The sequence below is a fragment of the Breoghania sp. genome, from assembly GCF_963674635.1.
In the GTDB taxonomy this organism is placed as follows: Bacteria; Pseudomonadota; Alphaproteobacteria; order Rhizobiales; family Stappiaceae; genus Breoghania.
This window is the reverse complement of sequence record NZ_OY771475.1, coordinates 115,343-346,028: the sequence shown is the minus strand read 5'-3', so window position 1 is coordinate 346,028 and position 230,686 is coordinate 115,343. Positions and strand designations below refer to the sequence as shown.

General features: G+C 62.5%; 200 protein-coding genes, 2 tRNA genes and 1 riboswitch (2 of these 203 cut by a window edge). Of the genes, 88 read left to right on the top strand and 114 right to left on the bottom strand.

Annotated elements, in window-relative coordinates; all coding sequences use genetic code 11:
- Both ABGM93_RS01495 and ABGM93_RS01490 read left to right on the top strand, forming a co-directional pair.
- Positions 1–250, top strand: the 3' end of a protein-coding gene (locus tag ABGM93_RS01495; RefSeq protein ID WP_321337993.1) for an ABC transporter ATP-binding protein. Its footprint begins 701 nt before the window's first position; the window shows 250 of its 951 coding nt (coding positions 702–951); its start codon lies beyond the left edge, outside the window; it ends in the stop codon at positions 248–250.
- 56 nt (positions 251–306) lie between these two features.
- Positions 307–1,425 (top strand): ABC transporter permease, encoded by a 1,119-nt coding sequence (locus ABGM93_RS01490; RefSeq protein ID WP_321505689.1) that lies wholly within the window; start codon positions 307–309, stop codon positions 1,423–1,425.
- A 37-nt stretch (positions 1,426–1,462) separates the two neighbouring features.
- Here the strand turns inward: ABGM93_RS01490 and ABGM93_RS01485 are convergent, their stop codons facing one another.
- Both ABGM93_RS01485 and ABGM93_RS01480 read right to left on the bottom strand, forming a co-directional pair.
- Positions 1,463–2,020 carry an Hpt domain-containing protein gene (locus tag ABGM93_RS01485; RefSeq protein ID WP_321502823.1) on the bottom strand — a complete coding sequence of 186 codons (558 nt, stop codon included), beginning with the start codon at positions 2,018–2,020 and terminating at the stop codon, positions 1,463–1,465.
- A gap of 146 nt (positions 2,021–2,166) precedes the next feature.
- Positions 2,167–2,952 (bottom strand): NAD kinase, encoded by a 786-nt coding sequence (locus tag ABGM93_RS01480; protein ID WP_321502821.1) that lies wholly within the window; start codon positions 2,950–2,952, stop codon positions 2,167–2,169.
- 227 nt (positions 2,953–3,179) lie between these two features.
- Between ABGM93_RS01480 and cutA the strand changes: the two genes are divergently transcribed.
- Complete coding sequence (cutA, locus tag ABGM93_RS01475) at positions 3,180–3,518, top strand: divalent-cation tolerance protein CutA (protein ID WP_321502819.1); 339 nt, start codon at positions 3,180–3,182, stop codon at positions 3,516–3,518.
- A 31-nt stretch (positions 3,519–3,549) separates the two neighbouring features.
- Here cutA and ABGM93_RS01470 read toward each other — a convergent pair whose 3' ends face one another.
- The 5 genes from ABGM93_RS01470 to ABGM93_RS01450 all read right to left on the bottom strand — a co-directional run bounded on the left by ABGM93_RS01470 (position 3,550) and on the right by ABGM93_RS01450 (position 9,660).
- Positions 3,550–4,452, bottom strand: coding sequence for a cytochrome c (locus tag ABGM93_RS01470; protein WP_321502817.1), 903 nt, complete (start codon positions 4,450–4,452; stop codon positions 3,550–3,552).
- A 47-nt stretch (positions 4,453–4,499) separates the two neighbouring features.
- Positions 4,500–4,949, bottom strand: coding sequence for a cytochrome c (locus tag ABGM93_RS01465; protein WP_321502815.1), 450 nt, complete (start codon positions 4,947–4,949; stop codon positions 4,500–4,502).
- A 99-nt stretch (positions 4,950–5,048) separates the two neighbouring features.
- Positions 5,049–6,575: a glycerol kinase GlpK gene (glpK, locus tag ABGM93_RS01460; RefSeq protein ID WP_321502813.1), complete on the bottom strand. Its 1,527-nt coding sequence runs from the start codon at positions 6,573–6,575 to the stop codon at positions 5,049–5,051.
- 134 nt (positions 6,576–6,709) lie between these two features.
- Positions 6,710–7,861: a DUF2336 domain-containing protein gene (locus ABGM93_RS01455; protein ID WP_321502811.1), complete on the bottom strand. Its 1,152-nt coding sequence runs from the start codon at positions 7,859–7,861 to the stop codon at positions 6,710–6,712.
- A 230-nt stretch (positions 7,862–8,091) separates the two neighbouring features.
- Positions 8,092–9,660, bottom strand: coding sequence for a hypothetical protein (locus ABGM93_RS01450; RefSeq protein WP_321502808.1), 1,569 nt, complete (start codon positions 9,658–9,660; stop codon positions 8,092–8,094).
- Positions 9,661–9,852: 192 nt separating this feature from the next.
- Here ABGM93_RS01450 and ABGM93_RS01445 point away from each other — a divergent pair, with 192 nt between their 5' ends.
- Both ABGM93_RS01445 and ABGM93_RS01440 read left to right on the top strand, forming a co-directional pair.
- Complete coding sequence (locus tag ABGM93_RS01445; protein WP_321502806.1) at positions 9,853–10,323, top strand: MaoC family dehydratase; 471 nt, start codon at positions 9,853–9,855, stop codon at positions 10,321–10,323.
- A gap of 3 nt (positions 10,324–10,326) precedes the next feature.
- On the top strand, positions 10,327–11,208 hold the full coding sequence (locus tag ABGM93_RS01440) for a CoA ester lyase (RefSeq protein WP_321502804.1): 882 nt from the start codon (positions 10,327–10,329) through the stop codon (positions 11,206–11,208).
- 88 nt (positions 11,209–11,296) lie between these two features.
- Here the strand turns inward: ABGM93_RS01440 and ABGM93_RS01435 are convergent, their stop codons facing one another.
- A complete protein-coding gene (locus tag ABGM93_RS01435; protein WP_321338010.1) occupies positions 11,297–11,923 on the bottom strand; it encodes a flavin reductase family protein in 627 nt (208 codons plus the stop codon).
- Complete coding sequence (locus ABGM93_RS01430; RefSeq protein ID WP_321502801.1) at positions 11,920–12,513, bottom strand: nitroreductase; 594 nt, start codon at positions 12,511–12,513, stop codon at positions 11,920–11,922. The genes ABGM93_RS01435 and ABGM93_RS01430 overlap by 4 nt, the downstream gene beginning before the upstream one ends.
- 364 nt (positions 12,514–12,877) lie before the next feature.
- Here ABGM93_RS01430 and ABGM93_RS01425 point away from each other — a divergent pair, with 364 nt between their 5' ends.
- Positions 12,878–14,023, top strand: a complete 1,146-nt coding sequence (locus ABGM93_RS01425) for a hypothetical protein (RefSeq protein WP_321502799.1) — start codon at positions 12,878–12,880, stop codon at positions 14,021–14,023.
- A gap of 228 nt (positions 14,024–14,251) precedes the next feature.
- On the opposite strand, the gene thrS is transcribed toward ABGM93_RS01425, so the two are convergent.
- A complete protein-coding gene (gene thrS / locus ABGM93_RS01420; protein ID WP_321502797.1) occupies positions 14,252–16,231 on the bottom strand; it encodes a threonine--tRNA ligase in 1,980 nt (659 codons plus the stop codon).
- A gap of 150 nt (positions 16,232–16,381) precedes the next feature.
- A complete protein-coding gene (gene yidD / locus ABGM93_RS01415) occupies positions 16,382–16,687 on the bottom strand; it encodes a membrane protein insertion efficiency factor YidD (protein WP_321502795.1) in 306 nt (101 codons plus the stop codon).
- 426 nt (positions 16,688–17,113) lie between these two features.
- On the opposite strand from yidD, the gene ABGM93_RS01410 reads away from it, so the two are divergent.
- Together ABGM93_RS01410 and ABGM93_RS01405 are read left to right on the top strand one after the other, a co-directional pair.
- Complete coding sequence (locus ABGM93_RS01410) at positions 17,114–17,530, top strand: universal stress protein (protein WP_321502793.1); 417 nt, start codon at positions 17,114–17,116, stop codon at positions 17,528–17,530.
- 51 nt (positions 17,531–17,581) lie between these two features.
- Positions 17,582–19,261, top strand: a complete 1,680-nt coding sequence (locus tag ABGM93_RS01405; RefSeq protein ID WP_321502791.1) for a BCCT family transporter — start codon at positions 17,582–17,584, stop codon at positions 19,259–19,261.
- A 145-nt stretch (positions 19,262–19,406) separates the two neighbouring features.
- On the opposite strand, the gene ABGM93_RS01400 is transcribed toward ABGM93_RS01405, so the two are convergent.
- Positions 19,407–19,859: an iron-sulfur cluster assembly scaffold protein gene (locus tag ABGM93_RS01400; protein WP_321502789.1), complete on the bottom strand. Its 453-nt coding sequence runs from the start codon at positions 19,857–19,859 to the stop codon at positions 19,407–19,409.
- Positions 19,860–20,055: 196 nt separating this feature from the next.
- Between ABGM93_RS01400 and folE the strand changes: the two genes are divergently transcribed.
- Positions 20,056–20,670 (top strand): GTP cyclohydrolase I FolE, encoded by a 615-nt coding sequence (folE, locus tag ABGM93_RS01395; protein WP_321502787.1) that lies wholly within the window; start codon positions 20,056–20,058, stop codon positions 20,668–20,670.
- Between the two features lie 45 nt (positions 20,671–20,715).
- Positions 20,716–21,174: a phosphoribosyl-AMP cyclohydrolase gene (gene hisI, locus ABGM93_RS01390; protein WP_321502784.1), complete on the top strand. Its 459-nt coding sequence runs from the start codon at positions 20,716–20,718 to the stop codon at positions 21,172–21,174.
- Between the two features lie 113 nt (positions 21,175–21,287).
- Here the strand turns inward: hisI and ABGM93_RS01385 are convergent, their stop codons facing one another.
- The gene (locus ABGM93_RS01385; RefSeq protein ID WP_321502782.1) at positions 21,288–21,719 is read right to left on the bottom strand and encodes a CBS domain-containing protein; all 432 of its coding nucleotides are present in this window, start codon (positions 21,717–21,719) and stop codon (positions 21,288–21,290) included.
- 276 nt (positions 21,720–21,995) lie between these two features.
- Positions 21,996–22,802, bottom strand: a complete 807-nt coding sequence (locus ABGM93_RS01380; protein WP_321502780.1) for a rhomboid family intramembrane serine protease — start codon at positions 22,800–22,802, stop codon at positions 21,996–21,998.
- A gap of 372 nt (positions 22,803–23,174) precedes the next feature.
- On the opposite strand from ABGM93_RS01380, the gene ABGM93_RS01375 reads away from it, so the two are divergent.
- The 3 genes from ABGM93_RS01375 (at position 23,175) to ABGM93_RS01365 (ending at position 26,036) form a co-directional block, all read left to right on the top strand.
- Entirely contained in the window at positions 23,175–23,801 is a 627-nt protein-coding gene (locus ABGM93_RS01375) for a PAS domain-containing protein (RefSeq protein WP_321502778.1), read from the top strand.
- A gap of 285 nt (positions 23,802–24,086) precedes the next feature.
- Entirely contained in the window at positions 24,087–24,752 is a 666-nt protein-coding gene (locus ABGM93_RS01370; protein ID WP_321502776.1) for a PilZ domain-containing protein, read from the top strand.
- Between the two features lie 666 nt (positions 24,753–25,418).
- Positions 25,419–26,036, top strand: a complete 618-nt coding sequence (locus tag ABGM93_RS01365) for a transglutaminase-like cysteine peptidase (protein ID WP_321502774.1) — start codon at positions 25,419–25,421, stop codon at positions 26,034–26,036.
- Between the two features lie 294 nt (positions 26,037–26,330).
- Here the strand turns inward: ABGM93_RS01365 and ABGM93_RS01360 are convergent, their stop codons facing one another.
- Complete coding sequence (locus tag ABGM93_RS01360; RefSeq protein WP_321502772.1) at positions 26,331–26,651, bottom strand: hypothetical protein; 321 nt, start codon at positions 26,649–26,651, stop codon at positions 26,331–26,333.
- Positions 26,652–26,864: 213 nt separating this feature from the next.
- Here ABGM93_RS01360 and ABGM93_RS01355 point away from each other — a divergent pair, with 213 nt between their 5' ends.
- Positions 26,865–27,608, top strand: a complete 744-nt coding sequence (locus ABGM93_RS01355) for a hypothetical protein (protein WP_321502769.1) — start codon at positions 26,865–26,867, stop codon at positions 27,606–27,608.
- Between the two features lie 141 nt (positions 27,609–27,749).
- Here ABGM93_RS01355 and ABGM93_RS01350 read toward each other — a convergent pair whose 3' ends face one another.
- Together ABGM93_RS01350 and cysE are read right to left on the bottom strand one after the other, a co-directional pair.
- The gene (locus ABGM93_RS01350; protein ID WP_321502768.1) at positions 27,750–27,959 is read right to left on the bottom strand and encodes a DUF3126 family protein; all 210 of its coding nucleotides are present in this window, start codon (positions 27,957–27,959) and stop codon (positions 27,750–27,752) included.
- Positions 27,960–28,049: 90 nt separating this feature from the next.
- Positions 28,050–28,889, bottom strand: a complete 840-nt coding sequence (gene cysE / locus ABGM93_RS01345; RefSeq protein ID WP_321502767.1) for a serine O-acetyltransferase — start codon at positions 28,887–28,889, stop codon at positions 28,050–28,052.
- A gap of 552 nt (positions 28,890–29,441) precedes the next feature.
- On the opposite strand from cysE, the gene ABGM93_RS01340 reads away from it, so the two are divergent.
- Positions 29,442–30,284, top strand: coding sequence for an enoyl-CoA hydratase (locus ABGM93_RS01340; RefSeq protein ID WP_321502766.1), 843 nt, complete (start codon positions 29,442–29,444; stop codon positions 30,282–30,284).
- A gap of 438 nt (positions 30,285–30,722) precedes the next feature.
- Here ABGM93_RS01340 and ABGM93_RS01335 read toward each other — a convergent pair whose 3' ends face one another.
- Entirely contained in the window at positions 30,723–31,607 is an 885-nt protein-coding gene (locus tag ABGM93_RS01335; RefSeq protein WP_321502765.1) for an alpha/beta hydrolase, read from the bottom strand.
- Between the two features lie 27 nt (positions 31,608–31,634).
- Positions 31,635–32,387 (bottom strand): alpha/beta hydrolase, encoded by a 753-nt coding sequence (locus ABGM93_RS01330; RefSeq protein WP_321502763.1) that lies wholly within the window; start codon positions 32,385–32,387, stop codon positions 31,635–31,637.
- A gap of 337 nt (positions 32,388–32,724) precedes the next feature.
- On the opposite strand from ABGM93_RS01330, the gene ABGM93_RS01325 reads away from it, so the two are divergent.
- The 6 genes from ABGM93_RS01325 (at position 32,725) to ABGM93_RS01300 (ending at position 37,114) form a co-directional block, all read left to right on the top strand.
- Entirely contained in the window at positions 32,725–32,976 is a 252-nt protein-coding gene (locus ABGM93_RS01325) for a zinc-finger domain-containing protein (protein WP_321502761.1), read from the top strand.
- A gap of 12 nt (positions 32,977–32,988) precedes the next feature.
- A complete protein-coding gene (locus ABGM93_RS01320; protein WP_321502759.1) occupies positions 32,989–34,269 on the top strand; it encodes an FAD-dependent monooxygenase in 1,281 nt (426 codons plus the stop codon).
- A gap of 148 nt (positions 34,270–34,417) precedes the next feature.
- Positions 34,418–35,176, top strand: a complete 759-nt coding sequence (locus ABGM93_RS01315; RefSeq protein ID WP_321502757.1) for a competence/damage-inducible protein A — start codon at positions 34,418–34,420, stop codon at positions 35,174–35,176.
- A 39-nt stretch (positions 35,177–35,215) separates the two neighbouring features.
- On the top strand, positions 35,216–35,719 hold the full coding sequence (gene gpt, locus ABGM93_RS01310; protein ID WP_319773082.1) for a xanthine phosphoribosyltransferase: 504 nt from the start codon (positions 35,216–35,218) through the stop codon (positions 35,717–35,719).
- Between the two features lie 158 nt (positions 35,720–35,877).
- Positions 35,878–36,240, top strand: a complete 363-nt coding sequence (locus ABGM93_RS01305) for a hypothetical protein (protein WP_321502755.1) — start codon at positions 35,878–35,880, stop codon at positions 36,238–36,240.
- A gap of 202 nt (positions 36,241–36,442) precedes the next feature.
- Positions 36,443–37,114 (top strand): L,D-transpeptidase, encoded by a 672-nt coding sequence (locus ABGM93_RS01300; RefSeq protein ID WP_321502753.1) that lies wholly within the window; start codon positions 36,443–36,445, stop codon positions 37,112–37,114.
- A gap of 220 nt (positions 37,115–37,334) precedes the next feature.
- On the opposite strand, the gene sfsA is transcribed toward ABGM93_RS01300, so the two are convergent.
- The 4 genes from sfsA to ABGM93_RS01280 form a co-directional block, all read right to left on the bottom strand.
- A complete protein-coding gene (sfsA, locus tag ABGM93_RS01295) occupies positions 37,335–38,033 on the bottom strand; it encodes a DNA/RNA nuclease SfsA (protein ID WP_321502750.1) in 699 nt (232 codons plus the stop codon).
- 68 nt (positions 38,034–38,101) lie between these two features.
- Positions 38,102–38,893, bottom strand: a complete 792-nt coding sequence (locus ABGM93_RS01290) for an ABC transporter ATP-binding protein (protein WP_321502748.1) — start codon at positions 38,891–38,893, stop codon at positions 38,102–38,104.
- On the bottom strand, positions 38,890–39,774 hold the full coding sequence (locus ABGM93_RS01285) for an ABC transporter permease (protein WP_319773077.1): 885 nt from the start codon (positions 39,772–39,774) through the stop codon (positions 38,890–38,892). The genes ABGM93_RS01290 and ABGM93_RS01285 overlap by 4 nt, the downstream gene beginning before the upstream one ends.
- A gap of 102 nt (positions 39,775–39,876) precedes the next feature.
- On the bottom strand, positions 39,877–40,854 hold the full coding sequence (locus ABGM93_RS01280) for an ABC transporter substrate-binding protein (RefSeq protein WP_321502743.1): 978 nt from the start codon (positions 40,852–40,854) through the stop codon (positions 39,877–39,879).
- A gap of 347 nt (positions 40,855–41,201) precedes the next feature.
- Here ABGM93_RS01280 and ABGM93_RS01275 point away from each other — a divergent pair, with 347 nt between their 5' ends.
- Positions 41,202–41,732 (top strand): STM3941 family protein, encoded by a 531-nt coding sequence (locus ABGM93_RS01275; RefSeq protein WP_321502740.1) that lies wholly within the window; start codon positions 41,202–41,204, stop codon positions 41,730–41,732.
- A gap of 94 nt (positions 41,733–41,826) precedes the next feature.
- Here ABGM93_RS01275 and ABGM93_RS01270 read toward each other — a convergent pair.
- From ABGM93_RS01270 to ABGM93_RS01260, 3 genes are all read right to left on the bottom strand, one after another.
- A tRNA-Leu gene (locus ABGM93_RS01270) sits at positions 41,827–41,912 on the bottom strand.
- A 262-nt stretch (positions 41,913–42,174) separates the two neighbouring features.
- Positions 42,175–42,408, bottom strand: a complete 234-nt coding sequence (locus tag ABGM93_RS01265) for a hypothetical protein (protein ID WP_321502736.1) — start codon at positions 42,406–42,408, stop codon at positions 42,175–42,177.
- A gap of 109 nt (positions 42,409–42,517) precedes the next feature.
- Complete coding sequence (locus tag ABGM93_RS01260) at positions 42,518–43,405, bottom strand: FkbM family methyltransferase (RefSeq protein ID WP_321502732.1); 888 nt, start codon at positions 43,403–43,405, stop codon at positions 42,518–42,520.
- 347 nt (positions 43,406–43,752) lie between these two features.
- Between ABGM93_RS01260 and map the strand changes: the two genes are divergently transcribed.
- The 3 genes from map (at position 43,753) to ABGM93_RS01245 (ending at position 48,076) form a co-directional block, all read left to right on the top strand.
- Complete coding sequence (map, locus tag ABGM93_RS01255; RefSeq protein ID WP_321502728.1) at positions 43,753–44,583, top strand: type I methionyl aminopeptidase; 831 nt, start codon at positions 43,753–43,755, stop codon at positions 44,581–44,583.
- Between the two features lie 149 nt (positions 44,584–44,732).
- Positions 44,733–45,449, top strand: coding sequence for a DNA repair protein RadC (radC, locus tag ABGM93_RS01250; RefSeq protein WP_321338052.1), 717 nt, complete (start codon positions 44,733–44,735; stop codon positions 45,447–45,449).
- Between the two features lie 248 nt (positions 45,450–45,697).
- On the top strand, positions 45,698–48,076 hold the full coding sequence (locus ABGM93_RS01245; RefSeq protein WP_321502724.1) for a bifunctional diguanylate cyclase/phosphodiesterase: 2,379 nt from the start codon (positions 45,698–45,700) through the stop codon (positions 48,074–48,076).
- A 63-nt stretch (positions 48,077–48,139) separates the two neighbouring features.
- Here ABGM93_RS01245 and cueR read toward each other — a convergent pair whose 3' ends face one another.
- The 5 genes from cueR to ppdK form a co-directional block, all read right to left on the bottom strand.
- Entirely contained in the window at positions 48,140–48,529 is a 390-nt protein-coding gene (gene cueR / locus ABGM93_RS01240) for a Cu(I)-responsive transcriptional regulator (RefSeq protein WP_319773069.1), read from the bottom strand.
- A gap of 50 nt (positions 48,530–48,579) precedes the next feature.
- The gene (locus tag ABGM93_RS01235) at positions 48,580–49,473 is read right to left on the bottom strand and encodes an NAD(P)-dependent oxidoreductase (RefSeq protein ID WP_321502718.1); all 894 of its coding nucleotides are present in this window, start codon (positions 49,471–49,473) and stop codon (positions 48,580–48,582) included.
- Between the two features lie 90 nt (positions 49,474–49,563).
- The gene (locus tag ABGM93_RS01230; protein WP_321502716.1) at positions 49,564–51,621 is read right to left on the bottom strand and encodes a nitrate- and nitrite sensing domain-containing protein; all 2,058 of its coding nucleotides are present in this window, start codon (positions 51,619–51,621) and stop codon (positions 49,564–49,566) included.
- 206 nt (positions 51,622–51,827) lie between these two features.
- A complete protein-coding gene (gene meaB, locus ABGM93_RS01225; protein WP_321502714.1) occupies positions 51,828–52,766 on the bottom strand; it encodes a methylmalonyl Co-A mutase-associated GTPase MeaB in 939 nt (312 codons plus the stop codon).
- Positions 52,767–52,876: 110 nt separating this feature from the next.
- A complete protein-coding gene (gene ppdK, locus ABGM93_RS01220; protein ID WP_321502712.1) occupies positions 52,877–55,549 on the bottom strand; it encodes a pyruvate, phosphate dikinase in 2,673 nt (890 codons plus the stop codon).
- A gap of 330 nt (positions 55,550–55,879) precedes the next feature.
- Between ppdK and ABGM93_RS01215 the strand changes: the two genes are divergently transcribed.
- Both ABGM93_RS01215 and ABGM93_RS01210 read left to right on the top strand, forming a co-directional pair.
- Entirely contained in the window at positions 55,880–57,733 is a 1,854-nt protein-coding gene (locus ABGM93_RS01215; protein ID WP_321502710.1) for a tetratricopeptide repeat protein, read from the top strand.
- Between the two features lie 94 nt (positions 57,734–57,827).
- Positions 57,828–58,703, top strand: coding sequence for a 4-(cytidine 5'-diphospho)-2-C-methyl-D-erythritol kinase (locus ABGM93_RS01210; RefSeq protein WP_321502708.1), 876 nt, complete (start codon positions 57,828–57,830; stop codon positions 58,701–58,703).
- 77 nt (positions 58,704–58,780) lie between these two features.
- Here the strand turns inward: ABGM93_RS01210 and ABGM93_RS01205 are convergent, their stop codons facing one another.
- Positions 58,781–59,803, bottom strand: coding sequence for a polyprenyl synthetase family protein (locus ABGM93_RS01205; RefSeq protein ID WP_321502706.1), 1,023 nt, complete (start codon positions 59,801–59,803; stop codon positions 58,781–58,783).
- Between the two features lie 295 nt (positions 59,804–60,098).
- Here ABGM93_RS01205 and ABGM93_RS01200 point away from each other — a divergent pair, with 295 nt between their 5' ends.
- Together ABGM93_RS01200 and ABGM93_RS01195 are read left to right on the top strand one after the other, a co-directional pair.
- Positions 60,099–60,338: a DUF2007 domain-containing protein gene (locus tag ABGM93_RS01200; RefSeq protein WP_321502704.1), complete on the top strand. Its 240-nt coding sequence runs from the start codon at positions 60,099–60,101 to the stop codon at positions 60,336–60,338.
- Positions 60,335–61,147, top strand: coding sequence for a methyltransferase (locus ABGM93_RS01195; protein ID WP_321502702.1), 813 nt, complete (start codon positions 60,335–60,337; stop codon positions 61,145–61,147). The genes ABGM93_RS01200 and ABGM93_RS01195 overlap by 4 nt, the downstream gene beginning before the upstream one ends.
- Positions 61,148–61,168: 21 nt before the next feature.
- Here ABGM93_RS01195 and ABGM93_RS01190 read toward each other — a convergent pair whose 3' ends face one another.
- From ABGM93_RS01190 to pcaB, 4 genes are all read right to left on the bottom strand, one after another.
- A complete protein-coding gene (locus tag ABGM93_RS01190; RefSeq protein WP_319773059.1) occupies positions 61,169–61,438 on the bottom strand; it encodes an usg protein in 270 nt (89 codons plus the stop codon).
- A 157-nt stretch (positions 61,439–61,595) separates the two neighbouring features.
- Entirely contained in the window at positions 61,596–61,961 is a 366-nt protein-coding gene (locus ABGM93_RS01185) for a c-type cytochrome (RefSeq protein ID WP_321502700.1), read from the bottom strand.
- 70 nt (positions 61,962–62,031) lie between these two features.
- Complete coding sequence (gene pcaD / locus ABGM93_RS01180) at positions 62,032–62,817, bottom strand: 3-oxoadipate enol-lactonase (RefSeq protein ID WP_321502698.1); 786 nt, start codon at positions 62,815–62,817, stop codon at positions 62,032–62,034.
- 48 nt (positions 62,818–62,865) lie between these two features.
- Positions 62,866–64,242, bottom strand: a complete 1,377-nt coding sequence (gene pcaB / locus ABGM93_RS01175; RefSeq protein ID WP_321502696.1) for a 3-carboxy-cis,cis-muconate cycloisomerase — start codon at positions 64,240–64,242, stop codon at positions 62,866–62,868.
- A gap of 261 nt (positions 64,243–64,503) precedes the next feature.
- Here pcaB and ABGM93_RS01170 point away from each other — a divergent pair, with 261 nt between their 5' ends.
- The gene (locus tag ABGM93_RS01170; protein ID WP_321502694.1) at positions 64,504–65,445 is read left to right on the top strand and encodes a MoxR family ATPase; all 942 of its coding nucleotides are present in this window, start codon (positions 64,504–64,506) and stop codon (positions 65,443–65,445) included.
- Between the two features lie 231 nt (positions 65,446–65,676).
- Positions 65,677–66,918: a VWA domain-containing protein gene (locus tag ABGM93_RS01165; protein ID WP_321502692.1), complete on the top strand. Its 1,242-nt coding sequence runs from the start codon at positions 65,677–65,679 to the stop codon at positions 66,916–66,918.
- 10 nt (positions 66,919–66,928) lie between these two features.
- Here the strand turns inward: ABGM93_RS01165 and ABGM93_RS01160 are convergent, their stop codons facing one another.
- From ABGM93_RS01160 to ABGM93_RS01130, 7 genes are all read right to left on the bottom strand, one after another.
- Positions 66,929–67,282: a hypothetical protein gene (locus tag ABGM93_RS01160; protein ID WP_321502690.1), complete on the bottom strand. Its 354-nt coding sequence runs from the start codon at positions 67,280–67,282 to the stop codon at positions 66,929–66,931.
- Between the two features lie 108 nt (positions 67,283–67,390).
- Complete coding sequence (locus ABGM93_RS01155) at positions 67,391–68,494, bottom strand: branched-chain amino acid ABC transporter substrate-binding protein (RefSeq protein ID WP_321502688.1); 1,104 nt, start codon at positions 68,492–68,494, stop codon at positions 67,391–67,393.
- 135 nt (positions 68,495–68,629) lie between these two features.
- Positions 68,630–68,992: a DUF6867 family protein gene (locus ABGM93_RS01150; protein ID WP_321502686.1), complete on the bottom strand. Its 363-nt coding sequence runs from the start codon at positions 68,990–68,992 to the stop codon at positions 68,630–68,632.
- Positions 68,993–69,004: 12 nt separating this feature from the next.
- Positions 69,005–69,775 (bottom strand): ABC transporter ATP-binding protein, encoded by a 771-nt coding sequence (locus ABGM93_RS01145; RefSeq protein ID WP_321502684.1) that lies wholly within the window; start codon positions 69,773–69,775, stop codon positions 69,005–69,007.
- Positions 69,772–70,617 carry an ABC transporter ATP-binding protein gene (locus tag ABGM93_RS01140; RefSeq protein WP_321502682.1) on the bottom strand — a complete coding sequence of 282 codons (846 nt, stop codon included), beginning with the start codon at positions 70,615–70,617 and terminating at the stop codon, positions 69,772–69,774. The genes ABGM93_RS01145 and ABGM93_RS01140 overlap by 4 nt, the downstream gene beginning before the upstream one ends.
- Positions 70,614–72,143, bottom strand: a complete 1,530-nt coding sequence (gene livM / locus ABGM93_RS01135; protein WP_321502681.1) for a high-affinity branched-chain amino acid ABC transporter permease LivM — start codon at positions 72,141–72,143, stop codon at positions 70,614–70,616. Before livM ends, ABGM93_RS01140 begins: the two co-directional genes overlap by 4 nt.
- A gap of 4 nt (positions 72,144–72,147) precedes the next feature.
- Positions 72,148–73,080 carry a branched-chain amino acid ABC transporter permease LivH gene (locus ABGM93_RS01130; protein ID WP_321502680.1) on the bottom strand — a complete coding sequence of 311 codons (933 nt, stop codon included), beginning with the start codon at positions 73,078–73,080 and terminating at the stop codon, positions 72,148–72,150.
- A gap of 401 nt (positions 73,081–73,481) precedes the next feature.
- Here ABGM93_RS01130 and ABGM93_RS01125 point away from each other — a divergent pair, with 401 nt between their 5' ends.
- From ABGM93_RS01125 to ABGM93_RS01115, 3 genes are all read left to right on the top strand, one after another.
- On the top strand, positions 73,482–74,000 hold the full coding sequence (locus ABGM93_RS01125; RefSeq protein WP_321502678.1) for a flavin reductase family protein: 519 nt from the start codon (positions 73,482–73,484) through the stop codon (positions 73,998–74,000).
- Between the two features lie 94 nt (positions 74,001–74,094).
- Positions 74,095–74,985, top strand: a complete 891-nt coding sequence (locus tag ABGM93_RS01120) for a helix-turn-helix domain-containing protein (protein ID WP_321502675.1) — start codon at positions 74,095–74,097, stop codon at positions 74,983–74,985.
- A 35-nt stretch (positions 74,986–75,020) separates the two neighbouring features.
- Positions 75,021–76,046 (top strand): P1 family peptidase, encoded by a 1,026-nt coding sequence (locus tag ABGM93_RS01115; protein WP_321505687.1) that lies wholly within the window; start codon positions 75,021–75,023, stop codon positions 76,044–76,046.
- A gap of 95 nt (positions 76,047–76,141) precedes the next feature.
- On the opposite strand, the gene ABGM93_RS01110 is transcribed toward ABGM93_RS01115, so the two are convergent.
- The gene (locus ABGM93_RS01110; RefSeq protein ID WP_321502673.1) at positions 76,142–79,645 is read right to left on the bottom strand and encodes an indolepyruvate ferredoxin oxidoreductase family protein; all 3,504 of its coding nucleotides are present in this window, start codon (positions 79,643–79,645) and stop codon (positions 76,142–76,144) included.
- Positions 79,646–79,814: 169 nt separating this feature from the next.
- On the opposite strand from ABGM93_RS01110, the gene ABGM93_RS01105 reads away from it, so the two are divergent.
- Positions 79,815–80,294 (top strand): Lrp/AsnC family transcriptional regulator, encoded by a 480-nt coding sequence (locus ABGM93_RS01105; protein WP_321502671.1) that lies wholly within the window; start codon positions 79,815–79,817, stop codon positions 80,292–80,294.
- Positions 80,295–80,448: 154 nt separating this feature from the next.
- Here ABGM93_RS01105 and ABGM93_RS01100 read toward each other — a convergent pair whose 3' ends face one another.
- Complete coding sequence (locus ABGM93_RS01100; RefSeq protein WP_321502669.1) at positions 80,449–81,735, bottom strand: methyl-accepting chemotaxis protein; 1,287 nt, start codon at positions 81,733–81,735, stop codon at positions 80,449–80,451.
- A 600-nt stretch (positions 81,736–82,335) separates the two neighbouring features.
- Here ABGM93_RS01100 and purL point away from each other — a divergent pair.
- From purL to ABGM93_RS01080, 4 genes are all read left to right on the top strand, one after another.
- Positions 82,336–84,564 (top strand): phosphoribosylformylglycinamidine synthase subunit PurL, encoded by a 2,229-nt coding sequence (purL, locus tag ABGM93_RS01095; protein ID WP_321502667.1) that lies wholly within the window; start codon positions 82,336–82,338, stop codon positions 84,562–84,564.
- A gap of 66 nt (positions 84,565–84,630) precedes the next feature.
- A complete protein-coding gene (locus tag ABGM93_RS01090) occupies positions 84,631–84,864 on the top strand; it encodes a BolA family transcriptional regulator (RefSeq protein ID WP_319773042.1) in 234 nt (77 codons plus the stop codon).
- Positions 84,865–84,996: 132 nt separating this feature from the next.
- Complete coding sequence (gene grxD, locus ABGM93_RS01085) at positions 84,997–85,335, top strand: Grx4 family monothiol glutaredoxin (protein ID WP_319773041.1); 339 nt, start codon at positions 84,997–84,999, stop codon at positions 85,333–85,335.
- A 601-nt stretch (positions 85,336–85,936) separates the two neighbouring features.
- On the top strand, positions 85,937–86,221 hold the full coding sequence (locus ABGM93_RS01080; protein WP_319773040.1) for a hypothetical protein: 285 nt from the start codon (positions 85,937–85,939) through the stop codon (positions 86,219–86,221).
- A 51-nt stretch (positions 86,222–86,272) separates the two neighbouring features.
- Here ABGM93_RS01080 and ttcA read toward each other — a convergent pair whose 3' ends face one another.
- From ttcA to ABGM93_RS01040, 8 genes are all read right to left on the bottom strand, one after another.
- The gene (gene ttcA / locus ABGM93_RS01075) at positions 86,273–87,235 is read right to left on the bottom strand and encodes a tRNA 2-thiocytidine(32) synthetase TtcA (protein ID WP_321502664.1); all 963 of its coding nucleotides are present in this window, start codon (positions 87,233–87,235) and stop codon (positions 86,273–86,275) included.
- Between the two features lie 69 nt (positions 87,236–87,304).
- Positions 87,305–89,422 (bottom strand): EAL domain-containing protein, encoded by a 2,118-nt coding sequence (locus ABGM93_RS01070; RefSeq protein ID WP_321502662.1) that lies wholly within the window; start codon positions 89,420–89,422, stop codon positions 87,305–87,307.
- Positions 89,422–90,708 carry a substrate-binding domain-containing protein gene (locus ABGM93_RS01065; protein WP_321502659.1) on the bottom strand — a complete coding sequence of 429 codons (1,287 nt, stop codon included), beginning with the start codon at positions 90,706–90,708 and terminating at the stop codon, positions 89,422–89,424. The genes ABGM93_RS01070 and ABGM93_RS01065 overlap by 1 nt, the downstream gene beginning before the upstream one ends.
- A 197-nt stretch (positions 90,709–90,905) precedes the next feature.
- Complete coding sequence (locus ABGM93_RS01060; RefSeq protein ID WP_321502657.1) at positions 90,906–92,375, bottom strand: diguanylate cyclase; 1,470 nt, start codon at positions 92,373–92,375, stop codon at positions 90,906–90,908.
- Positions 92,376–92,657: 282 nt separating this feature from the next.
- The gene (gene rpsD, locus ABGM93_RS01055; protein WP_321502655.1) at positions 92,658–93,275 is read right to left on the bottom strand and encodes a 30S ribosomal protein S4; all 618 of its coding nucleotides are present in this window, start codon (positions 93,273–93,275) and stop codon (positions 92,658–92,660) included.
- A gap of 244 nt (positions 93,276–93,519) precedes the next feature.
- Positions 93,520–95,127: a DEAD/DEAH box helicase gene (locus tag ABGM93_RS01050; protein ID WP_321502653.1), complete on the bottom strand. Its 1,608-nt coding sequence runs from the start codon at positions 95,125–95,127 to the stop codon at positions 93,520–93,522.
- 272 nt (positions 95,128–95,399) lie between these two features.
- Positions 95,400–96,200 carry a glutamate racemase gene (gene murI, locus ABGM93_RS01045; RefSeq protein WP_321502651.1) on the bottom strand — a complete coding sequence of 267 codons (801 nt, stop codon included), beginning with the start codon at positions 96,198–96,200 and terminating at the stop codon, positions 95,400–95,402.
- Positions 96,197–97,090: an RNA methyltransferase gene (locus ABGM93_RS01040; protein ID WP_321502649.1), complete on the bottom strand. Its 894-nt coding sequence runs from the start codon at positions 97,088–97,090 to the stop codon at positions 96,197–96,199. The genes murI and ABGM93_RS01040 overlap by 4 nt, the downstream gene beginning before the upstream one ends.
- 418 nt (positions 97,091–97,508) lie before the next feature.
- Between ABGM93_RS01040 and ABGM93_RS01035 the strand changes: the two genes are divergently transcribed.
- From ABGM93_RS01035 to ABGM93_RS01020, 4 genes are all read left to right on the top strand, one after another.
- Positions 97,509–99,740 (top strand): NADP-dependent isocitrate dehydrogenase, encoded by a 2,232-nt coding sequence (locus ABGM93_RS01035; protein WP_321502647.1) that lies wholly within the window; start codon positions 97,509–97,511, stop codon positions 99,738–99,740.
- A 317-nt stretch (positions 99,741–100,057) separates the two neighbouring features.
- Entirely contained in the window at positions 100,058–101,260 is a 1,203-nt protein-coding gene (locus tag ABGM93_RS01030; RefSeq protein ID WP_321502646.1) for an RNA ligase RtcB family protein, read from the top strand.
- Positions 101,257–101,910 carry a peptide chain release factor H gene (prfH, locus tag ABGM93_RS01025; RefSeq protein ID WP_321502644.1) on the top strand — a complete coding sequence of 218 codons (654 nt, stop codon included), beginning with the start codon at positions 101,257–101,259 and terminating at the stop codon, positions 101,908–101,910. The genes ABGM93_RS01030 and prfH overlap by 4 nt, the downstream gene beginning before the upstream one ends.
- A gap of 185 nt (positions 101,911–102,095) precedes the next feature.
- Complete coding sequence (locus tag ABGM93_RS01020; RefSeq protein ID WP_321502642.1) at positions 102,096–103,703, top strand: ABC-F family ATP-binding cassette domain-containing protein; 1,608 nt, start codon at positions 102,096–102,098, stop codon at positions 103,701–103,703.
- A gap of 17 nt (positions 103,704–103,720) precedes the next feature.
- Here the strand turns inward: ABGM93_RS01020 and ABGM93_RS01015 are convergent, their stop codons facing one another.
- The 4 genes from ABGM93_RS01015 to ABGM93_RS01000 all read right to left on the bottom strand — a co-directional run bounded on the left by ABGM93_RS01015 (position 103,721) and on the right by ABGM93_RS01000 (position 106,643).
- The gene (locus ABGM93_RS01015; RefSeq protein ID WP_321502640.1) at positions 103,721–104,476 is read right to left on the bottom strand and encodes a hypothetical protein; all 756 of its coding nucleotides are present in this window, start codon (positions 104,474–104,476) and stop codon (positions 103,721–103,723) included.
- Between the two features lie 221 nt (positions 104,477–104,697).
- Positions 104,698–105,435 carry a sulfur transferase domain-containing protein gene (locus ABGM93_RS01010; protein WP_321502638.1) on the bottom strand — a complete coding sequence of 246 codons (738 nt, stop codon included), beginning with the start codon at positions 105,433–105,435 and terminating at the stop codon, positions 104,698–104,700.
- Positions 105,436–105,453: 18 nt separating this feature from the next.
- Positions 105,454–106,101 carry a DUF6691 family protein gene (locus ABGM93_RS01005; protein ID WP_321502636.1) on the bottom strand — a complete coding sequence of 216 codons (648 nt, stop codon included), beginning with the start codon at positions 106,099–106,101 and terminating at the stop codon, positions 105,454–105,456.
- The gene (locus ABGM93_RS01000) at positions 106,098–106,643 is read right to left on the bottom strand and encodes a YeeE/YedE thiosulfate transporter family protein (RefSeq protein WP_321502634.1); all 546 of its coding nucleotides are present in this window, start codon (positions 106,641–106,643) and stop codon (positions 106,098–106,100) included. The genes ABGM93_RS01005 and ABGM93_RS01000 overlap by 4 nt, the downstream gene beginning before the upstream one ends.
- 422 nt (positions 106,644–107,065) lie before the next feature.
- Between ABGM93_RS01000 and ABGM93_RS00995 the strand changes: the two genes are divergently transcribed.
- Positions 107,066–108,286, top strand: coding sequence for an NADP-dependent isocitrate dehydrogenase (locus ABGM93_RS00995; protein ID WP_321502631.1), 1,221 nt, complete (start codon positions 107,066–107,068; stop codon positions 108,284–108,286).
- 78 nt (positions 108,287–108,364) lie between these two features.
- On the opposite strand, the gene ABGM93_RS00990 is transcribed toward ABGM93_RS00995, so the two are convergent.
- The 5 genes from ABGM93_RS00990 to recA form a co-directional block, all read right to left on the bottom strand.
- Positions 108,365–108,637 carry a glycine zipper domain-containing protein gene (locus ABGM93_RS00990; protein ID WP_319773022.1) on the bottom strand — a complete coding sequence of 91 codons (273 nt, stop codon included), beginning with the start codon at positions 108,635–108,637 and terminating at the stop codon, positions 108,365–108,367.
- A 368-nt stretch (positions 108,638–109,005) separates the two neighbouring features.
- A complete protein-coding gene (locus ABGM93_RS00985; protein ID WP_321502629.1) occupies positions 109,006–110,268 on the bottom strand; it encodes a cyclic nucleotide-gated ion channel in 1,263 nt (420 codons plus the stop codon).
- Between the two features lie 252 nt (positions 110,269–110,520).
- Entirely contained in the window at positions 110,521–113,202 is a 2,682-nt protein-coding gene (gene alaS, locus ABGM93_RS00980) for an alanine--tRNA ligase (protein WP_321502627.1), read from the bottom strand.
- 260 nt (positions 113,203–113,462) lie between these two features.
- Positions 113,463–114,491, bottom strand: a complete 1,029-nt coding sequence (locus ABGM93_RS00975) for a purine nucleoside permease (RefSeq protein WP_321502625.1) — start codon at positions 114,489–114,491, stop codon at positions 113,463–113,465.
- Positions 114,492–114,999: 508 nt separating this feature from the next.
- Positions 115,000–116,082 carry a recombinase RecA gene (gene recA / locus ABGM93_RS00970; RefSeq protein ID WP_321502623.1) on the bottom strand — a complete coding sequence of 361 codons (1,083 nt, stop codon included), beginning with the start codon at positions 116,080–116,082 and terminating at the stop codon, positions 115,000–115,002.
- 279 nt (positions 116,083–116,361) lie between these two features.
- On the opposite strand from recA, the gene ABGM93_RS00965 reads away from it, so the two are divergent.
- On the top strand, positions 116,362–117,345 hold the full coding sequence (locus ABGM93_RS00965) for a PfkB family carbohydrate kinase (RefSeq protein ID WP_321502621.1): 984 nt from the start codon (positions 116,362–116,364) through the stop codon (positions 117,343–117,345).
- Between the two features lie 84 nt (positions 117,346–117,429).
- Complete coding sequence (locus ABGM93_RS00960) at positions 117,430–118,353, top strand: pseudouridine-5'-phosphate glycosidase (RefSeq protein WP_321502619.1); 924 nt, start codon at positions 117,430–117,432, stop codon at positions 118,351–118,353.
- Between the two features lie 37 nt (positions 118,354–118,390).
- Here ABGM93_RS00960 and ABGM93_RS00955 read toward each other — a convergent pair whose 3' ends face one another.
- The 7 genes from ABGM93_RS00955 to flgB all read right to left on the bottom strand — a co-directional run bounded on the left by ABGM93_RS00955 (position 118,391) and on the right by flgB (position 124,872).
- Positions 118,391–120,967: a PAS domain-containing protein gene (locus ABGM93_RS00955; protein ID WP_321502617.1), complete on the bottom strand. Its 2,577-nt coding sequence runs from the start codon at positions 120,965–120,967 to the stop codon at positions 118,391–118,393.
- A 322-nt stretch (positions 120,968–121,289) separates the two neighbouring features.
- On the bottom strand, positions 121,290–122,366 hold the full coding sequence (flhB, locus tag ABGM93_RS00950) for a flagellar biosynthesis protein FlhB (protein ID WP_321502615.1): 1,077 nt from the start codon (positions 122,364–122,366) through the stop codon (positions 121,290–121,292).
- Positions 122,367–122,375: 9 nt separating this feature from the next.
- Positions 122,376–123,140 carry a flagellar biosynthetic protein FliR gene (fliR, locus tag ABGM93_RS00945; protein WP_321502613.1) on the bottom strand — a complete coding sequence of 255 codons (765 nt, stop codon included), beginning with the start codon at positions 123,138–123,140 and terminating at the stop codon, positions 122,376–122,378.
- Positions 123,141–123,149: 9 nt separating this feature from the next.
- Positions 123,150–123,413, bottom strand: coding sequence for a flagellar biosynthesis protein FliQ (gene fliQ, locus ABGM93_RS00940; RefSeq protein ID WP_321502612.1), 264 nt, complete (start codon positions 123,411–123,413; stop codon positions 123,150–123,152).
- Positions 123,414–123,643: 230 nt separating this feature from the next.
- Positions 123,644–123,979: a flagellar hook-basal body complex protein FliE gene (locus tag ABGM93_RS00935; protein WP_321502610.1), complete on the bottom strand. Its 336-nt coding sequence runs from the start codon at positions 123,977–123,979 to the stop codon at positions 123,644–123,646.
- 63 nt (positions 123,980–124,042) lie between these two features.
- The gene (flgC, locus tag ABGM93_RS00930; protein WP_321502608.1) at positions 124,043–124,453 is read right to left on the bottom strand and encodes a flagellar basal body rod protein FlgC; all 411 of its coding nucleotides are present in this window, start codon (positions 124,451–124,453) and stop codon (positions 124,043–124,045) included.
- Between the two features lie 14 nt (positions 124,454–124,467).
- A complete protein-coding gene (gene flgB / locus ABGM93_RS00925) occupies positions 124,468–124,872 on the bottom strand; it encodes a flagellar basal body rod protein FlgB (RefSeq protein ID WP_321502606.1) in 405 nt (134 codons plus the stop codon).
- 568 nt (positions 124,873–125,440) lie between these two features.
- Between flgB and ABGM93_RS00920 the strand changes: the two genes are divergently transcribed.
- Positions 125,441–127,660: a flagellar biosynthetic protein FliO gene (locus tag ABGM93_RS00920; RefSeq protein ID WP_321502604.1), complete on the top strand. Its 2,220-nt coding sequence runs from the start codon at positions 125,441–125,443 to the stop codon at positions 127,658–127,660.
- Positions 127,657–128,421, top strand: a complete 765-nt coding sequence (fliP, locus tag ABGM93_RS00915; protein WP_321502602.1) for a flagellar type III secretion system pore protein FliP — start codon at positions 127,657–127,659, stop codon at positions 128,419–128,421. Before ABGM93_RS00920 ends, fliP begins: the two co-directional genes overlap by 4 nt.
- A 230-nt stretch (positions 128,422–128,651) precedes the next feature.
- Here fliP and ABGM93_RS00910 read toward each other — a convergent pair whose 3' ends face one another.
- The 5 genes from ABGM93_RS00910 to ABGM93_RS00890 all read right to left on the bottom strand — a co-directional run bounded on the left by ABGM93_RS00910 (position 128,652) and on the right by ABGM93_RS00890 (position 135,883).
- Positions 128,652–132,668, bottom strand: a complete 4,017-nt coding sequence (locus tag ABGM93_RS00910) for a hypothetical protein (protein ID WP_321502599.1) — start codon at positions 132,666–132,668, stop codon at positions 128,652–128,654.
- 171 nt (positions 132,669–132,839) lie between these two features.
- Positions 132,840–133,601 (bottom strand): hypothetical protein, encoded by a 762-nt coding sequence (locus tag ABGM93_RS00905; RefSeq protein ID WP_321502595.1) that lies wholly within the window; start codon positions 133,599–133,601, stop codon positions 132,840–132,842.
- Complete coding sequence (locus ABGM93_RS00900; RefSeq protein ID WP_321502592.1) at positions 133,598–134,116, bottom strand: DUF6468 domain-containing protein; 519 nt, start codon at positions 134,114–134,116, stop codon at positions 133,598–133,600. The genes ABGM93_RS00905 and ABGM93_RS00900 overlap by 4 nt, the downstream gene beginning before the upstream one ends.
- Complete coding sequence (fliM, locus tag ABGM93_RS00895) at positions 134,113–135,348, bottom strand: flagellar motor switch protein FliM (RefSeq protein WP_321502590.1); 1,236 nt, start codon at positions 135,346–135,348, stop codon at positions 134,113–134,115. Before fliM ends, ABGM93_RS00900 begins: the two co-directional genes overlap by 4 nt.
- A 10-nt stretch (positions 135,349–135,358) precedes the next feature.
- Positions 135,359–135,883: a flagellar basal body-associated FliL family protein gene (locus ABGM93_RS00890; RefSeq protein WP_321502588.1), complete on the bottom strand. Its 525-nt coding sequence runs from the start codon at positions 135,881–135,883 to the stop codon at positions 135,359–135,361.
- A 311-nt stretch (positions 135,884–136,194) separates the two neighbouring features.
- On the opposite strand from ABGM93_RS00890, the gene flgF reads away from it, so the two are divergent.
- The 4 genes from flgF to flgH are packed head-to-tail and all read left to right on the top strand — an operon-like array spanning position 136,195 to position 139,507.
- Positions 136,195–136,944, top strand: a complete 750-nt coding sequence (gene flgF, locus ABGM93_RS00885) for a flagellar basal-body rod protein FlgF (protein WP_321502585.1) — start codon at positions 136,195–136,197, stop codon at positions 136,942–136,944.
- Positions 136,945–136,982: 38 nt separating this feature from the next.
- Positions 136,983–137,762, top strand: a complete 780-nt coding sequence (flgG, locus tag ABGM93_RS00880; RefSeq protein ID WP_319775682.1) for a flagellar basal-body rod protein FlgG — start codon at positions 136,983–136,985, stop codon at positions 137,760–137,762.
- 18 nt (positions 137,763–137,780) lie between these two features.
- Positions 137,781–138,770 carry a flagellar basal body P-ring formation chaperone FlgA gene (gene flgA / locus ABGM93_RS00875; protein WP_321502580.1) on the top strand — a complete coding sequence of 330 codons (990 nt, stop codon included), beginning with the start codon at positions 137,781–137,783 and terminating at the stop codon, positions 138,768–138,770.
- Complete coding sequence (gene flgH / locus ABGM93_RS00870; protein WP_321502575.1) at positions 138,767–139,507, top strand: flagellar basal body L-ring protein FlgH; 741 nt, start codon at positions 138,767–138,769, stop codon at positions 139,505–139,507. Before flgA ends, flgH begins: the two co-directional genes overlap by 4 nt.
- A 418-nt stretch (positions 139,508–139,925) precedes the next feature.
- Here the strand turns inward: flgH and dksA are convergent, their stop codons facing one another.
- Positions 139,926–140,342: an RNA polymerase-binding protein DksA gene (gene dksA, locus ABGM93_RS00865; protein WP_319775679.1), complete on the bottom strand. Its 417-nt coding sequence runs from the start codon at positions 140,340–140,342 to the stop codon at positions 139,926–139,928.
- Positions 140,343–140,631: 289 nt separating this feature from the next.
- On the bottom strand, positions 140,632–141,054 hold the full coding sequence (locus ABGM93_RS00860; protein ID WP_321502569.1) for a flagellar assembly protein FliX: 423 nt from the start codon (positions 141,052–141,054) through the stop codon (positions 140,632–140,634).
- Positions 141,055–141,343: 289 nt separating this feature from the next.
- Between ABGM93_RS00860 and ABGM93_RS00855 the strand changes: the two genes are divergently transcribed.
- The 11 genes from ABGM93_RS00855 (at position 141,344) to flaF (ending at position 152,948) form a co-directional block, all read left to right on the top strand.
- Positions 141,344–142,456: a flagellar basal body P-ring protein FlgI gene (locus tag ABGM93_RS00855; protein WP_321502567.1), complete on the top strand. Its 1,113-nt coding sequence runs from the start codon at positions 141,344–141,346 to the stop codon at positions 142,454–142,456.
- On the top strand, positions 142,456–142,794 hold the full coding sequence (locus tag ABGM93_RS00850; protein WP_321502565.1) for a rod-binding protein: 339 nt from the start codon (positions 142,456–142,458) through the stop codon (positions 142,792–142,794). The genes ABGM93_RS00855 and ABGM93_RS00850 overlap by 1 nt, the downstream gene beginning before the upstream one ends.
- Complete coding sequence (locus ABGM93_RS00845; RefSeq protein ID WP_321502563.1) at positions 142,794–143,294, top strand: flagellar protein FlgN; 501 nt, start codon at positions 142,794–142,796, stop codon at positions 143,292–143,294. Before ABGM93_RS00850 ends, ABGM93_RS00845 begins: the two co-directional genes overlap by 1 nt.
- Positions 143,295–143,832: 538 nt before the next feature.
- A complete protein-coding gene (locus tag ABGM93_RS00840) occupies positions 143,833–144,234 on the top strand; it encodes a flagellar protein FlaG (RefSeq protein ID WP_321502561.1) in 402 nt (133 codons plus the stop codon).
- Positions 144,235–144,727: 493 nt separating this feature from the next.
- The gene (locus tag ABGM93_RS00835) at positions 144,728–146,281 is read left to right on the top strand and encodes a flagellin (protein ID WP_321502559.1); all 1,554 of its coding nucleotides are present in this window, start codon (positions 144,728–144,730) and stop codon (positions 146,279–146,281) included.
- Between the two features lie 410 nt (positions 146,282–146,691).
- Positions 146,692–148,203 carry a flagellin gene (locus tag ABGM93_RS00830; protein ID WP_321502557.1) on the top strand — a complete coding sequence of 504 codons (1,512 nt, stop codon included), beginning with the start codon at positions 146,692–146,694 and terminating at the stop codon, positions 148,201–148,203.
- A gap of 410 nt (positions 148,204–148,613) precedes the next feature.
- Positions 148,614–149,969 carry a hypothetical protein gene (locus ABGM93_RS00825; RefSeq protein WP_321502555.1) on the top strand — a complete coding sequence of 452 codons (1,356 nt, stop codon included), beginning with the start codon at positions 148,614–148,616 and terminating at the stop codon, positions 149,967–149,969.
- Complete coding sequence (locus tag ABGM93_RS00820) at positions 149,966–150,124, top strand: flagellin (RefSeq protein ID WP_321502554.1); 159 nt, start codon at positions 149,966–149,968, stop codon at positions 150,122–150,124. The genes ABGM93_RS00825 and ABGM93_RS00820 overlap by 4 nt, the downstream gene beginning before the upstream one ends.
- A gap of 382 nt (positions 150,125–150,506) precedes the next feature.
- The gene (locus ABGM93_RS00815) at positions 150,507–152,063 is read left to right on the top strand and encodes a flagellin (protein ID WP_321502552.1); all 1,557 of its coding nucleotides are present in this window, start codon (positions 150,507–150,509) and stop codon (positions 152,061–152,063) included.
- Positions 152,064–152,200: 137 nt separating this feature from the next.
- Positions 152,201–152,644: a flagellar biosynthesis repressor FlbT gene (gene flbT / locus ABGM93_RS00810; protein ID WP_321502550.1), complete on the top strand. Its 444-nt coding sequence runs from the start codon at positions 152,201–152,203 to the stop codon at positions 152,642–152,644.
- On the top strand, positions 152,577–152,948 hold the full coding sequence (gene flaF / locus ABGM93_RS00805) for a flagellar biosynthesis regulator FlaF (RefSeq protein WP_321502548.1): 372 nt from the start codon (positions 152,577–152,579) through the stop codon (positions 152,946–152,948). Before flbT ends, flaF begins: the two co-directional genes overlap by 68 nt.
- A gap of 308 nt (positions 152,949–153,256) precedes the next feature.
- Here the strand turns inward: flaF and ABGM93_RS00800 are convergent, their stop codons facing one another.
- From ABGM93_RS00800 to ABGM93_RS00790, 3 genes are all read right to left on the bottom strand, one after another.
- Positions 153,257–154,750, bottom strand: coding sequence for a flagellar protein (locus ABGM93_RS00800; RefSeq protein WP_321502545.1), 1,494 nt, complete (start codon positions 154,748–154,750; stop codon positions 153,257–153,259).
- A gap of 8 nt (positions 154,751–154,758) precedes the next feature.
- Positions 154,759–156,636, bottom strand: coding sequence for a flagellar hook-associated protein FlgK (flgK, locus tag ABGM93_RS00795; RefSeq protein ID WP_321502543.1), 1,878 nt, complete (start codon positions 156,634–156,636; stop codon positions 154,759–154,761).
- 73 nt (positions 156,637–156,709) lie between these two features.
- On the bottom strand, positions 156,710–158,074 hold the full coding sequence (locus tag ABGM93_RS00790; protein ID WP_321502540.1) for a flagellar hook protein FlgE: 1,365 nt from the start codon (positions 158,072–158,074) through the stop codon (positions 156,710–156,712).
- A gap of 363 nt (positions 158,075–158,437) precedes the next feature.
- On the opposite strand from ABGM93_RS00790, the gene ABGM93_RS00785 reads away from it, so the two are divergent.
- The 7 genes from ABGM93_RS00785 (at position 158,438) to ABGM93_RS00755 (ending at position 165,503) form a co-directional block, all read left to right on the top strand.
- Positions 158,438–159,283, top strand: coding sequence for a MoxR family ATPase (locus ABGM93_RS00785; protein WP_321502536.1), 846 nt, complete (start codon positions 158,438–158,440; stop codon positions 159,281–159,283).
- A gap of 3 nt (positions 159,284–159,286) precedes the next feature.
- The gene (locus tag ABGM93_RS00780; RefSeq protein ID WP_321502532.1) at positions 159,287–159,811 is read left to right on the top strand and encodes a hypothetical protein; all 525 of its coding nucleotides are present in this window, start codon (positions 159,287–159,289) and stop codon (positions 159,809–159,811) included.
- Between the two features lie 25 nt (positions 159,812–159,836).
- On the top strand, positions 159,837–160,391 hold the full coding sequence (locus ABGM93_RS00775) for a histidine phosphatase family protein (protein ID WP_321502530.1): 555 nt from the start codon (positions 159,837–159,839) through the stop codon (positions 160,389–160,391).
- 124 nt (positions 160,392–160,515) lie between these two features.
- Positions 160,516–161,979: a YcjX family protein gene (locus ABGM93_RS00770; RefSeq protein ID WP_321502527.1), complete on the top strand. Its 1,464-nt coding sequence runs from the start codon at positions 160,516–160,518 to the stop codon at positions 161,977–161,979.
- Positions 161,976–163,037 (top strand): TIGR01620 family protein, encoded by a 1,062-nt coding sequence (locus tag ABGM93_RS00765; RefSeq protein WP_321502524.1) that lies wholly within the window; start codon positions 161,976–161,978, stop codon positions 163,035–163,037. The genes ABGM93_RS00770 and ABGM93_RS00765 overlap by 4 nt, the downstream gene beginning before the upstream one ends.
- An 82-nt stretch (positions 163,038–163,119) precedes the next feature.
- Complete coding sequence (locus ABGM93_RS00760; protein WP_321502520.1) at positions 163,120–163,812, top strand: hypothetical protein; 693 nt, start codon at positions 163,120–163,122, stop codon at positions 163,810–163,812.
- Between the two features lie 515 nt (positions 163,813–164,327).
- A complete protein-coding gene (locus tag ABGM93_RS00755) occupies positions 164,328–165,503 on the top strand; it encodes a VWA domain-containing protein (RefSeq protein ID WP_321502518.1) in 1,176 nt (391 codons plus the stop codon).
- Positions 165,504–165,530: 27 nt separating this feature from the next.
- Here ABGM93_RS00755 and ABGM93_RS00750 read toward each other — a convergent pair whose 3' ends face one another.
- Positions 165,531–165,983 carry a universal stress protein gene (locus ABGM93_RS00750; RefSeq protein ID WP_321502516.1) on the bottom strand — a complete coding sequence of 151 codons (453 nt, stop codon included), beginning with the start codon at positions 165,981–165,983 and terminating at the stop codon, positions 165,531–165,533.
- Between the two features lie 241 nt (positions 165,984–166,224).
- Here ABGM93_RS00750 and ABGM93_RS00745 point away from each other — a divergent pair, with 241 nt between their 5' ends.
- A complete protein-coding gene (locus ABGM93_RS00745; protein WP_321502514.1) occupies positions 166,225–167,604 on the top strand; it encodes a glutamine synthetase family protein in 1,380 nt (459 codons plus the stop codon).
- A gap of 128 nt (positions 167,605–167,732) precedes the next feature.
- Here the strand turns inward: ABGM93_RS00745 and ABGM93_RS00740 are convergent, their stop codons facing one another.
- Both ABGM93_RS00740 and ABGM93_RS00735 read right to left on the bottom strand, forming a co-directional pair.
- Positions 167,733–168,056 carry a 2Fe-2S iron-sulfur cluster-binding protein gene (locus ABGM93_RS00740; RefSeq protein WP_319775656.1) on the bottom strand — a complete coding sequence of 108 codons (324 nt, stop codon included), beginning with the start codon at positions 168,054–168,056 and terminating at the stop codon, positions 167,733–167,735.
- A 150-nt stretch (positions 168,057–168,206) separates the two neighbouring features.
- On the bottom strand, positions 168,207–168,593 hold the full coding sequence (locus tag ABGM93_RS00735) for an Hpt domain-containing protein (protein WP_321502512.1): 387 nt from the start codon (positions 168,591–168,593) through the stop codon (positions 168,207–168,209).
- Between the two features lie 912 nt (positions 168,594–169,505).
- Here ABGM93_RS00735 and ABGM93_RS00730 point away from each other — a divergent pair.
- Entirely contained in the window at positions 169,506–175,004 is a 5,499-nt protein-coding gene (locus tag ABGM93_RS00730) for an antitoxin (protein ID WP_321502510.1), read from the top strand.
- A gap of 74 nt (positions 175,005–175,078) precedes the next feature.
- Here ABGM93_RS00730 and ABGM93_RS00725 read toward each other — a convergent pair whose 3' ends face one another.
- The 6 genes from ABGM93_RS00725 to ABGM93_RS00700 form a co-directional block, all read right to left on the bottom strand.
- Complete coding sequence (locus ABGM93_RS00725) at positions 175,079–175,933, bottom strand: NAD(P)H-binding protein (RefSeq protein ID WP_321502508.1); 855 nt, start codon at positions 175,931–175,933, stop codon at positions 175,079–175,081.
- Between the two features lie 79 nt (positions 175,934–176,012).
- Positions 176,013–176,699: a YafY family protein gene (locus ABGM93_RS00720; protein WP_321502506.1), complete on the bottom strand. Its 687-nt coding sequence runs from the start codon at positions 176,697–176,699 to the stop codon at positions 176,013–176,015.
- A 51-nt stretch (positions 176,700–176,750) separates the two neighbouring features.
- Complete coding sequence (locus tag ABGM93_RS00715; RefSeq protein ID WP_321502504.1) at positions 176,751–177,371, bottom strand: ABC-type transport auxiliary lipoprotein family protein; 621 nt, start codon at positions 177,369–177,371, stop codon at positions 176,751–176,753.
- A gap of 155 nt (positions 177,372–177,526) precedes the next feature.
- Complete coding sequence (locus ABGM93_RS00710; protein ID WP_321502502.1) at positions 177,527–179,194, bottom strand: MlaD family protein; 1,668 nt, start codon at positions 179,192–179,194, stop codon at positions 177,527–177,529.
- A gap of 86 nt (positions 179,195–179,280) precedes the next feature.
- Positions 179,281–180,090 carry an ABC transporter ATP-binding protein gene (locus ABGM93_RS00705; protein WP_319775649.1) on the bottom strand — a complete coding sequence of 270 codons (810 nt, stop codon included), beginning with the start codon at positions 180,088–180,090 and terminating at the stop codon, positions 179,281–179,283.
- A 4-nt stretch (positions 180,091–180,094) separates the two neighbouring features.
- Positions 180,095–181,240 (bottom strand): ABC transporter permease, encoded by a 1,146-nt coding sequence (locus ABGM93_RS00700; protein WP_319775648.1) that lies wholly within the window; start codon positions 181,238–181,240, stop codon positions 180,095–180,097.
- Positions 181,241–181,355: 115 nt separating this feature from the next.
- Here ABGM93_RS00700 and dgcA point away from each other — a divergent pair, with 115 nt between their 5' ends.
- Positions 181,356–182,351, top strand: coding sequence for an N-acetyl-D-Glu racemase DgcA (gene dgcA, locus ABGM93_RS00695; protein ID WP_321502499.1), 996 nt, complete (start codon positions 181,356–181,358; stop codon positions 182,349–182,351).
- Positions 182,352–182,367: 16 nt separating this feature from the next.
- On the opposite strand, the gene ABGM93_RS00690 is transcribed toward dgcA, so the two are convergent.
- The gene (locus ABGM93_RS00690) at positions 182,368–183,549 is read right to left on the bottom strand and encodes an MFS transporter (protein WP_321502497.1); all 1,182 of its coding nucleotides are present in this window, start codon (positions 183,547–183,549) and stop codon (positions 182,368–182,370) included.
- Positions 183,550–183,681: 132 nt separating this feature from the next.
- Between ABGM93_RS00690 and ABGM93_RS00685 the strand changes: the two genes are divergently transcribed.
- A complete protein-coding gene (locus tag ABGM93_RS00685) occupies positions 183,682–185,226 on the top strand; it encodes a protein phosphatase CheZ (RefSeq protein WP_321502495.1) in 1,545 nt (514 codons plus the stop codon).
- Between the two features lie 44 nt (positions 185,227–185,270).
- Here the strand turns inward: ABGM93_RS00685 and ABGM93_RS00680 are convergent, their stop codons facing one another.
- The 3 genes from ABGM93_RS00680 to ABGM93_RS00670 form a co-directional block, all read right to left on the bottom strand.
- Complete coding sequence (locus tag ABGM93_RS00680) at positions 185,271–186,251, bottom strand: threonine/serine dehydratase (protein WP_321502493.1); 981 nt, start codon at positions 186,249–186,251, stop codon at positions 185,271–185,273.
- Between the two features lie 116 nt (positions 186,252–186,367).
- Positions 186,368–187,408 carry a glycosyltransferase family 1 protein gene (locus ABGM93_RS00675; protein ID WP_321502490.1) on the bottom strand — a complete coding sequence of 347 codons (1,041 nt, stop codon included), beginning with the start codon at positions 187,406–187,408 and terminating at the stop codon, positions 186,368–186,370.
- Positions 187,405–188,205 (bottom strand): UDP-2,3-diacylglucosamine diphosphatase, encoded by an 801-nt coding sequence (locus ABGM93_RS00670; RefSeq protein WP_321502488.1) that lies wholly within the window; start codon positions 188,203–188,205, stop codon positions 187,405–187,407. Before ABGM93_RS00670 ends, ABGM93_RS00675 begins: the two co-directional genes overlap by 4 nt.
- 233 nt (positions 188,206–188,438) lie before the next feature.
- Here ABGM93_RS00670 and ABGM93_RS00665 point away from each other — a divergent pair, with 233 nt between their 5' ends.
- Positions 188,439–189,218 carry an SDR family oxidoreductase gene (locus tag ABGM93_RS00665; protein WP_321502486.1) on the top strand — a complete coding sequence of 260 codons (780 nt, stop codon included), beginning with the start codon at positions 188,439–188,441 and terminating at the stop codon, positions 189,216–189,218.
- Positions 189,219–189,330: 112 nt separating this feature from the next.
- Here ABGM93_RS00665 and ABGM93_RS00660 read toward each other — a convergent pair whose 3' ends face one another.
- The gene (locus ABGM93_RS00660; RefSeq protein ID WP_319775640.1) at positions 189,331–190,608 is read right to left on the bottom strand and encodes an outer membrane protein transport protein; all 1,278 of its coding nucleotides are present in this window, start codon (positions 190,606–190,608) and stop codon (positions 189,331–189,333) included.
- Positions 190,609–191,150: 542 nt separating this feature from the next.
- Here ABGM93_RS00660 and ABGM93_RS00655 point away from each other — a divergent pair.
- On the top strand, positions 191,151–191,993 hold the full coding sequence (locus ABGM93_RS00655; protein ID WP_321502484.1) for a fumarylacetoacetate hydrolase family protein: 843 nt from the start codon (positions 191,151–191,153) through the stop codon (positions 191,991–191,993).
- Between the two features lie 151 nt (positions 191,994–192,144).
- Here ABGM93_RS00655 and ABGM93_RS00650 read toward each other — a convergent pair whose 3' ends face one another.
- Together ABGM93_RS00650 and thiD are read right to left on the bottom strand one after the other, a co-directional pair.
- Complete coding sequence (locus ABGM93_RS00650; RefSeq protein ID WP_321502482.1) at positions 192,145–193,242, bottom strand: TRAP transporter substrate-binding protein; 1,098 nt, start codon at positions 193,240–193,242, stop codon at positions 192,145–192,147.
- On the bottom strand, positions 193,242–194,048 hold the full coding sequence (thiD, locus tag ABGM93_RS00645) for a bifunctional hydroxymethylpyrimidine kinase/phosphomethylpyrimidine kinase (RefSeq protein WP_321502480.1): 807 nt from the start codon (positions 194,046–194,048) through the stop codon (positions 193,242–193,244). The genes ABGM93_RS00650 and thiD overlap by 1 nt, the downstream gene beginning before the upstream one ends.
- 135 nt (positions 194,049–194,183) lie before the next feature.
- Positions 194,184–194,284, bottom strand: a riboswitch (TPP riboswitch).
- Positions 194,285–194,445: 161 nt separating this feature from the next.
- Here thiD and ABGM93_RS00640 point away from each other — a divergent pair.
- On the top strand, positions 194,446–194,682 hold the full coding sequence (locus ABGM93_RS00640; RefSeq protein ID WP_321332828.1) for an Lrp/AsnC ligand binding domain-containing protein: 237 nt from the start codon (positions 194,446–194,448) through the stop codon (positions 194,680–194,682).
- 43 nt (positions 194,683–194,725) lie between these two features.
- Here ABGM93_RS00640 and ABGM93_RS00635 read toward each other — a convergent pair whose 3' ends face one another.
- Both ABGM93_RS00635 and ABGM93_RS00630 read right to left on the bottom strand, forming a co-directional pair.
- Positions 194,726–195,706 (bottom strand): DMT family transporter, encoded by a 981-nt coding sequence (locus tag ABGM93_RS00635; protein ID WP_321332830.1) that lies wholly within the window; start codon positions 195,704–195,706, stop codon positions 194,726–194,728.
- Positions 195,707–195,919: 213 nt separating this feature from the next.
- The gene (locus ABGM93_RS00630) at positions 195,920–198,229 is read right to left on the bottom strand and encodes a xanthine dehydrogenase family protein molybdopterin-binding subunit (protein ID WP_321502478.1); all 2,310 of its coding nucleotides are present in this window, start codon (positions 198,227–198,229) and stop codon (positions 195,920–195,922) included.
- Between the two features lie 272 nt (positions 198,230–198,501).
- Between ABGM93_RS00630 and ABGM93_RS00625 the strand changes: the two genes are divergently transcribed.
- The gene (locus tag ABGM93_RS00625; RefSeq protein WP_321502476.1) at positions 198,502–199,530 is read left to right on the top strand and encodes a DMT family transporter; all 1,029 of its coding nucleotides are present in this window, start codon (positions 198,502–198,504) and stop codon (positions 199,528–199,530) included.
- Between the two features lie 20 nt (positions 199,531–199,550).
- Here the strand turns inward: ABGM93_RS00625 and ABGM93_RS00620 are convergent, their stop codons facing one another.
- Both ABGM93_RS00620 and ABGM93_RS00615 read right to left on the bottom strand, forming a co-directional pair.
- A complete protein-coding gene (locus ABGM93_RS00620; RefSeq protein WP_321502475.1) occupies positions 199,551–200,453 on the bottom strand; it encodes a helix-turn-helix transcriptional regulator in 903 nt (300 codons plus the stop codon).
- Positions 200,454–200,705: 252 nt separating this feature from the next.
- Complete coding sequence (locus ABGM93_RS00615; protein WP_321502473.1) at positions 200,706–202,370, bottom strand: long-chain fatty acid--CoA ligase; 1,665 nt, start codon at positions 202,368–202,370, stop codon at positions 200,706–200,708.
- A gap of 296 nt (positions 202,371–202,666) precedes the next feature.
- On the opposite strand from ABGM93_RS00615, the gene pgi reads away from it, so the two are divergent.
- Positions 202,667–204,250, top strand: a complete 1,584-nt coding sequence (pgi, locus tag ABGM93_RS00610) for a glucose-6-phosphate isomerase (protein ID WP_321505685.1) — start codon at positions 202,667–202,669, stop codon at positions 204,248–204,250.
- Positions 204,251–204,358: 108 nt separating this feature from the next.
- Here pgi and ABGM93_RS00605 read toward each other — a convergent pair whose 3' ends face one another.
- Positions 204,359–204,829, bottom strand: a complete 471-nt coding sequence (locus ABGM93_RS00605; RefSeq protein WP_321502472.1) for a BA14K family protein — start codon at positions 204,827–204,829, stop codon at positions 204,359–204,361.
- Positions 204,830–205,136: 307 nt separating this feature from the next.
- Positions 205,137–205,212 (bottom strand) — tRNA-Lys (locus ABGM93_RS00600).
- Positions 205,213–205,441: 229 nt separating this feature from the next.
- On the opposite strand from ABGM93_RS00600, the gene ABGM93_RS00595 reads away from it, so the two are divergent.
- Positions 205,442–206,149: an HAD family hydrolase gene (locus ABGM93_RS00595; protein WP_321502470.1), complete on the top strand. Its 708-nt coding sequence runs from the start codon at positions 205,442–205,444 to the stop codon at positions 206,147–206,149.
- Positions 206,150–206,236: 87 nt separating this feature from the next.
- On the opposite strand, the gene serA is transcribed toward ABGM93_RS00595, so the two are convergent.
- From serA to ABGM93_RS00570, 5 genes are all read right to left on the bottom strand, one after another.
- Positions 206,237–207,481, bottom strand: a complete 1,245-nt coding sequence (gene serA / locus ABGM93_RS00590) for a phosphoglycerate dehydrogenase (protein WP_321502468.1) — start codon at positions 207,479–207,481, stop codon at positions 206,237–206,239.
- A gap of 476 nt (positions 207,482–207,957) precedes the next feature.
- Entirely contained in the window at positions 207,958–208,530 is a 573-nt protein-coding gene (gene ilvN, locus ABGM93_RS00585; protein WP_319775626.1) for an acetolactate synthase small subunit, read from the bottom strand.
- Between the two features lie 18 nt (positions 208,531–208,548).
- Positions 208,549–210,315, bottom strand: coding sequence for an acetolactate synthase 3 large subunit (locus ABGM93_RS00580; protein ID WP_321502466.1), 1,767 nt, complete (start codon positions 210,313–210,315; stop codon positions 208,549–208,551).
- Positions 210,316–210,711: 396 nt separating this feature from the next.
- Positions 210,712–211,695 (bottom strand): HWE histidine kinase domain-containing protein, encoded by a 984-nt coding sequence (locus tag ABGM93_RS00575; protein WP_321502464.1) that lies wholly within the window; start codon positions 211,693–211,695, stop codon positions 210,712–210,714.
- A 385-nt stretch (positions 211,696–212,080) separates the two neighbouring features.
- Entirely contained in the window at positions 212,081–212,626 is a 546-nt protein-coding gene (locus tag ABGM93_RS00570) for an NADPH-dependent FMN reductase (RefSeq protein ID WP_319775623.1), read from the bottom strand.
- A 133-nt stretch (positions 212,627–212,759) separates the two neighbouring features.
- Here ABGM93_RS00570 and ABGM93_RS00565 point away from each other — a divergent pair, with 133 nt between their 5' ends.
- Positions 212,760–213,194, top strand: a complete 435-nt coding sequence (locus tag ABGM93_RS00565; RefSeq protein WP_321502462.1) for a helix-turn-helix domain-containing protein — start codon at positions 212,760–212,762, stop codon at positions 213,192–213,194.
- 109 nt (positions 213,195–213,303) lie between these two features.
- Here ABGM93_RS00565 and ABGM93_RS00560 read toward each other — a convergent pair whose 3' ends face one another.
- On the bottom strand, positions 213,304–214,065 hold the full coding sequence (locus ABGM93_RS00560) for a PadR family transcriptional regulator (RefSeq protein WP_321502460.1): 762 nt from the start codon (positions 214,063–214,065) through the stop codon (positions 213,304–213,306).
- Positions 214,066–214,643: 578 nt separating this feature from the next.
- On the opposite strand from ABGM93_RS00560, the gene ABGM93_RS00555 reads away from it, so the two are divergent.
- Both ABGM93_RS00555 and ilvC read left to right on the top strand, forming a co-directional pair.
- Complete coding sequence (locus ABGM93_RS00555; protein WP_321502458.1) at positions 214,644–215,315, top strand: TetR/AcrR family transcriptional regulator; 672 nt, start codon at positions 214,644–214,646, stop codon at positions 215,313–215,315.
- An 83-nt stretch (positions 215,316–215,398) separates the two neighbouring features.
- Positions 215,399–216,418 carry a ketol-acid reductoisomerase gene (ilvC, locus tag ABGM93_RS00550; protein ID WP_321502455.1) on the top strand — a complete coding sequence of 340 codons (1,020 nt, stop codon included), beginning with the start codon at positions 215,399–215,401 and terminating at the stop codon, positions 216,416–216,418.
- Positions 216,419–216,827: 409 nt separating this feature from the next.
- On the opposite strand, the gene ABGM93_RS00545 is transcribed toward ilvC, so the two are convergent.
- Positions 216,828–218,765, bottom strand: coding sequence for a methyl-accepting chemotaxis protein (locus ABGM93_RS00545; protein WP_321502454.1), 1,938 nt, complete (start codon positions 218,763–218,765; stop codon positions 216,828–216,830).
- 450 nt (positions 218,766–219,215) lie between these two features.
- Here ABGM93_RS00545 and ABGM93_RS00540 point away from each other — a divergent pair, with 450 nt between their 5' ends.
- Together ABGM93_RS00540 and ABGM93_RS00535 are read left to right on the top strand one after the other, a co-directional pair.
- Complete coding sequence (locus ABGM93_RS00540; RefSeq protein ID WP_321502452.1) at positions 219,216–220,130, top strand: PhzF family phenazine biosynthesis protein; 915 nt, start codon at positions 219,216–219,218, stop codon at positions 220,128–220,130.
- Positions 220,131–220,596: 466 nt separating this feature from the next.
- Positions 220,597–222,189, top strand: a complete 1,593-nt coding sequence (locus ABGM93_RS00535; RefSeq protein ID WP_319775616.1) for a 2-isopropylmalate synthase — start codon at positions 220,597–220,599, stop codon at positions 222,187–222,189.
- Positions 222,190–222,287: 98 nt separating this feature from the next.
- Here ABGM93_RS00535 and ABGM93_RS00530 read toward each other — a convergent pair whose 3' ends face one another.
- Entirely contained in the window at positions 222,288–224,000 is a 1,713-nt protein-coding gene (locus ABGM93_RS00530) for a hypothetical protein (RefSeq protein WP_321502449.1), read from the bottom strand.
- A gap of 478 nt (positions 224,001–224,478) precedes the next feature.
- On the opposite strand from ABGM93_RS00530, the gene ABGM93_RS00525 reads away from it, so the two are divergent.
- On the top strand, positions 224,479–225,384 hold the full coding sequence (locus ABGM93_RS00525) for a methyltransferase (RefSeq protein ID WP_321502446.1): 906 nt from the start codon (positions 224,479–224,481) through the stop codon (positions 225,382–225,384).
- On the top strand, positions 225,381–226,130 hold the full coding sequence (locus ABGM93_RS00520; protein ID WP_321502440.1) for a 16S rRNA pseudouridine(516) synthase: 750 nt from the start codon (positions 225,381–225,383) through the stop codon (positions 226,128–226,130). Before ABGM93_RS00525 ends, ABGM93_RS00520 begins: the two co-directional genes overlap by 4 nt.
- Before the next feature lie 49 nt (positions 226,131–226,179).
- Here the strand turns inward: ABGM93_RS00520 and ABGM93_RS00515 are convergent, their stop codons facing one another.
- Positions 226,180–226,626, bottom strand: coding sequence for a GIY-YIG nuclease family protein (locus ABGM93_RS00515; RefSeq protein WP_321502437.1), 447 nt, complete (start codon positions 226,624–226,626; stop codon positions 226,180–226,182).
- The gene (gene miaA / locus ABGM93_RS00510; protein WP_321502433.1) at positions 226,623–227,576 is read right to left on the bottom strand and encodes a tRNA (adenosine(37)-N6)-dimethylallyltransferase MiaA; all 954 of its coding nucleotides are present in this window, start codon (positions 227,574–227,576) and stop codon (positions 226,623–226,625) included. The genes ABGM93_RS00515 and miaA overlap by 4 nt, the downstream gene beginning before the upstream one ends.
- Here miaA and serB point away from each other — a divergent pair.
- A complete protein-coding gene (gene serB, locus ABGM93_RS00505; protein ID WP_321502429.1) occupies positions 227,575–228,474 on the top strand; it encodes a phosphoserine phosphatase SerB in 900 nt (299 codons plus the stop codon). The genes miaA and serB overlap by 2 nt on opposite strands.
- A 90-nt stretch (positions 228,475–228,564) precedes the next feature.
- Here the strand turns inward: serB and ABGM93_RS00500 are convergent, their stop codons facing one another.
- The 3 genes from ABGM93_RS00500 to ABGM93_RS00490 all read right to left on the bottom strand — a co-directional run.
- Positions 228,565–230,091, bottom strand: a complete 1,527-nt coding sequence (locus ABGM93_RS00500; protein ID WP_321502425.1) for a DegQ family serine endoprotease — start codon at positions 230,089–230,091, stop codon at positions 228,565–228,567.
- Positions 230,092–230,355: 264 nt separating this feature from the next.
- Positions 230,356–230,541 carry a DUF2065 domain-containing protein gene (locus ABGM93_RS00495; RefSeq protein WP_321502421.1) on the bottom strand — a complete coding sequence of 62 codons (186 nt, stop codon included), beginning with the start codon at positions 230,539–230,541 and terminating at the stop codon, positions 230,356–230,358.
- On the bottom strand, positions 230,538–230,686 hold the end of the coding sequence (locus ABGM93_RS00490) for a protease modulator HflC (protein WP_321502419.1). Its footprint extends 772 nt past the window's final position; only the last 149 of its 921 coding nucleotides appear in the window; the start codon falls outside the window, past its right edge; the stop codon is at positions 230,538–230,540. Before ABGM93_RS00490 ends, ABGM93_RS00495 begins: the two co-directional genes overlap by 4 nt.

Sequence of the window (230,686 nt, the reverse complement as noted above, 5' to 3'; positions counted from 1 at the left end):
TCTGGAAACCTGGACCGTGTCCGGGCCGGAAATCCACACCTTGTCGGAAAGACTGCTTGCCGTGCCGGGGGTGGACATGGTCGCCCCCTTCGGCTCCTCCCTCCATGTCGCCGGACGCGACCACGCCGCGCTTGAAAAAGCCATCGCCCCGTTCCGCAAGGATGAACGCTATGCCTGGACCGCCTCCCAGGCGAGCCTTGAGGATGTCTTCATCGACCTGATGAGCCAGTCGCAGGACAATTTCCAATGAACGCGACCGCCCGTCCCGACACCCCCAAGGCACCGCGCGCAAGGCGATCGCACGCGATGCAGTCGCTTGCGCGGTTCTGGGCGATGTTCATCAAGGAATTCCTGCAATTGCGGCGCGATCGGGTGACCTTCGCGACGATGATCTTCATCCCGTTCATGCAGCTCCTGCTCTTCGGCTTCGCCATCAACACCCAGCCGACCCATCTGCCGACCGCAGTCCTCACGCAGGAAAACACCGACGTCTCCCGCGCCATTGTCGCGGCGCTCAGGAACACTTCCTATTTCAGGTTCACCCACACGGCGCACTCCGCCGCGCAGACGGATCACTGGCTGCGCGCAGGCACGGTGCAATTCGTCGTGGAAATCCCGGCGGGCTTCGAGCGCGCCTTGCGCCGTGGCGAGAGGCCTGCCCTGCTGATTGCAGCCGACGCCACCGATCCCGTCGCCTCCGGCACGGCGCTTGGCGCGCTCAACGGCATTCTATCCGGCGCATTGTCCGGCCTCCACGGGCTGCCGGATCAGAGCCAGACCGCCGCCTTCGAGATCCGCCAGCACCGGCGCTACAATCCGGCCGGCGTCACCCGGCTCAACATCGTGCCCGGCGTTCTCGGCACCATCCTCACCATGACGATGCTGATCTTCACCGCGCTGTCGGTGACGCGCGAGATCGAGCGCAACACCATGGAGAACCTGCTCTCCATGCCCATCCGCCCGCTGGAAGTCATGCTGGGAAAGATCGCGCCCTATGTGGTGGTGGGCTTTGTGCAGGCCACGCTCATTTTCGTGGCCGGCTTCCTCGTCTTCGGCGTACCCGTGGAAGGAAGCCTCATCCTGCTGGCCGCGCTTTCGTTGCTTTTCATCCTCACCAATCTGTCGATCGGCTACACCTTCTCGACACTCGCCAGAAACCAGCTTCAGGCGATCCAGATGAGTTTCATGTTCTTCCTGCCCAACATCCTGCTGTCCGGCTTCATGTTTCCCTTCGCGGGCATGCCGGTATGGGCGCAATGGATTGGCGAGGCGTTGCCGCTGACGCACTATCTGCGCATTGTCCGCGGAATCATGCTGAAGGGAGCGGGGCTCGGCGATCTTGCTCACCCCGCCATGATGCTGGCCGGGCTGACATTGTTCGCGATGATGCTGGCGGTCACACGCTTCCGCAGAACGCTCGATTGAAGGCTTTCAGGGGAATTGGGAGCAGAAGCCGAGCTGCTCAGTCTTCTTCCGTCGCATGGCCGATATCGGGGCCGTCGGCCGCCGCTTCCGGGTCCAGCGTGGAGATGTAGTCCTCGGTCACATCGTTGAGCTGCTTGATCAGCGCATTGGCGATCATGTCGTCCTCGTCACGGGCATCTTCCGCGACGATGGCGCGGATCGCCTGGACGTGTTGCTCGATCAGCCGATCCGGAATCAGCGCAATGTTGCGCACCGTATCAAGCAGGTGGCACAGGCTGTCGGCCACATGACCGGCCAGCGGGAAGCCAAGCGTGGCCGACTGACCCTTGATGTCATGGCAATGGCGGAAAAGCTCGTCACGACGCTCATAGGTCAGGCCATTGGCGTGGATATCGTTCCACGACATCCACAGCGCCTCGGTTTCCTGATCCATCCAGCCGTTGAAATTGTTGGAGAGCTTGGAAAGCGCAGCCTCGGCGGCGGCAACGGGATCGAATTTCGCGGCTTCACGCGCGCTGAGCTTGCGAACTTTTGTGCTCAAGTTGCCCGGCGGGGTGATGAGTTCGAAGTCACCGTCGGCGGAGCGGTCAGTCATGTCGCATTTCCTTACGGTGCCCAATCTCTCGAGAATCGAAATTTGCCCAAACTGAAAAACAGGCAACTATCTCGTGCATCCAACCACTGAGTATGAGGCGGTTTCGTTAACGAAGCGTGAGTTGCCCTCTCCGCCCCCGCGCCACATCAGTATCGGAACATCTCCGTCAGGATACGCTCATCCCAGCCGTGATCGGGATCGAACATAACAAGGCTCTGCGAGTCCTGGTCCTCCTCCACGCAGACGGATCGCACATTGCGGATCTCGATATGATCGGCGGCGGCGCTGACGGGCCGCTTGTCGCCTTCCAGCACATCGATGACCACGCGCGACCGGTTGGGCAACAGCGCCCCGCGCCAACGCCGCGGACGGAACGGGCTGATCGGGGTCAGCGCCAGTAGCGGCGAGTTGATGGGCAAAAGCGGACCGTGGGCAGACAAATTGTAGGCTGTCGAGCCGGCAGGTGTCGCAACGAGAATGCCATCGCAGATCAGCTCCTCCAGCCGCACACGCGTATCCACGGTGACCCGCAGCTTGGCCGCCTGATAGGTCTGACGCAGCATCGAAACCTCGTTGATGGCGCGGGCCGTGAAGACCTCCCCCTCCATGTCGACGGCTTCCATGCGCAGCGGATGGATGGTGGTGGTCACAGCCTTGCGGATGCGATCCAGCAGCCCCTCCTCCGCATATTCGTTCATCAGGAAACCGACCGAGCCACGGTTCATGCCGTAGATCGGCTTCTTGCGGTTCATGAACCGGTGCATCGTTTCCAGCATCAGGCCATCGCCGCCCAATGCCACGATGACGTCCGCCTCGTCTTCCGGTTCGTTGCCATAGAGCGCGGCCAGATGATCACGCGCGGCCCGCGCCTCCGCCGTACGGCTGGTCACGAAGGAGAGCTTGTTGATCGGGTTCGCAAGCTGCGTGGTCATGAAACAATCCTGTGCGGGCTCGATGGGGTTGCCCCAGTCCTGTCTGCCGGAGCGGCGCGAACAGGCATCCGTGCCCGCCACCTGTTCCGGTTTAGCCAGAACAAGGCCTTGCAGGCAAAATGTTTGATGGGGATTTGTGCCATCTGCGCCCGGTTTTCGAAACACGATTGATCGATACACCATCAGAGCCGATGCTGACCGCGTGATAGGATCCGCAGGAGCAAGCCATGCCAGACACATCCGCCCAGGACACGCCCGTCCTTGTCTATTCCACCTTCCCGGATCTTGAGAGCGCCCGTGTGGCCGCGTCCAGTCTGGTCCAACAGCGTCTGGCTGCCTGCGTGAACATGATTCCCGGCATGCGCTCGATCTATGTCTGGGAGGGAAAGGTGGCGGATGACGAGGAGGTCGTCTTCCTCGCCAAGACGATGGAATCGGGCGCGGATGCCGTCATGCAGGCCATTGCCGCAAATCATCCCTATGAGGAGCCCGCCCTGCTGGTCCTCCCGACCCAAGGCGGTTCCAAAGGGTTCTGCGACTGGATCGCGTCGCAGGTCATGGTCTGACCGCGCAGCTGTCGCAGCATGAACCGAGGCGTCAGGGGATTGCGGGTATCGACTTGAGGTAAGCCGCGATTGCCGCGCGATCTTCGGCGGGAAGATGCGCCATGTTTTCCTGCACGGAGGTCATGGAGCCGCCGAGCGTGTCGTAATCGGGCTTGAAGCCGGTCTCCAGAGAATAGGCGATATCCGCTTCGCTCCAGCCCCCCAGCCCCTCCGCGACCGGCGTCAGGTTCGGAATATGTCCCTCGCCCTCCGGTGCGGGCCCGCCCGCGAGCCAGCGATCTGTCCGAAGTCCGCCAATGAAATCGCGCGGCGTGTGACACTCGGCACAATGGCCCGGCCCATTCACCAGATAGGCTCCGCGATTGACCGCATCGCTTGCCGACGGGTCGGGCACGAAGGTCTTGCCATCGAGATAGAGAAGTTTCCAGAGCCCCAACCCGCGGCGCACATTATAGGGGAAGGACAGGTCATGCGGCCCGACCGTATTGTCCACCGGCGGAAGCGTATCGAGATAGGCCTTCAGGTCGAGCAAGTCCGACATCGGCATGCGCTGATAGGACGTGTAGGGGAAAGCCGGATAATAGTGACGCCCATCGGGCGAAACGCCTTTCACCATGGCGGTCACGAAATCGGCGTTCGACCAGCCGCCAATACCATGGGCGTTATCGGGCGAGATATTGGGAACGCGAAAGGTGCCGAAGGGCGTCTTCAGCTCCTGCCCGCCACCCAGCTTCAGCTTTTCCTCACCCGAAGCCTTCGCGACCGCATGACACGAGCCGCATCCCCCTGCCCAGAAAAGGAGTTCCCCATTTGCGAGATCCGCCTCATGGGCCGGGATCATGGACGGGTAGATGCGCTCAGGCGTCGTCAGCCAGTAGAATAGGGCTGCGCCGATAACGGCCAGCACCACCACCAGACGCACGAACGTCCGCATGCACCATCCCCCCAACTCACGCGCCCATCAGGCCATGATGCGCCGGATCAGTTCTTCTTGATCCGGAATGACTGGTGGCAGTCCTTGCAGGCCCCACCGACGGAGCCCAGCGAAGCGCGCAGCGCGTCAAGCCCCTTGCCGACCTCCGGCTTGGCAGCCGCGGACGCGGCCTTGAGCGCCTCGGCGTCTGCCTTGAACTCCTCCGGCTTGTCCCAGATCGCGGGCGAGGCTTCGGTTTCCCCGCCCATTTCCGTGCCTTCCGGGAATAGGCCGGTAAAGCCGTCAATGCTCTCGTGGATCCGCCCCATGGCAGCCTCGGCCGCGGCCCCATCATAAGGCGTCTCGCCCTTGGCCATCTCGCCAAGAACCTTCATCGACCCACCGATAGCCTTCATCGCCTCCTGGCGCTGCTTGATAGGGTCGCCTTGCGCAAGGGCCGCGACGGAAAAGACAAGGGCTCCAAGCCCGGTGAACAGAAAAGCGGAACGCAGTCGCATAAGGTCTCTCCCATGGCGCAATCTCGGTACAATTTCGACCGGGATAACCTGCAAGACAACAAAACGTTATTCACGAGTGAGTGATGGGTTCCGTTCCGTTCAGTCAGCTGCGGAACGCGGTCGCGACAGCGTTCGCGAAATCGCATCTCCCCAATCGGCCACCTTTTGCGCACGGGTTGCCCCATCCATTTCCGGCGAGAAACGTCGTTCAAGCGACCAGTTCGCTGCAAAGGTCTCCGGCTCGCCATAGATGCCCGACGCATAGCCCGCCAGATAGGCGGCCCCCATTGCGGTTGTCTCGTTGATCGTCGGGCGATCAACCGGCGCATCGAGAAGATCGGCAAGCCTCTGCATGGTCCAGTCTGACGCGACCATGCCGCCATCGACGCGCAAGACCGGCGCCCCGGCATCCGCTCCCCCTCGCCCGTCGGCCTCCCAGTCGGCATGCATTGCCTCGATCAGATCGCGCGTCTGGAAACAGACGGCTTCAAGGGCCGCGCGCGCCAGCTCCGCGCGTCCCGTCCCGCGCGTCAGACCGAAGATCGCGCCCCGGCAATCGGCATCCCAATAGGGAGCCCCGAGCCCGACGAAAGCGGGCACCATGACGACATTCTGATTGGGATCGGCTGCGGCGGCGAGCTCGCCCGATTCCGCAGCATTGTCGAGGATGTGAATACCGTCGCGCAGCCACTGCACGGCGGCGCCCGCCACGAAGATCGAGCCTTCCAGCGCATAGGTCGGCTTGCCGTCAAACTGGTAGGCGATGGTGGTGAGAAGGCGGTTTTGCGAGGTCACGGGCGTATCGCCGGTATTGAGAACGGCAAAGCAGCCCGTCCCATAGGTCGACTTGACCATACCCGGCTCAAAACAGGCCTGCCCCACCGTGGCGGCCTGCTGATCGCCTGCGATGCCGCGAACGGCAATCGCCCCGCCGAAAAGATGCGGCAGCGTGGAACCATAATCGGCGGCGCTGTCGCGCACCTCGGGCAAGAGCGCGCGCGGCACACGGAAAAGCTCCAGAAGCCGGTCGTCCCATTCCCCGGTTCGGATATTGTAGAGAAGCGTCCGGCTGGCATTGGTGGCGTCCGTTGCGTGCACCTTTCCGCCGGTGAGCCGCCAAAGCAGGAACGTATCGACCGTGCCGAACGCCAATTGCCCGGCTTCGGCAGCTTCTCGCGCACCGTCCACAGTGTCGAGGATCCAGGCGATCTTGGAGGCGGAGAAGTAGGGATCGAGCAGCAGGCCCGTGGCGGAGGTCACGAGTTCCTCGTGGCCCGCCTCGCGCAGCTTCTGGCATGTGGCGGCGGTGCGCTTGTCCTGCCAGACCAGGGCCGGCGCCACGGCGCGCCCGGTCTTGCGATCCCACACCACGACCGTCTCGCGCTGGTTGGTGATGCCGATGGCCGCGATGTCGGAGGCTTCGACGCGCGCCGTCGTCATGGCCCGTCGGCAGGTGGAAAGGACTGTTGCCCAAAGATCTTCCGGTTCGTGCTCCACCCATCCGGAATTGGGATAGTGCTGGGCAAACTCCATCTGGGCGACGCCGCCGATCTTCATCGCGCTGTCGAAAACGATCGCCCGCGATGACGTTGTTCCCTGATCGATTGCCATGATGTGGCCTGCCATACCGCCCTCTCCCTATTGTCTTTGGTATCGAGGCTTTTCCAACCTCTGCCAGCAGTCTCCTTTTTGAACGCACGGGAAGGGTCACGCAACGCCTTGTTGCGGTGCCTTTCTGTCCTTTATCTGGAAAAATATGCTCAGGCCGCCGGAAGGCTGACCTGTTGGGCGAACAGACGCGCCGAATCCCGCGCCGCCTCCGTCTCAAGTCGCCGAAGCAGGCGACGCAACGGATCGAGCCCGTCATCGAAGCCTTCTTCGGGCTCATGGTGATCCAGCACGGTCTGGATCATCCGGCGGGTGAAGGCAAAGCCTGACAGCGCAGCGTCTGCCGCCGCGATTTCGCGATAGGTCACAAGCGCCGTCTCAAAGGCTGAATGCAGCTTCGGCGGGAGCTTTGCCCGCTTGAACAGCGCTCGCAAGCTCGCCCCCCAGCCATTGGCCAGAACCTGCTCGACCCGCTCCACCGGCATGTCCGCCAAGACCGACATGGCCGCAATGAAAAGCCCCATGTTGCCTGTGCACACGGCGCGCAAGAGCAGCGTGGGGGTGAGCTGGGCGTTCGCACGCAGATAGTCGACGAGACCCACCATTTCCGGCAATTCCGCATCCTGCGCCATCGCGACAGTGATGCGGTCGCGCGCCTCGCCCAACATATGCCGGGCACGTTCCGCCTTGAGCCCTGTGCCGACCGTCGGCGCCCGGCACAAGCTCTCCGCAAGCTGGGCGACAAGCTTCTGCTTTACCGCAAGCGGAATCCCCGGACGGGTCATCAGCGCGCGGCGCAGTTCCGCATCGCTGTCGAAGCGCTCCACCAGCCGCTCCAGCGCGCTCCGCGTGAAAACAGCCGCCGGGTTGGCCAGCAATTCCAGACAGGCCTCCAAAGCGCCCGTTTCCGCCAGAGACGCGGAGACGACAGCGGACACGGAAGGCCGACGCGCCACCGCCATCTGGATATCCGCATCGCCCAGGGCCACGAAATCAACGAGTTCGGCATCGAGAAACAGCGGGGAGCGCATGAGCACCAGCGACGCGATCGGCGGAATATCGCTTGCAAGACACAGGATCAGGTGGCGCGGAGCATTTTTGCTGTCGGCCAAACCATCGGCAAGTGCAGCGCGCACGGTGGGCGCGGGATCATCCAGCAACCAGGTGAGCGCGGCCTCCGCATCGCGCTTTTCGCAATCATCGAGCTCGGATGTGAGGAAGGAGCGCGCAAGCGCATGGGCGGCCCGGGCGCGCGCAGCGTCCGGAGCGGTATCCATCCAGCAAACGAGATCTCGGATAAGCATGACTACATTCCAGGCGGGACGACCTTGAACACAAAGCCTGCCAGCCAAGGTTTAATATTCGGTTCACCATGTTTTCTCAAAACGGCCCGCGACGCTACGGCATCGCCGCATGAGGACAGGCGCACCGCAAGCATAACTCGCCGCTGGGCTACGAAAAGCCCCGGAAAGTCGGGATCAGAAAACTGGCAAGGGTAAAGGGGCTGTGACCGACTTCGGTCCACCAGCGTCGATCAGGCCGGAGGCACCAGGTCCTCGGGTTCCTTGAAGATCTGGTACTTGAGAAAACCGGTCAAATCGAACGGATCACCATTTCCCCCTACAGGGGCCCTGGCGGCGATGGAAGAGGACGAAGCTGCGGAGGCAACCTGCGTGGGTTCGGGCTGGGGTTGTGCACGAGCCGCGGTGTGCGCCTCAACGGCGGCCTGCAAAGCCTCAGGCCTTGCCCGGAACGCATTGACGAACGTGTCGTCGAAACGTTCGTTTTCCGAAATCTGGTCATTGCGGAAAAGCGCCTGGAATGGCGCTTGCACCTCGGTTGCACGCCAGGCGCTGGAAATCCGGGCGGACGCGCTTCCCTTTGCAAAGAGATCCTGATTGGCGCGGGTGGCCCTTGCGGGGATACGCGCATCATCCACGGGCTGGAAGGCAGTCAGAGTTGAGGCGGGCTGCGCCTCGACGTTCTCCTGCGCGATGGCAACGGGATTGGCGACCGCCTCGGCATCGGCTTCCGCCAGCGCAACAGCCACCGCGGCATCGATCGCCGGTTCCTCAGTTGCGACCGCAGGCGTACGTTCCGGTTTCGCCGCCGGAGGCAACGGCGCATCGTTCGATGCAATCGCGGCAACGGCTACGGGGAGATCGGCGCGGCGGCCCTCGCCTGTAGTGTCATCATCCGCCCCGGCGGTATCGGCGGTCTCCGGCATATCGGCTTGCGCGACCACGCGCTCGATCGGGGCCGTGTCGCCAATCGGCGGCTGGCTTTTTCCAAGCTCGGTCAGACCGGCAAGGGCCTGCGAAAGCTCTTTCACCTGGGCCGGGCGATAATAACGGCTGGCGATCACCGTCTGCCCGGCAGTCGATGGCACACCAACGCCGCCGAACGTCGCCGCGCCCAACGCCTGGGACTTGGCAACCGGCGTCGGCACAGGCTTTGCTGAGGCGACAACAGTCGCGTAATTGATCCCGGAGGGGCTGTCATGCTGCGCAACGAGCTGATCAAGCACCTGCGCCACGCTGCGCGCAGAGCGCCCTTCATAGAAGATGGATCGGTTGGCCCGCGCCTGACGCGGGAACACGGCAGCTGCGGAACGGTCCGGGTCGTTCTCGGCAAGGTGGATGAGCCGCGATGCTCCGCCGGCGCCAAGGAAATGGGCGGCATAAAGCTCGCCATCGGTTGCCTCGCGTCCGAGCTTGCGTTCCAGATAGGCGGCATTCTTGCGCGTCAGTTCGCCCGCCATCAGCGAAGCGATTTCGGGGTCCTTGCGCAGATCAAGGATTTCACGCCGCCGCGCGGCACTGGACACGGTGTAGCTGCCATCGGAACGCGGGATGATGTCCTTGGCATATTCGCCAAGCCCATGCGCTTCACCGGAGGTTTTCACAGTCTCCAGCCATGTGGATTCGATAAACTGAAACAGTCCTGTAGCACTGGAACCCTTGGCCTTCGCGGACGCGTCGAAATTCGACTCGCGCGATGCCGTCTTGACCAGATATGCGAAATCGGTTCCGGTCGTCGTGCTGGCCGATTGGAAGGCCAGCGCGATACGAGACGCAATCGAGGACGTATCGGCCACTTTCATGACACCCGCCTCCTAGCGGTCTACAGGAAAACTGAGCGGCCAGCCAATCGACGAGCCAGCTACCCCATGGTTAATGTGGCTTTAACCATGGCTCGAAAATCGTTAACACCACGTTAACCATCACCTAAGCCGGAACGCTTAGGCGAATTGGACAAGGGCGGAAAACCGCCGAGGGGAAGGAGACTTACCGGGATGCCGGGATTGTATTTTGATGAGTTTCGCATCGGCCAGAAAATCGAACACGAGCTGCGCCGGACGGTCACCGAAATGGACAACATGCTCTTTTCGAACATGACGCTGAATCCTCAGCCACTCCATATCGACCGCCACTTCTGCGAAACCCAGACCGAGTGGGGCCAGCCGCTGGTCAACTCCATTTTCACACTCGGACTGATGATCGGCATCTCGGTCAATGACACCACGATCGGCACCACAATCGGCAATCTCGGCATGAGCGAGGTGAAGTTCCCCCACCCCCTTTTCCACGGCGACACCGTGAATGTCACGACAGAGATCGTCGCCAAACGGGAGTCGCGCTCGCGTCCCGATGCCGGCATCGTCGAATTCGAGCACAAGGCCTTCAACCAGAAGGGAGACCTTGTCGCCGTCTGCCGCAGGCAGGCATTCATGAAGAAGTCGCCCAACGCCACCATGGAGGCCTGAGCCTTGCGTTCCCTGCTTTTCGTTCCGGGTGACGACACCCGCAAGCTTGCCAAAGGCACCGCCAGCGGCGCGGATGTGCTGATCGTTGACCTTGAGGATTCGGTCGCCGCCGATGCCAAGCAAAAGGCGCGCGAAACGACACGCTATTTCCTGCGCGACACTCTGCGCTCAAGCCAGCGCCCACGCCTTTATGTCCGCATCAACGCCTTTGACAGCGGCATGAGCGAGGCCGATCTGCAGGCGGTCATGCGCGTCGCTCCTGACGGCATCGTCCTGCCCAAATCCGCGAGCGGACGTGATGTGGCCCGACTTCACGCCATGCTCTCTGTCCACGAAGCCGAAACAGGGACGCCGGACGGACGCACCGGCATCATTGCCATTGCCACGGAAACCGCTGCCTCGCTGTTCGAACTCGGCACCTATCAGGGGGTGAGCAACCGCCTTGCCGGAATGGCGTGGGGCGGGGAAGACCTGTCCGCGGATATCGGCTCCGCCGCCAACCGCGCGAATGGCGAGTTCACCGAGCCGTTCCGGTTCGCGCGCAATCTCTGCCTTTTCGGCGCGGTCGCCGCCAATGTTGCGCCCATCGACACGGTCTTCACGAGCTTCCGCGATCTGGACGGCCTTCGCTCAGAGTGCGAGGAGGCGGTGCGCGACGGCTTCACCGCCAAGCTCGCAATCCACCCGGCGCAGGTCCCCGTCATCAACGAGACCTTCACCCCCAACGCCGCCGAGATCGAACGCGCCAGCCGTATCGTCACCGCCTTTGCAGAGGCGGGCAATGCTGGCGTTATCGGGCTCGATGGCGAAATGCTGGACCGCCCTCACCTCACGCGCGCCAAAAAGCTGCTGGACCGGGCGCGGTTGGCGGGCGTCTTCGCCTGACCCGGCTGCAGGAGCGCACACTGAAAAGGCCGGAGCGATGCCTCATCGCTCCGGCCTTGTTCTTTGTTACGGGATCTCGAAACCTGCCTCAGGCCCCACCTGCCGCGCCGCCGCCGCCCGCCGGGCGCGTCATCTGGAAAACCTCGTTCACCACCGAAAAATCCCGATAACCGAGACGCGCCAGCGGCTTGATCCGGGTCACATCGATCATGCCGTCCTCGATCACCGCATCATCGATATGGATCGAGACAACCTGTCCCATCACCATCCACTGATCGGCAGGCTTGCCGTCAAGGTCGTGAATGCGGATCGTCTGGAGATGGCGGCATTCCAGTGCGATCGGGCTCTCGGCCACCCGCGGCGGCTTCACCGCGACAGATGGCGCGGGCGTCAGGCCGGTGGCCTCAAACTCGGAGGTGCCTTCGGGAAAGGGCGCGGAGCTTTCGTTCATCTGCTCCCGCAGGTCCCAGGTGGCCAGATTGCAGACGAACTCGCCGGTTGCCTCCACGTTGGCGACCGAGTGTTTCCAGCCGGAGGAGGAAAACATCACCACATGCGGATTGTCGCCCAGGGCGTTGAAGAAACTGTAGGGCGCGAGATTGGCGCGGCCTTCCGCATCCAGCGTCGAGATCCAGCCTATTGGCCGGGGCGCGACGATGGCTTTGAAGGGGTCGTGGCGCAGTCCATGTTTGTTCTTGATCGCGTCGTAATTCACGGCGCATTTCCTCCCGCCCCTTCGGGGCTCCACCAGGTCAATACGGTTTCAACATCGGGACGCGGCCGGTCGACAGGTTCCTCCTTCGGCGTTCCGATATGCACGAAGCCGACGATGTTCTCGCCCTTTTCCAGACCGAACAGCGCCTTGGCCTTGTCGTCAAAGGCATACCATTCCGTCAGCCACTGCGCAGCAAATCCCATCGCATGCGCACCAAGGACGAGGTTCATGCAGGCAGCCCCCGCCGACATGACCTGTTCCCATTCAGGCACCTTGAAGTGCTCCTGCGTTCTGGAAACAACCGCGATCACCAGCGGGGCCCGGGAAAAGCGGGTCCGTTCCTTCTCGCGCTGCCCCTCGTCCAGATCCGGTTTTTCCTCCAGCTGCAACGCAAGCAGCGCCTCGCCAACCTGCGCGCGCGCCTCGCCCGCAAAAGCAATGAAGCGCCACGGCTTCAGCTTGCCATGGTCGGGCACCCGCACCGCGATCTGTACGAGTGTGCGGATCTGATCGGCATCGGGCCCCGGCTCTCCCAGAGCCACCGCAGGTATCGTGCGCCGGGTTGTGAGCAGCGTGAGTGCGTCTGGCATTGTTCGTCCAAGCCTCTCTTCCTTGCCTTCCTCCGATACGCGGAGCACGGCGTTTTCCAGTTACCAGGACAGCAGATCCTTCGCGGATCACCGTTCCGAAAATGGAAAATGGTCGAAAACGATATTTCGGGAAAATCAGTCGGGCGCAACTTGAGCCCATGCACCCCGCACCTGTCAATATTCGGAAGTCCCCAAGCCGGGGCGCCATCGGAAAATTCAAGGCCTTGACTTGAAATCGCCACCCTTTGCGGCTCTGAAAAGGAGGTCTCGACTGGCCAAGCGCCACCGGGCAAGGCATAACCGTCAAAACAGATCATGGGAGCGCGCCAGACACATGTCGCCTCCCGCAAAACGGAACCGGTTGATGGCATTCCTGTCGATGAGGACACATCTGCTCGCAAGCCTTGCACGATGTGGGGCGAAAGGCGTTCGCGCGCTGGTCCTGGCAAGCCTTGTGCTCGTCTCCGCCGCCGCTTCAGGCCTCCCGGCCCATGCGCAGCAAGCAGCCCCCGTACCGCCGATGCCGATCCCCTCGCCCGTCGACGGCGAGCCCAGCCTGGATGATCCCGCAGGCTCCGCCGCTGCCTATGACAACGCGACCGCGGCCCAGCCTTCGCTGGAGATGTTGCTGAACGAAAACATGCCTGCGCTGATGTCGCCGGAAGTCCTGCCCTATGCCCCCTCCGGCACCGCCGACACGGGCAAGCCCGGAGATCCGGACAACACGACCCTCTACATGATGGCGCGCCTGACCCCCGAAGGGCCGCTGATCGATTCGGGGCTCGTCTGGCGCGTCTATTCCGACCAGATCAACGATCAGGGCGAACTCGATCTCGTCGCCACCTCGGAAGGCGGCGACGCGGAATTCCGCCTCGATCCGGGCACCTATCTGGTCCACACCGCCTATGGCCATGCGGGCGTGACGACGAAACTGTCCGTCCAGCAGGGACAGACCAGCCGCACCGTTGTCTTCAATGCCGGCGGCATCAAACTCAACAGCGCCGTCTCCAAGACGATCCCGCTCAACAGCGCCAAGGTGCGGTTCGATATCTACGGCACAGAATTCAACGCCCGCGGCGAACGCAAGCTGATCGCGCGCAACGTGCGGCCGGGCACCATCGTGCCGCTCAATGCCGGGACCTACCACATCACCAGCCGCTATGGCCGTGTGAACGCCACCGTGCGTGCCGATATTCGCGTGGAGCCGGGCAAGTTGACCGAGGCCACCATCTATCACAATGCCTCGGAAATCACCCTGAAACTCGTGAATTCCTTTGGCGGCGAGGCCATCGCCAACACCGCCTGGTCGATCCTGACGCCTTCCGGCGACAGCGTGGTGGAAGGTGATGGCGCTTTCCCCACCTACGTGCTCGTTGCAGGCAAATACACCGTCGTGGCGCGCAATCAGGGCCGCCTGTTCTCGCGCAATTTCGAAGTCACCCCCGGCCACAACACCGAGGTGGAAGTGCGCACGGAAGACGGCAACGCCGCCGGTCTGGCGACCGAATAACGCCTTGCGGCGTCCCGCTTCCTGCATGGATCGTGAGAGTGGCACTTGGGTATGGAGCCGATCCTTCGAGACACCTGCGAAGCAGGCGTCTCGAAGGATCGGCCACACGCTCAGGCCCCGCCCGCGCTTGAGCCCAAACGCTCAAGCCACACATCAAATCCCTCCAGAAACAAAGAAAGCGGGCCGAAGCCCGCTTTCCCGATAGTCTCGAAGCCTTGATCCGGCGGGTTACTGCACGCGCTTGAGATCCGGGGCCATCGCCTCGTCTGTCAGCGAGGTCACCGCCTCGTCCAGCGTCATGGACGCCTGATCCTTGGAGCCGAGACGGCGGATATTCACCGTGCCCTCCTCCGCCTCGCGCTTGCCGCACACGACGATCACCGGAACCTTGGCCAGCGAGTGCTCGCGGACCTTGTAGTTGATCTTCTCGTTGCGCAGGTCAAGATCGACCTTGAGGCCCGCGCGCTTCAGACGCGCATAGACTTCCTCGGCATAGTCATCGGCATCCGACGTAATGGTCGTCACCACCACCTGAAGCGGCGCGAACCAAAGCGGGAAGTGACCGGCGAAGTTCTCGATCAGGATACCGAGGAACCGCTCCATGGAGCCACAGATGGCGCGGTGGACCATGACGGGCGTTTTCTTCTCGCCGTCGCTGTCCACATAGAAGGCGCCAAAGCGTTCCGGCAGGTTGAAGTCCACCTGGGTGGTGCCGCACTGCCACTCACGCCCGATGGCGTCACGCAGCGTGTACTCGAACTTCGGCCCGTAGAACGCCCCCTCGCCCGGCAGGATCCCGGTCTTGATGCGACCGCCCGCCTGCGCCTCGATGTCCTTGAGGACCTTGGTCATGACCTCTTCGGCATGATCCCAGGCCTCATCGCTGCCGACGCGCTTTTCCGGCCGCGTGGAGAGCTTGACCACGATCTCGTCGAACCCGAAATCCTCGTAGACGGAGAGGATCAGGTCGTTGATCTTCATACATTCGGCGGCGAGTTGCTCTTCGGTGCAGAACACATGGGCATCGTCCTGCGTGAAGCCGCGCACACGCATCAACCCGTGCATCGCGCCAGAGGGCTCGTAGCGATGGACGGCGCCGAACTCGGCCATGCGCAACGGCAAATCGCGATAGCTCTTCAGGCCGTGCTTGAAGATCTGGACATGCCCCGGGCAGTTCATCGGCTTCAGCGCGAAGACGCGCTCATCTTCCGATTCCGGATCCGCACATTGCACGGAGAACATGTTCTCCTTGTACCAGGTCCAGTGGCCGGAGGTCTCCCACAGCGAGGTGTGAAGCACCTGCGGGGCGTTCACCTCCTCATAGTCGTCGGCGAGACGGCGACGCATGTAGGAGACGAGATTCTGGAAGGTCGTCCACCCCTTGGAGTGCCAGAAGACAACGCCCGGCCCTTCTTCCTGGAAGTGGAAGAGATCCATCTCGCGTCCAAGGCGACGATGATCGCGCTTTTCGGCCTCTTCCAGCATGTGGAGATAGGTCTTCAGCTGCTTCTCGTCGGTCCAGGCCGTGCCATAGATGCGGGTCAGCATGGGGTTGTTGGCATCGCCGCGCCAATAGGCGCCCGCCACCTTCATCAGCTTGAAGGCGGAACCGATGCGGCCCGTTGAGTCCATGTGAGGACCACGGCACAGGTCGAACCAGTCGCCCTGTCGGTAGATCTTGACGTCCTGATCTTCCGGGATCGCGTCGACCAATTCCACCTTGTAGGCCTCGCCCATGTCGGCAAAGACCTCACGGGCCTTGTCGCGGGACCAGACTTCCTTGGTGAAGGGCGCGTTCTTCTGGATCAGTTCGCGCATCTTCTTCTCGATCACCGGCAGGTCTTCCGGCGTGAAGGGCCAGTCCTCGCGGGTGTCGGGATGGACGCGCTTGAAGTCGTAGTAAAAGCCGTTCTCGATGACGGGGCCGATGGTGACCTGAGTGCCGGGCCACAAGGCCTGCACCGCTTCCGCCATGACATGGGCCGCATCATGCCGGATCAGCTCCAGCGCGCGGGGGTCGTCACGGGTCACGATCTCGATCTTCGCGTCGGCCTCGATCGGGTCGGCCAGATCGCAAAGCACACCGTCCAGCGCAATGGCCACGGCTTTCTTGGAGAGCGACTTGGAAATGCCCTCGGCAACAGCCTTGCCGGTAATACCGGGCTCGAAGTCACGCACCGAATTGTCGGGGAAAGTCAGATGGATCATCTTTGTCTCCTGGCTCACTCCTGCAAACGAGGCAGGTAAGCGGGTTGTCATAAGAAGACGGGGAATAGGCTTTTCGGGCCGGCACGTAAAGAGGGGAATGGCCTCAAATGAGCCGCGCCTGCCCCGAAAAGGAGGCCGCCCGCCGCGCTCTCACTCTAGATCAATGCGGGTCGCGGGATCGATGTGATCGCCGCGCCACTGGCCGTACCGCCACGGCAGGTACCAGCGCGCATTGGCAGGCAGCTCCTCCGGCACCGGATCATATCCGCTGGCACCGAACGGATTGCAGCGCACGATCCGCGCGAGCCCGACCCAACCGCCGCGCCATACGCCGAAACGCGAGATCGCTTCCTCCGTATAGCTGGAGCAACTCGGCTGATACCGGCAGGCCCGCCCGATGAGCGCCGACAGCGTCACCCGGTAGAGACGAATGAGGAGAATGACCAGGGTCTTCATGAAGCGTCTTTCACGATCAACGCCCCCATCGACCACGCCGGCGCGACCGGGTCAAGCATTTCGCCCGGTCGCAAGCAGCCCCCAACGCTCGGGAAATAACACCAAAATCCGACCAAGACATGCCGCAATTGAACTCACGTCTTACATCTACGTATTACTTTTCTCACAAGCACATACCTTAAATAAAAATCAAAAAATAACGTCTATATTTTCACTACCCCAAATGATCCGCGAGGCATCTGACATAGACCCTCGACAAATTCACTCCCCCTAGACCAGAAACCGATTTTATGATTTATAATCAGGTCAAACCACTACACACTTTCCACAATCATATTTGCTTTCGCGCGGAACCTTTGCGCGAGATCAACGTTAGACGGCGCCGGCTCGCGGCATCTGGATACCATAAAAGACGGGGGTGAAGATATGTTTCGCAAGATTATGGTCCCGGTGGACCTTGCCCACACGAACAGTCTGGGCAACGCACTGCAAGTCGCGGCAGATCTTTCGAAGCTATATGACGCGCCGGTTCTTTATGTCGGCATCACCACCACATTGCCGGGCCCCGTCGCCCGGAACCCGGAAGAATTCACCCGCAAGCTGAACGCCTTTGCCGCGGAGCAGATATCCCGCCACGAAATCGAAGGCGAGGCGCGCACCTATGTCAGCCATGACCCGGCCCGCGATCTCGACAAAACCTTGATGAAGGCGATCGCGGAGAACGGTGTCGATGCGGTGATCATGGCCTCGCACATCCCGGGCGCCGCCGAGCACCTGTTCGCCTCCAATGCCGGCTATCTGGCCCAGCATGCGTCGATCTCCGTTTTCGTGATCCGCTCGTGAGCGCCACAAGCCGCATCATCGAAGTTATCCATTTCAACTGAAAGGGACGCAATGAGCGACCAATCGCCCACCACACCCATCGAGGATGACCAAACACCGGACGGGGCCGCACCGAGCCCAGAGGGTGAAGCCGATATCATCGATACCGACTATTCCATTGGTCAGGACAACATCCAGACGACCATCGGCCCCTTTGGACTCGACATTCACAACCCGGTTTTCCTGATCTCCGGCCTTTCCATCGTCGCCTTCGTGTTCGCGACGCTGGCCTTCCAGAACAGTCTGGCCCCCGCGTTCAGCGAATTGCGGGATTGGCTGACTGGCACATTCGACTGGTTCTTCCTGTCGGCCGCAAACATCTTCGTCATTCTGTGCATCGTGCTGATCGTCACGCCACTCGGCAATGTACGCCTCGGCGGCACGGAAGCAGAGCCCGAATACTCCTACTCGGGCTGGTTCGCGATGCTGTTTGCCGCCGGCATGGGCATCGGCCTGATGTTCTATGGTGTCTCCGAACCCATCACCCACTACGCCACGTCCTTTGCGCAGAACGCCGGCGCGCCGGAAAGCTGGGCGCCCCTGGCCGGAGCGCCGGGCGATGTGCTGGCAGCGGAACGGCTGGGCATGGCGGCGACGATCTTCCACTGGGGTCTGCACCCCTGGGCCATCTATGCCGTGGTCGCACTGGCGCTGGCGCTTTTCGCCTATAACAAGGGCCTGCCGCTGACCATGCGCTCGGTATTCTACCCCGTCTTCGGCGAAAGGGTCTGGGGCTGGACGGGCCATATCATCGATGTGATGGCCGTGCTCGCGACGCTTTTCGGCCTGGCCACCTCGCTGGGTTTTGGCGCCTCGCAGGCGGCGGCCGGACTGCACTTCCTGTTCGACTGGCCGGACACCACCACCGTCAAGGTCCTGCTGATCGTCGTGATCACGGGCATGGCGCTCACCTCGGTGGTCGCCGGCCTTGACGCAGGCGTGAAGCGTCTGTCCGAGATCAACATGGTTCTCGCGGCGATGCTGCTGCTCTTCGTGCTCCTCACCGGCCCGACCGCAAGCCTGATCAGCGGCTTCGTGGACAACCTCATCGCATATGTGGAGTATTTGCCCGCGCTCTCAAATCCCGTGGGCCGCGCGGATGACAACTTCCGTCAGGGCTGGACCGCCTTCTACTGGGCCTGGTGGATCTCGTGGTCGCCCTTCGTCGGCATGTTCATCGCCCGCGTTTCCCGCGGTCGTACGGTGCGCGAGTTCATCACCTGCGTCCTGCTCATCCCGTCGCTGGTCTCCGTCTTCTGGATGACCGTTTTCGGCGGCACCGCCATCGAGCAGGTCGTCAACCAGGGCTACCAGGCGGTCACCGATGCGGAGCTTCCCCTGAAGCTCTTCGTCATGCTGGAACAGCTCCCGATGCACCAGATCTCGTCCTTCATCGGCATCATTCTGGTCATTGTGTTCTTCGTGACCTCTTCGGACTCTGGGTCTCTGGTGATCGACACCATCACAGCGGGTGGCAAGGTGGAAGCGCCCACCCCCCAGCGCGTGTTCTGGGCCACGTTCGAAGGCCTTGTCGCCATCGCGCTGCTGCTGGGCGGGGGCCTGACCGCACTTCAGGCAATGGCGGTCTCCACCGGCTTCCCCTTCACCATCGTGCTGCTGCTTGCCTGCTACTCCATCGTGCAGGGATTGATGAGCGAGCACCAGGTGGTCAAGGAAGCCTTGTCCGACTAGGCCAAGACGCCCCAGAGCTTGAAAACGAAAATGGCCCGCAGAGCTCACTCTGCGGGCCATTTGCATTTCACGAGCCACCCCGGTGATCCGGGAAGGAAAACATCGTCCGAAATCCGACAGCTTTGGCGGAACGCCGCCACGCACCTCAGGGGGCTGTCGTCCCGTCTTTCTGCCGAGTGAGCACCTGATCCACCGCATCCGCCGTTGCCTCGAAGGTCAGAAGCGTGGAGGCATGACGCGCCTTGTAGTCGCGCACCGGTTCCAGAACCTTGCAATCCTCGAAGCGGCCTTGCGGCGGACTTCCGCCCTCCTTCAGCATGGCCCGCATGGCGTCACGCACGGCATGGATTTCTTCCGCGCGCGCGCCGATCACATTCTCTGCCATGATGGCGGATGAGGCCTGCCCAAGCGCGCAAGCCTTCACGTCATGGGCGAAATCGGTGATCACGCCGTCTTCCATCTTGACGTCCACAATGACCGTGGAGCCGCATAATTTCGAATGCGCCTTCGCAGTCCCATCCGGATTTTCAAGACGCCCCAGCCGTGGAATATTGCCCGCCAGCTCAAGGATCCGGCTGTTATAGATCTCGTCAATCATGTTCGCCTCCGGAACCGCACCGCCTTCACATGAGTGCCCGACCGTCTATATAGAAGGCAAATCGGAGATGTCGCCAGCTGTACCGCCGCGCCCGACATCCTCATCACCCTGAACCGGACCGTACGCCTTCCCATATAGAGCTGCCACCGAGCCCGGTCACCCACGGGATCGTTACCCCGACACGAAGAGGTCCGCAATGGACGCCGCCCTGAACGCCGACAAGAAGCCTGAAAACGCCGAAAAGGCCCGGCCCACCCGTGAACAGGCGGAAGCCGCCGTGCGCACCCTGCTCGCCTATGTCGGCGAGGACGTGACGCGCGAGGGCCTGCTTGAAACGCCGCAACGCGTCGTGAGAGCTTATGACGAGTTCTATCGCGGCTATGGCGAAAATCCGGCAGATCATCTCGGCACGACATTCGAGGAAGTCAACGGCTACGACGATATCGTCCTGCTCAGAGATATTCCCTTCTATTCCCATTGCGAGCATCACATGGTGCCCTTCATCGGCAAGGCGCATATCGCCTATTATCCGCGCGCCGGTGTTGTCGGCCTGTCGAAACTTGCCCGCGTTGTGGAGACCTTCTCCCGACGTTTGCAGACACAGGAAAACCTGACAGCCCAGATCGCCGCCGCCATTGACAGCGCCCTGAACCCACGCGGCACGGCAATCATGATGGAAGCGGAACACCAGTGCATGTCGCTGCGCGGCGTCCAGAAGCCGGGCGTCGCCACGCTGACCACCCGCTTCACGGGCATCTTCCGTGACGACCCGGCAGCACAGGCCCGTTTCCTGACCATGGTCAACCGCTAGGGCGCGCCGCCATTGACCCTGCCTTGAAAACCGAGAACTCACCGCATGACCGACACCCCGTTCGCCCCGCGAACCGAAAAGGCCACCATTGAGACCGGGTCCAATCTCAGCCCGAAATTCGATGCGGAAGGCCTGATCCCCGCCATCGTGACCGATGCCGACAGCGGCGAAGTCCTGATGCTGGGCTACATGAACGCCGAAGCTCTCGCGCGCACCATCGAGACGGGCGAAGCCTGGTACTGGAGCCGCTCGCGACAGGAATTCTGGAAAAAGGGCGGCACCTCGGGTCAGGTCCAGAAGGTCGTGGAGATGCGCACCGACTGCGATCAGGATGCGATCCTGATCAAGGTGCGGGTTGCGGGCAATGGCGCCACATGCCACGTGGGCTACCGCTCCTGTTTCTACCGCACGGTCGAGCTCGGCCGGCCCGCATCACCGCAAACGGCCCTGGAGACGGTGGAAACCCGCGTCTACGATCCCGCGGATGTTTACGGAAAGAAATGAACCGCCGGATCGAAGGTCCGTAACATAAAAAAGGCAGACGCCCGCAACGCGCCTGCCTTTGCTGCTTCACAGATACTGCCGGCGCAGGGCTCGGGGCCAGCCCCGACTGCGCGTCAGGCCATGGCGATATAGCTGCGCATTTCCTCAGCTTCGCGTTCCACCTGTTCGATACGCCACTTCACCACGTCGCCAATCGAAATCACGCCATGGATCTTGCCGTCGCGCATGACCGGAAGGTGGCGAAACCGGCCCTTGGTCATCAAAGACATGGCATGAATGATGGTGTCGTCCTCCACGCAGGTTTCCACCCGCGTGGTCATGAATTGCGAAGTCTTGCGCTGCAAGGCAGAAGCGCCTTCCTTGCCGATCGCGCCTACGACGTCACGTTCGGACAGGATACCGGCAATATTCCCGGCATCATCGAGCACCATCACAACACCGATGCGGTGTTCCTTCAGGATTGCGCAAACATCCGCAAGCGTGGAATCGGCCGGCGTCGAAACGACCGAGGCTCCCTTTTCATTCAAAATCGCGCCGACAGTCATTGCATCCTCCATTACTGTTCCAAGTCGGCCATCCAACGGAACGACCGAGATCTGCACAGACATACGAGGCTTGGCCATCAAGCTCGTTGAAACGCCGATTGAAAAACGTCACGCCCAAATCCGTGATCTCACGTCGGGCAGCCCGCTCGCCTTCGACACCCTTCCCCGGCGGATACGCATTTCGACCCCGCCGCTACGTTAAGATTGTCGCAAAAAAGGGCCGTCTCGTGAACCTCATTGTGACAACCCCGTATTGGACCATAGGCGAACGGCGCCTTAGCGGCGGCGCGGGACGGGATCGAACAGGGAAAAACACAGCAAACCCGCCGCGAAACCGCCGATATGGGCCTCCCACGCAATGGACGGCTCATTGCCGCCAAAGGAGATGGTTCCGATACCGAACAGCAGGTTCACGCCAAACCACACCCCGAGAAAAGCCAGCACCTGTCGATTGACGAGGGCACGCGCCAGGGAGGTTGCGGGCTGGCGATAGGCAAGACTGTCATGCGCACGCATCATGGAAAGCGGCCCTGCCCTGTCGAAGGCGAACCGTGCCACCGCAGCCATATAGCCGGAGATCGCAGCCGACGCGCCGACCATCGGCATCGGCTCGCCGAAATGTGTCGCAAGATGAGCCCCCGCGCCGGCGATCGCCGTCACGGCAGAAAAGGCAAGGAAGCGCCCCACCCCGAAACGGCGTGCCAGAACGCTGCCAAAAACGGCCATCCACAAGCCGTTGAAGACGAGATGCATGAATGACCCGTGCAGGAAGGCATAGGTGAGAAAAGTCCACACCATCGCCCCCTCGCCGCCCGGTAGCGGCGTCCCGCCAAGCATCTGGCTCAGATCGCCCGCATTCACATAGCGAAGCGGCAGGAAGGCGAAGGTGAGGAGAAACTCCAGATCGGCATGCGCGGACAGGACGAACGCCCGCAACGCATGGATCAGCACCAGCAGCGCCAGAAGCGCGACCACGACCCCCGGCAGATTGAAAAGCGGCTCGGAGGGCGGCTGGCGCTGAAAGCCGGGCCCTTCGCCCCACTCCGACGGCTGATCTGGCTCTCGGCGGATCGGGTCCTGCATCTGATTCTGCTCCGAAATGTGGCGTCTGTGCGCGGGCGCGGGCAAGCGCCGTCCCTGCCACATAAGGGGGCAAAGGTCGTCAGACAATCACCTGCATCAGCAGGGAAACAAGAATATCGCGAATTTGCCGCTGGCAAAGCCGACAATCCGCATGCAGCTGTCCACAGACTTGGCCGCGTTATTAACCATAATGACACGTAAAGACTGCCCTGCTGCTGCCCAAAGTGGTGCTGGCATGTAACCTGCTCTTAACCATTACGCACCGCCTGCGAGTCTCTCAATGAGCGTCAAACCGGCCCAGACCGGGACACCTCAAGAGGACATGACAACCGGGGGTCGTGCTGTTTTGGGTACCGAGTGAGGCATTGAACTATGAAACACGCCACCACGCAGGCGCTTTACGACTATTGGAACCAGCTTCGCGGTTCCAGGCCCGCGCCTGAGCGCAGTGAGATAGAACCGGGCGACATCCGCACGATTCTCGGCGACACGTTCATTCTGGAAGCTTTGGGAGAGGAAACCTACCGCTTTCGCCTCGCCGGTACGCGCATGTGCGCAGCCTATTGCCGCGAGCTGAAGGGCCGGGATTTCCTGCGCATGTGGGACGGCAAGGACCGCGAAGCGCTGGAAACGATGCTTCAGGCGATCACCAGCGAAGCCGCGGCCGCCGTTGTCGGAATCGAGGGCCGCACAGACCGCGGTCAAACGGTCAACATCGAGACCCTGTTACTGCCCCTGCGCATGCGTAACGAGGGCTACACGCGGATTCTCGGCTCCTGCACCTTGATGGAAAAGCCGTACTGGCTCGGCATCCACCCGGTCGTTCACCAGTCGATCAGCAGCCTGCGCCTGATCTGGCCGGACGAACAGCCCGCCTTCCTGCGCAAGGTCAGCGCCGTCAACGAAGGCCACGGCCTTCCCCATCCGACCCAGCTTGGGTATCGCCGTGTCGGTCACCTGACCGTCTATGAGGGTGGCAAGGGTCAGACTGGGGCGTGATCGCCCCGGACCTCCCCTTCGACACCTTTTTCCGCAAGGTTCGCCAACGCCATTTCCTATGCTCAGTCGGCCTTGCGAAGCACATTCCGGATGCTCGAAGCCGTTCATTACCCATAGCATTTAATGCCCTGACGTAATCGCCAATAAGAAAACGGCACCAAATTGGCAATTCGTGACGATCTGTTCACGAGATCTAACCGCTTGTTAACGCCAGCGGCGATAGTCTGAGCCTCGCGAGCGCCCGTGAACATGCGACCGGCGATCGAACGAGGAGAGATTTGCCAAATGGCGCCCGCTCAGGCCACCCTTGCGAAAGAGGCGACAGCCACAACCGCCGCAGACAAGACGAATGAACGTCTGACGACGATTGGCGCCAAGCGGACGGACCAGCGCAGGTTCCAGCGCGTCAAGGTGAGCCTCCTCGGTCGTTTCATGCTTGAAAACAGACGGGAATTCCCCTGCCAGGTGATCAACATGTCTCCCGGCGGAGCGGCCGTGGTGGCTCCTGTCGCCCCGACTGTTGGCGAGCGTGTGATCGCCTATATCGACCATATCGGTCGCATCGAGGGCAAGGTCGTTCGCATGATGGATGGCGGCTTCGCCATGACCATCAACGCAACGCCCCGCAAGCGCGACAAGCTCGCCAACCAGCTGACCTGGCTGGCTAACCGCCACGAACTGAACCTGCCGGAAGACCGCCGCCACGAGCGGTTTGCACCGAGCGAGGCCGTTTCCCGGATCGAGCTTTCCGATGGTCGCGAATATTCCTGCCGCGTGATCGACGTCTCCCTGTCGGGCGCAGCGCTTGCAACAACCGTGAAGCCTGCTCTCGGCACTCCGATCACCCTGGGCAAGATGCGCGCCCGTGTCGTGCGTCACACCGAGGAAGGGATCGCGGTCGAATTCGCCGCCGTGCAGGATATCGAAGAGGTCAAGAAGCAGATCACCTGATCCGGGATCTGTTTGCACCTGAGCGCTGCCGTCCTTTTCCGTCTGCCACTCCTCGCCCTTAGCAGATCAATCGTTTGCAAGGCCCGGACGCCTGTCGCCATCCGAAACAGGGAAGGCGACTGACAGGGCACGACTGCACCGCCCCCCTTATCAGCACACCTTCAGCATTGGTCACGGGCTCTGACGTCATGTCGAGACCACCCGCCGGTCAAACGCGTTCTGGCCCAGGTCAGCGATCTCGATCCTGCCCATGAAAGCCGCCCAAATCACGATCCCGCTTTTTCGGCGAAGCGGAAGGTCGGCGGTGATTTCCTTTTTCGGCCAATCCCGCGGCGGAAAAGATGCGTGGCTTCGAGACGCCAATGCTGCCGCTTTCCATCGATGATTGTCATCGGTCCGCCTTTCGATTTCGAACCGGACAGCGCCTCCCTTTGCGCCCCGCGCGCCCCGCGACAAGCGCAATGCCGCCCAACCAACCGGCGATGCGATCGCCTATTCGATAAAATTTGAATCAAATACAATATAAACTTTCCGTTCTTTTGAATAAAATATGTATAAAAGAAGCTCTCTATTTTCTTCTTATTTTCCGACACTTCTATTTTGAAGCTTAGCGTGACATAAAATCGCGCCTGCTAATGTCATTCCATCAAACGGGGATGGTTTGACATGAAATTTGGGGAATTAATATTTGCGACACTTGTCGCAGCGGCTTTCACCCTCGGCGTTTCACTGACAGATGAAGCAGCCGCAGGGACAGAAGCCTTCATGGCAACGACAGGCAGCACAAGTGCTCCGGTCGGGCATGTGGAGTTTTGCCGGCAGCGCAAATCGGAATGCGGCATGACCGCCACAAAGGCGAAGCTCATGACGTTGAGCCGTGCCCGCTGGGATGAGCTGCTCAAGGTGAATGCGGAAATAAACCGTCGGATTCGCCCGGTCTCGGACATGGATCTCTACCATCGGGAAGAGGTCTGGACCTATCCGGTCAATGCCGGGGACTGCGAAGACTTCGCGCTTTTGAAGCGCAAGGTTCTGATCAAGCTCGGCTGGCCCGCCTCATCACTGCTGATGACGGTCGTGCGCGACATCGATGGCAGTGGCCATGCGGTGTTGACCGTACGCACCGACCGAGGCGACCTCGTTCTCGACAATCAGATCGAGGCGGTTCTTCCGTGGTATCGCACGCCCTACCGCTACATCAAACGTCAGTCGGAAACGAATGCCGCTCGCTGGACCGCGATCAACGACGCGCGCGTCGGTGCCGTTGCGAGCATTCCTCGCTGACACGCGAGGCGCAGAGACCCGGTCGGGACGGATAAACTAAGCCGGGTTTCCGCCAGACATGATGCGAACCGCATAACCAGGTCGCTTCCCCCGTCCCGTCCCCAGACCGGTTATGCGTAGACCGGCCCGCCTCCCCCAAGGCGGGCCGGTCACCCCTGCGGGGGGAAAGTGCCCCCGCCCACTATTCCAACAGCGCCCCGATTGCCGCCGATCCTTCGCCGATCCGGACGCCTCCCCCTTCACAAGCAGACCTTGGCTGCCATCGACCCACCGGCCATGCCAGGCTAATCGCCATCACTGCATGGCGATGAAGTAGAAATTCAGCATCAGGATGCCGGAGAACAGGCTCCACATGCCCGCAATTGTAGAACTCGCGACCAGCCAGCCGATGGGACGCCGCTCGATGCGACGACCACGAATGGCATGGCGCATGATGATGAAGGGACCGGCGAGGATGCACATGGCCATCCCGGATGCCAACGCGCCCATGGTTCCGGCTGCAAAATCGAAATTCGGCGGACGGTTCGTGATCAGCTGAAAGAAGCTGCCGATCAAACCGGCCACGACGAATCCCGTGCAGATCGCGTAACCGATAATGAGCAGTTGGGTAACCACGGCGTTTACCTCTTGTTAACGCTAGGGGCTCAGAGTCGCGTGAGACAAACTCGACGTTTACATATTGTTAAGCAAGAGCCATGCCCGTCGAGGTGGCAAAAAACAGGCGATAAACGTGGCCGCAGCGGCATGAACACCATGTTCGCCCGTCCCATAGCGGGACAAGAGCACCGGATAGGGACAAGGGGCGCGGCCCGGACGTCCGGCACACGCATGCCCGGAGCCTTCTCGCCCCTCAGGTCACATCTGACGATTCCCGCCCCGGTCCCGACGAGCCGCTGGCCCTTCACGGTGCTGACGTGCCTGCTTGCGCTCGCGGGCACAGTCCTCGTCGCCGACAGGTTCGTCCGCGCGTCCAACACCGCGGCCACACCGCGCTGGAGTGCGGAGACGCGCGCCGTCAGCCTCTCGCTCGCCGGACGGACCTTCCAGGTTCCCGCAAATTACATCGCCGATGCAGCCCAACGTCAGGGCGGCCAGCTCACGCGGCTCGATATTGCCGCGCGTCTACCCTCGCTCGCCGGCTTCGACGCAGCTCACGCCCCCCTGTTCAGGAGCGAAACGGACCTTGTTCGCCTCTGGCTGGAGGAAACCGCGACGCCCGCCGCTGGCGCGGGTCAGGCCAGGTCTGACCGGTCGAACCTCGCCAACGAGGCCGACTTCCGTCCCGGTGTCTATCCGGTCGCCGGAGGCCTTTTCGCACGCGCCTTCACCGCCTCCAGCGCCTATGCGAGCGAAGAGATCGTTTATGACGCAACGGGATTGAGGGGGAAACGCACTACGCCCTATGCGGCGCGCTGCGAGAAATGGAACGTGAGCGAAGCCACCTGCCTGCGGCGTGTGCCACTGGCAAAGGGTCTGACACTGACCTATCGCTTCCCGCGCGAAAAACTGGCGAACTGGGAGCAACTGGATCGCTCGGTCGTGCAGCTGGTGCAGGGCTTTATCAAGCCCTGAGGCTCTGCCACACTCTGGCGGCAGCAGATGAAGCCGGCAGGCGCACAAGGTGGCGCACACTGCCGGCATTCAGAGAGTTCGGCTTGAGATCCAGCCGGACGCAAACGGCATCACCGGGACGTGACCCGGATGCGCAACGTCCTAGTCCAGATCCATCTCCAGAATGGCCATCTGGAAATTGTAGCTCAGATCCTCGTCCTCATCATCGCGATAGATCACGCCGATGAATTCCTCACCCAGATAGACCTCGGCGGAATCGTCCTTGCGCGGGCGCGCACGCACCTGCAGGGCGGGAACGTTGAAGAGCTTCTTCAGGTAGGCTTCGAGCTTGCGGATTTCTTCAGGCTTCAAGGTGCCTCTCCTTCGGTGTCTCAGGGGGTTCGCGACAAGGCGACCCTTCTCCCCCGGACGTACATCATGTCAAAGGCCCCTTGCCAACCCTCAAGAGCCGTCTTTTTCATCCTTTTCACCGAGTAGCTGGTCCATGGACCGCGCCGGCTCGGCGCAACCGGAGTTCCCGACGATCTTTGCCGGCACCCCTGCGACGGTGGTATGCGGCGGAACAGGCGCAAGCACGACGGACCCCGCCGCCACGCGCGAGCACTTGCCGATATCGAAATTGCCGAGGATTTCCGCGCCCGCCCCGATCAGCACACCGCGGCGCACTTTCGGATGGCGATCGCCATCGGTCTTTCCGGTGCCGCCCAGCGTCACACCCTGCAGGATGGAGACGTCATCTTCGATAATGGCCGTGGAGCCCACGACGATACCTGTGCCGTGGTCGAAGAAGATCCCCCTTCCGACAGGCACCTGCGGATGAATGTCCACCTGGAAGACTTCCGAACTGCGCGACTGGAGATAGAGCGCGAAATCGTGCCGCCCTTGTCGCCAGAGCCAGTTTGCCAGCCGGTGCGACTGCAACGCGTGGAAACCCTTGAAATAGAGCACCGGATCAATGACCCGATCGGTCGCCGGATCGCGATCCACCACCGCCATGATGTCGACACGGAAGATCTCGCCCAGCACGGGCTCGTCGGCCAGCGCCTGCTTGTAGGTCTGGCGGATCAGGGCCCCCGACAACGCCGGGTGGTCCAGCCGGTCGGCGAGCCTGTGGACGACAGCGTCCTCCAGGCAGTCATGATTGAGCACGTTTTCCATCAGGAAACCGGACAGGCCCGGCTCACGCTCAATCGCCTGCTGGGCTTCAAGGCGCAGCCGATCCCATACGGGATCATGGCTGGCGAGTTCCGGCGTGGCGGAAAATCGGGTGGACTGGCTCATGCCCTGCTCCTCCTGACCGGTCTGGATCGGCGGGATGCACCGTCGTGCTCTCGCATCGTTGCCCGAGGCAACGGCGAAAGGCCCCCATACACCCATGAACCGGCGCCCCGCCTTGTGGGGCAAATTCTCTTAGAAACGGGCGCCCGCCCGTAACGACACAATAACGATCAGCCGATAACGACCGATCGGGCGAAGGCCTCATGCCTCTTCGCAGGACCATATGCAACAGCAAACCTTGCCAAAGTCATGCTTCCCCTAACATAGGTCCTGCTGCCCGAAAACAAGAGCCCCATCCTTCGGCCAGGACAGACCGACGAGCGTCCTGCCCCCCATACACAGCGCCCCGTACACAGCTCCCCCTTCGCCAACCTGAGCGATCGCCACAGACGGCCAGTGGGTCAACCTGCCTCGCAGGGCAAGTCTGCCTCGTCACGCCCGACAGGCTGCCTCATCTCGGCTCCGGCGTAAATCGGCCCTTGGTGCCAGCTGCCTGCCGATTGTGTGCTTTCGCAATCCGCTCATCCGCCCTATGACGTTAGGGACATTTGGCACATGGGACTTGATCTCGAAATGAACATCTCACGAAACGCCCCTCAAGGCGACGCAGCATCGGCCGGGCGCATCACACGTCTCGTTGAACCGCCCATCGGCTGGCTTGTCATCGACAACGAGCCGCGCCTCAACGCCATTTCGCTCGACATGTGGAAGGCAATTCCGGCTGCGGTGCGGGACCTCGACCAGAACGACCAGGTGCGCGTGATCGTCTTGCGTGGCGCGGGGGACAAGACCTTCATCTCCGGGGCCGACATTTCCGAATTCGCCGAGACGCGCAAGAACGCCGAATGCGCGCGCGCCTATGAGAACGAGAACTCCGCCGCCTTTGATGCCCTTCGTGACTGCAAAAAGCCCACCATCGCCATGATCCGTGGCTTCTGTATGGGGGGCGGGCTCGGCCTGTCGGCGGCCTGTGACATGCGCTTCGCCGCCCGCGGGTCCTGCTTTTCCATTCCCGCCGCGCGCCTGGGGATCGGCTACCCCGTACGTGCGATCAGCGACCTGACCGCCCTGGTGGGCCCTGCCCGCACCAAGGATCTGTTTTTCTCCGCCCGGCGCATCGACGCAGAAGAAGCCGCCGCCATTGGACTGGTGGAACGCCTCTTTGACGAAAGCGACCTTGAGGCGGAGACCCGCACTTACGCGCAGAGCGTCGCCGCCAACGCCCCGCTGGTGCTCCGCGCTGCTAAGGCTGCCATCAATGCGGTCGCCTGTGCCAACGTGACCGCCGACTGGAGCAGCCTCAATGAACTGAACGACATCTGCTTCGACAGCGAAGATTTCACCGAGGGCAGAAATGCGTTTCTGGAACGGCGCACGCCAAGATTCACCGGGCGCTAACCATTATCGGATAATCTTGGCATCAACATCGCGGATGGATCCTGCCCGGGGTCCGAAACGGCTGAACCTGATTCAAAACTTGAAGCCGCAGCGCCAGCCTAACACCACCGGCGCACACCACATGCGCCGGATCCCCGCGCAAGTGCGATCTCAGCAAATTCCTGTAAGGGATTCCATCGACTCGCACTTTGGCTGACTGCACAGGCTCTTCCGTGCCACGCTGGCACCGGCCTCTTTGCGCCGACACACATGGCCGAGCCGGGGAAACATGTTGAATGAAATCTTAACAACACCGGCCAAGCGATTCCAAAGACTCCGCTTTTTCCGCCACAAGGCCCGGAAGCTCAGCACCGTGCGCAGGTGAATCGACCTGCCAACATGACAGCGGACGCGTCATTCCCTGCGCGCAAGGGATTCTGTCTTCAGGGCTTTTCCGGATCAGGCCTCGCCCAACGACCGGATGAACTCAATCGCCGCATCTGCGAAAATGTCGTTACGGTCGCCTGCCACCATGTGCCCCGCGCCGCTTACGTCACAGAAGCGCGTATGCGGAACTAGTTCCATAAAATGGCGCGCGCTTTCTTCTGAAACGAGTTCCGAACTCCCTCCACGCACCAGCATCACCGGCAAGCGCAAGTCGCCCGCGGCTTCTTCCATGCGCCGCATGTCGGCTTCAGCAGTGGAGCCGACGCTGTGCTCTCCGGAAAGAAAACGCGGATCCCAGTGCCAGCGATAGCGCCCGTCGGAATGAAGTCTGAGGTTCTTGCGCAGGCCTTCCGTGGAACGCGGACGCTTGCGATTGGGCAGATAGGCGGCAACTGCCTCCGCCGCCTCCTCGATGGAGCCGAAGCCCTCTTCCATGCGATCGGCCATGAAGCCGGTGATGCGGTTGACGCCATCCGGGTCCATGCGCGGAACGATATCGACGAGAACGAGGGCGCGCAGCAAGTCGCCCTGAGCGCCCTGGGCAAGCGTGGAAGCAATGCCCCCGAGCGACGCGCCGATGGCCACCGGTCGCACACCGTCGTGCCTGCGGATGGATTGGGCAACTGCCGTGATGTCACTGGCATAATCGCGGAAGCGGTAAAAGCCGCCCTCCACCCAGTCGCTTTCGCCATGGCCGCGCTGATCGATGACGAAGGCCGTCATCCCATCGTCGGCAAGCCTCTCTGCGGTCGCAGCCCACGAGTAGCGGGTTTGCCCGCCGCCATGGACCAGAAGCACCGGCGCGCCCGCTTCACGTGCGCCCCGATAAACGTCTCCGGCAATGGTGTTGCCGTGTGCGCCGGTGAAACGCACCTCGTCACGTCTGACAGTCTTCACGTCCCCTCCCGGCCTCAGGCTCCCCCCTCAGACCTCTTCTTTCAGAAACTCCAACACACTTTGCTTGAAAACCTTGTTGCCAACCGCGTTCATGTGATCACGGCCGGCAAGCTCCAGCGCCCGCCCTCTCGGCAGAAGATCGACCAGCGGCTGCGCGGGACCGGAAATCGTATCCTCGCTTCCAACCACGACCAGAACAGGGGCGGTGATACGCCCCACATCTTCCGGACTGATGCGCTTGCGCGAGGACCGCATGCAGGCTGCAAGGGCCTGCAGATCCGATTGCGTCTGCTCTGCGAACTTGCGGAACATGCGTCCCCCGGCACCCACGACATCTTCCAGGGACGGCGCTTCCAGTGCCAGCGCGATCGGCTCCGGATCCCCGGTCCCTGTGACCATGCCATAGGCAAGCCCCCCGAAAATCACATGGCGAACCCGTTCGGGATGATTGAGGGCGACAAAGGCGGTGATCCGCGCGCCCATGGAATAGCCCATGATGTCGGAACGTTCGATCCCCAGATGATCCATCAAGCGGCACACATCCTCCGCCATGACATGAGCGCCATAGGCTTCCGGATCATAGATCTTTTCGCTCTCGCCATGGCCGCGATTGTCCAGCGCGATCACCCGACGCCCCGCCTTGACCAGCGTATCGATCCAGCCCGTGTAGCCCCAGTTGACGCTCTTGTTGGACGCAAAGCCATGAATGAGAAAGATCGGCTCGCCCTCCCCCTCGTCGAGGTAGGCGATATCGATTCCATCGGAGTTGAATACGGGCATGGAGACCTGATGTGCGGTAGGACAGAAAGTGAGAACGCGACAGTGGCGAGAGGAGCCCCCGGCAAAACCGGACAGGGCTTCCCCGCACAACATAGGCGAAAACAGAAAATTGGCGAGAGTGCAACGGCCTCTTCGTTCAATAGGCGTGATCAGAACCGCTCGTCCTGGCCATTCCCGCACCGCAATGTGCCGGCATGCCCCGCGCCAAAGACACATCATCCTTGTGCAGTCAAAGCTGCGCACAAATCCGTATAACCGGTGAAATGCCTCTACCAATCGCGAGCTTGGCTGGTTATTGTCCCAACGACATTCAAGCAGATGAGACGGGAGCAAGCCCATGGCGGATCATGTCATTCCTCACTTCCAGAATGACGGCGGCGTGGAGAGCATCAAGATCGGCGCACGTGAATTCATGTGCATCGGCGCAACGCCCCCTTTCGATCATCCGCATGTTTTCCTCGATATGGGCGACGAAACGTCCATCGTCTGTCCCTACTGCTCCACGCTCTATGTCTGCGATGAGTCCCTGAAGCCCGGCATGTCCGTTCCGGCCGACTGTCTGTGGGTAGCAGCTGAAGCTGCGGAGTAGGCGCGCCGCGCAATGGCAGATCAGACAGCAGACGACCCTTCGCCATATCAGCGGTCCGGGCAAGCAACCCCATCCGGATCGCCCATCCCCTTCCCTCACGCGCACCTTGGCGGAAAACCGGCCCGCCGCCGCATCATCGTGGCCGGTGCCGGAATCGGCGGCCTGACAGCGGCCCTTGCCCTGGAACGCGCAGGCTTCAGCGTTCAGGTTCTGGAACGCTCCCAACAAAGCGGCGAGGTCGGCGCGGGCATCCAGATCTCGCCCAACGCGTGGCGTGTGCTCGATGCGCTGGGTGTCACCCCCTTCGTGGAGGAGACGGCCAGCAAGCCTCAGGCAATCCAGGTCAACTCCGTGCGCGCTGGCGGAACCATCGCCCGCATTCCGCTCGGCCAGGAAGCCCTCAAGCGCTTCGGCGCACCCTATTGCGTCTTCCATCGCGCCGACCTTCACAACGGCCTGATGCGGGCAGCCGAAAGCCGTACCTTCATCGAAATCAATCGCGGCCTCGCCCTTGCCGACGGCGTTGAGGACGAAGACGGCATAACGGTCGAGATGCAGGGCGAAACCGGCGTCTCAAGCTCTCGGGCCGAAGCCCTGATCGGGGCAGACGGCGTTTGGTCCACCGTCCGCCGCCGTCTTCTGCGCCTGCCGTCTGCCGATTACGCAGGCCGTGTCGCCTACCGCGCCACCATTCCGGTGGAGGACGCGCCCGAACTTGCCAATTACACCGGTCTGTGGATGGGCAAGGACGCCCACCTCATCCACTACCCCATCGGCTCGGGTCGCCAGATCAATCTCGTTGCGGTTGTCGATGACGACTGGCGCGAGGAAAACTGGTCGGCACCGGCCGACCAGGAAGAAGTTCTATCCCACTATGCGGGTTGGCCTCTGGCCGTACGCAAATTGCTTGAGCGTCCTCAGAGCTGGCTGAAATGGGCCCTGTGCGACATTGGTCCTGGCACGATATGGGCGGAGGGGCGCATCGCCCTTCTGGGCGACGCAGCGCACGCCATGCTGCCCTTCATGGCGCAGGGCGGCGCCATGGCCATTGAGGATGCCTGGGTTCTGGCGCGTTGCCTTGCCGATGAGCCGGATGTCGACGAAGCGCTGATGGAATATGAGCGCAAGCGCAAGCAGCGCGTTGAGCGCGTCGTGCGTAGCGCGCGCGACAATGCCCGCACCTATCACATGAACGGTGTGATGGCGCTGGCGCGCGACACCGGCATCCGTTATCTCGGCGGACAACGCCTGCTTTCGCGCTACGACTGGCTCTACAAATGGCAACCGGAGTAGACGGACCACTCCGCACTGCAACAAGTTGCAGTGAGACATGTTCGCCAGACGACGTTTTTTTGCGCAAAGCAATTCCACCGGAAGGCAACTTGCTCTAAGACAACCGGCCTAACGATCCGCCAGACCTGACCAGAACAGGAGACCGGCAATGGGTGACGGTGCACAATCAAGCGCAGACGAAATCGTGACAGCCGGTTTCGTCGTTATCGGCGATGAGATCCTGTCCGGCCGCACCAAGGACCGCAACATCGGCTACCTTGCCGATTTCCTGACCGCCCACGGCATCGACCTTGCCGAAGTGCGCATCGTGCCGGATGAAACGTCCCGGATCGTCGAAGCCGTGCGCGACTTGTCGGCCCGCTACACGCACGTCTTCACCTCCGGCGGCATCGGTCCGACCCATGACGACATCACAGCCGACGCGATTGCCGAAGCCTTCGGCGTCGGGATCGACTTCCACCCGGAAGCCGTGGCCATGCTCTCCAAGAGATACGGCAACGCCGATCTGACCCAGGCCCGCATGCGCATGGCGCGCATTCCCGATGGCGCGACCCTCATTCCCAATTCGGTCTCCCAGGCACCGGGCTTCACGATCGGCAACGTCAACGTGATGGCCGGTGTGCCGTCTGTTTTCGAAGCGATGCTGGAGGCATTGGCGGGGCAGCTCAAACATGGCACGAAGGTGATATCGCGCACCATTGAGGCCGGCATGGCGGAGGGCCGCGTCGCCGACGATCTGCGCCGCATCCAGAATGACCACACGGACGTGTCGATCGGGTCCTATCCTCAGTTCGATGGCAAGAACTTCACCACCCAGCTCGTGGTGCGCTCGCGCAATGAAGGACAGCTGGACCTGGTGGTCACCGAGATCGAGACAGCGCTTGAACGGCTGCGCGCCGAAGCCTGACACAAACGAAAACGACGAATACAGGAAGGTTCGAGAACGATGGATCAGGGGCAGCCGAAGGCCTTTCCCGTTCACTGGGAGCAGTTTCACCGCGACGCCCGTGCGCTTGCCTGGCGCCTGGCCAGTCAGGGCGAGTGGAAGGCAATCGTGTGCATCACCCGCGGCGGTCTCGTGCCTGCTGCCATCGTGGCCCGCGAACTTGGCATCCGCATGATCGAAACGGTCTGCATCGCCTCCTATCACGACTATGAAAACCAGGGATCGCTCAAGGTCATCAAGCCGGTCGACCCGGAGGTGATCGGTCTTGACGGCGGCGACGGCGCAGGCGTCCTGGTGATCGACGATCTGGTCGATACCGGCCGCACCACCGCGGCCGTGCGCGAAATGCTGCCCAAGGCGCATTACGCCACCGTCTACGCCAAGCCCAAGGGCCGCCCGCAGGTCGACACCTTCATCACCGAGGTCTCGCAGGACACCTGGATCTATTTCCCCTGGGACATGGGCCTGACCTTCCAGCCCCCGCTCACCAAGGACGACGCCTGAGGTCGGCACCGGCAATTGACGCATTCGAGGTGGACGCGGGGAGGGCCCGCCTCCTCCCGAAGCGCACGCCCTGAGGATAATGGCGCCGTCCACAGCTAACGCAAATGTGATCCGACATTTGATTCCGTTCGCTTTTCCCGATTGCTATCAGTCTAACCATGAAGCGTCGCGCGATCCGCCCTCTCTTGCACGTCTTTGCCATCGCCCTGCTGGTGGCCGCCGTGCTGACGGGCACTTGGCAACAGAACCACCTGTTCCGCCAGTTGGCGGGACAAACGCCGGCAAGCGCGGGCGACACCGTGCTTGCGCGTGTGAATATCCCGTCGCGCGCCCACGAAAACCAGCCGGCAAGCAGCACTTCGCGGCCCTGCCCGCGGCTTCTGCATCTGGATGCCACGCTTTCAAATCCGCCGATTGCCGCCCCTGGTGCCGCCTGCGCGGTCCCTCACGCCCCCGACGCCACGCGCCGCGCACTTCTGGGTCTTGTGCCAAGCGTGGACACACCTCCCCCGCGCGCCTGAACCTTTCCCGGATCTGAACCCGGCCAATGCGCCGCCTCCTGTTTCCCACCTCTCAGGGAGACCGAATTGCGCGGTTCAATGACTTTTGGCCGGGGCTGTAAACCAAGCATTAACCATAACAAGCTCGAATCCCGTGACGCGGCGGCGCTGGAGAAGGTCCAGCCGAACGCCGACGGCATGGCCCGTCCCAGAAAGTACTCTCATGTCCCTGACCCGACGCAGTTTCATCGTATCCGCTTCCGCCTTCGCCCTCGCGGGCTGCCAGACCACCGGCAAGAAGACTGCGGCAACCCTAACCCCGCCGCTGGAAAGCGACCCGGCCCGGATGTATGCGGCCATGCCGGACGAACAGTTCCCGCTTCCCGCCATCAATCCGCGCAAGATCGATCCGAAATATTACCGTCAGCTCGTCGATTACAGCACGAGCGAACCGATCGGAACGATCGTCGTCGATACGCCGCAGCGCTTTCTGTACCTGACGATGGAAAACGGCCAGGCGCTTCGCTATGGCGTTGGCATCGGGCGTGCCGGGTTTGCCTGGGGTGGCCGCGCAAATATCGCGTGGAAGCGCAAGTGGCCGACCTGGACGCCGCCCAAGGAAATGATCAAGCGCCAGCCGGAACTGAAGAAATACGCCGAGGGCATGGAGCCGGGCCTGAAAAACCCGCTGGGCGCTCGTGCGCTCTACATCTTCGAAAACGGCAAGGACACGCTCTATCGCCTGCACGGCACCTCGGAAGTCGCCTCAATCGGCCGGGCCGTTTCCTCCGGCTGCGTCCGCCTGCTCAATCAGGATATCTGCGATCTCTATGACCGCGTCCCGGCCAACACGCGCATCGTCGTGCATCAGGAGGGCGACAGCCTGTTCAGCTGACAACACGACGCATCGGGAACCGAATGCCCGTCAAACCGTTTGGAAAGGGTCATATCTTCGAACAGAAGGACCCTTTCCGATGGTCAGTGAATGGCTCTACACCCTGTGCATTGCGTCTCTGGCGCTCGGATTCGGCGGCTTCATGGTGATTGCACATGATCAACCGCGAAGGTCGGGCTGGGACGCCTGAACCTGCAAGAACGGGACAGATACGGCCCCCTTAGCCTTCCACCGGAATGAGGTGCGAGGGCCGGATTTCTTCTAGAGAAATATTGCACACGACCGCCACCGCCTCCACGCCGCGCGCCTTTGCCTCATCAAAGGCCGCGCCATAGGCAGGGTCGATATCGCGGGCAAACCGGAGCCGCTCGCAGCCCGGATACTGAACGAGATAAACCATCACCGCCCGGTGACCGACCTCCACCATGTCGCCCAGCTCAACGAGATGCTTGGCCCCGCGCACGGTTACCGCGTCGGGAAACTCCGCCAGCCCCTTCTCCCGCATCATGTGGACGTTCTTCACCTCAACATAGGTAAGCGGCTTGCCCGCATCCTCCAGCAGAATGTCGACACGCGAGTTCTTGCCGTATTTGACCTCCCGGCGCAGCGTTTCATAGCCCGTGAGTTCCGGAATGACACCCGCCAGAATGGCCTCTTCCACCAGCGCATTGGGCCGTGCGGTGGAGACGCCCACAAGAACGCCCTCCACCTCCACCAGCTCCCAGCTATGGGAGAGCTTGCGCTTGGGATTGTCGGAAACCGACAGCCAGACCGGATTTCCGGGGGCTGAAATGCCCGTCATGGAACCGGGATTGGCGCAATGGGCGGTGATGATCGAGCCGTCGGCAAGCTCGACATCGGCGAGAAACCGCTTGTAACGCTTTATGAGGCGACCGGGGACGAGAGGAGGAAGTTTCATGGCTTCTGCGATAGCCCGCCCCGGCCCGATAGGCAATGGCTCCGTGACGGAAGAGCAGACGCGCCGCGCTAAAGCAGCAGCGCGTCATCCTCCAGTTCCTGCCCACGCACCTTGCGGAACATGTCGACCAGATCGTCGACGCCGAGCCCCTTGCGCTGCTCGCCCTTCACATCAAGCACCACCTTGCCCTCGTGAAGCATCACGGTGCGTGTACCCGCATCCAGCGCCTGCCGCATGGAATGGGTAACCATCAGCGTGGTCAGGCCCAGCTCTTTCTGGACCTTGCAGGTCAGCTCCAGCACGAAAGACGCCATGTGCGGATCGAGCGCGGCGGTATGCTCGTCAAGCAGCAGCACGTCGGATTTGGCAAGCGTCGCCATCACCAGAGACACCGCCTGACGCTGACCGCCGGACAGAAGGCCCATCCGATCTTCCAGCCGGTTTTCCAGCCCCAGGCCGAGCGTCGCGATGCGTTCACGGAAATAGGCCCGGCGCGACCGCGGCAAGGCGCCCGCAAGACCGCGCTTGCGCCCGCGCGCGGCAGCCAGTGCGAGGTTTTCCTCAATCGTCAGCGAACCGCAAGAGCCCGCCAGCGGATCCTGAAACACGCGTGCGACAATGCCCGCCCGCTTGGCGGCAGGCCAGCGCGTCACATCCTTGTCGCCGATCACGATGGAACCTTCGGTGGCCAGCGTATCACCGGCGACAGCGCCCAGAAGCGTGGACTTGCCCGCCCCGTTGGAGCCGATCACCGCCACGAATTCGCCCGGTTCCACCGTCAGGTCGACACCGTTCAGGGCGCGCTTTTCAAGCGGGGTTCCCGCATTGAAGACAACACCGAGATTGGAAACGCGGATCATGACGACGCCCTCCCCTTCTTGCGCAATCTGGGCAGAATGAGCGCAACGGCCACCAGCGCCGCCGTGACGAGGTTGAGGTCGGAGGCGGTCAGGCCGATCGCATCCGCCGAAAGCGCCAGCTGCACCGCGATGCGATAGACCACGGAGCCGATGACCGCCCCGATCAAGGCCACCGTAACCAGACGGCTCGGTAACAGGGTTTCGCCCACGATGACCGCCGCAAGGCCCACGACGATCGTGCCCACACCGGAGGTGACGTCGGCGAAACCGTTGGTCTGGGCAAACAGCGCCCCTGCCAGCCCGACCAGAGCGTTGGAAAACGCCATGCCCACGAAGATCTGAAGATTGGTTCGCACGCCCTGGGCGCGTGCCATGCGCGCATTCGCGCCCGTCGCCCGCATCGCGAGGCCGAATTCGGAGCGCAGGAACCACGCCACCAGCGCAACCGCGATCACCACCAGCACCAACAGGAAGGCTGGTCGGACGTAATAGTCGGCCAAGCCCTGCCCGTAGAAGGGCGTCAGCACCGTGTCCTGCATCAGCAGCGACACGTTCGGACGTCCCATGATGCGCAGATTGATGGAAAACAGCGCCGTCATCGTGAGGATGGAGGCGAGCAGATGCAGGATCTTGAAACGCACGTTGAGCGTCGCGGTGACGATGCCCGCGATCGCACCGGCGGTCATGGCGGCGGCCGTGGCGAGCCACGGATTGACCCCGTTCACCAACAGCACCGCCGAGACGGCAGCCCCCAGCGGCATGGAGCCATCGACGGTCAGGTCGGGGAAATCGAGCACACGGAAAGCCAGATAGACGCCGAGAGCGACAAAGGCATAGACGAGGCCCAGTTCAACGGCCCCCCAGAAGGCAATTTCAGTCACGACGTCGTCCGTTATTCAAGGGAGGGCGCGAATGCGCCCCATAAAGCAAAACCGCCGCGCAACATGGCGCGGCGGTCTCTTGGTTTAAGCGGCAAAACCGCCCTATTCAACCACCTTCGTTGCGCGTTCGATCACCGCAGCCGGAATCGTGACGCCCATCTTTTCCGCCGAGGCAGGATTGACGACGAGATTTGTCCCCTTCGCGACCTCGACATTGATCTCACCGACAGGCGTTCCCTTGAGGATCTGCACGACCTTCTCGCCCGTCTGCTTGCCCACGTCGAAATAGTTGAAGCCGAGGGCGGCCAATGCGCCGCGGCTCACCGAGTCCGTATCGGCGGCATAGAGCGGAAGCTTGTTTTCCTGCGCCACCTTCACCGCCGCCTCGAAGGCGGAAACGATGGTGTTGTCGGTCGGCACATAGGCCGCATCGGCCTTGCCGACCAGCGCGCGCATCGCCTGCTGCACTTCCGAAGTGCGTGTGGCTGTGGATTCAACGACGTCAATACCCGCCTTGCCCGCGATTTCACGCAGCGCCTTCAGCGTGGAAACGGAATTCGTCTCGCCCGGATTGTAGACATAGCCGATTGTCTTCACGTCGGGCGTGATCTCTTGGATCAAAGCAACCTGATCCGCAAGCGGCAGGAAATCGGAAAGGCCGGTGATGTTGCCGCCCGGCTTTTCCAGCTGCTTGACGAGCTGAGCGCCCACCGGATCGGTGATGGCGGAGAAGACGATCGGGATCGAGCGCGTTGCGGCGGCGACCGCCTGAGCCGAGGGCGTGGAAATCGGCACGATCACGTCGGGGCTCTCGCCGACGAACTTGCGGGCGATCTGCGTTGCCGTGGCAGGGTTGCCCTGCGCACTTTCATAGAGGAACGTAAGGTTTTCGCCGTCCTTGTAGCCGGCTTCTTCCAGAGCCTCCTTCACGCCATCGCGACAGGCGTCGAGGGCCGGATGCTCCACGATGGCGGTCACCGCGACAGTCACCATATCCTTGGCTGTGGCTGCAGTGCCGGTGAGCATCGCCGGAACGGCGACAGCGGCAGCGAGGCTCAAGGGCAGAATAAGCTTGCGCATTAAAACATCTCCCGGTCTTTGGCGCCCGGCTGGTCTTCACGGACGCTCAAGTTTTTCGAGAGACGACGAATTGCACCTTGTGTCAACGCCAGGCGACCCCGTTTTCGGCAGCCCATGCGCCTGTGGGGCTCGGAATATACGATTGCACCCGACCAGCCCCTGCCGCCACGATACCGATTGACGCAGCGACACCTCCCGCGACTGCGGGATAAACTGCGACAATCACAGCATGTAGCGATAAACCCGGTTCAATTCAGACGCGATGAACGCTACGGTCGCCGCCGATCCTGGCCATCGGGCCAATCCCCTCATGCCGGCCAATCGTGTCACGAAGGACTGCCCCCACCATGCCCCTGTCCGCTCACTATGACCGCAAGAAACTGACGATCCTTCTGGCGGCCAGCCTCGGCTTCATGGCTCTCAGCCTGGTGCTGGCTCAGACCGACGATCCCTATATCTTCGCGACCGCGCAGGTCACTTTCCTGTTCTTCGTCGGCTTGACTGTCTTCGTGCTCGCCCGCTTTCTGGAAAAGCGCGAAATCCTGCACATCGATGAAAACGGTGTTTTCGACCGCCGCATCGTCGATACGACGATCCCCTGGTCGGAGGTCGAGCGCCTGCGTGAGGTCGGCAAGGGCAAGATGCGTTTCATTTCGGTGACGACGACCCGCGCCACGACCGACTACATAACCTCCGGCCTCAAGCGCAAGATGATGAAGCTGAACGAGTTCATCGGGTTCCACGCCATCGGCATCAATGCAAACAGCATCGATGTCTCCTTCGACGAGATGCGCGCGGCCTTCGCCGCCTTCGGCCCCGAAATCGAAAAGCCTGGCGCAAAGACGGACGAGGAAAACTCAGAAGAGGCGGCACAGTAGCCAGCCCGGTCCCGTGCCGACGCTGCGTCCCCCGAGACGGTGCGCCCCTTGAGGCTACCGGACTTGTTTTTTGAAAATGAAATTGATCGGGAAATGGTGCGGACGGCGGGACTCGAACCCGCACGGGCAAGGCCCAGCAGATTTTAAGTCTGCTATGTCTACCGATTCCATCACGTCCGCGCCCGACCTCCCTCCGGCCCGTTCCGGCCCCCAAAGCGCTTCACAGCCGCAAGGCCTTGTCAGCAAACCGCTTCCCGAACAAACCAACGGGATATGAGAGCCTTGCGCCTGGTGGGTCAGATACGTCCGCGAAGGCCCTGCAGGATGTGACGAGTAGCTTGACCCGTGGCCGCATTCAAGTCGCAAGCGCCTTGAAATGAAAAAAGGGCCGATTCGTCAGCCCTTCTTTCAACCTCATGAGCGTCCCTTCGAGCGGGGACAGTCAGTGTTTCCAGTAGAGTGGTTGTATTTCCGGCTCTGTGAGCGTGCCCAGATAGGCATCTGGATCGCCTTCACCATCGTAAGACAAGCCCGAGATGCCAAGTCGTTCCTCGATTTCCGCGATGAATTCGGCCGGCTCAAGTTTCCGATTATGCTTGGGGAGCATGTAGTAGCGAAGCGACCGGGTTAGAAACAGGCGTTTCAACTCGGGGGCTACGGGAGTAAACCGCAACATTTGAGAACATCCTGACGCGTTCTAATTACAAGGGAGGCCTTACAGATAGGGCCCACATGCCAAGGCCGCAACCGTGACATTCAGGCGCCCTGCGCCGCAACCGTAGCTGTCAGGCGCTCTGTGCCATCTCCAGCACTGGAACACCTTCGTCGCGCTCAAGGAATACGTTCATTCGCGTACACTGCACGACATGCCAGCCGTGCCGCTCCAGGAGAGCGATGCAATCGACTTCCCAGCGTTGCGGGGTATTTTCCATGATGATCACCCGCGGCCACAACGACTTCGGCGCATCGCGCAGGAAGCCCGTAAGGATCAGATCCTCAGCCCCCGTCACATCGAGCTTAAGCGCGTCGACACGGCTCAAACCCTGCGTTTTCAGCAAGGAATAAAGCGAGCGCGTGGGAACGTTTATCTGGGCTGATTCCGCATCGCTCGACAGGATGAAGCGAATGCTCGCCTGCCCCTCATTGAGCGGGTCGAGAAACAGCCGGGCAGCGCCGTCACGGTCGCTGACGGCGACCGGAACCGCGTCAATCCGTCCCGCCGGATTGAAGGCGATATTGTGCATCAGGCGCTCAAAAAGCTGAGGTTGCGGCTCAACTGCGATCACCCGCGCGCCCTTCCCCGCCAGATTCGCCACGAACAGCGAGTAGATCCCGACATTCGCGCCGATATCGACAAACACGATGTCCTCGCGCATGTGCGCTTCCAGAAGCGCACGCTCGAAAGCATCGAAGAACTGGGGCGTGAACAGAACCCGCCGCTCGCACACATTGGCGAAGGGATGCAGCCGCATCGCCGCGCCGAAAACGGTCACATCGAGCGGATGGGACAGGAACGCCATGCCAAACCGGCGCAGGATCAGCGCCAGACGCCTTCCCAGCCAGCCTTCCGGCAGCCGCCGCGTGGCTGCGATCACAAGGCGGCGAAAGGGTCCCGGCCGCAGTGTCCCGAAGGCGCTGTCGCGCACGGCGATCTCGCGTGGTCTCAGTCTCATCCGTCGGCCGCGCTCATGCGTTGATCAGCTCATTTTTTTCAACGCGAGCATGAAATCTGCGCGCGAAGGGAATATATGTGGGCGAAAGACCTGCTCTCGCCGACCTGTGGCCCGACATCACCGACGGGCCATCAAGGCCGCACCCCATACGGAGCAGACAGGGCGAAAATCTGACGCGTCGCGATACGCTGCAAGGCGGCTTTTCACAATTCGCAGTGTGGTCGATTCGTTCATTTGGGGATATGCCATGGGTCATATCCGTCCAACGCACAAGATGGGTGCCGCCGCCCCATGGTGCAGCAGTTGAGAAACGCAACGCCGTATCTTCGGCGGAACGGGAATTCGTAATGGTAAGCTACATCGACGCGGCAACGGCGCCGCTGAAGAACACGGGCCAGATCCGGATCTACGACAAGGCCGATTTCGAGGCCATGCACGCAGCCGGTCAACTGACCGCGCGGTGCCTGGATGGCCTCGTCGATCTCATCAAGCCCGGCGTCCGCACGGACGAAATCGACGACTTCGTCTACTCCTTCGCGCGCGATAACAATGCCCTGCCCGCCACGCTCGGCTATCGCGGCTACACCAAATCCACCTGCACCTCGATCAATCACGTCGTCTGCCACGGCATTCCCAACGAGAAGCCCCTCAAGGAAGGCGACATCGTGAATGTGGACGTGACGCTGATTCTTGATGGCTGGTACGGCGATTCCAGCCGCATGTATCCGGTCGGCAAGATCAAGCGCGCTGCCGAACGGCTGCTCGACGTCACCTATGAATCCCTGCTTCGCGGCATTGCCGTCGTGAAGCCCGGAGCCACGACCGGCGATATTGGCGCCGCCATTCAGGAATATGTCGAAGGCGAACGCTGCTCCGTCGTGCGCGATTTCTGCGGCCATGGGGTCGGGCGCATTTTCCACGACATGCCGAATATCCTGCATTACGGCCGCCCCGGCGAAGGCGTCGAGCTGCGCCCCGGCATGATTTTCACCATCGAACCGATGGTCAATCTCGGCCGCCCGCCGGTAAAGGTCCTTTCCGATGGCTGGACCGCGGTTACGCGCGACCGGTCGCTTTCAGCCCAGTATGAGCACTCTCTCGGCGTCACGGAAGATGGAGTCCAGATCTTCACGAGCTCGCCCAAGGGTCTCGACAAGCCGCCGCTGCAGGAGGATTGAGGCGGGATCCCCTCCTCCCCCAATCGCCTGAGCGCGGGGGCACGGATGCGTTTGATCGCATCCGTGCCCTTCTTGCATCTGGACGTGGCCTCGCAAGTAGTTACCATGCAATAATGACGTAGGGGCATCCAGGGCGAGAATAGCGGGCGATGACGGATAACGCGGATGGTTTTGCCGAAGCGGATATGGGCGAACGGCCCCACTACCACGGCCATCGCAAGAGGCTGAAAGCCCGCTTCCGACAGCGCGGACACGAGGCGCTGGCTGATTACGAGCTTCTGGAACTGCTGCTCTTCCGCACCTTCCCACGCAAGGACACCAAGCCCATCGCCAAGGCGCTGCTGAGCCGGTTCGGCTCCTTTGCCGAGGTGCTGGCCGCCCCTCGCTCACGTCTCAAGGACGTGGAGGGAATCGGCGAGGCGGTGGTCGATGACCTCAAGGCGGTCCACGCCGCCGCCCTGTGCTATGCGCGCGGACAGGTCTCGCAACGCAAGGTGCTGTCTTCCTGGAGCACGGTTCTCGACTATTGCCGCTCCGCCATGGCCTTTTCCGAACGCGAGGAATTCCGGATCCTGTTTCTCGACAAGAAGAACGGCCTGATTGCCGATGAGGTGCAGCAAACCGGCACGGTCGACCACACGCCGGTCTACCCGCGTGAGGTGGTCAAGCGGGCGCTGGAGCTGTCCTCCTCCGCCATCATCCTGGTTCACAACCACCCCTCCGGCGATCCAACTCCATCGCGCGCAGACATCCAGATGACCCGTCAGATTGCCGATGTCGCAAAGCCGCTTGGTATCGAGTTGCACGACCACATTATCGTCGGGCGGGCCGGACATGTGAGTTTTCGAGGGCTGCAACTTATCTGACCCGGCGTCGGGTCCCGCTATGGCCGTTCCTTGCGGCCGCGAAACGAAAGACGCCACGCAACCATCACTCGCTTCAAGACTTTACGATGTCGTTACCGCGTATGCGAAGATTACGCGCACCATCCTCACGTCACATCACATGTTGCAATATTATAGATACAAAGATTTGTCGGGACATGCTCAGAAATGCTTAAGGTTTTTAATTATACTTTTGATAGATGGAGCCTTGGTACCAGCAATACCGCGCCTTGAGCGAGGAAAAGGATTGGCCGGACGCGTTGCATGAGAGCGCGGCCGAGGCTGGTGCAGAGGATCTGCGCGCGCAACTCCGGCAACGCCAGGGGCTTGGTTGGCGCCTGACGCTTTCCCTCGCCGCCGTCATGCTCGCCGCGGTCGCCATCGCGATCGCAGGCCTCTACTGGGCGGCGAGAAAGACGGACGAATCGGCCATCCGTTTCGAGCGTGGACTGCTACGCAACCTTCTCGATGCAGAGAAGGAGCGCGCTGCCAAGGAAATCGAGAACTTCGCAATCAGCGACACGACCTACCGCAATGTCCATGTGCGCTTCGACAAGGACTGGGTGGAAAACCGCATTGGCGAAAGACTGGCCGCGGCAACCCATGACAGCATCGTCGCCGTGGTGAAGGCCAATGGCGCGCGCCGTCACATCACGACGACGGGCAACTACACGACGCAGACTCTGAACAACCAGAACGTTTCCGCCAGCCTGGATCGCATGTTGAGCGCCGTCGCCGACACCTACTGGCGGACCATCAAATCGACATCTGACGGCAAGACCTATTTCGTGCATGACTATGGCAGGCACCTTCAGCCCACCCATGCCACCGCGTTCGACAGCATCGACGGCAAACCCGTCGTCGTTACCGTGGTGGCGGTCCTGCCAGGCGGCGAAGACACCGCCCTGGCCGACGGGCCGCCCAGCATGGTTGTTCATGTTCGCAGCCTCGAAGGCCCCGGGATCGGTCGGTTCGGCAACGTCAACCGCTTGCAGGACCTGCGCTTCGAAGCCACCAAACGACTGGAGCGCCTGCCGCCCAACACGCTGCCCCTCTATAATGGCGCCAGTCAGCTGATCGGCTATCTGACCTGGACCCCCAACCGTCACGGCACGTCCATGCTGGACGAGGCGAGCCCGATGATGGTGCTGGCGATGCTGGTCCTCACAATCCTCGCCGTCGGTGTGCTGAGGCACACCCATGTCACCACGATCAGGCTAGCCTATTCCGAAGCCCTGGCCCGCCATCGTGCCCTGCATGACGATCTCAGCCAGCTCCCGAACCGGGTTCTGTTCAGCCGCCGCCTGTCCGAAGCTCTCGAAGGCCAGTCCACACCGCCTTCGATGCTCGGCGTGATCTATGTCGATCTCGATTACTTCAAGGAAGTCAACGATACGCTCGGCCATCACGCGGGCGATGCTCTGATCAAACAGGTCGCCTGCCGTCTTCAGTCCAGCGTTGCGCCGGGCGATTGCGTCTCGCGCATTTCGGGCGACGAGTTTTCCCTTCTGATCTGCGGACGCACGGACCAATCGGCGATTATCGATGTGTGCCGCCAGATCGAGGCGGCCATATCCGAACCTTTCGAAATCGACGACCAGCAGCTGCATTCCTCCTGCTCGATGGGCCTGGTCATCACCTGCGGAGAGGATATCAGCCCTGCGGAGTTGCTGCGCCGTGCGGACATCGCCCTGTACAGGGCAAAGGAAGAAGGCCGCGGCCGCTATATCCTTTACCAGGAAAGCATGAGCGACGAGATCCGCCTCTCGCAGAAGATGGAACGCGAGTTGCGCGTGGCGCTGGAGGAAGATCAGTTCGAACTTGTCTACCAGCCTCAGGTCAGCGCAGACGGACGCACCACCAACGGTGTGGAGGCGCTGATCCGCTGGCGTCACCCCGAACAGGGCCTCCTGATGCCAGACCACTTCATGCCGATCGTGGAGCGCAGCGATCTGATCTGGCAGGTGGGCGCGTGGGTCATCCGCACAGCCTGCCGCGATGGCCGCAGGTGGCCGGAGCTTTCGCTTGCCGTAAACGTATCCCCCGCCCAGATCCGGCACCCGGATTTCGCCGAAGTCTTGCAGCAGATCCTCGAACAAGAGAATTTCGACCCCCGCCGCCTCGAAATCGAGATCACCGAAAGCGTGGTCATGGATCATATCGATTCAGCGGTGCGGATTTTCGACAGCCTGCACGGGATCGGGGTCTCGATCGCGCTGGACGACTTCGGAACGGGCTTCTCCTCGCTCAGCTATCTGCGCCGCTTCGCGTTCGACAAGTTCAAGATCGACCGGTCCTTCATCACGGCGGTGGAAACGGAACCGGAATCGGCGGCGATCGTCCACACGCTTGTCGCGCTGGCCGACGCTTTGGGAATGAAAGTCACCGCGGAAGGCATCGAGACGGAGGGGCAGCACCGGTTCCTTCGGGAATCCGGCTGCGATCAGCTGCAAGGCTACCTGTTCTCGCGCCCCGTTCCCGCCGACCAGATCACCGCCCTCCTTGAGGCGGAGGCCCTTTTGAAGGACGAGCCGGAGACCCGGCTGGAGCCCAGGAGCCTCCAGCGCCACATCAGACAACTGGAGCTCGACCGGCGTCAGGCCAACTGAGCCACAACAGGCACGACAATCGGTTTTCCTGTAACCCGATATTGAAGCAGGAGCAGGCGCACCTCACGCCTCGCCGGCGATCTCGTCAAGGATCGGACAATCGGGCCGCTGGTCGCCGTGGCAGGCGTGAACCAGCTTTGTCAGCGTATCGCGCAGGGAACTCAGCTCCGCCAGCTTGGCGTCGATTTCCTCGATCCTCTGGCGCGCCAGCGATTTGACGTCCGCGCTCGCGCGCCCGTGATCCTCGTAAAGCGACAGAAGCTGTCGACAATCCTCGATCCCGAAGCCAAGTGACCGCGCCCGCTTGAGAAAGCGCAGCTTGTGGATGTGCTGATCCCCATAGTCGCGATAGCCGTTTTCCTTCCGGTCCGGCGCGATCAGGCCGATTTCCTCGTAGTAACGGATGGTCTTGGCCGGAAGGTCGGTCTGGCGGGACGCTTCACCGATATTCATCTGCTCCTCACTGAGCTCTCATTCCACCCCTTGCCCGGCGCCACCCGTTCTCACGCTTCGGCGGCGGACAAATTATGCGCTTCCAGTTGTAGATAGAGCGCCGCGTGGTCGAGTTCAGCCCCGTCCAGATCATTTACCAGCTTGAAGAACTGCTCGCGGACCTGCCGGGCCAGGGGAAGATCGACACCGGCATCGGCGGCCGCGTCCAGGACGTTGTCGAGATCCTTGAGTTGCAGGCGGGACGGCCCACCCGGTTCCCAGTTGCGGTCCACGATCCGCTGGCCATGAAGATCGAGAATGCGGCTTTCGGCAAAGCCGCCTCGGATCGCATCGCGAACCGCCGCAGGATCCGCCCCGCCTCGCTCGGCCAGAAACAGCGCCTCGGAAACAGCGCCGATGGAAATCGCCACGATGGCCTGATTGCAGAGCTTGGAAAGCTGGCCCGATCCATGAGGCCCCACGCGGGTGACACGCCCCATGATCTCGAAGACCGGGCGTGCCTCGTCGATATCGGCCTCCTGACCACCTGCCATGATCGCAAGCGTCCCGGCCTCGGCACCAGCCGTGCCGCCGGAAACGGGCGCATCCACGTGACGACGCCCAAGCGCCCCAAGCTGCTTTGCAAGATCACGGGCAAGAGAGGGTTGCGCGGAGCTCATGTCGATGAACAGAGACCCTTCCGGAGCCGCCGCGACAACACCTTGCGCGAAGTAGAGATCGGTCACAGCCGCGCCGTCGCTCACCATGGTGATGACGATATCGGCTCCTGTCGCGGCCTCGGCAGGCGTCGCAGATGCCTTGGCCCCATGAGAAACGAGGGCCTCCGCCTTTGCCGCGGTCCGGTTCCAGGCCCGAAGCTCATAGCCCGCTTCCAGAAGCCTGCGCGCCATGTGCGAGCCCATCAGGCCGATTCCAAGAAAAGCGATCACCGGTTTGCGCGACATGTCCGTCCCTCCAGTTTCAGGAAGGGCGACCTTATAACGGCGACATGGCATGTCCAGAGACCCCCGTGTCGCGCCTGTGCGAAACCCGGCTTATCCGCTGCGTACGCGCTGCAGGAACGTGTGTGTCTGCTCACGCATTTCCGCGGTGTGACGGGCAACGCTGCTCGACAACGTAAGCACCTTGCTGGCGGCCGCGCTCGATTCGCCCGCAGCCTGCCCCACGCCTGCGATATTGGCCGCGACCTGCTCGGTCCCATCCGCCGCCTGCTGGATATTGCCCGCGATTTCCCGCGTCGCAGCCCCCTGCTGCTCAACCGCTGCCGCGATGGAGGTCGCAAGTTCGCTCAGCTCGTTGATCACGAGGGTCACCGCTTCGATGGCCGCCACGGACGATTGGGTCTCCGTCTGGATCTGCGAAATCTGCATGGAGATTTCTTCCGTCGCCTTGGAGGTCTGGGTCGCCAGATCCTTCACCTCCGAGGCAACGACCGCAAAGCCCTTGCCCGACTCGCCTGCCCGCGCAGCCTCGATGGTGGCGTTCAGAGCCAGGAGGTTGGTTTGCTCGGCGATGGCCTGAATGAGCCCGACTATGTCGCCAATCTTCTGAACCGAGCCGGACAGAGCCTGCACCTGCCCCACCGATTGCTGTGCGGAGGTGGATGCCATCCCGGCCTTCTCCGAAGAGATTTGCGCCTGACGCCCGATCTCTTCCACCGAAGACCCCATTTCCTCGGTGGCCGAAGCGACCGTCTGAACGTTGGTCGACATCTCTTCGGACGCCGCGGCCACCGCCGAGGATTGATTGGACGTCTCTTCCGCCATGGCAGACATGCTCTGTGACGCGACGCGCAGCTCTTCCATATTGTCGCTCACCGCCACAATCAGCTTTCCGACGGCGGATTCGAAATCATCCGCAAGTTGCGCCATCAGCTCATGCTTGCGTTGTTCTTCCAGGTGCGCCTTTCGCACCGCCTCCTCTTCCAGCCGCTTGCGTTCGATGGCGTTTTCGCGGAACACCTCCACGGCGCGCCCCATCCCGCCGATTTCGTCATGGAGATTGCGTTCTGCGATCTCGACGTCCAGATCACCTTTTGCCAACCGGGCCATCGTCTTCGAAAGCGACGTGACAGGCTTGGAGATCGAACGCGCAATGGCGATCGAGCAAACAATCACCAAAGCGACCAGTCCCGCCAGCGTCCCGCTCAGCAGGTTCAGCTCCTGCTGCATATCGTCCCGCGCATGATCGGAATCGGCAACGAGATCATGCGCCATCACATCCTCGACCTTCTTCAGCTCCTCGATCCAGTCGGTCGCCGCAGCGAACCATTCCGGCCCCGTCACCGACGAGATGTCTCCGCCGAAGGGAGCCGCATCGGCCAGCTCGCGCAATTGTCTGATGCGCGCGGCCGCGGGGCTCTCCAGCGCGCGCCGCAATTCCGCCACGCCATCACCGGGAGAAAAGCGCAGGAAATGCGCGAAATGAGATTCCTGCTCCGCGCGAAGGCCGACAAACCGCCGATAAATATTGGGTGCGAATTTCCCCGAACCGAAGCCGTTGGCCCCCATCGCCCGCTCAATGCCGGCGCGCTCCTTGCCCTGCAGGATCGCGCTGTAGGCATAGGCGTCGCGCACCACATGCGGCTCATCAGCAACCAGCGCGACGGCCTCTACCGTATCCAGCAGATCCTTGATGACGCTGGTGTAGTATTTTGCCATTTCGCCGACGGAAGATGTCAGATCATCCACGGCTGCGCGGTGCTTTTGAAGCTCGCCAAGCTTTGTCAGCGCCGAACGAAACGGCTCGCCGAAAGTCTTGTTGCTCAAGATGGGGCTATCGTTCGGGATCGTGCGACGCAGCGTCTCCAGAGCGGCGTCGGTATCGACGCGGCGCTGCATGATCGCGTCGGCGAATTGCGCCCCCTTGGATCCAATGAATCCAGCCGACGTTCCGCGTTCCTTCTGCATCTCATGTACGAGTGCGGAAATCACCGGCGCACGTTCAACGATGCCAGTGATCGTGTTTTCAACCTCAATCTTTCCAAGGTTCTTCAAGATCCGGGTGCCGCCCAGGAAGACAAGGCCAATCATCGGAATCAGGCAGAGGATGAAGATACGTGACGCAATGGAAATTCGAGAAATCGCTTGCATGTCGCCGCCCACAGTCGCTTGTTTATCGAAACACGGGCAGCCTGCTTTAGGTTGATAAACACTTCATGAAATATTGTATATGTAGTTTTCTGTATTTTAATATGCAAATCACGTATTCAATAATATATATATTATTTTTTATAATGTTTTTACTCAGACTTCAAGATATGTAACTTTAAGTAATTCGTGTTTTATAACTAATCCTTTCATCCGAACAATTCAAATTTACGATTTATCCTTAACATGGCCTGAAACGGCTCCTCGGCGTCGCCGGCCAGGAATTGGATCCGGCGCAAGCCTTCCCGCCCCCACCGCTGACGGACCGCATCCGCAATCCAATCCAACGCCTGGGCGCGTCGTTTGGCAGCGAGCCGCCTGTCCTCGTCCAGCCAGCACCGATGCGCCCCGACAGCGCCTGCCAATTCCTCAAGCCCCGTCCCCGCCGTCGCGCTTACGAGCACCACCGGCGCGCGCCACCCGTCGCCCCGTCGGGCTGCCAATGACAAGGCCCCCTCCACATCCGCCAGGGCTCGACGTGCTCTCTCCCCCATATCCGCCTTGGTCACTGCCACGAGATCGGGAAGCTCCATGACCCCTGCCTTCATGAATTGCAGGCTGTCGCCGGATCCGGGTTGAATGCAAAGGAGCACCGTGTCGGCGACACTCGCCACATCGGATTCCGACTGGCCGATCCCGACCGTCTCAACGATGACGAGATCGGCAACGGCCCGCATCAGGACAGCTGCGGCGACCGCATGGTCGGACAACCCGCCCAACCGGTCCCGCGCCGCCATGGAACGCACGAAGAGCTTGTCATCCTCCGGATCGGTCGCAAGACGTGTGCGGTCCCCCAGAAGCGCACCGCCGGTGCGTTGGGAAGAGGGATCGACCGCGAGCACCGCAACGGAAAGACCAAGCGCACGGCCCTGCGCGATCAGGGCGCGCATCAAGGTGGACTTGCCCACGCCCGGCGGCCCAGTCACCCCCAGCACATGCGCCTTCGCATTGGCGGTCGCCTCATCGAGAAGCGTTGCGAGCTCCTCACTGTCCTGCGCGGTTTCAATCGCCGCCAGCGCGCGCGCCAACGCCGCCTTGCCGCCCTCGCGGATGGCCCCGATCGTCGCGATGCCTTTCGCCAGCAGCACCTGTCGCTCCCCCCGATTGAACCTGTTGAGTTCGATAGCCCCAAAACAGATGCGCCGCCACCCATCCGAATGGGCAAGCGGCGCAAATGCGGTGTTCTGATCCGGCAGGCTCAGCCGTCCTTGCGGGCCTTCAAGGCTGCCTGCGCGGCGGCCAGCCGGGCTATCGGCACACGATAGGGCGAGCACGAGACATAATCGAGCCCGACCGTTTCGCAGAAGTCGATGGAAGACGGATCGCCACCATGCTCGCCGCAGATGCCCATTTTCAGGCCTTCGCGCACACTGCGTCCGCGCTCCGCACCGATCCGGATGAGCTCGCCCACGCCGTCCCGGTCGATGGAGACGAAAGGATCCTGCTCGATAATGCCCTGCTGCTGGTAATCACCAAGGAACGAGCCTGCATCATCGCGCGAGATGCCGAAAGTGGTCTGGGTCAGATCGTTGGTGCCGAAGGAGAAGAACTCCGCCGCCTCAGCGATCTCGTCCGCCCGCAGTGCGGCGCGCGGCAGCTCGATCATCGTTCCGACCTGGTAGACGATCGTAACGCCGGCCTCCGCCATCACATCCTTGGCGACGGCGTCGATGCGCGCCTTCACGACATCCAGTTCCTTCTTGATGCCGACAAGCGGCACCATGACTTCCGGCTCCACCGGAGCCCCCGTCTTCTTGGCAGCGGCGACCGCGGCCTCAAAGATCGCACGGGCCTGCATCTCCGCCACTTCCGGAAAGGAAATCAGCAGGCGGCAGCCACGATGGCCGAGCATCGGATTGAACTCCGACAACGTGTGCGCGCGGCGGCGCAGGCGCTCGACCTCCACCCCCATGGCTTGCGCCACTTCCGCCATTTCCTCATCCGTATGCGGCAGGAACTCGTGCAGCGGCGGATCGAGCAGACGGATGGTGACCGGCAGGCCATGCATGATCTCGAAGATCTCGATAAAGTCCTGACGCTGCATCGGCAGAAGCTTGGCAAGCGCGGCGCGACGGCCTTCGGAGCTCTCCGCCAGGATCATTTCGCGCATGGCGAGAATGCGTCCCTCGTCGAAGAACATGTGCTCGGTGCGGCAAAGACCGATGCCTTCCGCGCCGAATTCGCGTGCGGTGCGCGCATCCTTCGGGGTTTCGGCATTGGCGCGAACCTTCATCCGCCGCGCACCGTCCGCCCATTCCATCAGAGTACCGAAATCGCCGGTCAGCTCCGGCTTCAGCATCGCGACAGACCCGGCCAGAACCTGCCCCGTGGCCCCATCGATGGTGAGGACGTCGCCGCGTTTGAAGGTCCGTCCGCCGACGGTCAGCGTCTGGGCGCGATAGTCGATGCGAACGGAGCCTGCGCCGGAAACGCAAGGCTTGCCCATACCGCGGGCCACCACCGCCGCGTGGCTCGTCATGCCGCCGCGCGTCGTCAGGATGCCCTGGGCTGCGTGCATGCCGTGAATGTCTTCCGGGCTCGTTTCCACACGCGCCAGAATGACGTTCTTTTCCGCGGCGGCCGCTTCCACGGCCTCATCGGAATTGAACACCAGCTCGCCGCAGGCAGCGCCCGGAGACGCCGGGAGGCCGGTCGCCACCACGTCGCGTTTGGCGTCGGGATCGATGGTCGGATGGAGCAGCTGATCGAGCGCGGAAGCCCCCACACGCAGCACCGCCTCGTCGCGGGTGATCAGCCCGTCATTGGCCATGTCGACGGCGATCTTGAGGGCTGCGCGCGCCGTGCGCTTGCCCGCACGCGTCTGCAACATCCACAGCTTGCCGCGCTCAATGGTGAACTCGACGTCCTGCATGTCGCGATAATGGGCTTCGAGCTTCTTGCAGATACCGTCGAACTCGGCGAAGGCCTCCGGCATCACCGTCTCAAGCGACGGCTTGTCGGACTTGGCCGCGATGCGCGCAGCTTCGGTGATGTTCTGCGGTGTGCGGATGCCCGCCACCACGTCCTCGCCCTGCGCGTTGACGAGGAATTCGCCGTAAAGCGCGTTCTCGCCGGTTGCCGGATCGCGCGTGAAGGCAACGCCGGTCGCGGAGCTCTCGCCCATGTTGCCAAACACCATCGCCTGGACGTTGACCGCGGTGCCCCAGCTTGCCGGAATGTCATGCAGGCGGCGATAGGTCTTGGCGCGCTGGTTCATCCACGAACCGAACACGGCGCTGATTGCGCCCCAGATCTGCGCCTTGGGGTCCTGCGGGAAGGGCTCGTCGAGTTCCTCGGCCACCAGCGCCTTGAAGCGCTCGATGATGACCTTCCAGTCTTCCGCACTCAGTTCGGTGTCGAGCGTGTAGCCCTTGTTCTCCTTGAAGATCTCAAGGATCTCCTCGAAGGAATGGTGCTCGACGCCCAGAACGACGTCGGAATACATCTGGATGAAGCGGCGGTAGCTGTCATAGGCGAAACGGGCATCGCCGGATTCCTCGGCCACCGCACCGACGGTCTCGTCGTTGAGGCCGAGATTGAGGACCGTATCCATCATGCCCGGCATGGAGGTGCGAGCGCCGGAACGCACGGACACCAGAAGCGGGTTTTTCGCATCGCCGAAGGTCCGGCCCGTCAGCGCGCCGATCTGGCCCAGCGCCGCGTCGACCTGAGCTTCAAGTTCGCCGGGATATGTCTGGCCGTTGTCGTAATAGTAGGTGCAGACTTCGGTCGTAATCGTAAAACCCGGGGGGACGGGAAGCCCGAGATTGGACATCTCGGCGAGGTTTGCCCCCTTGCCACCGAGGAGATTGCGCATATCAGCGGCACCTTCCGCCTTGCCATCTCCGAAACTGTAAACCCACTTGGCCATCGTTCGCCCTTCCTGAAACGCCACGAACACGATGCCTGAGCGACCTCCCACCCGGCCTCCGCAGAAGCCTTAGCTGCCCTTGGTTGGGGACAGTGCTGCGGCCGCACACTCACCGCTGCACGCACTCCATGCAATTTCGCTCCGCACAAAACAAGGTTTTTCTGAAAACTGTTCACCGCCACCGAACTCTTCGGAAGCCATTTAGATGAAAGGCCTCAGTTGAATAAGACCGTCCTGGCCACTTCCTTGCGGCCCGGTCACAAAAGGGCCATTCTGACGCCCCATCGAAACGGACACTCGAAGTGCGATTCGCGCGTCCAGAGAGGTACCATGATAAGAACGCAGCCGATCCGGTCCCTTTTCGTGCGGCGCGAAGCCGCAGGGCGCGACGCCAGACAGGGCGGCGCAGCGGCGCATATCGCCTCCTCCACGAATGGCCCTTCCAGCAAATCCCCGTCCCGGTTGTTGCGGGTTGCATTGCTGTCCACCCTTCCGTTTCTGGCGTTTTCCAGCTTCGCAAATGCGGATGTGAAGGCCGACGAGGTCGATTATCCGCAGACGCTTTCCGGCAATTATCTGGCCGGTGTGATCGCACATGGGGATCACGACATTGCGAAGGCCGCCGACTTCTTTGCCCGCGCATTGAAGCAGGATTCCGCCAATCAGTTCCTGCTCGGCCGCACTTTTACGCTGAAACTCGCCAATGGCGAGATGGAAGAGGCAATGGGCCTGACCAAGGCCGTGCTCGCGGTCGATCCCGACAATCTTCTCGGCCGCCTGGCGTCCGGTGTCTACGATCTGAAGAAGCGGGCCTATTCCTCCGCGCGCAAGAACTTCTCGCAGGCGACCGGCGGCCCGCTGGCCCAGCTGTCCGACAAGTTGCTCTCCGCCTGGGCCCTGGCGGGGGCCAACAAGGTCGACGAGGCGCTGGCGCTTTTGAACGAGCTTCAGGGGCCCGACTGGTTCGACACGTTCCGCACCTATCACGCGGGCCTCATTCTCGACATGGCCAACCGCCGCAAGGAAGCGGCCGAACGCTTTGCCGCCGCCTACAAGTCCGACAACAACTCGCTGCGCATTGTCGAGGCGCACGCGCGCGCGCTTGCGTTGGCAGGAGACAAGGAAGGCGCGCTCGGGGTTCTCGATACTTTCGATCAGACTGCCAATGGCAGCCCGGTCATCGCCAACACCCGAAAGCTGATCGAGGAAGACCGCAAACCCACCCCGCTGGCGACATCGCCCCAGGCGGGGGCAGCGGAAGTGCTTTACGGCATTGGCGCGGCGCTTGGCCGTGATGGCGGCGACGAATTCCCCGCAGCCTATTTGCAGCTTGCGCTCTATCTCGATCCCAAGGCGTCGCTGGCGCTCATTCCGCTTGCCCAGCTTTTCCAGCAGATCGGCGACTATGGCCGGGCGGTGGACGTGCTGGAGCGTATCCCGGAAGACTCGCCCCTGCGCAAGGGCGTGGAAATCGACATCGCGCTCAACTACAACGCGCTCGACAAGGTCGATGAGGCCCGCGCCCACCTGATGAAACTCATCGATGCGGATCCGTCCAATCTCGAAGCCGTGGTGGCGCTGGGCAATGTCCTGCGCGGGCGCAAGATCTTTGCCGAAGCCGCCGACGTCTACACCCGCGGCATCGAGTCTCTGGGCGACAAGACCGGTCGCGCCTACTGGTCGCTCTATTATTTCCGGGGCATCACCCTGGAGCGCACCGACCGCTGGGAGGAGGCGGAAGCCGATTTCCTGAAGGCGCTGGAGCTTTACCCCGATCAGCCCATGGTGCTGAACTATCTGGGCTATTCGTGGGTGGACAAGGGCATGCATCTCGACAAGGCCCTCGGCATGATCGAGAAGGCCGTCGAATTGCGCCCATCGGACGGCTACATCGTCGACAGTCTCGGCTGGGCCTATTTCAAGCTCGGCCGCTTCGAAGATGCGGTCCCGGAACTGGAGCGCGCCGTGGAACTGCGCCCGGAAGACCCCACCATCAACGATCATCTGGGCGATGCCTACTGGAAGGTGGGTCGCAAGCTTGAGGCGACCTTCCAGTGGAACCATGCGCGAGACCTCGACGCCGAAGGGGACACGCTGGCCACCATCGAGCGCAAGCTGAAGGTCGGGCTGGAAAACGCCACCAGTGACGCGGAAGCGCCCGAGCGCGCCGCCAATGGCAAGTGACAAGCGCTGCGCAAATGTGACATGACGAGACGGCGGCCCGGCAACGACGGGCCGCCGTTTTCGCAAGCCCCCTCACCGATCCATCGAAACCGCCATGCCGACATCCCCCGCCCCTCGCCTGAGCGAACAGGCCCGCGCCAAGGTCAATCTCGCGCTCCATGTGACCGGGCAACGCGCGGACGGCTATCACGAACTCGATACCCTCGCCGCCTTCCCGCCCCTCGGCGACACACTTCACGCAGACCCTGCAGAAGACCTCTCGCTGATGATCAAGGGGCCCTTCGCGCGCCATCTCACAGCCGATGGCGACAATCTGGTGCTGCGCGCCGCGCTTGCGCTGCGCGAGGCCTTCGCCGTTCAGGCGGGTGTAGCGCTCGTTCTGGAAAAGCACTTGCCGGTCGCCTCCGGGATTGGCGGCGGATCGGCCGATGCGGCGGCGGCCCTGCGCATTCTGTGCCGACTGTGGAACATCGACACCACTGATCCGCGCCTTCATGAGATCGCGACGCGCCTCGGCGCCGATGTTCCCATGTGCCTGGCGTCCACCCCATTGCGTGCGCAGGGTATCGGCGATCGCCTCACCCCCCTCGCCGCCCTCCCGCAGGCGGGCTTCCTTCTGGTCAATCCGCGCATTGAAGTCGCCACACCCACGGTGTTCCGCGCACTGGCAAGCCGTGAGAACCCGCCCATCGATGCGATGCCGCAAGCGTTTCGGGATGCGGCCCAGCTGGTGGCCTTCCTGCATGGCACCCGCAATGATCTCGAACCGCCTGCAACCGCCCTGGCCACACCGATCCGGGACGTGCTCGCCGTACTGAACGGCCTGCCGGACGTGCTGCTTGCCAGAATGTCGGGCTCCGGAGCGACCTGTTTCGCGATCTTCGAGGATGCCCCCATGGCTGCCCGCGCCGCCGCGTTCCTGCAACAAGCCCGGCCCGGTTGGTGGATCGCAGCCACCACGCTGACCTGACATGCGGCCCCAAACGCAAATCGCCCCGCTCCGGCAATGCCGAAACGGGGCGACAGCTTGATCCGTTGGGTTGCGCGTTAGTGCAGCCGCTCGATGCAGAAATCCACGACTTCCAGCAGCGCCTGCTTGTGCTCGCCCGCGGGAAGAGGGGCGAGAGCGTCACGCGCGACGGCGCCATAATGGCGCGCCCGGTCGACGGTGTCGGCGATTGCACCGTGGGCCTTCATCATCTCGATGGCGCGTTCCAGATCGCCGTCCTCGATGTTGCCCTCTTCAAGACAGCGCTTCCAGAAGCCGCGCTCCTCATCCGTGCCGCGGCGATAGCTGAGCACCACCGGCAAGGTGATCTTGCCTTCGCGGAAATCATCGCCCGTGCGCTTGCCAAGCTGCGCCGACGATCCGCCGTAATCGAGAGCGTCATCGACAAGCTGGAACGCCAGACCGAGATTCATGCCGTAGGAGCGGCAGGCCGCGCGCTGGGCGGGTGTGGCGTCGGCGATGATCGGACCGACCTCGGCGGCAGCCGAAAACAGCGCCGCCGTCTTGGCGCGGATGACGGCGAGATAGTCGTCTTCCGTGGTCTCGGTGTTCTTGGCAGCGCCCAGCTGCATCACCTCCCCCTCGGCAATGACGGCAGCCGCATCGGCCAGAACCGAAAGGGCATCCATGGAGCCCACGTCGACCATCATCTTGAAGGCCTGACCGAGCAGGAAGTCGCCGACCAGGACACTGGCCTGATTGCCCCAGAGCTTGCGCGCGGCCAGCTTGCCGCGACGCATGTCGCTCTCGTCAACCACATCATCATGGAGAAGCGTTGCGGTGTGCATGAACTCCACGCAGGCCGCCAGCTGGGTGTGACCGTCGCCTTCATAGCCGAACATCTGCGCCGTGGCGATTGTCAGCATGGGCCGCAAGCGTTTGCCGCCGGAGGAGATCAGGTGGTTGGCGACCTCCGGGATCATCTCCACATCGGAGCCCGCCTTGGAAAGAATGATCCGGTTGACCTCGGTCATGCCCTGAGCGACCAGTCCGCTCAGTCGGGAAATCCCCGCCGGTTCACCTTTCTCTTCGAATGGAACGACCACGCCCACGCCTGTCATCTCCGCTTTGACGAAATTCCGGCGGACAATAGGTCGGCTGGCGCGGATCGGCAAGGCAAGCCTTTGCGATCCGGGCGATTCCGCTTGCGTGGAAGCGTTCTATCCGCAGATTTGTCGATAGCCGCAAAATAACCTCTTGCCGCCATGGCGTCGGGACACGGGCGAATCGCTGCGTCAGTCGGAATGTGTGCCCAGCCAGCGCTTGAAATCACGCCGCCTTGCCCTGCGCTCCGTTTCCATCGCATTTTCCGGCAAATGCTCTAGATTTGGCCCGAACACCGAAAGGGCGAAGCGCTTGGAAGAACTCCTGAAAACGAACGATCCCGTGTTGATTTCCTTTGTCGAGGCACTGCTCGGCGAAGCGGGCGTCTATTACATGCTCCTCGATCAGAACATGAGCATCATGGAAGGCTCCCTCGGCTTCCTGCCGCGCCGCGTTCTGGTCGCAAGCGATGATCTGGAAAAGGCCCGCCAGATCCTCATCGAGGCGGAACTCGGCCATGAACTGAAGCCTTCCGCGGGAGATCAGGGGTGAACGAGCACGACGCAGTGCCCCCCGCAGACAGCGCGGCGGGCCAAGAGAAGAAGCCGATTACCCGCGATCTTTTTCTGGGCGGCAAGGTGCACCTTCTCCAGCCCGGCGGGCGCCATCACCGGTCCGGCCTCGATGCGGTGATGCTGGCGGCGAGCCTGCCGGAGGAGACGACGGGCCGGGTGATGGATCTTGGCGCTGGCGCTGGCGCCGCCGGCATGTGCGCCGCCGCCCGGCTCGGATCCATTTCGGTGACATTGGTGGAGAGAGAGCCCGACCTTGTCGCGCTCAGCCGCCAAAGCCTCGAACTGGCAGAAAACAGTGCGTTTTCCAGCCACATTCACGTGCTTGAGGCGGATGTGTGCGCACGAGGGGCCGCCCGCAAGGCGCAAGGGCTTTTGCCGGGCATGGCCGATCACGTGATCATGAACCCGCCCTATTACGATACCCGCCACCGCGCCTCGCCGGACCGTGCAAGAGCAAGCGCGCATGTGCTGGCCGAAGGCGGGCTCGATCCATGGCTCCGCACGGCCTCAGACCTTCTGGTCTCCGGGGGCAGTATCACGTTGGTATTTCGTGCCGGCGGGCTTGCCGATGTGCTTGAGGCGATGTCGGGCCGTTTCGGTGGCATTTGCGTCTTTCCGCTTTTTCCCCGTGAGGGCGCGGAAGCCAGCCGCATCCTCGTGCGCGGCATTCGAGGCTCGCGCGCCGGGATGACCCTGCGCCAGGGCCTTGTGCTCCACAACGAGGACAAGAGCTTTAGCCCGCCCGTGGAAGCGGCCCTGCGCGAGGGGGCGGGGATCAGGCTCTAGCGCCTCGCCGCCCCCGCCGGCTCAGTGCATCAACAGCGACACATCCACATGGCGCCAGCCCGACGGGCCAATCAGGCCCTTGTGGGCGTAGCGCACCGAATGGAGCGTACCGTCCAGTTCCGAGGTCCAGAACTTCAGAAACTGATGCAATTCAGGGAATTGAGGGGCAAGGTCCCAAGTCTGCCAGACAAAGGTTTGAAGCAGGCCCGGATGATCGGGCATGTGATAGAGGATTTCCGCCGTCGTGAGGCCGTACCCGCGCATCTGCGCGCTCAATTCCGCATGTGCCATGGACCGTCTCCAATCAATTCAACACGGAGACAAGTTTTCCGATCCTTCGCCGCCACGACAAGCCGCATTTCGACTAACACCAAATCAAATCAATGTGTTAGCAGCATCCGCGCGAGACTGCTGCTAACACCAGCCGTGGGCGTGGCGCCGCGTGTCCCTATTCGTTGATGCTCTTCAGATAGGCGATGAAATCCGCCACTTCCTCAGCCTCCCACTCGATCTCCGGCATATCCGCGTGACCGGTGACGATACCTTCCGCCAGAGCCTCTTCCAGCTGATCGACCGGATAGCGTTTACCGAGATCACGGAAAGCGGGCGCGCCTTGGGCGGCACTTTCGTCGTCCTTGCCCACCGCATGGCACGTGCTGCATTGCTCCTCAGCCATGATCCGGCCACGTGCGACCGGGTCGCGCGCCTCGTCCGCATCAGGGCCCGCCGCCATCGCGCTGGCCGGCGCCAGCAACGCAATGGCGCAGATCATCCAGGCGGCCCGAGCATGGACGCCGCGCTGTCGTTTGGTCATCGATCCTCCTCCCGGCCCTGCGCCCTTCCCCTGGCGCGGGAGCCGTCCTTGATCGCGTTGCAGCAGGTTTTCACCCGTTCAGGAATTGCGCCAGCGCCTCGTTGAAAAGCGCGCTCTGTTCGATATTCGACAGATGCGCGGCCTGCGGGATCACGACGAGCTCGGCGCCCGCAATGGCTTCCGCGATCTGATGGCCATAGTCCGGCGGCGTTGCCGGATCTTCGGCACCGGCAATCACGAGAACCGGGTTCTCCACCGCGCGAATGCTCGTGCGCTGATCCATCACGGCGATCGCCTCGCAGCACCCGGCGTAGCCTTCCGGTGCGGTGCCCAGGATCATCTGCCGGATGCGCCCGACTTCCGCCTCGTCGTTCTGCTGGAAGGCTTCCGTGAACCAGCGATTGACCACCGCCTCCACGACAGCCTCCATGCCATCAGTGCGCACCGTCGCCGCCCGGTGCCGCCACATCTCCTCCGTCGGCATGTGCGCGGCGGTGTTGGCATAGACCATCCTGCCGAAGCGTCCGCCCGCATTCGTGCCGAGCCACATCCCGACCATGCCGCCCTTGGAGAGCCCGCAATAGTCCACTTTCTCAAGCCCAAGAGCATCCATCAGCGCCAGAACGTCCCGGCCCAGCCGCTCGATCGAATAGGGCCCCTGCGGCGCATCGGACTTGCCATGGCCACGACTGTCATAGCGCAGGATCCGGCGCGCGCCGGAAAAGGCCTCCACTTGCGCATTCCACATGCGCAGATCGGTTCCGAGCGAATTGGAAAGCAGAAGAACCGGCGCATCCTCGGGTCCATCGAATTCGTAATGGATCGCAATGCCATCATCGGTGGTGATCTTGGGCATGGTTCCCTCTCGTCGTGGTTCGTTCATGGGCGGACCTTTCCGGCCCGCCTATCCCTCGTCGCCTGCGCGGCTTGACCGCCAATGCTCAAGCGCCCTCTCGATGAAAATCTCCGCCGAGCCCACATAGCCGAGCGGATCGAAAATCGCGGCGATCTCGGCTTCATCGAGATGCACCCGCACCTCGTCGCTTTCCGTCAGCACCGTTTTGAGATGCAGACCTTCCGCCACCGCGCGTTTGGAGGCAGCCTCCAGCACATGATGGGCGACATCGCGCCCGATCATCGGCGCAAGCTTCATCATCACCGCCTCGGCGAAAATGAGGCCGTTGGTGATCTCAAGATTTGCGCGCATGCGCTCCGCCTTCACCTCAAGGCCTTCGATCACCGCAATGAGCGGGACGATCGCGGCGGCGGTGAGCACGAAAAGCTCCGGCACCAGCCCCCATTCCGCCTGCCATCCGCCTACAGCGCGTTCGTGCTGCTGGTCCATGATCTGATAAAGCGCGCCCGCGCGCGCCTCAGCCTGAATGGCGGCCCCGCGCGCCGTCGCCGCGCCAACCGGGTTGCGCTTGTGCGGCATGGTGGAGGACCCGCCCTTGCCCGGAGCGGAGGGTTCGAAAACCTCGCCAACCTCGGTCTGCATCAGCAAGACGATGTCGCCCGCGATCTTGCCCATGATGCCCGCGATGGCGCCGAGCGCGGACCCGATCTCGACGATCCGCTCGCGCATGGTGAACCATGGCGTGGGGGGAACGGGAAGGCCCAGCTCCACCCCCAGTTGATCGCGAACCGCCGCCCCGTCTACGCCCAGGGAGGCCAACGTCCCCACCGCCCCGCCGAACTGCAGCGCCAGCGACTGCTCCGCGACCGTGTCCAGCCGCGCAATGAGCCGTCCCACCGTATCGAGCCAGCCCGCCGCCTTCAGCCCGAAAACGGTGGGAAGCCCGTGCTGCATGAAACTGCGCCCGACCATTGGCGTTGCGCGATGGGCATCTGCCAGCACAGCGCAAGCCCCGCCAAGGCGCACCAGATCGGCGCGAAGCACCGCGATCCCGGCGCGCGCCTGAAGCATGAAGCCGGTGTCGATCACGTCCTGGCTCGTCGCCCCCCAATGGACGTAGCCGGAGGCGGCCCCCTCCACCTTCGCCGTCAGCGCCTTGACCAGCGGAATGGCGATATTCCCGCCAAGCGGCACTTTTTCGCCGATGGCATCAAGGTCGAAGAGATCGGCCTTTGCCTTTTCGCTCACGGCTTCGCCCACCGTCTGCGGGATGACGCCGAGGCGCGATTGGACACGGGCGAGCGCGGCCTCGAAGTCGAGCATGCCCTGAAGCCGGGCCGCATCGTCCCACACGCCGTGCATCGGTGCGCTGGAGAACAGGTGCCCCAACAACCGACTGTCTATCGCTCCGACACCGTTCACCACGCATCTCTCCCATTGTTCGCATGACGCACATGACACTTGTGTCCCTGCGATTCACTCCCTGATTAGATCAACCGCGCCCCAGATGGAATTGCCGACAGTCGGAAAAAATGGCGACGACCACCCAAGATGACGGATTCGCCTGACGAACGATTGCGCACAGGCTTCCGGAAGGTTAGCAACGTTGAGGCGGAAACGAACCCTGAGGCTCGCAAGGGCCAAAACAGGCAGGCCAGAACAGGTGGCCAGAACAGGCGGGCAAAAATGGATGATGAGAAGACCCTGAAGGGCGCGGCGCTGCCGCAATCGATCGAGGAAACGCTCACCCTGCTTTCCTCCGCCGACTATGTGGCCGACCGCTCGCTTGCAACGGTGCTCTATCTGGCGCTGAAGATGAAGCGCCCGCTCTTTCTCGAAGGCGAGGCGGGCGTGGGCAAGACGGAGATCGCCAAGGTGCTCTCGCGCACGCTGGGGCGCAACCTCATTCGCCTGCAATGCTACGAGGGGCTCGACGTCTCCACCGCGGTCTATGAGTGGAACTATGCCGCGCAGATGGTGGAAATCCGCGTGGCGGAGGCAAGCGGCGAGACGGACCGCGCCGAGCTTGGCCAGAACATCTTTTCGGAACGCTTCCTGATCGAGCGCCCCGTGCTGCGCGCCATGCGCCCGCATCTGTCCGGTCCGCCGGTGTTCCTCATCGACGAACTGGACCGCGCGGACGAAGCCTTTGAAGCTTTCCTTCTGGAGGTGCTTTCCGACAGTCAGGTCACGATCCCGGAAATCGGCACCATCCGTGCGCCGCAGCCGCCCATCGTGATCATCACGACCAACCGCACCCGCGAGATCCATGACGCCCTGAAGCGCCGCTGCCTCTATCACTGGGTGGATTACCCGGACGCAGAGCGCGAACTGACCATCGTGCGCACCAAGGTTCCCGGCGTGAATGAGCGCCTGTCGGCGGAGGTCGTAGCCTTCGTGCAGAAACTTCGTCACGATTACGAGCTTTTCAAGCAGCCGGGCGTTGCGGAGACCATCGACTGGGCGACCGCGCTCACCGAACTGGATCAACTCGCGCTCAACCCCGAAATGGTCACCGACACGCTCGGCACACTCTTGAAGTACCAGGACGACATCGAACGCATTCAGGGATCGGAGGCCAAGCGCATCGTGGACGAGTTGAAAAAGGAGATCGTGGCGGAGATGTGAGACAGCGTTTCGAGATTGGATGAGGCGAGCAAGCGGCCGATCCTTCGAGACGGCCCTTCGGGCCTCCTCAGGAGGACGTTAAGTGTGGGGCTTGTTTCTTGAAAACGGTCAAAACGACAACGTCATCCTGAGGAGGTCGCGCAAGCGACCGTCTCGAAGGATGGGCCCCTTGCTCCCCCCTCGCCTTCCACATTTGCCCGCAACACCAACCCGGAGACCGCGAACCGCACGATGACCGACAGCATCCCCCGACAGCCCGCCCCCCCTCAGCCCGGCGGCGGCGCGCTTGCCGACAATATCGTGCACTTCGCGCGCGCACTTCGCGCTGCCGGAATGCCGGTCGGCCCGGCGGCGATCATCGACGCGATCCATGCGGTGGAAACGGCGGGCATCGCCAATCGCGACGACTTCTACTGGACGCTCCACGCCATCTTCGTGAACAAGCGCGACCAGCGCCCCGTCTTCGATGAAGCCTTCCGCGTTTTCTGGCGCTCGCACGGGCTCGTCGAAAAGATGCTGGCCATCCTCTCGCCCGTCGCTCCGCCCCGCGGCGAGCCGGAAAAGCCCAAGGCCGCGCAGGCGCGTGTCGCCAACGCCCTGCAACAGGAGACCCTGCGCGAGGCAAAGGAGACCAAGCCCGAAATCGAGATTGACGCCCGCTTCACCGTTTCAGGCGCGGAAGTGCTTCAGACCAAGGATTTCGCCCAGATGACGGCGGTGGAGATTGCCGAGGCCAAGACCGCGCTCAAACGCCTGATCCTGCCGGTCGATACCGTGCGCCAGCGTCGCCTGGTCGCCGCCTCCAAACACCGCCACATCGATGCAAGGCGCAGCATGCGCGCCTCCTTGCGCGCGGGCGGCGACATTATCGCGCTGCGCTACCGCAAGCCCGCCGAAATTCATCCGCCCATCGTGGCGCTTTGCGACATATCCGGCTCCATGAGCCAGTATTCGCGCATCTTCCTGCACTTCCTGCACGCGCTGACGGAAAACCGGCGCAAGGTGCACACGTTCCTTTTCGGGACCCGGCTTTCCAACGTCACCCGTCAGCTCACCATGAAGGATCCGGACGAGGCGCTAGATGCGGTGACCGATCAGGTTGAGGATTGGTCGGGCGGCACCCGTATCGCCACCGCCCTTCACGCGTTCAACCGGAAATGGTCGCGGCGCGTCATGCATGGCGGGCCCATCGTACTGCTGATCACCGACGGTCTGGAACGCGACACGCATGAGGACCTGGGCCCGGAAATGGATCGGCTGCACCGGTCCTGCCGGAAGCTGATCTGGCTGAACCCGCTCCTGCGTTTCGACCGCTTTGAGGCCCGTGCCCGCGGCATCCGCGCCATGCTGCCCCATGTGGACGAGTTCCGTCCCGTCCACTCGCTCGACGCCGTATCCGATCTGTGCAAGGCGCTGGCGGGCGACACCGGCCAGACGACAGATCCACGCGACTGGCTCAGGAAAGTGAGCTGAGGCGGAGGCGTCAGGGCAGGTACTGAAGGCTCACCAGCGACGGCTTGCCATCGAGAAACATGAACTTCGCCACGACGGATTTTTCGAACGGATCGTCCTCGCCGTCGATCGTTTCGGTGCAGCCGAGAAAAAGCACATCCGTGCTCACATCACCCAAGGTCTCGTCAAAGCCGTACTCCCAGTTGATGGGCGTATCGCATGTCCCGAGCCCGGCCACGGCGGCTGCCACCCCGGCAGCGCCCGCGGGCGTTGACAGGAACCGCTTGAAATCCACCTGGGCAGTCGCCGCGGATGCCGTTCCCTTGAGGACCGGGCCACAGGCGAGCAACACAGCGGCTGCAAGAATGGCTTTGCGGGTGGTCATCCTGATCCCTTTCTCTGAAACCCGGACAAGCCCGGCCTCTGAATAGAAATGACCCCCGGCACGCTATGCGCCGGGGGCCGTAGATTGGAGCCGTTTAGGCGGGGCGACTTACTTCACGTAGTCGTAGCCGCCATCTTTCCACTCGTAGACGACGTAGCCCGGCAGGCTGACGTCACCCTTGTCGTCGAAGGACAGATCGCCGAGCACGGTCGGGAAGTTGCCTTCGTTCAGAGCGGCGACAACGGCGTCATAGTCGGTGGAACCGGCGGCCTTGACGGCATCGGCCCATGCCTGGATCGCGGCGTAGGTGTAAAGGACATAGCCTTCCGGCACGACGCCCTTTTCTTTGAACTTGGCCACGACCGGAGCCGCGACTTCATTCTTCGCCGGGTCGGGCGAGAAGGTCATCAGCGTGCCTGCGCCCGCATCACCCGTGATCGCCCAGTACTCGTCGGTGACCAGCGCGTCGCCGGAGACGAGGATCGTGTCCATGCCCTGATCACGCATCTGGCGAACCATCAGGCCCGCTTCCGTGTGGTAGCCACCGACATAAAGAACGCCGATGTTCTCCTGCTTCAGCTTGGAAACCAGCGCGGTGTAGTCCTTTTCACCGGCCGTGTAGGATTCCACCAGCGTCGGCTTCTTGCCGGCCTTTTCCATGTATTTCTGCGTCTCGTCGGCAAGGCCCTTACCATAGGCGGTCTTGTCGTTGATGATCGCAATGTTCTTGTCGCCAAAGTTCTCGGCGAGATAGGCGCCGGCAACCATGCCCTGCTGGTCGTCACGACCGCAGACGCGGAAGATGCCCGGCCCAGGACGCTCGTCGGTGAACTTCGGGTTGGTGGACGCCGGAGAGATCTGGATGATGCCTTCTTCGGCATAGACCGCGGATGCCGGGATCGAAGAGCCCGAGCAGAAGTGCCCGGCCATGAAGACCACGCCCTTGCCGACCATCTGGTTGGCGACGGCCACGGCCTGCTTCGGATCGCAGGCGTCATCGCCGATTTCAAGAACCAGCTTTTCGCCATTGATGCCGCCGGCAGCGTTGATGTCGGCGACGGCCTGCTCGGCGCCAGCCTTCATCTGCTCGCCGAACGAGGCATACTGGCCGGTCATCGGACCGGCGGTGGCGATAACGATGTCGGCAAGAGCCGCAGACGTCATGGCCATGCCGAAGGACATGGCAACACCGGCCATCAGGATCTTTTTCATGCAACTACTCCCTGGTTCATGATGCAGTCGAACCTTTCTGGAAGGGGATTTTTCCCCAATTTGCGGGCATTGTGCCCTGCAATTCGCGAAGATGGCCGCAAACAGGCCATCCTCTCCGCCGAAGGCAGGCCCCCTCTAGGCCCCGCCTCCGGAAGTCGTTTGGCGTTCCCGCCAACTGAACGGGCTCGTACGCTCGTAGAGCCAGCGATACTGGGTCGTCATCTGCAAGGCGCGCGTGTAGCGCCATCCGGCAAAACCGAGGACGAACAGGATCACCAGATCGACCAGCCAGTACTGAATGCTCAGCAGACTACCTTCGAACAACGCATAGTGCAAAAAACGTACCGCTAGGGAAAGCAGCACAAGAAACCATGCAAGCCGCCAAAGTGGCCGCCAGGTGAGCGCAGAGGCGCGCCCGGTGAGCCACGCCGCGCCGCCACCGAGAATGACGGTGACCAGGAGAAAATCGCCGAGCGAGACTTCGTAAAAGACGTTCATGTTTCCCGCTCCCTAATGTGCGCCGCCTTCGAGATAGGCTGCCTTGACGTCATCGCGCGCCAGAAGCTCCCGGCCCGTGCCCGACATGGTGATCAGGCCATTGACCATCACGTAGCCGCGATGGGCGAGCTTGAGTGCATGATAGGCGTTCTGCTCGACAAGAAAGACGGTCAGCCCCTCATTGGCGTTGAGTTCATGAATGATCTCGAAGATCTGCTTCACCACGAGCGGCGCCAGTCCCAGCGACGGCTCGTCCAGCAAAAGCAGCTTCGGACGGCTCATGAGCGCGCGGGCAATGGCGAGCATCTGCTGCTCACCGCCCGAAAGCGTGCCGCCACGCTGCCCTTTTCGCTTCGACAGGATCGGAAACAGGTCGAAGACCCGCCTCAGATCCTCATCGAAATGGGTCATGTCCGTGACCGACGCCCCCATCTGGAGGTTTTCCATCACCGACATGCGCGGGAAGATCCGCCGTCCTTCCGGCGACTGGGCGATGGAAAGCCGGGTGATCTCGTGGGTCGGCATCGTGGTGATGTCCTGCCCCTCGAAGGTCACCGATCCCTCACGCGCCTGCGGCGAGCCGCAGATCGTCATCATGAGGGTCGACTTGCCCGCCCCGTTTGCGCCGATCAACGTGACGATCTCACCCTGATGGACTTCCATGTCCACGCCGCGAAGCGCGACGATCTTGCCGTAATACGTCTTGACGCCGGACACCTTGAGAAGCGGCTCCCCGGCGGGAACCGCCGCGGCCACCGCCGCTGCTGCGTTTGCCTCGCTCACAGCCCCACCTCCTCTTCGACCAGCTCCACTTCCTCGTCCGCCACGCCCAGATAGGCCGCGATGACCTTGGGGTCGTTGCGCACTTCTTCCGGCGTGCCATCGGCGATCTTCTCGCCGTAATCCAGCACGATCACGTGGTCGGAGATCTCCATCACCACCGACATGTCATGCTCGATCAGCACCACCGAGGTGTCGTGCTCGTTGCGGATATACATGAGCAAATCATTGAGCTCCGCGCTCTCGCGCGGATTGAGGCCGGCGGCCGGCTCGTCGAGACACAGCACCTGCGGATTGGTGCACATGGCACGTGCGATCTCCAGCCGACGCTGATCGCCATAGGGCAGATCCGCTGCCGGATCATCGGCGCGCGGAACGAGGTCGACCTTCTCCAGCCAGTATCGCGCCTTGTCGACCGCGTCTTTCTCCGCCCGCCGGAAGGTGCCGAGCCCGAGCAGCCCCGCAAACGACAGCCCGGAGGCGATCATGAGCGGGTTGTGCTGGGCCACCATCAGGTTTTCCAGAACGGTCATGCCGCCGAACAGGCGGATGTTCTGGAATGTGCGCGCCACTTTCGCATCGCGCGAGATCTGAAAGTCCGGCATCCGCTCAAGAAGATGCGACGCCCCGTCGGAATGACGGACCGTGATCCGCCCTTCCGTTGGCTTGTAGAAGCCGGTGACGCAGTTGAAGACCGTGGTCTTGCCCGCGCCGTTCGGCCCGATCAGGGCGGTGATATCCCCACGCCCCACATCGAAAGACAGATCGTCGATCGCCACCAGACCGCCGAAGCGCATGGTCAGATGCTCGACCGTCAATACGGGATTGTTCTTCCAGCGCCTCATCCGTGCCCCTCCTGCACCATGTCGGCCGATATGCCCTTCCTCGACACAAGTCCGATCGTGGGTTTGCGGGTCGAGATCAGGCCCCGGGGCTTCCACACCATGATGATCACCATGAGGAGGCCGAAGACCAGCATTCGGTATTCCTGAAGATCACGGAAGAACTCGAAGCCGCCGATCATCACCACCGCGGCAATGACGACGCCGATCTGCGAGCCAAGCCCGCCGAGCACCACGATGGCCAGGATCACGGCGCTTTCCATGAAGGTGAAGCTTTCGGGCGAGATGAAGCCCTGACGCGTTGCGAAGAAGGACCCGGCAAGACCACCGAACATCGCGCCCGTGGCGAAGGCCGAGAGCTTGGTGTTGGTGGTGTTGATGCCGAGCGAGCGGCAGGCGATCTCATCCTCGCGCAAGGCTTCCCAGGCCCGCCCCACCGGCAGGCGGCGCAGCCGCATGGTCACGAAATTGGTGATCAGCGCCAGGATCAGGATCACGTAGTAGAGGAAGATGATCCGGTGGATCGAGGAATAGCTGAGCCCGAACAGGGCTGCGAAACCGTCATCGCCACGATCGAACTCGATGCCGAAAAGCGTCGGCCGCGGAATGCCGGAAATGCCGTTCGGGCCGCCTGTGAACTCATACCAGTTCAGCAGGACAACACGGATGATCTCGCCAAAGGCCAGTGTCACGATGGCGAGATAGTCGCCCCTTAATCGGAGCACCGGATAGCCCAGCACCATGCCCCAGCAGGCGGCCAGCATGCCCGCCAGCGGCAAGCAGATCCAGAAACCGAGCCCGAAATATTGCGACAGCAGCGCAAACGAATAGGCCCCCACCGCATAGAATGCGACGTAGCCCAGATCGAGCAGACCGGCGAGCCCCACAACGATGTTCAGCCCCCATCCCAGCATGATGTAGGTGAGAACCAGGATCGCCAGATCGAGATACTGACGCGACCCGCGCGATCCGAGCCAGGCAATCAGGATGAAGGGAATGGCAAAGGCCAGCGCGCCGAGCAGAACGGCGCTCCATTTGCCCAGAGGTTCCAGCGCCGCGCCGACAGTCTTTCCGCCACCACCGCGAGACTTGCCAGCCATGGAGAACAGGATCGGGGTGATGATCGCCGCGGCCGCGGCCAGCAGCAGAATGACAGCGATCCACAACCAGCGGTTTTCGGACGCCGCCGCCATGGGCGAGACGCCGCTGAAGGTCCCCAGGAACCCGTCGCTGAGATAGAAGACGACACCAGCGCCGATGATCGACAGCCCCAGCAGGCTCATGCGGAACATCGGCGTGCGCGGTTCCTGCACCCGCCACACATACATGTTGAGCAGCAGCCGTCCGAAGAACACGACGGCGATCGCGATGCCGACCAATGCCCAGCGGTAGTCGATTTCCAGACCACCAATGGTGATCTGGGTGTGCATGCCCACCAGCATGAAAGCGAGGGCAGCGGTGATGAGCGCCGCAATGCCGGAATCCTTGACGGACGCCCTGATGCGGCTTTCGGTTACGTTGTCGGACATGGCCTCAGACCTTCTCCACTTCCGGCTTTCCGAGCAGGCCTTCCGGCAGGAAGATCAGCACGATGGCGAGGATGGAGAAAGCGGCGACGTCCTTGTATTCGACCGAGAAATAACCCGACCAGAACGTCTCGATGAGCCCGATCAGCAGACCGCCGAGCATCGCGCCCGGCAGCGAGCCGATCCCGCCCAGAACCGCAGCGGTGAACGCCTTCACGCCGGCGAGGAAGCCGATGTAGAAGTCGATCACGCCGTAATAGAGCAGGAACATCAGACCGGCCACGGCGGCAAGCGCCGCGCCCATGACGAAGGTCAGCGAGATGGTGCGGTCCACGTTGACGCCGATCAGCGACGCCATCTTGCGATCCTGCTCGCATGCCCTTTGCGCACGCCCCAGCGAGGTCTTGTTGATCAGCATCGTGAAGCCGATCATCAAGACGGTGGTCAGGACGATGATCAAGATCTGTAGATAGGAGATCTGGACGCCGAAGCTGTCCTCGCCGCCCCCGGTCATCAGGGGAAAACCGCCTGAGATCAGCGGCTCGACCGGCTTGTTGCGCGCGCCCTGGCTGAGCTGGACGAAATTCTGCAAGGTGATCGACATGCCGATCGCCGTGATCAGCGGCGCAAGCCGGAACGATCCGCGCAAGGGCCTGTAGGCAAGCCGTTCGACCGTCCAGCCCCAGACCGATGTCAGCGCCATGGCGACGACAAGGATGCCGAGCAACACGAGAATGAGCAAGGCAAGCGGCATGGTCGCAGTCACGCCGAAGGCGACGACCATGATCATCGCCAGGAAGGCGCCAACCATAAAGATGTCACCATGGGCAAAGTTGATCATGCCAATGATGCCATAGACCATAGTATAACCAATGGCGATGAGCCCGTAGATGGACCCGAGCGTTACGCCATTGATCAGCTGTTGAAGGAAATATTCCATTTCTCTCAGCTAACCCCCGCGGAAGATGGTGAAGTCGTCTCAACCGCTTTGGGCGGCGGCGACTTTTCATAATTGTCAAATTCTTAGCAAGACCTAGCCGCACAGACAATTCCGCTCAGGCACCTGACCAATGAAAAGAAAGACTTTTCGAATTTCCTCCCAAGTCGAAATATTTTTCCCCTCCCCTATTTTTTTGGCCGCAGACCTGCAAACCCTTTTCCCCGCTACGTCAGCTCCGGCCCAACGCGACCTCCCGCGAAGACGCATCGCATCTCGCGTCACGGGCTAAGAAGTTTTCGGTCTTGCCCTTCCCGCCATGGACGGGAACAGTGTATGCGCTACCTGTATCTGCTCGGGACGGATCCTGAGACGAGGCTCGTGTGGCCGAAAGAAGGAATGAGATGTCTGAACGCGACGTGAGAGGGACGGCCTTGTCCAGCGTGAACCCGAACGACTTTCGTCAGGCGATGAGCCTGCTCTCGCAACAGGTTCATCTGGTGACGACCATCGGATCCGAAGGCCGTTTCGGCGTAACCGTCACAGCGGCAGCCTCCGTGTCCGACGACCCGCCGACAATGCTCTTCTGCGTCAATCGCTCCAGCCGCAGCTTTCCCCATTTCGAGAGCGCGAAGACGTTCTGCATCAACACGCTCACCGGCAGCCAGCAGGACATTGCCGATGCCTTTGCCGGCCGTGGCCAGCTTTCCATCGACGACCGGTTCGCACTGGGAGAATGGGCGGAACTCGCCACCGGCGCACCTGTGCTGAAGACAGCCCTCGCAGCCTTCGATTGTCGCCTCACCCACGCCATCGACATGGCAACCCACAGGGTGTTCTTTGGTGAAGTGGAAGCGGTTGCAAGCGGCAACGACGATACGCTTGCCCTGGCGTATCGAAACCGAGGCTATGTCAGCATCTGACGCCGCACCGCGGCTTGCGGCCGCCCCTCTGCGGGCACGGCGCGATCAGCCAAAGCCGATACCGTTTCGTCAGGATATCGACTAGACTTGGCGCATGACGCAGATTCAGGCGATCCCGCAATTCCACCTCTTCGGCGAGGCCCCCGACGATTCCGCCTTCGACTTCATTCATGTCGAGACGCTCGCCTCGCGCTCCGTGCGCCACGGCTGGACGATTGCGCTGCACAGTCACCGTCATCTGAGCCACATTCTCGTCATCCGTTCGGGCAACGGCACCCTCCGCATCGAGGATCGCGAAACCGCCTTTCGTGGTCCTGCCGTTTTGTGCATGCCGGCCACCGTCGCCCATGGCTTTGAGTTCGAGAAGTCGATCGACGGGCATATCGTGACCTTCTCCGGTGACGTGATCACCGCCAGCGGCGACGCCTCCCCCCCACTGCGTGAGCGCCTTGCACTCATGTTCGCCGATCCCGTGCTGCTGCTGTCGCGCGGCGCAGCGTTCGACGCCATCTGCGAACATGTGGACGCCCTTGCCGACGAACTGACCCTGGCGCGCGACGGCCACCAGCTTGCCCTGCACGCCCGGCTCAGCCTGCTCATCGTGGAAGTGGCCCGCGCAAGGTCATCCGATCCGCACGAACAAGTCAGCGCCTCCTCCTTCATGGACGAAACGATCACCGCCTTGCGCGATCTGATCGAGGATAATTTCCGCGAAATGCGCAAGATCACGGAATATTCCGACCGCCTCGGCATGACAGCGGAGCGGCTGAACGAGCATTGCAAGCGGATCACCGGGGTTACGGTTGGCCATCTGTTGCGTCAGAGGCTCGTCGTGGAAGCCAAGCGGCAGCTCCTCTTCACCGAAAAGCCCATTTCCCGGATTGCCTACGACCTCGTCTTTGCCGATCCGGCACACTTTTCGCGGTTCTTCCGCACCCAGACTGGAATGTCTCCGCAGGAATTCCGCAAAGGCAGACAGACATGAGCACGCCCGCAGGACCTTCAGCCGGAGCCCCCGCCATGTGGCCTGGCCCGCGCAATCTGATCACCGATGTGAGAGGCCTTCTGGTCGGCAACGCCTCCGATCCGCGCCTGAAATCCGGTGTCAGCGTGGTGCTGCCGGAAGTTCCTGCCGTGGCCTCTGTCGCCATTCATGGCGGCGCGCCGGGCACCCGTGAAATCGCGCTTCTGGAACCGGAACAAACGGTCAGCCACGTGGATGCGCTGGTCCTGTCGGGCGGCTCCGCCTTCGGGCTCGATGCGGCGGCGGGCGTGCAGTCGCGGCTGGCCGAACTGGGGCGCGGCTATGCGGTCGGGCCCGTGCGTGTGCCGATCGTTCCCGCAGCCATCCTGTTCGATCTCCTGAACGGCTCTGCCATGGAAACCGAGCCCGATGCGCAATGGAATGCCAGCGCGCCCTATCGCGATCTTGGCCGCGCGGCCTGCGAGACGGCTGCCCATGACTTCGCGCTCGGCACGATCGGCGCCGGCACGGGTGCGACCACCGCGAACCTCAAAGGCGGCCTTGGCTCCGCCTCCACCATTCTCGCCAATGGCGCGACCATCGGCGCGCTCGTCGCCGTCAATGCGCTTGGCCGCGTGACCATCGGCGACGGCCCCCATTTCTGGGCCGCCCCCTTCGAGCAGGACGCGGAATTCGGTGCGCTCGGCCTGCCCCATCCCCTGCCTGGCGATGCCATGGCCGTGCGCACCAAGGCCGACACGCTGAAATCGGGCGCGAACACCACCATTGCCGTCATCGCAACGGACGTGACCCTCACCAAATCGGAGGCCAAAAGGCTCGCCGTGATGGCCCATGATGGCATGGCCCGCGCCATATGGCCCGCCCACACGCCCTTTGATGGCGACCTCGTCTTCGCCTTGTCCACCGGTCACCGCCAGCTCGAAAGCCCGGCGGAGCTCGTGATGCTGGGCGCAGCCGCAGCCTCCACACTCGCCCGCGCCATCGCCCGCGGCGTCTATGAGGCCGAATCCAGCGAGGCCGACCGTGTACCGACGTGGCAAAGCCGGTTTGGCGACGCTTGAAGCATAAAACCGAACCACAGCGGACATGAAAAACGCCGCCCGATGGCCGGACGGCGTTTTCGTTTCATCGCTTGCGCGCGAGGCCTGGCGCGCTCTTATTCGGCCGCCTCCAGAAAGGCCGTACGCGGGCCGTCGCCCTGGACAAGCGGATCATCGCCATCGAGGCGCTTGAGGAACATCTCCCGGCGTTCCGCCGCCTTCGCCATTGCCTCCTCGCGCAGGACGCCATAACCGCGGATCTGATCCGGAACGCGGGCCAGTTCAACCAGCAGCCCGTAATTGGCGTCGGCGATGCGGCGCACGATCTTCTCGACATCGGCCATATACTGATCGCGCAGAGCAAACTCCGCCTTGCGCTCGCGGTTCCTGGCGAAGATATCGAACGCCGTGCCGCGCAGGCTCTTCACCGCTGCCAACAGGCCGAACGCCTTGAAGACCCACGGCCCATAGGCCCGCTTCTTCAGACGGCCTGTTGCCGGATCGGTCCTGGCAAAAAGCGGCGGGGCCAGCATCACCTTCACCGCCTTCGGGTTGGCGAAGGTCGCCTCCAGCTTCGCCCGGAATTCCGGCTCCGCGTAAAGGCGCGCCACCTCATATTCGTCCTTGATCGCCATGACCTTGTAGAGATTGTCGGCAACCGTGCGCGTGAGGCGCATCGCGCCCACACCGCGCGCCTCGTCCACTTCCTTCACCTTCGCGACCAGATCGGCAAACCGCTGGGCATAGGCATCATCCTGATAACGCGAAAGCTCGTCGGTGAGAAACGCGATGCGGCTTTCCAGCCCCCTCGGCTCTGGAGCCTTTTCCATCGTGAGCCCGGCGAGCAGCGCCTGCGGATCATGCGCCAGCACCCGGCCCGCCTGGAAGGCGCGAAGGTTCTGCGACACAGCCGCCCCGTTGAGACGGATGGCCGTGTCGATCGCCGCGCAGGAAAGCGGCAGCGCGCCCGACTGCCAGGCCATGCCGATCAGCATCATGTTGGTGAAGATCGCATCGCCCAGGAGTTTCTCCGCAATGCCCGCGACATCGCGCGCCATCACTTCGCCGGACGCCTTCTTCAGCGTCCCCATCATCCGCGCTTCGTCGAAGGAGAGCGTCTGCTTCATGACGAATTCCGCCGTCGGCGCGACATGCGAGTTGGCGAAGGTGCGGCTATGGCCGGACTTCATCATGGTCAACACGTCGGAGCCGCAGGAGACCACCATATCGGAGGCCAGCAGCACATCGAGCGCCGCGGTGGGAATACGCGGCCCCTCCACCGGCATGGAGGCGGGAGAGAACCGCACATGCGAGGTCACCGGCCCGCCCTTCTGGGCAAGGCCCGTCATGTCGAGCGTGGAGGCGTTGATCCCATCCACATGGCCCGCCATGGCAAGGACGGCGGAAACCGTCGTCACGCCCATGCCGCCAATACCCGCGATCAACGTGTTGTGTGTGCCGGTGAGCGTGGCGGGCTTCACCACAGGCAGTTCAGCCACCAGCGCATCGAGATCGACGCTGCCGCCGTCGCTCTTTTTCAGCTCGGCCCCCTCCACCCACACGAAGGACGGGCAATAGCCCTTCACGCAGGAGAAGTCCTTGTTGCAGCTCGACTGGTTGATCCGGCGCTTCTGGCCGAAATCGGTCTCGATCGGCTCCACAGACAGACAGTTGGACTGGACCGAGCAATCGCCGCAGCCTTCGCAAACCCGCTCATTGATGAAGAGGCGCTTGTCCGGGTCCTCATAAAGGCCCTTCTTGCGGCGGCGGCGCTTTTCTGCCGCGCAGGTCTGATCGTAGATCATCGCGCTCACGCCCGGATAGGCGGCCAGCTCCTCCTGCACCTGCATCAGCTCGTCGCGCTCATGGACGGGAACACCCGGCGCCAGATCGCTGCGGCCTGCATAAAGCTCCGGCCGCTCGGATACGAGCACGATCTTGCCCACACCTTCGGCGGCAAGCTGGCGCGTCAATGTCGGCACATCGAGCGGGCCGTCATGGGTCTGACCGCCGGTCATCGCCACCGCATCGTTGAACAGGATCTTGTAGGTGATCGACGACTTCGCGGCGACCGACTGTCGGATCGCCAGAATCCCGGAATGGAAATAGGTGCCGTCGCCCAGATTGGCGAAGACATGCTTGTCCCTGGCGAAAGGCATCTGACCGATCCACGGCACCCCCTCGCCCCCCATGGCGATCTGACCGTCCGTGGTGCGCTCGTTGATCTCCGTCATGGCGTGACAACCAATGCCCGGCAGGGCGCGCGCGCCGTCCGGCACCTTGGTTGAGGTGGAATGCGGGCAACCGGAGCAGAAATAGGCCGTGCGCACGCCGCCTTCGGCATGGCTGGCCGCCCATTGCGCCTGATGGGCCATCCGCTCGGCCACCGCGCGCATTTCCTCGGTGATGTGGTCCTGCGGCAGGAAGGCGTTGAGCGCGACCACTAGGTCGGCAGCGGAAAGCTCCAGCACATCCGGCAGGAACGGATTTCCGTCCGGTGTCTGCTTGCCCCATACCGGCGGACGGCGATCCACCGGCCAATTGTAGAAGAGATCCTTGATCTGCGGCTCCATGAAGGCGCGCTTGTGCTCCACCACCAGCAGCCGATCGATGCCACGGGCGAAGGAGGAAAGCCCCACCGGCTCCAGCGGCCAGGGCATCGCAACCTTGTAGATCGCAACCCCCATCGCCTTGGCGCGCGCCTCGTCGATGCCGAGAAGCTGGAGCGCCTGACGCAGATCGCGATAGGCCTTGCCGGTGGCGACAAGCCCGATGCGCGGATATTCCGCGCCGAAGCGAATGCCTTCCAGCCCGTTCGCACGCACATAGGCTTGAGCCGCGGGAACACGCGCATCGCGCATTACGCGCTCGATCTCAAGGCGGTATTTCAAAAGAAGCGGCTTGGTGCGGTCGCCGAGATCATGCCCATCCAGCAAAGGCGGACGCACGAAGCGCAGCCGCGTGTCATCGACACGGACGATGCCCGAGGCGTCCATCGTGTCGGCGAGGCAGATCATCGCCGTCCACAACCCGCAATGGCGCGACATTTCCAGCCCGTGCAGACCATAGTCCAGAACATCCTGGATATCGGCCGGATTGAGCACCGGGATTTCCGCATGCTGGAAAAAGAATTCGCTCTGCGCGGGAATGATGGAAGACTTGGCCAGATGGTCGTCACCGGCCAGCGCCAACACACCGCCATTGGGGTCCGTCCCGGAGGCGCTCGCCTGCCTCAACGCATCGCCAGCCCGGTCGACGCCCGGCGCCTTGCCATACCAGATGCCGAAGACGCCATCCTTGGTGGAGCCCTGGCCGTGCAGACCAACCTTCTGCGAGCCCCAGACGGCGGTCGCGCCCAGTTCCTCGTTCACGCCAGGCTGGAAATGGACGTCATATTCGGTGAGAAACCGCGCCGCGCGTGCAAGCTCGGTATCATAACCGGCCAGCGGAGATCCGCGATAACCGGAAATGAACCCACCGGTATCAAGCCCGTTGGCGCGATCCAGCCGCCCGCGATCGAGCGCGATACGCACCAGCGCCTGAATACCGGTCATGTAAGCCCGGCCACTGGACGCGGTATATTTGTCGTCAAGGCCCACAGGCCCAACAATGGCATTCATCAAACATCCCTCCCGAGCATTCCGAAGGGGCAGCCTTCTCCGTCCCAGCTGCGCACGCCCTCGAAATCAGCGAATACTCGGTAAAGAATAGTCCTTCAGACCAAAAATTTCTGTGCTATTCTGACCTTCTAACACCTTCAAACAGAAAGACGGTTTCGACATTTAGGGCATGAGCGAAAAAAAGCTACTCGATCCATCAGACATCCGCGTATTGCAGATTCTCCAGCGCGATGCCTCGCAATCCATTGCCGATATCGCCCGTGAGGCCGGGATGAGCCAGACCCCGTGCTGGCGTCGCATAAAGAAGCTTAAGGACAGCGGCGTCATCCGCCAGATTGCCGCCGTGGTCGACCGGGAGGCCGTCGGCCTGAACTTCGTCTCCTACGCCTTCGTCAAGCTCGCGCTTCCCAGCCGCGACAACATGGAGGAGTTCGACCGGCTGGTGAACCATTGGCCCGAGGTTGTCACATGCGAACGTATCACCGGCGCGGTGGACTACCTGATCAAGGTGGTGACCGACGACATCAAGACCTATGACGATTTTCTGCGTCTGAAATTGCTCGACAACACGCTGGTCTCCGACGTGCAGTCGCGCATCGTGGTCTCCACGGTCAAGGACACGGTCGCCCTTCCGCTGCGCGAGAGTTGAGGCTCAAGGGACTATTCGCAAGGCTGAAAAGGAGAACCGGCGCAAAGGCATCTGCGCCGGTTTTTTTGTGTGACCGCCGTCCCGGCGGCGGCAGCATCATGCGGCCGACAGCCTTTGCGACTGCGTACCTTTGATGCGCCTGAAAGCCTCCGGATCAGGCACTGGCCTGACGGAGCAGCTCGTGCCGCACTCCGATCAGGGTGTCGAGATGGCGCAGAACCTCTGTCGAGGCGTGCCCCATCTTCTCCATCGCTTCCAGCGCCCCCTCGCTATCGCCACACCCATGCCTCTCCACGGCCTCGCGCGCGCAGGCGTGCACACTCTCGTGCACGGGCAACAAGGCACGATAGGCCGGATGACTTGTGATGCGAACGTCATCGGTGCGGTCGTACCACGCCCCCAGACGACACTGGTGATGGTCGGACAATTCCGCGCCACTCAACGACTGGAGGCCCACCAACATCTCCGCGAGGCGCTTCTTCCACATGAGATGGTCGGCCTTGGCGCGATGAAGGATGAAATTGGGAACGTCGCGTGTCTCCAGGTCCTTGAACTGCTCGGCGACAATCCGCTCCGAACGCCCAACAAAATCGATGACATCACGCGACAGTTCTGCCGCGGTGCCCGAATGCTCCGCGATCGACTGCGCACCGGCCGACACCTCCTGCACGGCCTCGGCCTGCTGGGCCAGCACGTTGGAAATCTCGTTCATCCGCTCGCCGTTCAGCGCGACATCGTCCAGCATATGCGAGATCTGGTCCGCCGCCTCTTCCGACTTGTCGACGCTGCCCTGCACCAGGTCCTGCACCTCATGCACGGTTTCCAGCATCTCGTGAACATGATCGCTCAACCGCTCGATCCTGGAGCGGATGTCGTCCGTCGCCTTCTGCGTTTCGCCGGACAGCACCTTCACCTCCGAGGCGACAACGGCGAACCCGCGACCGGCCACTCCGGCCCGCGCCGCCTCGATCGTCGCGTTGAGCGCAAGCAGATTGGTCTGGCGTGACAGGCCATCAATCGTCGCAACGAAGGTCCCGATCTGTTCAGCCGCCTGCGCCAGATGATCGGCGGTTGTCGTCATGCGCTCGAAGGACGCGCCGATTTGCCGGCTCGCCTCCGCGGTGCTTCGTGTGGCCTCGGCACCGTTTGTCATTCCCCTGGAAACGTCTTCCATGGAAAGGGCGGCGCTCTTTGCGGTCTCGGCAATCTGGTCGATGGAGGCCGTCAGCTCCTCCACCGCCGCCGCCATGTTCTGCGCGCGCAGATCCGTCTCGCGGATCTCGCCGGTGATCCGCGCCGTGGCGGCCATCGCCTCACTGGCCTGGATGGAGAACTCGACCGTCTGGGACAGGCTCCTTTCATCACGTGCACCGATGCGCCTGGCAAGCTCGCGAACGGCTTGCGCAACGTCCGGGGCCAGACCGTCCAGATCCTCGCGCATTTGGCCTTCCGCGAGGTCGCTCAAGACCTCCGCAAGCAACGCGTGTGATCCCTCGGCGTCTTCCGACGTCGAAACAACTTGTGATTGAAACCGGCTGTCGGTCACACTGCGTGAGTCAGGCGTTCTCTTAAACATCCACATGGCTCCTTCTGCGCGTTCGCTTTCTTTTCGTGCGTGTGCGCGGGCTCTTGCGCGCATTTTCGTTACGTTCGCGCGCAGGAACATTGTAGAAATAATGATTTAAATATTTATTTAACATCATAATCTGGCAGAGATTTTTTTTCGAACACGAAAAATAGAGAACAATCGCCCCTCATGCCGCGAGACATCTTCCGCACCGTTTGCGCAGAGAGGATCATATCCCTTCGCCGGCCAGCCCCACGCCACCGGGGTGCTGCGTCGGCTGCCTGAAAGCGCGTCACGCACCGTTCATTACGGCACGGTTTCCACACTTTCAGCTACGGAACGTGTCACAATTGCCATCACTCCCGCTTTCTCTTGCGCGGTGCGCCTGCTTCCCTCTCCCCAATGGCGAAGCAATCTGCTATTTGGCAGGCCAATGCTCGGCCCGACATGCAGCCCCAAAACTTCCCGGACGCCATGATTCCCAACGACATCGCCATCACCCCGGACCTCATCGCCGCTCACGGCCTGAAGCCGGATGAATATGACCGCATTCTGGAGCTGATCGGCCGCGAGCCGACCTTCACCGAACTCGGCATCTTTTCCGCCATGTGGAACGAGCACTGCTCGTACAAGTCCTCCAAGAAGTGGCTGAAAACGCTCCCCACCAAGGGCCCGCGCGTCATTCAGGGGCCGGGCGAGAATGCGGGCGTGGTCGATATCGGCGACGGGCAGACCATCGTCTTCAAGATGGAAAGCCACAACCACCCCTCCTACATCGAGCCCTATCAGGGGGCGGCGACCGGCGTCGGCGGCATTCTGCGCGATGTCTTCACCATGGGCGCGCGCCCCGTGGCCGCGATGAACGCGCTGCGCTTCGGCGCGCCCGATCATGCCCGCACCCGTCACCTGGTCTCCGGTGTCGTCGCCGGTGTCGGCGGCTATGGCAATTCCTTCGGTGTGCCGACGGTCGGCGGCGAGGTCGAGTTCGACGCCGCCTATAACGGCAACTGCCTCGTCAATGCCTTCGCAGCCGGCCTTGCCGATGCGGACAAGATCTTCCTGTCGGAAGCCAAGGGCGTGGGCCTGCCGGTCGTCTATCTGGGCGCCAAGACGGGTCGCGACGGGGTCGGCGGCGCGACCATGGCGTCTGCCGAATTCGATGAGACCATCGAGGAAAAGCGCCCGACCGTTCAGGTCGGCGACCCCTTTACCGAGAAATGCCTGCTGGAGGCCTGCCTTGAGCTGATGGCATCGGGCGCGGTTATCGCCATTCAGGACATGGGCGCGGCGGGCCTCACCTGCTCGGCCGTTGAAATGGGCGCAAAGGGCGATCTCGGCATCGAGCTCGATCTCGACCGCGTTCCCGTGCGCGAAGAGCGCATGACCGCCTACGAGATGATGCTTTCGGAAAGCCAGGAGCGCATGCTCATGGTTCTGTCTCCCGAAAAGGAGGCCGAGGCCGAGGCGATCTTCCGCAAGTGGGGTCTGGACTTCGCCGTCGTCGGCAAGACCACCGACACGCTGCGTTTCATCGTCAAGCATCAGGGTGAGGTCGTCGCGGATCTGCCGATCAAGGAACTGGGCGACGAAGCTCCCGAATATGACCGTCCGTGGATCGAGCCGACCGTTCCCGGCCCGCTTGCCGCAGACGATGTCGCCGCCCCCGCCGATTGCGGCGAGGCGCTGCTGGCGCTTCTGGGCTCGCCCAATGGCTCCTCGCGCCGCTGGGTCTACGAACAGTATGACACGCTGGTGCAGGGCAATTCGCTGGCGACACCGGGTGGCGATGCGGGCGTGATCCGTGTCGATGACTCACAGGGCAACGCGACCACCAAAGGCCTCGCCTTCGCCGTGGACGTGACCCCACGCTACTGCAAGGCCGATCCCGTGCAGGGCGGCCGTCAGGCGGTGGCGGAATGCTGGCGCAACCTGACCGCTGTGGGCGCCGAGCCGCTTGCCTCCACCGACAACCTGAATTTCGGCAACCCGGAAAAGCCGGAGATCATGGGCCAGCTCGTGGCCTGTATCCGCGGCATCGGCGAAGCCTGCTCCGCGCTCGACTTCCCCATCGTCTCCGGCAATGTCTCGCTCTACAACGAGACCTTCGGCGAGGCGATCCTGCCGACCCCCGCGATCGGCGGCGTCGGCCTTCTGCCGGATGTGTCCCAGCGCGTCGGAGCCGCCTTCGCCAATGACGGCGATGTCGTGGCGCTGATTGGCGCGGCGGGCTCACATCTGGGCCAGAGCGTCTACCAGCGCGATGTGCTGGGCGAAGTCTCGGGCCCCGCCCCGCAGGTGGATCTGGCGCTTGAGCGCAAGACCGGCGATTTCGTGCGCCCCCTCATCCGTTCCGGCACCTTCACTGCCTGCCACGACATCTCCTCCGGCGGCCTTGGCGTGGCCCTGGCGGAGATGGCGATTTCCGGCCAGAAGGGCGCGAGCGTCAGCCTTGATGAGACAGCAGGCCCCGTCCATGCCCAGCTCTTCGGCGAGGATCAGGCTCGCTACGTCGTCACCCTGCCGGAAGGAGAGCTTGAGCGGGTCGAAAGCGCGGCGCAGTCCGCCGGAATTGCCTTCACGCGCCTCGGCACGGTGGGCGGCAATGATTTGACAGTCGCCGGTGTCCTCTCCATATCCGTTGCAAACATGACCAAAGCCCATGAGAATTGGTTCCCGGTTTTCATGGATGGCGAACCGGGTTGACCCGGAAAGAACGACCAAGAGCTTGCGGACCAAAAACCGCAATGGAAATCCAGGAGACAGATGCCGATGGCGATGGACGCACGCGAAATCGAATCGATGATCAGGACGGCGCTCCCCGATGCAAAGATCGAGATCCGCGATCTTGCCGGTGACGGGGAACATTATGCGGCGACCGTGATCTCCGAGAGCTTCCGCGGCAAGACACGTGTCCAGCAGCATCAGCTCGTCTACCAGGCCCTGCAGGGCAACATGGGCGGCCAGCTACACGCCCTCGCCCTTCAGACATCGGCCCCGGAATAGAGAACACCGGCTGCTTGCCGCGCTTTTGACGGGGCAAGCAGTCACATGACAGTATCAGGCGTTCGGACAAGCTAACCAGTTTCCGGCGTTTCACCGGCCCTTGAAGTCGGCAGAACTTAAGGACTTTCGGACATGAGCGGAATCCAGGACTGGATCGCAAACGAAGTGAAGACCAACGACGTCGTGCTCTTCATGAAGGGTACTCCGACTTTCCCGCAATGCGGGTTTTCGGGCCAGGTCGTGCAGATCCTCGATTATCTCGGGGTGACCTACAAAGGCATCAACGTACTTGAGGACGCTGACCTTCGTCAGGGCATCAAGGACTTTTCCAGCTGGCCGACAATCCCTCAGCTCTATGTGAAGGGAGAATTCGTGGGCGGCTGCGATATCGTGCGCGAGATGTTCCAGGCGAAAGAGCTTCAGCAGGTCTTCGCCGACAAGGGTATCGCGACAGGCGCAGTCGCCGAGTAGCGCCGCAAATGCGCGCCTCACGGTTGATTCGAAAAGCCGACGATGATTTGAAAGGCCGGTCCTTCTGGAGCGGCCTTTTCTCGTTTTTCGGGACCGTTCCGACGGTTGGGCGAAACAGTGACGCAAATGTGATCGCACCCGGAACAGCTGCGCACCTGCATCCGTGTCACCGCTCACGCATTCCCCCGGATTGTGCTGGAGACAGCCAAAAATTAACCTTGCGTTAAGCTTGACCGAAAAATCCCGGTCCGGCTTTAGGCGCTGAGATTGGTGCGCAGAATTCTGTTTTTGCGCAGCCTTATTGGCGGAATTCCGCCATCGTACGCATGGGAAGGATCCGATCGTGACGACTGTGTCCGACCAGGATGGACTTGCCGCCTGCATCGAATGCCGTCATCCCTGAATGCAGGATGAACGGCGGTTTCAGGCTTCGTGCAAGCTTGGGATGGCACAGTCTCGTCGAAGTTTCGCCATGATGACGGAACGCATCCGGCGCATCGGGGTTTGGCAAGGGCACACCTATCGTGCAACCTCAAACGACCACGCCTATTGAGACGGACCTTTCTGCATGAGGCGCAGGGGGCTTCGGGGGAACTCGAACATGAAACACATTGCTGCAGCGACAACCTGCCTGCTGGCCTTCGTGCTCTACGCCTTCGCTCAATCGGGCGAGGCGGAGATGCGCCGCGTCGAATGCGCCAAGCTGATCGTCTACACGCCGATCACGACGACTTCCGATGAGCAGGTCTGCTCGGGCTTTGGCGGCCTCACCGCCAGCAAGACCGACACGCGCGGAAGCCTGACCATTCTCGTGAAGGATCTTCTGGTCGGTGGCGATGAGGGCCTTCAGATGGCAGCCCTGCCCGAGACCACCCACAAGCATTAGGGTTTCGCGCAAGCCGCTCTGTTGCAGCCCGAAGCCGGTCTCGTGGCGCCTTCAGGGCAGCAAACGCGAGATCATGGAGAGCGCCGCTCCGCAGTCCCCATCCGCGCCTGCCGTCCCGCGGGCGTCCCCCGGCGCAAGAGAAGCGAAATCATAAAGCTGTCGATCCAGCAAATGGCTCGGCCGCGCATTGGCAAGCGCGCGGAACATGATCTGCGTGCGTCCGGGCTGCTCCTGCTCCCACCCCGCCATCATGTCCTTGATTTTCTGCCGCTGAAGCCCGTCCTGCGAACCGCAAAGATCGCAAGGAATGATCGGAAAACGCAAGGCGGAGGAAAGCCGGGCCAGATCCTTTTCCGCACAGGCTGCCATCGGGCGCAACACGGTCAGATCGCCGTCCTCGTTGAGAAGCTTCGGCGGCATGGCCGCCATCCGCCCGCCATGAAAAAAGTTCAGCAGGAAGGTTTCCACGATGTCCTCGCGGTGATGCCCCAGCACAACCGCCTCGCATCCCTGCTCGCGCGCGATCCTGTAAAGATGCCCGCGCCTCAGCCTTGAACACAACGAACAATAGGTCTGTCCCGCCGCCACCTTCTCCGTCACGATGGAATAGGTGTCCCGCCGTTCGATCACATGTTTAATACCATGGCGCTCTAGGAAGTCCGGCAGCACATGGGCCGGAAAGCCAGGTTGCGCCTGATCCAGATTGCAGGCGACCAGTTCCACCGGCAGGAGCCCGCGCCATTTCAGGTCGCTGAGCACCGCAAGCAGCGCGTAGCTGTCCTTGCCGCCCGACAGGCAGACAAGCCACTTCGCGCCCTCGCGCACCATCCCGTAATCTGCCAGCGTCTGACGCACTTCGCGCACCAGCCGCTTGCGCAGCTTGCGGAAATTCACGCTGTCCGGCGCATTGGCAAAGAGCGGATGCTCAGCGCCGCAGAAAACCGGACCGCCCTCGCCGTCAGGCTGCTCCGCGTCCTGCGTGGCGCTTTGGGAATATGGATGTGTCGAATTCATGGGCGGCTTATATCGAAAAGCGTCCTGAGGGAAAAGCGGACTTCGCCAGACAGACGGGCTTGGCGCGCGCTATCGGCATCCCTTCTTGGCTTCCGCGAGCGCGCCATGCCGTGTTGGCGCCACCTGCTCGCAACTCCACGCCACGAAATCGGCAAGCGACATGGGCCGGGCAAACAGATAGCCCTGACCATAAGCGATACCGGAGCGCAGACAGTAGGAAAGCTCTTCTTCCGTCTCGATCCCCTCGCCGACCATCGGCAGGTTCAGGTCCTCGCAAATCTGTGCGATTGCGTCGCCAAGTGCGCCAAGCCGATAGCGCAGGTGCTTCTCTCCGGCCAGCTCGCGCGACAGGCTGCCCGCCTGAACGAAGCTGCGATCGATCTTGATGATGTCCGGCTGAAGCATCTTCAGATAGGTCAGCGAGGAATAGCCGGTCCCGAAATCATCCAGCGCAACACGAATGCCCATGTCCTGAATGGCGCGGATGATCTCCCCGTGCTTGCCATCGGCATTCAACGCCACGCTCTCGGTCAGCTCCAGCACGACATATCGGGTGTCGGCCTTGTGGCGCGCGAAGAGCTGGCGCAACTGCGTGAGAAAGGCATTGGAAAGCTGCACACTGGAGACATTGATCGAAAGATAGAAGTGCCGTGTGGCATCGACCGATTGCAGAACCTTCAAGGCGTCCAGCGCCTCGTCAATGACCTGCAACCCAAGCTCGGGCATCAATCCGCAATCCTCCGCCACCGGAATGAACGCGTCCGGCGACAAAGCCCCCACGACGGGATGGTTGAGACGCAAAAGGACTTCGCCGCCAATCGGCAGGCGGCTTTTCAGGTCCACGATCGGTTGGACGACCAATGCGAAATGCTCTCCGAAAAAGCCTTCCGTGACCACCTGCTCGGCAGAAATGCGCTCCTGCGTCCGCGTTCCCATATGGGGCGTGTAAGCCGCCGGCATCAGCTCCGCGGAGTGCTTCATCTCATACATGGCCGTATCGGCCTTCATCATCAGCGAGGACAAGGAATAGTCCTCCGACGTGGCGACGTAGCCGATGGAGCCGATCGGCCGGATCATGTGGCCCTCGATATCCAGTGCGCGTCCAATTTCACGATGAAGCGTCTTTGTCAGGGTCGGCGATTGCGCGGCAACGGTTTCTCCAGTGAGCAGGAGAACGAATTCATCACCGCTCAAACGAGCGACAAGCGCCCCAAGCGGGGCGCTGGAAGCCAGCCGGTTCCCGACGGTGCGCAGCACCTCGTCGCCCACCGCATGGCCGAACGTGTCGTTGATCGACTTGAAGCGGTCGAGATCGATGAACATCAACAACACGCCGACGTTGTCCGCCTTCGCGTGATTAAGCGCCGCTTCCGCGGCCTGTTCAAACCCGTCCCGGTTGAGCAAGCCAGTCAGATTGTCCACGCTTGCCGCACGTCGCAACTTGGAATTGATGATCAGCAACGCCTGCTCGTCGCGATCCAGCCGCGCCTGCATGGCGTTGAACCCCTCTATGACGAAGCCGAACTCGCCCTCGGTCTTGTAATCGACCCGATGGCGTGTCCCGTCGCGGCGTGTGCGTGTGATTGCCTGCGTGAGGTCTCGAAGCGGCCGGATCACGTCCTTCTGGGTCAGACGCCCGGTGATGATCAGGGCCATTACCGTTGTCGCCAGCGTCAGCAACAGGCTGTGCATGAGAACCCAGACACCGACCGCATTTATGTTCACATTCGAGAAGGCGACGTGCAGCGTTCCGACATCGGCCGTGACATTCGCCTTGCGATGCTTGATCGGGGCTTCCACCACCCCCTCGATCCCCTCGGCCTTGAGGTTGCCCGCACGAGCCACCTCGTAACCGGTGTCATCCGTTATCCAGATCGCTTCGATCGATCCCGGATGCAGAAAGTTGCGCAACAGCCGTTCCAGGTGCGCGTATTCGAAATCGTTCAACGGTTGGCCGCTGGCAAAGACAACCGCCTCGATCAGATCGGCGCGCGCGATTTCCATTTCGGTGTGTGCCTTCTCCACCCCGCGATAGGCCAGGATGCCGCCAACAATCAGATTGACGATCACGATGGCGGGAATGAGCGTGGTGTAGAAGCGGAACGCGAAGCTGCGTTGCCGGCGACGGCGGTACCAGATCAGGGCGCGCAAACTGCGTCGGCGCATTCGGCTGAAAATTGAGGGCATCAACCAGGCGTCCTCAAATCTGTACCGACGACGTTCATCAGAGCGTCGAGGCTGAAGTCATAGTCGGCAGCATCGCCATCCGGCCCGACAAGAAACGCCGAATAGTCAATATCCTCAAAAGACCGGCGCTCAATGATAGCACCAATTGTCTTTCTGAAAGTCGATATATTCCCTGCATCAATCGACGACATCTCGACCAAGACCTGTTGCCTGTCGACAGCGATACCGCCTCCGTCGAAATAGTCACGCAGAAGCACCATTGCCCAGGCGCCGCTGAAGTACTGCCCGCCTTCGATCACCTCCATCGAGCCGTTTTCGACCGCGTTGAGGGCATCGGGCGACCAGTTCGCCGCTGCGACGCCAATATCCACGCCAGGCTCCATGCCAGCCTCACGCAATGCGGCAATCGCTCCCATCGCCATCGCCGCATTGGCCGCCCAGACACCGACCGGGCGCGGCGTCCCTGCGCGCGCATAATGCGCCAGTGCCCGGCCCATAAGGGTCTGCGCCTTCGACTTGTTCCAGTAGGCCATCAGCTCATGGTCGACCACCAAACCATATTCACCCCCCGCAACAACTTCGTGCAGCCCGCTATTGCGTTCTATGGAGCCTGGAGTGATGGCGTCGCCAAACAACGCGACAAGCGGACGCTTCGTTTCCTTGACGTCGCCGCCCCCCGATGCACCCAGGCCGTTGCGCTCCGCAAAAGCTCCCAGAGCGCGCGCAAGGCGCTGCCCCATGGCGCGGCTGTTATAGACAAGAGACCCGATCCAGTTGCCCAGCCTTGTGCCCGGTTTGCCCGCCCGCTTGCTCTCTGGCACGACCACGTCGTTGATCAACATCAACACGTTCACCCCATGGGCATGCGCCGCTTCCAGCAAGGAGGCGCCTGCCTGCTCCTCATTGACGAGAACGAGCACATCCGGCTTGTCGGTCACGTCGAGGTGGGAAAGCGCGAGCTGCCTCATCCGCCCGCGGTCCCGCTCCGCCGTCTCGATGACAAGGTCGATGTCAAGCTGATCCGCAGCCGCCCGCATGGTCTGACAGACAAGGCTCCAGAATATCTCGCCCGTGGCGCCGGGATTGATGAAGACGACGTGTGGCCTGTCCTTGGCCTGCGCAGGACGCGGAAAAAGCACAGCAGCACAAACCCAGGCCAACACTAGGGCGGCTAAGATGATCAGCCCCGACCTCTTTCGAATATCGGGAAACGCCATCAGCTCCCCCTGCAACTCCACGCGCGCGCCACCGTCAGGCAGCCCTCCCGTTTCAAAACTGCCAAACATGTAATCTTTACTGATTAAGGGTCCGTCAATTTGTTCTTACCAACACCCCATCAAATACAAGATTCTTTTCATTATAACTACAGGCAATGTCAGTATATGAAATAATACGCATGAGTATCCAGCGTCGGAATGCCTTCTTTTACATCATGAAAATTGACGCAAGACATCAGCCCCGCAACAGGAGCCTCAGCCCCGTCTCACAATTTCATCTGCAAATGCGCATCCCACCCCTCAAGCTCGCAATCGCACTCGATACGATTGCGACCGGCGGTCTTGGCCGCGTAGAGGCAGTTGTCAGCACGCGCATAGATGCCTTCCGAACTCTCTCCGGCGCGCAATTCGGCGACGCCGATCGAGACCGTGACACGCAAGTATTCTTTTGCGCGCTGGCTTTCCCGGGCCGGAACGACCAGGGTCTCGACTGCCTGGCGCAGGCGCTCGGCGGTCTGCACCGCCCCGGCAATTCCGGTATCGGGCAGGATCACGATGAATTCCTCGCCGCCCAGCCGTCCGATCCGATCCACGTCCCGAAGCGTCGACGCCATGCGCACGGCGAGTTCCTTGAGCACGTCATCTCCGGCCAGATGCCCGCACTTGTCATTGATCTGCTTGAAGTGGTCGGCATCGACGATAAGGATTGAGCTGCGCGTCCCATAACGCTCGCTGCGCTCGATCTCGTGATCCAGCTCCTTGAGAATGGAACCGCGCGACAGCAACCCGGTCAGGGCGTCACGTGTCGCCAGCAAGAACAGGTCCTGTTCGCGTTGCTTGAGTTCGCTGATGTCGACGCGGAACGCAACCGTCTCGCCCGTTGCCGTCCGCGTGTTGCTCACCCGAAGCCAGCCCCCGTTGGCGGTCGGTTGCTCGACCACGCCTTTCGGATCGCGGTGATAGGCAAGAGCCCTTTGAATGACCTCTTCCTCACGCCCGATCGCGTCCGGATACCAGCCAAGCATCACCGTTTCCCGAATGATCTCCTCATAGCTCACCCCCAACTGGAGCTTCGTCGCATTCGGCGGATAGATCTCCTTGATGCGACGGTTGAACAGCACAAGCCGGTCTTCCTCGTCAAACAGCATGAACCCGTCGGGAATGGCCTCGATGGCGGCACGCAACTGCTTGCGCGCGACCTCCGCCTCACGCTTGGACCGGCGCAGGCTGAGCTCATCCACCGCCACCCGCGAGAGATCCACCAATGACTGGATTTCGCTTTCGCTAAAGTCTCGCGGCCGTATATCGCATACGGCGATGGCACCCAGGCGGATCCCGTCGCCAGCGATCAGGGGCGCCCCGGCATAGGCGCGCACATGAGGGGCCCCCTGCACGAAGGAATAGTCCGCAAAACGGGAATCCTGAAGCGTATCGCGGATCAGAAACGGCTGGTCCTGCCGGATCGTCTGGTCGCAGAACGCACCCTGACGCGGGATCGGACCATTTTGAAATCCGATCTCGGATTTGAAGAACACACGGTCGGAATCGATAAAGGACAGGAGAGCGACGGGCGCATTCAACGTGGCTCGAACCATCCGCACCAGGCGATCGAACTCGTCTTCAGGCCCCGTGTCGATGACATCGTATGCCGCCAGATGGGCGAGCCGCGCCTCTTCGCATACCGTTGTGGCGGTGCCTGGATCGGTCTGACAGAGCGAAATGATCGGATCCTCCACCCTGTAGCCTCTCCATATTTCAAGATCGCTTGGCGGGCATCACGCGACGGGAACAGATATGCCATGTTAATTAATAATCGTTTAACCTTCGGTTATGAAGGATTTTCTTTTTTGATATTTATAACAATGAAATAAAATTAGAGACGATGAAATACAACGCCACAAAACGGGCGGATGCGACAAGAGACGTCAACGGGCGCGTTCGCACCATCGATGCCATCAGAGCATAAAAAAGGCCGCCCGAAGGCGGCCTTTCGTAAGCGTTTGCGAAATCCCGATCGCTTAGCGCGAGTAGAATTCGACGACCAGGTTCGGTTCCATCATCACCGGGTACGGCACGTCGGCGAAAGCCGGGGCGCGGGTGAAGGTGGCGGTCATCTTGGAGTGGTCGGCCACGATGTATTCCGGCACGTCGCGCTCGTTGGACTGCACGGCTTCCAGAACGATGGCCAGCTCGCGGGACTTCTCGCGGACCTCGATGACGTCGCCCGGACGCACGCGGTAGGACGGGATCGTCACGCGACGACCGTTGACCTTGACGTGGCCGTGGTTGACGAACTGACGCGCGGCGAAGACCGTCGGAACGAACTTGGCGCGGTAGACGATCGCGTCGAGACGACGCTCCAGCAGGCCGATCAGGTTCTCGGAGGTGTCGCCCTTCAGGCGCGCTGCCTCAACGTAGATCTTGTGGAACTGCTTCTCGGAAATGTTGCCATAGTAGCCCTTGAGCTTCTGCTTGGCGCGCAGCTGCACGCCGAAGTCGGAGAGCTTGCCCTTGCGGCGCTGGCCGTGCTGGCCGGGGCCATATTCACGACGGTTAGCCGGGCTCTTCGGACGACCCCAGATGTTCTCGCCCATACGGCGATCAATTTTATACTTCGAGCTCTGACGCTTGGACATTCGCGTGGTCCTTGGTTTTGTCTGTTTGTAAGGACACGCGCCCTCCTCTGTGCCGCTCAGAACGGTGTGAACCGGTAAAGATCTGCGACACTGACAGGAACGTCGGCAAAGCGTTTGCCGCGTCCCGCGGGTGCGTGAAACGCCACGCGGGCCCTGTTGGACCCGCATGGACGCGCGTTGATCTAGTCGAATGCGCCGCCCGTGTCAAACCTCGGAGCGGCGGTATCGACACAAAAGCGCCCCGTCAGGCGCCGAAGCGCACCGGTCCGCCTTCGCTGCGAGCCTCGCCACGACCTTCGCCATGACCCTGATGGGTATTGGGCCCGCTGCCCTTGCGGTGCGGTTTGCGCACACGACCGGCGGCGTTCTGGGCATTGCCATTGTGCCCGCCGGCTTTTCCGCCACGCCCGTTGGACTTGCCGAAACGCTTCGGCGCGCCTTCGCCGCGAACCTGCTCGCCGTCTCGCTCGCGACGCGCACCATTGTCGCGATCACGCTGCGGAGCCGCACTGCGCTCGCGGCGCGGTTCGAACTCGCGATCCTGATCGCGCGCCTGATTCCGATCCTGATTCCGGTCGCGACGCTGGCCACCTTCGCCCCGCGCCTGACGCGGCGCATCGCCATCACGACGCTCGGAATTGCGGGGACGGTTACGGTTGCCGCCACGCGCCTGCTTTTGCGCCCCGCCGCGCTCGCTGCCCGGTTTGCCGCGCGGATCCGTCTCCGGATCCTCGCCCGGCATCAGGTCCAGCGGACGCTTGGTCAGGCGCTCGATATCACGCAGGAACGGCCGCTCTTCCGGCATGCAAAGCGAGATCGCAATGCCCGTCGCCCCGGCACGCGCGGTGCGCCCGATGCGGTGGACATAGGTCTCCGGCACGTTCGGCAGCTCGTAATTCACGACATGCGAGATGCCGTCCACGTCGATACCGCGCGCCGCAATGTCGGTGGCGACAAGAACGCGCAAGCCGCCATCGCGGAAAGCGCCCAGAGCCCGCTGACGCTGGCTCTGGCTCTTGTTGCCGTGGATCGCAGCCGCTTCGAGGCCGGAGCGGCCCAGATCGCGCACGACGCGGTCAGCGCCGTGCTTGGTGCGGGTAAAGACAATGGCGCGTTCCACATCATTGTTGCCGAGCAGATCACGCAGACGCGCGGTCTTGGCGCCCTTGTCGAGGAAGATAACCCGCTGCTCGACCTTTTCCGCCGTGGTCGCCACGGGGGTCACGGAGACTTGCAGCGGATCATTCAGGTAATCGGCGGCCAGTTCCGCGATCTGCTTCGGCATGGTCGCGGAGAAGAACAGCGTCTGACGCTCTTTCGGCACCAGCCTGGTGATGCGGCGTAGGTCGTGGATGAAGCCGAGATCGAGCATCTGATCGGCCTCGTCGAGCACCAGCGTTTCGATAGCGCTGATGGTGACGGCCTTCTGGTCGATCAGGTCGAGAAGACGGCCCGGTGTCGCCACAAGAATGTCGGTGCCGCCGGAAAGGCGACGGATCTGCCCGCCGATCGACACACCGCCGACGACGACGGAGGTGCGCAGGCGCAGGTTCTTGCCATAGACAGACAGATTGTCGGCCACCTGCTGGGCGAGTTCGCGGGTCGGGACGAGGATCAGTGCGCGGGTGGAGCGCGGGGTCAGCCGGACATGGCGCTTGGAAAGCAGCTCAAGAAGCGGCAGCCCGAAAGCTGCGGTCTTGCCGGTGCCGGTCTGGGCGATGCCAAGCAGGTCACGCCCGCCAAGCACGAGAGGGATCGCCTGAGCCTGGATCGGCGTGGGCGAAGTGTAGTTCTCGTCGGCCAGCGCTTTCAAAATGGGGGCGCTGAGTGCGAGATCACTGAATTGGGTCAAAGATGTACTTTCGGTTTTCCCGCCCAAGTGCAAGCCACGCGCAACACAGCGCGGGCCGCTGAGCGGCTTGATAAATGCAGTTCGTCAGTTGGGAGGAACCGCTCGCGTCGATCGCCGGACACCGCACCCAATGCGCGGTCCGCGACTATCCCCTTCACGTGAAAGCAGCATCATACTGCCGGGGCGACGCGGTAACGATGGTGCCTTATGTCGGTATGCCCGCCTGAAAGTCAAGCCCCATTCGCTGCACTGCAAAAACACGGCGATGCCGTTCAGGCCTGTTCCCACCGGCCTTCTGCGTCGAAACAGGAAGGAAACGTGGCAGGCGGACGGGTGGAAAAATATACCGTGGAACCGCGCCCTTGCGGCCCGTCCATGATGAGCGTGGAAAGCCGCCGGGCGATGGCAGGCGCCGGATCGATCCATGAGACCGGCCATGGCGCGATGCGCTCGAAGGCGGCTTGCAGGAACGGGTAATGGGTGCAGGCGAGCACGACCGTATCGGTGCGCACGCCATCGCGGTCCACGAAGACCGGCGCGATCTCCCGCATCACGTCGCCATCAGACACCGGCTCGCCCGCAAGCGCCAGTTCCGCCAGATGCGACAGCCCCTGAGCCCCCACAAGTGTGATGGCGATTTGCGGTGCAAACTGCCGGATCAGCTCGAACGTGTAGTCGCGCCGCACCGTGCCGGGCGTCGCAAGCACGGAAACGAGCCCCGAGCGCGTGGCAGCCGCCGCGGGCTTGATTGCCGGAACCGTGCCCACGAACGGCACACGGAACTGTTCGCGCAGTGCGGGCAAGACGAGGGTGGAGGCCGTGTTGCAGGCGATGACCACCGCACGCGGATCGTGCCTCGCAATCAGCTCCCCCATCAGCTCGACCACATGACCGACCAGTGCCGCCTCTTCCCAGTCGCTATAGGAAAAGCCTGCATGATCGGCCACATAGACAAGATCGAGTTGCGGCTCCTGCGCCCTGACATGTCGCATCACCGAGAGCCCGCCAATGCCGGAATCGAAGATCAGGACCGGGCGGCTCTTCTTCTGACCGGGCATCGCGTCGTCGCTCATTCCTCTTCAGCGTCGGCGGGCGTCGGCGCGGCCTCCGGTTTTACCCCGCCAAGAAGCGAGCCCTTGGGCGTCACCGCCGGGCCTTTTATCTTGGAGGCGCGGGGTTTGCGCCCCTCAAGAGCTGCCACGACGCCACGCAAGGTGCGCACATCCTGTTCGCTCAAGGCGGCCTTGTGCAGGATATTGCGAAGCGCGCGCACCATGGCGGGCTTCTTGTCCTCGGTGCGGAAATAATTCGCTGTCTCCAGCGCCCCTTCCAGGTGATCGAACAGCCGGATCAGCTCTTCGCGGGTTGCCGGAGCCCCCTCGATTTCGCGGAAAGGCAGCGCGCCGCCCGTGGCAAGCTTGCGCCATTCATAGGCAAGAACCAGCACTGCCTGCGCGAGATTGAGCGAGGCATAGGTCGGATCGATCGGCAGGGTGACGATCTCGTCGGAAAGCGCCACTTCCTCGTTGTTGAGGCCCCAGCGTTCGCGCCCGAACAGGATGCCCGTGGCGAGCCCCTGCGATCCGTGCTGCACCAGTGTCACCGCCGCCTCGTCCGGTCCGCGCACCGGCTTGGGGATCTCGCGCGACCGCGCGGTGGTGGCGAAGATGAAATGCAGATCGGCGACCGCATCCTCCACCCGATCAAAGACCTTCACCGCACTGATGACGTGATCGGCCCGGCTGGCGGCGGCATTGGCGCGCCCGTTGGGCCATCCGTCGCGCGGATTGACGATACGCAGGTCGCGAAGGCCGAAATTCGCCATGGCGCGGGCCGCTGTGCCGATGTTCTCGCCAAGCTGCGGTTCGCACAGAATGACGGCGGGCGGCAGGATGAGAGACGACGGCGCGGTCTGCGCCCCGCCCCCGGCTTCACCGGTGGTGTTTTCAGATGCGTGTGACATGGGCCACGGATTTAGCTCAACCGGGGGAGCATGGGAAGTGGGACAATGCCGGGTTATGCACCGCGAAGACGTGGGCTACGCCTGTTTTTCCTGGCGCCTTCAGGCGGATCGCCGACGAATTCCGCCAACCCGGCCGATAGCGCAAGGCTCTCGCCCCGATACGTTGAGGGGTGCGACGTCTTATGCACTTGTCACGCTGGCAACAGTTGCGTGGCGGCGCGCCAATGAATAAAACACCCTCGGTCCAGAAAGGCCGCCTTTTACCGGCGGCCATGGCGGTGGGGGAGATCAGACAGAACAAGCGCCAGCACAGTGCCGTCCCCAACGACAGGCAACAGCAAGCCCTTGGCTTATGCCGCGCCCTCCCTACCTTCCAGATCGCGAAGCCTCAGATCCACTTCTCAGGAACCTTTAAAACATGGCAGACACCGGACGCCCCGACATCATCTACACCAAGGTCGACGAAGCCCCGCAGCTCGCAAGCGCCTCGCTCCTGCCGATCATCCGTTCTTTCACGAGCCAGGCCGGCATCACGGTCGGGACCATGGACATCTCGCTGGCCGGCCGCATTCTGGCGACCTTCCCGGAATACCTGACCAACGCCCAGAAGCAGTCGGACGACCTGGCCGCGCTCGGCGCACTGGTGAAGGAACCGGAAGCCAACGTCATCAAGCTGCCGAACATCTCCGCATCCGTTTCGCAGCTCCATGCCTGCATCAAGGAACTGAACGCGCAAGGCTACAAGATCCCCGCCTACCCGGAAAACCCGGAAAGCGATGAGGAAAAGGCCGTCCGCGCGAAGTACGACGCCATCAAGGGCTCTGCGGTGAACCCGGTGCTGCGCGAAGGCAATTCCGACCGCCGCGCGCCCAATGCCGTGAAGGCCTATGCCAAGAAGCACCCCCACTCCATGGGCGCATGGTCGGAGACCTCCAAGACCCACGTCGCCACGATGGGCAAGGACGACTTCTTCGCCAATGAAAAGTCGCTGACCGTTCAGGCCGCCTCCGCGGGCAAGGCCAAGATCGAATTTGTCGCCAAGGACGGGGCGGTGACCCCGCTCAAGAGCGATTTCGCCATTGAAGACGGCGACGTCATCGACGGCACCTTCATGAGTGCCAAGGCGCTGTCGAAGTTCCTCAAGGAACAGATCACTGAGGCCAAGCAGCAGGGCGTCCTCTTCTCCGTCCACCTCAAGGCGACGATGATGAAGGTCTCCGACCCGATCATCTTCGGCCATGTGGTGAAGGCCTTCCTTGCGCCGGTCTTCGAAAAATACGGCGCCGATCTCAAGGAAGCGGGCGTTGATGCCGATTACGGCCTTGCCGACATGCTGGCCAAGGTCGCGGCCCTGCCCGCCGACAAGAAGGAGCCCATCGAGGCGGCCATCAAGGCAGCACTGGATGACGGCCCGGACATGTACATGGTGAACTCCGACAAGGGCATCACCAACCTGCACGTCTCGTCCGACGTCATCGTTGATGCTTCCATGCCGGCTCTCATCCGCGCCGGCGGCAAGGGCTGGGGCCCGGACGGCAAGGAACACGATACCAAGTGCGTGATCCCCGACAGCTCCTATGCGGGCGTCTATCAGGCGGTGATCGATCACTGCAAGGAGAACGGCGCGCTCGATCCGGCCAAGATGGGCACTGTGCCGAATGTCGGCCTGATGGCCCAGAAGGCGGAGGAATACGGCTCCCATCCGCAGACCTTCAAGGCTCCCGCCGATGGCACGATCCGCGTCGTCGATGCGGCGGGCACCACGCTGATGGAGCACACGGTTGAGGAAGGCGACATCTGGCGCATGTGCCGGACCAAGGACGCCCCGATCCGCGACTGGGTGAAGCTCGGCGTGACCCGCGCGCGCCTGTCCGGCATGCCGGGCATCTTCTGGCTCGACAAGAAGCGCGCCCACGATGCCCAGCTCATCAAGAAGGTGGACGCCTATCTGCCGGAGCACGATCTGACCGGTCTCGACCTGAAGATCATGGCCCCGGAAGCGGCGGCCAGGGTTTCCGTGGAGCGTCTCGCCAAGGGTGAGGACACAATCTCCATCACCGGCAACGTGCTGCGCGACTACCTGACCGACCTCTTCCCGATCCTTGAGGTCGGCACCTCGGCCAAGATGCTTTCCATCGTGCCGCTGATGGCCGGTGGCGGCCTGTTCGAGACGGGGGCTGGCGGTTCCGCGCCCAAGCATGTGCAGCAGCTTGTCGAGGAAGGCCACCTGCGCTGGGATTCACTGGGTGAGTTCTGCGCACTTGGTGCCTCGCTGGAGCATCTCGCTCAGACCACCGGCAACGACAAGGCGCAGGTTCTGGCGGATACGCTCGATGCAGCGATTGCCACATTGCTCGACAAAGACCGCTCGCCGCGCCGCAAGGTCGGGGAACTCGACAACCGCGGCAGCCACTTCTACCTGGCGAAATACTGGGCCGAGGCTCTGACCGAGCAGGACAAGGACGCGGAGTTGCAGGCGCATTTCAAGCCCGTCGCCCGCGCGCTTGCCGACAATGAGGTGACCATTCTGGCCGAACTCAAGGCAGCCCAGGGCTCCCCGGTCGATCTGGGCGGCTACTACCACGGCGAAGACGCCAAGGTTGCCGCCGCCATGCGCCCGAGCACCACACTGAACGGCATCATCGGCTGACGGCAGCGGCCTTCACCGACGAAACGAACAAGGGGGCGGCCAGTGGCCGCCCCTATTGTTTTTTGGCAACAGGTGTATCCCACTTGCACAATCTGGATGGATCGGGGTTGCACTCTCTGTCCAGAGGACGCATCTATCCCCCGCCGATACCCGGCTATCGCTTTTGATTTGAATACGGGAAGCCGCAAATGAAGTTCGCGCGCCGCTTGCCCAAGAGGGCAGCCCACCTGAGCTAGACCGCGTTAGCGGCCAGGCCAGGATGTGCGGGACAGGGACACCCTGCTCCCGACCCATTCTCGTATTCAAAGGCATCCCACATGGGCAATCCTTTATCGGATGGCTCGCCGGCAGACCCCGGCGGGGCTTCCATCCATACATTCTATTCCGCCTCCACCTGGATCGAAGGGGCGGCGGTTGAACAGTTGCGGCAGGTGTCGCGCCTTGAAGGCGTCAAGCAGGTCGCGGCATTTCCCGATCTTCACCCCGGCACTTACGGCCCGGTCGGCAGCGCCATTCTCTCCACCCGCCTCTACCCGCATCTTGTCGGAACAGACATCGGCTGCGGCATGTCGCTTTTCGTGCTGGACGTTCCGGTCCGCAAGCTGCGGCTCGACAAGGCGGCGGAGAAACTGAGAGCCCTGGAAGGCGTCTGGGACGGCGACGCGTCCGCGCGCCTTGAGGCGGCGGGCCTTGCGCCCGACCTCCAGCCCGACGCACTGGGCACGATTGGCGGCGGCAACCACTTCTGCGAATTGCAGGGCGTTGAAGCCATCGACGACCGTGAGGCCCTCGCGGCGGGCCTTACGCGCGACAGTGCCCTTCTGCTGGTCCATTCGGGCTCCCGCTCGCTGGGCGCGGCGGTTTTCAACACCGTGCAGGAGGCCGGACGCGGTTTTGACGGCACATGCGAAAAGTCCCTTGCCTATCTCAAGGCACATGACGATGCACGTGTCTGGGCCGCGCTCAACCGGGCGATCATTGCGGAGCGGGCCGCCACGGCCTTGCGTACGCGGTGTCGGCTGATCTGCGATGCGCCCCACAATTTGATCGAGCTGCGCGGAGACGCCTTCCTCCATCGAAAGGGCGCGGCCAAGGCGGACATGCCGCTGGTTCCGCTTGCGGGCTCACGCGACACGCCAAGCTTCCTCCTGCGCCCCCTGCCGGGGCGTAACGAGGCGCTTTCCACGCTCTCGCATGGGTCGGGTCGCAAATATGATCGCAAGTCGATGGCCGGACGCGTCGGGCAGACCCGTTCGGACCGGGAAAAGCTGACCCGAAACGCATCGGGCGGCGTGGTGATCTGTGACGACCGCACCCTGCTGATCGAGGAAGCGCCCTCGGCCTACAAGAACCCGCAACAGGTCGTCGACGATCTGGCACAGGCCGGGCTTGCGGTCCCACTCGCAACACTGACCCCGCTGGTGACTTTCAAGAAGTCCTCCCCCGAGGGTACGCAAAGGAAGGAAAGGGATCGGCAGCGCGGCGACCAGCGCCGCCGGGAAAGGAGGCTGCGGCCATGAGCAACGACAAGAAGTTGCGGCTTCTGGTGACGAGTGGTGACGGGCCGCGCGAATGCCGCCTGGCAGTGGCGCGCTGCCTCCGGCTGATGGAACGCGAAGCAACCCGCATGGGCCTTGCGATCTCCGTTGCCCTGCCCGATGACCAGACCCTGAGCACGGCCCCCGATAACGATCTCTCCTCTGCTTTGGTGACCGTTGCGGGCAAAAAGGCGGAGAGCTTTGCCGCGCGCTGGCTGGGGACGGTTCGCTGGACCGCGCCCAGCCCCTTCCGGCCCCACCACAAGCGCCAGAACTGGTTCATTGGTGTCTTCGCGGTGGAGACCGGGGCGGATTTTCCCGACGAAATCGACCGCAACGATCTCCGCTTCGAGACCTTTCGGGCCGGAGGGCCGGGTGGCCAGCACCAGAACACCACCGACAGCGCGGTGCGTCTGACGCATGTGCCGAGCGGCGTTTCGGTCATCGCCAAGGACGAACGCTCCCAGCACCGCAACAAGCAGATGGCGCTGGAACGCCTCGCCGCACGCCTCTATTTCGCGCAAGCAGCCGAGGCAAAGCAACGACGCATGTCGGAAAATCTGCTGCATAAGCAGGTGGAGCGCGGCAATCCGGTGCGTTGCTTCAAGGGGCCGGACTTCCGGGAACTGTGACCCCTGAAAAGAAAAGGGGGCGGCCACGGCCGCCCCTCCCCCCCAGCCCTGGCCCTCGCCCTGGCCCTTGCCACATCATGAGACCGCACCTACCTTCAGGTGCATCACGACAGGAGACGCATTCGACATGATCAAGACCCTCGCCGCATTCACCACGCCTTCCCTGCCGCGAGAGTTCATGTCCTATGCAAGCATCCATTGTCCTGTCCGACCTGTCCTGGTCCACACCTGACGGCACACCGCTTTTCACCGATCTCAATTTGAGCTTCGGCCCCGCACGTACCGGCCTTGTCGGGCGTAACGGGGTCGGAAAGAGCACGCTCCTGCGCCTGATCTCAGGTGAGCTGCCCCCGACCTCCGGCCAGATCCGCAGATCGGGGACGTTTGCCATGGTGCGGCAGGAGGCGATGGTGCGGGCAAGCGACACGATCGCGGACCTCATGGGCGCAAGCCCCGCGCTGGCGCTCCTTGAGCGCGCCGAGGCGGGGATCGCCACCATTGAGGATCTGGCGCAGGCCGATTGGTTGTTGCCGTCGCGCATCGAAGCCGCGCTTTTGCGCTGCGGGCTTTCATGCCCACCGCAAACGCCCCTGGCCCACCTTTCCGGCGGCCAACGCAACCGTGCATCGCTCGCCGGACTTCTGGTGGCCGAGCCTGATTTTCTTCTGCTGGACGAACCGACCAACAATCTCGACCGGGCCGGACGACAGGCTGTCATCGACATTATCCGTCAATGGACGGGCGGTGCGATCATCGTGAGCCACGACCGCGAATTGCTGGAGGAAATGGACGCGATCGTCGAACTGACATCCCTCGGCGCAAGCCTTCATGGCGGAAACTACAGCGCGTTCCGTCAAAGGAAGGAGATTGAACTGGAAGCGGCGGAACGAGGTGTGGCGCACGCCGAAAAGGCGAAGGGCGAAGCCGCACGCCGGGCGCAGCAGGCAGCCGAACGCAAGGCCCGCAAGAACAGCGCCGGACGCAAAAGCCGCGCCAAAGGCGATCAGCCGAAAATGCTGATGGACGCCGCAAAGGCCCGGTCCGAAGCCTCAGGCGCGGCCGATATCCGTCTGCGCGAAAGCCGGTTGAAGGCCGCCGACGAAACCCTGTCCGTGGCCCGTGAAAAGCTGGAAATACACCAGCCCCTCAACATGACCATCCCCTCGACCGGTCTCGCCGCCGGAAAGACCGTGTTGCGACTTGAAGACGTGAGCGGCGGCTACGATCGCGATGCTCCGGTTATCCGCGACCTCTCGTTCACGATCACCGGGCCACAGCGCGTCCTCGTCACCGGCGCGAATGGCAGCGGCAAGACAACGCTGTTCAAACTGATCATGAACCAGCTGACGCCGCACCGGGGCCGGATCGACCTGCCTGTTCCCCATGCCTTGCTGGATCAGCATGTCGGACTGCTCACCGCGATGGAAAGCCTGCGGGAGAATTTCCTGCGCCTGCACCCATCCACCGATGCACATATGGCCCACGCGGCGCTGGCGCGCTTTGGTTTTCGCGCCGACGACGCCCTCAGACAGGCCGGATCGTTGAGCGGGGGAGAACGCCTGCGCGCAGGCCTCGCCTGCACGTTGGGGGCCACGCCGCCGCCCCAATTGCTGCTGCTCGATGAGCCGACCAATCACCTAGACCTGGACGGTATCGCGGCACTGGAAGCAGCCCTTGAGGCTTATGATGGCGCATTGCTGGTCATCAGCCACGACAAGGCCTTCGCAACCTCCCTCGCGCCCAACAGGACGCTCCATCTGGAGGACGGTCGCCTCACGACGCACGGCGATTGACAGCGCGCCTTGCGGACCTAGAACCCCAGCGCCTTTTCCAGCCCGCTTATCTGCGCCACGGTGTCGATCCTCACCTCGCTGGTGTTCTGCAAATCGCGGTCTTCCAGCACCTCACTGTCGGGATGCTGTGCCGCCCAAGCTTGGAGCGTGTCATCGCGCTGCCGGATCAATGCCTCGATCTGGGGTCGGAACAGAACGACCATCGCATTGAGCCACTGGTTCACCGCCCAGTTGGGGTGCGCCAGAGCGATGCGGAAATGGTCGAGAAGACCGATCACGTCGTCCGCCTGGTAAAGCGTCTCGTTGGTCACCCAACGATTGGTGGTGAAGATGCGCAAGGGCCACCCTGTGCCGTCCACGCTGATCGCCGCCAGATGCACGAAGCGCGCCTCCGGCTCGTCCGGCACGAAAGCTCCCGGCAGGTCCCACGGCTCGATGTCCGGCAGGATTTCCGCCGGGCGCACGAAAAGATGAAAATGGCCATTCTCCCCGTCCAGCATCTCTTCGGGCGTGTGGGAATGATAGAAATACTGGCTGTGCGTTTCAGGGTCCTGCACGTCGCCTTTGGGATAGCTTTCCCAGATGAGGAAATCCCCCTGATCGCGCAGAACCTCCAGAACGACATTGCTGCCCGACTTGGCCAGCACATGCTCGCATTCAAGCACGGTGGCCGCGGCATCGTGCATGGCCTCAAGCTGTTCGCGCGACAGGCGCGCAAAATCCGGCAGGGCCGCGCCATGCCGTTCCCGGGTGATCATTTCAGCACTCGCCATGATAGCACCTCGCCATGGGGCCTCCCCCCGTCCCTGCCATGCGCCCGTGCCCCCATGCTAATGCCCGTCGGCGTGCCGCGAAAGGTCACCTGCCCCGCATCCTGCGGCGACAGCGGCTGATCGCTTTGGTTCAGCGTGAAGCACCTTTGAAAACAGGGGGCCGGGGGATCGTTCGCTCTCCCCCGGCCTCACCGCGTCATGACATCGTCAAGCCTGACGGATCAGAGCGGGGGAAGCCCCAGTTGTTCGCGCACCGCCTTCTCGCGGCTGGTCTTCATTCCGACCGTGCGGCCTTCCTGAACGGCGATCTGTGCCGGAACGCCTGACGCGGCCCGGTAAAGCGCCCAGGTCGCGCCGACGCGGTTCGATGACTCGCAATGCATCAGGATCGGGTACTTGGTGGCGTCGTTCAGGATCGCCGAAATCTCGGCGACCTGCTCAGGCGTGGGAGCAGAGGTCGGCACCGCAACGTTGATATAGGCCATCCCGGCCTGCTCCACGAGCGGACCTTCCGCCGTCGCGCCTTCCTCCGCGGTGTTGAGGTTCAGCACGGTCTTGAAGCCAAGTGCGGCCAGCACCCCCATGCTCGCCTGATCGATCACACCGCCGGTCCCGATATAGGGCGTGGCGCGCAGGTAGTTCTTCACGATGCCCGGCATCTTGTCGCCATAGGGCGCCTGCGTGAACTTTGTCGTGGTGTCGTAGGGGTCTTTCGGAAGGGCGGCCTCCGTGGCGGCGGCAGGTTTTGCAGCCGCCGGCGCACAGGGGTTCGCCATCGGCTTCATGGCAGGCGCGCATGGATTGGACGGGCGGGCAGCCGGGGCGCAAGGGTTCACCAGCGCCGGGGCGCAAGGGTTTTTTGGCTGTGCATGGGCTGCCGGCGCCGCTGCGCTCACCATGACGGCGGTGACGGGAACGAGGGCTGCCGACAGCAGGCTCTTGCGGGACTTCATGGACATTGAATTTTCCTCCTCGGTTCAGGCGTTCAAGGCCTGACCGTGTGTCTTGACGGATTGTGTTTGTTCATCGAGCGGAGTGCAGACCTCTTCGGCCGTGAAGGGGCCGCCACGGGCGCGCTCAAGCTTGGAGCCCAGCGTGTAGCCAATCACCGCGATGACCACGAGGGCGGCCAGAATGAGCCATTCCGGCAGGCCGGTCAGGTCGGTGAGCCGCTCGCCCTCCGGCCCCTGAGCCGCGAAATAGAAATTGGTCAGCGGATCGAAAACGGTCGCAAAGAACGCCGTCCCGGCGACCATTCCGGCAAAAAAGACCACCGCATCGATGCGGCCTGACCCGATGCCCACGAGCGAGGTGCCCGGGCAATAGCCGCCCAGCGCAAAGCCCGCACCGATCAGCAAGCCGCCCCCGGCCATGGCCCAGAAGAACAACGTCGGCACATAGACCGAATTGTCCGCGATCACGCCCGCGACGCGCAGCAGATAGAGCCCGATGGCCGCCACCAGAACGGCGGTGAACATCACCTTGAAGACCGAAAAGTCCTTCAAGGAGAACTGGCCCGTCAGTTTGCGCGGCGAGCCGAAGCCCGCCCCTTCCAGCGCCAGACCGAAGAGGAGACCGGCCAGCAGACCGCTGGCGACGCCGCCGTCATAGAAGGGAATGCTCATTGCCAGACCCTCCGTGCCAGCATGGAGACCACAAAGCCCGCGATGAAAAAGCCGGCGAGGAACACGAAGCCCGCAACCGCCAGCGTCGCACCGCCGGAAAGGCCGAGGCCCGACGTGCATCCCCGCGCCAGACGCGCACCGAAACCGGTCAGCGCACCGCCGACAAAGGCCAGAACGAAACGCTGCATGCGCGAGGCCTGCGGGCCACGCTCAACCTGAATGCTGGTGCGCCCCGCCGTGCGCGCACCGATGAAAGCGCCGATCAGCACACCGATCGATTCCCACGTGATCCATGAGACAAGCGGAGCGCCCGCCGCCATGAAGGGGCCGAAATAGGAATTGTCGGCTGTAGCCTGCGGCGCGACCCAGTCGCTGACCTGAACCGCGAAACGCGTCACGAAACCCGAAGCGCCGAGCCCATGGCCGGAGACAAGAAAAGTCACGAGCAGGGCGAACCCGAGCGCGAACCCGGCGACGAGCGGCGGCCAGAACGGCCGCGGCCCCTCGCGGTAGCGCCCGAGTGAACGTTGACTGATGGCCATGACGACCTCTCCCCTTCATATCCGTATATTCGTATGTGATAATATACAAATTTTCTAAACTGGATCAATCCACTTCAGCCAAATGGGGCTGGTTCCGGGCTTGCCGCTGTTCATAAATCGGCGCGCTAGAGCGGATATGCGGATATGCCGATTACTGCGATGGCTGGAAACGGCGCCTTGCCTGCGTCCCTGCCCGCCCCTCAACCAGAGGCCTCATTCGCGCCCGCCTTCGCCTTGCGACACTTTCCGCCCTCACGCGCTCCACGCAGGGCTGCGGACTATCCCTGCGTCAGCCCGCTCTGCTATAGCCATCATTGGAAAAAGCTCGCATTGCATGAAAAATCGTATACAACGGCACACGATTTACCGGCGCGGCTCTCCCTGGCTGCGCAACGGACCCAACACGCGAGGAGATGAGGGCCATGGCGAAGATCAAGGTTGCGAACCCGGTCGTTGAACTCGACGGCGACGAGATGACCCGGATCATCTGGCAGTTCATCAAGGACAAGCTGATCCACCCCTATCTCGACATCGACCTGGAGTATTACGACCTCTCCATCGAAAGCCGAGACGCGAGCGACGACCAGATCACCGTCGATGCCGCCAATGCCATCAAGAAGCACGGGGTCGGTGTGAAATGCGCCACCATCACGCCGGACGAGGCGCGCGTTGAGGAATTCGGGCTGAAGAAGATGTGGCGCTCGCCCAACGGCACGATCCGCAACATCCTCGGTGGCGTGATCTTCCGCGAGCCCATCATCTGCAAGAACGTGCCGCGCCTCGTGCCGGGCTGGACCCAGCCGATCATTGTCGGCCGTCACGCCTTCGGGGATCAGTATCGCGCCACCGACTTCCGCTTCCCCGGCAAGGGCAAGCTCACCATCAAGTTCGTCGGCGATGACGGGGAGACCATCGAGCACGAGGTCTATGACGCGCCGTCTTCCGGCGTCGCCGTGGCAATGTACAATCTGGACGATTCCATCCGCGACTTCGCCCATGCCTCCTTCAACTACGCCCTGCAGCGCCGGGTGCCTTGCTATCTGTCTACCAAGAACACGATCATGAAAGCCTATGACGGGCGCTTCAAGGATCTGTTCCAGGAGATCTACGAGGCCGAGTTCAAGCAGAAATTCGCCGAAGCCGGGATCTGGTATGAGCACCGCCTGATCGACGACATGGTGGCCTCCGCGCTGAAGTGGTCGGGCGGTTATGTCTGGGCCTGCAAGAACTATGACGGTGACGTCCAGTCCGACATCGTGGCGCAGGGCTTCGGATCGCTGGGCCTCATGACGTCGGTTCTGATGAGCCCGGACGGCAAGACGGTAGAGGCCGAGGCCGCACACGGCACCGTCACCCGCCACTATCGCCAGCACGAGCAGGGCCAGGCGACCTCCACCAACTCCATCGCCTCCATTTTCGCCTGGAGTCGAGGCCTCGCCCATCGCGCCAAGCTGGATGGCAACGACCAGCTCGCCCGGTTCGCCTCCACGCTGGAGCGCGTCTGCATCGAGACGGTGGAAGCGGGATACATGACCAAGGATCTGGCGCTTCTCGTCGGCCCTGATCAGAGCTGGCTGTCGACCACCGGCTTCCTCGACAAGATCGACGAGAACCTGCAAAAAGCCATGGCCGAACACGATTGAGGCCAATCCCGCATTCGATTGCGCAAACAAAAAAGGCGGGCACAGGGCCCGCCTTCTTCATCTGAACTGGAATGTCCCTTACGGGCAGGCGACCCGGTAGGGGTTGCCATAGGCATCGCGCGCCCAGCAGTTTTTCGGCGTCGTGGCGGCACCGATCATGGCGCCAGCGGCGCCACCGGCCACCGCGCCCACAGCGGCACCGCCGCCCGTGCCCGTGGTAACACCGCCGATCACCGCACCGGTCGCGGCACCGAGGCCCGCGCCACCAAGCGCACGATCGCCCTGACTGTCCGTCTGGCAACCTGCAAGCATCAAGACCGCGGCGCCAGCTATCAAAACCTTCTTGTACATGTCCCTGTCCTCTCAAAGTCGATAGGTCGTCTTGGCCGTCTGCAGCCGCAGGCCAGATGTCTGTTCCATCCGACAGGCAGCAACGCTACAGCCCCCGTGTCGCAGCAAACCGGAGAAGCGGTTCCTCCCACCGGCCCACTCGCATGCGACCACCGTCAGGTCGGCGCATGCCTTGCGTCTTTTTCATCCCGGCACCAGTCCCGCCGGCACATGGCAGGAGCTAGTGAACTTACCGGTATGAACGCCATCCCGCCCGGATCGTTCCATCCAACCTCCTCGTCCCATGACGTATGCAATCACAGGAATATGGCCGCTCTGCGATAGAGACGCTCAACGATGCAGAGACTTCCGCGAAATGGACCTTGCCACTACTCGGTCTCGCCATCGCGCTGCGGGGTGCTCTTTTGCAGGGTATCCGGCATGCTATTGCCGGTCTCCTCCCGGACCTCTCCACCGATCAGTTCCTCCGGCGCCATGTCGCCGCCATCCGTCTGCGCCCGGCGTTCCCGTGCCGCCTCCCGCACCCGCCTTGCCATGGACGGGTTGCGCCGCATGAGGCGATGCAGGTCCTCCCCGTCCAGCACCAGCAAACGGCAACGGGACGTGGCAACCACGGTCGCAGACCGCAAGGTTCGGTGCAACACCGCCATTTCACCGAAGAAGTTTCCCTCATGCATTGAGATTACGCGATCGTCGAGGTGGATTTCGACAGAACCGGAGGCGATGAAGAACATGCTGTTGCCCGGCTCCCCCTGCCGGGAAATGATCTCGCCGCGATCTGCTGAATGCGAATGCAGAAGCCCGGTCACCTCCGCGATATCGGCGGCGTTGAGATCCTCAAACAGTGGCACGCGGGCGACCATGCCCCAGGTGACCACGAATTCCCGACTGTGGATTTCGCGCGCAAAGGCATTGGCCACGATACCGATGGGAAGCGCCAGCAGCCCGTATCCCATCAGCATCACGACGCTGCCGACGATCTTGCCGGTGCCGGTAATCGGCACGACGTCGCCGTAGCCCACGGTAGTCACCGTCGCGATGGCCCACCAGATGCTGTCGGGAATGGAGCCGAAGGCTTCCGGTTGCTCCGCCCCCTCGATCACGTGAAGCGCCGTGGCCGCCGACAGCACGATCCCGAAAATGATCACGAAACTCGCCGTCAAGGCCCGCCGCTCGGAGGCCAGCGCGCTGGCAAGCGAGCGCAACGCCGGGGAGTAGCGGGCGAGTTTCAGGAACCGCAGCAGGCGAAAGATCACCAGCGCCCTCAGGTCACCCGCCACAAGCGGCAGCCAGAACGGTAAAACCGCGACCAGATCGATGACAGCAAAGGGCTGACGGGCATAAAGAAGGCGCGCCCGGAGCGGCCCCATGCCGCGATAGGGCGGATGCAGATCGGCCACCCATAGCCTGCAGAAATATTCAATCGTGAAGACCAGTCCGGAGACGATTTCCACGCCCACGAACAACCCGCCCCACAAGCGAGAAAGGCTCGCCTCCGTTGACAGGATGACAGAGGCGATATTGACCAGAATGAGCGCGATCAAGACCCGGTCCACGAGCAGCGAGGCGAAATTCCCGACAGCCCCCTGCTCCAGAAGCTCATAAACCCTGCGCTTCAATGGAACCCGCATGGACGCTGCCCTTGGTTTGACCGTTTCCCGCTCCGGTCAGACCTGCGCATTGCGCGTTCAAGGCGCATGCGACACGTGGCCGGGCGCATTGAGGATAGCCGATTCCGGCGCGCCGGATCATGCCAACCCTCAATGCGCGCGCATATTTACGCTGGGGAATGTTGCTGGCAAGAATAAACCCCCAGGCGTGCGGCGCCTGGGGGTTTACCAAAAGGTCTGGTCGTGTGAGCCCGTCCTGTGGGCAGAAGCCGCCTAGAGCGCGGCCTTGATCGTGCTCTCGATGGCGTCCAGCGCCGCGTCGGCTTTCGCACCATCCGGACCACCAGCCTGCGCCATGTCCGGACGTCCACCGCCGCCCTTTCCGCCCAGCGCCACGGACCCGGCACGCACCAGATCCACCGCGTTGAAACGGTCGGTCATGTCGGCGGTTACACCAACCACGAGCCCGGCCTTGCCATCTTCGCTGACACCGACAATCGCCACGATCCCGGAGCCGAGCGAGGTCTTGGCCTCATCGACGAGGCCCTTCAGGTCCTTCGGCGCAATGCCTTCAACCGTACGCGCCATCAGCTTGATCGGCCCGATCTCGCGGATACCCGCATCGGCCGCGACACCGCCGCCGCCGCCAAGCGCCAGCTTCTTGCGGGCCTCAGCCAGTTCCTTTTCCAGCTTACGGCGCTCTTCCATGAGGCTGGCAACGCGGGCGGGAACCTCGATCTGGCTGACCTTGAGAAGCCCCGCGATCTCGCGAAGGCGCTGGTCCTGTTCTTCCAGGTGACGCCGCGCGGCCTCACCCGTGAACGCCTCGATGCGCCGCACGCCCGCAGCCACAGCGCCTTCATGGACGAGGTTGACCAGCCCGATATCGCCGGTGCGCCGCACATGGGTGCCACCGCACAGTTCCAGCGAATAGGTCTTGCCCGCCTTCTCGCCGTCGATCGCGGTGCCCATGGAGACGACACGAACTTCGTCGCCGTACTTCTCGCCGAAGAGCGCCATCGCGCCCGCCTCGATGGCGTCATCGACGGCCATCAGGCGCGTTTCCACTGGCGCATTCTGCAGGATGATCGCATTGGCGATATCTTCAACCCGCGCCACTTCCGCCGCATCGAGAGGCTTGGGGTGGGAGAAGTCGAAGCGCAGGCGGTCGGGCGAAACCATCGAGCCCTTCTGCGCCACGTGGCTGCCCAGCACTTCGCGCAGCGCCTCGTGCAGCAGGTGCGTAGCGGAGTGATTGGCGCGGATCGCGCTGCGGCGCGCCGTATCCACCAGCAGCTCGATCGGATCGTCGAGGCGCAGCGAGCCCTTCTCCACGGTCACGAAATGCACGAAGACACCGTCGGCCTTCTTCTGCGTATCGCTCACGACCGCTTTCAGCTCGGAATTGGCGCCAGAGGCGATGACGAGACCCGTATCGCCGACCTGACCGCCGGATTCGCCGTAGAACGGTGTCTGGTTGACCACCAGCGCGCCCGTCTCGCCCGCGCTCAGTTCCTTGACCTCTTCGCCGTCACGCACGAGCCCGGTCACGACGCCTTCCGCGCGCTCCGTCTCGTAGCCCAGGAATTCGGTCGCACCCACGCGTTCCTTCAGCGCAAACCACACGCTCTCGGTTGCCGCTTCGCCAGAACCCGCCCACGCCGCGCGCGCTTCCGCCTTCTGCCGCTCCATCGCATCATTGAAGGCGGAAAGATCGACGCCCACACCGCGCGGACGCAGCGCGTCCTGGGTGAGGTCCAGCGGGAAGCCATAGGTGTCGTAAAGCTTGAAGGCCGTCTCGCCGTCAAGAATATCGCCCTTGTCCAAGCCCTCGGACGCCTCATCCAGCAGCGACAGGCCGCGGGTCAGCGTGCGCCCGAAACGCCTTTCTTCCAGCTCGATGGTCTCGGTGATGAGGCTTTCCGCACGCTGAAGCTCCGGGTATGCCCGGCCCATCTGGCCAAGCAGGGCCGGAACCAGCTTGTGGATCACCGGCTGTTCGGTGCCAAGCAGGCGCGCATGGCGCATGGCGCGGCGCATGATGCGGCGCAGCACATAACCACGGCCCTCGTTGGACGGCAGAACACCGTCGGCGATCAGGAAGGAGGTTGCGCGCAGATGATCGGCAATGACCCGGTGCGAATTGCGCTTCTCGCCTTCCGCAGGCGTGCCCGTGGCGGCTTCCGACGCCGCAATCAGCGCCTTGAAGAGGTCGATGTCATAGTTGTCATGGACGCCCTGAAGAACGGCCGCGATGCGCTCCAACCCCATGCCCGTGTCGATGGAGGGGTGCGGCAGGTCCACACGCTCTTCCTTCGTCTTCTGCTCATATTGCATGAAGACGAGGTTCCAGATCTCGATGAAGCGATCGCCGTCTTCTTCCGGCGAGCCCGGAGGGCCACCCCAGATGTGATCGCCGTGATCAAAGAAGATCTCCGAGCACGGACCGCACGGGCCGGTATCGCCCATGGTCCAGAAATTGTCCGAGGTCGGAATGCGAATGATCTTGTCTTCCGAGAGACCGGCAATTTTCTTCCACAGATCAAACGCCTGATCGTCTTCCGAATAGACGGTGACGAGCAGTTTGTCCTTCGGCAGGCCGTATTCTTCGGTGATCAGCTTCCAGGCAAGCTCGATGGCGACATCCTTGAAGTAATCGCCGAACGAGAAGTTGCCGAGCATCTCGAAGAAGGTGTGATGGCGCGCGGTGTAGCCCACATTGTCGAGGTCGTTGTGCTTGCCGCCGGCGCGCACGCATTTCTGTGCCGTTGTCGCGCGGGTGTAGTTGCGCTTTTCCAGGCCGGTGAACACGTTCTTGAACTGGTTCATGCCGGCATTGGCGAACATCAGCGTCGGATCGTTTCGCGGCACCAGCGGGCCGGAGGCAACGATCTCGTGACCGTTGCGGCGAAAGAAGTCCAGGAACGTCGATCGGATTTCGTTGACGCCGCTCATCAGATTTTCGACCTCGTCATCATGTGTTTCGCAAGCCGCTTTGCCGACGGCCCCTTGTGTCCGCGACACGCAAGTGGAGGCCGCGCGCAAGGATCATGTTCATAACTGCACCGCGCGGGTTTTAAAGCCTTAAGGCAGCAAAGGGAAGCGGTGCGCTTGGCCCCGCTTCCCTGAAAATGCGACCGATACGGCGCATATCACGGACCAGGCCGCAACCCGGGTTACGAACTGGCCCGTTTCTGCCGTTTGGAAGGCCGTTTCTAGCGGGCCGGAACGCCGTCTTTCCAGTCCCCCCAGTTGTCCAGAACCGTATCGGTGAAAGCCTTGCCCACAAGATAGGCGTTGGTGATGGCGGGCATGAAGCCGCCGGAATTGGCGTTCAGCGAATCCTGCGGGGCCTGACCGGGATAGGGACGATCGAAATTGGAGGCGGTGCGCAGGATGGCGACGCGATCCATGTGGAGCTTGCCGAGCTTCTCACCGCGCGAAAGTGCGGTCAGCGTGGCGTTGTCTTCCTGCTGGGTGGTGCAATAGTCGGCAGCCCCATCGCTCAACAGCGCGGCCCAGTCGTTCATCGCCTCACCCAGCGCAACGCCATGCCACCACTGGTCGGTGGAAACCGTATCGCACATGCCGACGGACGGCTTCGCCTTCGCGGCCTCTTCCGCATAATGCGCGCGATAGGCGCTCGCCCCCTCGCTATCGGCGAGTTCCACATCCTTGGACGCCTCGAAGGCCGCGTCAGCCAGGGCCTCGTTCAGGTGATAGACCTCGGTGCCATAGAAAGAGCCGGGCTTTTCGCCATAGCCCTTGGAGAACATCCCGAAGCCGCCGGAAACCCACCCTTCAGGCGCCTCGCGATCATCAATCCGCCACTGCAGGCCCCCATCGATGGCATAGCGCGCCCACATGGCGGAGCCCAGCGTGCCATTGGCCGGGTCGATACCGGCAATGCCGGCGATCAGGAAATAGGTCTGAGAAAGATCGACCTTGGGGGAAAGCACCAGCGCGGTGATGGAGCTTGCGGCATTCGCATAGCCCATGGAGGTGGTGACAAGGCACAGCCCGCGATCATTGCAGGAAAGATCGGGGAAATCTTCCGACAGACCGTCAATGGCGATCTTGTCGGTCAAGCCTTCCTTCTCCAACCAGCTGGAGGCTTCGTGCTTGAACATGGAGATGACGAGAACCTTCGGTGCGACAGGCGCATCGGCGGCAAGTGCGGGGGAACCGGCGACAAGTCCGCAGCCCAGAAGGGAGGCTGCGAGAAGAGAGGAAGCGGAATTCATGGGTATCCCTTCGGTGAGAGAGACGAGGTCAAGCGGAGGCCAAATACCGAGCGGTCTTCTGGCCGGGAGATGCCGAACGGTTGGAGGCCCGAACGGCAGAGGAAAACGACCGGATGGAACCTGGAACCACACCAGGTGGCGCGTACCGGAACCGGTCGTGAGAATTGAGACGGGAAAGGATCATATCCGTTATCCGCGCGCATGCGCAGAAGGCGCGCACCAATCCACAAGTACGGCGCGCCTCAAGCGCCGCCGCCAGATGCACGGGGCCAACCGGCGCGGGTGGGCGCTCCGCTGCCGAAAGCACTCGGTTTCTGGAAAACCCAGGGTCCAAGGAAACCCCGGTTCTGACGAAGCCCAAGTTCTGACGGAACCCTGAGCGCAAAAAGCCCCGCCGGAACCGATGCTCCAACGGGGCTTTTCACTTGCAAATGCTGTCTGTCGAAGACGAAGGCGCACACTTCCCACGTGAGGCCACCCGTTTGGCAGCCTCCCGCCATGGGGGCGATCAATCGTCGACGGAACCACTCGGGCCCTCTTCACCGCCTTCCGGGTCGGTGATCTTTTCCGCGATAAGCCCCGCATTCTGGCGGATTGCCAGCTCGATCTCTTCCGCGACAGCCGGGTTCTCGCGCAGGAAATTCTTGGCGTTCTCACGCCCCTGCCCCAGACGCTGGCTGTTGTAGGAGAACCAGGCCCCCGACTTCTCCACCATCCCGCTTTTGACACCCAGATCGATGAGTTCGCCCATCTTGGAGATGCCTTCGCCATACATGATGTCGAATTCGATCTGCTTGAACGGCGGGGCGAGCTTGTTCTTGACGACCTTGACCTTGGTCTGGTTGCCGACAACCTCGTCCTTGTCCTTGATCGAACCGATGCGGCGAATGTCGAGACGCACAGAGGCATAGAACTTGAGCGCATTGCCGCCGGTCGTTGTTTCGGGCGAGCCGAACATCACGCCGATCTTCATGCGGATCTGGTTGATGAAGATCACCATGGTCTTCGACTTGGAGATCGAAGCGGTGAGCTTGCGCAGCGCCTGACTCATCAGACGAGCCTGAAGGCCGGGCAGGCTGTCGCCCATCTCACCTTCAAGTTCCGCACGCGGGGTGAGCGCGGCCACGGAATCAACCACAAGCACGTCGATCGCGCCGGAGCGCACCAGCGTGTCGGCGATTTCCAGCGCCTGCTCGCCCGCATCGGGCTGCGAGATCAGCATGTCGTCAATCGTGACGCCCAGTTTGCGCGCATAGACCGGGTCCAGCGCATGTTCGGCGTCGATGAAGGCGCATACGCCGCCCTTCTTCTGGGCCTCGGCAATCGTGTGCAGCGCCAGCGTGGTCTTGCCCGAGGATTCCGGACCGTAGATCTCCACGATACGTCCGCGCGGCAGACCGCCGATGCCGAGTGCGATATCGAGCCCGAGCGACCCGGTGGAGATCGCCTCCACCTCAACGACCTGGCCTTCGCCGAGCCGCATGATCGATCCCTTGCCGAAGGCGCGCTCGATCTGCGCCAGGGCTGCGTCCAGTGCTTTGGTCTTATCCATTCCCGTCCCCTCGACGAGGCGAAGTGAGGCCTGTGACATGTCTGGCTCCTTATTCCACGCCCGTCAGGCGGTTTCAAACTGCTACAATGTACCTGGTTTGTTCTGCATATTTATCCCCATGTCAAGCGCCTCTATTTTATGGTTTAATTTCAGTATGTTCACATCTTGTTCCTGGCGCACGTACACCGCCGCTTTCGCTGCGTCGCGAACGAGATCTGCCGGGAATCGCTCCCGCCCCCTTGGCGCGACCCGCTCTTGAGACGAAGATTGAAGCAATCGGGCCCGCAATCGGGCGGAGAGTGAAGGAGCCGCCGCGCAATGACGCCGCCATTTCCCCCAAGCGAAAGCTCGCCGCCGGTGCGCCCCACCGGGGCTGTGGCGCTTGTCGGCGGCCTCCATCTGGATCGCATCGCCCATGCGGACCGGCGCATCCTGCCCGACACCTCCACCCCCGCCCGTATCGAAAGGCGCCCCGGCGGGGTAGCGGCAAATGTGGCCATGGTTCTTGCCCGTCTCGGCGTCTCCGCCCGCCTGCTGGGCTGTGTGGGCGCGGACGGCGATGGCAAGGAGCTTGTGGAGCGGTTGAGCGCGCTGGGCCTCGATCTGAGCGGCGTCGCCGAGGGGCGCGGCGTGACCGCAACCTATCTCGCGCTGCACGATCCCGACGGACATCTGGCCGCCGCCGTGGTCGATGACGCGATCACCGCCCAGTACTCTCCGCAAACGCTCCATCGCAACCATTCCCTTCTGGCGGGAGCCCGCATCTGGTTCATGGACACCAACCTGCGCGCCGATACGGTGGAAGAGCTCATGCGTCTTGCGGGCCTGCGCCGGGACGGCGTGTTTCTGGTGGCGGATGCCGTCTCCAAAGCGAAGGCCCGAAAACTGGAACCGATCCTCTCGCGCCTTGATCTTCTCTTTGCCAATCTCGGCGAGGCGGAGACCCTTGTCGATCGGAGCGGCTCGGCGGAAAGCCTGGCGCAGGCGCTGGTCGACGAAGGTGTCGGCGCTGCCATCATCACCGACGGGGCGCATGGCGTCGTCATGGCGCGCAAGCGCGAAAAGCCCGTCCGCCGCGCCGCGCTACCCGCCAGAACGCTGGACGTCACCGGAGCAGGCGATGCCCTGACGGGCGGAACGCTCGCAGGTCTGATGGCAGGCCTCGACCTTGCCGAAGCCCTGGATTACGGTCGCGCCGCCGCCGCCCTCACACTGGAAGCAACGGGCGCAGCCCCCGAAAGTCTGACCCTCGCAGCCCTGCATCTGCGTCTCGATGCAGCCGAGGCGGATCGGCTCGCCTGACAGTCAATCCGCTCAAGCTTATGACATAACGCCCCCGGAGGCCTGACCGGCCGCCCCGCAGGGCTCAACAGGAAAGACCGGACCGTGATTGAAGAAATCATCCCTTCGCCCGAAGTCGAAGAGGCGCTTGTCACCGGCAGGCCCGTTGTGGCGCTGGAATCGACCATCATCACCCACGGCATGCCCTGGCCGAAAAACGTCGAGACCGCACGCGCGGTCGAAACCGTCATCCGCGAGGAAGGCGCTGTGCCGGCCACCATCGCGGTCATTGACGGTATCTTGCGCATCGGCCTGTCCTCGGCGGATCTGGAGGATCTGGCTCAAGCCTCCGGCGTGATGAAGCTCTCGCGCGCGGATCTGGCCTTTGCCATCGCGCAACGCCGCACCGGCTCCACCACCGTGGCTGCCACCATGATGGCAGCCCATGCGGCCGGTATTTCCGTCTTCGCCACCGGGGGCATTGGCGGTGTGCATCGCGGGGCGGAAACCAGCTTCGACATTTCCGCCGATCTCGATGAACTGGGCCGCACGCCGGTCTGCGTCGTCGCGGCGGGGCCCAAGGCGCTGCTCGATATTCCGAAAACGCTGGAGGTGCTGGAAACCCGCGGAGTGCCGGTCATCGCCTATGGCACGGATGAATTGCCCGCCTTCTGGTCCCGCGGTTCGGGCCTTGTCGCCCCTTACAGGCTGGACACCGCACAGGAAATCGCGCGCCTGATTTCCACGCGCGCCCGCTTTGCGGGCCATGGCGGCATTCTGGTGGCCAATCCCGTTCCGGAGGAAGCCGAAATCCCATCTGGTGAAATGAACCGGCACATCGAGGCCGCCCTCACGCAGGCGAGCGCCAACGGCATTCGCGGCAAGGACGTCACGCCCTATGTGCTGTCGAAGATCCTCGAACTGACCGATGGCCGCAGTCTTGAGACGAACATCGCCCTTGTCGTGAACAATGCCCGCCTCGCCGCCCGCATCGCGGTCGCCGCATGGGCGGCCAGCATAGAAGGCTGACGCCGGTCGCGCCTTGGCCGGAACGCGGTTGCGGCGGTCACTCCGCCGACAACGCTTCCTTCACCGCCGTGGCCAGCTCCTTCAGCGAGAAAGGTTTCGGCAGGAACGAGAATTTCTCGTTCTCCGGCAGGTTCTTCTCGAACGCGCCTTCCGCATAGCCGGAAATGAAGATGATCTTCAGGTCGGGCCGGGTCTTGCGCAGCTCACGCAGCAGGCTCGGCCCGTCCAGTTCCGGCATCACCACGTCGGACACCACCAGATCGATCGCGCCCTCCGTTTCCTCCATGACCTGAAGCGCCTCGGTGCCCGAGCCCGCCTCATGCACCTTGTAGCCGCGCGAGGCCAGCGCGCGGGCCGCAAAGGCGCGCACAGCTTCCTCGTCCTCCACCAGAAGGATGGTGGCGGAGCCGGTGAGATCGGTCATCGGGGTTTCCGCGACGACCTCCTTGGGAGCTTCCTTTTCCTCCGAAACGTGCCGCGGCAGGAAGATGCGGAAGGTCGTTCCCTCTCCCACGACCGAGGAAGGATAGATGTAGCCGCCCGTCTGCTTGATGATGCCATAGACCGTGGAAAGCCCGAGGCCCGTTCCCTTGCCCACTTCCTTGGTGGAGAAGAACGGATCGAAGATCTTTTCCATGATGTCGGCAGGAATGCCCGAGCCGGTGTCAACCACCTCTATCAGCACGTATTCGCCGTCCGGCATTCCGCGCGTGTCTTCCATCGCGCGCGACTGCTCCACATCGATATTGCTGGTGCGAATGGTCAGCCGCCCGCCTTCCGGCATGGCATCGCGCGCATTCACCGCAAGGTTCACCACCACCTGCTCAAGCTGGTTCTGGTCCGCCATGATCGGCCACAGATCGCGCCCATGCACCACTTTCAGTTCCACCTTCTCGCCGAGCAGCCGGTCGAGCAGGATGGACAGATCCGCCATCACGTCATTGAGCGCCAGCTCCTTGGGCCTGAGCGTCTGGCGGCGGGAGAAGGCAAGCAGCTGACGCACCAGACCGGCGGCCCGGTTGGCGTTCTGCTTGATGTTCATGATGTCCTGGAAGGACGGATCGGTCGGACGGTGATTGGCCAGCAGAAGGTCGGAAAAGCCGATGATCGCCGTCAACACGTTGTTGAAGTCATGCGCCACGCCGCCCGCCAGATGGCCGATGGCCTGCATTTTCTGGCTCTGGGCGAACTGCATCTCCAGCGCGCGCTGCTTGGTCGTCTCCAGCGCATAGACAATGGCCGCCTCGCCATCCGCATCTCCGTCCTCGACGGCGGAGATATAGAATGTGGCGGACCGTTCTCCGTCCTGCGAAAGCTCGATATCCATGGGGTGGATTTCGCTGCGCCCTTCCGCGGCCGCCGCAAGCGCGGCGCTCAGCATCTCGCGCCCGTTCCCGGCCACGAAATCGACAAGCATCCGCTTGTCCTCTTCCCCACCTTCCGGCTTGCCCAGAAGCCTCAGGAACGGCGCGTTGGAGCGCACGACCTTGCCGTCGCGGTCGACCGATGCAATGGCGATCGGCGTGTTGTTGAAGAAGCGCGCGAACCGCACTTCGGCCGCGCGCAGGGCCTCCTGCGCTTCCTCGCCAGGCGAGCGGTTGAGCACCAGCGTTCGGCTCTCGCCCGCCTTCCCGTCCGCCCCGAAGGGCACACGATGCAGCAACCGCACCGGAACCGTGCGTCCCTGCCGGGTGACAAGATCGAGATCGATCGTCTCCGATTTCACATCGCCCGGCTGACCGGCAATGGAGTGGATCAATTCCGCCCCATCGCCCCGCACGATATCGCACAGCTGCAGCGCGCCGGCCTCGAACTGCGCCAGATCGTGTCCCAGCCAGTCGGCCAGGGTGGCGTTGAGATAGACGATGCGTCCCATGCCATCGGCTGAGAAGAAGCCCGCCGGTGCGTGATCGAGAAAATTGATGACGCGCTGGAGTTCCTGGAAGGAGGATTCCTGCTCCACACGGTCGCGGGTGATGTCGGCGACCAGCCAGACGGTGCAGACGCGCCTTCCGCTTTCCTCATCCACATCAAGCGGACGAACGCGAATGCGATACCAGCGCGGCGCACCTTCCGACTGTCCGATCGGATAGGGAAGACGAACCTCTTCCTGAGCGCGCATTCCGCTGCGCGCGGCCTGCGAGAGGCGGAAGATGGCATCCGCCGCATCCGGATCGCTGGCGAAGACGCGCTCCACCGAACGCACCTCGCCGGGTTCGGATGAGCCGGTCAATTCCGCATAGGATTCATTGGCATAGATGATGCGGCCCGAGGCGTCGGTGATCACCGTGCCGATATCGGTCGTATCGAGAAAGGCTTGTGCCAGGGGATTGGCCCGCGCCCGGCCGGAAAACCGCAACAGACCGATGGCGCCCGCAAACAGGCAGAACACGCCCACCACCGCCAGCAGGCCCAGCATCCCCAGTACATAGGGCTCCGCCTGCTCCCGGCTCATGAAGGCAATCGCTCCCGCGGCCCCCACAAGGATGAGCGCCAGCAGAACCAGCAGCCCGATGCTGCCGGATCGCTCGGAACGGTCGATCACCGGCCCGGACGCCTGTCCGTTCTGCCGCCCAACGGAATGTCCAGACGGTTGAGATGAGGGTTCACTCATGGCCGCTCGTTCCCCATGAACCCACGGTCCGGCGTCCGCTGGGCTCGATCTTTCAAATACTTAACGTTACGTGCGCCGCGATTCCCCGGCGCCCACGCCGCCCTTGATACGGCAACGCGAAGCCTCCGGATACCACGATTCCCGCGCATTCCATGCGTTTTGCGCAAAAAGCCGGCGCTATTTGCGTCAAACGCTCGCACCATTCGCTCACCACGCATCATCGTGCCGCTCCGTCGCGATGTGAGCCCGATGCGTGCTTGATCTGTCGACGCGATTTCAAGGCCTATCCGGCAATTGGCCTTCAAGTGAGCTGGCGCGATCCTCAAGTGGCGCGCCATGACTTGCGCTTCTTCATGCGCATAACATAGCCGATCACTTCCGCGACCGCGCGATAGTGCTCTTCCGGGATCTCCTGATCGACCTCGATCTGGGCATAGAGCGACCGCGCCAGCGGCGGGTTCTCGATGACCGGCACATTCACCTTCTTGGCGATCTCGCGGATCTTCAGCGCCACATTGTCCGTGCCCTTGGCCACGCAAAGCGGGGCCTGCATGCCTTCCTCGTATTTCAGCGCCACCGCATAGTGGGTCGGGTTGGTCACGACCACAGTCGCGCTCGGCACCGCGGCCATCATCCGCTTGCGGGACCGCTCCATGCGGATCTGACGGATCCGCCCCTTGACCATCGGATCGCCTTCGGCCTGCTTGTATTCGTCCTTGACCTCCTGAAGGGTCATCTTCTGGCGCTCGAACCACTTGTGCCGCTGCCACAGGTAATCGCCGGCTGCCACCACGGCCATCAGCGCAATCACCGCTCCCATCAGCTTCAGCGTGATGGAGCGCGTCTCCGGCAGGATCATGGTGAGATCGCGCATCACCATCGTGTCGAGTTCGTCGCGCATCGGCCACAGCACCGCGAACATCAGAACGGCGACCGCGCTGATCTTGATCACGCCCTTCATGAAATTGACCAGGCTGTCCTTGGAAAAGATGCGCTTCACCCCGGCAAGGGGCGAGATCTTGGACAGCTTCGGCTTCATGTTTTCGGCCGACCACACAAAGCGGTGCTGGACGAGATTACCGGCAAGCGCGAGAACCAGGATGAACAGGAAGGGCAATCCCACCGCGGCCATGATCATCATTCCGCTGGCCTCGAAGATGTCCTGCGCGCCGCCGGAATCCATCTTGAGTTGCCAGGAATTGGCCACGATGCCCTTCATGCCGCTGCCAAGTTTCGTGACGATGGCGGGCGAGAACAGCCCCACGATCACCGTGGCCCCAACGAGGCTGAACCAGGTGGAAACCTCCTGGCTCTTGGCCACGTCACCACGCTTCAGGGCATCGTCGAGTTTCTTTTGTGTCGGATCTTCTGTTTTTTCCGATTGATCGCTATCGGCCATCGGATCCCCCTATCGGACCACGAAACGGCCGAGCACCGCTTCGATATGGTTCATGTACCATGTCATCAAGGTGCCGAGCAGCAACATGAGAAGGGCGATGCCGAAGAAGATGTTGGCGGGCATCGCGATGAAGAAGATCTGCATTTGCGGCATCAGCCGGTTGAGCAGACCAAGGCCGAAATAGAAGACCAGACCGAACACCAGAAACGGCGTGGAGATGCGCATGCCGATGGAAAAGGCAGCCGCCACCGTATCGACGGCGCTCTTGGCAAGATCGCCCACCGGCATCCATTGGCCGGGAGGAAACAGCATGTAACTGTCATGCAGCGCCGCGATGACGAGGTAATGCAGGTTGGTTGCGAAGATCAGGGCAATGGCCATCAGCGACAGGAAATTGGCGAACAGCACACCCTGCGCCGACTGGGTCGGATCGAAGGCCATGGCCATGGCAAGGCTCGACTGCTGCGCAATGATCGCGCCTGCGACCTGAATGCCCGCCATGACGAGGCGCACCGACAACCCGATGAAGAGACCAACCACGAACTCGCTGGCAAAAAGCACGAAGAGTGCGCCGAAATTGTCCGGCACACCCGTGGGGAATTTCGCGACCAGAAGCGGATAGAGCACGAGCGTCAGAAGGAGCGCGATCGACAGGCGGATGCGCGCGGGGATATTCGATTCACCCAGCGCCGGCATCAGCATCATCATCGTGCCGAGCCTTGCGAAGATCAGCATGAAGAGAAGCGCGACCTGCGGCAGGATGGTGACGTTCATGCGCGTCCCCTATCCTTGCACGACCAGCGCCATGATCTGGTTCATGTAGGTGGCGATCGCCTGGCCCATGAAGGGCAGCACCAGCATCAGCGTGATAAAGATCGCGAGGATTTTCGGCACGAAGACGAGTGTCATTTCCTGGATCTGGGTCAGCGCCTGAAACAGCGCGACCACAAGCCCGACCGCGAGCCCGACCACCATGACCGGCGTCAGCATCTTGATCAGGACCCAAAAGCCTTCCCGGCCGATATCGAGCACTTCCGGACCGTTCACGACACCTATACCCGTTTCAGTTTCATGCACCGCCAGCGCCCGTTTGCCAAAGCCGATGGCGATCCTGTTTGTTAAAAAGCGTTTACCATTCTAGGCAGAGTCGCCGCCTCGCGCATACGCCTTATAACGAAGGCCGGTCTGCAAAACGAAAGATCCCCGGGGGCCGACAGGCCAACCGCGGGGATCATGAAAAATCCGCCAGAAAGGCGCCAAATGAGGGCGACCGGATCTCAGATCGACATCCGCATGATCTCTTCATAGGCCGCGATCACCTTGTCACGCACGGAGACCATGGTCTGCAGCGCAACCTCGGTTTCCGACACCGCGGTCACGACATCGACCACATTGGCCTTGCCGTTCATCATGTCCACGGTCTTGGTATCGGCAACGCGCCCCTGATCGACCACACCCTGAACGGCGGTCTCCACCATGTCGCCGAAACTCGGCGAGCCGGACTTGCCCCCCAAAGCTCCACCGAGCCCTCCGCCGAGGGATTGCGAACCGCCCTGCCCGGTCAGGCGCGCGGTGTTCTGATAGGCATTTGCGGCAATCGACGGAATGGTCATGGCCATTTATCCATTTGGTCTGGCGGGATCGGCAGTTCGGCGCGAAAAGGGGGCTGCGCGCCGTCAGGCGCGCAGGATGTCAATCGTCCTCTGCAGCATGCGCCGCGTGGACTGGATGACGTTCAGATTGGCTTCGTAGGAACGCTGCGCTTCACGCATGTCGACCGTTTCGATCAGCGTATCGACATTGGGCAAGCGCACGTTTCCATCCGCATCCGCGGCCGGGTTGCCGGGTTCGTAGCGCGTCTTGAAATCAGAGCGGTCTTCCTGGATCCGGCCCAGCCGCACGGTTTCCGCTTCCAGCTCGCGATCGAACTTGGTCTTGAAGGTCGCGATCTTGCGCCGGTATGGGTCTTCTTCCGGCGTACGTCCGATCGAATCCGCATTGGCGATGTTTTCCGCGATGACGCGCATCCGTCCGTTCTGGGCCTTCAGACCGGAGGCCGCGATCATCAGCGACTTCATGAAATCCATGACGTCAGTCCTCCTTAGCTTCGGCCAATGGCCGTTTTGAGAAGGCCGAGGCCTCGCGAATAAAGGGTCGCGGCGGCCTGATAATCCATCTGGTTCGCCGTCACCTTCATCATCTGCTCTTCAAGAACGACCGAGTTTTCGTCCGGCGTCACTTCAAAGGAACCGGCCTTGCGGTCCAGGCCGAATGTCCGGTCGGAGGAGGCACGCATGTGGCCCGGTTCCGTCACCGCCAGCTTAACAGGCTTCACATTCGTCGCCTTTTCCAGCGAATCGGAAAAGACAGGCGCCTTCAGGTCGCGGCCCATGTAGCCGGGCGTATCCGCGTTGGCGACGTTCTGCGACAAGACGCCCTGACGTTCCTGATGCCACTGCATCTTGGTCTTCAGCGCCTGGAAGACGGAAATATTGGAAATGCCCACGGGGCCGCTCCTTGGTGTTGCTTGGCTCACCCGCAACATCCCATGCGGGTGACAAACGCAAGGCACATCCTGCCGACCATATGGTTAATGAGGTGTTAACACCGTTAAGTTTTTGATAACCAAAACACCGCAGGAACTTGCGCGCCATGATGCCGCTGTCGCACACAGACATCATCCGCAATCCTTCTGACCGGCATTTTTTGCCGTCATCTGTTAACCTTATGCTGCACACGGTCCGCAGATTCCGCAATCCGCGCCCCCGCCGCGACCGGATCGCAGGTCGGCCTTTCGTGCGCTATGAAGGAGCGGTATACGGGGAAGCACAAGGTGAAGCAGGAACGGATCAGAGACTTTGCCGGGCGCCTGCCCCCTAACCGCGACACAATTGTTCTGGATAGATCGCGCCATCATTTTGCCGAAGCAAAGGATTTTGCTCGAAAATGGGACAAAGCGACGCCAAGATTGTAATAGAAAGCCTGAATAACATGCGGCGGCGATTCACGACTTCCGCAAAAAGGCGCACACTGGGCAGCGTAATCGGCAGAGTAGTAAGGACAGTGAGGACTTAATGAACAACTGGCTGGAAGAGGTCTTCAACCTCGACCCTGGCTTTGCCCGTGGTCTGCAATTCGTCATCGCACTGCTAATCGTTCTTGGGCTGATTGCCGTCTTCATCTGGATCATGCGCCGCATTTCCGGTGGCGGCATGGGCCGGGTGCCACGCAATCGCCAGCCGCGGATCGCCGTCATGGACCACGCCGCGCTCGATGCGCGCCGCAGGCTCATACTGATCCGGCGTGACAACATCGAACACCTTCTGCTTGTCGGCGGGCCGTCCGATGTGGTGGTGGAACAGAATATCGTGCGTGTGCAGCCGGCTTCCGGCTATTCGCGCCCAGGCAACCACCACCAGCCCCAGGTGCCCCCTCAGCAAGTCGCCCCGCAAGCGCCGACACCCCAGCCGCAAGTCGCGCCCCAACCGCCGCTTCATCAGCCAACCGCTCATCAGCAGAGCGGGCATCCGCAGAGCGCGCATCAACAGCCCGCGCCCCACACAACGACACACCAGCCCGCGGGCCAGCATATCGTCACCGGCGACATGCCCTCCCCCATGCGCGCCCAGCCGCCCATGCAGCCCCAGGGGCGGCCCACACCGCAAGTCATGCCGCTTCATCCGGCCGACCAGGGCGGCCAGCGCGCAACACAGGCCCCGCGCTCAGAACCCCACCCCAATGCTCAGACACCTGCCCCCATGCAGCCTGCCGCTGCCGGGCAGAAGGCGGCCCCCGAAGCCCCCGCCACCACCGGTGGCATGGCGCGTGCGGGCACCGCGGTCGCGGGCGCCGCGCAGGCCGTCGCGCGCTTTCGCAACACGCTGAGCGAAAAGCGCAGTGCAGCGGTCAGCCAGTTGCGCAACAGGGGAACCGGTGACACGCAGGAACCCCAGCAGCCCGATCCACGCTCGGCCGCTCCGGCGGCGCATGCAGGCCCGACAAGCCCAGAGAGCCCTGTCACGGCTCAGGCTCCGGCCGCGCATCTACGTCCCCAGAGAGCTGAAAACGAAGCGCCGAAGGAGCCTGTGAAACCGGAGGCTGTCACGCCCCAGCAGCCGCAACGCCCGCCACACGCGCCTGTCCCGGCGCAGATGGAGCCGCGCACCGAGCCGCGCCCTGCGCCCCTGCGTGCCGAACCGCGCCAGGAGCCGCGCCCGGATATGCGGGAAGCTGCCGCGCGTCCGGCTCATCGCCCGGCACCGCCCTTCGGCAGCCTCACACACCCCGAGCGCCTCTCTCCGGCCAGCGGCAATGGCAATGGAAATCCGGTTTCGTCGCCGTCCGGCGCGCGCGGCCAGAGGCCCGACGAGCACCGCCGCGAGCCGCGTTTCGAGATGTCGCGCAGCACGCCCCGCCCGGTCACAGTGGACATTTCGGCCCTCTCAAGGACCGAACCGGCCATGGAGGCTCTGTCCGTCAGGACGCAGGAAGCCAAGGCCCCCGAGCCGAAGGCCCCGGAAGCCAAGGCACCAGAAGCCAAGGCACCGGAACCGAAGCCCGAGCCCGAAGCGCGCGAGGCCACTGCGCCGACGCCGCAAAAGGCCCCCGAGGCACCCGACGCACCCGCGGCACAGGCAAAGCCTGCTGAGGCCAAGGCCGAAGAGACGAAGCCGGAGCCCAAGACCCCGGCATCCGAGAGCCCCGACCTTGCCGCCGATCTGGAATCCGCCCTGCTTGGCGGGCTTGATCTGGATCTGGGCGCGCCTGCGCCTGCGCCTGCGCCTGCGCCTGCGCCTGTAAAGGCCGAGCCCGCAAAGGCCGAGCCCGTCAAGCAGGAGCCCGTCAACAACGAGCCGGCAAAGCAGGAGGCTCCCGAACAGAAAGCCCCCGTCGAGGCCACGACCAAGGTCGAAGCCGCGAAGGTGGATGAGCCCAAGGCCGCGCCTGCCCCGCAGAGTGCGCCCCCTGCTCCGGCAAACACGGCTGCGACGCCGCCTGCCGCCGCCTCTACCCCTTCTGGTGAGGCCGCCAAGGCCCCGGCGCCGGAAGGCGCGGGCAAGGCGGACGACGCGTCTGCGGCCAAGGCCGACGACAAGCCGAATGCGGGGCAATCGGCCGGTTCTCAACCTGCCGCTACCGCCCCCAAGGCTGCGCCCACCCCCGCCGCGACCGGCAAGGACGACAGCAACGATGACGAGGACGGCCCCCTTCCCCTTGAGGACGTGACCATCGACACCATTGAGGAAGAGATGGCCAAGCTCCTGAAGGAGATCGGCGGAAACAACAAGTCATGATCGGTGGCAGGAGCGGTCGTCTCGGCCGCCCGGCACTCATCGCGATTGCGGCGACAGCCGTAATCGCGATCTCCGCCGGGGCAGCGCTCGCGCAAGGGTTCTCGATCCAGTTCGACGACAACACGACGCTCACCGAGCGCGCCGTGCAGCTAGTCGCGCTTTTGACGGTCCTGAGCCTGGCGCCCTCCATCCTGATCATGGTGACGAGCTTCACGCGCATCATCGTGGTGCTCTCGTTGCTGCGCTCGGCCATAGGCCTTCAAACCGCGCCGCCCAACTCCGTCATGATCAGCCTCGCGCTGTTTCTCACCGCCTTCATAATGGCGCCGACATTCCAGATCGCCTATGACACCGGCGTTGCGCCACTGGTCGCCGGAGAAATCGACTTCGAGCAGGCCTTCGAGCGCGGCTCGGTGCCCTTCCACGCGTTCATGCGCAACAATGTGCGGGAAAACGATCTCGCCCTGTTCATGGAAATGGCGAACGAGGAACCGCCTGCCACGCCGGAAGAGCTGTCGCTGCGCATCCTGGTGCCCGCCTTCATGATCGGCGAGCTGCGCCGCGCCTTTGAAATCGGCTTCCTGCTCTACCTGCCCTTCCTGATCATCGACCTTGTGATCGCCTCCGTCCTCATGTCCATGGGCATGATGATGCTGCCACCCGTCGTGATCTCGCTCCCATTCAAGCTGATCTTCTTCGTGCTGGTGGATGGCTGGAACCTGATCGCGGGCAGCCTGGTGCGTTCCTTCGGCGGCGGCTGACCAGCGGCCGCGCCGCAGGCCGTAAGCCGCCCCCTTTCCCGTCACGCAGGCTCTCCCGTCCCCCTCATCCCCTGTCCCCATCCCATCACGACGTCAAGCGGTGCCGTTGTGCGCTGGGCGCGCCTGATCGTGCCCGGCCATGCCGCGCAGGCTCACCAGAACGCACCCGATGGCGGTCATGAGACCTTCGGGAAAGCGTGGGATTATCGGGACGAAAAGAGAGAACCGCTTCAGGAAGCGTTGGCGGCTGTGTCAGCCATGCCGATAGCCCCCGCACCGCCGCCACCGGAACGATCCGAATTCAGGTAATGGCGGCGATACTCGGACAGGAAGCTCTCCATCGTGTCCACAGCCGCGATGTTGCGGACAACGCCCATGAACTCCACGCCCTTCGTGTCGATCGGGCGGGTCACCACCTCGAAGGCGGCCCCACTTGGGCTGTTCGCCATCTTCTCCGCATATTTGGAACGCAGCCGGTTCAGGCCAAGCTGATCGCCCGCGAAGGAATAGGCAATGGCCGCGCGCAGAACGTCCATGCGTTCCTGATCCTCAAGCGGCATGTCGTCGGCCCAGCGAACACCGTGCATCCGCTCAAGCTGCTCGCCCGCGTCCTGCCAGCGCTCCGCCTGCCAGAGCGTGTCGGCGCGCAGCCGATCGACCTCCGGCCCGCGCAGGTTTGAAATCAGTTCCATCGACAGATCCGAACGCCCGGTATCGGCCAGCGCGCGGGCTTCCACCAGCCGGCGCTGACGATCCAGCGTCTGCGGCAGCTGCGCCTGTCGGGTGCGGTTCAGCACGCCAAGTGCCTTTTCCGGACGGCGGTCGAGCAGATAGACAAGCGCGAGGTCGGCTGCAATCTGGGCGCGGGCAACGCCCTTCAACCGGTTGTCGACCTGATACTGAAGAAGCTCGGCTGCCTGGTCCAGAAGATCGACGGAGATGAGCCGGTCCGCCAGACGGCGCACCATCAGGTCGCCATCGGCACCGATCGGCGTCAGGTCGCGGAAATCATAATAGAGCGACAATGCCTCGATTGGCTCCATCTCGTCGGCCTTGCCGTCCAGATAGAGCGAGGAGAACACCGCGTTCATCTCTTCCTGCAAACGACGTGTGGTCTCGGAGCCCGGATGCGCCTCCACCGCGGCGCGCATCGCCTCAAAGGCTTCGCGGTAGTCACCGTTCTCGGCCGAAAGCTGGGCGAGGAAGCGCAGGGCCGCCAGCTCCGTCTCATCGCCGCGCCAGATGGTCGTCAGCCCCTCCAGACGCTTCTTGGCCTCCTCCGCATCGACCCCGCCGTCGCGATAGCGGATGCGCAGGGCGCGCAGGGTCGCTTCCGCGGCCCGCGGGCGATCCGTGGACCGCGCGACAATATCGAAGGCCCTGAGCGCCTCTTCCGAGCGCCCGCCAGCATCTGCCACCTGACCGCGCAACACGTCGTAACGCGCCGCTTGCGTCTTCGACAAACCGGTCGGATCGAGTTCCGAAAGAAAGCCGGATGCAGCTCCGAAATCGTTCAATTCGACAAGTGCCTTGGCGCCGGCAAGATTGAACTCGTCCTGAAATTTCTCCGGATAGTTGCCGATCACGGCCTGGGCGCGGGGAATTTCCACCCGGGCATCGGCCCAGTTTTGAAGCGCGACATCCGCCATCAGCCGCCAGACCGCCGCATCCGGGCTTTCCGTGAGGTTTTGCCGCTCAAGATGCGTCAACGCTTCCGCCGGACGCGAGGCCAGCACATTGGCGGCGCCCATCGTCAGATTGAAGACCGCATCATTGACGACCGCCGGATTGTTCGCAGCCAGAAGCTCCAGCATGCCAAGCGCCTCTGAAGCGAAGCTGTTGGCAACCTGAAACTGGGCAAGCGCCAGACGCGCAGGCCCGCGCGAGCCCGGATCCATTTCAGCCAGCGCCAATTCCCGCTTGCGCAATTCACGCACGTAATCGTTGATGTCGGGCATGACAAGCTGGGTGAGATCACCGTAGCTCGGCGTGGACATCGGCTGGCCGTTCAGCAGCAGGGCGCCGTTGCGCCCTTGCGAATTGGAGAGCGTCAGCCCGCGATCGACCCGCTGAACCAGGACGTCATCCCCCGAAAACACGATATCGAGGTCGTCCACCATCGGCACCATCGCGATGCCATGGGCAGACGACAGCGTATCCAGTTCCACAAAGGACTGCGCCTTGATCAGACCGCGCGCCGGGCCATAGCCGGTAATCACTTCAAGCGTGTCGCCGATGACAGGATCGACCACCTTGTGATGCGAAACGGGCTTGCCGAAGGGGATGCGCAACAGGTGCCCGCCGTCGCCACGCATGTTGCGTTGAACCGCCAGCGGCTTGGAGGGTTCGAGGATCATCTCGCCGATGGTCAGGATCCAGCCCGGCCCGTCGGTTCCAACAGTGGTCAGCACCCTGTCGCTCAACTCAACGCGAACCACCTGCCAATCGCCGTGCTCTTCGCGCTCGATGGACCGGGCTGCGCCCTTGAGCGCGGTGCGCGCGGCCCCGAGATCGATGGGAACATCGGTGTCGAAGATCATCCACAAGACGTTGCCGCGGCGGAACACCGCCGAAGCAACGGGATCGAGAAAGGGAAACACGATCCGCACCGTGTCACCGATGCGCCGCGCCTCGACGCTGACAAAGTTGCGGACCTCGCTGAACTGGTCGTCATCGACCAGCTCCGGATTTGCGCGGGCATCCTGCAGGCTCTGCGCAGGCGCGGCGGGCGTGTCGCTCGGCGCGTAGCTGTTCTCCGCGATGAGCTTGCTGAGGTCGTCTTCCGGCTGCGCTGCCGCAGGCGCTTGCACCTGGACGGGCTGAGGTTCCGCGACGGGTCCAGACGCGGACTGTGCCGGAACGGGTTGTGCAACCGGTGCGGCCTGCGCCGCCGCCGTATCGGTCTGTGCCTTCGGCTCTGATCCGGACGCGGTTTCAGGCGCGGGCGTCGTCTCCGCGGTCACAGCGGGAGCGGCCTCCTGCGGGGGAGCCCGAAGAACTGGCGGCGCCTGCGTCACGCTCCGCGCCGGGTTCGGAGCGGGCATGGCCGCCCCTGCGGATGTCGAAGGCTGCACGAGCGCAGCCGCCTGGGCGGACGGGGCCGGAGTGGCGGGTGTCGCAGGCGTGGCGGGTGTCGCAGGCGTGGCCGGAGCAGCCGCGGTCGTCGCCGCCGGCTCCGCCGGGGTGGGAGCGGGCAAGGCATCAGCCACGGTTGCCGCGCCGACCGGGATCATCACCGGCTCTTCAGCCGGCGCTGCCGTCAGCGCAGCGTCGTCCGCGAGACGCTCGGACAGCGTCGCCTCCGTGTCCTCCGCCACGACGGGTTCAGGCTCTTTGTCCGGTTCGCTCACTCCGGATGTGGAAACGACGCCGGTCGCGTTGCTGGGAACCCCGTCGGAAAGAGCCTGGGAGACCTTGGCATTGCTGGCATCGACCGGCCCGACCGGGTTGCGCACCACGTCGAGCACGTAATTGTTGCCCTCTCGGAAGGCGCGAACCTTCACCGAGGGATCCACCCGGAGCAGGAAGTTCAATCGATCCTTGGCCGTGAACTGGGTGGCGTCCACCACCCCTTGCGGCAAATGCACCTTCAGATCGGAAATGTCGATATCAACCGGATGGTTGAACGACACCTTCACCACATCCCCCTCGCGCACGAACTGGGAATCGAAGGGGACCGTCCACTGGAAAACGAGGCGGGAAAAGGTGGGATGCTCGCCCACACGCAGCTCGACCGCCGGCATGGTTCCGTTTTCCAGCGCCGCCTGCTCCATCGCCCTGAGTTTGCGCATCGCCTTTTCCGCGCGCTGCGCCAGCTCCCTCACCACGTCATCCGGCAAGCTCGGCGGCATGCCCACCCAGTTGGCGGGAAGCAGATCAACAAAGAGCTTCTCGCCCGCCTCCATGGTGTTGATGCGCGAATCCCCGGAAAGCGCCAGCCGCAGGCCGGAGCCGTCCGGATCAAGCCGGACCACGGAGGCATAGGCGGAGAGCGCACTGGCCAATGCGCCACGCGGCTCCAGCGTGACCGGCTCCTGGAAGGTGATGCGCAGGACGCCACTGGATATCCGCGCATCATAGGTCGGCAAAAGCGTGCGATTGCGGAACGTGACGACGATCCGGCCGAACCCCTCTTCCTGGCTGGCCTCCACATAGGCCACAGGGCGTTCCTGGGCGAGCGCGACGGTTGTCCGAGGCGCCAGAAACAGGCTCGCGACAAGCGCAAGAACGACAAAACGGGCCGCCATGGCGCACGCCGCGATCGCGCGCGCGCCAAACGTCCCGTCAGTGTTCCTTTTCGCGGGCAACCGCTTCGTCATCCACTCGATACCTATCACCGGCCCCCGCCCTAACGAGCCAACCTACGCGAGCGGGCTTAACGTGCTGTTACATCAATGCTCTAAAACCGGCGACTACGGTCAGTTTCCGCCGATTTTGGGCAGATCGCCAACCGATGTCGCGCCACCGCCGTCCCCACCGGTCGCAAGTTCGATTGTCAGCCGCTCGGCGACTTCCGGCTGCATCTTCGCCATCACGTCCGCCACCTTGGCCGGCTTCATCGCGCGCGCCACCTTCACCAGGATGCTGAGTTCCAGCCGGTCGAAGATCCGCGCAGCGTCCTTGGCGCGCATGGATTCATACATCCGCGCCAGGTTCATGAATTCCTGCTCTTCCTGCTTCTTCTTCTCGTCGACAGCCACGCCGATGCGCGCCTCAAGCTGCTTCAACTCGCTGACGCGGCTTTCGATACGCTGTTCCGCCGCCTTCAGAAGATCCTCGCGAAGCCGCTGATGCGCCTCACGTTCATCCAGTTCCTTGCGCCGCTGCCTCAGGCGTTCCAGCACCACGCGTTCGGAGCGCGACCGCCCCAGATCCGAGCCCTTGATGATGGTGCCTTCCGGCGGCAGACCGCCATTGCCGAGCCCGCCATCCTCGCCGGTCGCCGGCATTGCCCCCAGATCGGGCGGAAGGTCGTCGCCAGCAGGTGCCATCCCGTCGGCTGGCGCTCCGGCGTCGGGTCCCGCGGTATTTTCCGCGGGCGCAGCCGCCTCCCCCTGGGCCTGTGCTTCCAGGACCGGGCTCAGCACGAAGCCCGACTGGGTCACGATACCGATGCTCTTGAACACCAGCAGCGCGCCTGTCGACAGGAAGACCAGATGGAGGAGACGAAGCTTTTTCAAGCGGCCCGCTCCCCATTGCGCTGACGGAACCGCTCCAGACGGGCGGCGGCTTCAGCGGCGGCGGCACGCAGATCCTGTGCGGATACGGACCGGGTGGGCTGGGGCTGCGGCGTGGCAGGCGCGGTATTGGGCGCACAGGAAGCCATTCCTGCCTCCATGCCCGATGCGCGCACAGACTGACCATGGCCGGCGGCTTCCGCGATCTGGGAAATGCGCGAGAGAACCGTCCCACCAGTCTCCAGCTGACTGGCAAGTTCCATCGAGAGCCGCTCCGCCTGCGCCATGCGCTGGCCGATCGTCTGATCACACTCGGCAGCCGTCGTCTTGAGCCCCAGAATGGCGCGTTCGGCGATTTCCGTGGTCGTGATGAGTTCGGAGATGGTCGCACGCAACGCTTCCTCGTCGGACCGCAGCCGCTTGAGGCGACCGTTGAGAACCGCGCAATAGGCGATGGTGAGTACCAGAAGGCAGGCAACAAGGCCTTCAATGACCAGACCGAGGGGAAGTTGGGTCACGACAGGGACTCCGTTTCGCTTTGCATCGCCTTTTCGAAGGCAGACAGTGTCATCTTGGGTTTGCGCAGACCACGGCTGACCGCGATTGCGATATTGTCTTCGACGCGACCGATATTGCCCTCGGTGAGCGCAATGTCACCAACCTTGATGGTAACAGGATCCTGCGGGCCGAGATCGAACATCAGTGTCTCACCCAGCTCCATCTTCATGATCCGGCTGATCGGCACTTCGGTTTCGTAGAGAACCGCATCGACCTCGATCTCGGCGGCGTTGATCTCGGTGGCCAGATGGCCTTCCCAAGTCGTGTCACGGCCGAACTTCTCACCCATGAACTGCTGCAGCAGCAGATCGCGGATCGGCTCCACCGTGGCATAGGGGATCATGATCTCGATCTTGCCGCCGCGATCCTCCATGTCGATGCGAAGCTCGACGAGGATGGCCGCATTGGCGGGGCGTGAGATGGCCGCGAAGCGCGGATTGGTCTCCAGCCGTTCGAGACTGAAATGGACCGGGGAAAGCGGCGCGAAGGCCTGTTCGGCGTCAGACAGGATGATCTCCACCATCCGGCGCACGAGATTGATCTCGATGGTGGTGTAGGGCCGCCCTTCCACGCGCACCGGCGCACCACTGCGTCCGCCGCCCAGAAGCACGTCAATGATGGAATAGATCAGGCTCGATTCCACCGTCGCCATGCAGAACCCGTCCCACTCTTCCGCCTTGAAGACGGTGAGGATCGCCGGCAGCGGAATGGAATTCAGGTAATCGCCGAAACGCACCGACGTGATGGAATCGAGCGAGACTTCAACGTTGTCGGAGGTGAAGTTGCGCAAAGAGGTCGTGGTCAGCCGCACGAGGCGGTCGAACACGATTTCCAGCATCGGCAGACGTTCGTAGGAAACCATCGACGAGTTGATCAGCGCGCGAATGCCGCTGGTTTCGCCGGAAATGGTATCCTCGATGTTGAAACCCAGGAGGTTGTCGATTTCCTCCTGGTTCAGAATGCGGTCCGCGCCGCGCGTCGCCGTTTCGAGTTCCGGCTCGCTGGCATCGACCATCGACGCCCAGTGGGCGGCCATGTCGTCGGCGGTTCCAACACCCTGCTCTTCCAGAGCCGCGCCCCAGGCGGCGGCAAGATCGTCGTCCTCGGACTCCCCGCCCCCCTGCTCGGCAAGCGCATCGCCCCAGGCTGCGTCCAGGTCGTCGACCATCAGGTCATCATCGTCGTCGGCCATAGTCGTTCACCTACTGGATCAGGATTTCCTTGAAGAGAACGCCATCGACCCGCGCGGGATAGACCGCGACGTTGATGCGCCTCAACAATTCTTCCTTGAGCCGGAACAGTCCTGCGGACCCTTCCAGATCGACCGGACGCAACTCGCGCATGTAGACCTGAAAGGCATCCATGACGCGCGGCAGGAACGGCTCGATCTGATCGGCAACCTCCCTGCTGGCAACCTCAAGCGAGATCTGCACTTTCAGGTAGGTGGCCTGCCCCTGCGTGGCGAGATTTACCGTCACTTCGGGCAGGTCGTAGAAATAGACTTGTTTCTGCGGAACGAAATCCGGCACAGCACCGCCGTCGGCGGACTGAACTGCTGCCGTTTCCGAATCCGAACCACCGAACGCGCCAAACAGATAGGCTGCCCCACCACCGACAATCAGCAGTGCGGCCGCGGCCGCGGCGATCAGGATGATCTTTTTCTTTTTGGACGGTGCCTCACCGTCGGCGCCAGCCTCTTCGACCGCGCCCTGTTCCGCATCAGACATATACGGCTCCCCGCCGTTGCGCGACGCTTAAAGCTCCCCAGCTCCCCGTGCGCCCGCGTTCTTAAACATAAATTCACAATGGTTAACGAAAGGTTTCCAAATCCTTTCAGTGGTGTCCCGTATACACCCCCGGCAAGGTTTTCCCCGAGGAAGAAATGGTCGGCAATTTTTACCGCATTCAACGGAGGTCCGTTTTCTTTTTCTTTGTTTTTCAACAGCTTAAAAATTGGCACGAGTTGTGCTCATAGGAACGGGACCGCGCCGTCTGGGGAGACTGGGTGCGGCATCGGGGAGCACAAGGAACGTTAACGATGCAGAATGCGGAGCTCATCGGGCTGACGCGACAGACGGCACTGAAGCGCAACCTGTCGGTCATCGCCAACAATCTCGCTAACCTCAACACCAGCGGCTTCAAGGGCGAAAACCTGCTGTTTGAGGAATACATGATGCCGGTCGCGTCGATGAGCGAGTTTCGCCGTCCCGACCGCCCGCTGTCCTACGTGCAGGACTTCACCTCCTTCCGCGACATGAGCGAGGGAGACGTGCGGACCACCAACAACCCGCTTGACGTCGCCGTCGATGGCAAGGGCTGGTTCGTGATCGACACGGCCGACGGCGAACGCTTCAGCCGTGCCGGCAACTTCGAAATCAACGCCAATGGCGAACTGGTCACCGTTAACGGCGATACGGTTCAGGGCCAGGGCGGACCGATCGTCTTTGCTCCCGACGAGACGGATCTGAACATCGCCCGCGACGGCACCATCTCCACCTCCGCAGGTGTGCGTGGCCGTCTGCGCGTCGTCAGCTTCGAGAATGACAGCGCCCTTCGCCCCATCGGGCGCAACCTGTTTGTCGCCGACGTCGACAACAATCCGCCGACCGACATGGCGGCCCCGCGCGTCCAGCAGGGCGCACTGGAAGGCTCCAACGTCAATGGTGTGAACGAGATGACCCGCATGATCGAGGTCACCCGCGCCTATCAGACCGTGGCCCAGATGATGAAGGACCAGAACGATCTGATGACGAACGCCATCCAGACCCTCGGCACGACCGATAGCTAAAGCCCCGGCCAACCCACAGTTTTTGAGGAGATGAGCCGATGAAGGCGCTCCATATCGCAGCTTCGGGCATGAAAGCCCAGGAACTCAACGTCGAAGTCATTTCGAACAACCTCGCGAACATGCGCACCACCGGCTACAAGCGCCAGCGTGCACAGTTCCAGGATCTGCTCTATCAGAACCTGCGCCGTGTGGGCACGGACACCTCCGATGCCGGCACGCGGGTTCCCACCGGCGTTCAGATCGGCTCCGGCGTGCGTACCGCCGCGACCAGCCGCATCATGTCCCAGGGCACCCCGCAGCTCACAAAGAAGGAGCTCGACGTCGCCATCCGGGGCGAGGGCTTCTTCCAGATCGACCTGCCGGACGGCACCACCGCCTATACCCGCGACGGCGCTTTCGAACGCGATGCCAACGGCCAGCTCGTCACCGTGGACGGCTACGCAGTCCAGCCCGGCATCAACATTCCCGGTGATACGCTCGACATCTCCATCAGCTCGGACGGCCAGGTGCAGGGTACCGTGAATGGCGCCGTCCAGACCTTCGGCCAGCTCCAGCTCGCCCGTTTCACCAACAAGGCGGGCCTGCAGGCCATCGGTGAAAACCTCTACCTTGAGACCGAAGCCAGCGGCGCCCCGCAGGTCTCCAATCCCGGCGACGAAAGCACCGGAACCCTGCTCCACAAGCATCTGGAAATGGCCAACGTGGAAGCGGTCAGCGAAATCACCGACCTGATCTCCGCCCAGCGCGCCTACGAGATGAACTCCCGTGTCATCCAGGCGGCTGACGAAATGATGCAGACCAGCTCGCAGCTGCGCTAAGGCAAGGAAACCGAAGCCATGATGCGCGCCCTCAGCCTCTTTGTCGTCGCAGCGACCCTATCGCTCGCCGCCGCCTTTTCAGGAGCCCAGGCCGGCGAACGCGCCTCCCTGCGCGCCCAGGTCACGGCCACGCGTGCGGTCCTGACCGTCGGCGACTTTTTCGACAATGCCGGATCCGTCGCGAACCGCCCGCTTTTCCGCGCCCCCGATCTGGGCGAAACCGGCACCGTGCCCGCGCTCGACGTTCTGCGCCGTGCCCGCGCAGCAGGGCTCGCGAACCCGGCTTCGAACGGCCTGCTTCAGATCACCGTTCACCGCGCCGCCCTCACCATTACCCCCGACGATCTGCGGGCACTGGTGCGTGACGCACTGATGGAGCGCATGGGGCTTGAAGACCCCGATGCCCTGGAAATCAGCTATTCCGATAATGTGCCGAACCTGAGCGCCGATCCGGCGGCCCTTGTCCCGGTTTCCCTGGCACGGCTCACCCGCTCCTCGCATTCCGGTCGCTTCGACGCGATCTTCGCCGTTCAGCTTGGCGAGCGCACCGCTTCCTTCGCCGTCTCCGGCTTCGCTCGCGAGACCGCTGAGGTCGTCACCCTCGCCCGTCGCCTGGCGCGTGGAGAGACCGTCTCGGCGCGCGATCTTCAGACCATCCGCGTCCCCAAGGCCACCCTGCGCAACGATACGATTACCGACCCGGCCATGATCGTCGGCATGGCGCTTCGCCGTGCCCAGTCGCCGGGCCGCCTCCTCGCACCTCGCGATTTCGAGGAACCGATCGTCGTCGCGCGCCGCTCGAAGGTGATCATCACCTACAGGCTCGCCGGCCTCACCCTCACCGTTCAGGGGGAAGCCATGGTCGACGGCGTGAAGGGCGACGTGATCGACGTCCTCAACACCCAGTCCAACCGCACCGTGCAGGCCCTCGTCACCGGCCCCGGTCGCGTTTCCGTCCAGCCGCGTCCCGCCGGGCGCATCGCCAGCCTCCAGGAGGCCACCCAGTGAGCCCGTATCGTACCCTTCTCGTTTGCTCCGTGGCTCTTCTTGCAGCCGGTTGCGGCACCGCCGACAAGCTGAAGAACATCGGTCAGCCCCCGGCACTCAGCGCCATCAACGACCCCACGACCACCGCAGGCTACCGGCCGGTCAAGATGCCCATGCCGCAACCCACGCCGGTGCACTATGCCGCCAACTCCCTGTGGCAGTCCGGTTCGCGCTCCTTCTTCAAGGACCAGCGCGCCCGCCAGGTCGGCGACCTGCTGACGGTCATCGTGACCATCACGGACAAGGCCGAAATCGACAACGCCACCGCGCGCAGCCGCTCCGGCTCAGACAGCGTGGGCGCGGGTGGCGCGGTCGGCACCGTGATCGACAAGTTCCTGCTGCCCGGATACGTCAATTCCAGCGATCTGGCTGACGTCACCTCCGCATCCAGCCAGTCCGGTTCCGGCACGGTCGACCGTTCGGAAACCCTGCAAACCAAGGTCGCCGCCGTGGTGACGCAGGTTCTGCCCAATGGCAACCTCGTCATCGAGGGCCGCCAGGAAGTCCGGGTGAATTTCGAGGTTCGCGAACTCATCGTGGCCGGCGTGATCCGACCGGAAGATATCGGGGCGGAAAACACGATCGACAGCGCCAAGATCGCCGAGGCCCGCATTTCCTACGGCGGACGCGGCCAGATCACGGACGTCCAGCAGCCCCGCTACGGCGCCCAGGCGCTCGACATCCTCCTGCCCTTCTAAGGTCGATCCGGCCCCCGGCACCGCCCCACCAGGGCGGTGCCCTCCCCAAGCTCTTCCAAGCTCCCCCGAGCTCCCCCAGAGCTCGAACAAGAGCCACTCCCCAGGGCTCTTTGCAGGCTGCCACTCCGCTCCCCGGGCTGGCAGACAGAGGGAAGGCGCGGTGCAATGCTCCCCAAAGTCTGCACCGCGCCTCTCTTCTTTTCAGGCTCTGACGCGGCTTTCGCCCTCAACGACGGCCCGCGCCAGAACACGCGATCGTCCCGACATCCCCCATCGGCCCTTCCCCGTCGGCCCCTCCCCACCGACGCTTGCACGCAAGGCTCCCCACCCCACGCGTGCTGCCGATCTCCGGAACCCGGACAAAAAGAAAGGCCGCTCAAGGGCGGCCTGCTTCAGTTCGACAAAATCGATCGATTCATCAATCGTCGCGATAAACCCGTTCGCGCCGTTCATGGCGCTCCTGAGCTTCGAGAGAGAGCGTTGCGATCGGGCGGGCGTCAAGACGCTTCAACGCGATCGGCTCGCCTGTTTCTTCACAATAGCCATAACTTCCGTCTTCGATCCGCTGCAATGCAGCATCGATCTTCGAAATCAGTTTACGCTGGCGGTCGCGCGCCCGCAGTTCAATGGAACGATCTGATTCAGAAGAAGCACGATCGGCAAGATCGGGGTGATTCTGGCTTTCTTCCTGCAGGTGAGCGAGCGTTTCCCGACTCTCACGCAGGATATCCTCTCTCCAAGCGAGCAGCTTCGAGCGAAAATACTCGCGCTGCCTCTCATTCATGAACGGTTCGTCCTCATGAGGACGATAATCAACTTCGACTTCAACCGTCATGGATAACTCCGAAAACCTAACGAGGCCGCGCGGAATATAGCGATCACGCCAACAAGTCGCAACGACGATATATGGAATTTTATAACGCTCTCGTGATTGCCCTCACCCTGGCCAGCTCCTCCTGTCCGAGAACCAGCTTTCGATTAAAATACATTAATAGATTGAAAGACATAGGTCTATTGGACAATCTTCCAAGGCATCGCAACCCGTACGAGAAAGCCCGCTTTTCGCACAACCTGAGATGTAGCGCGTCAGGTGACGCGGCCACCGCAGAGGGAAAAAGCCGCGACTAGTCCGGATATTGACCGAGCTTGGCCAGCTCGACTCGCGCCCTCAGATCGATCTCGTCGAAAACCTCTTCAAGGCGAGGATCTCCGGACGGCATGCGCGCGCTCACCAGATTGAGGATCCGCTCAAGCCGCGCGGGCGGAATGACGCCGGCCAGAAGGTCTGCCTTCATCTCCTCCAGTGCATCGAGAAGATCTCGCCCGCGCTGGACAGCGCCGCGCCTGCGGCCGGTCAACGGATCGTCCACCTCCTGCAAGGCAAGCAAGGCATCAACCGAATGCGCGGCATTCACACCGCCGGTCGCACCGGTCGTCTCCGTCTCACCCTCGGTAATGGGAGAAAAGGACGAGCCGGACTTGGCCGAGCTCTTTGTCCCGGAGCGCTTTTGAACGCTTGTGCTGGAAGACGGTCCGCCGATCCGCATGTCGCTTGTCCAGAGTTACCCCGCGCTTCCCACATTCCGGGCACCGCGTCGGGCAGAATTTTCCGAATTCTCAAACCAAATTGACCCACTAGGCAGTTTTTGCCGGGTCAACAAAGGGTCTCGAATCCTACCAGTCCCGACAGAACACTCCAAATCGCCTTGAATTTCAATCCGTTAAAGACAGGACTCGGTGCTTTTCCGTTTTCTCGCCAGGTTGGCACGCTCCTCGCAATGGAGCTGATGAACCGCGCCACGTGCGTGCCACAGATTCTGTTTGCGGAAGAACCCGATGTCCCTGGCTTCCAGTCTGCGCCTGATCGTCTTCGTCGCCACGGCCTTCGTCGCCACAGCGGCCCAGTCCGCCTCGCGCATCAAGGATATCGCCGATTTCGAAGGCCTGCGCGAAAACCAGCTCATCGGCTACGGCCTTGTCGTTGGCCTTCAGGGCACGGGCGACAGCCTCAACAACGCGCCTTTCACCAAGCAGAGCCTGCAGGCCATGCTGGAACGGCTCGGCGTGAACATTCGCGGCACCAACCTCAAGACCCAGAATGTCGCCGCGGTCATGGTCACGGCAAACCTGCCCGCCTTCACCACTCAAGGCACCCGCATCGACGTGACCGTCAGCGCCATGGGGGACGCCGACAGCTTGCAGGGCGGCACACTTCTGGTCACCCCGCTGATCGGTGCGGATGGCGAGGTCTACGCCATCGCGCAAGGCCCGCTGGCCATTGGCGGCTTCTCTGCGCAGGGCGCGGCCGCCTCCATCACGCAGGGTGTGCCGACATCGGGCCGCATCTCCAACGGCGCGGTGGTCGAGCGCGAGCTCGATTTCCGCCTCGCCGCCATGACCTCGCTGCGTATCCAGCTGCGCAATCCCGACCTTACCACCGCCCGCCGCATCGCCCTTGCGATCAACGAGCTGATCGGCCTGCCGACGGCGGAGCCCTCCGACCCTGCCACGGTGCGCCTGACCCTGCCGCGCGAGTTCAATGGCAACATCGTGGACCTGATGACCGACATCGAGCAGCTGCGCATCGAACCCGACCTGCCCGCCAAGATCATCATCGACGAGAAGTCCGGCATCATCGTCATGGGACAGAACGTCAAGGTTTCCACCGTGGCCGTTGCGCAAGGCAACCTGACGGTGACGATCGCCGAAAGCCCGGTCGTCTCCCAACCCCAACCCTTCGCCAACGGCCAGACCGTCGCCCTTCCGCGCACCGATGTCACCGTCACCGACGGATCGGAAAAGCGCGTGGCAGTGGTTCCCGAAAGCGTCACCCTTCAACAGCTCGTCGATGGCCTCAACGCCCTCGGCATCGGCCCGCGCGACCTGATCTCCATTCTTCAGGCGATCAAGGCCGCAGGCGCCCTCCAGGCAGAAATCGAGGTGATCTGATGATGACCCGCGACACCGCCTCCCTGTTCGCCGGCGTGCCTGCGTCAGGACTTCACTCCATGCCCCTTCCCGCCGCCCGCAGAGGCGACGCCGCAATCGACGCTTCCGGCGCAGGAAAAGCGGCGAAGGAATTCGAATCCGCCTTCCTGCAGCAGATGCTCACCTCGATGTTCGACACCATCGAGGGCGGCGGAACCTTCGGCGACGGCGCTTCTTCAGACATCTGGCGCGGCATGCTCACCGAACAATATGCCGGCGCCATCACGGATGCCGGCGGCATCGGCATTGCCGCTACCGTCCAACGCGAACTCTTGGCCCTTCAGGAAAGCTCCCTGTGATGACACAGACATTCAACCAGACGCCCGGCTCGAACACGAGTGCCGACAAGGAAAGCACGAAGATCGCAACACGTGCGGAAGCCGAGGCGGAGTGCTCGGAGCTGAAATTCACCATGGACTCGCTTCTCTCCGCCATCGAAGAAGAGACCGCCCTGGTGCGTGACGGAAAGCTGCGCCAGGCGGGCGAACTGCAACCGCGCAAGGCGGAGCTGATGCAGCAATATATCCAGCGCCTCAACCGCACGCGGGACAATTCCGTGGCGCTGGGCAATCTGGCCCCCGTGGCGGTTGCGGATCTGCGTCGCGGCCATGTGGAATTCCAGGCGGTCCTCAAGATCAATCTGGCGGTGCTGGCCACCGCGCGTGAGGTGGCTGAAAGGCTCGTGCGCTCGGTCGCCGAAAGCGTCGGGGTCGCTGAAACGCCCAAGACCTACACGCGGGCCGGCGCGCATCCTCAGACCAATTCCACCCGCGGCCTCGCGATCAATCGCAGCCTCTAGGTTCAGATCCGGACTTCAAGACTTCGGAGCGCCGCGGGCCACTCAGCCTGCGGCGGCTTCCCCCGGCCGGCTCCCGCCGCCGCCAACGCGCATTGACCACCCCAATGCCGCCCAAAGTGCCCTGCGGCCCGACGCCGCAGAAGGGCACATGGGCCCCTTCCGGCATGGCTTGACCACCCCGCAAAGCGAGCGGTGATTCGCCTCATCCAGCCGGCCAGATCAATTTTCTTTCGCAAAAAACGATGACGCTCCGCGGCACTATGCTCCCGCCCATATGCGCAGGATGAGCACAGTATATCGCGCCACGCCCGCCGCCCGAGCGCCGTAACAGCGCGTAAATACTTATGTTTTCGAATTGGCAGTTTCCACGATGACGCCTGCAAGAATCAGCAAGCGCGATTTCAGCCAAATCATTAGATTTAATTTATCTTAATTTTGAGCACTTTCCTTTTGAAACCGGTTAGAGCCAGACTATATACTTAGGAAGCGTAAACATGGGCACATTGAGTTGTGAGTATTGGGCCCGAAGGAGATTGCCATGGATGCGGGAGCCCTGAAACCCGTCTCGGCATTCAGTCAAAACGCGACGGCACAGGCGCAATACGCTCTGCGCACGCCGACAGCGAACGAGACGGAACTGCCGCCTGAGCAGGTCGTTACACCGGTCACCGAGAGTGAAGCCGGCGCCCGTTCGCGTCCTGAAAAGGAGCGGCCAAACGCCCAGCAGCTTAAGCGCGAGACCTTCTTCGATCAGGAAACCGACACCCTGATCTATCGCGCGCTGGATCCGGAATCCGGCGAGGTTGTCCGCCAGATCCCCGAAGAGGCCATGCTTCGGCTTCGCCAGGCCCTCGCAGACCAGGCCGCCCCGCATGTGCCGGCCGACGGTGTCAACGTGGGCGCAGGAGACCTGGAGCCGACTATCAGCCGCATGCTCTAGGCTTGCCCTCACGAGCGCGCGTGACTGTTTGATCTTGATTAGCCCCGGCCCCTGACCGGCGGCAGTGATGTTTTTTGTGCCTTGTGCCCCGGCCGCCGTGAGCGGCTTTTTTTCATTTAAGCCCCCCCCTTTTTTGCCCGCAAGCCCGCACACTGAGGCTCTGGCCGCCTTCAATCAGACAGCGCCGAAATCGACCAGCGGACCGCGCGTAGCGTCGCGCCACCAGGTGCCGAGCGCCATATGTGCAAGCCAAGTATTAAAAACCATATTTTAATTGTGTTTTCTATTTAAAGTAAAACAAAGATCTCATGTACACTGTAATTTGTTTGTATCCATTTGACCTATTTAGCCCTTAATATTGTCACTTTTTCCATACGCGTCACTGATTACTATGGTTTAACTATTCATTTTACTTGTCTTTAACACCTTAAAACTAGTTTCGGCCACGTTCACCCAGAACGGGTGCTCTGTTTCCAGAACAAGGAAAACTGTTATGGCTGATATCACTCTCTCCGCAGGCGTCCGTCAGAACCTGCTCTCGCTCCAGTCCACCGCGGACCTCATGGCGACCACGCAGAACCGTCTGGCGACCGGCAAGAAGGTCAACTCGGCTCTCGACAACCCGACCAACTTCTTCACCTCCTCGTCGCTCCAGTCTCGCGCTGGCGACCTTGATAGCCTGATGGACAGCATGTCCAACGGCATCAAGACCCTGGAGGCTGCGGACAATGGCCTGACCTCGATCACCAACACGCTTGAATCCATGCAGTCCACACTGCGTCAGGCGCGTCAGGACAAGTCTTTCGAGACGACGTCTTACACGGTCAACGTGGGCTCCAGCCCGGCTGGCACCGAGCAGCTGTCTCTGTCCGGTGGTTCCGTCGGCACCACTGCCGTCGATATCGACCTCACCCAGTCTCAGGGCGTTGCCACCGGCTCCGGTTTCTCTGCCCTCGACTTCGACAGCGCCGCCGACAACTCCTATGCCGGCTCGCTGACTTTTGATGTTGCCATTGACGGTGGCACCGCGCAGACCGTCGCAATCACTGCGACCGATGCCGACACCCTGTCGATCACCATCGATGGCGGCTCCGCGACCACCTTCGACGTCGCCGACGTCGAGGCAGTCACCGCCGACGAACTGGCTTCCGTGATCAACGCCGGCTTCGACGCCGAAGGTGTTGACATCACCGCCAGCACAAGCGGCGGCGAACTCGTGCTGACCTCAGACACGGCTTCCGACAGCTCCACCGCTGCCGTCACCGTGTCGGCCGTCGCGGAAACCCTGGCAGGCTCCTCTGACTCAGGCCTCGGCTCTGCGGCCGATAGCCTGGCCAACACCACTGCCAAGACCGTCGATACGCTGGTCTCCGAGATCAATGCCAACTCGTCGCTCACAGGCAACGTTCGTGCCTCGAACGACAACGGCAAGCTGCGTCTTGAGAACCAGTCCACGCAGGATCTGGACGTGACCGGCGTCAATGCCACGACCGGCGTCGCCGATGGCGGCTCGGGCACAGGCACGATCGGTGGCAACACCGTGCGCGCCGATCTGTCCGAACAGTTCAACGAGCTGCGCGATCAGCTCGACAAGCTGTCGGATGATGCCTCCTTCAACGGCATCAACCTGCTGCGTGGCGACAACCTGAAGATCACCTTCAACGAGACCGGTACGTCCACGATCGACATCCAGACCAAGAACGGCGAGACGATCAACGCCGGAACCCTTGGCCTGGCCGACATCGAGGCCGCCGATCTGGACAGCGACACCAATATCGACTCGCTGCTCGCAGACGTGAAGGACGCGATCAACACGGTTCGTTCGCAGTCGTCGGCCTTCGGCTCCAACCTCTCGATTGTTGAAAATCGTCAGGAATTCACGACCTCGATGATCAACACGCTTGAGACCGGTGCCGACAATCTGGTGCTGGCGGACGGTAACGAGGAAGCGGCGAACATGCTGGCTCTGCAGACCCGGCAGCAGCTCTCCTCCACCGCCCTGTCGCTGGCCTCCCAGGCCGATCAGGCGCCGCTGCGTCTGTTCTAAGACCAACGCGACATCGCAAAACAACATTGAACGGCGGGGCCCCTGGCTCCGCCGTTTTTCTTGTGTCAGCCCCCAGCCTCACCGCCTTTTTCCACAACCCACCCATTGGGTGAGACAATTTACCGCATACCTTTGCGGAGAACCTGCGCGCAGAAGGCTCCAAAAGCGCACATTTGAGCGCGCCGCGACCACCTCCCCTCGCCCCGTCCCGGATCAAATACGCCATCCCTGCCCTTGCGGCAGATCGCGCGTCTTTCGCGCTTTCCCCTATCGCCATTTCATTTGAAGTTTTAAAGTGAACTCCGAAAACTGACAGATATGTAAGTATTAAATGCCTGTTAATACATACAGGTCAGTTTTTGACAGCTCCCAGAAAGGGGGCGTTTGAGTTCCAAGAAAGGAATTAGTAAATGTCTGATATCACCCTTTCCGCCGGCGTCCGCCAAAATCTGCTCTCTCTGCAGGGCACTGCGGACCTGATGGCCACGACCCAGAATCGTCTGGCCACCGGCAAGAAGGTCAATTCGGCCCTCGACAATCCCACCAACTTCTTCACCTCCTCGTCGCTGCAGTCGCGTGCAGGCGATCTGGGATCGCTGATGGACAGCATGTCCAACGGCATCAAGACGTTGGAAGCGGCCGATAACGGTCTGACCTCGATCACCAACACCCTGGAATCGATGCAGTCCACCCTGCGTCAGGCCCGTCAGGACAAGTCCTTCGAGACCGCGTCTTACACGGTTGACGTGGGATCCTCCCCGGCGGGCACTGAAAAGATGACCCTTTCCGGCGGCGCCATCGGCGAGACCGGCAAGGAACTTGATCTGACGACTTCTCAGTCCAAGATCACGGCCGGCGCGTTCACAAACGTGAGCTTTAACGCCGGCGGCGACAACGTCTCCTTCGACATCGCTGTCGATGGCGGAACCGCAAAGACGATCACTGTTACCGAGTCAGATGTCACTGCAGCCGTTACAGCCGGTACCGTCGCAGACAAGACGGCTGTTACCGCTGAGGAAATGGCAGGACTGATCAACGACAAGCTGACGGCTGCAGGCGTCAAAGCCGAGGCCGGGGTTGAGGGCGGCAAACTGACGCTGACAACCACGTCAAAGGACACTGACACCAGCAAATCGTCGATCGAAGTGAGCTCGTTTGCCGCGACGGTCAGCGCAGGCTCCACCGGCATCGCCGACGGCACTGGTTCCGCGATCAACACCACTGCCAAGACGGTCGATACGCTCGTCAATTCGATCAACAACGACACCTCGCTGAAGGGCAAGGTTCGTGCGTCGAACGACAATGGCAAGCTGCGCCTGGAGAACCAGTCCACGCAGGACATGACCGTGGGCGGCTCAACCACCTCCGGCAACATTGACGGTTCCTCCAGCACGAGCGAGATCGGCGGCAACAGTGTGCGTGCCGATCTGTCCGAGCAGTTCAACGAGCTGCGTGACCAGCTCGACAAGCTGTCGGATGATGCCTCCTTCAACGGCATCAACCTGCTGCGCGGCGACAACCTGAAGATCACCTTCAACGAGACCGGTACGTCCACGATCGACATCCAGACCAAGAACGGCGAGACGATCAACGCCGGAACCCTGGGCCTGGCCGACATCGAGGCCAAGGATCTCGACAGCGACGCGAACATCGACTCGATGCTCGGTGACGTGAAGGAAGCGATCAACAAGGTCCGTTCGCAGTCTTCGGCCTTCGGCTCGAACCTGTCGATCGTTGAGAACCGTCAGGACTTCACCAAGTCCATGATGAACACGCTGCAGACCGGCGCAGACAATCTGGTGCTGGCGGACGGTAACGAGGAAGCGGCGAACATGCTGGCTCTGCAGACCCGGCAGCAGCTCTCCTCCACCGCCCTGTCGCTGGCCTCTCAGGCCGATCAGGCGCCGCTGCGTCTGTTCTAAGACCAACGCGACATCGCAAAACGACATCGAACGGCGGGGCCTCTGGCTCCGCCGTTTTTCTTGTGTCAGCCCCCAGCCTCACCGCCTTTTTCCACAGCCCACCCATTGGGTGAGACAATTTACCGCATACCTTTGCGCGGAACCTGCGCGCAGAAGGCTCCAAAAGCGCACATTTGAGCGCGCCGCGACCACCTCCCCTCGCCCCGTCCCGGATCAAATACGCCACCCCTGCCCTTGCGGCAGATCGCGCGTCTTTCGCGCTTTCCCCTATCGCCATTTCATTTGAAGTTTTAAAGTGAACTCCGAAAACTGACAGATATGTAAGTATTAAATGCCTGTTAATACATACAGGTCAGTTTTTGACAGCTCCCAGAAAGGGGGCGTTTGAGTTCCAAGAAAGGAATTAGTAAATGTCTGATATCACCCTTTCCGCCGGCGTCCGCCAAAATCTGCTCTCTCTGCAGGGCACTGCGGACCTGATGGCCACGACCCAGAATCGTCTGGCCACCGGCAAGAAGGTCAATTCGGCCCTCGACAATCCCACCAACTTCTTCACCTCCTCATCGCTGCAGTCGCGTGCAGGCGATCTGGGATCGCTGATGGACAGCATGTCCAACGGCATCAAGACGTTGGAAGCGGCCGATAACGGTCTGACCTCGATCACCAACACCCTGGAATCGATGCAGTCCACCCTGCGTCAGGCCCGTCAGGACAAGTCCTTCGAGACCGCGTCCTATTCGGTTGACCTCGGCTCCTCCCCGGCGGGCACTGAAAAGATGACCCTTTCCGGCGGCGCCATCGGCGAGACCGGCAAGGAACTTGAACTGACGACTTCTCAGTCCAAGATCACGGCCGGCGCGTTCACGACGGTTGACATGACGGGCAGCAGCAACAGCGTCTCCTTCAACATCGCCGTCGATGGCGGAACCGCACAGACGATCACGGTTTCCGATTCAGATACCGCTGCAGCTGCTGCCGCCGGCACCATCGCGGACGAGGGGGCTATTACCGCTGAGGAAATGGCCGGACTGATCAACGACAAGCTGACGGCTGCAGGCGTCAAAGCCGAGGCCGGGGTTGAGGGCGGCAAACTGACGCTGACAACCACGTCAAAGGACACTGACACCAGCAAATCGTCGATCGAAGTGAGCTCGTTTGCCGCGACGGTCGCCGGCGGCTCCACCGGCATCGCCGACGGCACTGGTTCCACGGTCAATACCACTGCCAAGACGGTCGATACGCTCGTCAATTCGATCAACAACGACACCTCGCTGAAGGGCAAGGTTCGTGCGTCGAACGACAATGGCAAGCTGCGCCTGGAGAACCAGTCCACGCAGGACATGACCGTGGGCGGCTCGACCACCTCCGGCAACATTGACGGTTCCTCCAGCACGAGCGAGATCGGCGGCAACAGTGTGCGTGCCGATCTGTCCGAGCAGTTCAACGAGCTGCGTGACCAGCTCGACAAGCTGTCGGATGATGCTTCCTTCAACGGCATCAACCTGCTGCGCGGCGACAACCTGAAGATCACCTTCAACGAGACCGGTACGTCCACGATCGACATCCAGACCAAGAACGGCGAGACGATCAACGCCGGAACCCTGGGCCTGGCCGACATCGAGGCCAAGGATCTCGACAGCGACGCGAACATCGACTCGATGCTCGGTGACGTGAAGGAAGCGATCAACAAGGTCCGTTCGCAGTCGTCGGCCTTCGGCTCGAACCTGTCGATCGTTGAGAACCGTCAGGACTTCACCAAGTCATGATGAACACGCTGCAGACCGGTGCCGACAATCTGGTGCTGGCGGACGGTAACGAGGAAGCGGCGAACATGCTGGCTCTGCAGACCCGGCAGCAGCTCTCCTCCACCGCCCTGTCGCTGGCCTCCCAGGCCGATCAGGCGCCGCTGCGTCTGTTCTAAGACCAACGCGACATCGCAAAACGACATCGAACGGCGGGGCCTCTGGCTCCGCCGTTTCTTTTTGGCGCCTGCCTTGCGCGCGGCGTGTCCGGACGCCACCCGCGGCCCCGGCCTTCACCGGCCGGAACACGCGCGCCGGGCTCCGGATTGCCCCTCGCCCAACCCACGCCCAGCCCACCGCCCGATGGTCATAAACCATTTACCATGCTAGGCAATTTCTCCGGACAATTACGAATTTCCGGCAAGGAATTAGCCTTTTTTTTACGTATAAACCGCTGAAAACGCCTCAAAGAGGGTGTTGTTTACAAAGCATTAACCATTTAGATGTCATCCGTTAATTAACCTTAACGAACTCCTGCGTTTTCAGGATTGGATGGCGACCGTGTCTGACATTACCCTTTCCGCCGGCGTGCGGCAGAACCTCCTCTCTCTGCAAAACACTGCAGATCTGATGGCGACGACCCAGAACCGTCTCGCTACCGGCAAGAAGGTGAATTCGGCGCTCGACAATCCGACGAACTTCTTCACATCGTCGTCGCTGCAGTCCCGCGCGAACGACCTGTCGCAGCTCATGGACTCCATGACCAACGGCGTGAAGACGCTGGAAGCCGCCGACAACGGCCTGACCGCCATCACCAACACGCTGGAATCGATGCAGTCCACACTGCGCCAGGCGCGGCAGGACAAGACCTATTTCACCCAAGCCTACACGATTGACGTCGGGACCACGCCCACCGGCACCGAAACGCTGTCCTTCTCCGACGGCGCCATCGGAACGACACCCGTCGATATCGACCTGACCGTCGCGCAGGGCGTCGCCACAGGTTCCGGTTTTAGTGCAGTCAACTTCGATAGTGCCGCGAGTGACACCAACGCCGGTACAATAGACTTTGACATCGCCATCGACGGTGGCGCCGCTCGATCTGTTGCCATCAGCGCAGTAAGTGGCGCGGGAAGTAACACGCTGTCGCTGACGCTGGACGGCGGCACCGCGGTCACTTTCACTGTGGCTAACGAAGAAGCTGTCACCGCCGACGAAATAGCAGGCGCGCTGAACACCCTGTTTGATGCTGAAAGCCTTGGCATCACGGCAAGCACCAACGGTGGTGAACTCGAGTTCACATCCGATACCGCTTCCAGCAGCTCCACGGCGGCCATCACGGTTTCCAACCTTGCAGAAGCCGGAATCGGGGGCGGCTCGGGTCTTGGCGGCGCAGTGAACTCGACCACAAACATCACGGCGAAAAGCGTTGCCGATCTCGTCAACGAGATTGCGGCCAACACGGCGCTCGACGACAAGATCCGCGCCTCCAACGACGACGGCAAGCTGCGCATCGAGAACCAGTCGACCCAGGACCTGACCGTCACCGGAACGACCGCCAGCGGAACCGCCGACGGATCGACCTCCACCACGTCCATCGAAGGCAACGATGTCCGCACCGACCTCGCAGAACAGTTCAACGAGCTTCGCGATCAGCTCGACAAACTGTCCGATGACAGCTCCTACAACGGCATCAACTTGCTGCGTGGCGACAACCTGAAGCTGACCTTCAACGAGACCGGCACCTCCACGATCAACATCCAGACCAAGGATGGCGCGACGATCAATTCCGCCTATCTCGGCCTTTCCGATCTCGACGCCGTCGATCTGGATCTGGACTCAAACATCGACACGCTGCTTGCGACCGTGAAGGGCGCCCTGAATACGGTGCGCTCCCAGGCCTCCACATTCGGCTCGAACCTGTCGATTGTGGAAAACCGCACCGAATTCACCAAGATGATGATGAACACGCTTGAGACCGGCGCGGACAATCTCGTCCTGGCTGACGGCAACGAGGAAGCGGCGAACATGCTGGCCCTGCAGACCCGTCAGCAGCTGTCCACAACGGCCCTCTCGCTGGCCTCGCAGGCCGACCAGGCCCCGCTCAGCCTGTTCTAGGCCCCGCTCAGCCTGTTCCAGGCCAAGCTCTGGCGCTCCGCCGACGAACGTGACAAGGTGGCGATATCGTCGCCACCTGTCCACAGTCGGCACACGCGGTAAAGATCCTTAAACCAAAGCAGGCGAAACTCTTCGTCATGGCGCTAAAAATCGAGCTAAAACCCGGCGAAAAGTTCATACTGGGCTCCAGCGTGATCACGAATGGAGATCATCGGACCCGGCTGTTCATTTCCGGTGAAGCCCCCATCTTGCGCGAGAAGGATATTCTCACCAAGGAAACAGCGGACACCCCGGCAAAGCGCATCTATCTGATCGTACAGCTGATGTACCTCGATGGAGAAGCCGGACCGCATCAAAAGATCTATTTTGACCTTGTAAAAGATGTCCTTAACGCGGCGCCTAGCACATTCCAAATAATCGACCGCATTAATAACAAGATCTTAACCGGTGCATTGTATCATGCTCTTAAAGAGGCGAGAGCACTGATAGATTACGAGCAGGAGCTGATCGGGCATGTACAATCAGGCAGCAGCGGCCTACCAGAAAATGAGCCAAACGGGGGTAAATCCCCGCGATCTTGAAGCCACGCTGTTGATGAAAGCCGCTGGAAAGCTGCAGAATGTTGTAGATAACTGGGACGAAATGACCTCGGCGGATCTTACAGAGCAGCTCACCTACAACCGCAGACTGTGGACTTATCTTCTGGCTGCCGTACGCGAAGAGCAGAACCCGCTTCCTGACCAGATCAAGATGAACATCACCAATCTCGGCGTGTTCATCATGAACCGGACCCTGGAAGTCCTGCGCCATCCGAACCCGCAGCGCATCGAGTCCCTGATCTCCATCAACCGCAACATTGCCGAAGGCCTGCGTGGCCGCGGCTGACCCGCTCCACACATAGCCACGCCATCAAAAACGCGCGCCCAAGGGCGCGCGTTTTGTCGTTTTGGCCCCAGTTTTGAGGGTCCTGGTTTGAGGCTCCGGTTCCGGCGCCCGTTTCCAGCCTCAAGGGCCAAACGCGCCTACGCGCGGCGCAATCCCCTGCCTGAGGGCTCCGCTCCTGTGCCGCGCCCGGACCCGGCCCTGCCCCAGCGCCCCCACCAGAGCGCCTGCATGCGCATAAAAAAGGGCGCAAGCCCTGCTTGCGCCCTTCTCCAATTACGCGCGCGGACCGCGCGCTGTCGGCTTGCACTCTAGAGATAGTTCGCCAGCGAGAGCTGATACATGATCGATGTGGTGCGGTAGCTCATTTCCATCATCGTCTGCAGCTGCAATATCTGCGCGGCCACCTCGTTCTTGTCGATGCCCTCGATCTCGTCCACCGACGTCTGGAGCGAGTTCGCCATGGTCTTGTGGCGCTCTGCCACGCGCTTCACGGCCAGATGGGTGGTCGCCATCTCCATTTCGATTTTCTGGATGCCGGAGGTCTTGCCTTCGGTGTTCTGCAAGGGAGACCGCGCACGTTCCGCCATTGCGGAATAGAAGTCGTGGTTTTCCTCGCTTTCGCCGGAGAAATCCGCCGCGACGAAGGCCGCAATGGACTGCACCACCTCGCGGATGCCATCCTCGTTGGCGCGCGCGCCGTAGTTCACCTCGAAATTGTCATCGATCACGGCGGTGGCTCCCCTGCGGGGATTTCCGACCGTCTGATCGCCGACATACCAGGCCACCGTATCCGCACCGCCAGGATGTGTGCCGGTCGCCGTGTCGAAGGGCGGACCATCGACGCGCGGAACCTCTTGCCCCTGGTAGGTGTCGAAGAAGGCCTCGGACGCCCGATAATGCGAAGCCGCCTTCAGATCGCTGGACGCCTTGCCTTGCACGGCGGTGTCGAGCGCAGCCTTTAGGTTCGCTGCCGTATCGGCCGGCGTTGCGCCGAGCTCGAAGCCGTTCTTGACGCCCGGCCCATCCGCGACCTTCAGTTCCACGCTCGTCTGCGTGCCATCGGGCATGTCGAGATAGACCTTGATGGTCTCGCCCACCTTCGGCTGTCCCGCAAAGTCGATATCCTGACTTGCCGGAGGCCCGGCGGTGTAATTCGTGGTGACATTCGACAGATCCGACGTCACACCGGCAATCTTGAAGCCGAAATTATGCGCACCGTCTTCGGCAAGCGTCACTGTCGTACCAGCAAGCGCGCTCGTCAGGCGTCCGTTATTGAGCGGGCCCGCATCTGCCTGCACATATTCGTCAATGACCTGCTTCAGTCCGGCATGGGTCAGATCGCCATTCATGATCAGATCCATGTCGACCACCGGAGCGGTATCGACCTTGCTGCCGGAATAGATATGACGGCCCGCCACATCACTGTTGAGCAACCCCAGCAGTTCCACCAGCGAAACCTCGGCCGAGGTCTGGCTGTTGGTCGCGCCATCGGCCTGCTGGACAAAATTGTTGGGATCCATCGCCTTGCGGGCTTCAGAACGGATCTCGTCCATTCGGCTGATCGTCTTGTCGATCACGCTCAGGCGCAGATCGACGAAGGTTCCCGTCTGCTGATAGGAACCGATCTCGTTGATACGCTGCTTCAGCGCCAGATCGAGGCTGCGGTTCTGTCCCAGCCCGGAATAGGTCGTTGAGTTCTTCTGCGTCGCCAGCTGGCGCTGCAGATCATCGAAGGTCGTCCGCATCCGTGTGAGCTGATCGATCAACGAGGAATTTTTGAAAAAGACGGAGTTGACTGCCATAGCCGACCTCACGCGTTCATGAGTACATCAAACAGTTCGCGGATCACCGTCATCACTCGCGCATTGGAGGTGTAGGCGTTCTGCAACTGGATTAGCCGAGCCAATTCCTCGTCCATGTTGACGGCGGAGGAATCGTCCACCCGGCTCTTGAGATTGTTTGTGACGACCTTCTGACCCGCGTGCATGCTGTTCACGTTCGCGGACTTGGCCGACTGACGCGACACGACCTCGGACAGATAGTCGACGACCGTGCCATTGAAGGGCGCGCTCTCGGTGCCGATCCCCGCCTTGCTGTCATACTGGCGAGACGTCTGGGTGAGCGCATTCAGCAGATGGAGCGCGCGCGTCGGATCACCCGTTTCCGTTGGCGCCGCTGAGTCGTAGACCACGAGCCGGGAGATATCGTCGATAAGCGCCGGATTGACCGAGATACGGCCCGCATAGCCGACCTTCTGATCACGTCCCTCCAGCGCCCCGGTATAAGGCTGGCCGGCAAGCCCGTCGGTGAAGACGGGCAGAGCCGGCGTCCCCTCATCCGCCAGCCCCGTGGCGGTGTATGTGCCGGTGACGCCGGACAGGGTCGAGGTCGTACCGCCGTCATCCACGAAACTGAACACAGACCCGGTATCGGTGACGGTGAAGCCCGTCCCGCCGAGAGCCGCCTGCATCTGCGCGGCTGCGGAGGCGTATCCGCCGGAAAAGTCGATGCCGTAGACCGTGTCGTTCGGATCGGCGGTCTGGGAGTTGTCGAGCGGCAGCTGGCTTGGATCGTCCACCCGAATGAAGGTGATCGTCCTGTCCTCGCCAGTGGCCGCATCCTTGTAGGTGAGTGTGACCTTGTTGCCCTTCTGGAGGGCCGCCATGTCGAGATTCTGACCCTGCTGCGGCGGCGTTGCGCCCGCGTCGGTGCCCGCTACGTTGTGGCTCGACAGCGCCTGGGACAGCTGGCTGGCGATCTCGTCAAGCTGGTCCTGGACTTCCACCAGATAGTTGTCGCGCATGTCCACCAGCGCGCCCAGACGGCCGGAATGAAGGCCCTTGTTGGCGATCAGGTCGATGGTGGAACCGCCCGGCGTCACCAGGGTGATCGTGCCGGTCTTTCGCTGCGCCGGATCTTCGCTCCACTGGGCCTCGGCGGTGACGGTCGCGCGCCCATCGAAGCGAAGCTCGGACGGATAGACATCGAGCAGCGACATGCCGCCGGTCGTGTACAGCCGGACCGCACCGTTGGGATCCTCGCGCACATTGATGTCAATCAGCCCGGAGAGCTCGTCCAGATAGCGATCGCGCTGATCTTCCAGATCGGCGGTCGACTGGTAGCCCGCCTTCTGCGTCACGATCTCCTTGTTGATGTCGGAGACCGATCGGATCAGTTCGTTGATGCGCCCGACCGTATCCCCGATCTGGTTCTCCGCCTCCTGCCGCATCTGCTGAACGGCACTGGTGGCGCTGTTGAGCTCGGAGGCGACCGCCTTCGCGCTCTGCATCACCTGCAGGCGAACAGTGTAGTCTTCAGGAGACGTGGTGAGCGCCGACAGGTCGGACACGAATTGGGCCATGACCTTGTTGAGCGAACCCGGATCCGAGAGCGTGCCGATCAGCGCATCGACGCGCGACGCGTAGGACTTCATCAGGTCCAGGTAGGACATGTCCGCCGAGCTGGTGCGGTATTCCCGCTGGGCATTCTCGTCGAGGGAACGGGTGATCTGGTCGGAGACAACTCCGATGACCTGCCCGTTTCTTCCATAGGCGACGGAAGCCTGAATGCTCTTCTTGGTGTAGCCGACCGTATCAGCGCTGGCGATATTCGCCGCTGTTACATCGAGCTGACGCTGGTTGAAGGCAAGACCGTAAAGAGCGGTGTTGAGAGCCGAACTCAGACCCATGGCACGACCATCCTGGCGATAAGGTTTTCTAACGCCGCCGACCCCTTCTGGATCGGCGGCTCACAGGCCCGCCTTAGCGGACCATATTCAGGGCTTCCTGGAGCATCTCGTCACCCGAGGTGACGATACGGGTGTTCGCCGAGTAGGCCTGCTGCGTGATGATCAGCTTGGAGAACTCGTCGGCGATATCGGTGTTGGAGGCTTCAAGCGTATTGCCCTTGATGGTGCCGGTCGCGCTGTACAACGGCTCGCCGGAATCCGTCGTCTGGGCAAAGGCGCCACCATCAAGACGCTCAAGGCGAGCGTCCGCGGCGAACGATGCGATCGGGATCTCATAGAGATCGCGGGTCTGGCCGTTATTGTAGGTGGCCACGATACGTCCACCGCCGCCGATCTTCACGCCGGTCTGCTCGCCGGAGGCATAGCCGTCCTGCGAAAGCGTTTTCACCTTCGCCGCGCCGTTCGGATCCGCATACTGGGTGAGGCCGTCGGAGCCGAAGGAAAAGAGCAAATCGCCGACGTTGTTGCCGTCCACGGTCAGATTGGCCAGCGTGATGTTGCCGCCGGTGGGCGAGACGAGCGCACCAGAGCCGTCGAACTCGAACTGGCCCGCATGCTTCCAGACCGGATTAGGACCGGCGGCATCAGCGTCGGTGAGATAGTACATCTCCCACTGCGCATTCTGCGGCACGCTCGCATCGGCATTCTGTGACTTCGCCCAACGGACCTGCACATTCACCGGCGAACCGTTTTCATCATAGATGGTGATCGCCTCGCCAGCGACCGAACTGCGCAGGAACGCAGTCTTGTCCGCAGCAAGAATGTCATTGCCTGGCGTGATGGTGCTGTCCAGAAGCTCCGAGCCCGGCACCGTCGCATCAGACTGGGCAGTGATCGGATAGGTCGGGAGGTTGGCGCGATACTCGATCTCGGTCGTCCGGCGCGCGCCCATAAAGTCGTTGGTGATCTGGATCAGCTCCGGCACGGTGCCGGACACATTGCCCGTCGTCTCGTCGATCGGGTTGCCGAACAGATAGTAGCCCGCGCCGTTGACCAGATAGCCGTCCTTGTCCACCGTGAAGTCGCCGCGGCGCGTATAGACGTTGGTACCGGAGAAAATCGGCCGTCCATCCTGCTCGCCGATCTTTTCCTGAACGACAAAATAGCCATCGCCGTTGACGGCCATGTGGGTGTCGATATCCGAACGCTGGAGATCACCCCTGATGTCGTTTGTCGCGCGCGAATTGGAGATCACCGTGCCCGCGATCTGGGTGGTCTGATCGGTACCGCCGCTGGCGACCAGATCAGAGAAGCTGGTATCCAGGCGCTTGTAGCCGGTGGTCTGCGAATTGGCGATGTTGCCGGAAATGTTCTCCAGCGCGTAGGACTGAGACCTCAGACCGGAAATCGCCGCGTTGATGGCGCCGTAGATGCCCATCGACTTCTCCTCACGAGTGGTCGCTTATCAGCGAGGGACACAAAAACTCCCTCCCCCTATCGCAACCCCCGTGCCAAACCGGAAAACGCGTCGGATTCCTGTATTTTCAACGCATTAGTCGGGTCGAAGGGATAGGCAACCGGGCCGCAACCCGGTAAATTATTGCCGCCCGGGGCAAAGTTTGCCGGGCAACAGGCAAGTTTGGCACTGCAAACGGCCCGCTTCCGCTTGGCGAGGACACCTTCGGCATCCTATGCTCTGCCCTCCGTAACGGAACCGGTCGCCGGAATGGATGAAAGCCCTCACACGGGGCGCTGCGGCGGACGAAGGTTCACCCCCAGCATCGAACAGCAGGACATACGAATGCGTTTTGAAGGCACTGTCGACTACGTTGCGACCGAAGATCTCCGCATCGCCGTGAATGCCGCCATCGCTCTGGAACGTCCCCTTCTGGTCAAGGGCGAGCCCGGCACCGGCAAGACCGTTCTGGCACAGGAAGTCGCCGCAGCCCTCGGTGCCCCGCTGATCGAATGGCACGTGAAATCCACCACCAAGGCGCAGCAGGGCCTTTACGAATATGACGCCGTCTCCCGCCTGCGCGACAGCCAGCTCGGCGATGAGCGGGTCCACGACATCGCCAACTACATCAAGCGCGGCAAGCTGTGGGAGGCCTTTGTCTCCGAAACCCGGCCCGTGTTGCTGATCGACGAGATCGACAAGGCCGACATCGAGTTTCCCAATGACCTTCTGCTCGAACTCGACCGGATGGAGTTCCACGTTTACGAGACGGGCGAGACGATCCGGGCCGAGCAGCGCCCGCTGGTGATCATCACCTCCAACAACGAGAAGGATCTGCCGGACGCCTTCCTGCGCCGCTGCTTCTTCCACTACATCAAGTTTCCCGACGAGGAGACGATGCGCGAGATCGTGGAGGTCCACTATCCAGGTCTCAAGAGCATGTTGCTCACCGAGGCGATGAAGATCTTCTATGAAGTGCGCGAAGTTCCCGGCCTCAAGAAGAAGCCTTCCACCTCGGAACTGCTGGACTGGATCAAGCTCCTCGTGAACGAGGACATTGACCTGGCAACGCTGAAGGAGCGTGACAGCTCCAAGCTGATCCCGCCGCTGCACGGTGCCTTGCTGAAAAACGAGCAGGACGTGCATCTGTTTGAACGGCTGGCATTCATGGCCCGCCGTCAGGGTCGCTGATCGATGCAACGTGGTGGACACCGTCTCTCAGCCGTTCTTTGCGGGGCAATGCTTGCCCTTGCCGCAAGCCTCATCCCGGCCGGCGCCGTCAACGGCTGGCGGGAGGATTTCGGCACGCTGACGCATCACTCCGGCCTCTCCTGCCCCGACAGGATTGGCGCGCTGGAGCGTTTCGAAGTGGCGGGCACCACGGCCACCATGCTGGCGAGCTGCACCTATCGAACGAATAACCTCTATCTCATGGTGCAGATCTGGGAGCAGGGGTATCTTCTGCGCGCCACCCGCGACTACCGCGACCATTTCGTCGGGATCGGCTTCCCGCAGGTGACGGGGTCGGGCGTGGCACGAAAAGGGCTGACCTTCATTGTCGCTCGCAGCAGCGACAGTCAGCGACGCGAGACAATCTGGCCCATTTCCATTGGGCGGCGTGGTCTGGTTCTGTGGATGAATTACGCCTATCCAGGCGACAACAAGGCCGTGGAAGCGGCTTATAATGACATGGTGGAAACGCTGCGCTCCATGAAGTGAGCGCGCCCCGAGACGGAGACCTGTGATGTCCCGCCTGCTGCTCTTTCGCCACGCGAAGTCGTCATGGACCGAGACGGCGCTTACCGATTTCGACCGCCCGCTTGCCCAGCGCGGCCTGCGCGCCGCCCCCATGATGGGCCAGTACATGCAGGCCAATGACCTGCTGCCCGACCGCATCTTGTGTTCCTCCGCCCTGCGCACCCGCGAGACGCTGGCCGCGATCCTGCCCTTCATGCGCAAGGACATGACGATCGAGCTGCTGCGCGAGATCTATGACGCCCTTGACGACGATTACCGCGACATCATCGCAGCCCATGCAGGACAGGCGGAAACGCTCATGGTGATCGGCCACAACCCGGTCATTCACGACACTGCGCTGGCTCTCGTCTGCGACGGCGATCCGGGCGCCCTGCAGCATCTGCGCGAGGGCTTCCCCACCGCAGCCCTTGCCGTGATCGAATTCAAGGCGCCGACGGCGGGCGCGCTGGAGCCGGGAAGCGGTCACCTGACCGCGTTCATCAAGCCGCGCGAACTGGAGGCCATGCTGGCTGAACATGGCGTTGCACTCAGCCAGAATTGAGATTGGCGGGCAAAAGCGTTTGCGATAGGGGCCTCGCCTTCCTACATCTTTGACTACGAACACCTTGCGCCCGACGTTCGAAGCGGCCGGTCGCGCCCTTCCTGACCGTGAAGCGACCAGGCCCTTGATCAGACTTTCCAGCATTACCGACGAGGCACGCAACACACTCGACAATCTCGTGGACGGCGCGCAGGCACTGGCTGTCCCGAGCCTGCGCCTCGGCGTGACAGGCCTGTCGCGCGCCGGCAAGACCGTGTTCATCACAGCACTCGTTCACAACCTCATCCACGGGGGGCGGCTGCCGCTGTTCGAAGCCGGGGCCAGCGGACGGCTGGCGCGCGCCTTCCTCCAGCCCCAGCCCAACGATGCCGTTCCCCGTTTCGATTACGAGCGCCACATCGATACGCTGCTCGATGAACGTGTCTGGCCACGATCCACCCGGCAGGTCTCCGAGTTGCGCCTGACCATCGAGTACGAATCCGCCACCTTCCTCAAGACCATGATGGGCCGGGGAAAGCTGCACCTCGACATTGTGGACTATCCTGGCGAATGGCTGCTCGACCTGCCCTTGCTCAACAAGGATTTCCGCACATGGTCGCACGAGGCGCTTGAGCTTGCCCGCGACCCCGCCCGCACCGCGCTCGCCTCCGACTGGCTCGAAGCGCTGACGGCGAGCGATCCGACCGCGGAGGCCGACGAAAACAAGGCCCGTGACCTCGCCGCCCGTTTCACCGCCTATCTGGCGGCCTGCCGGGCGGATGAGCATGCGCTGTCGCTGCTTCCGCCGGGCCGGTTCCTGATGCCCGGCGACATGGAGGGCTCCCCCGCCCTCACCTTCTGCCCGCTTGATCTGGAAGATGTCGGATCACCCGCGCGAAACAGTCTTCACGCGATGATGGAGCGGCGTTACGAGGCCTACAAGAAACACGTCGTGCGCCCCTTCTTCCGCGATCATTTCGCCCGGCTCGACCGGCAGATCGTGCTGGTGGACGCGCTTGCCGCCCTCAATGCCGGCCCCGCCGCGGTTCAGGATCTGGAAGCAGCTCTTGCGGGCATCCTGCGCTGTTTCCGTCCGGGCCGGAACTCGTGGCTTTCCAGCATTCTGGTGCGCCGCATCGACCGCATTCTCTTCGCAGCCACAAAGGCCGATCATCTCCACCATGCCGATCACGACCGGCTGGAGGCGATCCTGTCGAAGCTGGTGGAAAAGGCGGTGGAGCGCGCAAAATTCAAGGGTGCGCAGGTGGATGTCGCGGCCATCGCCGCCATCCGCGCCACTCGCGAGGCGAAGCTGAAGGAGGACGGCGTCACCCTGCCCGCGATCCTGGGCACCCCCCTTCCCGGCGAGACGCTCGGCGAGGCCACCTATGACGGAAACACGGAGATCGCGCTCTTTCCCGGCGATCTGCCCGACGATCCCGCCGCGATCTACGAGCCAGGGAGCGACCTTGCCGCCGGGCCCGACCTGCGCTTCATCCGTTTCCGCCCGCCCCGGCTGGAACGCACGGCGGAGGGCGTCACGCTCTCCCTGCCGCATATCCGGCTCGACCGGGCCCTGCAATTCCTCGTTGGAGACAAGCTCGCATGAGTGGAGAACCGCCGCGCCGCGCCCCGCGCGCCTTCCGCATCGACGGCGACCAGATCATCGAGGACGATCACGCCCCCGCCCAGAACAACGGGACAAGCGAGGCTCCGCGCCCGCGCAAGGCCTCCGCGCGGATCATCCCCGAGCCGCTTCCGCCGGATGAAGCCCTGCCCGCGCCGCTCCCGCCGCGACCCACGCGCCGCTGGGGGCGCTGGCTGGCGATCGGTCTGGGCGGCCTGATCTCGCTCGGCGCCGGCCTTGCGGTGGACCGGCTGGTGCGCGATCTCTTCGCCCGCACCGAATGGCTCGGCTGGGTGGGCATTGCCTTCGCCGCCATCGCCGTGCTCGCCGTTCTGGCTCTCGTCATCCGCGAGATCGCGGGCCTCTCGCGCCTCAGACAGATCGACCGGCTGCGCGCCCAGTTTCGCGCCGCTGCAGACACCGACGACAGCAAGACCGCGCGCGCCGCACTGAATGACCTGATGAGCCTCTATGCGCCAAGGCCCGAAACCGCCCATGGCCGCACCGCGCTCTCCTCGCTGTCGAGCGAGATCATCGACGGGCGCGATCTCGTCGTTCTCACCGAGCGCGAATTGCTGAAACCGCTCGATGCGCGCGCGCGCCATCTGGTCGCCAATGCCTCCAAGCGCGTGTCCGTCATCACCGCCATCAGCCCGCGCGCAATCGTGGACCTGCTTGTGGTGGCGGTTGAGAACCTGAGGCTGATCCGGGCGCTGTCGCATCTTTACGGCGGGCGTCCGGGTACGCTCGGCATTTTCCGCCTCGTTCGTCACGTGCTCGCCCATCTGGCCGTGACCGGCGGCATGGCGGCAGGCGACAGCCTGCTTCAGCAAGTGCTGGGACAGGGCCTCGCCGCGCGTGTTTCGGCACGTCTGGGCGAAGGCGTGATCAACGGGCTTCTGACCGCGCGCATCGGCGCAGCGGCCATCGATGTCTGCCGCCCCGCGCCTTTTATCGGCGAACGCGCGCCCCGTGTCACCGATTTCATATCGGGGCTCAAAAGCGCCGCCGATACGGTCGGAGAAAAATCGCCGGAATAGGTATCTTTTATACTTAAGTCAAATACTCGCACGTCACACCATGTGCTTTCCTACCTCCCATCTGCTTGGGGGAGCTGATGAGATGCGAACTGTATACTACCTCATATCGCTTATTTTAATTTGTTGCTTTATTGGCGCTTGCAATCCCGATGCCAACCCGTTGAAAAAAGGCCCGGACCCCGACGTCAGCACCAAGGTGAAACCTTCTGGAAGCCTATCCTTCAACATTCCAAAGAATGAGAAGACTGGCGCCTACGAGGTCTGCCTGAGGGAAGAGGATGTGAAGCAATGGGAACGTCGGCTTCGTGGAGAGCGGATTGATGATCCACTTGGCTTAAAGAAGATGGCGGATGACCTCACTTCTCCTCTTACCAGCATGGTAGGCATGGTGTTGGCGCCCACACACCTGTTCAACTTGACAGGGCCAATTGCAGCCAAAGCACAGGGCAACCCAGACGGCGCGATGCCCATATGCGGAAACTGGTGCGGTTCCGGCTATCCACGCGCCAATACAAACCCCAAACCTGTCGACGCTCTGGACGCAGCATGTATGGCGCATGATTTATGTTACCGCCAATACGGGCTTTATAGCTGCCAATGCGATCAATTATTTGTCGATATGCTCACACAGGGCAGATCAATATTGGACATGAACCAACTGGAACTAAAAATGGTCGCCCTATTCCGTGGATCACCATGCTTCGGCGGATGCAAGAAATTCGCAGGGCATCAGATATGTGGTGGCCGGGGTGGTTTTGGCATCAATCAACCTTGAGGCTTTTTTAAATGCCCGCAGAATCTATTTTGGAAAGCATAATCGCGATCGGCGACAAAATCGACACGCTTTGGAATATGTTTATAGGCATACACATAGCTATACTTGGCTATTTCTACGTATCTAAAGAACTTCCTAGTCCATATCACAAATTCGTTGGATCAATCGCCTACCTTTTATTCTCCATTATAAATCTTAACGCACTAAACTCGACATACCGTTTCCTAGGAGCAATGGTTGACGAATACAAAATGCGATACATCGAGACCACTGAAGTAACCGGCCATCACTTGAAAAATATACTATTAAGCATGGACTATTCTAACCGCTATATAGTCGTATACTCGATACACTTACTTGCCGCATCTCTTGTTTTTATGTCATTCTTTCTGAGTAAAAAGCTAAATATATTGAATACAGAAAAACAAGGATGACCGCCCTTTTATCTAGTGAAAAAGGTCGGGAAATTTTCTATCAAGGCTGCGAAGATACTCTGCGTTCAACAGGGATCAGCCATGCTCGTCCACTTCTTCCAGGAACTGAAATCCGCGGGCCTGCCGGTCTCGCTTCGCGAATATCTGCTGCTCATGGAAGCCTTGAAGGCGGATCTGGCGCAGCGCCGGGTGGAGGATTTCTATTATCTGGCGCGCGCCGCGCTGGTGAAGGACGAATCCAACCTCGACAAGTTCGATCGGGTCTTCGGCCATGTCTTCAAGGGCCTCGACCTGATGAGCGAGGCCGTGGAAGCGGAAATCCCGGAGGAATGGCTGCGCAAGCTCGCCGAAAAGCACTTGAGCGAAGAGGACAAGGCGCAGATCGAGGCGCTGGGCGGCTGGGACAAGCTCATGGAGACGCTGAAAAAGCGCCTTGAGGAGCAAAAGGGCCGCCATCAGGGCGGCAACAAGTGGATCGGCACAGCCGGAACCTCCCCCTTCGGCGCTTACGGCTTCAATCCCGAAGGCGTGCGCATCGGGCAGAAGGAAAGCCGCCACCGCCGCGCGGTGAAGGTGTGGGACAAGCGCGAGTTCCGCGATCTCGACGACACGGTGGAACTGGGCACACGCAACATCAAGGTCGCGCTGAAACGCCTGCGCCATTTCGCGCGCACGGGCGCTGCCGAAGAACTTGATCTCGACAACACCATCCGCGCCACCGCGCATCGTGGCTATCTGGACCTCAAGATGCGCCCCGAGCGGCGCAACGCGGTCAAGGTGCTGCTATTCTTCGATATCGGCGGCTCAATGGACGACCATATCCGCATCTGCGAGGAACTGTTTTCAGCCGCGCGGATGGAATTCAAGGTCATGGAGCATTTCTACTTCCACAATTGCCTCTATGAAGGCGTGTGGAAGTCCAACCAGCGCCGCCATTCGGAAATCACGCCCACCTGGGACGTGCTCCACACGTATCCCGCCGATTACAAGGTGATCTTCGTGGGCGACGCCTCCATGAGCCCCTATGAGATCGCCTATCCCGGCGGCGCGGTGGAGCATTGGAACGCTGAGTCCGGCGAAACCTGGTTGCGCCGCGTGACCGACCTCTATTCCCGCGCCGTCTGGCTCAATCCCGTGCCGCAGAACCACTGGGGCTACACGGAATCCATCCACATGATCCGCCAGATCATGGAAGACCGCATGTACCCGCTGACGCTCGAAGGCCTCGACGCGGCCATGAAAGAACTGGCCCGCTAGCGAGCGAACGCATGTGAGACCGAGGCTTCAGTCTTCGTCTTCGTCTTCGTCTTCGCCACCGCGCACCACCAGCACCGAGCAATCGGCATGGCGCACGACCTTGGCGGCGTTGGAGCCGAGTAGGTAGCTGGAGAAGCTGTCGCCATGCGAGGCGATGAGGATCAGGTCGGCATTGAAGGCCGCAGCCTCCTCCAGAACCTCGTGATAGACCGTGCCCGCGCGCACCGAAATGCTCACCCGGTCCTTCGGCACGTTGAGCGAACCGGCGATCTCGACAAGCAGCTTGCGCGCGTCATCGGCAATTCGGGTATCGAAATCCGCGTCCAACATCTCCGTGATGACGCCGCGCACCGGCGAGATGACCGCAACCAGCCTGAGAACCGCACCGTATTGGGTGGCGAACCGCTCGGCCATCTTCAACGCGGGGTTGGCAAAATCGCTTTCTGCGGGATCAATTGGAACAAGAATGGAATTATACATGTGCCCCCGAGAGTTTCGCATGACCGCCGCTGCACAAGACACAGTCTCTTAAGACCGCCATACGCTTACAATCATTGTGGGAATGTACAATCTGGCCATCTTGTTAACAATGCAGATATCACAGCATTTCCACTGGCCGCATGAACGTTCCGCTTGACGCCACCCGCTGCACAGCGCTTCCTCTGTCCCCGGATCGGACGGGCCGCGCCCCGACGGCAGCTTGACAACGGGACCCCAACCAATGATTTCCGAAGAACTCGCGACCGAAGTCACCTCCACCCCGGAAGCGGCCACCCGCTGGCTTCGCGCGGCCCGCATCGATGAAGTGGAGTGCATCGTCCCCGACATGAACGGGATCATGCGGGGCAAGATCATCCCGCGCGAGGATTTCATCCGCCTGATGGAAGACGGTTTGCGGCTGCCGGAATTCCTCTTTTTTCAAGCGGTCACCGGCGACACGGCCGATGAGAGCAGCGTGGTCAATCCGCTGGATCGCGATATCCGCGCCATCCCCGACCTGACCACCATGCGCCTTGTGCCCTGGTATGAGGAACCCACCGCGCAGGTTATCTGCGACTGTGTTTTCATGGACGGCAGCCCGGTCGATTTTGCGCCGCGACAAGTGCTGCGGCGGGTTCTGGATCGGTATGCCGAAAAGGGGCTCCAGCCCATTGTCGCCCCTGAGCTTGAATTCTACCTCACGGCCCGCAATGACGACCCGGACATGCCGCTTTCCGTTCCCACCGGCCTGTCTGGCCGCAAGGAATCCGGCCATCAGGCCTATGGCATCGAGCATGCCAACGACTACGACCACGTGGTGAACCTGATCTACGACTATTGCGAAATGAGCCGCATCGAGATCGCCACCATGGCGCATGAGGCGGGGCCCGCGCAGCTTGAGATGAATTTCCGCCATGGCGACCCGATCGAGCTGGCCGACCAGACCTTTTTGTTCAAGCGCACGGCGCGTCTTGCCGCGCGCCGACACGACATGGTCGCCACCTTCATGGCCATGCCGCATCAGGACATGCCCGGCTCCGCGACCCATATCCACCAGTCCATTGTCCGGCGTTCCGACGGCACCAACATCCTGGTCGATGAGACCGGCGCGGACGCCCCCGCGCTTCTGCACTATATCGGCGGCTTGCAGAACTATGTCCCTGCGGCCATGTCGCTGTTCTGTCCGAACGTGAATTCCTACCGCCGCATCCGGCTGGAATCGGACGCGCCCATCAACGTGCACTGGGGGCGCGACAACCGCACCTGCGGCCTGCGCGTGCCGGATTCACCGCCCGCCGCACGACGGGTGGAAAACCGGGTCATCGGCGCGGACAGCAATCCCTATCTCGCCATGGCGGCAACACTTGCCTGCGGGCTTCTGGGGCTTGAGGAAAAGAGGGGCCCGGAACCGATGGTGGAAGTCGACGCACACACGCTTGGCGTCTCGCTTCCCTGGCACATCCATCAGGCGTTGTCGGAACTGCAGGAATCGCAGCCGCTCAGAACCATCCTCGGCCCGCGCTTCGTCGATGCCTATGTCGACGTGAAAAACCTCGAATGGCACCTCTACAACAAGGTCATCTCCTCGTGGGAGCGCGAGTACCTGCTTCTGAATGTCTGAGCCGCGAACGGCGCGAACTCACCCGGACTTCATGAACGAGACGCCGAACGCAAAACGGGCCCCAGCCTCACGGCTGCGGCCCGTCGCGATCGAACGAATGACATCGACGGCGAGAAGGCGCCCGCCGGTCAGGCCTGGCGCTCAGGGATCTGAACCACGAGGCCGTCAAGCTCGTCGCGTACCTTGATCTGGCAGGACAGGCGGGAAGTCGGGCGAACCTCGAACGCGAAATCGAGCATGTCCTCTTCCATCGGATCGGGCGAACCTGTCACCTCGGCCCATTCGGGGTCGACATAGACATGGCAGGTCGCGCAGGCGCAGGCGCCGCCGCATTCCGCCTCGATACCGGGAACCATGTTCTTGATGGCATTTTCCATGACGGTGGTCCCGACGGCGGCGTCCACGGTCTTGCGCTCGCTGCCGTCGGCGCTGACGAAAGTAATCTTGGGCATGAAGCTACGCTGGCCTATTGAGTGTGGAAGGTGGGAAGTTCTCCCGACATAAGCCCTTCAGCGGGCCAGTCAAGTCAAGTGGTCAGTCCGCCCAGACCACGATTTGCAACCCCAGGTCAGGCTTGCACCGTCCGCTCGTCCCATTGAGCTTCAGCCGACACCTTCCAGAAACGTCCTTATGAATTGGTTCACCTCGGCCAGCGCGTCCTCCAGATCGCGGGTGAGCACCCGTGCCATCTGCGATGGGACGCGGCTGTTTTCTTCCCCGCTGTCCGCCTCCAGACGCTCCGCCAGCTCCGCCACCTGCCATGCACCGATCCCGCGCGCGGAGCCCTTGAGCGAATGGGCCGCTTCACGCATCTCCCCCACGTCGCCAGCCTGTTTCAACCTGTCCATCCAGACGGCCGACTGGCTTTCAAACAGCGCCAGAACCTCCTGCTGCAAACCCTGGTCACCAAAGGTGTGGCGCGCAAGATGCGCAAGATCCACCGGCGCACGGTCTGTCCCGGATACACTCGAACTGGCTGGTGTTGACATGGATTCCCCCGAATGACGTAGCGGACCTCGTCTTGAACGCAGCCAGCATCTCATTCACCGGAAAAAATCGCGTTAAGAATGAAAGACGTTTTTCAGTCCGCAAGCCCCGCACAAATCAACAAAATGAATCTTTGGTTAACGCATTCTCACACTTTCAGGCCATTCGCACTTTGCGACGGTTCGAAACGCATATCGCATCTGCGAAATCGGGGCGGCGAAATCACTGAAAGAGACAGCCGCAACCCCTTGCAATCAAGCACAGTTCCGTCGCGGCCGTCAGAACCGACACCCCCGTCATTCGTTCAAATTTTATATATTATTACAGTGCGTTAAGCGCGAGCTCGCGGGATCGGACAGGTCACCAGCCGCAAAAACGCGACGAGGATCGTACCAAGTCCCCGCCGCCTCGCCGAGCAACTTTCCGGATCCCAAAGGAGGGAGACCAGCGACCTCGCTCACGCCCGTGACGCCGTCACGAACCGGCCCTTGTTCATCGTCATTTTTGACGATCTTTTCCTGGGTTTTTGGGGCCCACTGGGGCGCGCTGGGAGCCCCCGACAGCCCGAGATTTCTTGTCCATTTACCCTGATTGTGCCATTACCGATACTGAGGCGGTCGTATGCGAAGAAGCTATTGTCGCCACAATGTCTTATTAAGAGTCACTGTGGTAGCGGCGAAAGCTTGCAGAGGGCGGGACACCGGACGGGGATCCGACTTCTGACAGACGCTGATTTCATGCGAGCGCGGGATTTGGCCGTAAAGGGGACGTCGTGAAGACGCCCGGCCCGGCAGATCCAGTAAAACCACATGCGCATGGCTCGGCGAAGGCGCTCGCCGGGTCCATCGGATATGGCGGCGACAAACGGCAATCTGTCGCCGGCAAGTACAGAGTACCGACAGAGGCGATCTGACATGGCGGGTAAATCGCGAAAGTCAACGGATCCGGCAGAGGCGGCCCTTTCGGCCGTCGAAGAGGCGCTGAAGCTCGAGTTTGAGAGCGACACGCAGAAGCCGGAAACCGTTGAGAGCGACAATGGGGATGGCGCGAAGGCCGCGGACGGCGATGCCGTCGATGCGATTGCGGCGGCTGTGAGCGCACGCGAGAAGGAAGCCCAAAGCGCGCCGCGCCGTGGACGGCGCAGCCGCTCCGCGCGCCAGAGCCCGGCCAATGACGACCGCCGCTCGATCGGCAACCTGATCTATGCGCTCCAGCGTCAGCCTTCCACGGCTCCGGTCTGGATCGCCTTCCTGCTGTCCATCGGTTGGCTCGCCATTGGCGGCGGCATCGTCTGGTCCGCCCTCAGCGGCGAGATCAACCAGATGACTGCGCTCAGCCAGATCACCCAGCACCCTTCGCTGATCGTGGCGGCCATCGCGCTTGTCCTGCCGGTCCTGTTCTTCCTTGTGCTTGCCGTCATGATCCGCCGCGCGCAGGAAATGCGCATCGTGGCCCACGGCATGACCGAGGTGGCCCTGCGCCTTGCCGAGCCGGAAGACATCGCCAAGGAATCGGTCCTGAATGTCGGTCAGGCCATCCGCCGCGAAGTCGCCGCCATGGGCGACGGGATCGAACGCGCCATTGCGCGGGCAAGCGAGCTTGAAGTGCTGGTGCACAACGAGGTCGCTTCGCTGGAGCGTTCCTACAACGACAACGAACTCAAGATCCGCGCGCTGATCGACGATCTCGTCAGCCAGCGCGAAGCGATCACCGCGAATGCCGACCGTGTGCGCACCTCCATTTCCGGCGCGCATGAAAGCCTCGCCACCCAGCTTTCCGCGACCGTGGAACAGATCGACAGCACCGTGGGCGCGGTCAATTCCCGCCTGACGGAGACCTTCGATTCCCGCACCCTGAACTTCACCAGCGCCGTCGACGAACGCATCGAGGACATGAACGCCTCGCTGGACGCCGCCGGTCGTTCTCTGGTCGAGAGCCTGTCGGAACGCGGGGAAGATTACGTCGAGCGGATCACGCGCTCCTCCTCGGAGCTTTCGGAAGTCCTCAGCCAGCGCGGCACCGAGATCAACGTGCGCCTGTCGGAGACCGCAGACAGCCTGGTCACCACGCTCATGGATCGCGGCAACGCCATCAGCCGCCTGCTCAGCGAGACCGGCGAGAGCGTGACGGAGACCATCGGCCTGCGCACGGCGGAAGTGAACGACACGCTGACGCTCGCGGGTTCGACCATCACCGAAGCCTTCGCCCATCATTCCGACGAGCTCGCCTCGCGCCTCGACACCACGGGTCGCACACTCATCGAGAGCCTGGACGAGAAGGTCACCAAGCTCGACGACAGCATGCGCGCAAGCGGCGAAGCGGTTATCGAGACGATCACCCATCAGGGCAGCGAGGTCGCCGACCATATCGCGACCAAGGGCGCGGAGGTCATCGACACGATCACCAGCCGCACCAGCGAAGTGGCCGAAATCCTCCAAGGGACCGGCGAATCCATCGTTGTGGACCTGTCGCTGCGCGGCGGCGAGATCGCGGCCAAGCTCGACAGCACGGCAAGCCATCTCACCGAGACCATCACCGTCAAGGGCGGCGATCTGGCCGAACGTCTGGGCTCGATCGGCGAGCGCATCCACGAATCCATCACCGTCGAAGGCGAAGAACTCGACAAGCGCCTGGCTGCCCGCGGCGAGGCCATGGGCGAGCTGATTGCCAGCCATGCGGCGGATTTCGACGCCACCGTCGCCTCCGCCACCACCGAAATCAGCGCGGCGCTGGGCGAACGCTCCTACGAGCTCGGCCAGCGTCTGTCGGAGACCGGAACCGAGCTTGCCCGCCTGATGAGCGCGCGCGGCGAGGCGATTACCGACGAACTGGGCACCATCGGCGGCCGGATCTCCGAGACCATCGACGTGCGCGCCCGTGTACTGCATGACAGCCTCGCGAGCCACCTGAGCGAACTCGATCATCTGATAAACGAGCGCGGCGGCGAACTGGTCGGAGCCTTCGGCAACCGCACCGGCGAGCTTTCCACCGCTCTGGAGGGGCATCTGGGCGCCATGGACGAGGCGCTTGCCGCCCGCAGTCAGGCGCTTTCCGAGAGCCTCACCCGGCATCGCGACACCATCGACGCCACGATGGAAGAGCGCACCGGCACCATCAACAGCGCACTGGAGCGGCGTATCGGGGTCATGGACCGCGCTCTGGAAGAGCGGACCGAGACGCTGGACGCAACGCTGGAAAGCCGTGCGCTTTCCATCGACGCGACCTTCGACAATCGCGCCGGCGCTCTCAGCGAGGCTCTGGAAACCCGGACCAACGCTCTCGCCTCCACACTGGATGCCAACGCAACCCGCCTCACCGAGGCGATGGACAGCACCAGCGCCCGCATCGGCGACACCGTTGAGACGGGCACCTCCCGCATCAGCGAAACGCTGGACAGCGGCGCGCAGCGCATCTCCACAACTCTGGAAGAAGGCGGCACCCGTATCGCCGACACCTTCGACGAGAAGACCGCTGCCGTCTCCGAGGTGCTCAATCAGCGCGTCGGCGAGGCCGGTGCGGATCTCGACCGCCGCACCGACGAGATCGCCCGTCGTCTCGACGAGCGTTCGCAGGCCATCGGCGAGACCATGCGCGAGCGGCTGGAATCCTTCGACGCCGCGGTGGGCGAACGGATCGATGGGGCCACGAGCCACATCAACCAGCGCTCCGATCAGCTCGTCGAGACCATGACGAACTCGATCACGCGTGTGGACCAGGCTCTCGACACCCGCGCCCGCCAGATCAGCGAAACGTTGATTGCCCGCACCCGCGAGATCGCGGGCGCCTTTGTCGTCGGCCAGAACGAGATGACCGACGCGCTGAACAGCCGTCTGGCAGAGGTGAGCCAGGTGCTCTCCCGCCAGACCCAGCAGCTCACCGAAACCCTTTCGGAGCGCATCGCGGAGATCAACGTCTCGCTTGGCTCCAAGGTCTTCGAGGTTGCCGAAACGCTGGACGGTCGCGCCGGCGAGATCGAGCGCATCCTGAACGAACGCCTTGCCGCCATCACCGGCTCGCTGGCCGAGGAGAGCGAGAAGGCAAGTTCGGTGGTCACCGAGGCCATGAACCGCGCCTCCTCCATCATGGAGGGCGAGAGCGGCCGGGTTCGCGATCTGGTGCTGCAGGCCGTCGAACAGGCTGGCCGGTCCATGAACGCGGAAAGCGAGAAGGCCCGCACACTCTATACCGCAACGCTGGCCGAACTCGGCGGCGCGCTGTCGGGTGAGAGCGAGCAGGTTCGCGAGAACATGGCCCGCACCGTGGCCGAGGTTTCCGGCTCTCTCAACGCCGAAAGCGAACACGCCCGCATCATTCTGGAAGGCATCACCCATCAGCTCCAGCAGCTGGTTTCCGGTGAAGCCGAGGATCTGCGTGAGCGCGTCACCATGGCCGTCAACGAGGCCACCCGCGTTCTTGCCGATCGCGGCCGCAGCGTGACCGAGGCGCTCAAGACCCAGGCTCACAGCTTCAATGAAACCCTGTCTGCGCGCTCCGAAGAGCTGTCCAGCCTGCTGGGCACCGATGGCAACGAGCTTCTGAACGCCATCGAGCAGCGCTCGCGCGACCTGACCGGTCGCATGGGCGAGGTCCACTCCGCCATCCTCGACGCGATCACCGTCAAGGGCCGCGACGTGTCGGAAGCCATTGCCCGTCAGGGGCTGGAGGCGACGCGCACCATGACCGCGACCGGCGAGGAAGTCGCCAATGCGATCGAGGCACGTTCACGCGACGCCGTCTCGCTTCTGGGCAACACGAACGACCGTGTCCAGGCGGAGATCGCGGGCATTCTGGACCGTCTCAACCAGTCCAACGCCGGTCTCAACGAGGTGCTCAACCACGCGGGCGACAACCTCAACGAGATCGAGACCAAACTCACCCAGCGCACCGGAGAGTTCCGCGATGCGGTGGATCGCGCGGTCAGCGACACCAACGAGTCGACGGCGATCATCGGCGATCAGGTGGCGGCGCTGCGCACCGTTTCCGGCGCGATGCTGACCGACATCACGGATCTGGCCGACCGCTTCGAGAAGCAGAGCCTGTCGATCACCTCCGCCGCCCGTCAGCTCGACGACACGCAGCGCAACGTCTCACAGACGGTGAGCGACCAGGCCTCCACCATGGAGAATGCGGCGGAGCACCTCGTCACCAAGACCGAGGCGGTCGACAAGCTGATGCAGAATTTCGCACAGCTTCTGGCCGGCACACTGACAAGCGCCGACGACAAGGCCCGCGCCGTGGTCAACCTGCTTGGCCGCACCGCCGACACCGCGACGCAGACGCTGCATGAGCAGCTCACCTCGCTTGAGGCGACCGCGTCGGCCCACGGTGAAAAGGCACGTGACGCCGTTCGTTCGGCCCAGAACCAGCTCATGGAAGAAGTCGGCCGCACGGTCGGCGAGGCCTCCGAGCGCTTCAACGAGGCGACGGCGCGCATGCGCGAAGTCGCCCGCGAAGTGCAGCGCGAACTGGAAGCCACCCGTGCAGAGCTGAAGCGCGGTGTGCTCGACCTTCCGGACGAGACGCAGGAATCCACCGCAGCCATGCGCAAGGTGGTTTCCGAGCAGATCCGGGCGCTCAACGAACTGTCAGAGATCGTCTCGCGCCAGTCCAACGCGCTCGACGTGTCCCCGGCGCAGGCCCGTCAGGCTCCTGCCCAGGCCGTTGCATCCGCACGAGCATCGGCTCCGGCACAGGCGGCGGCTCCGGCACAGGCGACGGCCCCGGCTCCGGCTCCGGCCCAGACGCGCGCCGCCCCTCCGGTCCAGACGCAGGCCCCTGTCCGCGCGCCGCAGCGCCCGGCACAGCCGCCTGTTCAGGCCAAGGCTCCGGCTCCCGCGCCGCGGCGTGTGGAACCCGCGCCTCAGAAGCCCGCACAGCCTCAGCAACGTGCGCCGCAGGCCCGCCCTGCCCAGCAGCGGCCCGCACAGCCTCAGACGCCCGCGGCCGCTCAGTCTCAGGGCTGGGTCTCCGACCTGCTGCGCCGAGCCTCGGAGGACGAGCGTGAGACAGCGCCTGAGCCGACTGCGCGTCGCGAACGTGGAAACGGCAACGGCGGACGTTCGCAGCTTCACATGGTTGAATCGCTGAACTCGCTGTCGATGGACATTGCACGTGCCATCGACCACGAAACCTTCGTCGACCTGTGGGACCGCTACCGTGCAGGTGAACACAATGTCTTCACCCGTCGTCTCTACACGCTGCAGGGTCAACAGACCTTCGACGAGATCCGCTCCAAGTATCATCGCGATCCGGAGTTCCGCTCCGCCGTCGATCGGTACATCGAGGATTTCGAAGCCCTGCTGGCGCAGGTTTCCCAAAACGACCGGGACAACATGCTGAGCGAGACCTACATGTCCTCGGACACTGGCAAGGTCTACACGATGCTCGCCCATGCCAGCGGTCGCCTCGACTGAGGCACGTTCCCTTTCAAACATCAAAAGGGCGCGTCAATGACGCGCCCTTTTTCGTATCCGCTCCGCCGTGATGCTCAGCCCAGCCGGGCCCGAAGATAGGCTTCAAGCCCGGTTGCGCCGCGCAACGGATCTTTCGGAGCCTCAAGGCCGCCATCGGCCACCACCTCGGCCATATTGGCGAAGGAGAGGGCAGCCGACGGCGAAAAGCCCATTTCCAGATAGCGCGCCTCGCGTTGCGCAGCCGGAACCACCTCCAACTCAATCCGCCGCCCCCACATCTGGCCAAGCGTATCGGCGACCTCACGGGGGCTATAGAGGCGCGGCCCCTCCACATGGCGCAGCTCACAGTCCTCGGCGGGCGACATCAGCCGCTCGGCCGCCGCCTGTCCCAGATCCTGCGGCGCGGCCATGGCAAGCGGCATGTCGGCAGGCCAGAAAGACAGAAGAACGCCCGTCTTTCTGGCCTGTTCAGCCCCGGCAAGCCAGTTGCTCATGTAGAAGGCGCCGCGGTTGATGGCGGCAGGCACCTTCCCGGCCAGTGCCCCCTGTTCCAGCGCATAAAGGGAGGTCAGGTCACCGCAGCCGGAGCCGGACCGCGCGCCATAGGTGGAGATGACAACGAGCTTTTCCAGCGGCACACCTTTGAGAGCCGCAAGGATGGCGGAGATATTCGCGTGTTCCTCGGCATCGAAATCCCCCGCCGGATTGGCGGGCGGATTGAGGATCAGCGCCCGCATCCCGCCTGCGAGAATGTCATGCAAGGCGCCAACATCACGGATATCGACCACCGCAAGCTGTGCCCCCGCCGCCATGAGGGCCTTTGCGCTGGCCCGGTCGCGCGTCACGACCGTCACCGCCTGCCCGTGTGAAAGGAGATGACGCGCAGCCGCGCCTCCCACCTGCCCGGTTCCGCCCAGGATGATATGCACGGTTTCAAACTCCTTTTCCGTTCGTCTTGAACGCGGGAGCTAGCACCGGGGTCGGTCAGGTTATGTCGGTAGCGTGGCGTCAGAGGTCCGCGCCCGGCTCCTCCAGCCGGTATTCCGCCAGCAGGATGCGGCGCGGCGCAGGAAGGCGCTCGCAGAGCTCCGTCATCGTCTGGATGCGGTCGAGGCGGAAATGACGAAAAGCCTCGCGCCGTTCACACCACGCGACCAGCATTTCCATGTCGTCGAAAAAGGCGAGCGCGATCGGCCAGACGACCCTTTGGGTGTCCGCCCCTGCCCCATCGCGGTAAGTGATTTCGAGCTTGTGCTCATCGGCAATGGCGCGCCGGACGCGTCCGATCCGCTCACCATCGCCCGACCCGGATGGCCCTACCGCCAGTCCGTTGGTGCGCATGGCCGTGGCGCGCGTTCCATCAAGACTGGCAACGACCTTGGCGAGCGCGCTCGCCGCCCCATCCGCCAGTTCCAGGTCACCCCTGCGGGCCACGAAACGCAGGCCCAACAACAGCGCATCCGCTTCCAGTGGGGAAAAAGAAAGGGGCGGAAGAAAATAGCCGTCCGCCAGCACATAGCCGAGGCCCGCCTCACCCTCGACCGGAGCGCCAAGTTCCGCCAGGAGCTTGCAGTCACGCTGGATCGTGCGCTCGCTGACACCGAATTGCGCACCAAGCTCCCGCGCGCTCACCGGGCGGCGATGTTCGCGAAGAGCCTGAAGGAGTGTGAGAAGACGTTCGGTTCGCGGAGCCATCAAAGATCCCCAACACCGCCAATGATCTGAACGGCGGTCCTGCGAGCGGCTTCAGATGCGCTCAAGCGTCCAGTTCACGAGATCGACGAGGCATTCATCCGCAGCCCGGTCCATCGCGCTGACCGCATCATTCACGCTGTCACCGGCGGCAGCCGCCTCACGACGGAAGGTCCGCGAAGCGCGCACGCGACCATTGCGGTCGTCGATGATCTTGGCGGAAAACTCCACCCGCGCCACACGGCCTCCATCCACCGCGAGTTCGAAGGCGCGAATATCTGTCGCAATCTGATAGTCGATCAAAAGCCCTTCTCCAGGCTGACCGACGGCGCGAACGCGACCGGAATTTTCAAACGATTCGATAATCTTGCGCTGAAACAGCTGCGGGACGCGATCACTCCACGCCGCCCCGGCGAAATAGCTGATGGCAATGTTGTCGGAGAGAACCGCGATATTGTCGGTATCCAGAGCGGCCATCGCCTTGGGCGCGGCGATCAGGATCTGCGCCCGGCTGCGTTTGGCGGAGGGGCCGAAATCGCGTGGCGCACTCAGGGTATAGATATCGCGCGGGGCCGGCCCGCCCGTGATCGCGGCACAGCCTGCCAGCGCCGCACCCAGAAGCACCAGCGCCGTTCCACGTCGCGTCGCAGCCGCGACTTTCCCTTTCAGCGCCATGACGCCATCAGCTCCCAAGCCCGCATCCATCGCGCGCCTTCTTCCAGTTATGTCTCTCAACCCGCTCGCAAACCTGCAAGCTGTTGCAGAACCCGCCAGATCGCCTCCGGCGTACCACTTCTAATTGCAGGCCGAAACCTGTCTTGTCCAGCGTCTCAGCGCCTTTTGCGTTCCCCGTCATAAACAGGAACGCCTTCGCCGCCATAAAGAACACGGCTGGGGTTCTGATCGAAATTGGTAAAGACCCTGCGGATCTCCACCAGAGTGACCCGCGCCTGCTCGATCAGTGTTTCCATGTTGCGCAGGCCACGGTTGGAGAAGCGGTCCAGCCCGTCGGTGATCGGTCCGACGCGCTTGGCAAGCGTATCGGCCACGATACGGATCGATTTCGCCGCCGCCGTCGCTTCCCTGATCAGTCCCTCACCGTCGCCATCCACATATCCGTCGACCTTGACCAGGATGTCGTTGACCTTGGTTGAGGCTTCGTCGAGCTTGCCGGAAACCGATTTCGCGTCCGCGATCACCTGATCGATATCGGGCTGGCGCTCACGGATATCGGAGGTGAAGGCTTTCAGGTCCGCGGATGCACCGCGCGCATCGGCAATCGTCCCCTCGATATTCTCGCTTTGCCCGGCAAGGCTCCGGGTCACCTTCTCCACGGAGGCGACGATCTCGCCCACACGGGTGGGATCGACGGCGGAAATGACACTTCCGGTCTCCCCGACAACCCGCTCCACCTCTTGCGCCACCGAACCGAGCTGATCCGTCACGGACTTCGCCGTCTCGATAAAGGCGGCGATATCTTCCGACTTTTCGGCCACCGCGTCGCTGGTCTTGCGAATGCTGGCTGCGGCGCCCTGCGCATCGCTGACCAGCCTGTCCATGGTATCGAGCTTGTCCGTGACGCGGTTGGTCACCGTTTCCACGTTGGCGACAATCGTTGCGACCTTGTCCCGGTCGACCGCGGAAATGACACCGCTGATCCGGGTCAGTTCCTCGTTGAGGCCCTTGGTGAAGGCGGTCAGCTCATCCGTCACCTGACGCGCTCCCACCGCAACCTGATCCACCTGGGTCAGTGCGTTGTCGAGCTTGTCGGAGGCGTTGGCCATGTTGTCGACGAAACGCGAAACCTGTTCGGGATCGACCGCGCCTACCAGCCCATCGGCTTTCGCAACCAGCCCTTCCATCTTGCCGGAAAGACGGGAAAAGGCCTGCGTCGCATCGGAAATGCTGGACATGAAGTCGGCCACGCCATCGGAGTTGGACGCCAGCGCTTCGGTGAACCGAGAGACGTTCTCCACCGACTTGGTCACGCTTGGCCGGTTCTCCTCGATCAGATCGTTGAGCGAGGTGAGCGACTTGTCCGCCTTGGCCAGCACGTCGCTCGCGCCCGCCATGAGATCCTGAAACCCTGAGCGATCCGCGATGAGTTCGGGGTTTTCCTCCGCGCTCAATAGCGCGGGCTTGTCGCGCGAGCCGCCCACCAGCTCCACATAGGCGACACCGGTGAGCCCGGAAAAGCCCAGCGAGGCCTTGGTATCGGCGCGCAGCGGCGTGTTGGGATTGATCGCGGTGAAGGCGACAACATGGGTCGGGTCATCCTCCGCAAAGGTCAGCCGGGTCACGTCGCCCACGCGGATGCCGTTGAAGAAGACCGTGCCGCCAACCTCAAGGCCCGTCACGGCGCCGGGAAAGACCACACGCAGCGTCCGGCGCGAATTGCCCTCTCCCGTCGTCGCCAACCACCAGGTGAACACGAAGGCTGCGACAATCGACACGAGGACGACCGATCCGATGGCGATGTAATTCGCGCGGGTTTCCATGCCCCTAAGCTCCTTCAGCCGCGACCGGTATCGGCTCGCGGCGGATCATCATTTCATCGGCGGGCATCACCTGTCGCCCACACATTTCACGTCTTTCCCCGGCGCGCGCCTCTCACGCCATTGAAATAGTCCTGCACCCACGGATGATCGAAGGCGAGCATCTCCGCCATCGTGCCCTCCACCAGAACCCGCTTTTCGCCCAGCACGGCAATGCGGTCGCAGATCGAATGCAGGCTGTCGAGATCATGCGTCACCATGTAGACGGTCAACCCGAGCGTGTCGCGCAGTTTCCGTGTCAGGTCATCGAAGGCTGCCGCCCCGATCGGGTCCAGCCCGGAGGTCGGTTCATCGAGAAACACGATCTCCGGATCCATGGCGAGCGCGCGCGCAAGGCTTGCCCGCTTGACCATGCCGCCCGACAGTTCGGACGGGAACTTCTCCGCCGCATCGCGCGGCAGGCCGACAAGATCCAGCTTGAACAGGGCCAGTTCGTCCATCAGCCGCTGGCTGAGGTCGAGATGCTCGCGCATTGGCACCTGTATGTTCTGGCGCACATTGAGCGAGGAAAACAAGGCCCCCTGCTGGAACAGCACCCCCCAGTTGCGCTCCACATGGGCGCGGTCCTCGTCGGAGGCCGTATCCATGTCCGTGCCCAGCACCGAGATCTTTCCCGCCCGCTTCGGCGTGAGCCCCAGGATCGCGCGCATCAGGACCGACTTGCCCGTGCCCGACGCCCCGACGAAACCGAGGATTTCGCCGCGATAGACATCGAGGTCGAGATCGCGCAGCACGATTGTCTCGCCGAAGCCGACAGTCACCCCGCGCGCGCTCAGCACGATTTCGCGCCCGTTTCCATCGAAGCCTTCAGCCTGTTTCGTTTCTGTCGCGCTCTCCATGGCCTCAGATCCCGATCGCCGCGAAGAACATGGCAAAGAGCCCGTCCATCACGATCACCATGAAGATCGCCTTCACCACCGAAAGCGTGGTGTGAAGGCCGAGCGATTCCGAGCTTCCGCGCACCTTCAACCCTTCCACGCAAGCCACCAGCCCGATGATCACCGCCATGAAGGGCGCTTTCACGAGCCCGATCATCAATGTCTGGAAATCGATTGCCGCGCGCAGATATTGCAGGAAATTCTGCGGGTTGATGCCGAGATAGACCCACGACACCATCGCGCCGCCGGCAAGCGAGGCCAGATCGGCGAAAAAGGCGAGCATCGGCAGCGCCAGCATCAGCGCCAGAATGCGCGGCAGAACGAGCACCTCCGCCACCCGCATGCCGATGACATGCAGCGCGTCGATTTCCTCCTGCATCTTCATCGAGCCGAGTTCGGCGGTAAACGCGCTGCCGGAACGGCCCGCCACCATGATCGCGGTCAGCAGCACACCGATCTCGCGAAGCACCAGCACACCCACCAGATCGACCGAATAGCGATCGGCTCCGAACTGGCGCAGGTAGAAACCGCCCTGCTGGGTGATGATCGCGCCGATCAGGAAGCTCATCAGCATCACGATGGGAATGGCCCCGATGCCCGTTCGGTCGAACTGGTGGGCAACGGAGACGAGCCGGAGCCGGGTCGGATGAACGATGATGTTCGCCATCACCGCACCCAGCGTGCCGAGAATATGGAGAACGGCGACCGCATCCTTGGCAACTTCGACCATCTGGCGGCCGGTTGTTTCCGCCAGCCATGTGAGCGAGAGCTTGGTTGTCTTCGCCTTCCACATGGGAGGATGGTGCGCTTCCACCTCGTCGAGCAGGACGCGGGAGCGATCGTTCAAGCCCTTGTAGCGGACGCGCGCGCCCGCATATTCGCAATGCCCCCTGAGACGGTGAATGAGCCACGCGCCCGCGGTGTCGAGATGGCTGACCCCCGTCAGATCGATCTCGACGCTGACGGGCTTATCGACATGAACCGTCTGGACAAGCGTCTCCGCGGCGGCTGCGTGCGGCAGCGACCAGGGACCTTCCAATGACAGGAAAACCGTGCTTCCCGTCTGCTCGGATGAAATCGCCGGTTCAGGCGAACTATTGTGATAGGTCATCCAGTTCCGAGGGTCGCGAGCCAAAACAGGGTGCCAAGATTAACCTGTTTGACATAACATGTCCGCAAGCAAACACCCGATTCCCCTGCATTTTTTTTCGAAAGCCACGATCGAAATGACACGTCGTCTGATCACCCGCAGGCAAGCCTGGCCCCTGGCACAGGCTTTCACGATCTCCCGAGGCTCCCGCACCGAGGCCGTTGTCGTTTCGGTCGAGCTTGAACAGGACGGCCATAAAGGCCAGGGCGAATGCGTGCCCTATCCGCGCTATGGCGAGACGGTCGATGGCGTGATCGCCGAAATTCAGGCCCTGGAAGCCCGGTTGGCCGATGGCATGGATCGCGAAACCCTGCGCAAGACCATGCCCGCCGGGGCTGCCCGCAATGCCGTCGATTGCGCGATGTGGGATCTTGAGGCGAAGCTTTCCGGCATTCCGGCGATCGAGGCCGCGGGCCTGACGCCGCCGCCGCCGGTCACCACCGCCTACACGATCAGCCTCGGCGATCCGGAAACGATGCATGAAAACGCCCGCAAGGCGCAGGCCCGCCCGCTTCTGAAGGTGAAGCTCGGCGGCGCAGGCGATCTGGAGCGCATCGCCGCGGTGCGCGAGGCCGCGCCGAACTCCACCCTGATCGTGGATGCCAACGAGGCCTGGGAGGCGGAAAACCTTGCCGATTACGTCGCCGCTTGCGCCAAGGCGGACGTGAAGCTGATCGAGCAGCCCATGCCGGCCGGCAAGGACGACGCCCTGCGCGGGGCCGACTTCCCGATCCTGATCTGTGCGGATGAGAGCCTGCACACCTCCGCGGACCTTGAGGGCCTGCGCGACCGCTACACCTCCGTCAACATCAAGCTCGACAAGACCGGCGGCCTGACCGAGGCGATTGACGTTCAAAACCGCGCGCTGGAGCTCGGTTACGAAGTGATGATCGGCTGCATGGTGGGCACCTCGCTCGCCATGGCCCCGGCCCTTGCCCTCACCGCCCGGGCATCCTTCGTCGATCTCGACGCGCCGCTGCTCCTCGCCACGGACCGCGACCACGGGTTGATCTATGATGGAAGCATCATTCGCGGCCACGACCCGGCCCTGTGGGGCGGCATCGAGGGATAGTCGTTCCCTTGATCCTTCAGACTTCGCCCTGCGTTTTGCGCCCTGCAAAGCGCAGGGCGATCAGCGCGAGCAAGGCCAGCGACAGCGCGCAGCATGCCGCCATCGCCCAGAAGGCATAAGCCGGATCGATGCTGTAGAGCGGGCCGCTGACAAGCGTACCGCTTGCGGTTACGAGCCCCACAAAGGTGCCGCCAAGCCCTTGCGCCGTGGCGGCCCTGCGCGCGGGAATGCGCGATGCGATAAAACCGACCAGCCCCAGATGGGTCGCCCCGAACGTGAACCCGTGAAGCGATTGAACGGCGAGCACGGCCACCGGGTCATGAACCACCGTAAACAATGACCAGCGCACCACGCCGGCCAGCGCACCGACGGCGATCATCGCAAGCGGTGGCAGACGCATGCCCAGCCTGGACGCCAGCAGGAAGAGCACCACCTCCACCACCACGCCGATGACCCAGAAGAAGCCAATCATCGTCCCGCCGATGCCGAGCCCACGCCAGTAGAGCGACCCGAACCCGTAATAGGCCGCGTGGCTGCCCTGCACGAGCGCCGCCGCCAGCAACACCACCAGAAAGCCGATATCCCTGAGCCGAGGCGCGGCCGCAATCCCGCCATCGGCCTCAAGCGGCGTTTCCCGCGCCAGTTCCGGCAGCATCAGCGCCATGAGCGAACAGGCAAGCAATGACACGGAAACCGTGACGGGAACGAGCGTGGAGGACGTTGCCTCCAGCACCGCGCCCCCGGCCAGCGTGGCGATCATGAAGGACACCGATCCCCAAAGCCGCATACGTCCGTAGTCACCCTGTCCGGCACGGACGGTATCCATTGCATAGGCGTCGCTGAGCGGAATGATCGCGGCGTTGGTGATGGCCATGGCAATCATCACGGTCAGGATTTGTACGAATCCGTCCGCGAACAGAAAGCCTGCGAATATCATCCCCGATATCGCACAAATAATTGAAATCGCTGCCGAACGACGTCCCAACATATCCGCAATCGCGGCCACGATCGGCCCTGAAACGATCCGGATCGCCATCGGCGTGGCGAGAATGATCCCGATTTCGGCGTCCCCCATTCCCTTGTCGGAAAGGAAGATCCCGAAGAAGGGAAGGAACACGCCCTGTGCGAAAAATTGCAGGGCAAAAAGCAGTCCGACACGCCTTTTTAGCGCCAACGGAGCCGTGAACACGGGAGGCATGAGTGCTTTCTAAACTGGCGTTAACTATTTTGGAGGTAGAGATGGTCACAGTAATTCGCCTGCTGCGCCGGGGAAAGGGCGCATCTGGCACGTTGCGATATGAATTCAGGCACTGAACCAAGGCGAGAAAGAATGGCCGCAGCAAGCCAAACTCCTGCTCTGCGCGAAGAGGACTATGAGGCGATTGAATCCGCCGTCATGGAGACGACGCGCGGGCGCTGGTTCCTTTCGGAGTACGCACGCCGTAACCGTAATGCCGACACCGAAGTGCTGCTGAGTGCCATCGGCCAGCTCGAAGGCCTGATGAAGACCGAGCGCAAGGGACCGAAACTGGAACGTATCCAGCTCGACCTTGCCGACATGGCGGAAGCGATCACGCGCACCAAGCGCGAAATCGCCCAGATCAAGACCGAATCCAATGATGGCGACCGGTTCGCCGAAGCCTCTTCGGAACTGGACGCCATTGTCACCCAGACAGAGGGCGCCACGCAGGACATCCTGCAAAAGGCGGAACTTGTTCAGGAGATCGCCTGGACACTTCGCGAACAGGGCGTGGACGAAGCCTCCTGCGATGCCATCGATGCGCACACGACTGACATCTTCATGGCCTGCTCCTTCCAGGATCTGACCGGCCAGCGCACCCAGAAAGTCGTGCAGGTGTTGCGCTATCTGGAATCGCGCATCAACGAGATGATGGAGATCTGGGGCGTCGACGCCAATGAGATGAAGGTCGATGTCGGCCCGATCAACCCAGAAGATCATCGCCCGGACCGCGACTTGCTGCATGGCCCGCAAAGCACTGACAAGGCGATCAAGCAGAACACCGTCGACGAACTGATGGACTCTGGCGTCCAGTATATGAGCGACGACGATGACCCGATGAGCGCCGGGGAAGCCACGTCCGAGGCCACAACCGACATCAACGAGATCGAGTTCGACGAGATCACGTTCGACGCCATCGAAGTCGATACCGAAGGAGCTGATGCCGAAGAAGTTTCCGCGGAAGAAGCCGAAGCGGAGATGGACGCGACCGGTGACATCAATGTCGACGACATCGTCTTCGATGCCATCGAGCAGGAGGTCAGCGAGAGCGAGGAGAGCGCGGCAGCCGAGCCGGACGTCTCTCCCGAAGCCTCATCGGATGCGAGCGCGGCGGAAGACGCCGCCGCCGACATGACTGTCGATGAACAATCCGGCGAAATCGATTTTGACAGTATCTCCTTCGACAAGATCGACAGCGAGGACGCTGACGTCGATGAAGCGACTGCGGAAGACGCCGCGGCGCAGGAGGAGCCCTCCGCAGTGCAGGAGGTCACCTCCGAAGAGACTTCGGTTTCGCTCGCCGACATGGAAGCCCCGGAAGGCGCGCAGAACGTGCTGGAAGAGCTGCTCGACGCCTCCGACGATGACGAAACCGCCCTCGACGCCCTCGCCCAGGAGGGAGAAGAGAGCGCGGAAGAAGCGATCGATGCGGCGGCTGACGAGGCCGTCAGTGAGGCCGCAGATCAGGCCACAGATGAGAGCGAAAGCTCCATGGACGAGGCGGAAGAAGCCGAAGCAGACGCGGATGCCGCCTTCCTCGACATGGAACAGACGGCGGATCAGGAAGACGAGGCGGACGCGAGCGATCCGCTGCGCGCCATGTCCGCAGGCGAGCGCCTGGCACTCTTCAACTAGGTCCCGCTCAACCGGTCCCGGCCCATGCCTGCCGCGACGCTGGGCTAACCCAGCGCGCGCGCCAGCATGGGCGCATCGATATTGCCGCCGGAGACGAGCACCGCGATTGTCCGGCCCCGCGTCTCGATCCTGCCGTTCAAGACGGCGGCCAGCGCCACCGCCCCGCCCGGCTCCACCACGAGCTTCAGATCGCGGAAGGCGAAGGCCACCGCATCGAGCGCCTCTTCATCGCTCACCACGAGCCCTTCCGCCCCGCACCGCCTGTTGATCTCGAAATTGAGCGCGCCGGGTGCAGCCGCCATCAGCGCATCGCAGACCGACCCGCCAGTTGTGGGATTGGAAAGCCTCTCGCCCGCCTTGAGGGATCGGGTGTAATCATCGAAGCCCGCAGGCTCCACCGGGTGAATGGTGGCGTCCGCAACCGTGCCCTCCATGGCCAGCGCGATGCCCGCCGTGAGCCCGCCCCCGCTGCAACAGACAAGCACCGCTTCCGGCCTGAGCCCCATGGCCTCGGCCTGTTCGGCGATTTCGAGCCCGGCCGTTCCCTGCCCCGCGATCACGCCTGGATCATCGTAAGGATGGACGAAGGTTGCGCCGGTGCGCTCCACGATCTCAAGCGCCATCGCCTCCCGGTCGTCCTTTTCCCGATCATAGCGCACGATCTGCGCGCCACTTGCCGCGGTCCGCTCCGCCTTCATGACCGGCGCATCCACCGGCATGACGATGGTCGCCTTCATGCCGAGCAGCCGCGCGGCTTCCGCCACCCCCTGCGCGTGATTGCCGGAGGAGCACGCCACCACGCCACGGGAACGCTCGCCCTCAGGGATCATGGAGAGGCGATTGAAGGCGCCGCGAAACTTGAAAGAGCCGGTGCGCTGCAGGCTTTCCGCCTTGATCAGGATGCGCCCGCCGGTGCGCTCATCCAGCACCGGGAAACTGAGAAGCGGGGTAAGGACCGCGTGGGAGCGGATGCGTTCACGCGCGGCGCGAACGGCGTCATGGTCAGGCGGCGGCAAGGGGCTCATCGGGGCATCTCCTGAACTCGGCTTGGAAAACAAGCCGGTTCAAGCCGGGTAACACTCGAAAACGCGTTCGGCAAGCGCACCGCGAGGTTCTCTCCGCCCCCAGAAGCGCGCGCTGCCTATTCGGCGGCCTTTTCCGCCTCATCCGATCCGTGAGCCAGCAGGATATTGTCGAGAAACTGCCGGGAAGCCTTGGCCCATGTGTAGCCGAGCGCAACGTCTCGCGCATGGTGGCGATCGATCTCCAGCGCCGCCAAGGCCGCCTTTTGCAGATCCGCATCGAGCACGCCCGCGCCCGTGTCTGCGATGATGTCCAGCGGTCCCATGACCGGATATGCGGCCACCGGAACACCACAGGCCAGCGCCTCCAGCACCACATTGCCGAACGTGTCGGTGAGACTGGGAAAGACGAAGACATCCCCCGCCGCATAGTGGGCGGCGAGATCTTCACCGAATTTCGGGCCTGTGAAATGCACGTCCGGATAGGCGCGCCTGAGTTCCTCCAGTTGCGGCCCGCCACCCACCACCACCTTGGAACCCGGCAGGTTGAGCGAAAGGAACGCCTTGATGTTCTTCTCCACCGAAACGCGTCCGACATGCAGGAAGATCGGGCGCGGCAGGTGGCGCAGGCCTTCCGGCAAGTCGTCGCGCGGATGGAACAGCGTGTGATCGACCCCGCGCGACCAGCGCATCAGGTTGCGAAACCCGCGCGCCGTCAGATCGTCATCCAGCGAGCGCGTCGCCACCATGCAGCCAGATCCCGCATTGTGGAAACGTCTCAGCCAACCATAGGACCAGGACAGCGGCACCGGCAGGCGGGCGGCGAGATATTCGGGAAAGCGGGTGTGGTAGCTGGTCGTATAGGTTTCGCCCATCGCCAGAACAGCCGCTTTGGCCAGCAGCCCCAGCGGGCCTTCGGTGGCCAGATGCACGTAATCCGCCCCGCTTTCCTTTATGCGGCGGCGGATCGCGGAGCGGCCTGTCAGAGACAGGCGGATTTCCGGATAGGTCGGGCATGGAAGGGTGCGAAATTCGCCTGGCGTCAGAAACTCCATTTCAACGCCAATTTTCGCCAGTTCGCCCTGCGTGATCTCCAGCGTGCGCACGACGCCGTTCACTTGCGGGCGCCAGGCGTCTGTGACAACGAGGATTTTCGTCATGCAACCGCCCGGTGATGAGCAAGCTGAAGCGGTTCGTCCGCCCGGTTCATATCCGCCCAGCGGATCAGCTCGAACGTCCCGTCATGGTGTTCGGCAATCGCCGTGCAGCTTTCCACCCAATCTCCGGTGTTGATGTAGTGAATGCCGTTCGTGTCCTGATCGGCGGCATGATGAATATGGCCACAGATCACCCCGTCAACCCCGCGCCGCCGCGCTTCCTCCGCCAATGTCTCCTCGAAGCGGCCAATGAAATTGACCGCGTTTTTCACCTTCAGCTTCGCCCAGGCCGAAAGCGACCAGTAGGGAAACCCGAGCTTGCGGCGCAGCATGTTGAGCACCGTGTTGACGTTGAGCGCGGTCACATAGGCCCAGTCGCCGAAATAGGCGAGCCAGCGGGCGTGTCGGACCACGACGTCGAACTGATCGCCGTGAATGACCAGCATCCGTTCGCCTGCGGCCGTTTCATGGATACAGCTGTCCACGACCTCCACCCCACCGAAATGGGTGCCGAGATAGCCTCTCAGGAATTCGTCATGATTTCCCGGCACATAGACAACACGCGCGCCTTTGCGCGCCTTGCGGAGCAGCTTCTGCACAACATCGTTGTGCTCCTGCGGCCAGTGCCAGCTCTTGCGCAACCGCCAGCCATCCACGATGTCTCCGACGAGGTAGACGGTCTCCGCATCATGAACGCGCAGGAAGTCCAGAAGCATGTTCGCCTGACACCCGCGCGTACCGAGGTGAATGTCTGACAGGAACAAGGCACGATAGTGCCGAGGATTGATCTGAGCGTTCATGGTCCGCTCTCCGTTGTCATCTCGGCACTGTTATTCTCGATTCACGTCTCACTATTGTGACAGTCCGCTTTTACTCGAACCTGTCTCGGCAATTCTGCAAAGCATCTCACCATGGACACGCGCTCGACAGCGCTGGCGAAACTTAACATCGCGCTCAAGCGAACTCTTTCTTTCCGCACAGGAATTGGGGTAGGCAGGAAGCCTGAAGAAACAATCGGAACAAGGGACACAGGATGGATCTGGGAATTGCCGGGCGCAGGGCTATCGTTTGCGCATCGAACAGGGGTCTTGGCCGCGCGTGCGCCGAAGCCCTGGCGGCGGCGGGCTGCGCGGTGGTCATCAACGGCCTTGACGCCGCGCGCCTTGAGGAGACCGCCCGACAGATCGCGGACAAGACCGGCGCGAAGATAATCCCCGTCGCCGGTGACGTCTCCGACCCACAAATCCAGAAGGCGCTGCTGGCCGCCTGCCCTGAACCCGATATCCTCGTCAACAACAATGGCGGCCCGCCGCGCAAGGATTTCCGCGAAATCGACCGCGAGGCCATGGCGAAGGGTGTCGTTCAGAACATGATCACCCCGATCGAGCTCATTCAGGCCACCGTCGACGGCATGGCGGAGCGCGGCTTCGGACGCATCGTCAACATCACCTCCATGTCGGTGAAGATGCCGATCGAGGGGCTGGATCTTTCCAGCGGCGCCCGCGCGGGGCTCACCGCGTTCCTTGCAGGCGTGTGTCGCACGGTCGCCGGAAAGGGCGTCACCATCAACAATATCCTGCCGGGGAAAATGGATACGGATCGGCTGCGTGGCGGTTTCGAACGCGCCGTGGAACAGACGGGCCGCTCGATGGAGGAAATCCGCGCCGCGCAGGCTGCGGAAATCCCCGCCGGCCGCTTCGGCACCGCGGAGGAATTCGGCCAGACCTGCGCCTTCCTGTGCTCGGTTCACGCCGGATATATCACCGGTCAGAACATCCTTCTCGACGGTGGCTTGTACCCGGCCGCTTTTTGAAGGCATTCGACAAACAATTCGAACGCCTTCGAAATGGCCGTTTGAGCCCTCGAAAACGAAAAAAGGCCGGTGAAAACACCGGCCTTTTTCTCATCATTGAGCCCGCGATTGCCTACCAGGTGTAGCGCATCGAGGCGGAGACGATGTTCACCGAGGAGTCCACATTGCCGCGATAGGTGAAGACACCATTGTAGTCCTGGTGATTGGGATCGATGTTCACCTTCGTGTCGTTCGCGGAGAAGAGATGCGAATAGGCGAAATCGAAGGACAGGTGTTCCATCGGCTTGTAGGAAAGGCCGGCGCTCAACCAGATACGGTCGTCATCCGGCAGGCGCAGCGAGCGGATGTCCTCATCGATCGGCGACAGCTCGTAAGCGGCACCGGCGCGAAGGGTCAGCTTCTCGTTCCAGTCATATTCCGCACCGACTGAGAAGAACCAGCTGTCATCGTAGTTGAAGGGCAGCGTCCGCAGCTGCGCGCCGGCATCGAGCACCACGGAAGGCTCTTTCAACCGGCTCCAGTTGGTCCACTCCACCGTACCCATGACCCGGAAGGTGTCCGTAATACGCTGCTTGGCCGACAGGGTGACCATATCCGGCGTCGCCATGCGCGTTGAGATGCCATAGGTCCCGGCAGGCAGCGGCCCGACCGCGACCGGCGTCGAGAAATCGCCGTCGAGATCGTGGAAAATGGCGGAGCGATAGCCCACCCCGATATCGGTCCCCTCCATCGGCGTGAAGAGAAGGCCCGCCGTGAAGCCAAATCCGATATCATCGCCTTTCAGAGCGGCCGTTCCTGACCCTGCCGGCAATCCGGTCGCGGATGTCAGGCGGACATCGAAATATTGAAACTGCATGCCAACCGCCAAGGAGAGCATGTCGTTGACCTTGTAGCCGATCATCGGATTGACGTTGACCGAGAACACTTCCGATGTGCGCGCAAAGGTCTGCCCCGACCACGCCGGTCCAGCCTTGGTCGCCAGACCGAACTGGCTGTTGATCGCAAGGCCCAGATACCAGCTTTCATCGATCTGGTAGCCGGTGTAGCTGGCCGGAATCCAGGCATCATTGGCCATATCGCCACTGTCGTTTCCGGAGCCACCGAACCCCGTGATGGTCGTACGCGTCGCCGCATCGGGCGTGATCGTCGCCTCCGGCGCGATCAGCGAGGAGTGGCTTTCGAAGGTCAACCCGATCGTATTGGTCACCGTGGCCGGGTTCCAGAAAATCGACGAAATCGACGCTCCTCCCGCAGCGTTACCCGCAAAAGACGTACCCTGATAGTAAGCACTCTGCTCGCGAAGGGCAAAACCACCAGCCAACGCCTCGCTCATCCCCCCGGCTAGCGCGACCATGGAAACTGATAAATAAAGATACTTTCTCTTCGTCATAAGCGTCATCCACTCCCCCGACACTGAAACGAGTACTTGTTATCATGATAGGAATTCACGTTCTTGGACCGATGGTAATGTGAACGAAGGTTTTGTGACAACACGGTCCGCCGCCTCATTGAGCGCAAGATGCAGCTCCCGACAAACGCTGATCGAGAGCATTTTGAAGACTGCGCATCTTCCGCTTGCGTAAACAGGGCGCGAAACCCCGTCGTCCGGTCACAAAAGCGCGCTTGAAAGTTCAGACACGAAACGATTGCCCACTTTTTAATCACGCCCCATTCCAGCCTCGCATCCCGCGAGAAGGGTCCGTTTTTCCTCTTATAGTTGCCGATTTGCGACAGTTTGACCTCCGCTCCGACGCGCGATCCAAGATCGGGCGGTGGGCAGCATCGCTATCTGTGAGGCTGGAACAGTCGCGTCGACGAATCGCCCCGATGCGGGACAAGGCTGCCAAACGACTTGAAACCCGCCCTGCCTGCGCGCAATGATCCGCGCGAGCCGTTTTCACGACATCAAGATGATTTGGGGGGATTGCGTCCATGAAGCTCGTTCGCTTCGGACCTGCCGGCCATGAAAAGCCGGGACTTGTCGACACGTCAGGCATTGTGCGGGACCTTTCCGCACATATCGGCGACTTCGCAGCCGAAACCGTCAGCCTGGAGACCATTGAACGCCTGAAGGCGATCGACCCTTCGAGCCTGCCGCAAGCGCCTGCCGGAAGCCGCCTCGGCGCACCGCTGGCCCGCGTCGGGCACTTCCTCGCCATCGGTCTCAACTTCGCCGATCACGCGGCGGAGGCGGGCATGGCGATCCCGGCAGAGCCGATCCTGTTTTCCAAGGCTCCCAGTTCGCTGTCCGGCCCCGACGACGCTGTCGTGTTGCCGAAAAACTCTTCAAAGACCGACTGGGAGGTTGAGCTTGCGGTCGTCATCGGCAAGCGCATGTGGCAGGTGAGCGAGGCGGACGCGCTCTCCCATGTCACCGGCTATTGCCTTTGCAACGACGTGTCCGAGCGCAAGTGGCAGGTTGAGGGAACCGGCCAGTGGATCAAGGGCAAAAGCGCCCCAACCTTTGGCCCGCTTGGGCCCTGGCTGGTGACGGCGGACGAAATCCCCGATCCGCAGGCGCTCGACATGTATCTGGACGTGAACGGCACCCGCATGCAGACGGGCAACACGAAGACGATGATCTTCACCGTCGCGCAGTGCCTGTCCTTCATCTCCACCATGATGGCGCTGGAGCCGGGCGATGTGGTGACCACAGGGACACCTCCGGGCGTCGGCATGGGCATGAAGCCGCCGGTTTTCCTGAAGGCGGGCGATGAGATGCGGCTCGGCGTCGAGGGGCTGGGCGATCAGCATCAGAAGGTTGTTGCCGAGTGAGGTGGGCCGAGTGTCCGAAACCGAGTGATCGGGGCCGAGTGACGGGTCCCGAATAACGGAGCCGCAAGCACGAAATGAAAGAAGGGCGCGAGACCATCTGATCCGGTCTCGCGCCCTTCTGCTTGCTCCATCTCTGCTGACACCGGCAGCGTCAGCCGCGCGCAGTCAGATATTGCAGCTCATTCGCCTGTGTCCACGGGCCCATTGCCTCACGCGCCTTGAGGAACGAGCGATAAACGGCCGCATCTGCGCCCCCCATCTCCTCGAAATCCGCCAGCACCTCGCCCGTCACCCGGCGTGCAGCCCGGATCATGTCATCTGGAAACGGCAGCACCGTCACCCCGTGCTTTTCCGTCAGAGCGTTGAGCTGCAGCGCGTTCATCCACTCGCCTTCAGCGACCGACAGGGCGTTTTCCGCGCGGATGGCATGGAGGACAATGGCTCTCAGATCCCCCGGCAGCCCTTCCAGCGCCTTCGCTCCGATCAACGCCTCGCCGGTTCCGTTGGGCTCATGCCAGCCGGGCGCGTAGTAGAATTTCGCCGCCTGATGGAACCCCATCGCCAGATCCCCCGAGGGGCCCAGAAACTCCGTCGCATCGATCAGGCCCGATTGAAGCGCGGGCAGGATCTCGCCCGGCGCCAGGGAAACCGGAGTTGCCCCCAGACGCCGCATCACCTCACCGCCAAGGCCGGGCATGCGGATCTTCAATCCCTTCAGATCGTCGAGCCCCGTGATGCGCCGCTTGTACCAGCCCCCCATCTGAAAGCCGGTATTGCCGCCCATGAAAGGCCGCACTCCGAAAGGCTCATAAAGGGCATCCCAGACTTCCTGCCCGCCGCCGCGCTCGATCCAGCACATATGCTCAAGCGGGGTCAGGCCGAAGGGAACGGCGGTGAAGAAGGGCGCCGCCGCCATCTTGCCCTGCCAGAAAAACGAAGCCGTGTGGCCCATTTCTGCCGTCCCGTCCGCCACGGCGTCAAACACCTCCAGCGCGGGAACCAGTTCACCGGCCGAATGAAGATCGACCGTCAGCTTGCCATCGCTCATGGTGCTGATGGCCTCGCAGATACGGCGCGCGGACACGCCTGGGCCCGGCAGGTCGCGCGGCCAGGAGGTGACCATTTTCCAGCGGATCGCTGTCTGCGCGAGAGCGGGGGTCGCCAGGGTCGAGGACGCGGATGCAGCCGCAGCCGCCCCCATGCCCGCAAGCGACAGCGCCTTGCGGCGCGAAATGGTCCTTCCGCTCATTATGCTTTCTCCCAAAGAGCGTGAAAATGATGGACGGGCCCGTGACCGTGGCCGATCTCAAGCGTATCAGCCGCGGCGATGGCGGCGGTCACATAGGCCTTCGCGCCGCGCACGGCGGTGATCATGTCGTGCCCATGCGCAAGCCCGGCGGCAATCGCGGAGGAAAGCGTGCAGCCGGTGCCATGTGTGTTGCGGGTGTCGATGCGCGGGGCTTCCAGCCAATGCTCGCCCTCCTCATCAAGCAGCAGATCGACGCTTTGCGAGGAAGTGCCGTGCCCCCCTTTCAGGAGAACGGCGGCAGGCCCCATATCTTTCAGCCGCACCGCCTGCGCGCTCATCTCCTCCCGCGTTTCGGCCACCGGGACCGCCAGAATGCGGGCGACTTCCTGCAGGTTCGGGGTGATCAGGTCGGCGAGCGGGAAAAGCAGCTCGACGAGACTTTCCACCGCCGCGTCATCGATCAGCGGATCGTTGGAGGTCGCAACCATCACCGGATCCAGCACCACGTTGTGAACCTGATACCGCTTCAACCCGGCGCGCACCGCCTCAATGACGTCCGTACGCGAGAGCATGCCGATTTTGGTCGCGCCAACCGTCAGATCGGAATAGACGGCGTTAAACTGCGCGGTGACGAAATCCGGCGGCACGTCCAGTATGCCGGTGACGCCGCGCGTGTTCTGGGCTGTCAGCGCGGCGAACACACTCGCGCCATAGACGCCGAGCGCGGAAAACGTTTTCAGATCGGCCTGAACGCCCGCGCCTCCACTGGAATCCGAGCCGGCCACGGTCACGGCGATTGCCGTCATGGCATCCCCCTCCCCCAATTGTCGATTGAAGATGCGAAGCGCGCAGTGGGCCTGAATCGGCGCATGCGTTCACACGCCCTGCCCCTGTGGTGGCAGACGTCCTGCATGTCCGGCGCTATCGCGATTAGTCTTGCAGCATGGTGCATCCCAATTCCCTCCGCCGGTACAAGCCGGATCAGGTTCTAGGAGTTGGCGCATTGCCTCTCAGCCCTCTTCGGGCACCCCCATTGGTCAACCGAGACCTAGAGCGTCTCGCGCGATTTGACAAGCCCCGCGACGACGCAGCGCCTGTTGATCACCATGCCTCCTTTCAATCTGCGCGCACGGGGCGCTTGCCCCGGTGCCTGCAATCCGATTGATTGGGGCCCATCTGTTTCATGCGTATCCGGAGACGCCCATGACCCCCTTCTTCGTCCTCATCAAATGCGAGCTTGGAAAGTCCTACGATGTCGCCAACAAGCTGGCCGACGCCGAAATCGCCTCGGAAATCTATTCCACCGCAGGCGATTACGACCTTCTGGCCAAGTTCTATGTGGACGCCAGCACCGACATCGGACAGTTCGTGAACCAGAAGATCCACTGCATCGCGAACATTCAGGACACCAAGACGATTCTGACGTTCAAGGCGTTTTAGGGCGCAACCGCGCGCTTGAGGAAATGCGGCCAGACGCCGGGCGTCAGATCTTGCCCGGCGTGGAGGCCCGCCGCACCCGCGTGCGGTCAATGCCGAGCCTGTGTTCGCGGTAGAGCACGAACAGGCCCGCGGCAATCACCACGCTCGCGCCGATCACCACAGACATGCCCGGAACCTCTCCAAACACCATCCAGCCGATGGCGGTTGCCCAGATGATGGTCGTGTAGTCGAACGGGGCGATGGTGGAGGCGTCCGCAAAGCGATAGCTCGTCGTCATCAGGATCTGGCCGAGCCCGCCAAGAATGCCGATCAGGCCGAGAATGCCCCATTGCCAGCCGACCGGCATCACCCAGCTTTGACTGGGAAAGAAATACCCCAGCGGGATCGTCGCCAGCGCGATGATGGAGGATGACCCGGAAAACCACAGAACGATGGTCGCCGAACGCTCGCTCGTGATGAGTTTGCGCACGATGATCGCGGCCCCGGCCATGAACAGCGTGGCGAAAAGGGCGATGGAGGCGCCGATCGTGGTGCCCTGATCCATGGACCCGATGCTGAGATTGGGCGCCAGAATGATGATCACGCCGAGAAAGCCGACACCGACCGCGCTCCAGCGGAAAATGCCCACCACTTCCCCCAGAAAGAACACCGCCATCACCACCGTGATCAGCGGCGCGGCATAGCCGATTGCGGTCGCATCCGGCAACGCGATGAAGGCAAGCGCGGCGAAATTCATCGTCATCGCCGTCACGCCGACAATGGCGCGCACGAAATGGCCGAAGGGACGCTTCGTCTTCAGGGCTGCGGGAAGCTGGCCCTGCCAGGCCATCATCAGGAGAACAGGAACGAGGCCAACAAGATTGCGCGCGAACACGATCTGGCCTGTCGGCAATTCATCGATGATCAGCTTGATCAAACCGGACATCACCGTGAAGACGATGGTGGAGAGTATCTTCAGGGAAATGCCGACCATCGGCCGGCGCACCGTTTCATAGACAGGCGCCTGGGACGCACCGGAGGACATGCAGAACTGCTTTCAGGTCACAGACGCAAGCGGCGCCTATGACGGTCGGGAGGGGCACAAGGAGCACTCGAACAAGGAGCGTCTATCGAGAGAATAGACACTCCCGTTGCGATCGCAACCAGTTGCAAGCGCAAAATCCGATCACCCGCTTCCCGTGTCCCCGTCCCGGGTCCGCTTGTGCGCACAATTGCACCGCAGTGAGCATTGCCTGCCTCAGGTTTGCGCAGCCCTGATTGCGGACCAGACACGCTCCGGCGTCGCGGGCATGTCGATATGGGTAACGCCCGCGCCACGACGCAGCGCATCGCCCACCGCGTTCATGACCGCGCCGCACCCGCCGATGGTTCCGGCCTCGCCCGCCCCCTTGATGCCGAGCGCGTTCGTCGTGGACGGCACGTTGCGGGTCTGGAAGTCGAAATCGGGCAAGTCTCCGGCGCGCGGCAAGGCATAGTCGAGCAGCGAGGCCGTAATCAGCTGGCCGTCCGCGTCATAGACGGTGTTTTCCATCAGAGCCTGACCAATGGCCTGCGCGACGCCGCCATGGACCTGTCCGGCGAGCAGAAGCGGGTTCACCGTGACGCCGAAATCGTCCACGATCGTGTAGCGCAGCACTTGCGTGACACCGGTTTCCGGATCGATTTCCACCTCGCACACATGGGTGCCGTTCGGATAGGTCGCCTCCTCCTGCTTGATGCGGGCCTGTGAGGCAAGATCGGCCGGATCGGACGCATCCGCCGCGATCTGAGAGAGGCTCACCGCCTGATCCGTCCCCACCACACGAACCATGCCGTCGACGAGTTCCAGATCGCCCGCGCCCGCCTCCAGCCGATCGGCGGCCAGCGCCTTGATCTTTTCAGCCAATGTGCGCGAGGCCGTGTCGACCGAGGGCATGCCGATGGGAATGGAGCGCGAGCCGCCCGTGCCACCGCCGCTGGCGATCCGGTCGCTGTCGCCCTGCACCACATCGATCTCCTCGATATCGAGCCCAAGGATTTCGGCTGCCACCTGCGCATAGGCCGTGGCGTGGCCCTGCCCGTTGGTCTGGGTGCCGATGAGCAGCGTCACCTTGCCGGAAGCATCGAGCGCCATGTTGACCTCTTCGGACCCCGCAAAGGCGCAGGCCTCGATATAGGAGGACATGCCGATGCCCCGATACTTGCCGCGCGCCCGCGCCTCCGCCGCGCGCGCCTCAAAGCCCGCCCAGTCGGCCTCCGCCATGGCCTTGTCCATGTGGGCGGAAAACTCGCCCGTGTCATACATCCGGCCCGTTGGCGTCGTGTAGGGGAGGTTTTCGCTCGCAATGAAATTGCGACGGCGGATTTCCGCCGGGCCGAGACCCGTCTCCACGCCTGCCTTGTCCACCAGCCGGTCGATCAGATAGGCGGCCTCGGGCCTCCCCGCCCCGCGATAGGCATCGGTGGGCACCGTGTTGGTGTAGACCCCGCGCACCCGCACATGCAGCGCCTCGATATCGTAAAGCCCGGTGGACATGGACGTTCCCACCCACGGAATGAACGGGGCGAACTGGTGCAGATAGGCGCCCATATTCGCGGTCACATCGATCCGCAGGCCGAGGAAGCGCCCTTCCGCATCCATCGCCATCTCCGCATGGGTGACATTGTCCCGCCCCTGCGCGCAGGCCACGAAATGCTCCATGCGCTCGCTGATCCACTTGACGGGCCGCCCGAGCTTCTCAGCCGCCACAAGGCACAGCGGATATTCGCGATAGACGAAAATCTTCGTGCCGAAGCCGCCGCCCACATCGGGCGTGATGACATGCAGGCGGGCCGGGTCGATCTTGAGAATGTCAGCCGCCACGATATCGCGCACGGCGTGAACACCCTGCGTTCCGACCGTCAACGTGTAGCGCCCCTCGTGGTCATCATATTCCGCAACACAGCCGCGCGTATCCATGTAGTTGGACACGAGCCGGTTGTTCACGATGTCGATGGAGGTGACGCGGGCAGCCTCGGCAAAGGCCGCATCCGTCTTCGCCTTGTCGCCATGCCCCAGTTCGAAGGCGAGATTGGTGCCCGTCTCAGGCCACACCAGCGGCACATCTTCGCCAAGGGCCTGCGACGTCTCCACCACCACGTCGAGCGGATCGTATTCCACCTCGATCAGCTCCGCCGCCGACTTGGCAGCCTCCACGCTGTCGGCCACCACGAAGGCGATTGCATCGCCGATGAAGCGCACCGTGTCGGAACACAGAACCTCGCGCGGCGGGACGGCGTGTTTGGAGCCATCGACCTGAGGCATCACCGCCTTGGTCGGCATCAGACCCAGATCGGGAATATCAGCCGCCGTCAGGACCAGATGGACGCCCTCGGCCGCACGGGCCGCATCGACGCCGGAAAGGGTGATCCGGGCATGGGGCATGGCGGAACGCACCATGTATCCGTGCAAGGTTCCCGCCGGCGTGATGTCACCGACATAGCGCCCATGACCGGTGATCAGGCTGGGATCTTCCTTGCGCCGCACAGGCGCGCCGATGCCGAACTTGGCGTTGACCGGTTTGTTCATGCCCAAAATGCCTTCAGGGTTGTCGTCGCATGGCAAGCCGCAAGCCTGTCGCTTGCACCCGCACCTGACGCAACGAGATAGGTAAGGTGTCGATACGTAAGCTTAACCAGTCCCATCCCGCTTATCCAAGCCCCGCCTCGCGATTTGATACGTAAAATTCCACAAATCGCGATATCGTGGGTCGCGTTCGCAGGCCCTTCGCATGCTCACCGAAGCGACCTTGCGGAAAATTCCCCCTATCGATCCGCCTTTCCGCAGGGTATAGCCCATCCATGCCCGATACGTCTCCGCCCTCCGATGCCCCCTCGCCCGCCAACGATCCGCACTGCGAACCGCCGCAAGGCACCGGGCAGGCCGATCAGGCTGGCAAAAGCGCGAAGCGGCTTCGCGCATGGTGGGAGACGCTTCCCGGCAATACCCGCGGCGCAATCTGGATCCTCGTCGCCTGCTTCTTCTTCACAATCATGACCGCGCTCATAAAGGTGGTGGGCCAGCGGATCCACGTTTCCCAAATCCTGCTGGCGCGCCAGATCGTGATGACCTTCATCGTCGCGCCGACGATCCTGAGTTCCTTCCCCGATTCCCTGCGCACCGCGCGCCCCGGCCTGCACCTGTCGCGCATCCTTCTGGCAAGCGGCGCCATGATCCTGGGTTTCTCAGCGGTCATTCACCTGCCGCTAGCCGATGCCACAGCGATCTCCTTCGCCAAGAGCTTCTTCGTCACGATCTTCGCCATCATCATCCTGAAAGAAACCGTCGGCATCCATCGCTGGAGCGCGGTCATTCTGGGGTTCATCGGCGTGGTGATCATGCTGGATCCGACCGGAAGCGGCCTGCAAAACGTTTATGGCCTGATGGCCGTCGGCGGCGCGGCCTGTGCCGGCATGGTCATGATCCTGATCCGGCAGATGTCGAAGACCGACCGCCCGGTCACCATCCTGACCTACCAGGCGTGCGGGGTGGGGCTCTTGATGATCATCCCGTCATGGATCTACTGGGTGACACCGACCTGGACGGAAGTCATGCTGATGCTTGCCATCGGCTGCATCGCGTGGATCGCCCAGATGTGCAACATCCAGGCCTTCAAGGCCGGGGAAGCAACAGCCATCGCCTCGCTGGATTACACACGCCTGCTCTATGCCACGGTTTTCGGGCTGATCCTGTTCGGCTCCCTTCCGGGAATGAACACGCTCGTGGGTGCCGGGATCATTATTGCCGCCTCGCTCTATACCGTGCACCGCGAGGCCCAGCTCAACAAACGCTTCGTGCGTGCGCCGGAAGGGCGCGGCTACAACAACTGAGCCGCAACAGACGGCGCGCTTCACCGGCCGTTGAACTGAACGCGCCCGAGACCACTGACGTCATAGCCACCAAGCTCCGCCGTCATCTGCGCGAAGTCCGTGCTGCGGCAAAAGGCAAAGAGCTTCTGAAGCGGCGGCTCGAACCAGGCCCGACGCCACACGAGCAGGTCGTAACGCTCGCGCGCGACCGGCACGAAATCGAGCTGAAACCGTCGCGCCAGAGCCGACAGCCCGAAAGAGGCATCCGCCTTGCCCTCCAGCACCGCCAGCGCCGCATCGCGCTCATCACGCGCCGGGCTTCCGGCAGAAACCAGATCCTCCGCCTTCAGGCCCTCGCGCGCCATCAGGATCTCCATCAAACGCTGGCTGCCTGCCTTGGGTTGGCGCGCCATCACGCGCTTTCCGGCAAGATCCCCGACGCCCGCGATCCCCAGCGGATTACCCTTGGCAACGATGAGCCCGCGTTCGCGCCATGCCCATTCCACCAGAACCACAGGCCTGTAGCCGAACTGATCGGAGATGATGCCCGTGTTCCAGTTGGTCTGCGCCTCGTCGCCGACAACCGGCTCCGGCACATGCAGACCGGCGGCAACGCCGCCCGCTTCTGCAAAGCGTTCGATCCCGTCGAAGGAACCGTCGAACAGAGAGGCGAGACCGGAGCCGGATTCGCGCAAGGCCCATTCCAGAAGCGGATCATGCGAGCCCAGAACCACGTTCGGACGGTCTTCGGCATGCGGGGGCAGTCCCTCGCCCGCACTCTCGATCCATGCCAGCACCGCTTCGCGCGGGAACAGCAGCTTGCCGGTGGCGCGCGAATGGGGCACCGAGCCCGCGGCCACCAGATCGTAGACCTTGCGTTCCTTGACCCGCAGGAGTTCCGCCATCTCGCGCGTGGTCAGATAGCTTGGCATGGCAGACGTCATGAAGGCCCCTTGGCTTCGAAGGCGACGGACACAGCGGCAAGCAGCCTGAGGACCGGCATCGCCCCCTGGAGTGGTGAGCCGCCCATTATTACAACTGCCCCCGCGTTCGCGTACAGACGCAATTGATGCGCTGACGCGACAAGGCGCAATTGATGCGCTGACGCGGCAAGGCGCACGCCGACAACTGCCGACATGCGCCTTGCCTATGCCTTTCGCGCGCCACGAACCGCCGCGAAACGGAGTGAAGGACGCCTATTCGGCGGCCTGATTGCCGGCCTTGGCACGTTCCTCCTCGACCAGTTCCTTCTTGGAAAGCTTGCCCACGAGGGTCTTGGGCAACTCATCGCGGAATTCAAAGGCGCGCGGCATCTCGATGGCCGACAGGTGATCCTTGAGAAACACCTTCAGTTCATCGGAGCTGAGGCTCGCACCCTCCTTCAGCTTGACAAAGGCCTTCGGCGCCTGGCCGCGATAGTCATCGTCTATGGCGATGACGATGACCTCCTCCACCGCCGTATTCTGATAGATCGCCTCCTCGATCACGCGCGGATAGACATTGTAGCCGGAGCAAATGATCAGGTCCTTGATCCGGTCGACAAGGTGGATGTAGCCGTCCTCGTCGCGATACCCCACGTCGCCGGTATGCAGAAAGCCGTTCTCCACGGTGCGATTTGTATCGTCCGGACGTTCCCAGTAGCCCATCATCACTTGCGGGCCACGGACACAAAGCTCGCCCTTCTCGCCCTCCGGCATCACCACATAGGGATCTTCCAGCGAACGGAATTCGCATTCCGTCCAGGCGAGCGGCTTGCCGATGGAACCAGCGCGCGGAGGTTCATCGCTCGGATTGCAGGAAACCACGGGCGAAGCTTCCGTGAGCCCGTATCCCTCCACCAGGGTGCATCCGGTCAGCTTCTCGAAATTCTCCTTCACCTCCACAGGCAGCGGCGCGCCGCCCGACAGGCACATCCGAATGGAGGTGAGATCGTAATTGTGCGTCAGCGGAGAATTGTTGATCGCGGTGTAGATGGTCGGCACACCGGGAAACAGCGTCACGCGCTTCCGCTTGATGTCATCAAGCAGCATCTTCAGTTCGAAGCGTGGCATGAGCACCATTTCCGCGCCGATCAGTATCGACAGGTTTTGCGCCGCCGTCATCGCGAAGACGTGGAAGAAAGGCAACACGCAGAGCATCACCTCATCGCCCGGGCGGGCGTCGGAAAAGAAGATCCGCATCTGTTCCATATTGGCGGAAAGGTTTGCATGGCTGAGCATGGCCCCCTTGGGCACGCCGGTCGTGCCGCCCGTATATTGCAGGACCGCAACATCCGTTTCAGGAAACGTCACCGCCTCCTGCGCGATGGGCGGGCCGTTTACAAGATCGGTGAAGAACAGGTGTGCATCGTCGCGCGAGATCTTTGCCCGATCCCCGCGTTTGAAGAGCTGGAACAGGAGCTTCTTGGGCTGGGGCAGGATCTCCGCCATGGGACAGACCACGATCTGTTTCAGCCCGCCCTTGGCGCGCACCGCCTCCACCTTGTCGTAGATGACCTTGAGATCGAGCGTGACCATGATCTGGGTGCGGGAATCGCGCGCCTGAAAATCGATCTCGCGTTCCACGTAAAGGGGATTGTAGTTCACGACCGTGCCGCCAGCCTTCAGGATGGCGAAATAGCAAACCGTGAAATACGGCGTGTTGGGCAGGCAGATGCCCACATGAACGCCGCGCTTGACCCCAAGCTTGCGAAACCCCTCCGCAGCGCGATTGACCAGATCGCCAAGCTGTTTATAGGTCCAGACCTTCCCCATGAAATCCATCGCCGGTCGCTCCGCAAACCGGCGGACCGCATCGTCGAGATATTCCGGCATCGGTCGTGGCGTGAAGACAAGCTCCTCCGATGTCGCTTCGGCCGTCATTGCGTTTCTCCCTTTATTTCCCCTCCGCGCAACCGACGGGGTGTTTGCCGCGTTTTGAACGCGGTCAGCGCTCTTTTTGTGTCGTGCGTCTGCCCGTGACTTTGGCATGGTTTACGCGAACGTCAACTCCATGCCGTAACGTCACTCGTCATTTTCAGCATTCGCACACGCGCTGACAGAACACGAAAAACCGACTAGCCTTCCGCACGATAGCAAGATGGAGCACCCGACTCATGATGGCGACACATCCCTCCACGGACGAGGCGCTGCGATCCCTGCACGCGCATCACCATGAGATGTCCGCCCAATCCCTGAACGACCTGTTCGAGGGCGATGCGGATCGATTCGGACGTTTCTCCTGTCAGGCGGCGGGACTGCTTCTGGACTTTTCCAAGGTCCTGATGAGCGAGGAAACGCTGAAGCGGCTTGCCGCACTCGCGCAGGCGGCCGGGGTGGAAGCGCGACGCGACGCCATGTTTGCAGGCGACAGTATCAACGCCACCGAACAGCGCGCCGTGTTGCACACCGCTCTTCGCAACCGCTCTGACGCACCTGTGACGACGGGTGGCGTGGACGTGATGCCACAAGTGCGCGCGGTGCTTGAGCGCATGTCCGCCTTTGCCGAGGCCGTGCGCAGCGCTCATATCCGCTCCTACACCGACGCCCGGTTCACCGACGTGGTGAATATCGGTATTGGCGGCTCAGATCTCGGTCCCGCCATGGCAACCGCGGCACTCGCCCCCTATCACGACGGCCCGAGGCTGCACTTCGTTTCCAATATCGACGGGGCCCATCTGGCCGATACGCTGAAGGATCTCGATCCGCGCTCCACGCTTTTCGTGATCGCCTCCAAGACCTTCACCACCGCCGAAACCATGACCAACGCCGCCAGCGCCCGCCGCTGGCTGGTGGAAGCCCTGGGCGAGCCGGCGGTCAAGGCCCAGTTCGCCGCCGTTTCCACCGCGCTCGATGAAGTCGACGCCTTCGGCATCGCGAGCGACCGGGTCTTCGGCTTCTGGGACTGGGTCGGCGGACGCTATTCGCTATGGTCGGCCATCGGCCTGCCCCTGATGCTGGCCATCGGCCCGCAGCGTTTCTGCGCGTTTCTGGGCGGCGGACATGCCATGGACACCCATTTCCGGCAGGCCCCCATCGCGGAGAACCTTCCCATTTTGATGGGACTGATCGGCGTCTGGCACCGCAACATCTGCGGCTACCCGACCCGCGCCTTGCTGCCCTATGACCAGCGCCTGCGGCTTTTGCCCAATTATGTTCAGCAGCTCGACATGGAAAGCAACGGCAAGCGCGTCACGCTTTCCGGCGAGCCCGTGGCTGGCCAGACCGGCCCGGTCATATGGGGAGGTCAGGGCACCAACGGCCAGCATGCCTTTTTCCAGCTTCTCCACCAGGGCACCGACGTCATCCCGGCGGAGTTCATGATCGCAGCCAATGGCCACGAGCCGCACTTGCGCGATCATCATGCCATGCTTGTCGCCAATTGCCTGGCGCAAAGCGCGGCTCTCATGCGTGGCCGCACACTGGACGAGGCGAAAGAGCAGCTGCGCGCAGCCGGCAAGGACGAGGCGACCATTGAGCGGCTCGCCCCGCACAAGGTCTTCCCCGGCAATCGCCCCTCCACCACGCTTGCCTATGATCAGCTCGACCCGGACACGCTCGGCGCGATCGTCGCGCTTTACGAGCACCGGGTCTTTGTCGAAGGCACGATCTGGAACATCAATTCCTTCGACCAGTGGGGCGTGGAGCTTGGCAAGGAACTGGCGACCGCCCTTCTGCCCAGCGTGAAGGGCGCGGAACCGCCCGCCGACAGCGATGGATCCACCAAGGGCCTGCTGACGGCAATTGCCGAGCGCAGCCGTTAGAGCGTTCCGGGTTTGCAAGACAGGCCCTACAAAGAAAAAGGCGCCCCTTGGAGGGCGCCTCGACTTTCGCACTGTCTTCACACGGTCTGCTGACGCTGATCCACCGCGCTAGCGGCAGAAGCGCTTGCGACCGCCATAGGTCGTGTAATAGCCCGTGCGGGGATTGAACGAGCGATACTTGCGCGAACAGTAGTCATGCCATGCCGGCGTCCAGGGCTCATAGCCGCCTCGGGCGCGCGGAGCATAGCCGCGACGCATGCAATCGTTATAGGCCCGGCGATAATTGCGGTTCCAGTCGCCGGATGACTTGCCGGCGCCCGCAATTGCGCCCACGCCGGAACCGATGGCCGCACCGCGCCCCCAGCTTCCCGTGACCGATCCGATCACACCGCCGACAATGGCCCCGCCAACCGCACCGCCGGCAACATTGCCGCCGGTATTGGTCGCGCGGTTCGCATAATCGCGCGCATAGGCATCGCACCGCGCGCGTGACTGCGCGGAGGCATCAACCGCCATCATCGTCAGACCCGCCAGGGCCACCGCGATCGCAAGAGCCGTTTTTCCAAGCTTGTACGCCATAGCCCACCTCCCATTTCTCAAGCTCCAACGAGCTTGACCCTGAAACAGTTCCGCCGGCAAACCTGGCGAAACCGCAAACATGCGCATTGGGGATCCCTTGCGGCAGGGCCGCACGGATACCTGCGACACCCATGATACTACGCCAAGAGGGAAAAGTGTGCAGTGATAGAAGTCATCGCGAACCGTGCATTTTCCGAAGCGGAAACTGCACGATGGGCCAGAAGAACACCGCGGCATGCACACGACGCCGATCGGCTGCAAGGCAACCGTTTCGAAAGTCTCGGATTTCAGGAAAGAAGAGAGAGAATGGTGGGTGAGTGGGGGCTCGAACCCCAGACCCGCTGATTAAGAGTCAGCTGCTCTACCAACTGAGCTACACACCCGACCTCCGCGAAACCGCCACTCGGTGCGGCGCGGTGAGGGCTATATATCGATGCTCGAGAGAGAGTGCAAGCGCCCAGTCCCGCTTTTTCCACTCTGGGGAAAACCTCACACCAAAAACAAAGCTGAAAAGCCGCGCATGACGTAGCGCGCTCCGATTGCCTGCGCCCGTTTTTCGCGCCAGATTTGCCAAAACAATTTTTCCCCTCCATGCCGGATGGACCAGCCTTCATGCCCACGCCCCGCCGGATCGACCTGATCGCCTTCGATGCCGATGACACGCTTTGGCACAACGAGCACTATTTCCGCCTCACCGAGACGCGATTCACCGAACTGCTGGCCGATTTCGCCGAGCCGGATCACCTGCTGGAACGGCTTCTGGATGCGGAGCGGCGCAACATTCACCAGTATGGATTCGGCATCAAGGGCTTCACCCTGTCGATGATCGAAACCGCGCTGGACGTGACGCGGAACAAAGTCCCTGCAACAGTCATCGCAGAGATCCTGAACGCCGGGCGCGACATGCTCGCCCACCCCGCCAATCCCCTGCCCCATGTCCAGGAGACGCTGGAGGCTCTTGCGGGACGCTACCAGCTGGTTCTTATCACCAAGGGCGACCTGTTCGATCAGGAGCGCAAGCTCGCGCAATCGGGACTGGGCGAACTCTTCGACGGGGTGGAGATCGTTTCCAACAAGACGGTGGAGACCTATCGCACCATCTTCGCCGCCATGGGCGCAGAACCGACCGCAGCCGTGATGGTCGGCAACTCGCTGAAATCCGATATCGTCCCGGCTCTGGAGGCGGGCGCCTGGGCGGTGCATATCCCCTATGAAATCACATGGGCGCTGGAACACCACGACGAGACACCGGAAAACGAGAAATTCCGCGCCATCCGGGACATGAGTGAACTGGGCGGCGTGCTGGCGGAAATCGGCTGATCGGCGCCGCACAACGAAAAGCCCCCGCATGGCGCACATGCGGAGGCTCGTTCATCTCCCGGCACCTGAGGGGCGCCTCAAAGCGGGTCACACGCGGTTCAGAAGCCTTGCGCGGATCGTGCCGGGCACGGCGCGGATCTGTTCCAGGATCTCCACCGAGTTGCGGACCTGGCCCTCGATGTCCACCACCACATAACCGATCTCGCCGTCGGTCTGCAGGTGCTGGGTGACGATGTTGAGGTCGTTGGCGGCAAACAGCTCGTTGAGCCGCTTCAGCGAGCCCGGCGTGTTGTCGTGCACCTGAATGAAGCGGGTGGCATCCGTGCCCTTGGGAAGCAGCACCTGCGGGAAATTCACCGTGCCCATGGTGGAGCCCACATCGGAATATTCCACCAGACGCCGGGCGACTTCCTCGCCGATACGCTCCTGCGCCTCTTCCGTGGAACCGCCGATATGCGGCGTCAGGATGACGTTTTCAAACTCGCGCAGGGGGCTGAGGAATTCATCCGAATTCGACTTCGGTTCCACGGGGAAGACATCGATGGCCGCACCCGCCAGATGACCGCTGCGCAGCGCCTCCACCAACGCATCGATATCGACCAGCTTGCCGCGCGCATTGTTGATGAGGAAGGAGCCCTTCTTCATCTTGGCGATTTCCGCCGCGCCGATCATGCCGCGCGTCTCCGGAGTATCGGGCACATGCAGCGACACGAAGTCGGAAACGGCCAGAAGCTGTTCCAGGCTTTCCGCCGGGCGCACATTGCCGTGGCTGAGCTTGTCGACCTGATCGAAATAGATGACATGCAGGCCCATGGCTTCGGCCAGCGTGGCGAGCTGCGTGCCGATATTGCCGTAACCGATGATGCCCAGCGTCTTGCCGCGCACCTCGCGCGCGCCCGTAGCGGACTTCATCCAGCGCCCCTCATGGGCGGCCGTCGATTTCGGGATGATGCCGCGCATCAGCATGACGATTTCGGCAATCGTCAGCTCCGCCACCGAGCGGGTGTTGGAGAACGGCGCATTGAAGACCGGGATGCCCCGCTTCTTGGCTGCCGGAAGATCGACCTGATTGGTACCAACGGAAAAGCAGCCCACAGCCACCAGCGACGTCGCGGCCGCGAGCACCTCTTCGGTCAGCTGGGTGCGAGAACGGATCCCGAGGATCTGAACGCCCTTCAGCGCCTCGATCAGGGCATCCTTGTCATGAGCGGTCTGCACACGTTCGACATTGGTGTAGCCGTTTTCATTCAGCACTGTGACGGCGGATTGCGAGATGCCTTCCAGCAGCAGCCAACGGATCTGGTTCTTGGGACGGGAGAGGCCAATGCTCATAACGGCACACACTTTCGTTTTGAACGGGCGTTTTGAATGGATGGCGATGCCGCAGCGTTGCAACCGCCGCGTGGGGCCTGACTTATACGCCATGCCGGGAGGAGATCAACGGTGGGCGGACTCAATTTGCACCGGCGCGCGTTTTGCGTCGCTGCACGGCAAGTGTGGCGCGCCCCGTTCCCGGTCCGATTGAACGTGCGGAAGAGGACAAGGCGGTTTCACCGTGTCGCCTCCGGGAAATGTGGCCTTTGGTGCGTGGGGCCTTTGGTGCGTGGGGCCGATCCTTCGAGACGCGCCCTTCGGGCGCTCCTCAGGATGACGTTGTGGATGTGGCTGGCTTCTTGCGTTCTCACAACACGACAACGTCATCCTGAGGAGCCTGCGTCAGCAGGCGTCTCGAAGGATCGGCCCCTGCCCTCCCGCAAACACCCCCGCAAGAAAAAACGGCGGCATCTGCATGCCGCCGTTTTTCAAAATCAGATCCCGTCGCCGCCGCGCTGGACGGCGGCGATGCCCGTTCGCGAGACCTCCACCAGCCCCAGAGGCTTCATGATCGTGATGAACTGTTCCACCTTGGAGGTGCGACCCGTGATCTCGAAAGTGAAGTGATCGGTCGTAGCGTCGATGACGCTGGCGCGGAAGGCGTCGCCGAGGCGCAAGGCCTCCAGCCGCTTTTCGCCAGCGCCCTTCACCTTTACCAGAGCCAGTTCCCGCTCAAGCGGCTTTTCCTGACCGGCTTCCTGCGCCTGCACGGTCAGGTCAACCACCCGATGAACCGGCACCAGCCTGTCCAGCTGGTGGCGGATCTGGGTAATGATCATCGGCGTACCGGTGGTCACGATGGTGATGCGCGACAGGTGCGTCTCATGCTCCGTCTCGCTTACCGTGAGACTGTCGATATTGTACCCGCGGCCCGAGAACAGGCCGATGACGCGCGCAAGCACGCCGGGCTCGTTGTCCACGATCACCGACAGGGTGTGCGTCTCCACATGGTCGCTCACCGAAGTGAGGAAATAGGCGGAGGGTGCGTTTAGGTTCTGAGCGTTCATGTCATTCCCCCCTGGGAGCTAAACTAGCATCTTGCCTTCATCGGAAATCGCCTTGGCGACGGCCTCGTCATTGGCCTCGTCCGGCAACAGCATCTCGTTATGCGCCTTGCCCGAGGGTATCATCGGGAAGCAGTTGGTGAGATTGGCCACCCGGCAATCGAACAGCACCGGCCGTTTGACCGAGATCATCTCAGCCAGCGCATCGTCCAGATCGCCCGGCTTCTCGCAGCGGAAGCCGACGGCGCCATAGGCCTCTGCCAGCTTCACGAAATCCGGCAGCGATTCCGTGTAGGAATTGGATAGCCGGTTGCCATGCAGCAATTGCTGCCACTGGCGCACCATGCCCATGTACTGGTTGTTCAGGATGAAGACCTTCACCGGCAATTCGTGCTGAACGGCGGTGGAAAGCTCCTGAATGTTCATCAGGATGGAGGCATCGCCCGCGATATCGACGACGAGACTGTCGCGATGCGCGCATTGCACGCCGACAGCCGCCGGCAGGCCATAGCCCATCGTGCCCAGGCCGCCGGACGTCATCCAGCGGTTTGGCTCCTCGAAACCGAAGAACTGCGCCGCCCACATCTGGTGCTGACCAACTTCGGTCGTGATGTAGGTGTCGTGGCCCTTGGTCGCCTCGTAAAGCCGCTGGATCGCATATTGCGGCATGATCACGTCGCTCGACTGCTTGTAGGCCAGGCAATCGCGCGAGCGCCAGATGTCGATCTGCTTCCACCACGCCTTCAACGCCGTGTCGTTGACCTTCAGCGCAGACGAACGCCAGATGCGCACCAGATCCTCAAGCACATGCCCCACATCGCCGACGATCGGCAGGTCCACCGTCACGTTCTTGTTGATGGAGGAGGGATCAATGTCGATGTGGATCTTGATGGAATTGGGCGAGAAGGCATCCACGCGACCGGTGATGCGGTCGTCAAAACGTGCACCGACGCAGACCATGACGTCACAATCGTGCATCGCCATGTTGGCCTCATAGGTGCCGTGCATGCCCAGCATGCCAAGCCACGCGTCGCCGGAGGCCGGATAGGCGCCAAGACCCATCAACGTGGAGGTGATGGGCGCACCGGTGAGCTGGATCAGCTCGCGCAGCAGGTGACAGGCCTGCGGGCCGGAATTCACCACGCCGCCGCCGGTGTAGAAGATCGGACGCCGCGCGGAGGCGATGATGTCCGCCGCCTGCCGGATCGCGCCCATGTCGCCCTTGATCTGCGGACGGTAGCTCTTGTGCTCCACCCGCGTCGGGCCTTCATATTCGCCCGTGGCGAACTGAACGTCCTTGGGAATATCGATGACGACCGGGCCCGGCCGACCCGTGGTCGCGACCTGGAAGGCCTCGTGCAGGATGCGCGGCAGATCATCCACATTGCGCACCAGCCAGTTGTGCTTGGTGCAGGGCCGCGTAATGCCGACTGTGTCGCACTCCTGAAAGGCGTCATTGCCGATGAGCGGAACCGGCACCTGCCCGGTAATGCAGACAAGCGGAATGGAATCGAGCATGGCATCGGTGAGCGCGGTGACCATGTTGGTTGCACCCGGACCGGAGGTGACGAGAACGACGCCCGGCTTTCCGGTGGAACGCGCATAACCTTCGGCAGCATGACCGGCGCCCTGTTCATGGCGCACAAGCACATGCTTGACCTCATCCTGCTGGAAGATCTCGTCATAGATGGGGAGCACCGCGCCGCCGGGATATCCGAACAGATATTCCACGTCGTGGTCCTTCAACGCCTGCAAGACCATTGCGGCGCCTGTCATCTCCCGTGTCATACTCTCATCCTCGTCTCTTCGCCGGTTTACCCCCGGCCCGCGGCCCGCGCGTAAAGGGCCCTGCCACTCACCATATCAGATGCCAGAACCGGCTTGCTCACGGCCGTTCGGGCAATAAAAAAGGGCCCTTAGGGGCCCTGCTGCGCACGTCACCATTCCCGACAGCCTCAGGCCGTCGTGGCAGCGCGCGCGGTTCCTACAAGAATGAGCATCTGCATATTCGAATTCCTCTGGCGACCGGACGTCCGATCACGTTGGGGCGAAACTAAGCGGGCGCGGAATGAGGGTCAAGCGAAAAGTCGCGAATATTTCGCCACAGCCCCGCACGATTGACGAAAGTTTCACAAGGCTGCGCCGGACCCCACGCGGAATAGATGGAGCCGCGATTTGCGCCGGTCAGCCCATGGGAACGACGATCTCGCAATGCATGCCTGAGGGCGTGAACTTGCGCTCCACCGTGCCTTCCAGCTGCATCGGCATCACCTCTTCGATGATGCGCGAGCCGAAGCCGATCCGGTCAGGTGCCACGACATTGCTCAGACCGTCCTCGGTCCAGTCGATCTTGAGCGCCCCTTCCACAAGTCCCCACTGGACCGTCAGGCGACCGGCGGGGTCGGTAAAGGCCCCGTATTTGGCCGCATTGGTGGAAAGTTCGTGAAAGGCCATGCCCAGCGCCTGCGCCTGGGTGGAGGTGAGTTTCACGCGCGGACCGCGAAGCGTGATACAGCCCCTCCCTTCATTGCGGAACGGGGTCAGCTCCCCTTCCAGCAGATCGGAAAGCTGCATGCCGTCCCAGCCACCATTGACGAGAAGCTGATGTGTGCGCGCCATGGCGTCGATGCGCTGTCCGAACACCGTATTGAAGCCGTCAATGCTCTCCGCCTGCGCACCGGTGCGCCGCGCAATGACGGTAATGGTCGCCAGCATGTTCTTTATGCGGTGGGCGAACTCATGCGAAACCGCGTCGCGCATCTGTTCCGCCGCGACTTCCTGCGTCACGTCTTCCGTGTGCTGGACCACGCCGCATATATGGCCCTGCTCGTCATGAACAGGCGCATTGCGACAGCTCCACCAAACCTCACGATTGCCGCCACCTTCGTCCTCCGGAACGGCAATGGCATAACACTGGCGATCGAGAACCGTGATTTCTCCATCGAGCGCGCGCCTGAACGCCTCCTCGAAGGGAGCTGTCACCTCTTCGCTTGCGGGAAAGACGGTGAAGACGTGCTGGCCGACAAGCTCCTCGCGCGTACGTCGGGTCGCGGCGAGATAATGCGCATTCACCTCGACAAAGCGAAGCTGCCTGTCGAGCACCATGCAGGGCGTCGGCAGGTCTTGTAGCAGACGACGGTAGTCAATCGCGCGATCCATGACGGTCATCGCCGTTTCCGTTCCTATCCTCCCGCACATTGCGGGCGAAATACGCACTCGCAAGCCACCCGACGGATCAGGCTCGGCCAGCATTCTTTCCCCAACCACGCAGCAGGTCAGCAAGAAACACTGGTCAGAAGCCGGCCCGCGCCAAGCCACCGCGTTTTAGGGAACATTGCAACACGTATCGGAAAGGACTGCCGTTGAAAAGCAGCAACATCGCACGCCCGGAATTTAGGGAATTCGATTAGGTATTTTTCTACATATTTAAGGCAAAAACAACAACTTGGCTCCCCTTCCCCCCTCTGCGCGAATCCCTTTCGCCGGCTCCGAATGCGGCGGCGAAAGGGCAACGGAAGGGGAAAGGCAAGAGCGAAGATCGCGAACGAACCCGTCAGCCGACCTTCTCGATCCATGCGTGGAAGGTGTCGACAAACCCTTGCAGGAACGCCTTCGTTTCTGCGTTGGTCACGTTCCCCGCCTCATCGAAGAGCTCTTCCTTGTAGGAGAAATAGACCTCCGGCTGGGTGAGCAGAGCGGTGCCGACGACGGCCGCCACATGGCGAAGCTGGCCCTGAGCAACCGCAGCACCGACCGCGCCGGGGGACGTGCCGACAACCGCAGCGGGCTTTCCGGCCCAGGAATTCTGGCCCCACGGCCGCGTTCCCCAATGCAGGGCATTGTCGATGGCGGGGGAATAGGTGCGGTTGTATTCCGGTGTCACGAACAGAACGGCGTCGCTCGATTCGATATCGGACTTGAGCCGCAGGACAGACGCAGGCGGCGTTTCCCACAGGTCCTCGTTGTAGAGCGGCAGATCGCCGATCTCGACGAACTTGAACTGAAGCTTGCCCTCGGCGAGACGGGCGAGACTTTCCGCGAACTTGCGGTTGATGGAACCGGCCCTCAGGGAGCCGACGAGCACAGCAACGGTTTTCATTGAGATCAACCCCGTATACATTGGTAACCGGCTCTACATCGGTGACCTTTTGCTGCGGCGCAAGATGGCACTTTATTGTCACCTGGTCACCTCCATGAAACCGGGTGACGTCCAGGTTCCTGAAGAAGACACAATGGCTTACATATCGGAAGACTCGGTTGTTCAGCTTGCCGAGAGGCGCCCGATCCCTTCATCGGATGCCGAAACCATCGACGGATCCCAGCCCGGACAATGCACCCGCGCCAATGAGGTGATCTCGCTGGTGGGCGACAAATGGAGCGTCCATATCGTGATGCTGCTGGGTCAGGGGCGGCATCGTTTCATGGAAATCAAACGCGCGGTGGACGGCATTTCGCAGAAGATGCTGACCGTAACGTTGCGCGGTCTGGAGCGGGACGGCTATGTGACCCGGACGGTCTTTCCGACCATTCCGCCGAAGGTGGAATATGAACTGACGGATCTTGGCCGCGATCTGCTGATCCCCTTGCGCGCTCTGGGCTCCTGGGCGCTTGAAAACCACGCCCGCGTGGTCGCCGCCCGTCAGGCCTATGACGCGCGCGAGGAATAGGGCGGGCTGTTTTGCGGATATAAAGACAGGACCCGGCGCGAAACGCCCGGGCCCTTCTTCCAACGCCTTGTTGGTGCGCCGCCCGGCGTGACGGCGCAATGCAACAGCCTCACAGGCGCTCGATCTTTCCCGCAGCCTCGTCGATCAGAGCGACAAGCTCATGCAGCTTGTCCTCGTCCACGCCCGCGACCAGCCGGTTGTGAATGACCTCGCGCAGATTGTGCATGGCGCGGCGGACCGGCACCGCGTCGGTACGTTCCTGCATCACCGAAACCGCATCCAGACGTTTCAACAGCGCCTCAACCACAGGCTCCTGTTCAACGAGATGCTGCGCACCGGCTTCAGTGACCGCAAAGAGCTTGCGGGCCCCCTCGCTGGGAGCTTCCGAGATGAGGTCCATTTCGGCGAGCATCGTCAGGCTCGGATAGACGACACCGGGGCTCGGCGCGTATGCGCCGCTTGTGCGCTCCTCAATGGCACGGATGAGATCATAGCCGTGGCGCGGGGTCTCGCTGATCAGCTTCAACAGCACGAGCCGAAGCTCCCCGCCATCGAACATCCGCCGCCGCCCGCGGCCGCCATGAGGGCGGCCACCGCCGCGCGGACCGAAATCCTCGTCAAAGCCGCGACCGCGACCGCCGCCGCGCATGCGCCTCTGCGGACCCTCGCCGCAATTCTCGCCAAAGCCATGCTCGCCGCGCCCGTAGCCGCCGCCGCCACATCCCGGCCCGCTGCCAAAGATCCGGCCCTGATCTTCCTCGCACGCATGGTCGCGACCACGACCCGCGCCCCGACCGGGACCATGACCGGCGCCATGACCGCGCCCATGATGGCCGCAACATCCGCCATGCGGACCGTGTCGACCTTGCATATGTCCATTCCCTTTCACGGCTGGTTAGCCTCCGTTTTCCTAATTCGATAGCTCTAAGATATATCTTAGATGAATTTTTGCAAGGATATCAATGTACGGTTTTCTCGCCTGGCAGCCCGACATCAAGGATACGGCCCGCCATAGCGAGATAAATGTCAATTCACGGAAGCGCCCTGACGACCTGTGCCACCCAAGCCTGCGGCCCGCCGGACCACCTGCCCGCGATCATGAAACGGACTTGAGCACCGCCCCTTGACTGCCCGCCCGCCAACAAAAGCGCGCAGGCAGCTAATGGGCCGCGGCCCCGCTCCCCCTTAGTCCGGCCCTACCTGCAACGAACGTTTAAGCGGCAACTGAAACATCCCGCTTGACTCCCGGTGGCGATGGCGCAATTGTAACGAACCGTACGGTACGGTTCGGCTCTGCGACACGGAAGCAGCACCGGAGCCATGAGGACTGAGCGGCTTGTCGGATCGCCCCGAAGCAGGCCCTCCGAAGCCCCCGGCCCCGCTGTACGAACCGGAACCAAGCCAGCCCGCAAGAGACTGGCCGAGACGACAAGACTTTGGGAAACGCCAATGCCCCGCGCCGCCGAACAGGCCGATAGCAGCCATGACAGCACCTTCACGCCGCGCCAGGCGGCGGTGCTGACCTGTGCGTTGTCGCTGCTGGTGGAAGGCGGCGAAAAGGGTCTGACAACCGCCGGCCTCGCCCGCGCGGCCAATTGCTCCAAGGAATCCATCTACAAGTGGTTCGGCGACCGCGACGGCCTGCTGGCAGCGGTGGTGACCTTCCAGGCCTCCAAGGTGCGCCCGCTCGGTGCGGATGAAGCCGCACTCGACGCTGCAAGCTATCGCAAACGTCTCGTCATCTTTGCGCGCGAGCTTCTCACGGTTCTGGCCGGAGACGTTTCGCTTGCGCTCAACCGGCTCGCCATCGGCCAGGCCTCGCGGCCGGAAAGCCCACTCGGCACGTTGCTGGTGGAACGCGGCAAGCATTTTGTCACCGCGCGCGGACGCGCCCTGCTTCTGGCAGGCAAACGCCAGCGCCATCTCGTCTTCGATGACGCCAATGCCGCCTATTCGACATTCTACGGCCTCATCGTGCGCGACACGCACCTGCGGCTTCTGCTGGGCGACGCGCTGGAGCCGGGCGAGGAGGATTTCTCAGCCCAGGCCGAGAACGCAGTGAACCAGTTCTGCCGCCTCTATTGCACCGAACGCTCGCTGGAGGCGCTTTCGAACGCTTGAGAATTCCGCTTCAGCCTCTTGGGGAGCCCCTGCCGGAGCGGCTGGAATTTAAGAGATAAAACAAACACGTGGAAGGAGATAACATGCGCGTTTATTATGATCAGGATGCCGACCTCAATCTCATCAAGGACAAGAAGGTCGTCATCATCGGCTATGGTTCGCAGGGCCGCGCCCACGCGCTGAACCTGAAGGATTCCGGCGTCAAGGAAATCGTCATCGCGTTGCGCGCCGATTCCAACACCGCCAAGAAGGCCGAGGCCGATGGCTTCCAGGTCAAGAACGTTGCGGACGCCGCCGCCTGGGCCGACCTCATGATGATGGCCACCCCGGACGAGCTGCAGGGCGACATCTACAAGGACCACATCGCCCCCAACATCCGCGACGGCGCCGTGCTGGCCTTTGCCCACGGCCTGAACGTGCATTTCGGCCTGATCGAGCCGAAGTCCACCGTTGACGTCGTCATGATCGCCCCCAAGGGCCCGGGCCACACCGTGCGCTCCGAATACTCGCGCGGCGGCGGCGTGCCCTGCCTCGTGGCCGTGGCGCAGGACGCCTCCGGCAATGCCCTCGACGTTGCGCTCGCCTACGCCTCCGGCGTGGGTGGCGGTCGCGCCGGCATCATCGAGACCACCTTCAAGGAAGAGTGCGAGACCGATCTCTTTGGCGAGCAGGCCGTTCTGTGCGGTGGCCTCGTGGAGCTGATCCGTGCCGGCTTCGAAACCCTGGTGGAAGCCGGCTACGCACCGGAAATGGCCTATTTCGAGTGCCTGCACGAGACCAAGCTCATCGTGGACCTGATCTACGAAGGCGGCATCGCCAACATGAACTACTCCATCTCCAACACCGCTGAATGGGGCGAGTACCGCTCCGGCCCGCGCGTTGTCGGCGCTGAGAGCAAGGCCGCGATGAAGAAGGTTCTGGAAGAGATCCAGTCCGGCCAGTTCACCTCCGAGTGGATGCAGGAATGCAAGGCCGGTCAGGCCCGCTTCAAGGCCACCCGTCGCAACAACGACGCCCACCAGATCGAGGAAGTCGGCGAAAAACTCCGCGGCATGATGCCGTGGATCAAGCAGGGTGCCCTGGTCGACAAGTCCAAGAACTAAGTTGGCCCGCTCGGCTGGGGCGATCCACGGCTCTTTGTTCCTCTGCGCCGGTCAAAGCCGGTCGCGGGGGATCAAGCAGGCCGCCCTGGTCGACAAGTCCAAGAACTAAGTCGGCTCCGTCGGCTGGCGCGATCCACGGTTCTTCGGTCCTCTGCGCCGGTCAAAGCCGGTCACGGGGGATCAAGCAGGGTGCCCTGGTCGACAAGTCCAAGAACTAAGTCGACCCTGTCGGCTGGCGCGATCCACGGCTCTTCGGTCCTCTGCGCCGGCCAACGCCGGTCGCGGGGGATCAAGCAGGGTGCCCTCGTCGACACACTGAAGCCCCTTCGGGGTCGCCAGACCTCAAAAAGCGAAGCCCCGCCCGGACAGTCCGGACGGGGCTTTTCTCATTCAAGCGCGGGTCACGGCTTCAAGCGGCTGCGACAGCCTTCAGAAACCGTGCGATCTCCTCGCGGAATGTCGCGGACTTGGATGTTGCGTCACCACTCGCGGTGAGCATCGAGGCCGCCGACTGGTTGGTCTCGTGCACCGCCTCATCCAATGAACCGATATTGCGCACGACGGTCTGGGTCAGTTCGGCCGCATTCTGAATATTGCGGCTGATTTCCATCGTCGCGACACCTTGTTGTTCCACCGCCGCCGCGATCGCGGACGTATAGCCGTTCACCTCATTCATCGTGCCGGAGATGGCGCCAATCGCGTTCACCGTATCTTCCGTTGCCGCCTGAATGGACGCGATCTGCGTGGAGATTTCCTCCGTCGCCCTGGAGGTCTGGGTGGCCAGTTCCTTCACCTCTGCGGCCACGACCGCGAAACCGCGACCGGCCTCCCCCGCCCGAGCGGCTTCGATGGTGGCGTTGAGCGCCAACAGGTTCGTCTGTTCCGCGATGTCACGAATGAGCGAGACAACATCGCCAATCTTCTGGGCCGAATGCGCCAGACCGGCCACCTTTTCGTTGCTCGATTGCGCCGCGCTGTTGGCCTGGGCCACGATTTCCGTGGTGCGCACGACCTGATTGGAGATTTCCGAAATCGATGACGACAGCTCTTCCGCCGCCGAGGCCACGGTCTGCACATTCCCCGCCGCCTCTCCGGAAGCCTCCGCCGCCGCGCTCGCCTGCTCCGCACTCGCTGCCGCGACACTCTCAAGGCCTGCCGCGGTCGATTGAAGGCCCCTGTTGGTCGCCTCCACGGAGGAAAGAAGATCCTGAGACGAGGCGCGGAATGTCGCGATGAGTTGCTCGATGCGTTCCTGACGCGCTTCCCGTGCCTTCTGGCTCTGGCCCTGTTCCGCCTCCAGCCGTTCCCGTTCAATCGCGTTGACGCGGAAGATATCGGCCGCTCGGGCCATATCGCCAATCTCGTCGGCACGGCCCGTGCCCTGCACCTCGATATCGCGCGCCCCGCCTGCAAGCGCGACGATATCGTCGGCGACGCGCTTCAGTGGCTTCAGAACCGAGCGGTTGGCGAAATAGAGGATCAAGCCCACGATCGCGAGAAGCAGACCGCTGAGCGCAATGCCGGTGAGTTGCGCGGTCAGGGCAATGGCACGATAGGCGGACCGATCAACCGCAAGCAGCGCGACCGCGATCGGCTTGCCCGAATAGTCGCCCACCGAAAGGCGCGTGATCTGGTAATCGCCGCTCTCGATCCGACTGCCCTCACCGGTCAGCTCGTTCATGAGCCCCGTAGGCGAGACCGTTTCTGGCAGAGTGTTGCCGATCACATCGTAGCCATCGTCCGTGGGACGCAACACCGCCAACCGGTACCCGCTCTGCGCGGTAAAGGCAGCGACGAACTTGTCGTGAAAACCGAGCCCGAATTCGACCGAGCCAATATGCTCGTCCCCCTTGAACACAGGCACGACGCCACGATTGCCGATCCCCGCGACGCCCTTTTCCAGCCCCCAAACCGGTTTGGCTGTCGCGTTGGTCTTGACCACGGTCTTGCGGAACCCGGAAAGATCATCGCCCGACTTTTCCACCTTGTGCACCCGCAGGAACGAGATCGCCGGCGGCAGATGGAACTGGAACTGACGGACGCCGAAAGTCTTCTTCAAATCCGCAAACGAGCCGGCGAACTCCCGCGCAAGACCATCGCGATCGCCAGCGGCGAACCTCTCCTGCACCCCGGCATCTCCGGCAACGAGGCTCGCCAGCATCAGCGCCTGCTGACTTTCCGATGCGATCATCGCCTTCAATTGCTGCCCGGCCCCCTGCACCTCCCGCGTGAGGGCCGTCTCCGCCATATGCTCCGACACCCATTGGGTGACCGCGAAAATTGCGACCGATGAAAGTAAAGCCAACCCCACGATCACCAGAGTCAACTTTGCACGAATGGTTTTCATCGCCATTTCCTCACCATCAGAACAGGACGCGGCCTACCCGTTATTACTCCCTAGTGAATTGTGACGTAAAAGTATGTACATTCACTTAAGTTCTTTACCAACAGCCCACTGCGCCACTTCGGATCTCCCGGCAACCGGTACCAGATCCAGGGCGCATCGCGACACGGCAATCGGATTTACGCAAAATTAACCATGAGGCACGGAACTGCCCAAATACGCAAAGCACCTTGGAAAACACGCCCGTTCTTGGTTTTTGCAGAGAAATTATAGCCGTTCGGCATGACTTGACGGGAAGGCGCCCCGAAATCACACTTGCCGTCCGCCAAATTCCTGCCCTTAAGGGATTTATTTTATTGGCCGCCCTGCCCACCTTTCAGGTATTGGAAGGCGTTGAGGGACCGTCCCACACGTTGCGATGCGAACGCCAATTTGAAGCCGGGAACACTTCTGATGCCGCACCCTTACGCTATCCTCGACGTCTTCACCAACCAGGCGCTTTCGGGCAATCCGCTGGCGATCGTGCTGGAGGCCGACGGGCTTGACGATGCGGCGATGCTCAAGATCGCAGGGGAGTTCAACCTCTCCGAGACGGTCTTCGTGTTCAAGTCGGAAAACCCGGCCCATTCCGCCCGCATCCGCATCTTCACACCGGGACGTGAGTTGCCTTTTGCCGGACATCCCACCATCGGCACGGCCGTTTTTCTGGCCAGTGAACGCTTCGGCGATCTGGACCGCCCCCAGGACGCCATGGTGGTGCTGGAGGAAAAGGTCGGACCCGTGCGCTGCGGCGTGAAGCTGACCCCCAACGCGGCGAGCTTTGCCGAATTCGACATTCCCCGCCTGCCCCAGCCCGTTGGCATGAGCCTTGGAGACAAGGCCGAAGTGGCCACCGCCCTCAACCTCAACAGCGCGGATATCGGTTTTGAAAACCACCGTCCCAGCACCTATGAGGCGGGCGTTCCCTTCGCCTTCGTGCCGCTGGCCAGCCTTGATGCAATGGCGCGCGCAAGGCCCAATCTGAGCGCCTGGGAGGCCGCCTTCGGCGACGGCGATCACAACCACGCCTTCCTCTATTGCCGCGATCATCGCAACCACCGCGCGACGTTCCGCGCCCGCATGTTCGCCCCCTCCATGAGCATTGGCGAGGACCCGGCGACCGGGTCGGCGGCAGCGGCCTTTTCCGGCGTGATCATGAATTTCGACAAGCCCACCGACGGGACCCATTACATTCGAATCGAGCAGGGTTTCGAGATGGGCCGCCCGTCACTGATCGACCTGGAAATCGATGTGGAAGCCAATGCGCTGGACGCTGTACGTATTGGCGGCCAGGCGGTCATTGTAGCGCGCGGAGAGCTGTTCCTTTAGGGCACGCGGCGACACAATCAGGAAGTTTTCGCGAGTCACGCCTCACAAAGTGGCTTGCGCGATCTCAAATCATCGCCTAAACACCGTCGTTAATCATTCGGCAATCGCCAGCCGCGAAACTGACGGCAGGCAGAGCCTGAGATTTTGGCAAAGCATCGTTCCCGATACTGAGACGGGAACCTGCAGCACTGGAGAGTAACGGGACCCATGATCGCCCGCCGCACCATTTCGGCACTTGCGATCGACGCGCATCCGCGCGGCGTCCAGTCTCTTGCTGCCCTTCTTTCCCTTTCGCTTCTCGGCGCGCTCCTCCTTATCTGCCCCTGAGCGTCGACTGCCCGTGTTTGAGGGCGGGCACTCAGGGGATTTCAAGACATCGAGCCACAAGCCAGCACGAAAGTTTTTGCCCGGCCTCCTTTTCACGCATGAGGTCCCGGCACTCGGATACCGAAGGATACGCCCAGTCATGACCGCCCAGAACACCGGCACCGAAGCCAATAACGGCGCTGTAGCCGCCGCCACCGATCACGTCCGCATCTTCGACACCACCTTGCGCGACGGCGAGCAGTCGCCCGGCGCCTCCATGACGTTTGAGGAAAAACTGCAGGTCGCGGCCCTGCTCGACGAGATGGGTGTGGACATCATCGAGGCCGGGTTTCCGATCGCCTCCACCGGCGATTTCGAGAGCGTTCAGGAAATCGCGCGGCGCTCCAGGAATTCCGTGATCGCGGGCCTGTCTCGCGCCTCCTTCAAGGACATCGACCGCTGCGCCGAAGCCGTGAAGCCCGCCGCACAGGCCCGCATTCACACCTTCATTTCCACCTCCCCCATTCACATGAAGTACAAGCTGCAAATGGAGCCGGAAGCGGTCTTGCAGCATGTCAGCGACAGCGTGGGCCGTGCCCGCAACTGGGTCGATGACGTGGAATGGAGCGCGGAGGACGGCACCCGCACCGAGTTCGAGTTCCTGTGCCGCTGCGTGGAAGCGGCCATCAAGGCCGGCGCCACCACCATCAACATTCCCGACACGGTGGGCTACACCACCCCCGCCGAGTATCGTGAGCTGTTCAAGCGTGTGCGCGAGACCGTGCCGAACGCCGACAAGGCGATCTTCTCCGTCCACTGCCACAACGACCTGGGGCTGGCGGTCGCCAATTCCCTGGCCGGTGTCGAAGGTGGTGCGCGCCAGATCGAATGCACGATCAACGGTCTGGGCGAGCGCGCGGGCAATGCGGCGCTGGAAGAAATCGTCATGGCGATCCGCACCCGCAACGATGTGCTGCCCTACACCTGCTCGGTCAATCCGCAATACATGATGCGCGCCTCCAAGCTGGTCTCTGCGGTGTCGAACTTCCCCGTTCAGTACAACAAGGCCATCGTCGGCAAGAACGCCTTCGCGCATGAAAGCGGCATCCATCAGGACGGCATGCTGAAGAATGCCGAGACCTACGAGATCATGAAGCCGGAAGACGTGGGCGTGAAGGCGACCTCGCTGGTCATGGGCAAGCATTCCGGCCGCCACGCCTTCCGCGAGAAGCTGCTGGAGCTGGGCTTTGAGCTGGGCGACAACGCCTTTGCCGACGCCTTCCGCCGCTTCAAGGATCTGGCAGACCGCAAGAAGAACGTCTACGACGAGGATATCGAGGCGCTGGTGGAAGACGAGATTTCCACGCAAGGCGAGATGTCCAAGGTGATCGCGCTGACGGTCATCGCCGGCACCGGTGGCCCGCAGAAGGCCATTATCACCATGGATGTGGATGGCCAGCACATCACCAAGGAAGCCAATGGCGACGGCCCGGTGGACGCCACGTTCCGCGCCATCCGCGAAGTGCAGCCGCATGAGGCCAAGCTGGCGCTCTATCAGGTGAATGCGGTGACCGAGGGAACGGATGCCCAGGCGGAGGTTTCTGTCCGCCTGCAGGAAGACGGACGCATCGCCACCGGCAAGGGCGCGGATACCGACACGCTGGTTGCCTCCGCGCGCGCCTACGTCTCCGCACTGAACAAGCTGGCCCTGCGTCAGAAACAGACCATGCCGGATGCCCTGAAAGCCGGTTGAGGCTGAGCATCACGCGCCTTTGAAATGACAAGGCATCCCGCGTTCAACCGAACGCGGGATGCTCTGTGCAGATACTCGATATTTGACCGACTTTTCCCTTAAGGCTGTGCCTGCAAGACGAACGTGCTCAGGACATGTCCGCTCGGCACTGCGACGGTCGTGCAAGCGAGGCCTCCCGCCTCGAAACGCACGAGGCTCGCCTTCGGCTCGGGCAGGGGTGCGCCCCCGCCGCCGACAGGCGCCTGCTTGACCTCCCTGATCGCTGCGCCCTTGGGCGCGCAAGCCGCCAGCCAGCCCGTGTCGTCTGCAAGCGTCTCGGCCATCAGCGCATCTGGAAGCCGATAACTGTCGATCGCCCGCGCTGCCTCCCCCAATCTGACATCGGCAACCAGCCGCACACCTTCGTTCATCAGTTGCGCAAGCGTTGGCGCATCCACCTGGACTTGGGTGATCCGCCGGTTTGCGGCATCGATCGCGATCGGCAGGTCATAGGACGGCCGCCCGCCCGCCCCGACGGGAACGCGCAGAACATAGGCGCCGCGCTCCACGATGAACGGCCCTGCGGGCAGGATCCGGTCCTCGACAACCGGACCGTTCAGCCCCTTGTGCAACACCACCTGCTGAGGAATGTGGGACGCCCCGTTGTGGAGAAATGCGCCCAGGGCGATCTCGCGCTGACCCGTCGGGATCGGCGTTGCCCGGGCCTTCAGCGTGAGTTTCCCCGACGGCGGAATGATGGCGCAGTAGTTCTGGTCGCAGGTATTGTTGTCCGCCGTCGACGAACAGGGCCCACCGCCGCCACCGCTGCCGCTTCCGCCGGTCCCGCCATTGTCAGGGTCCGGCGGGGCTCCACCTTCGCCACCAGGGACGTTCGTCGCCGGAGCCTGTTTCAGATTGCCGGCAACCCCGGGAGGACCACCCTTGACGTTGCAGCTCGCCTGCAAGGGACCAAGCGGCGAGGTGAACCCGTCGCGCTGGTCCTGACCGTCACGGGTGGCGCCGGCAACGCCGGACAGTGAATCAAGCATGACGAAAGATCCCGGTCGGCCGGAAATATCGACCTGTAGCGCCACGGACCCGTCCGGTGAGACCTCCCGAGTGTAGCTGACCTCCGTCTTCGCCCCGTTTTCCGACGCCAACATGACCGGCGCCACGGGTTTCATGCCCGCCGGATCGAAGGGATTGACCGTCAGGCGCGCGACGTCGCCGGGAGCGATGATGAGCCTTGGAATGATGTCGGTGACCATCCGCGGCACCCCGGCCGCCCCCTTTGCCCCGGTATCCGCCGGCAGGGACCAGCGCAGACGATAGGTCGCGTAACTCGGCACGATTTCATCGAGCCGCGTGATCCCCTTCCACGACCGCCGGAAGCGACCGTCGGATATTTCCACATCCACCGGATAGGGTTTTCCATCGCGCATGACCTCAATCTGCAACCGCGCGCTCGGCCAGCGCGCCGAGCATTGCAGCGCGTCGAGGACAAAGACCTTGGGAGCCGTTCCGCTCTCGCGGGGAAGCGCGACACGCAACTGCCCGGCGAGACGCCCGCGATTGAGGCTTCCGGCCAGCAGAACCGTTGCGGCTGCATAGGGACGGCTCGAAGCCTCATCGGTCGCGATGGTCAAGGCAAGAGCCGGCACCCGGATCTGAAGCCTGCCGTGTTGCAATGGCTGGGAGGGAGAAGCTGCGACGGGATCGAGGTAGATCTGATAGACCCTGTCGGCGTCCCCGGCCTCCGTGGCCGTCCAGATCCCGATGTCGACTTGCGCAATGCGCGCCACCATCGCGCCGCCATCGTCTTCGACGAGCACATCGACGACGCCCGCTGCGAACGCCGATGGCGGCGAAGATGACGTGCTGGCCGAGACAGGCCTGATCGGCCCTGTGATGACACAGCGCAGCGTCCCCGCATCCTCTTTCGTGCGAAGCCCATCCCATCGCGCGGCGGCTGGAGACAACCCGCCAACAATTCCCACGGCGACCGACATAAAGAATGCCAATAACGAAAACTGTATCGATATCCTTGATCTAAATGGAAACATCGAACCATTCCCTGTGTAATATATTTAATATTTATAATATACTTATTCATTTTCTATGCAGATATATTCATACAGTTTATTGCTTACCTCCAGAATATTACGATCAATTTGACGTGACACATACGATCAACAATTATGTTTACATGGGAAATAATTGTCTGTTTTACGCGACTGAAGAATTCGCCTAAAGATTTCAGTCGGCTTGGCAAATCACCACGTCCGCAGAGAACGGATCCAACTGATACACATGATTGAGAACGGCCTTTATGGCGCCCCACCGCGCGAACTCGTCGAAATTTCGCCGCACGCGCTGCAGCTGTCCCCGCTCGTGCCCGGCGCACAGCCCCTCGAAACCTTGGCCGATGCCGCGCTCGACGACCTGATCATGCTCGCGCCTCCCGGCACGGACGAACGCGCCTTCGCCCTGGCGCATGGCCTGCGCGCGCTGAAGCCCGGCGCGCCCTTCACCATTCTGGCGCCGAAGGACCGCGGCGGCAGCCGTCTTGCCAAGGAGCTGAAGGGCTTCGGCACAGACTTCAGCAAAACCTCGCGCCACCATCACCGCATCTGCACGGGAACCCGGCCCGAGACGCTTGAGGGGCTGGAGACGGCGATTGCGCGAGGCAGCTTGCGCTTCGATGAAAAGCTTGGCCTGTGGACCCAGCCCGGCATCTTCTCGTGGAACCGGATGGATCCGGGAAGCGCGGCTCTTCTGGAAGTCCTGCCGCCGCTTTCAGGACGTGGCGCGGATTTCGGGTCTGGCCTCGGCATTCTGGCCAAACATGTGCTGACCTCGAAGGACGTCACGCAGCTTGACCTTTATGACATCGACCGGCGCGCGGTGGAGGCCTCACGGCGCAATATCGAGGACCCGCGCGTGGCCGCCCATTGGGCCGATATCCGCATGGGCACGTTGCCTTCCGGGCTCGATTTCGTGGTCATGAACCCGCCTTTCCACGATGCCGGGAACGAAAACCGCACACTCGGTCAGGTCTTCATCCGCCGCGCCAGCGCAGCCCTGCGCAAGGGGGGCGTGTTGTGGCTGACCGCCAATCGTCACCTGCCCTATGAAGCGCCCTTGCGCGATGTCTTTTCCCGCGTGGAGCCGCGCGGCGAGATCGCGGGCTTCAAACTCTTCGAGGCCCGCAAATGAGCAAGGCAAAGGCGATCCGTCTCGACAAGCTTCTCGCCAATCTCGGCTACGGCTCACGCCGCGAGATCCAGATACTGGCGCGTTCCGGCCGGATCGTTTTCGACGGTGCGGAACTGCGCAAGGCCGATGGCCGCATCGCCCTGGACGCTGACCTGCCCGAACGCATGCAGATCGACGGCGAACCGCTCGACCCGCTGCCCGGCGTCGCCCTCATGCTGAACAAGCCGGAAGGCGTGACGTGCTCACACAAGGAAGCCGGCCCACTCATCTATTCCCTGCTGCCGGAACGCTGGCGGCGGCGCGACCCGGCGCTTTCCACCGTCGGACGGCTCGACAAGGAAACCTCCGGCCTCATCCTGCTGACCGATGACGGCACCCTGCTGCACAGGATCATTTCCCCGAAGAACCACGTCGCCAAACGCTATGTGGCAACGCTCGCGCGACCTTTGAAAGGCAACGAGGGCGAGGTCTTCGCGTCAGGCACCTTGATGCTTGAGGGCGAGGACAAGCCGCTTGCCCCCGCCATTCTCGATGTCGTGGACGAGACGACCGCCCGCCTCAGCGTGACCGAAGGGCGCTACCATCAGGTCCGGCGCATGTTCGCCGCCGTCGGCAACCACGTGGAGACGCTTCACCGTGACCGTATCGGCGGCCTGACCTTGCCGGACGATCTTGCGCCGGGCGAATGGCGGATCATGGATCAGGCAACGATCGAAGCCGTCTTCGTGGAGCCACCTGCCGCCTGACCCGCCTCCCGGGAACGGGTGAACCCAGTACTCGTCGCAGTTTGCGACGTCACCCGATCTGCGGCCAGCGCAACAGATGCGCCGGGCAGCTTTCGCAGTCCGTACTTCCAAACCCGGCGACCGGCACCGTGAACCCCACCTCAAGCAGCCGGGCGACCAGATCGCATTCGCTCATGTCGAAGAATGTGGCTGCGCGGACCTCACTGGCCGCGACGGTTAGTCGGTCCACATGCCAGCGGACCTTCTTGTCTTTGCGCATGTGCCTCAAGACCCGCGCGCGTATTCCGCCGGGCCCATGAGCACTGCCGCAGTAGGCATACCAGCCGCGCTCCAGAACCGGATTGCCGAGACGCGGCAAATCGATGGCGAGGCGGCGCCCCAAGCGGATCAGAAGCACATAGGCTCCCGGTGCCTGCGACAGCCTGCGCGGCGCGGTGCGCTGCGTGATCCAGGGGGAACCGAGACATCCTTCCCGCAAGTCCTCCGGCACTTTCACCGGCCTGCGCCTCCGAGAGCCGTCGCGACACGCGCGGCGGTTTCCTCGACCTCCGCGGGCGTCACGCGCGGCCAGTCGCCCATCTGATTGCGAAACCAGGTCTCCTGCCGCTTGGCATAGCGGCGCGTGTCGGTCTTGGCGCGTTCGATGGCCTCACTCAGATCGCGCTCGCCCATTGCGGCTTCGGCAAGCGGCCGCACACCGATAGCCTTCCACGCGGGCATGGCCGGATCGAGCTTCATTTGCGCCAATGCGCGGGCTTCCTCCAGCCCGCCTTCCGCCACCATCGCCTCAAAGCGGGCATTGATGCGCGCATGAAGCCATGCCCTTTCGGGCGCGATGACGAGCCTGAGCGCATCGTCCCCAACCAGCGGCGCGCCCACCTGGGCTTGCCAATCGGCCAGCGACCGCCCGGTCGATTCGACCACCTCCAGCGCACGGAGAATGCGCTGCGCATCCGTGGGCTCCAGCGCCGCGGCCATGACGGGATCGCGCTTTTCAAGCTCTGCATGGAGCGCAGCCGCGCCAACCTCCCCCGCAAGCCCGCGCCAATGAGCCCGCACCGCCTCATCCACTGGCGGCACCGGGGAGAGCCCCTCGCTCAGTGCCTTGAAATAGAGCCCCGTGCCGCCCACCACGATGGCCGGCACATCGCGCGCGCGCAATTCCGCCAGGACAGCCTCCGCTTCGTCGCGCCAGCGCCCGACGGAATAGGGCTCGCGCACGCTGACATGGCCGTAAAGCCGGTGCTCGATCCCGGCTTCTTCCTCCGCAGACGGGCGGGCGGACAGCACGCGCATTTCGCGATAGATCTGCATGCTGTCGGCATTGACGATCACGCCCCGGCACGCGCGGGCAATCGCCAGCGCGAAAGCCGACTTGCCGCTTGCCGTCGGGCCAGCTATCAGAACCGCACGCGCCCGGCCCATTGTCTCAATCGGATCCTTCATGTCACACGTCGCAACGCTCATCTCCAATCCCGCAGAGCCCGCCGTTGATTCCGCCCTTGTCGCGCGCAGCGCCCGGTTGTTGCCCGGTGCAGGTGAGGCGAGCCTCCTGAAGCCCGGCGTGGCGGCAGATATTCCCTTCGATGGAACGGGCATCGCCGACATGACCGCCCTCACCGCCACCTTGCGCGAGGCACTGGCGGGCCAGCCGGTCGATCTCTTTGTGCAGAAGGGCGATGGGAGACGCAAGCGCCTGCTTCTCGCCGACATGGATTCCACCATGATCGGCCAGGAATGCATCGACGAACTGGCGGCCGAACTGGGCCTGAAGGACAAGATCGCGGCGATCACCGAGCGCGCCATGCGTGGCGAGATCGAGTTCGAGCCCGCGCTTCGTGAACGCGTCGGCGCGCTGAAGGGCTTGCCGGTCGCCACCATCGATCGCGTTATCGCGGAGCGTATCACGCTGACGCCGGGTGGTCGTACCCTGATCCAGACCATGAAGGCCAATGGCGCGCGCTGCGCGCTGGTCTCAGGCGGTTTCACGCACTTCACCAACGCCATCGCCGCCGCGATCGGCTTTGACGAAAACCACGCCAACACGCTGGAAACCGACGGCGACATGCTGGCGGGCACCGTGCGCGAACCGATCCTCGGTCAGGATGCAAAGCGCAGCCACCTGCACCGGCTGAGGGAAGAGCTGGGCCTTGGCGCGCATGAGACCATGGCGGTGGGCGACGGCGCCAACGATCTTGCCATGATCCGCGATGCGGGTCTCGGCGTCGCCTACCACGCCAAGCCCGCGGTCGCCGCACAGGCTGCCGCCCGTATCGACCATGGCGACCTGACCGCACTTCTTTACCTGCAAGGCTATTGCGAGGCGGATTTCCGCGCGGACTAAGCTGCGCAAATCTGCCCTTGCCAATCAAAAGGCCGGTCCCGCACTGCGGAACCGGCCTTCTTTTTCACGCTTGTGCGATGTCGGCGAGACCTATTGCGCGTCGCCGATCCGCACCGCCACGAAGCGAAGCTCGCCCCTGGCGTTGGAGAGCAACAGAAGCGCCGTGCGCCGATCTTCCTTTTTCAGACGCTCGATCTGTTTGACGACATCCTGCGGGGTCTCCACCGGCTCCTGCCCGACTTCCACGATGACATCACCGGCTACGATGCGCTTTTCATCCGAAGCACTGCCGCCCTCGACCGCATCGACCAGAACACCCGTGACATCCGGATCGATCTTGTATTTCTCGCGGGTTTCATCATCGAGCACCGCGAATTCCATGCCCAGCGCACTGATCACTTCTGGTTCGACCGCATTCTGATCCGAACCGCCTTCATCGGGCACCGCAGCGTCTTCGCTGTCGCCTTCCTTCAGGTGTCCGACCGTGACCTTCACCGTCATCTCCTTGCCCTTGCGCAGGATGACGACGTCGACTTCCTTGCCGATCTCGGTGTCGGCAACGATGCGCGGAAGCTCGCGCATTTCCGGCACATCCTCACCGTTGAAGGAGAGGATCACGTCACCCGGCTCGATCGCCGCTTCGCCTGCGGGGCCGTTTTCATCCACGCCTGCCACCAGCGCGCCGCGGGCCTTGTCCATGCCGAGGCTTTCCGCGATCTCGTCGGTGACCTGCTGGATACGAACGCCCAGCCAGCCGCGACGCGTTTCGCCGTATTTCTGAAGCTGCGCGATCACACGCGTCGCCGTATCGGACGGAATGGCGAAACCGATGCCGATGGACCCACCCGAGGGCGAGATGATCGCTGTGTTGATGCCGATGACATTGCCATACATGTCGAACAGCGGACCGCCGGAATTGCCCCGGTTGATGGCCGCATCGGTCTGGATGAAGTTGTCATAGGGACCGGAATTGATGTCGCGGTTGCGCGCCGACACGATGCCCACGGTCACCGTTCCACCGAGCCCGAAGGGGTTTCCGATGGCCATCACCCAGTCACCGACGCGCAGCTTCTCGCTGTCGCCGAAGGACACCGACTTCAGCTCGCTTTCCGGCTTCACCTTCAACACCGCCAGGTCGGTCTTCTTGTCCCGCCCGATCAGCGTCGCCGTCAGCTTGGTGCCGTCATTGAAATTGGCGGTGATCTCGTCGGCGCCCTCGATCACGTGGTTGTTCGTGATGATGATGCCTTCCTTGCCGTCGATCACGAAACCGGAGCCCAGCGACTGAACACGCCGCGGCTGATCCTGATCCTTGTTCTGACGGTTGAAGAACTCGTCGAAGAACTCCTGAAAGGGAGACCCTTCGGGAAGCTGCGGCATGGGCACGGAGCGGCGCGCTGCCACCGTCTGCGAGGTGGAGATATTGACCACCGCATCAAGCAGGTTCTCCGCAAGATCCGCCACGGATGCGGGACCTGCGAGCACGGAAACCGGAGGGGCGGTCTTGGTCAAGTCCTGCGCAAGGGCGCCGCCGGCGGCGCTGACGCCCATGGCGAGTGCGAAGCAGGCTGCAGACGCATTGCGAACCATGAATCCGGTGCGGACCTTAAAGGCCATAGGCCATTCTCCTATCCACTGAAGTGTCTTGCTGACAAAGGCATTCTGTTCAATGCCGGAAGGGATGTCGCCTTGAGGGTTTCGCCTCCGGCGCGCAAACCGGCGCAGTCGATCTGAAGAGTAGAAAAGTGTCTGACGCAATGAAACCCGAAATACGCCGGAAAAGTGACTTCCGCTGTCCGCAGGGATCAAGTCCGCGTCAACGCGGGCGCCCCTTACGCAAAAGCACTGCCCCCGCCGCGAGTGCGGGCGGGGACAGGGATTTCAGCCACGCACGAGCCAGACGACAAAGACCCCGAACCCGAGTGCGGCAAGACCTCCGAGCCGCAGCATCTGGTCGGGCGCATCCTGCACCTGGGACATCATGCGCTTGAGGGCGCCGGGCAGGAGGGCATAGAGGGTCCCCTCTATGACGAATACCAGCCCGAGCGCCGTTATGAAGTCATTCATTGACCGGGGGCTGCCGCCGCCGGTGCCGCCGAACCTGCGGGAGTTTCCGCCCTGCCTTCGGGAGCCTGGAAAAAGCGGAAGAAGTCCGACTTCGGCGAAATGATCATCCGCGTGTCACCGGAGCTCATGCCGGTCAGATAGGCCT

Excerpts from the sequence above, each read along its gene's own strand:
- ABGM93_RS00535 (WP_319775616.1), top strand. The coding sequence starts at position 220,597 with ATGACCGCCCAGAACACCGGCACCGAAGCCAATAACGGCGCTGTAGCC.
- ABGM93_RS01090 (WP_319773042.1), top strand. The coding sequence starts at position 84,631 with ATGGCGATGGACGCACGCGAAATCGAATCGATGATCAGGACGGCGCTC.
- ABGM93_RS01080 (WP_319773040.1), top strand. The coding sequence starts at position 85,937 with ATGAAACACATTGCTGCAGCGACAACCTGCCTGCTGGCCTTCGTGCTC.
- ABGM93_RS01190 (WP_319773059.1), bottom strand. The coding sequence starts at position 61,438 with ATGGCACATGCGGAATTGAGCGCGCAGATGCGCGGGTACGGCCTCACG.
- ABGM93_RS00845 (WP_321502563.1), top strand. The coding sequence starts at position 142,794 with ATGACACAGACATTCAACCAGACGCCCGGCTCGAACACGAGTGCCGAC.
- fliM (WP_321502590.1), bottom strand. The coding sequence starts at position 135,348 with ATGGCCGACGACGATGATGACCTGATGGTCGACGACCTGGACGCAGCC.
- ABGM93_RS00700 (WP_319775648.1), bottom strand. The coding sequence starts at position 181,240 with ATGACCTATCACAATAGTTCGCCTGAACCGGCGATTTCATCCGAGCAG.
- ABGM93_RS01445 (WP_321502806.1), top strand. The coding sequence starts at position 9,853 with ATGCCGGGATTGTATTTTGATGAGTTTCGCATCGGCCAGAAAATCGAA.
- ABGM93_RS00630 (WP_321502478.1), bottom strand. The coding sequence starts at position 198,229 with ATGAACAAACCGGTCAACGCCAAGTTCGGCATCGGCGCGCCTGTGCGG.
- gpt (WP_319773082.1), top strand. The coding sequence starts at position 35,216 with ATGGATCAGGGGCAGCCGAAGGCCTTTCCCGTTCACTGGGAGCAGTTT.
- ABGM93_RS00840 (WP_321502561.1), top strand. The coding sequence starts at position 143,833 with ATGGATGCGGGAGCCCTGAAACCCGTCTCGGCATTCAGTCAAAACGCG.
- ABGM93_RS00685 (WP_321502495.1), top strand. The coding sequence starts at position 183,682 with ATGGCCGCAGCAAGCCAAACTCCTGCTCTGCGCGAAGAGGACTATGAG.
- ABGM93_RS00670 (WP_321502488.1), bottom strand. The coding sequence starts at position 188,205 with ATGAACGCTCAGATCAATCCTCGGCACTATCGTGCCTTGTTCCTGTCA.
- ppdK (WP_321502712.1), bottom strand. The coding sequence starts at position 55,549 with ATGGCCAAGTGGGTTTACAGTTTCGGAGATGGCAAGGCGGAAGGTGCC.
- ABGM93_RS01490 (WP_321505689.1), top strand. The coding sequence starts at position 307 with ATGCAGTCGCTTGCGCGGTTCTGGGCGATGTTCATCAAGGAATTCCTG.
- ABGM93_RS01450 (WP_321502808.1), bottom strand. The coding sequence starts at position 9,660 with ATGAAAGTGGCCGATACGTCCTCGATTGCGTCTCGTATCGCGCTGGCC.
- ABGM93_RS00520 (WP_321502440.1), top strand. The coding sequence starts at position 225,381 with ATGAGCAAGGCAAAGGCGATCCGTCTCGACAAGCTTCTCGCCAATCTC.
- ABGM93_RS01385 (WP_321502782.1), bottom strand. The coding sequence starts at position 21,719 with ATGACTGTCGGCGCGATTTTGAATGAAAAGGGAGCCTCGGTCGTTTCG.
- cutA (WP_321502819.1), top strand. The coding sequence starts at position 3,180 with ATGCCAGACACATCCGCCCAGGACACGCCCGTCCTTGTCTATTCCACC.
- ABGM93_RS00775 (WP_321502530.1), top strand. The coding sequence starts at position 159,837 with ATGTCCCGCCTGCTGCTCTTTCGCCACGCGAAGTCGTCATGGACCGAG.
- thiD (WP_321502480.1), bottom strand. The coding sequence starts at position 194,048 with ATGACGGCAATCGCCGTGACCGTGGCCGGCTCGGATTCCAGTGGAGGC.
- dksA (WP_319775679.1), bottom strand. The coding sequence starts at position 140,342 with ATGACGGTTGAAGTCGAAGTTGATTATCGTCCTCATGAGGACGAACCG.
- ABGM93_RS00855 (WP_321502567.1), top strand. The coding sequence starts at position 141,344 with ATGTCCCTGGCTTCCAGTCTGCGCCTGATCGTCTTCGTCGCCACGGCC.
- ABGM93_RS01160 (WP_321502690.1), bottom strand. The coding sequence starts at position 67,282 with ATGACCACCCGCAAAGCCATTCTTGCAGCCGCTGTGTTGCTCGCCTGT.
- ABGM93_RS01400 (WP_321502789.1), bottom strand. The coding sequence starts at position 19,859 with ATGATTGACGAGATCTATAACAGCCGGATCCTTGAGCTGGCGGGCAAT.
- alaS (WP_321502627.1), bottom strand. The coding sequence starts at position 113,202 with ATGAGCGGCGTCAACGAAATCCGATCGACGTTCCTGGACTTCTTTCGC.
- ABGM93_RS01020 (WP_321502642.1), top strand. The coding sequence starts at position 102,096 with ATGCAAGCATCCATTGTCCTGTCCGACCTGTCCTGGTCCACACCTGAC.
- fliR (WP_321502613.1), bottom strand. The coding sequence starts at position 123,140 with ATGAACGTCACCATCCTGCCGCAGGTCGCGCTTCTCTTCATGCTGATC.
- ABGM93_RS00525 (WP_321502446.1), top strand. The coding sequence starts at position 224,479 with ATGATTGAGAACGGCCTTTATGGCGCCCCACCGCGCGAACTCGTCGAA.
- flhB (WP_321502615.1), bottom strand. The coding sequence starts at position 122,366 with ATGGCCGATAGCGATCAATCGGAAAAAACAGAAGATCCGACACAAAAG.
- ABGM93_RS00560 (WP_321502460.1), bottom strand. The coding sequence starts at position 214,065 with ATGCAAGGTCGACACGGTCCGCATGGCGGATGTTGCGGCCATCATGGG.
- ABGM93_RS00910 (WP_321502599.1), bottom strand. The coding sequence starts at position 132,668 with ATGGCGGCCCGTTTTGTCGTTCTTGCGCTTGTCGCGAGCCTGTTTCTG.
- ABGM93_RS00830 (WP_321502557.1), top strand. The coding sequence starts at position 146,692 with ATGTCTGATATCACCCTTTCCGCCGGCGTCCGCCAAAATCTGCTCTCT.
- serB (WP_321502429.1), top strand. The coding sequence starts at position 227,575 with ATGTCACACGTCGCAACGCTCATCTCCAATCCCGCAGAGCCCGCCGTT.
- ABGM93_RS00735 (WP_321502512.1), bottom strand. The coding sequence starts at position 168,593 with ATGTCAACACCAGCCAGTTCGAGTGTATCCGGGACAGACCGTGCGCCG.
- ABGM93_RS01005 (WP_321502636.1), bottom strand. The coding sequence starts at position 106,101 with ATGAGCATTCCCTTCTATGACGGCGGCGTCGCCAGCGGTCTGCTGGCC.
- ABGM93_RS01380 (WP_321502780.1), bottom strand. The coding sequence starts at position 22,802 with ATGCAGGACCCGATCCGCCGAGAGCCAGATCAGCCGTCGGAGTGGGGC.
- ABGM93_RS00555 (WP_321502458.1), top strand. The coding sequence starts at position 214,644 with ATGCCCCGCGCCGCCGAACAGGCCGATAGCAGCCATGACAGCACCTTC.
- ABGM93_RS01165 (WP_321502692.1), top strand. The coding sequence starts at position 65,677 with ATGACCGACAGCATCCCCCGACAGCCCGCCCCCCCTCAGCCCGGCGGC.
- ABGM93_RS00860 (WP_321502569.1), bottom strand. The coding sequence starts at position 141,054 with ATGCGGATCGGCGGACCGTCTTCCAGCACAAGCGTTCAAAAGCGCTCC.
- ABGM93_RS00580 (WP_321502466.1), bottom strand. The coding sequence starts at position 210,315 with ATGACACGGGAGATGACAGGCGCCGCAATGGTCTTGCAGGCGTTGAAG.
- ABGM93_RS00890 (WP_321502588.1), bottom strand. The coding sequence starts at position 135,883 with ATGTCTGATGCGGAACAGGGCGCGGTCGAAGAGGCTGGCGCCGACGGT.
- ABGM93_RS01105 (WP_321502671.1), top strand. The coding sequence starts at position 79,815 with ATGAGCGAAAAAAAGCTACTCGATCCATCAGACATCCGCGTATTGCAG.
- purL (WP_321502667.1), top strand. The coding sequence starts at position 82,336 with ATGATTCCCAACGACATCGCCATCACCCCGGACCTCATCGCCGCTCAC.
- ABGM93_RS01040 (WP_321502649.1), bottom strand. The coding sequence starts at position 97,090 with ATGTCACACGCATCTGAAAACACCACCGGTGAAGCCGGGGGCGGGGCG.
- ABGM93_RS00730 (WP_321502510.1), top strand. The coding sequence starts at position 169,506 with ATGGCGGGTAAATCGCGAAAGTCAACGGATCCGGCAGAGGCGGCCCTT.
- glpK (WP_321502813.1), bottom strand. The coding sequence starts at position 6,575 with ATGGCAGGCCACATCATGGCAATCGATCAGGGAACAACGTCATCGCGG.
- ABGM93_RS00565 (WP_321502462.1), top strand. The coding sequence starts at position 212,760 with ATGGCTTACATATCGGAAGACTCGGTTGTTCAGCTTGCCGAGAGGCGC.
- rpsD (WP_321502655.1), bottom strand. The coding sequence starts at position 93,275 with ATGTCCAAGCGTCAGAGCTCGAAGTATAAAATTGATCGCCGTATGGGC.
- ABGM93_RS00780 (WP_321502532.1), top strand. The coding sequence starts at position 159,287 with ATGCAACGTGGTGGACACCGTCTCTCAGCCGTTCTTTGCGGGGCAATG.
- ABGM93_RS00660 (WP_319775640.1), bottom strand. The coding sequence starts at position 190,608 with ATGACGAAGAGAAAGTATCTTTATTTATCAGTTTCCATGGTCGCGCTA.
- prfH (WP_321502644.1), top strand. The coding sequence starts at position 101,257 with ATGAGCAACGACAAGAAGTTGCGGCTTCTGGTGACGAGTGGTGACGGG.
- ABGM93_RS00705 (WP_319775649.1), bottom strand. The coding sequence starts at position 180,090 with ATGGAGAGCGCGACAGAAACGAAACAGGCTGAAGGCTTCGATGGAAAC.
- ABGM93_RS00710 (WP_321502502.1), bottom strand. The coding sequence starts at position 179,194 with ATGGAAACCCGCGCGAATTACATCGCCATCGGATCGGTCGTCCTCGTG.
- dgcA (WP_321502499.1), top strand. The coding sequence starts at position 181,356 with ATGACACGTCGTCTGATCACCCGCAGGCAAGCCTGGCCCCTGGCACAG.
- ABGM93_RS01115 (WP_321505687.1), top strand. The coding sequence starts at position 75,021 with ATGTGGCCTGGCCCGCGCAATCTGATCACCGATGTGAGAGGCCTTCTG.
- ABGM93_RS00785 (WP_321502536.1), top strand. The coding sequence starts at position 158,438 with ATGCGTTTTGAAGGCACTGTCGACTACGTTGCGACCGAAGATCTCCGC.
- ABGM93_RS01275 (WP_321502740.1), top strand. The coding sequence starts at position 41,202 with ATGCCCCTGTCCGCTCACTATGACCGCAAGAAACTGACGATCCTTCTG.
- ABGM93_RS01070 (WP_321502662.1), bottom strand. The coding sequence starts at position 89,422 with ATGCCCTCAATTTTCAGCCGAATGCGCCGACGCAGTTTGCGCGCCCTG.
- ABGM93_RS01260 (WP_321502732.1), bottom strand. The coding sequence starts at position 43,405 with ATGAGACTGAGACCACGCGAGATCGCCGTGCGCGACAGCGCCTTCGGG.
- ABGM93_RS00985 (WP_321502629.1), bottom strand. The coding sequence starts at position 110,268 with ATGCGGGTTCCATTGAAGCGCAGGGTTTATGAGCTTCTGGAGCAGGGG.
- ABGM93_RS00625 (WP_321502476.1), top strand. The coding sequence starts at position 198,502 with ATGCCCGATACGTCTCCGCCCTCCGATGCCCCCTCGCCCGCCAACGAT.
- ABGM93_RS00615 (WP_321502473.1), bottom strand. The coding sequence starts at position 202,370 with ATGACGGCCGAAGCGACATCGGAGGAGCTTGTCTTCACGCCACGACCG.
- ABGM93_RS00850 (WP_321502565.1), top strand. The coding sequence starts at position 142,456 with ATGATGACCCGCGACACCGCCTCCCTGTTCGCCGGCGTGCCTGCGTCA.
- ABGM93_RS01365 (WP_321502774.1), top strand. The coding sequence starts at position 25,419 with ATGAAATTTGGGGAATTAATATTTGCGACACTTGTCGCAGCGGCTTTC.
- ABGM93_RS01100 (WP_321502669.1), bottom strand. The coding sequence starts at position 81,735 with ATGCGCGAGGATCTGGACGGTCTGGCCCCGGACGTTGCGCAAGCCGTT.
- ABGM93_RS01290 (WP_321502748.1), bottom strand. The coding sequence starts at position 38,893 with ATGATCCGCGTTTCCAATCTCGGTGTTGTCTTCAATGCGGGAACCCCG.
- ABGM93_RS01470 (WP_321502817.1), bottom strand. The coding sequence starts at position 4,452 with ATGCGGACGTTCGTGCGTCTGGTGGTGGTGCTGGCCGTTATCGGCGCA.
- ABGM93_RS00635 (WP_321332830.1), bottom strand. The coding sequence starts at position 195,706 with ATGTCCTCCGGTGCGTCCCAGGCGCCTGTCTATGAAACGGTGCGCCGG.
- ABGM93_RS01205 (WP_321502706.1), bottom strand. The coding sequence starts at position 59,803 with ATGACAGGCGTGGGCGTGGTCGTTCCATTCGAAGAGAAAGGTGAACCG.
- ABGM93_RS01150 (WP_321502686.1), bottom strand. The coding sequence starts at position 68,992 with ATGAACGTCTTTTACGAAGTCTCGCTCGGCGATTTTCTCCTGGTCACC.
- pgi (WP_321505685.1), top strand. The coding sequence starts at position 202,667 with ATGTCCGCCCAATCCCTGAACGACCTGTTCGAGGGCGATGCGGATCGA.
- ABGM93_RS01265 (WP_321502736.1), bottom strand. The coding sequence starts at position 42,408 with ATGTTGCGGTTTACTCCCGTAGCCCCCGAGTTGAAACGCCTGTTTCTA.
- pcaD (WP_321502698.1), bottom strand. The coding sequence starts at position 62,817 with ATGCCCAAGATCACCACCGATGATGGCATTGCGATCCATTACGAATTC.
- ABGM93_RS00675 (WP_321502490.1), bottom strand. The coding sequence starts at position 187,408 with ATGACGAAAATCCTCGTTGTCACAGACGCCTGGCGCCCGCAAGTGAAC.
- ABGM93_RS01215 (WP_321502710.1), top strand. The coding sequence starts at position 55,880 with ATGATAAGAACGCAGCCGATCCGGTCCCTTTTCGTGCGGCGCGAAGCC.
- ABGM93_RS01110 (WP_321502673.1), bottom strand. The coding sequence starts at position 79,645 with ATGAATGCCATTGTTGGGCCTGTGGGCCTTGACGACAAATATACCGCG.
- flgG (WP_319775682.1), top strand. The coding sequence starts at position 136,983 with ATGAAGGCGCTCCATATCGCAGCTTCGGGCATGAAAGCCCAGGAACTC.
- ABGM93_RS00790 (WP_321502540.1), bottom strand. The coding sequence starts at position 158,074 with ATGGGCATCTACGGCGCCATCAACGCGGCGATTTCCGGTCTGAGGTCT.
- ABGM93_RS01015 (WP_321502640.1), bottom strand. The coding sequence starts at position 104,476 with ATGGCGAGTGCTGAAATGATCACCCGGGAACGGCATGGCGCGGCCCTG.
- ABGM93_RS01130 (WP_321502680.1), bottom strand. The coding sequence starts at position 73,080 with ATGGAATATTTCCTTCAACAGCTGATCAATGGCGTAACGCTCGGGTCC.
- ilvC (WP_321502455.1), top strand. The coding sequence starts at position 215,399 with ATGCGCGTTTATTATGATCAGGATGCCGACCTCAATCTCATCAAGGAC.
- ABGM93_RS00825 (WP_321502555.1), top strand. The coding sequence starts at position 148,614 with ATGTCTGATATCACCCTTTCCGCCGGCGTCCGCCAAAATCTGCTCTCT.
- ABGM93_RS00765 (WP_321502524.1), top strand. The coding sequence starts at position 161,976 with ATGAGTGGAGAACCGCCGCGCCGCGCCCCGCGCGCCTTCCGCATCGAC.
- ABGM93_RS01280 (WP_321502743.1), bottom strand. The coding sequence starts at position 40,854 with ATGCGCAAGCTTATTCTGCCCTTGAGCCTCGCTGCCGCTGTCGCCGTT.
- flgK (WP_321502543.1), bottom strand. The coding sequence starts at position 156,636 with ATGGGTCTGAGTTCGGCTCTCAACACCGCTCTTTACGGTCTTGCCTTC.
- cueR (WP_319773069.1), bottom strand. The coding sequence starts at position 48,529 with ATGAATATCGGTGAAGCGTCCCGCCAGACCGACCTTCCGGCCAAGACC.
- ABGM93_RS00820 (WP_321502554.1), top strand. The coding sequence starts at position 149,966 with ATGATGAACACGCTGCAGACCGGTGCCGACAATCTGGTGCTGGCGGAC.
- ABGM93_RS01320 (WP_321502759.1), top strand. The coding sequence starts at position 32,989 with ATGGCAGATCAGACAGCAGACGACCCTTCGCCATATCAGCGGTCCGGG.
- ABGM93_RS01325 (WP_321502761.1), top strand. The coding sequence starts at position 32,725 with ATGGCGGATCATGTCATTCCTCACTTCCAGAATGACGGCGGCGTGGAG.
- ABGM93_RS00655 (WP_321502484.1), top strand. The coding sequence starts at position 191,151 with ATGAAGCTCGTTCGCTTCGGACCTGCCGGCCATGAAAAGCCGGGACTT.
- miaA (WP_321502433.1), bottom strand. The coding sequence starts at position 227,576 with ATGAAGGATCCGATTGAGACAATGGGCCGGGCGCGTGCGGTTCTGATA.
- hisI (WP_321502784.1), top strand. The coding sequence starts at position 20,716 with ATGACCGACACCCCGTTCGCCCCGCGAACCGAAAAGGCCACCATTGAG.
- ABGM93_RS00990 (WP_319773022.1), bottom strand. The coding sequence starts at position 108,637 with ATGTACAAGAAGGTTTTGATAGCTGGCGCCGCGGTCTTGATGCTTGCA.
- ABGM93_RS00690 (WP_321502497.1), bottom strand. The coding sequence starts at position 183,549 with ATGCCTCCCGTGTTCACGGCTCCGTTGGCGCTAAAAAGGCGTGTCGGA.
- flgA (WP_321502580.1), top strand. The coding sequence starts at position 137,781 with ATGATGCGCGCCCTCAGCCTCTTTGTCGTCGCAGCGACCCTATCGCTC.
- ABGM93_RS01305 (WP_321502755.1), top strand. The coding sequence starts at position 35,878 with ATGAAGCGTCGCGCGATCCGCCCTCTCTTGCACGTCTTTGCCATCGCC.
- ABGM93_RS00595 (WP_321502470.1), top strand. The coding sequence starts at position 205,442 with ATGCCCACGCCCCGCCGGATCGACCTGATCGCCTTCGATGCCGATGAC.
- ABGM93_RS00680 (WP_321502493.1), bottom strand. The coding sequence starts at position 186,251 with ATGAGCCCCTTGCCGCCGCCTGACCATGACGCCGTTCGCGCCGCGCGT.
- ABGM93_RS01315 (WP_321502757.1), top strand. The coding sequence starts at position 34,418 with ATGGGTGACGGTGCACAATCAAGCGCAGACGAAATCGTGACAGCCGGT.
- ABGM93_RS00995 (WP_321502631.1), top strand. The coding sequence starts at position 107,066 with ATGGCGAAGATCAAGGTTGCGAACCCGGTCGTTGAACTCGACGGCGAC.
- ABGM93_RS01030 (WP_321502646.1), top strand. The coding sequence starts at position 100,058 with ATGGGCAATCCTTTATCGGATGGCTCGCCGGCAGACCCCGGCGGGGCT.
- sfsA (WP_321502750.1), bottom strand. The coding sequence starts at position 38,033 with ATGAAACTTCCTCCTCTCGTCCCCGGTCGCCTCATAAAGCGTTACAAG.
- ABGM93_RS00495 (WP_321502421.1), bottom strand. The coding sequence starts at position 230,541 with ATGAATGACTTCATAACGGCGCTCGGGCTGGTATTCGTCATAGAGGGG.
- ABGM93_RS00740 (WP_319775656.1), bottom strand. The coding sequence starts at position 168,056 with ATGCCCAAGATTACTTTCGTCAGCGCCGACGGCAGCGAGCGCAAGACC.
- ABGM93_RS00545 (WP_321502454.1), bottom strand. The coding sequence starts at position 218,765 with ATGAAAACCATTCGTGCAAAGTTGACTCTGGTGATCGTGGGGTTGGCT.
- ABGM93_RS01140 (WP_321502682.1), bottom strand. The coding sequence starts at position 70,617 with ATGAGGCGCTGGAAGAACAATCCCGTATTGACGGTCGAGCATCTGACC.
- serA (WP_321502468.1), bottom strand. The coding sequence starts at position 207,481 with ATGAGCATTGGCCTCTCCCGTCCCAAGAACCAGATCCGTTGGCTGCTG.
- ABGM93_RS01155 (WP_321502688.1), bottom strand. The coding sequence starts at position 68,494 with ATGAAAAAGATCCTGATGGCCGGTGTTGCCATGTCCTTCGGCATGGCC.
- ABGM93_RS00975 (WP_321502625.1), bottom strand. The coding sequence starts at position 114,491 with ATGAATTCCGCTTCCTCTCTTCTCGCAGCCTCCCTTCTGGGCTGCGGA.
- ABGM93_RS01355 (WP_321502769.1), top strand. The coding sequence starts at position 26,865 with ATGCCCGGAGCCTTCTCGCCCCTCAGGTCACATCTGACGATTCCCGCC.
- ABGM93_RS00570 (WP_319775623.1), bottom strand. The coding sequence starts at position 212,626 with ATGAAAACCGTTGCTGTGCTCGTCGGCTCCCTGAGGGCCGGTTCCATC.
- radC (WP_321338052.1), top strand. The coding sequence starts at position 44,733 with ATGACGGATAACGCGGATGGTTTTGCCGAAGCGGATATGGGCGAACGG.
- ABGM93_RS00605 (WP_321502472.1), bottom strand. The coding sequence starts at position 204,829 with ATGGCGTACAAGCTTGGAAAAACGGCTCTTGCGATCGCGGTGGCCCTG.
- ABGM93_RS01340 (WP_321502766.1), top strand. The coding sequence starts at position 29,442 with ATGGGACTTGATCTCGAAATGAACATCTCACGAAACGCCCCTCAAGGC.
- ABGM93_RS01485 (WP_321502823.1), bottom strand. The coding sequence starts at position 2,020 with ATGACTGACCGCTCCGCCGACGGTGACTTCGAACTCATCACCCCGCCG.
- ABGM93_RS01425 (WP_321502799.1), top strand. The coding sequence starts at position 12,878 with ATGGCATTCCTGTCGATGAGGACACATCTGCTCGCAAGCCTTGCACGA.
- ABGM93_RS00540 (WP_321502452.1), top strand. The coding sequence starts at position 219,216 with ATGCCGCACCCTTACGCTATCCTCGACGTCTTCACCAACCAGGCGCTT.
- ABGM93_RS01465 (WP_321502815.1), bottom strand. The coding sequence starts at position 4,949 with ATGCGACTGCGTTCCGCTTTTCTGTTCACCGGGCTTGGAGCCCTTGTC.
- ABGM93_RS00965 (WP_321502621.1), top strand. The coding sequence starts at position 116,362 with ATGACGCCGCCATTTCCCCCAAGCGAAAGCTCGCCGCCGGTGCGCCCC.
- ABGM93_RS00745 (WP_321502514.1), top strand. The coding sequence starts at position 166,225 with ATGATTTCCGAAGAACTCGCGACCGAAGTCACCTCCACCCCGGAAGCG.
- ABGM93_RS00755 (WP_321502518.1), top strand. The coding sequence starts at position 164,328 with ATGCTCGTCCACTTCTTCCAGGAACTGAAATCCGCGGGCCTGCCGGTC.
- ABGM93_RS01125 (WP_321502678.1), top strand. The coding sequence starts at position 73,482 with ATGTCTGAACGCGACGTGAGAGGGACGGCCTTGTCCAGCGTGAACCCG.
- ABGM93_RS00760 (WP_321502520.1), top strand. The coding sequence starts at position 163,120 with ATGCGAACTGTATACTACCTCATATCGCTTATTTTAATTTGTTGCTTT.
- fliP (WP_321502602.1), top strand. The coding sequence starts at position 127,657 with ATGATCGGTGGCAGGAGCGGTCGTCTCGGCCGCCCGGCACTCATCGCG.
- ABGM93_RS00650 (WP_321502482.1), bottom strand. The coding sequence starts at position 193,242 with ATGAGCGGAAGGACCATTTCGCGCCGCAAGGCGCTGTCGCTTGCGGGC.
- flgC (WP_321502608.1), bottom strand. The coding sequence starts at position 124,453 with ATGGATTTCATGAAGTCGCTGATGATCGCGGCCTCCGGTCTGAAGGCC.
- ABGM93_RS00800 (WP_321502545.1), bottom strand. The coding sequence starts at position 154,750 with ATGGCAGTCAACTCCGTCTTTTTCAAAAATTCCTCGTTGATCGATCAG.
- ABGM93_RS00715 (WP_321502504.1), bottom strand. The coding sequence starts at position 177,371 with ATGGCGCTGAAAGGGAAAGTCGCGGCTGCGACGCGACGTGGAACGGCG.
- ABGM93_RS01010 (WP_321502638.1), bottom strand. The coding sequence starts at position 105,435 with ATGTCCATGAAGTCCCGCAAGAGCCTGCTGTCGGCAGCCCTCGTTCCC.
- ttcA (WP_321502664.1), bottom strand. The coding sequence starts at position 87,235 with ATGAATTCGACACATCCATATTCCCAAAGCGCCACGCAGGACGCGGAG.
- folE (WP_321502787.1), top strand. The coding sequence starts at position 20,056 with ATGGACGCCGCCCTGAACGCCGACAAGAAGCCTGAAAACGCCGAAAAG.
- flaF (WP_321502548.1), top strand. The coding sequence starts at position 152,577 with ATGTACAATCAGGCAGCAGCGGCCTACCAGAAAATGAGCCAAACGGGG.
- ABGM93_RS01035 (WP_321502647.1), top strand. The coding sequence starts at position 97,509 with ATGGCAGACACCGGACGCCCCGACATCATCTACACCAAGGTCGACGAA.
- ABGM93_RS00500 (WP_321502425.1), bottom strand. The coding sequence starts at position 230,091 with ATGGCCTTTAAGGTCCGCACCGGATTCATGGTTCGCAATGCGTCTGCA.
- ABGM93_RS01405 (WP_321502791.1), top strand. The coding sequence starts at position 17,582 with ATGAGCGACCAATCGCCCACCACACCCATCGAGGATGACCAAACACCG.
- ABGM93_RS01375 (WP_321502778.1), top strand. The coding sequence starts at position 23,175 with ATGAAACACGCCACCACGCAGGCGCTTTACGACTATTGGAACCAGCTT.
- ABGM93_RS00720 (WP_321502506.1), bottom strand. The coding sequence starts at position 176,699 with ATGGCTCCGCGAACCGAACGTCTTCTCACACTCCTTCAGGCTCTTCGC.
- ilvN (WP_319775626.1), bottom strand. The coding sequence starts at position 208,530 with ATGAACGCTCAGAACCTAAACGCACCCTCCGCCTATTTCCTCACTTCG.
- ABGM93_RS01480 (WP_321502821.1), bottom strand. The coding sequence starts at position 2,952 with ATGACCACGCAGCTTGCGAACCCGATCAACAAGCTCTCCTTCGTGACC.
- ABGM93_RS01330 (WP_321502763.1), bottom strand. The coding sequence starts at position 32,387 with ATGCCCGTATTCAACTCCGATGGAATCGATATCGCCTACCTCGACGAG.
- ABGM93_RS01370 (WP_321502776.1), top strand. The coding sequence starts at position 24,087 with ATGGCGCCCGCTCAGGCCACCCTTGCGAAAGAGGCGACAGCCACAACC.
- ABGM93_RS01170 (WP_321502694.1), top strand. The coding sequence starts at position 64,504 with ATGGATGATGAGAAGACCCTGAAGGGCGCGGCGCTGCCGCAATCGATC.
- ABGM93_RS00750 (WP_321502516.1), bottom strand. The coding sequence starts at position 165,983 with ATGTATAATTCCATTCTTGTTCCAATTGATCCCGCAGAAAGCGATTTT.
- ABGM93_RS01300 (WP_321502753.1), top strand. The coding sequence starts at position 36,443 with ATGTCCCTGACCCGACGCAGTTTCATCGTATCCGCTTCCGCCTTCGCC.
- ABGM93_RS01185 (WP_321502700.1), bottom strand. The coding sequence starts at position 61,961 with ATGACCAAACGACAGCGCGGCGTCCATGCTCGGGCCGCCTGGATGATC.
- ABGM93_RS01455 (WP_321502811.1), bottom strand. The coding sequence starts at position 7,861 with ATGCTTATCCGAGATCTCGTTTGCTGGATGGATACCGCTCCGGACGCT.
- ABGM93_RS01230 (WP_321502716.1), bottom strand. The coding sequence starts at position 51,621 with ATGCAAGCGATTTCTCGAATTTCCATTGCGTCACGTATCTTCATCCTC.
- ABGM93_RS00640 (WP_321332828.1), top strand. The coding sequence starts at position 194,446 with ATGACCCCCTTCTTCGTCCTCATCAAATGCGAGCTTGGAAAGTCCTAC.
- ABGM93_RS00920 (WP_321502604.1), top strand. The coding sequence starts at position 125,441 with ATGAACAACTGGCTGGAAGAGGTCTTCAACCTCGACCCTGGCTTTGCC.
- ABGM93_RS01120 (WP_321502675.1), top strand. The coding sequence starts at position 74,095 with ATGACGCAGATTCAGGCGATCCCGCAATTCCACCTCTTCGGCGAGGCC.
- map (WP_321502728.1), top strand. The coding sequence starts at position 43,753 with ATGGTAAGCTACATCGACGCGGCAACGGCGCCGCTGAAGAACACGGGC.
- ABGM93_RS00935 (WP_321502610.1), bottom strand. The coding sequence starts at position 123,979 with ATGACCATTCCGTCGATTGCCGCAAATGCCTATCAGAACACCGCGCGC.
- ABGM93_RS00665 (WP_321502486.1), top strand. The coding sequence starts at position 188,439 with ATGGATCTGGGAATTGCCGGGCGCAGGGCTATCGTTTGCGCATCGAAC.
- ABGM93_RS01410 (WP_321502793.1), top strand. The coding sequence starts at position 17,114 with ATGTTTCGCAAGATTATGGTCCCGGTGGACCTTGCCCACACGAACAGT.
- flbT (WP_321502550.1), top strand. The coding sequence starts at position 152,201 with ATGGCGCTAAAAATCGAGCTAAAACCCGGCGAAAAGTTCATACTGGGC.
- ABGM93_RS00620 (WP_321502475.1), bottom strand. The coding sequence starts at position 200,453 with ATGACGTCTGCCATGCCAAGCTATCTGACCACGCGCGAGATGGCGGAA.
- ABGM93_RS00835 (WP_321502559.1), top strand. The coding sequence starts at position 144,728 with ATGGCTGATATCACTCTCTCCGCAGGCGTCCGTCAGAACCTGCTCTCG.
- ABGM93_RS01235 (WP_321502718.1), bottom strand. The coding sequence starts at position 49,473 with ATGTCGCGCAAACCGGTGATCGCTTTTCTTGGAATCGGCCTGATGGGC.
- flgF (WP_321502585.1), top strand. The coding sequence starts at position 136,195 with ATGCAGAATGCGGAGCTCATCGGGCTGACGCGACAGACGGCACTGAAG.
- ABGM93_RS01430 (WP_321502801.1), bottom strand. The coding sequence starts at position 12,513 with ATGCCAGACGCACTCACGCTGCTCACAACCCGGCGCACGATACCTGCG.
- cysE (WP_321502767.1), bottom strand. The coding sequence starts at position 28,889 with ATGAGCCAGTCCACCCGATTTTCCGCCACGCCGGAACTCGCCAGCCAT.
- livM (WP_321502681.1), bottom strand. The coding sequence starts at position 72,143 with ATGTCCGACAACGTAACCGAAAGCCGCATCAGGGCGTCCGTCAAGGAT.
- ABGM93_RS00955 (WP_321502617.1), bottom strand. The coding sequence starts at position 120,967 with ATGAGTGAACCCTCATCTCAACCGTCTGGACATTCCGTTGGGCGGCAG.
- ABGM93_RS00575 (WP_321502464.1), bottom strand. The coding sequence starts at position 211,695 with ATGACCGTCATGGATCGCGCGATTGACTACCGTCGTCTGCTACAAGAC.
- murI (WP_321502651.1), bottom strand. The coding sequence starts at position 96,200 with ATGAGCGACGACGCGATGCCCGGTCAGAAGAAGAGCCGCCCGGTCCTG.
- thrS (WP_321502797.1), bottom strand. The coding sequence starts at position 16,231 with ATGATCCATCTGACTTTCCCCGACAATTCGGTGCGTGACTTCGAGCCC.
- ABGM93_RS01000 (WP_321502634.1), bottom strand. The coding sequence starts at position 106,643 with ATGGCCATCAGTCAACGTTCACTCGGGCGCTACCGCGAGGGGCCGCGG.
- recA (WP_321502623.1), bottom strand. The coding sequence starts at position 116,082 with ATGTCACAGGCCTCACTTCGCCTCGTCGAGGGGACGGGAATGGATAAG.
- ABGM93_RS01065 (WP_321502659.1), bottom strand. The coding sequence starts at position 90,708 with ATGTTTGGCAGTTTTGAAACGGGAGGGCTGCCTGACGGTGGCGCGCGC.
- yidD (WP_321502795.1), bottom strand. The coding sequence starts at position 16,687 with ATGAAGACCCTGGTCATTCTCCTCATTCGTCTCTACCGGGTGACGCTG.
- grxD (WP_319773041.1), top strand. The coding sequence starts at position 84,997 with ATGAGCGGAATCCAGGACTGGATCGCAAACGAAGTGAAGACCAACGAC.
- ABGM93_RS01210 (WP_321502708.1), top strand. The coding sequence starts at position 57,828 with ATGCCGACATCCCCCGCCCCTCGCCTGAGCGAACAGGCCCGCGCCAAG.